The following is a 229,366-nucleotide window of genomic DNA, read 5'->3' as shown; positions in this document are numbered from 1 at the left end:
CATGTTTGCCAAGTCGGAACCTGCCTCAGGCTCGGTGTAGCCTAGGCCGAACTCGATCTCCCCGCGGACGATGCGGGGGATGAACTCTTTTTTCATCGCCTCGCTGCCGCGCCGCAGGATCGTGTGCCCGACCATGGTGTAGGCCACGTCGTTGGGTACGTGGGCGCTCCAGCGCTTTCCCAGCTCGTCGATGAGGATGAAGTCGTAGACGGGCGAGAGGCCCTTGCCGCCGTACTCGACGGGCCAGCTCCAACCCAGGAGGCCCGCCTCGTAGAGTTTCTTCCCGAAGGCGCGCCCCTCCTTGCCCAGTCCCAGATCCTCCCAGTTTTGCCGGGCGATCTCCTCGGTCAGTTCCCTGTCGAGGAAGGCGGCCACTTTCTGCCGATAGGCTTCCTCTTCCTTTGTGTATCCGAAATCCCAAGCCATGTGCGTGTCCTCCTCTCGCGATTCCGTTTGGTGCCGTTGGAGCCTGGGCGGGATGTGCCGCCGGCCTAACATTAGTGATCACTCAACCAATGATTAGTGATCAGTCACTCAATATTCTTCCCCGATCACCCCTGCACGAGCGGGCGGCAGGGGATTATGGCATATGGATGGCGCCGCCTGCGATCACCATGGCCGCCTCCATGATCGCCTCCGACACCGTAGGGTGCGGGTGGATAGCGTTGGCCAGGTCCTCTGCGGTCATTTCCATCGTCATCCCCAGGACGGCCTCGGCAATCATGTCCGTAGCGTGGGGCCCGATGATGTGGACGCCCAGCACCTCGCCGTGCTTCCTGTCCGAGATGACCTTGACGAGGCCTTCCGTTTCGTTGAGGACCAGGGCCTTGCCGTTGCCCCGCAGTGGGAATCGGCCGACCTGGATTTCGCCCCGCTCCTTCGCCTTTTCCTCCGTGAGCCCCACAGAGGCCACCTCGGGCATCGTATAGATGCAGGAGGGGACGGCCCTGTAGTTCATGGCTTCGCGGTGCCCGAGGATGTTCCGCACGGCACACTCCCCCTCGGCCGAGGCCAGGTGGGCGAGCATGATGCCGCCGACAACATCGCCCGCGGCCCAGATGCCGGGGACGCTGGTCTCCATAAATTCGTTGACGACGATGGCGCCCCGCTCGTGCCGGATGCCGACCCTGTCGACGTCGAGTAGGGAGAAGTCAGGCTTCCGGCCCACGGTGAGGATGACCTTCTCGGCGCTTGCCGTCTCGGTCTTGTCGCCGACCGTGTACGTCACGACGTTTTCCGTCTTCCGGTGGACGATGCCCTTCACGGCGGCGCCGGTCACCACCTTGACGCCGGCTGCCGACATCTGCTTCTGGAGCAGCGAGGCGATTTCCCTGTCCACTCCGGGGACGAGCCCGGGGAGCATCTCGAGAATCGTTACCTCGGTGCCCATGGCGACCAGGAACTGGGCGAACTCCACGCCGATGACACCGCCGCCGATGACGACGACGCTTTTTGGGAGGGCCTTCATAGCCAGGACTTGGTTGGAGTCCATGACGTCGGGGCCGTCGATACCCTCTATGGGGATGCGGCCGGGGACGGACCCCGAGGCGATGAGAACGGCGTCGCCCTGGACCTTCTCGCCTGTTTCCCGGATCTGCAGTGTCTTGGCGTCCACGAAGGTCGCCGTGCCCTGGATGACCTTCACCTTCTTGGCCTTCAGCAGGGCGCCCACGCCGCGCGTGAGCTGGGCCACGACCGTGTTCTTACGGGCCATGACGGCGCCGAAGTCCACCTCATAGCCCTTGCACTTCACGCCGAATATATCGGACTCCTTCATCGTTCTGATCACTCCGGCGGACTGCAGGAGCGCCTTGGTGGGGATGCACCCCCAGTTGAGGCACGTGCCGCCGAGGGCGTCCTTCTCGATCAGCGTCACCTCGGCGCCCATTCGGGCCGCGCGGATGGCGGCCGGGTAGCCGCCCACACCGCCGCCAACAATGGTGATTCGGGTCTTATCTGCCATAGACGATCTCCTCGCTTGTTCTTCACACCCATACCGGTCGGCCTGAACGGGCCACCGCGCGCAGGGCGGGGGTTCGATCGGTCCGTTACGCCAGGATCAGGACCGGCTCCTCGATGAAGGCCTTTAGCGTCTGCATGAACTTCCCCGCCTCCGCCCCGTCGATGGTCCGGTGATCGTAGGAGAGATTCACGTTCATCATGGGCCGGATCACGATCTGGCCCTTCACCACGACAGGCTTGTCGATGATGGCCGCGACGCCCAGGATCGCGTTTTCCGGCTGGTTGATGATGGCCGTGAACTGCTCGATTCCGAACATGCCCATCGCCGAAAGCGTAAAGGTGCTTCCCTTGATGTCGTCGGGCAGGAAGCTGTTCGTCTTTCCCTTCTTGATCAAGGCGGTGCGCTCCTGAGCGATCTGCCCGAGACTCTTAGCGTTGATGTTCTTGATGACGGGAACGATGAGCCCCTCGTCGAGCGCCATGGCCATCCCCATGTGGACATCGGACAGGTACAGGACGCCCTTGTCGGTCCATCGCGTGTTGATGACAGGGTGCTCGCGCAGGGCCGCCCCCGTGATCTTCATCATGAGGTCCGTGATGGTGAGGCGCACGCCGTATTTCTTCTCCACAAAAGGCAGCAGCTCCTCGCGGTACTGTTGAATTTTCGAGGCATCGACCGTGTTACTCATGTAGGTCTGGGCCGCCTCGATTTTGCTCTGGAGCATCTTCTTGGCAATGGTGCGCCTCATGCCGGTGAAGGCGACGAGTCTGTCCTCGGCGGACGGCGCCGTCGTCGGGGCCGCTGCTTCAGTAGCCGTAGCGGGGGGCTTGACACCCGCTGCCTTGGCCTTCTCCACGTCTTCACGCATCACCCGCCCGCCGGGTCCCGTGCCCGCCACGAGGGACAGGTCGATTCCGTATTCCTTTGCAATCTTTTTCGCCAGCGGCGTCGCCTTCACGCGGCCGCCTGCAGGCGGCGCAACAGCTTGGGCGGCCGGGGCCGCGGCGGGGGCAGGGGAGGCCGCCTCCGCCCTCGGCGCGGCGGCGGGTGCAGCGACCACTTCGGCGGCGGCCTCACCGGGTTTGAGAAGGTACGCGACGACTGCGCCTACGGGCACGGTTTCCTGTTCCATGACCAGGATCTTTCCCAGGGTGCCGTCCTCCGGTGCCTCCACCTCGTACGTCACTTTTTCCGTTTCGAGGACGAAGAGGATATCCCCTTTCTTGACAGGGTCGCCCTCTTTTTTCTTCCATTCCACAATCAACCCCTCGGTCATGGTCAGGCCGAGCTTGGGCATTACAATTTCAACAGGCATAGCGTGCCTCCCATTTTTTTTCTTGAAGCTCAGGATTCGGGACAAGCAGACCCGCGTCAAAGCATGTGCGGGCTTGCCCCGCGTCTTTTTTCATGTGCCATGTCCGTGTTCATCCTGCGCCGGCTGCCGGGTCTCTGCAAGATGAAAAAGACGCGGGGGCCGGGTTATCTGCCCCTGAAATTTGCCTTGCGCTTCTCGAGGAAGGCCGTCGTGCCTTCCTTCATGTCCTCCGTGCCGAAGCATGCGATGCAGTTCTTCTGGGAGTACTGGACGGCCTGCTCCAGGGGGCACTCCATGCCGATTTCGACGGCGTCCTTGCACATCTCGACGGCAAAGGGGCCGTTGGCGATGATCCGGCGCGCCATTTCCTCGGCCGCCTTCAGCGCCTCCCCCTTGGGAACGACCTTGTTCACGAGCCCCATCCGGTACGCCTCGGCGGCGTCGATGGGATCGCCCGTAAGCAGCATCTCGTAGGCGCGGCCCTTCCCGATGATCCGGGGCAGGCGCTGGGTGCCGCCCGTGCCCGGGATGATGCCCAGCTTGACTTCGGGCAGGCCCAGCTTGGCGCCTTCCGCGGCGATGCGGATCGAGCAGGCAAGCGCAAGCTCGAGGCCCCCGCCGAGCGCCAAACCGTTGATGGCGGCGATGACAGGCTGCCGCAGCTTCTCCACGTTGGCGTTGACCCGCAGAAACCCCTCGTTCCACCGAAGGATCTCCACGATTCCCATCCGGTTGAGCTCCCGGATATCGGCGCCGGCCTGGAACCCCTTGCCGGCCCCCGTGATGATAAGAACCTTGATGTCCGCATCAGCGTTGACGACACGCAGGGCGTCCAGCATCTCGCCGGTCAGTTCCTCGCTGATGGCGTTGAAGACCTCGGGGCGGTTCAGCGTCAGGATGCCGATGCCCTCTTCGTTTTTTTCCAGGATGATGGTCTTGTAATCCTTGATCTTCATGGGGATTCTCTCCTTCCTACCAGCTCGTCTGCCCGCCGTCGATGACGATCGCGGAGCCCGTCATGAAATTCGATGCCGGCGAGGCGAGGTATACGGCTAGGCCCCTCATGTCGTCCATCTGGCCCAGGCGGTTCTGGGGGATGTTGCGCTTGATGATTTCCTTGCCCACGTCGGTCGCGAAGAAGTGCGTGTTCATGGGCGTCTCGAAGTAGCCGGGCAGGATGGCGTTGACCTGGATGTTGTAGCGGACCCACTCCAGGGCCATGACCCGGGTGAGCTGCACGACGGCGGCCTTGCTGGAGCAGTAGGCGGCCATGTTCGCCATGCCGATGATCGCCGTGATGGAGGAGACGTTGATGACCTTGCCTCCCTCGCCCTTCTCGATCATCTTCTTGGCGACGGCCTGGGTGAGGACAAAGATGCCCCGCAGGTCCGTGGCGACCGTTTGGTCCCAGTCCGCCTCGGTCATTTCCCTCTCGGGCTTCTTGAGGTTGACGATGGGCTTTTCGCTGCCGCCCACGCCGGCGTTGTTCACGAGGATGTCGATGCGGCCGAATTCCTTCATCACGCTCTCCGTGGCAGCCTTGATCTGATCGGTCTTCGTAATGTCGAGGGGCACGGCGAGGGTTTTCACGCCTGTCCGGTCCTTGATCTCTTTGCAGGCCTGTTCAAGGACTTCCTTCCGCCGGGCGCACAGGACGATCGTCGCGCCCGCATCGGCCAACCCCTCGGCGATTCCCCTGCCGATGCCTGTGGCGCCGCCGGTGATGATGGCCACTTTGCCTGTCAGATCGAAATAGGGAAAATTCATGTTCTCTCCTCCTTGAATCACTTAGGGTAGACGAGGATTTTCACGTGATCGCTGCCGTGCTCGATGAGTTCCTTGATCCCCTTGTCAACGAGATCGTCGACCTTGATGCGGGCCGTGATGAGCGGTTCCACTTTGACCCGGCCGTCGGCGAGGTACTCGATCGCCGCCGGAAATTCGTCCTCATAGCCGCTCGAGAAGACGATCTCTTTCTCGTGACCCCAAAGGCGGATGAAGGGGACCTCAATGGGCTTCAGGGCAAGGCCGACAATGCAGATCACCGCCCTTCGTCCCGTGACCTTCACGGCCGTGTCGAAGGAGGCCTGGTTGCCGACGCAGTCGAAGGCCCAGTCGGCCCTTAGCCCGTCGGTGAGGTCGCCGATCGCCTTGCCGGTGTCGCCCTGCGTCGGGTCGAAAACGGCCGTGGCCCCCGTCCTGGCGGCCAATTCGCGGCGGCCTTTGAGGGGCTCGATGACGAAGACCTTGCCGGCGCCGGCGGCTCGGGCCGCCTGCATGACCAAAAGACCTATGGGCCCCGCGCCCACGACGGCCACGGAGGCGCCGATTTTCAGGCGGGCGCGCTTGACGGCGTGGACGGCCACGGCCAGGGGCTCCACGAAAGCACCCGCGTCGTCGCTCACGCTGTCAGGGATTTTCAGGACGCCGTACTCCGGGAACACTCCGAGCTCGGCGAAGGCGCCGTCCCAGGCAAAGCCCGCCGTTCCCAGCTTGGTGCACATGACGTATTGACCGGTCCTGCAGTAGTGGCACTTGCCGCAGTAAATGAGGGGGTTGACGGTCACGCGGTCCCCGGGCTTAACGCTCCTAACGCCTTCGCCGACCTCGACCACCTCGGCGGAGAACTCGTGGCCCAGGATGATGGGGCCGTTTGCCTTACCTGTTAAGGGATGGGGCTTGGCGGGGATGATGAAGGGTCCGCTCTTGAACTCGTGCAGGTCCGAGCCGCAGATCCCGCAGGTCTTGATCCTGACTTTCACCTGTCCCGGCCCAGCCTTGGGATCCGGGACGTTCTCAATCCGGATGTCTTCTTTCTTGTGCCAGACGGCTGCCTTCATGATTTTTCCTCCTTGTCACGCGCGCTGCAGGGTGGCGCGGACGGCCTTCTTGACGTCCTCGGCACCGGGCACGTAGGCTTTTTCGAGGCTGTAATGGATGGGGACGAATGGGGCGCCGACCCGCACGATGGGGGCATCGAGCTCGTCCAGGATCTCCTCGGCCACCGTTGCGGCCACCTCGGCGCCAATGCCGAAGGACTTCACGGCCTCGTGGGCGATCACGAGCCGATGAGTCTTGCCGACGGAGTTGAACACTGCTTCCTTGTCCCAGGGCTGGACCGTCATCAGGTCGATGACCTCCACACTGACACCGTCCTTTTCGAGATCGGCCGCCGCGCGGAGCGCCTCGTTGACGAGGCGCGAGACGGCGACGACGGTCACATCGCTTCCCTGCCGCTTCACGTCGGCCCTGCCCAGGGGGATCAGGTGATCCGGCCCCTCGGGGACCTGGCCCTTCATGGCGTGCAGGGTCTTGTTCTCAATGAAGATGACGGGGTTGTCATCTCGGATGGCCGACTTCAGGAGGCCCTTGACGTCATAGGGGTTGGCGGCCATGACGACCTTGAGCCCCGGCACGTGGGCGAACCAGGCTTCGAGGCACTGCGAGTGCTGGGGGCCCGCATTGAGGCCCGCGCCCTCGGGCATCCGCACGACGATGGGCATCGTGTACTGGTTGCCGAACATGTAGCGCATCTTGGCGATCTGGTTGACGATGCTGTCCATGGCACAGGTGACGAAATCCATGAACATGATCTCCACGATGGGCCGAAGGCCGCAGGAGGCGGCGCCGGCCGCCATCGAGGTCAGGCCGGCCTCGCTGATGGGGGTGTCGACGACACGCCGGGGGCCGAATTTTTTGAAGAGGTCCCGGCTCGCGCCGAAGGATCCGCCGGCCAGACCCACGTCCTCGCCGATGAGGAAGACGCGCTCGTCGCGCTCCATTTCCTCCTCCATGGCTTCCTTGATGGCGAAGATATATCGAATGTCTTTCATGTCAGACTCCCTTCAGATTACTGAGTGAGCGCATAGTCATATCACTTCGAAAAATTTATACGTACAGCCCCACGGCCATCTCCTCCGGTCCCGGGTAGGGGCACCGGCGGGCGAACTCGAGCGCCTCGGCAAGCTCGGCCGCGATGTCGGCCTCGATCTTCTCGATGTCGGCGGCCTTGAGGATCTTCTCCTTTGTGAGCCGTGCCTCGAACTCCTTGATGCAGTCTTTCGCCATGGCCTCTTCGACTTTCTCCTTGCCGCGGTACTTCTGCGCGTCGCCGACGTAGTGGCCGTACCAGCGGTCGCACTTGACCTCGATGAGCGTCGGGCCGCCGCCCTTGCGGGCCCGTTCGACGGCCTCGCCGCATGCCTTGTAGATCTCAAGGACATCATTGGGAACGATGATGCCCGGCATCCCGTAGGAGGCGGCGCGGTCAGCGAGGTTCTCGATCTTCGCGTGGACGGGGCGTGGGGAGAACTCTGCCCATCCGTTGTTCTCGCACAGGTAGATCACGGGGAGGTTCAGCACCGCCGCGAGGTTGAGACTCTCGTGGAAGGTGCCTTGGTTGGTGGCGCCGTCGCCGAAGGTTGCCACGGCCACCTGGTCCGTTCCCTTGTACTTGGCGGCGAACCCGGCGCCCGTCACGATGGGGATGCCTCCCCCGACGATGCCGTTGGCGCCCATGATCCCCTTGGAGAGGTCGGCGAGGTGCATCGACCCGGATCGCCCCATGCAGTAACCGTCCCGGCGGCCGAACAGCTCGGCCATCGCGCGCTTGAGGTCGATGCCCTTTGCGATGGCGTAGCCGTGGCCCCGGTGGGTTGTCCCGATATAGTCATCGTCGCGCAAATGAGCGCAGACCCCGACGGGGGCCGCTTCCTGCCCGATGCTGACGTGAAGGAAGCCCAGAATCTCTCCTGCGGAGAACACCTCCATGAGCTTCTCCTCGGTCCGGCGGATGCGAAGCATTTGCCGGTAGAATTCGATCATTTGCTCTTTTCCCGGTTTCCCCATTTCGTTCTCCTTTCGCGCTGGGTCTTGGCGGAGCGCTTGAAATGACGGCATTCCACGCCCCCTCGGTCTGTCTCCTCGACGATCTCGATGGCATGCTCCACGAACTCGAGAATGCCGTTCACGACGTCGTCCATGGATTTGTAGCGCCGCCGGAGGCTCCAGCCCCTCAGGACCAGGATGACGTTAAGGTAGGAGAGGATGTCGGCCGCCATCTTCAGACGTTCCTCGTTGATCTTTCGGCCGGAGAAGTGCAGTCGCAGCAGTTCCTCGAAGACCTCGATGTACTTGGTTTCCTGGGCGAGGACGGTGTGGATGCTATCGCGGTCGTAGTTTCCCGCCTCACGGTAGAGAAACATGATCACGTCCCGGTACTGGTAGATCATCTCCATGTTGTGACGCAGGGCGGCGCTGACCTTTTCCCGGGGATCCTTGGTTTCCTCGATGGTCTTCCGGAGGCCCTCGGTGAGGATCGTGGTCATGAAATCGTAGACGATGTAGAGGATGTCTTCCTTGCTGCGGACGTAGTTGTACATGGTGCCCATTGTGAGACCCGCCGCGTTGGCGATCTCACGCACCGAGGCTCCGTGGAACCCCTTGGCGGCGAAGACCTGCATGGCTCCCTCGATGATCTGCCTGCGCCGCAGGTCGATGAGCCGCGCATTCTTGATGTTCGCCTGCACTTCCTTTCCGTGTACCTTCATGTTCCTCTTCCTCCCCCTCTGCGCGATATTGTGTAGGCCCTGCCCTACATACCATGCAGCAGAAGGTACGGAGAAGAAAAAAACATTGGCGCTGTCCGTCAGCAATGCTATGATATCAGGAAAGTGATTGAGCGCTTACTCAATCACGCACTTACTTGATCGCTGCGATGCTGTCAAGCAGAATTTCGAGTGACTAAAAAAATTTTCGCTGCCGGGCCCTGTCGGTCCCCGGAAAGAGGCAGACATGCTGCGGCGGCAGTCAGGAGAAGAGGTCATGTCGACGCCGGTGAAGACGAGGAACATCCAGGATCTGACGCGTGAGGAACTGCTCGGTTTTCTCGAAGACGCTTCCCTGAACTGGCTCGCCCACGACGGGCTCTGGTTCCAGGCCGTGGAAAGGCGCTATGGCACCGACGTGGGGCGGCAGTGCAGCGGGGAAGCCATCGGGGCTTACTCGGAGATCGAGGCAAAGCGGATTCTCAAGCGCTTCGAACTGCCGACGGACGGCGGGATTCCGGTCCTCATGCAGGCTCTGCGGTTCCGCATGTACCACCTCATCAACAAGCAGGACTTCGTGGAGGTCTCGGAGACGCGATGCATCTTCCGCATGCGGGAGTGCCGGGTGCAGGCCATGCGCAGGAAGAAGGGACTTCCCGACTACCCGTGCAAGACAACGGGCATCGCGGAGTACAGCCGTTTTGCCAGTGCCGTTGATCCCCGGATCAAGACGCGGTGCGTAGCCTGCCCGCCCGATGCGCACCCAGAGGAGTTCTGGTGTGCATGGGAATTTTCCATCGACAAGTAGCGGGAAAGTCTATCCGATGTGCGGCAACCACGGACTGCCGTGCCGCGAAGCGTGTCATGCGCAAGCAGGAAGGGGAGGACACGACTGTGCGTACGCACGAATGCATGCGGAAAAGGGAGGATGCCTGTGAGAGGTGAGCGCTGAATTTCGTGGACCCGAAAACGTAAAGGGAAGAGGACGAAAATCAGGCATTTACAGAAAAATGAGTGAGCGCTCACTTTATTCTTGACATTCTGTCAAGACTTGAATATGAACGGATGCTAGAGGAGAGGATGACTAGACCGAAGCCGGGCACACCAAGGACTGAAAAAAAAGCAGATGGAAAGAGAGTTGTGTTTCTGCAGAACGAATATGAGTGAGCGCTCAATAAGAAATCAAGAAAGGAGGGCCGCGCATTAATCATCCCGTTGAGATGAAGGGTTGATGACAGAAAGGGAAGTCGACATTGTTCAAAACTTTTACGGAGGGAACGAAATTAACCGATAGGCCGGGTACCCGCCTCGCAGGGTCTGACCCGCACACATCAAGGGCGTCGCGTCGAGGAGGAAGGGAAACGAGGGGACCGGTCCCGCATGAGACATCCAACGGAGGTGGAAGATGGCTCAAGGAACACAGACTGTCGCTCAGAAAGCCTGGGGATACCGCTGGGTAATCCTCTTCATTGTCTGGCTGCTTTATCTCATCAATTACTTTGACCGTATCAGCGTTCTGACATTCCTGCCTTACATTCAGAAAGACCTTAACCTTAACGCCGTCGAGATCGGATGGCTTGGTTCGATCTTCTTCTTTGGGTATTCCATCGCGCAGTTCTTCGCCGGGTTCTTCGCCGACAAGTGGGGCCCCAAGAAGACCATGAACATCGCCATCTGGGTGTTCACGGCTGTGACCTTCGTTACAGGCTTCGTGCGCACCTTCTGGCAGTTCATCTTCCTTCGACTGGCCCTGGCCCTGGGCGAGGGCAATCACTACGTACCTGCCGTGCGCGCCATCGCGAACTGGTTCCCCATGGCCGAGAAGGGTCGCGCCAACGGCTATTTCGCAACGACCTGGGCCGTCGCGCCCGCCGTGGTTCCCATCGTCGTGACCTGGATGTCGGCGGATCTCTTCGGAGGTGCTTGGCGCCCCGTCTTCTTCGTCCTCGCCGTCCCGGGCCTGCTGGGCATCTTCCTGCTTTGGAAATACGTCAGCGACACGCCCCGCGAGATGCTCGAGAAAGGCAAGATGACGAGGGAAGAGTACGATTACATTACCTCGTCGATCGGCGCCGACGCGGCCGTACACGGCAAGACCTACAGCACGAAGATCTTCGCGACGGACCCCCAGTACTACCTGTTCACGGTCACCTTCTTTGTCCTGCTGATGATCTACTGGGGCATGACGACCTGGATCAGCACCTTCCTCGTGAAGATGCACGGTCTCAACATCAAGACCATGGGCTTCTACGCCTCCATGCCCTTCATCGTGGCCTTCTTCGCCATGTGGGCGGGCGGCCAGGTGGCGGACAAGTTCTTCCAGGGCAAGATGAAAGTCGTCACGATCATCGGCTTCCTGGGCTGCATCCCGGTGCTGTACTTCATCGGGCAGACCCCCAAGGGCGAGACGGGCATGCTGCTGTTTTGGCTCGGCATGGGCGGGTTCTTCATCAACTTCCCCTGGGGCGTCATGCAGGCCTTCCCGTCCGTCCGCTACCCCAAGGAAGTGGTCGGCCGCGCCATGGGCATCACCAACGGACTGGGCCAGTTCGGCGCCTTCATCTCCCCGATGATCGCCGGCTACCTCGTGGTCACGCTGCCGGACGGGTCGTTTAACTTCGCCAACGTGTTCATCTTCTGGTCGGCCCTGGCGGCGTTGGCCTCTGTGGCTGCCTTCTGCCTGGCGGAGAAGCCTGTGGATCACTCCAAGTTTGAGACGGGCAACTAAGAACCCGATTCCTGCGGCGGAAACAGACAAACAATCCGGCATGGCCGGTTCACGATAAAGGGCGGTGTCATAGTGACGCCGCCCTTTTTTCATGCCCCCTGCGGGTCGCGGCGCCCTCATGTGTCCGTGGAGGCGCTCAGTTCCCGACCTCGGACCAGGTCTTCTTGATCTCCCGGTAGCGGGTCTTGCGGGCCGAGACGAACCGCTTGCCGTCCCAGGCCCGGACGGCGAGGGTCAGGTCGGGCGGTTCGATCGTGTAGACATTGTAGGCGGCGGGCTCGCGCCGCAGGCGCGTGGAGAGCGTCGGGGCCTGGGCGACGAGGATGTGGGAGCGGATCTCCTCGTGGTGGCTCCGGACGTCGTCGGAGTACCCCACGTGGTAATGGCCCGCGAGCAGAAGGTCCACGCCGCACTCCTCGAGGACGGCCAGGGCCTTGGCCGCGCGCCCCACGATCGAGTACGGCGGGATGGGCGGCGGGATGAAGGGGTGGTGCGTCACGACGATCTTGAAGATGCGGTCCGGGATGCTGCAGAGCCTTCGGCGCATCAGCTCGATCTGCCGGTCCGAGATGCGCCCGTTGACGAGGGCGAGCGAGCGCGCCGTGTTGACGCCCAGCGCGGCGATCTCGGCGTCCCGGTAGAGAGGGTCCATGTCCGCGGCGATGTAGCGCCGCCAGCGGTGCAGCGGCAGAAGGAAGCGCCGCACGGGGTCGTACAGGGGGATGTCGTGGTTGCCCGGCACGACGATCTTGGGGCAGGGGATGCGCTGGAGAAAGGCCCGTGCGGCCAGGAACTGGCGGCGGCGCGCCCGCTGGGTGACGTCGCCGCTCACGGCGACGAGCGCCGGGGCGAGCCTGCGCAGATCGGCCAGAAGCTCCCCGATGAGAGCCGGGTCCTCGCGGCCGAAGTGCAAATCCGAGATGTGGGCAACGCGCCTCATGGTCCCTTCGGGGCGAAACGGGGTTCACAATTCACCGCAAACGTAGTATAGAAACGGCGGGGTGAAAAATCAATCGATTCCGGCCGGTTCCATCTGCACGGCTTGCACCCGGTCAACCGACGATCCCACCGGACCCCGCTTTCTCCACGGAGGGTTGCCGCCATGAAGCGAAAGGAACGGAAGCCTCGCATCGAGCGGGCCGAAGCGGCACGCGGTGCCGGCGAGTCTAAGCCCGCGACCGCCCAAGTACCCGGGACGGTCGATCTCGACGGCAGCGCGCAGCTCCTGCGGAGCGTCCTGCAGGGCTCGCCGGTCGCCAAGTTCGTCATCGGGCGGGACCACCGGGTCGTCCATTGGAACCGTGCGCTGGAGGAGCTGAGCGGGATCCCCGCGCGTGAGGTGATGGGGACGTCGGACCACTGGCGGGCCTTCTACCGCAGCGGGGCGCGGCCCTGCCTGGCGGACCTGCTCGTGGATGGGGACTACAAAGCCATCGAGACATGGTACGCGGGCAAGTGCCGCCGCTCGCCGCTGATCGAGGAGGCCTACGAGGCGACGGACTTCTTCCCCGAGCTGGGCGAGGGGGGCCGCTGGCTGCGGTTCACGGCGGCCCTGATCCGCGGCGTCGGGGGCGAGGTGCTGGGGGCCTTGGAGACGCTGGAGGACATCACCGAGGCGAAGCGGGCCGAGATCAGCCTCCGGGACAGTGAGCACCGTCTTCACAGCGTGATCCACGGCTCGCCGATCCCCACGTTCGTCATCGGGCGGGACCACCGAGTCATCCACTGGAACCGGGCGCTGGAGGAGCTGAGCGGGATCCGCGCCCACGAGGTGATGGGGACGGCGGACCACTGGCGGGCCTTCTACCGCAGCGGGGCGCGGCCCTGCCTGGCGGACCTGCTCGTGGATGGGAACTTCGAGGCCGTCGAGAGCTGGTATGCGGGCAAGTGCCGCCGCTCGTCGCTGATCGAGGAGGCCTACGAGGCGACGGACTTCTTCCCCGAGCTGGGCGAGGGGGGCCGCTGGCTGCGGTTCACGGCGGCCCTGATCCGCGGCGCCGGGGGCGAGGTGCTGGGGGCCCTGGAGACGCTGGAGAACATCACCGAGCAGAAGCGCGCCGAGGAGGAGCTGCACAAGGCGCAGAAGATGGAGTCGCTCAGCGCCCTTGCGGGCGGGATCGCCCAGGACTTCAACACGCTGCTCTCCGCGATCCTGCGCAACGTGTTCCTTGCCAAGATCTCCGTCCCCGACGAGGACAAGATGATCGAAGAGGGCCTTGCCATCGCCGAAAAGGCGGGGCTGCGCGCCAAGGAACTCGTCCACCTGCTCATCACCGTCGCCAAGGGCGGCTACCCCGTCCGCAAGAAGATGGATCTCGCGCCGCTGCTCAGGGAGTGTGAGGCGCTGGTTCCCCGCGAGCCGCCGATCGACGTCCGGTTCGCCATCGACCCCGACCTGTGGCCGGTGGAGGCCGACGAGGGGCAGATCAGGCAGGTGCTGCGGCACATCGTCCAGAACGCCGTCGAGGCCATGCCTGAGGGAGGCGCCATCGACATCCGGGCCGGCAATGCCGTCGTGGAGGCCTCGGACCGCCTGTCGATCAGGGAGGGCCGGTACATCAAGATCTCGATCCGCGACCACGGCCGCGGAATCCGCGAGGAGCACCTCTCGAGGATCTTCGACCCCTATTTCACGACCAAGGAGGCTCGCCGGGGTCTGGGGCTCGCCCTGAGCTATGCCATCATCCGCAACCACGAGGGCCTGATCCGCGTCGAGAGCCGGGAGGGGCAATTCTCGGCCTTTCACATCCTGCTGCCGGCGGCCGAGGGGCCGGAAGAGCAGAAGTGAAACGGAAAATCTCAAGAGCGGAGAGACAAGGACCGGGCAGTCCGCCTGGCAGACAATGTAGGATTCTTTCATGCGGCGAAGCATGAAACTTGCAAGTTCCTCTTTGACCGCCGATTAGCCGGTGGGCGAAACGAAATACCGGAAGGATTCTGCATGACCCTTATCGAAAAAATCGCTGCCAAACAGGCCCGCGTCGGTGTGATCGGGCTGGGCTACGTCGGACTGCCGCTGGTCATCGAGTTCTGCCGCGCCGGCTTCACGGTCACGGGCTTCGACGTGGACGAGAAAAAGATCGCCGCCCTGCGCAGGCGGGAGAGCTACATCCGCCACATCGACTCGTCGCTGCTCGCAAGGGAGATCAACGGCAACTTCACCCCCACGTCGGACTTCGACCGCCTCGCGGAGGTGGACTGCATCCTCATTTGCGTGCCGACGCCCCTGAACCGAAACCGCGAGCCCGACATGCGGTACGTGTTCAACACGGGCCGCACGATCGCCCGTCACCTCCGCAGGGGACAGCTCGTCGTCCTGGAGTCCACGACCTACCCCGGCACCACCGACGGTGACCTCCGGGGGATCCTGGAGGCCTCGGGCCTAGAGGCGGGCGTGGACTTCCATCTGGCCTTCTCGCCGGAGCGGGAGGACCCCAACAACAAGGACTTCAGCCTCCGGACGGTGCCGAAGCTCGTCGGGGGGCTCACGCCCGCGTGCCTTGCCGCCGCCCGGGCTCTCTACGACCACGTCGTGGAGAGGACCGTCCCTGTCTCGTCGGCGAAGGTGGCCGAGGCGGCCAAGCTCCTCGAGAACATCTACCGCTCCGTCAACATCGCCCTGGTCAACGAGCTGAAGATCTGCTTCGACCGCATGGGCATCGACATCTGGGAGGTCATCGAGGCGGCGGCGACCAAGCCCTTCGGGTTCCAGGCCTTTTACCCCGGCCCCGGCCTGGGCGGCCACTGCATTCCCATCGACCCCTTCTACCTGACCTGGAAGGCGAGGGAGTACGAGTTCAACACGCGCTTCATCGAGCTGGCGGGCGAGATCAACACGTCCATGCCGGACTACGTGGTCTCGAAGGTCATGGAGGCCCTCAACGCGCACGGCAAGCACGTCAAGGGCTCCCGAATCCTCATCCTGGGGCTTGCCTACAAGGCCAACGTCGACGACGACCGCGAGTCGCCCTCGTACCGGCTCATGGAGAAGCTCGAGCGCCTGGGCGCCGAGGTCGCCTACAACGACCCCTGCATCCCCGTCATCCGCCCGTCGCGGGAGTACGCGAAGTATGCGGGCCGCAAATCCGTGGCGGTTTCCAAGGACTTCGACCTCATCCTCGTCGCCACTCCCCACGACGAATACCGGGCCATCGACTTTGCCTCCCTGGGCGTGCCCGTCGTGGACACGCGCAACGTGGTGCGCCAGAAGGGGGACTTCCTCTTCCGGGCATAGCCGAGGGACCTTGGCGAGCTCCTCTGCACCGTGCGGACAACGGTTTCCGCTTTCCCGCCCCCGTATCCCTCAAGTTTTACCGCCGCCCTGCCGAATAGGGATGCAAGGTCTGCCCTGCACGGGGCGCGGACCCCGTCTTTTCCCACGCCGAGAATGCACCCCGAGGGGTGATCGTGATCGAATCTCTGTCAACGATGAACCGCAGGAGGATGAACATGAGGAAGGGATGGTTTCTTGCCGTCGCGGCGCTGCTTGTATTGGCGATGCCGCTGAGCGCCATGGGGAAAACCGTGGTGACCAAATACAATGACAAGGACGTCGATTATTGGGAATTCTGCCCCTTTGACGCCGGATCCTGGCCTTACGGCCCCGGGGTCGAGTGGGGCCGCTCCGTCGTGATCCGTTACGTCGGAACGGAAAAGATGAATGTGCGGGTGAAGGACGACGGTGTCGACCTCGGCTGGAACCGAAATGTGCATGGCACGGCGTACATCTACGATGCGGATGCCGTCACCGGGTCCGACGGCGGCTGGGCGGCCGCCGCAAGTTCCCTCCCCAGGATCTCTGTCCACAATAACCCGAACCAGTGGCTCTACCCGGTCTGCATTCCCTATCAGTATTTCTTGGGAGGGTCCCCGAATCCCGCATTGATTCCTCCAGAGGCTCTCCTTTACCAGGGCCCGTTCCAGGTCGAGGAGGTTCTCCAGGACGACGGCAACCAGTTCGGCTGCTGGGACGGGGTCAACCCCGTCAACTTTGCCCACTGCTTTATTTGGCAGCAAAGGGACTGGACGGTCCTGGATTATCTCATGCACCACGTGAAAATCACGGGCAACAAGGTTTACTTCTGGAAAACAACGATTCACGAACCCGGCAAGATATGCGTCGAGGACAAGAGGGGGCTGAACAGCTGCAACTTCTACTAGTCGGTCAATAGGCGGAATCCTCCCGATAGCGTTACGAAAACCGCAACCGCCAGAGGGACGACACGTGTAAGCAGAGAAGAGCCGGCCATCGGGGCCGGCTCTTCCCGTTTTGGGTGAAAACGATTCCGACGGCGTTCACGGCTCGGTTTCGTGCCCCGCAAACCACGGCTCCCCGGCGCCGTCGCCTACGGCCGGCGCCGGAAGCTTCAGCCGGATCGGCCGCTCCGGCATCTGCCCCCCGAGGTCCCGCACGAGCCGCCGGAACTGCCGGTTTTCGTACAGGAGCTTCGAGGCGATTCCCCGGAGATTGTCCACCTGCTCGGGCTCGAGGGCGAGGCTCGTGGGGATCGCGTTGAAGTAGTCCCGCTCCCTCTCGTCGGCCAGCGCGTCGAAGGCCACGTGCACGATGTAGAAGTCGATGGGCCTCTGCCCGTGGACCTCATCGTCGTGCATCCACTCCCGGGCGACGTTGTGCAGAAACTCGATCGTCTCGAAGTTGTACTTGTTGATCATGATGGTGGACGAGGCCCCCAGGATGGCCCCGATGCCGGGGACCTCGTCGAGGATCTGCCAGCGCGACTTCTCCTGGGTCTTCGCGTCGACGATGACGATGGCGACGCGCCGGGTCTTCTCCAGGCCCAGGGCCCTCAGCGATGCATGGATGCCCCCCCGGGCGATCAGGGACTCCAGGATGCCGCGGATCCCGAGGTTGTCCGACACGCCCCCGTCGATAAGGTGGATGTAGGGCTTGCGGCGGGTGTCGAGGTAGGTTTTCATCCTCAGGGCATTGTAGTAGGTCCGGCTGGACATGTCCGGTTTGGCCAGGGCCTCCGTGATCCAGTGCGGTGTGCGGATGTCGCACTGGCCGGCGTAATTCTTGAGCACAATAGGGGAGAGCGCCCCCGGAAAGGCTGCCGAGGCGGCCACGGCCCGGGAGACGGGGAATCGGTCGAAGTCGGCGCAGATGAGGGCGAACTGGCTCGGGGTGAAGGCGAAGCTGATCCCCTCGCCGGCATCCGTGGCGAGGATCACCACGACGGGGCCGGGTTTCCGCGCGATGTCACCCAGGGTCGCCCCCCTGAAGAGCCTTTCGTCATAGTGCTCCTGGGCCAGGTCGCTGCGGCCGTATCGCGGCGAGAGGAGCCGGAACCAGTTGACGGGGTTTGCCAGCCCCCACAGCAGGGACCCCTGGAAATCGCCGTAGAGAAACTCGGTGCGGAAGTCGTTGAAAATCTCGCGGCCGTGCAGCCCGTAGTAGGCCGCCGTGAAGCTTCCCCCGGAGACGCCCGAGATCATGTCCACCTCGTCGAGCAGCGTGTGCCGTCGGCCCTTCTTCGAGGGGGGCGCCGGGACCTCGACGAGGTCGAGGGCCTCCAGGATGCCGTAGGACAGGGCGGCCGCCCGGGTGCCGCCGCCCGAGAAGGCCACAAGCAGCAGCGTGTCGTGCGAGCGGTCGGGGGAGGCGAGTTTGGCCCGGTAGGGCTCCGCGCGGTCGATTTTCTCAACACCGGGGTTCAGGGGGTACTGGGCCGTGCAGGAGGCGAGGAACAGCACAGGCCAGGCGAGCACGGCGATCAGGAAGACCCGGGCCGTGGTGCTTGAGCGATCCATGAGTCCCTCGCGACGGATGGAAATTGAGCCCAATGTACACGAAGCCCCCGGGTTGTCAACCCGTTTTGGGGCCGGAGGGGGCCGCCGCTGCATCCTCTCTCATGGGCCCGTTCTTTCGTCCTGAAAAAGTTTTGACTTGGTTCTCCCGCTCTTTTATAATGCCCAAACCCACATCGTGTGGGAATGCAGGATGCAAAGGAGGAAGTACGATGCGTTCCCTGAAAGTAGCAGCGGTGCTTTGCGTGATTGCTCTGTTTGTCGCCGGTACGGCCCTCGCCCAGCAGATGCCCAACCCCTACGGCCCGAACATCGGCCTGGAGGCGGCGAAGAAGGTGGCGGCGGCGGCGGCGGCCAAGGCGAAAGAGATGAAGGTCAACGTGGTCATCGCCATCGTGGACACGGGCGGACAGCTCGTGTACATGGAACGGTTCGACGTGGTCCAGTGGGGCAGCAACGACGTGGCCATCCACAAGGCCAAGGCGTCCGTCATGTACAAGCGGCCCACTCTGGCGCTCGAGAATGCGGTGAAGGCGAACATTCATTACCTGACGCTCGACGGCATCAGCGCCATCGAGGGCGGCGTGCCCATCATCGAGAACGGCAAGATCATCGGCGCCATCGGGGTTTCCGGCGGCACGGCGCAGCAGGACGGCGTGATCGCGGCGGCCGGCGCGGCGGTGATCAAGTAATCGGGAATATCGTCAGCACAACGTAAGAGGGCCTCCGGAGACATGCCGGAGGCCCTCTGTCTTTCTGGTGGGCCGTACGAGATTCGAACTCGTGACCAACGGATTAAAAGTACTTCGCCGAAATCAATTATTTCAAGAGCTTAAATCTGGCCTGCTCGCGTTTTGCTCGCAGTTTCTGCTATTTTTCACTCCTTCAACCCCCGCATACGCGCGGGGTGCGACAGGGAAGGAGAAACGAAGACCTGTTCCATGCTGCCCTTCAACCCCCGCATACGCGCGGGGTGCGACAACCCGGCGCTGTGACACAAATAAAAAAGGCATACCTTCAACCCCCGCATACGCGCGGGGTGCGACTCTCTTCCCCTCTCTCGCCGGGGCAGGGAAAGGAGCCTTCAACCCCCGCATACGCGCGGGGTGCGACTGGATAAGGATATGTTGCAAGCTCTGGTGGTCTCCTTCAACCCCCGCATACGCGCGGGGTGCGACGGTGGCTCATGTACAAGGCGGTCTGCCTGTTTGCCCTTCAACCCCCGCATACGCGCGGGGTGCGACCGTTTAAGCCTAATGTGGGTGTGGCATATTCATGGCCTTCAACCCCCGCATACGCGCGGGGTGCGACTAGAGATGGCGCGGATATTCGCTGAGTGCCGGGACCTTCAACCCCCGCATACGCGCGGGGTGCGACTGCCAGATCAGAGATTTATAAATCCATTGCGGAAATCCCGCGCTTTCCGCGTACCCCGCATTTCATTGCTATAAATGTTCGCGTATGTCAAAGAACACGCCGGCTAAAATACAACAAAAAGCCGGACCTTGAGATAATCGCGAACCCCGCGCAACGGAGGCCCGGGGACCCCCTGGCTCGAAAGCCAGATATTCCCCGCGATTAATAGGGGTCTGCCGTAGCGTTACCGCATTGGAACCGGTTGCCCGCTTCACCTTCGCGGCACTTCTCGGCTTAAGGGCGGGAAGTCGCCCCTTGGATCCCCCGAGGGGAACCCAATCGTGACAGCGCAATTATGCGCTGAGTCAACCTTGTGGCACGTCCTGTGCTTCTTGCTCTGCGAGGCCTTTTCTCGCTATCTCCTCTGCTATGATCTTTTCAATTCCGACAATCGATATGTTTCGTGCAGCGTTATAATCCGCATGGGTCTTGTATCCGCATACTGTGCAGAGAAAGTCCGATTGAGATTGGCGATTGGCCTCATTGATGTTACCACACTCACTACATCTTTGACTCGTATATCGAGCGTCTATTTCGCGGACTTCAATGCCTGCGTGTTCAGCCTTGTATTTCAGCTTTGAGTGGAAGTCGGCAATCGCCCAATCTCTTAAGATTCCCTGCTGACTCGCACGGAATCCCTCAAGACCCTCTATCTGGATCACACCTGCATTTTGTTTCAAAGCGAATTCGATGATCCGAGAGGTGTACTGATGATATTTGGTGTCTCGGAAGTTAATTTCCTTCTCTGCCAACTTTTCTAAAGGAGCAAGGGCTTTGTTTCTACCGTGACCGCCCCGGTTGCTGAACTTTAGGCTATTCTGGAAAGCTCGCCGCCTTCGACGTATCTGCCACCGGAATCTTTCTACAATCAAAGCCTCATTGCAACTAAGCCTGTCATGGCCGTTATTCACCGCACAATAGAACGGACATGCAAGCCCGAGGTCAACGCCGACACAGATCGATGTGTCTTTTTTTAACTCGGGCCTCGGGAAACTGTAGGCAATCCTAGTGAACCACCGCTTGCGGCGGTCTTGTGCTACTTGACATGCGCCAAGTTTATATTCACCGCTTATGACTCGGTCGAGGACAGCCTTCTTGGACTTCTCAAGCTTGAAGGTGTCGAGAAGAAAAGTCAGGCGTGTTGGCTCATTGGACCTGTTTCGCAGGGTGGCTCTGAACATGTAGTTCCCGTTGTCCCTCCACAGTTTCGTTTCACCGCCACCCTCGCGCAGAAGAATGGGGTGACCCAATCTATAACTTGGGACGGACTGTTTGAGGCTGCGGATGTCTTTCAGCGAGTTCTGATAACGTGTAATAGCGGTCCTTGTAACCATAGAGGCCATGCCGCTTGAGGCCGTTTTCATTAGGCCACGGACTTCAGAATAGATGCGGTTCCATGTCTTCTTTCGTTCTTCTGCCGGGAGATTCTCCTTCGTTTCCCTGTAGTGCCTCGCTCGTTCTCTCTCATATAGATGCCACTCGGTAATCGCATGATTCAGCCCCAACACCGTTTCATAGGAAACGTCTCGAAGGATCTGGCCCGCCTGAGCCCACGATATATTGTCCGGTTCGACGGGGCGATGCAGATATAGTTTAATCTGCGCTGTGACTAATTTTTTTCCTTGCGGCATTGCCATATCAAAACAAATAAAAACCCCCGTACTTTTTCAGAGATACGGGGGGAAAGGGCTTATTTCATGGCATCCTCTGGTCAGTTTGTAAGTTGCAGCGCGGGTTAACCAGACGACGACAAAAAACAAAACGTGTAATTAATACTCTCAATGCAAGAAAAATTCAATTAATTATTCGAATCTCAATTTCTGCATTTCCCGGAGGAGAACATCCTCGAGGATATGGGTATAGATCCGCGTCGTCGAGATCTGCCGGTGGCCGGCGATCTGCGCGACGACCTGGATCGGGATCCCGGAGGCGAGCATGTAGGATACGGCGCTGTGCCGGAGATCGTGGAGACGGGCATTGACGCCGCAAGCCTTCGCGATTTCGTGGAACTTGTGGGAGACGGTGTCCGGATGCCAGTCCGGAAACACGCGGCCGATGTCCTTTCTTACAGGCTCCAGGGCATCGACGGCCGCCGGCAGGAGAGGGATGAGCCGTTCGCGGCCGCCTTTGCCCCGGACGATGCAGGTCTTGCGGTCTAACCGGATCTTTGGCCACTCCAGGCCGAGGCCCTCGCGCCGGCGCGTCGCCGTCCAGAGGTAGAACGTGAAGAGCCGCCAGAGGTCGGCGTTCTTCTCCCGGGCCTTCTCCAGGATCTTCCTGATGTCTTCCGGCAGGATGATCCGGGGCAGGTCCCGGTCGTCCTTGCGGTACATCCGGACCCTGGGTTTCTTCTTGATGTAGCCCTTGTCCAGGGCGTAGGAGAGGGCTGACTTGATATGGCGGAGATAGCCGTCGATCGTGATTTCCGAGGCTCCCCTTGCCCTGCAGGCTCGCTTGAAATCCTCGATCCGATCTTCCGTGAGGGCCCGGAGGGGCAGCGACCGGCCGACGGCGTCGGCCAGGAGCCACAGGGAGAGGCGGTCCTTCTTGACCGTCCAGGGCGAGACCCCGTCGCGGCTCGCGATGTACATCTCGGCGAACTCACCCAGGGAGACACGTTTCTCGCTCTCGAGCTCGATCAGGCGGCCGCGGAGGTATTCGCGCTCCATCTCCTTGAAGATGGACTCGGCCGTCCTGCGGTTCCGGGTCTTGAGGGACTTCCAACGGTTCCGGGCGACCTCGACGTAGTAGACGCCGTTCTTTCGCTGAAAAAGCCTCATGGGCCTTTTCATAGACGAATCCCTCTCATGATTGCAAGCGCCTTTTCGCGGACGGTCGGGCCGAGCATCTGGCCCTCGCGGTAGGCGTCCAGGGACAGCCGGTCGAAGACCCAGTCGCCGCGGCCGCTGTCGGGGTCCGGGGCTCCCTTGATCTTGCCGTCCTGGGCCAGGGCCTTCAGGCGCTTGATCCCGATGCCCGAGTAAAACCGGGCCTCGCGGAGCGTCAACCAACGTTTGTCGCCGATAGAACATATTTTTTGCGAAGTAATATTCATGAATTAAAAGGTTATTGGTTTATCGCTTGAAAAGGTATATAGACCGCTGAGCATTGATGCATGAAAGGAGAGATAGATGCTACGCTCTGCCGTTCAAACATCGTCGCTTACTGTTACGCTGATCTCGTCATATTTCCTGCTCAAAAGTAACATAGGCTTATCTCCAGAAAATATAGCAAGCCTTGCTACAACAAAACTGGGCTACAATTCCGATATCATCAGATCATTATGCGAACAAAGAGCTGATACTTGGATCGGTTTTGCCCTGTTGCTTATCGCTTTCGGTTTGCAGATGATAAATGCATTATGGCCAATGCGATGGAATGATTTTAATGTGGACGGAAACGGCGTGTTATTGGGTATCGGCATATCAGCATTATTAGGATTCATAGGATTTATTCTATCCTCATGGTTGAGTGATTCGACTACTGCAGAGGTTAATAAGATTCTGCAAAGCTTATCCAATAGATAGAGAATTATCCTAGGGCTGAGGCGGCAATCACCGTTTCCTCGTAGACCTCGATCCCCGGGATCTTCGCCCTGCCGCCGAGGGCCGACACGACGCGCCCGATGGCCGCGTGGTCGACCGTCAGGTATTGACGCGGGATCAGGGCCTCGTTGACGACGCGGTACTTCCAGACCTTCCGGGCGCTCACGCCGGCGAGCTTCGGGGCCGCCGGGGGGACGTGGACAACCGGGGCCGCCACGGGCTCCTCGAGGATCTGCTCGGCGAGCTCCTTCTCGCCTTCCTTCTCGGCGGCGATGGCGGCGGCGAGCCGGGCCTCCTCCTCCCGCTTCCGGGCCTCCTCCCGGAGCCGATCCTCCTCCTCCCTTCGCCTGCGCTCGATCTCGGCCTGGTAGTCTGCGATTCCCTTCTTGAGGATGCGCTCGGCCTCGAGCAGGGGCTCCGCGGCCCGCTTCTTCTGGTTCAGGGCCTCCTTGTGGGCCTCGTGGGCCCGCTTGCAGATCGGGTCGAACGCCGCGTCGATCTCCTTCAGGAGACCCTTGACCGCGGTCAGCATCTCCCCGGCCCGCATGTAGCTTTCGTTGTCGCGGATCTCGATGGTCCGCGCCAGTTCCGGGACCGTCAGGGCCCGCGCCGCGACGTCCTTCGCTTCCTGCGTGAGTGCGATTTCGATCATGATTTACTCCCCATGTATTTCAGCTTCCAGTTGTGGACGGACACGAGCCCGAGCCAGGCAATGACGTCCTCAATGGCCTGGTGCCGGATGAGCCGGTAGGCGCCGTTGGGCTTGAGATAGACGGACCATCGCATCACCGTCCGCTTCCCCAGGCCGACGGCGTAGGCCGCCGTCTGGAGGGCGTGCCAGGGCTCCGGGGCGCCCGTCTTGATGTCGATGATGGACAGGGTCTTGTCTCCGTCCATCCAGCCGACTCGGTCCGGCGTTCCGGCGAAGCCCAGATTCCTGTCTGCGAAGGGCTGCTCGATCTGCAGGCAGATGAAGCCCGTCTCCGATATGAACCGTTGCCATGCCTCGAGGTAGGGCCGGACCTCGTCCGTGACGGATTCCTCGTCGAGCCTGCCCTCGTCGTGGTAGCGCAGGGCAAGGTGGACGTGATCGCCGCGCCGGCGGCCTTCCTCCGTGTACCATTGGCCGTCGATGATCCCCTCGGCCGCGAGGATCTGCGTGACCGAGGGGACCACCCGGCCGTCGAGGAGGTAGGCATGGCGCTCGGCGTCGAAGACGAGACCGTTCATCCCTCGAGCTCCTCCTGGAGCGCCTTGATGACGGCGCTCGCCTGGGCGTAGGTGAGGGATTTCAGCGACGGCAGGACTTCCGGCTCGGGCACGCCCGCGAGGCGGCTCGCCTTGCGGTGGACCTCGAAGTCGTCCGTGACGCCGAGCTTGCGGCACATGGCGAAAATGGCCTTGAGCTGGTTCTCCGAGGGCGGCTGCCCGGCGGCCGGGGCCGCCTTCGGCTTCGGGGGCTCCGGGGCCGCCTTGCCGTTCTCCTTGTTGGCCGCGTTCTCCGCCACGGCCTCGCGGAGCTCCTCGGGCAGGTCCTCGAGGTCCTGGGCGAAGATGTCCGAGGCCGCCGTGACGGTCAGGGCCGCGTCGATCTGGGCCCGCTTCTTCGCCATCTTGAGGATGGTGTTGGCCAGGTCCGCCGGGGTCGTCCGCACCTGGGCGATCCGGTAGGTGCCGCCGTCGCGGCGCTTCGCGTACTTCATCCGTCGGCGGTCCTCCGGCGTCTCGTCGTACTCCTCCTTGCAGACGGCGGCGCGCCAGCGGTACTTCTCCTCGTCGGAGGAGCACTCGCCCACGCCCGCCCCCAGGTAGGCCCCCGCACGGTCGCAGACCTTGCAGCGGACCCGGTAGCGGATCACGTCGCCCGTCGAGAGGTCCTCGATCTCCGGGTCGGCGGAAAGGCGGAACGTGAAGAGGAGCTTCTCGGCCCCCGCCTTGAAGAGGACGGGCTTGTTCCCCGCGCCGGGGATCTGGCCGTAGTGGTGGCCGTCCTTCATGACGGCCTTCATGACCTCCTGGATGAGGTTGACCTGGGCTCGGATCTCGGCGGCCGTCAGGGGCCGGGCGTCCGGCGGCTGCGGCGGAACGCTGTAGGTTGCGATCTCTTCCATGCTCTTTCCTCCATGCAGATGTCTCTTGCATCCCGGTACAGTTGGCAATCGGGCGTCCCGGGCCAGCGCCCGTCGCATTCCCCGCGCTCCCGGTACGGGCAGCCCTCCTCGCAGGCGTCGGCCCAGGCGATGGAGCGCTCCCACTCCCTGTCGTGCTCGTAGTCGATGGCGTACCACGACATCACAGCACCCCCGCCAGGGCCGCGAGCACGACGCACAGGGCCCAGATGAAGATCACGAGGAGCGGTGCGGCGACGGCCCCGCAGAGGGCCGCGAGCACATACAGCCGGAGGCTCATTTCAGCAGGCTCCTTTCGAGCGAGGCGACGAGCTCGAGCGCCTTCTCGAAGCCGTGGGCGCGGCCGATCCAGTAGAGGTCGTTCTCGTTGTCGTCCGATTTCCCGATGCGGCCCCGCGCCCCCGCGATCCATTGCTCGAGGTTGTGCCGGAGGGTCCGCAGGATGGTCGCGTTCGACACCCGGTCCCTGCGCTCCGCCATCTCGTCGAGGCTCGGCATGATGTACGGCGTGACCTGGATTTCCCTGAGGGCGGCGTGCTCCGCGTCCGTGACGCCGCCGGGCAGGATCTTCATGCTCGGCATCGCCCTGTTCTCCTTTCCGCCCGCGCCCCTCCATCCCCAGGGGGCCGAAGCCCCCCAGGAAAGGAGGGAGACAGGGTATTCTGTTGCTCCGGCCTTATCCCGCCGATGCCCAATGCCGCCGGGCGCAAGGCTCGAAAGCCCTGGTCTTATGGCCTCGGCCGGTTATCCGGGCCGCCGGTTTCAGGGGATCCGCCTGACGAGCTTCCGGGGTCACGGCCTCATCGGGCTGCCCGTGGACGGCCCGGCGATCCCTGCTTGCGGCGTCCCGCCCTCCCCGCTGTCCCGGCCCCTCCGGCCGTGGCGTCGCGGCCCCTTCGCCCTCTGGCGTCGTCCGCCCCGCTCACGCACCGGCGAGCTCGAAGGGGAGGAAGCGTTCTGTTCGGTGAGAATATACACAGATAAATCTGTGCTGTCAAGTATAAATACAGAATTATCTGTTTATCCGGGCAAACATTTTCCCCCTCCCTCTGGCATTTTCTTTGCTAACTAACCGAACGAAATAACTTTTCCGGAGGTCAAGAGATGAAGCGGCTGGTTTCGATTGCGGCGGTTCTCTTCGTTGTCCTGCTGGCCTGCCCGGGCTGCTCCGTGTTCATGGCGGCGAAGCAGCCGGATCTGAAGAACGAGGAGCTGTTCAAGGTCGGGACACCTAGGGGCGCTTTGCTGGCTGAATTCGGAAACCCGATCAGCAGCGAGGTGAAGGACGGCAAGAAGTGCGAGATCTTCAAGTTCATCCAGGGCTACAGCACCGGGGCGAAGGCGGGCAGGGCCGTGTTTCACGGCGTGATGGACGTCCTGACGATTGGGATCTGGGAAGTGGTGGGCACGCCGACGGAGGGCGTTTTCAGCGGCGACGAGAAGGTCTACCAGGTGAAGTACGACGAAAACGACAGGGTCTGTGAGGTGACGGCGCTGAAGAAATGAAAAACCCCGCCGGGGGGGGGTCGGAAGGGGGAGGTCAGCTCCAGAACTCTTTTCATCAGGAGGGCTGTTTTGGGGTCTCCAGCTTGCCCTCTCTTTCTTTTCTTCTCTGATAGCTGCCCCAAACATATGCGCCGATAATCCCGCCCAGGGCGGTAATGATGGCGGCAATCCCCTCTGTGGGTCGCCCCAAATAAGCGAGAATCGTACCGCATACAATGGCCGTCATCGCAATAACGAATCCGAGTATCGACCCCAACCGGCTCTGGCTTATATCAGCTGAAATGGCTTTCTGTTCTAAATTCATTCGATGATGTACCTGTTCTTCCCACAATTGAATGATCTTTTCGGCGGAACCCGGCACGATCTGATCATATTGGGCCAGCATTTCCGGAGCGGGCAGCGGGCCCTTAAAGGATTGGATCTGGATTTGTTTGGCTTCGAGGTGTGAATTCGGGCGAGAAACTTGTTGGTTGGATTGAATGGGTAGGGTTCTGTTTTTCTTTTTGTTTTTACCCATGACATTCCTGCCCCTGGCGGTATTTCTCCAGGGCTGTTCTCAAATCATCGCCAATGGCCAGCCAGTCGCGATAAAAGGCGACAATGTCCGCTTCTTCGCCGGTTCTCGATTCATTATAGACGTTTAACGTACCGGCCAAGTCAAAAAGCCGTGCAATCCCGCTTATAAAATTCGGTCGAGCAAAGAGAAAGTCGCTCTTTCCCATATTGTGCACCTAAAGGAGATTTGAACTGAGAAAGTAGATGTTCTTTGTGTAATTGTCAACAGAAAAGATTTCTGCAACCTTCATGCCTTCAGCCGACGAGATAGATCACATTGCCTTTTTTCTTGATGCGGCCGGGCCGCCTGCCTCCTCGCGGCCCGGGGCGTCTCCCCCCGGCAGGAGGCTCTCCACTTTCTTCTCCAGCTCCGCCAGCCTGCATTTAAGATAATCCAGTTCTCTTTTCCTTGCAATCGCTATCCCGTAGTCCCGCAGCCGCTCCCGGAACGACCGGATGATGGCCTCGTCGCCGCAGGAGAGGATCTCCCGGGCGGCCTCGAGGTCGGGGTCGGTGATTCCATTGCCCTTTCCAGTTAGAAGCCAGTCGATACTAACTCCTAATATTTCGTTGATTTTTAGCAGTTGAGGGGGGTTCGGCAGGAATTCACCATTGCACCAGACGCGCACCGTTTCGTAACTCACCCCAACGGCTTTTGCAAAAGCATTTTTATCCTTTACAGCGCTGGAAAGGCGAGCGCCAAACCCCTCATATACAGATTTATCTGCTCTTTTTCTTGACATAGACAGAATTATCTGTGTATCCTCTGCTTCAGGAGACGGTTCTTTTCAGGGGAGAGGACCCAAACTCTCCCCATGCTTCAGGAGGACCTGGCATGACGAAACGCAGAAGCGGCGTCCGGTTTGTGGGCGATTCCCCGGAACTCGACGAGGAGTTCAGGAGAATGCTCGAAAGCGCGATGAACTTCGGCATCCGCAACACGCATGCCGTCACGGCGTTCACTCTGGAAGATGATCCGTCGCTGAACGTCAGCCTTCGCAACCCGAACGCCGTCACGGCGTTCACCGTTGCCGGAGTCTCTCCACGACCTCATTCACGAGATCGGTCTTCAGGGCAACAGGATCGATGCCGACGCCCAGGACCGAATTGCAGGACGTGCAAACGAAAGAAACGCCGCGCCATTTCGGCGTCAGGCCGACGCAAACCTGGATCTCCTCATCGTTGACGCGGTTCACCATCATTCCGCATTTTGGGCATTTCCCGATTGGTATCATGGCCAATTCACCTGAAGGAGGTTGCAACTTGAGAAAAGAACGATTGCTCCCTATCAACGATCAGAAGGTCGACCGGCTGCGCCGGACGTGCAAGAAGCTCATGGTCGACGTGGACCTGGACAAGCTCGGGGCCCAGAAGATCCTCGCCGAACGTCTGGGCGTCAATTCGAACTCCCTGAACATGGCGCTGACCGGCTACCGCAAGGGCCTCGCCGAGTATCAGCTGCTCCAGAGATTAAAGGCTCACCTGCGGAGCCTGAAGAAGGCGGCGTGAATGACGACGGGGTGGGTCCCTTCCGGGTACGAGCCGCTCCGGATTGTCCCCGGCCGCTATCGGGGGTCCTGCGGCCTTCGTCTCACAGCCCGGCAATGCGGGGTCGGATGGCGGCGCATCCGATTGTCCCGCCCGCCCGGCGCTAAACTGGCCCGGGAGGACACGCCCGCCCCGCTTTTCCTCTACCACAACGTGTGAGGGGCCACAACGGGAAATTTTCATGCACGACCTGGACTTCGAAACGGACAAGCTCGACGCGATCTACCAGGTCCGTCTGCCCTCCATGACGAAGAGCATGGTCGACCGTCTCACCGCGCCCTGGAAGAAGAAGCTCAACGCCGAGATCCTCAAGACCGTCTCGCGAGTGCTTCACGAAGCCAATTTCAGGCCCAGCCTATATCTCAAGAGCAACGGAAGCAACGAATATAACGTAGATCTTTGTAATGGCGATGCCGAGGCCGTCAAGATCGCGCGGCTCATCCGGCAGCTGCTGAAGGAAAGCGAGGGGCAGGAATGACTTGCGGGAAATGCGGATCGCGTGCGGTCCAGGTCTATGAAATCGGCAGCCGGCACGGCCGGGCTCTCGAAGCCTCCTGCCTGATGTGCGGCTGGAGAGGATACTCCCGGGAGGAAAAGCCTCATGGAAGCGCTCAACGCTCTGTCTCCGTTTTACAAAGGACTCGTCGCCGGGCTTTTCATCGGCGCTAACATCGGGATCGTGGCCATGGCGCTCCTGGTGGCGTCAAGGGATAGGGATGGCGATCGGGGTTGACGGCCGGATGCTCGACGCGGTCCTCGGCAGCTACGATCTGCCGGTTCCGGTCCGGGAGTACCGGTTCCACCCGGCCCGGCGCTGGAGGGTCGACTACGCGTGGCCGGAGCATCGGCTCGCCGTCGAGATCGAGGGCGGCGCATGGATCGGCGGCCGGCACGTCCGCGGCTCCGGCTTCATGAATGACATGGAGAAGTACAACGAGCTCACCCTGGCCGGCTGGTCGCTTCTGCGCTTCACGCCCCGGCAGGTCAGAAACGGCGAGGCGGTCCGGACGCTGCTTCGATGGTTCGCCGGCAGGAGGGAATAAATAGCATGGCAAGGATAAGGACGATCAAGCCGGAGTTCTGGGACGACGAGAAACTGGCATCCATCCAACGTGATGCACGGCTACTCTTCATCGGCCTCTGGAACTTCGCCGACGACTACGGGGTCGTCAAGGGGCACCCTGTCTGGCTCAAGAACCGGATCTTCCCCTACGACGATATCAAGCAATCGACATTCAATGAGTGGCTGGCGGCTCTGGCGAGGATCAAGGTCATCGTCCCGTTCTCGAGCGGTGGCGAGCAGTACTATTACATCCGGAACTTCCGAACCCACCAGAAAATCAACCGCCCGTCAGACACCAGGAACCCCGAACCTCCCGAAGAAATAATCCAGGCAGTAGAATCAGGCACTTATGAGCCCTCATCCAACACTCACGCAGGACTCACTGAGCCCTCACTGAGCCCTCATGGATTACTCACCGAAGATTCACCTCCTCCTCACGGAGGGCTCATTGCTGGAAAGGAAAGGGAAAGGGAAGGGAAGAGTAAACCCCCCTTACCCCCCTTACGCAAGGGGGGAAACGGGTTTTCCCCTCCGGACTGGGTCCCTCGTGACGCATGGGATGCGTTCATCGAGTCCCGAAAGCGCCAGAAAGGCGGGATCACCGAACGCGCAAAGGAGCTCATCGTCATGCAGCTCGACAAGCTGCGGCAGGCAGGCCACGACCCCGAGGCCGTCCTGAACCAGTCCGTCGCGATGGGCTGGAAAGGCGTCTTCCCGATACGCGACGGGCCGCTGATCGAACCGCGAGACCCGGACTCCTGGCTGAAAAACAAGCTGCGAACGCAGGGAGAAACCGATGACGCCCATTGAATGCCACGAGATGATCAAGACCGTCTCGGCCTACTACGAGCGCAAGATCCCGTCCGACAGGACGCTCGACCTCTGGTTCGAGCGGATCCGCGGCATCCCGGGCGAAAGCATCGGCTGGATCCAGACCCGGATCTTCGAACAGTTCGAAGCCTTCCCGAAGAACCTCCCGTCTGTGATCTGGGAGCTCTACAACGCCTGGCTCGACGCCCACCCGGAGAAGCGGGCCCGAAAGGAATCCGTCGACTGCCCGGACTGCGAGGGAGGCTTGCTCTGCCTGACCAGGCCCGTCAGGGGCTACAGGGTTCCGCCGACCTTCAGCGCGCCCTGCGGTCGCTGCCGGCAGGTCAGGGCCGCGCAGTACATGACGCTCGCGGAGGCCTTGAGGCAAGGCTATTCACGCGTCAACCTGCATGCCGTGACGACAGTCAAGTCGCGGAATATCGGCGAGCTGATTCGCAGCATCGGCCGGGAGATCCACGGAAGCGACGAGCCCGCGAGACTGGAAGAACTCAACCGTCAAGCATCGCTCTTGAGAGAAACCGAGGAGGTGACCAACCATGCCGAAGCGTGAAGTCCAGACCTCAATCGCCGAATCCGGCGAACTCGTCCACGAGCTCCGCCAGGAGTATTTCTACTGGCTCTTCATGGCCGAGGTCATCGTCCTCGAGATGACCTACAGGCGGAGCCGCCTCGTCGAGATCATCCGGCAGGAGGCCCGCATCGGCCGGCTGCCGCCCGTGATCATCCCCAGGGACTACGAGACGGCCGCCGCGGAGTATGCGAAGTTCAGGTACTTCCCGGAGCAGGAGAGGCCGCCGCAATGGCTCAACCAGGCGCAGCAAGGAGGTGCATGACCGATGGCCGAGGAGAAGAAGCAGGGCGACGTGATCTACGTCGAGCGCAAAGGCCAAACCCCGAAGGGCGAGCGGATGGTCGAGGTCACGAGCCGCAGGCCGCCAAGCCCGGCGCAGAAACAGACCGGCGAGGGAGACTAGGGCCGATGAGCGACGCAGACCTGATGATCCTGACCTGGAAGGGAATCGCAAAGGCGCTCTCCGGAGACGGCCCGGTGATGGACGTCAGGACCGCCAAGGCGATCGCCAGGCATTTCCGGATGCCGGTCATCAAGATGCGCAAGAGGGTCTGCATCCCGAGGGCGGTCTTCATCCGCTGGGCGGAGGGGCTCTGCTGGTTCACGTATCGCGAAAGCGAGCCGCAAGACGCCGAAAAGGGAAAAAATTGACGGTATTTGTACGATTAATGCTACTAGATGCAACACCGTCCCACATGGTGGAATATGCCCGAAACGATGAAGGTTCCTGTCGTCACCGCAGAAGCAGCTGAAAAGGCGGCGCAGTCCGCCGTCACCCTCATGCGGCAGAGCCTCGATGACGAGGGCATCACGGTGGCATGGCTCGCCCGGCGCCTCAAGCGGGATCTCCACCGCAAGGAGACCCGCACGTTCAAGATCAAGGGCCGTCTCGTTGATCTCAAGGCCTGGACCGAGGAGGTGGCCGCGCAGATCCGGGGCGGGGAGCCTCCGAAGAGACGACGGCCGAAGGCTTATCGGATCATCGCGCAGAGCGCCGAGGAGGCCCTCGTGGCGGTCAATTTCGACTGCCTCGACGTCCAGGTCCGGGCGAGGGAAGACGCGCAGAGGATTCACGGCCTCTACGTCGAGAAGCTCGCCCTCACCGACCCGGAGGGGGCCCCGGTCACCTACGATTCGATCACGCCGGAGGAGCGGGAGTTCCTGCTGGACGTGAGCCGGGAATATGCGAAGAAGCTCGAGGGAAGGAATGGCAAGGGCCGCAAGAAAGCTTGACGTCCAGGGCGACACGCCGGCGCGCCTCCGGGCCGTCGATGCCTGGTACTGGGCCTACAACAACGCGATCCGGCTCACGTCGGGCCCCTTCGCCCACGAGGCCCACGAGTACCTGGCCGAGCCCCTGCGGGACATGCACCCGAACCAGGTCGCCATGAAGGGCTCGCAGATGGGATGGACGGAGAAGTCCGTCATCAAGACCCTGCACGGCATGATCCACCGGCGCTATCCCCAGGGCGTCCTGCACCTGTTCCCGACGGCCGACGACGTCGGGGACTTCTCGAAGGCCCGCTTCAACCCGCTCATCGAGAACAATCCCGAGCATGTCGGCCGGTACGTCCGGTCGACGGACGCGGCCAACATCAAGAAGATCGGCTCCGCCATGCTCTACCTCCGGGGGGCCAGGGCGACGCAGAAGATCGAGGGCCTGGCCGCCACGTCCTCGAAACTGAAGTCCATCCCCGTCGACCGGATCGCCTTCGACGAGTACGACGAGATGGACCCCGCGATGGTCGCCCTCGCCCTGGAGCGCGTCGCGCACTCGAAGATCAAGGAGTTCGAGAAGCTCTCGACCCCGACGGTTCCCGATTACGGGATCGACGCGGCCTACAAGGCGAGCGACAGGCACGTCTGGGCGATCCGCTGCGATCGCTGCCAGCACGACACGGTCCTCGAGCTCGAGTTCCCGAAGTGCCTCCGGCGCCGGCAGGACGGCACCGCCTACCGGGCCTGCGTCCGGTGCGGCGGCGAGATCCACCCGCGGGCCGGCCGCTGGGTCGCCATGTCGCCCTCGGTGAAGGACTGCCGCGGCTGGTGGATCTCGCAGCTCTGCTCGATGTACGTCGACCCGACGGCCATCCTGAACGAGTACGAGCGGATCTCGGAGGCGCCGCCCGGCGAGCGGCAGGTCTTCTACAACTCCAAGCTCGCCACGGCCTACGTCGACGCGGCCAACCGTCTTTCCCCGCAGGACGTCTACCGGTGCATCGGACGGGACGCCATGGAGACCCGGCACGACGGCCCCTGCGCCATGGGCGTCGACGTCGGGACCTTCCTGCACGTCGTCGTCGGCTACAAGCCCCAGGCCGGCTGCCTCAAGATCTGCCATGTCGCCCGGCTCAGGGAATGGAATGAGCTGCACGACCTCGCGCTCCGGTTCCGCGTGGATTGCGCCGTCATCGACCGGGAGCCCGAGATCCACAAGGCCAGGGAGTTCCGGCAGGCCGAGCGCTTCCAGGTCTTCCTCGCCGACTACCAGGAGCACCAGCGGGGCGATGCCCGCTGGGATCTCGACCAGGGCCTCGTCGTCATGAACCGGACGGAGCTCCTGGACCGGGTTCACACGGCCGTCACAACGCCCGGACGGCTCGAGATCCCGCGGCTCACCTCCGAGATCGAGCAATATGCAACCGAGATGTCCAACCTGGTCAAGGTCCTCGTCGAGAAGCCCAACGGCTCGCGACTCTACGAGTACAAGCAGGTCGGCCCGGATCACTACCGGCACGCGACGGCCTACTTCCTGCTGGCCGCCGAGCGGATCCCGGTGGCGGCGCCGGCGGGCCTGCCCTGGATGCAGCGAAGCATGACGCACGCGATCATGGACGAGGATCCCCTGGGCCACGGCAGGATGCCGTCCCCGGCGGCAGGAGGCTACAGCCGGGCGGTCACGGACTACAACCCCTTCGGGAGGTAACAAAATGAGCTCCGTCACAAAGCCCCTTGAGAAGATCGTCAGCCCGTTTGTCAGTATGTTCAAGGAGCCCGAACTTCCCGAGCTGCCCCCGCTGCCGGCGGCCCCGGAGACGAAGGTCGACCAGCCGCCCGCCCCGGAGGTGAGCAAGGAGAGCTCCCAGGCCGCGCAGGCCGAGCGCTCGAGGCTCCTTGCGGCGGCGAAGAGAAGGACGCGTACCCTGCTCACGGGACCGGCCGGGCTCGCCGAGACGGCCAACACGATGAAAAAGACCCTGCTCGGCCAGTAAAGGACCGGTTCCATGAGGCCTGCGGAAATCGTCCAGAGATTCGACGAGCTCGACGCCCGGAAAGGGACGCTCAAGGCGCACCTGCAGGAGGTCGCCGACTTCATGTGCCCGGTCAAGGCGACGGTCACGACGACGGGGACACTCGGCGCGAAGCGGAGCTCCAGGATCTTCGACGGCACCGCGCTCAGGGCCGTCCGGACCTTCGCAAACGGGCTCTACGGGCATCTGACAAGCCCCGCCGCCCCCTGGTTCGAGCTCACGGTCAAGGACAAGGCGCTCGCCCGCAGGCCCGACGTGAAGCGCTGGCTCCGGGAGACCTCCGAGCGGATGCACGACGCCCTCAATTCCTCCAACTTCGGGCTGGCGATCCACGAGGTCTACGTCGATCTCGGCTGGGCGGGGACCGGGCCGATCTACTGCGGGGAGGGCAAGCGGAATATCCTGGCCTTCTCGACGTTCAGCGTGGGCCGGGTCTGCGTCATGGAGAACGAGGACGGCCTGGTCGACACGGTTTTCCGCCTCGAGCGCATGACGGCCCGGAAGATCGTCCGCAGGTGGCCGGACACGGCGAGCGAGAAGGTCCGCAAGACGGCGGAGAAAAACCCGACGCAGACCTTCGACGTGATCCATGCCGTCTTTCCCCGGGAGGACATCGAGCGGTTCTTCGACCGGCGTCACGGGACGCTCAGGCCCAAGGCCGGCAGCCGAAACCTGCCCTTCGCGTCTTTCTACGTCGAGCGGGAGGGCAAGAACATCCTGAGCGAGAGCGGCTACCACGAGATGCCCTACATGGTGCCGCGCTGGACGAAGGACTCCGAGGAGGAATACGGCCGCTCCCCCGGCATGGACGCCCTGGCCGACGTGAAGATGGTCAACGAGATGTCGAAGACCGACATCAAGGCGCTGCAGAAAATCGCCGATCCGCCGCTCGTGGCCCCGCACGAGATGGCCCTGACGCCGATGCGGCTCACGCCCGGCGGGATCAACTACTACAAGCCGCCGACGAAGCCCGAGCCGCTCTACGTCCCGGACAAGATCCGGATCAACCTCGAATACGAAGAGCAGCGCCGGCGGGCGATCGAGAGCAACTTCTTCGTCGACCTCTTCACCATGCTCGCGGCGGCCCCGCGAGAGATGACGGCGACCGAGGTTCTCGAGCGGGCAGAGGAGAAGCTCATGCTCCTGGGGCCCGCGCTCGGCAGGCTCCAGAGCGAGCTCTACGACCCACTGCTTTCCCGCGTGTTCTGGATCATGTACCGGGGCGGCTACATCGAGCCCGTGCCCCGCGCATTGGTAGGCGCGGGCCTTGAGGTGGAATACATTTCGAAGCTCGCCATGGCGATGCGGATCTTCGAGGTCCGCGCCGTGGAGAAGGGCCTCGCCTTCGCCGCCCATGTGGCCGAGGCGAAGCCGGACGTCATGGACAATTTCGACCTGGACAAGGCGGTCGTCGGGATCTCCCGCCGTCACGGCGTCCCGGAGGAGTTCATCCGGCCCGAGAGGGACCGCGACGCGCTCCGGCGGCAGAGGGCGGCCGCGGAAGAGAAGGCAAGGCTCGAGGCCGGAATGGAGAAGGTCGCCGGGGCCGTGCCGCTCGAGAAGAAAGTTGAGCAGGGCTCGGTTCTCGACATGATCATGCAGGGGGCCTCCGGCAATGCTTGACCGGTTCATCCGGATCTTCACGCACCGGGGAGGGATAGACGAGAAGGACGAGGAGCGCCGGGAAAAGCAGCTCCGGGCAGCCTACCAGCAATTCTTCGGCACGGACCAGGGAAAGATGATCCTCGACGACCTCGCGAACCGGTTCTGCTTCGTCGGTCCCACCTACCGGGGCGATGCAACGGAGGCCGTCTTCAATGAAGGCGGCAGAAACGTCGTGCTCTACATCCTGGGCATGGTCCGGGATGAGTACAAAAATCCGATCAAGGAGGTTCTGGACGTATGAACGGATCCGGAGCAACCGGGCAATCCGGGGCGGCAGGCGGAGCCCAGGGCGGAGGAACCCAAGGCGCACAAGGGGGTCAGGGGGCGGCGGATTGGCGGTCGATGATCCCGCCCGAGTACGCCCAGGACCCGAGCCTCGCGAACATCAAGGATCTCCCATCCCTGGTCAAGGGCTTCATCTCCGCCCAGAGCATGATCGGGGCCGAGAAGATCGCCCTGCCGGCCGGCAAGAACGACACGCCGGAGTACTGGAGCCAGGTCTTCGACAAGCTCGGCCGGCCGAAGAGCCCTGACGGCTACACCTTCGAGCGGCCGCGGATCCCCGAGGGCATGGCCTACAACGAGGAGCTCGAAAAGAGCTTCAAGAAGGTCTGCCACGAGCTCGGCATCCTGCCGAGGCAGGCCCAGGGGCTCTACAAGTTCTACAACGATCTCGCGGTGCAGGAGTTCCAGAACGCCGCCGGCGCGATGGACCGGGCCTACGCAGACGGCGAGAAAAAGATCAGGGAGATCTTCGGCGGCAAGGCGGACGAGGCCATCCAGCTTGCAAACCGCGTCTTCAAGACCTTCGGCGGCTCGCCGGAGGAGGTCGCCGCCTTGTCCCAGCGCTGCGGCAACGACCCGCTCGTCGTCGCCATGCTGGCGCGGATCGGGCAGAACATGCGCGAGGATGCGCTCGTGCGGGGCGAGAAGGCGGACTTCGAGCTCACGGGCAAGGACGCCGAGGCGAAGAAGCGCGACATCCTCTACAACAAGGACAACCCGCTCAACGCGGCCTACCTGGACAAGAAGCACCCGCGCCACCAGGAGGCCCTCGATACGGTCATGCGGCTCAACGAGATCATCCTCGGCGCGAGATAACGTCACAGCTGCGGCCGCCGGGACAACCTGCACAAGAGATCTCCCGGGCCCCGGCGGCCCGCTCTCCAAAACACCGGGCAATCCTTCCCTCGTGGTGGATCCGGAAAGCGGTTTTTACGACGCGATCCGGCAACGGGCAATCGCAAGAGGCTGACCACCCTTTTGATTGACCACAGATCACCGCGAAGGAGGATTGACCATGTCCTTTGAAGTCACCACCGCAATGGTGCAGCAGTACAACGACAACGTCGTCCTGCTGCAGCAGCAGAAGCCCTCCCGTCTCCGCCCCTGCGTCCGCGAGGAGAGCGTCCGGGGGGAATACGGGTTCTTCGACCAGATCGACGCAACCTCCGCGCAGAAGCGGGCTCAGCGCCACGCGGACACGCCGCTCATCTCCACGCCGCATGTCCGCAGGCGCGTCTCGATGGACGCCTACGACTGGGCGGATCTCATCGAGATCTTCGACCGGGCGGCCCTCATCACCGACCCGACCTCGAAGTACGTCATCAACGCCGTCGCGGCCCACAACCGCGCCATCGACGACGCGATCATCGCCGCAGCCCTGGCGACGGCCTACGGCGGACGGGACGGGAACACGACCTACGCCTTCCCGACCGCGACCCACCAGATCCCGCACGGCTCGACGGGCCTCAACATCACGAAGCTCCTCCAGGCGAAGAAGATCCTCGACTCCTACGAGAACGACCCGGACGAGCCGCGGTTCCTGGCGCTGACCTCGGCCCAGCTCATGGAGCTGCTCAACGCGACGGAGATCAAATCCGCCGACTACAACACGGTCAAGGCCCTGGCCGCCGGCCAGATCGACACGTTCATCGGCTTCAAATTCATCCGGACGGAAAGGCTCCAGAAGTCCGGCACGACGCGCTCCTGCCTGGCCTGGAGCCAGAGCTCGATCCTCCTGGGGATCGGGACGGACATCATCACCCGCGTTTCCGAGCGGGCCGACAAGAACTACGCGACCCAGGTCTACGTCGGGATGTTCATCGGCGCGACCCGGATGGACGAGAAGGGCGTCGTCGAGATCCAGGCGACCGAAACCTAATCAACCGACCCGGGGATCCTCCGGGGTCCCCTTCACAGCATCACAGGAGGATATGAAATGGCTGACGGACTCAACTACGCAAAGAGCCTCGCCCCCGGCATGAGAGACCAGCTCGGGGCCGAGTGGGGCGGGAAGAACCGGGCGATCTACGACGAGTTCACCTTCTCCGGCCAGTCCGCCGGGACGATCGTCAACGTCGGCGTCCTTCGCAAGGGAGAGGTGTATCTCGGCTGCGAGATCGTCAACGCGGCCCTGGGGACCGGCGTCACGCTCCAGGTCGGCGACGCCGGGAATGATGCCCGCTACATGGCGGCGCAGTCGGCCTCCTCGGCGGGCAACATCGTCGGGAAGGAGGCCGGCGCCGGCTTCGGCTACAAGGCGCCCGCCGACACGGTCATCTTCATCAAGACCGGCGGCGGCGCGGCCACCGGCAAGGTCCAGATCGTGTGGTACAAGGCGGCCCCGAACTGATCGGGCGCAACGAGAGGGCCGGGGGTTTCCCTCCTTTCCCCCGGCCCCAACCCCCTGAACCGCGGAGGGCGAGATGGCATCGGAAGTCGACATCTGCAACCTGGCGCTCACGTCGATCGGGCACAAGACGATCCAGTCGCTCAACGAGAGCAGCGAGGGGGCCCGCAAGAGCAGCGTCTACCTGCAGCAGGCCATCGACGAGACGCTCCGGGCCTACCCCTGGAACTGCGCTATCCGGAGGGCGAGCCTGGCGCGGCTGACCGAAACCCCCTCTTTCGGTTTCAGCTACGCCTTCGCCCTGCCCCAGGAACCCTATTGCCTGCGCGTCCTGCAGATGACGGAGAAGTCGATCCGCTACAAGGTCGAGGGCCGGAAGCTCCTGACCGACGAGGCGGCGGCGAAAATCCTCTACATCGCCCGGATCGTGCCGGCGGAGATGGATCCGCTCCTGGTGAGCGCGGTGGCGGCCCGGCTGGCGGCGGAACTGGCCTACCCGATGGCCAATTCGCCGACGCTGCAGGCGAACATGTGGAAGCTCTACGAGCAGAAGCTCCTCGAGGCCGTCACGGTGGATGCCCAGGAAGGCACGCCGGACGAGATCGAGGTGGACACGTTCATCAACGCGAGGTTCTGAATGCCCCGGGTGTCGCCCATCATCACGTCCTTCAACGCCGGCGAACTCTCGCCGCAGCTCTACGGCCGCGTCGACGTGGGCAAGTACGCCAACGGCTGCCGGGTCATGCAGAACTTCATCCCCCTGGTCCACGGCCCGGCCCGGAGGCGGCCCGGGACGTACTTCATCGCCGAGCTGAAGGCCTCGGACAAGAAGGCACGGCTCATCCCCTTCGAGTTCTCCGTCACGCAGGCCTACGTCCTGGAATTCGGGGACCGGTACATCCGTTTCTACAAGGACCAGGGGCAGATCGTCGACGGCGGATCCCCCTATGAGATCTCCTCTCCCTATGCCGAGGCGGACCTGCCGGGGCTCAAGTTCGTCCAGGACGCCGACACGATGTACATCGTGCATCCATCCCACAAGCCCCGGAAGCTGACCCGCACGGGGCACACGGCCTGGACGCTCTCGGAAATCACGTTCATCGACGGGCCCTACCGGGACGAGAACACGCTGGAGGAGCTCGGCGGCCAGCTCTGCCCCGACGGGGACATGGAGGAGAACACCGGATGGGCGGGCGTCGGGACCCCGACGGTGCAGGAGCGCAGCGCCGACCGGGCCTATCACGGCGGCTATTCCCGGAAATTCACCGTCGATGCGGCGGACGAGGGGATCAAATCGGGGACCTGGACCTCCGAGACGGGCGCGATCTACCGCCTTCGCTTCCGGGTATTCACCGACCAGGCGAACGTCAAGTACGCGATCCGGAAAGGGGACGACAGCGGGTTTATCTTCACGGAGAACGTCTCGTCGGTCCCGAAGAACGAATGGACCGAATACGAGCACTACTATCAGGAGACGGCCGGGGGCTCCGGAGCCTATGTTCAGATCACCAACGCGACGGGAACCTCGGGGACCTGGTACATCGACAGGGTCGAGATTCACAAGATCGACACGATCCTCCTGACGCCCTCGGCGGCCTCCGGGTCCATCACGCTTTCAGCTTCGGCGAGCCTGTTCGAGGCGGGCCACGTCGGGGCCTGCTTCCGGCTCCGGCACGGTGAGACGTGGGGTTATGTCCAGATCACGGCCGTCACGAACGCAACGACGGCTGCCGCAACGGTCAGGAAGGAGCTCGGCGGGACCAAGGCGACGCCCCACTGGCGGGAAGGGGCCTTCTCGACGAAGAACGGCTGGCCTGCGGCAATCGCCTTCCACGAGCAAAGCCTGTGGCTCGCGGCCACGGCGGCCGACCCGCAGACCGTGTGGCGCAGCGTCGTCGCCGATTACGAGAACATGGCGCCGGGCACAAACGCCGACGACGGCCTCTCCTACCGGATCGCCTCGGAGCGCGTCAACACGATCCGCTGGCTCTCCTCCATGGGCAGCCTCATCGTGGGTACGGTCAACGGCGAATGGCGCCTGGGCCCCCAGGACGCCGACCAGCCGATCAAGCCCGAAAACATCAAGATCACGCAGCAATCGGCCTACGGGTCGGCGGACATCCAGCCGATCAACCTCCGCAACTCGGTTCTGTTCGTCCAGCGGCTCGGCATCCCTTCAAACTACGGGGAGAAGGTCCGCGAGCTTTCCTACCGGTTCGAGATCGACGGCTACGTCGGGACGGATCTCACGCTGCTGGCCGAGCACGTCACGCGCGGCGGCCTCGTCGAGTGGGCCTTCATGGCAAGCCCGTACCCGATCGCCTGGGCCGTTCGTTCCGACGGGGTGCTGCTGGGCATGACCTACGAGAAGGACCAGGACGTCGTCGGCTGGCACCGGCATCCGACGGCCGGCGAGGTCGAGAGCGTCTGCGTGATCCCCGGATCCTGGCAGGATGAGCTCTGGATGGTCGTCAAGCGGACCGTCAACGGTTCCGTCAGGCGGTATGTCGAGATCCTCACCGAGTTTGACTGGGGAGGCGCGGCGGAGCCGCAATGGGCCTTCTTCGTCGATTGCGGCCTCACCTACGACGGGGCGCCGGCTACGACGATCTCGGGCCTGGAGCACCTGGCCGGCGAGACCGTCTCGATCCTGGCCGACGGGGCCGTCGTGCCGAACCAGGCGGTTTCGCAATCCGGGACCGTCACGCTGCCGCAGGCCGCGTCGGTCGTGCATGTCGGTCTGCCCTATGTCTCTGACCTCGAGCCGATGGATCTCGAGGCCGGCGCCATGGAGGGGACGGCCCAGGGCAAGAAGAAGCGGATCCACGAGGTCGCAATCAAGCTCTACGAGACCCTCGGCGGCCGGGTCGGGCCGAGCGAAAGCGAGCTCGACGAGATCATCACCCGCACGGCGGACGACCGGATGGGCTTCCCGCCGCCGCTGTTCACCGGGGATTACATGGTGGCGTTCCGGGGCGGCTTTTCAGATTACGGGCGCATCCGTATCCGGCAGGACAGGCCCCTGCCGATGACGGTGCTTTGCCTGATGCCCCGGTTCACGACCGAGGACCGATAGGAAAGGAGATCGAACCATGGAGCAAGTCATCGTTATTGCGGCTGTAGCGGTCGCCGGGTTCGTCGCCGGCGGCCTGGTGTACCGGAACAATGCGAAGAAGGCCGAGGAGAAGGCCGCCGAGTGGAAGGGCAAGTACGACGGCCTCATCCAGAAGATCGGGGAGAGGGTGAAGGGTTGATCGTTCCGGTCAAGGGCGGCTTCATCGTGAAGAGCGAGTCCGGCAGGAACCTCTCGAAGGTGCTGCCGACGCGGAAGGCCGCCGAGAAGCGCCTGCTGCAGGTCGAGTACTTCAAGCACAAGGGGAAGGGCGGCAAATGACCGAGATCGTTCCCTTCGAGCCGGAGCACTTCGACGGCATGGAGCTCCGGGACCCGGGCGCCGTCCGGGGCTACGGTCCGGGATACCGGGAGCTCCTGGGCCGGTACAGGCAATGGGGGCCCGCATGGACGCTCCTGCAGGACGGCCGGCCGGTCATGAGCGGCGGCGTCGTCATTCTCTGGCCCGGCGTCGGGGAGGCCTGGACACTCATGTCGAAGCGGGTATCGGAGTGCCCGCTGGCCGTCGTCAAGGCCCTGAAGAAGTGCATCGCCGAGGCCATCGGGAAGCACGGTCTGCGGCGGATCCAGGCCACGGCCCGGCGGGGCGACGACCGGGCTGTGGCGCTGCTGCACGTGCTCGGCTTCAAGGTCGAGGGCCTCATGCAGCGCTACGGGCCCGACGGCGAGGACTACTACATGTGCGGGAGGGTTGTGCCGTGGAAGTCGTCGTAGCGATGGCCGGGGCATCTCTTCTTGCCTATGGCCAGGTCCGCGAGGGCCTCACGCAGTCCGCAATCCTCAAGAAGCAGGCCGAGGAGGCGGAACGCGAAGGCCAACTCGCCCTGCGCCAGGCCGAGGTCGAGCGGCAGCAGGCCGAGATGAACATGACCGAGGCCGACATCGAGAAGCGCAAGGGCGAGATCCAGGTGAATCTCCAGCGCGAGAAGGCGGAGAAGATCCTCGGGGAGCACCGGGCGAGACTGGCGCGCGCCGGCGTGTCATTCACAGGGTCTCCCCTGGAATATCTGGGCGACGAAGCCGCCAGGGCGGAATACGATCGGGAACTCATTCGTTACGAGGCGGGCCTCAAGTCATGGGAGAAAAGCCGGGAAGGTACGATCCGCCTGGACAAGGCGAAGCTCCTCGAGGCCGAGGCGCCGATGTACGGCGTGCAGGCTTCCATCTACCGGCGCGGGGCGAAGGAGGCGAAGATCGGCGGCTACCTGCGCGGGCTCGGGACGCTTGCGATGGCGGCGGGAACACTGGGAAAGGCGAAGACCCCGGCTCCCTCGAGCGACTGGAACTGGGGCGGGTACGCACCCGGAGACCCGACGTTCGGCCGGGGCACCCCCTACTAGGAGCGGACGATGAAGCTCGACTATTCATCCCTTTCCAGGGCTTCCCGGGGCCTCCAGGAGGCAGGCGGGAAGATCCACGAGTACGGCATGAAGGAGGTCGAGAAGCAGCGGGACGCCGACCGTCTCGTTGCCTATGCCCGCTTCAGGACCTGGGCGAGCCGCCTGTACGACGACGCCGTGACGGGACTCGAGAACACCCCCTTCGAAGACGTCCAGGCGGGGAAATTCCGGGGCCTCGATGACGCCAGGGAGCGGATCGAGAAGTACCTCGAGGAGATCGAGGACCCGCAGCTCCGCGCGCTCATGGAACGCGAGCACGGGCAACTCCAGGAGGCGGGACACCGGAAGTACAACGACCTCTACCAAGCGAAGCGGCGCGACTTCCACCGGGCAAGCCTCGCCGAGGACCGGGACCTCACCCTGCAGAGGGTCCAGGCGGCCGGGACCGAGGCCGAGCAGCAGGAGATGATCGACGGCTACATCAGCCGGCTCCGGGCCGCGCAGCGCACCGGGATCTACACGGCCCAGGAAGTCCAGAAGGAGGTCACGGACTTCGTCGGCAAGCACGAGGAGCACAAGGCGAACCTGCTGATCGACCGGGATCCCGCCGCGGCGAAGATCCGGCTGCGGGAGGCCGATTTCCTGCCGAACATCCCCCCTCTGAGGCGCGACGAGCTCGTCCGCAAGGCCGATGCCGCCTGGAGAAGCAGGATCGACGAGGACGAACGGATCGAGCAGATCAAGGACAACCAGATCCGGCGGGCCTCGGAGCAACGCGCCCGCGAGCTCCTCCAGAACCTCGACAAGCTCACGCCGGAAGACATCGACCGCGAGCTCATGCAGGGGAACATCCGGCGCGAGGAGGCCCGGGAGCTCAGGGCCTATGTCGAGCACCGCGAGGACCGCAGCTCGCCCTATGCCTTCTACGACGCCCACGAGCGGATCGCATTGGGGGAGATCATCTCCGCCAAACAGATTCGGCGGCTCTCCGGCGTGTCCTGGAAGGACAAGAACATCCTGCTGGGCATACTCGACCGCGAGAACAAGGAGGGCGGGGCAGGGGGCGAAAAGAGCTATTACGGCCTCGCGACGGGGCTTCTGAAAAGCGTCATCCTGGGCGGCGACACGCCGGAGAGCATGCGGCACGAGAACATGCCGCAGTACATCGCGGCCGTGGGGCAGCTCAACCAGGCCATCAAGGAGAGCGATCTCAGGGACAAGGACGTCTTCAACGCGGCCGTCACGATCGCGAAGGTCTACAACGCGAGATTCGATCCGGCGAGCGCCCTGCCGAAGGTGGGGGGCCGCAGGCCCGTGGACGCGGCGGATGTGGACATGCTCGAAAAATGGGTCGCCGAATCGTACCGGGCGGGAACCCTGTCGCGTACCGAGGCCAGCCGGGCCGCCAGGGCCCTCCGGCTCTACCGCGGCTATTTCGAAACCGGAAAGCTCCTGAGCGAAAGTGACAAGGGGAAAAGGACGGATGCCGGTCGATAGTTACGAGGATCGCTATCTCGCGACACGGAAGTTCTCGACGGAGGACGAGGAACTCGAGGATCTCCTGGCGAAGCACCCCGCGGGGAGTGTCCAGCGGCCCCTCGGCGGCGACGACGCGGCGGCGCAGTTCCGCCGCATGATGCAGGAGCAGGCCCGGCGCGCCGGCAAGCCCCTGGACAAGGAGGCCGAGAGGGAACTCGGCGGCGTCGAGGACCCCTGGATCGACCCGACGACGGCTTTCACGGGCGGTTTTGCGGGCCGGGCCGGACTCACGATCCTGCAGCAGGGGGCCCGGGCGGCCGGGAAGGCGGCAGGGCAGGGGGCCGTATCGGGCGCGGCCGGCGCCGTGATGGACTACCCGATCGGCATGGCGACGGAGGGCGTCGAGGAGCGGAGCCCCTGGCTCGCGCTCCCCTTCAATGTGCTCGCCGGTCTGTTCTCCGGCGCCACGGTCGAGAACAAGATGGAGAAAGCCGTCTACAGGGCCTTCGAGAAGCGCGGGATCAAGACCTCGGCCGAGGCGATCCGCAAGGCCCGGCAGGCCATCAAGGAGAAGATCCTGGGCGGTGAGAAACTCGACCCGATCTCGAGGGAAGTCAGCGACGATCTCTGGCAGGAGATGGGCGGTTTCGGGACGACGAGAGAGCCCCGGCTTCCCTTCGACGAGATGCCGGGCTTCGGCCGCGAGGGATTCACGGCGCGGGGCACGATCCCGGCTGAAGTGAACGACTACTGGAACATCCTCGGACGCCGGGAGCCTCCGGATCTCGCCGGCCGGGAGCATTGGGAAGACGTTTTCGGCTACCGGCGCGGGCCTGCCGAGGAGTACATGGACATCGCGGGGCGGGGCGAGGGCCGCACCCTGGGCGGGACCCTGGATGCCGAGATCGAGGGCTTCGGCCGCGCCGGCAGGCCGGAGCCTTACGGCTGGCCGGAGATGCGGCCCCCGGACCGTGGGCCGGCAGCCGACTACATGGGCGTCTTCGGGGGCGAGGGCAAGGCCCTCAGGGGAACCGTCGAGACGGCGTACGAGGACCTCTGGGACGTGTTCGGGCGGAGCTTCGTCGGTCACGAACCGAACGTGAAGCCGGACAAGGCGAGTGTCGTGCTCGACCCGGGCCGGTTCCCGGTGCATCGGGTGGCCGTCAAGGATATCGGGGCGATTCCCGAATCGCTGCAGTTCAAGCTCGACGTCAACGCCGAGGGGATCCAGAAACAGCTGTCCGGCGAATGGAACGACCTGGCGGCCGGAAACCTCTTGCTCTGGGAATCCCGGGACGGTAAACTTTATGTGGCCAACGGGCACCATCGGCTCGAGCTCGCGAAGCGCCTTGGCGTCAAGGAGGTCAACGCCCAGGTCATCCGGGAAGCCGACGGCTTCGACGTGAACGCGGCCCGCAGGATTGCGGCCGAGAGCAATATCCTCGAAGGGAAGGGCACGATCTATGACCACGCGGAATTCTTCCGGCAAAACCGGGGGAGCTACGATCCTGGACTTTCCGAGCGGAAGGGCCTTGTCGGCAGAGGATTTACAATCGGCACGCATGCCTCTGATGATACTTATGCCCAATTCCGAAATCGCAAGATTAGCCCGGATGCAGCCGAGGCCGTATCAGCCGCGGCCCCAGGAGACGAAGCCCTCCAGCGGGCAGGAGTAAAATTTGCATTGGAAAACGGGAGGGCCGGCTATGACGAGATCAGCCATTTCGTCAAGGCCCTCAAGACGGCGCCCAGGGTCCCGCTGACGGATCAGCCCGACATGTTCGGGTTCGACGACTCGGCGATCGAGCGGGCGAAGACCCTGGCGAAGGCCGTCTCGAAGATCGTCGGCGACCTCCGGGAGGACCTCAACGCCGTCCTGGGGGCGGCCAAGCGGCCCGAGCGGGCGAAAAAGCTCGGCGTCAACGTCAAGGACCCCGAGGCGGTCCGCGCGAAGATCGAGGACCTCCGGGGGCAGCTCGAAGACTGGAGCAAGTGGTATGTCAACGAAGATCTCGTCAAGAAAGCGCACGAAGCGGCGGGCCTCAAGGCCCCAGACCCCGCAGCCGTCGCCGATGACATCCGAAGATATCACATCCGGCGGGAACTCTTCGACGAGCTCGAGGACCTCGGGCGCGGTGTGGCCACCTTCGGAGGAGCGCTGGAACGTGCTGGAGGCGTCAAAACCCTCGGCGTCGGCATCCGAAGAGACCTCATCCGCTCCGGTTCCGTCAATCTACGAGGGCAAGTCGTAGAGACGGCCGAGGACCTGGCGGCCGTCGCCCAGGTCTACCGGGACCCCCGCTACGAAACCCTCCGCATCGTCTACCTCAAGGGAAACCGGATCGTCGGCCACGAGGGCTACACCTCGCGGATGCCCGGCTTCGCCGCGTTCCCGCTCCGGGCCGAGAAAGCCATCTACGAGATCCAGAGCCGGGCCGGCCGGCTGGGGGCCGACGGGTTCTATTTGCTGCACAATCACCCCGGGGGCGCCCCGTCGCCCTCGGCCCAGGACCTCCAGTTCTCGCGGCTTTTCAAGGAAAAGCTCGCAAAGATCCAGGAAAAACTCGCGATCCCCGGCGCGGAGTACAAGGGCCACGTCGTCATCGACTCCGGGAAATACGGATTCATCCATCCCGAAACGCATATCCCGGAAGTGCTCGACCTGAAAAAGCCCGCCGGGTGGACCGACGAGCTTCTTTCTCCCGAAAAGGAGCATCACCTGCTCGGGATCGAGGTGTCGGGCTCAGAGAGCCTGGCCCGCCTCGGAGCGATCCTCAGGACCCCCAGGGAATTTGCAACCCTTCTCTACCTGGACGCCCGGAACCGGATCCGGGCGATCCAGGAGGTCCCCAACAAGCTCCTGAACAATTACCAGGAAGCCTCGAATTACATCCGCGGCCGTACCCGCGAATTCGGCGCCTCGCGCGTGGTGGGCTATACGGACGACGCGCCGTCCCTCGACCATGCCCAGGTCAACAACCTGATCTACAACAACACCTTGACCGACATGGCCTATGCCGATCCCCGCATGCAGCGGGGATGGTCCACCTTCCGCGACATCGTGACCCCGATGCAGGGGTGGATCGCGGGCAGGCCTGCAAGCGCCTACTATCGCCCGGCCAAGGTGGGGGAGGAAATCGCCGCCTACAAGGCTGGGCAGTCTCCTTCCGTCCGGCTGCCGGATGACTTCATGGCCCGCGCCAGCGCCTTTCTCAAGGACCGCAGGATGAACCTCGCCGAGGTTCCCGAGCTCGAGATCAACTGGAACCGGATCGAGACTCCCGACGACGTCAGGGCCGCGATCGACGGGATGAGCGCCTCCTTCCCCGAGGAGATGCTCAGGGCGAGGGGTTATCAGTCCCATGCGCAGACGGAGCTCCTGGCGAAGGAGATGGGGATTTCGCCTGCGCGGCTCATCAAGATGACCGGCGGCGGGGCTCTGGATGCAAAAGAGGTCATGGCGATGCGGATGATGCACCTGTCGAGCGGGGCCGAACTGTCCAGACTGGCGGCCCGCGCCGCCTCTCCCATGGCGACCGACGAGGACCTCTACAACTTCCAGAAGCAGTTTGCCGTCCACTACGCGATCCAGAGCCAGTACTTCAAATTCCGAGCCGAGGCCGGCCGGGCCCTCAACGCCTTCAAGATCGTCGCCCGCGCCGACCGGAGCATGCAGGAGCAGCTCCAGGAGATCATCCAGAAGGCCGGTGGCGTCGGTTACTCGAAGGATATGGCCCGGATGATGATGGACCTCGGGACCCCGGAGCAGGTCTCGAAGTTCGTCCGCCAGGCGGCGAAGGGCCCGGACATGCTCTTCGAGGCCTACGTCAACGCCCTGACGTCGAACCCCGTGAGCCACTCGGCCAACGTGATCGGCGACACGATCGCGGCGCTGCTGCAGATCCCGGAGCGGTGGCTTGCCGGGAAGATCTCGAAACTCACGGGCGACCGGGCCGTCGCCGAGGGCGAGGCCGGGCGGATGCTCTACGCGATCACGGAGGGCATGAAGGACGCCTGGAAGCTGGTCGGAGAGGCCCTGAACAAGGAGGGCGTCTCTGGGCTGGATCTCATCGACCTGAGCCGGGCCATGAACGAGATGGCGCGGAGCCTCGGCCCGCAGGACTTCTACAACAAGTTCGACCTCATCCATCGCAAGGCCATCACGGCGGAGAACCTGAAGCAGACCTACCTCGGGAAGGCGATCGGCCGGATCTCGTCCGACGCCCTCGAGGAGGGCGGGCTGCTCGCCCGGGCCGTCGACGGCCTCGGGGAGGTCGTGCGGACCTCCGGGAAGTTCCTCGAGGGAGAGGACCAGTTCTTCAAGGCGATCGGCTACCGGATGGAGCTGCACGCCCGGGCCTACCGTCAGGCCGTCCAGGAGGGCCTCGAGGGCGAGAAGCTCGCGGAGAGGATTCTCGAGATCCTGGACAACCCGCCGGAGGATCTCCGGATCGCGGGCATCAATGCCGGCCGCTACCTCACCTTCCAGCAGGACCTCGGCAATTTCGGAAAGGGCTTCCAGCGGCTCGCCGTCATGAATCCCTGGATCCGGTACTTCGTGCCCTTCGTGCGCACCCCGGCGAACATCATGAAATTCGTCGGCGAGCGGACGCCCCTGGCCCTGCTGTCCAGGAACGTACTGGCCGACATCCGGGCCGGCGGCGCCGAGCGGGACCTCGCCCTGGCGCGGATCGCCCTGGGGACCTTCACGATGGCCACGATGGGGTCGCTGGCCGCGGCGGGCTACATCACGGGCTCGGGGCCGTCGAACCGGGAGATGCGCCAGGCGCTGCAGAGAACGGGATGGCAGCCTCACTCCATCAGGATCGGCGACACCTACTACTCCTACAACCGGCTGGACCCCGTGGGCGGCCTCATCGGGATCGCGGCCGACATCGCGGAGCTCATCAACCAGGTCGAAGAAGCGGACGCCGACGACGACGTCGAGAAGCTGGTGGCCGGCGGGGTCATGGCCATCGCGAAGAACATCATGTCGAAAACCTACGTCCGCGGGATCGCCGATCTCGTGACGGCCGTCTCGGACCCCGACCGCTACGGGGAGAAGTTCGTCGAGAAGCTCGCCGGCTCCCTGGTCCCCGGCATTGTGGGCCAGGCCGCGCGGGTCCAGGACTCGACGGTGCGCGAGGTCAATTCCATGCTCGACGCGATCAAGGCCCGGATCCCCTCCTGGAGCGAATCGCTGCCGCCCCGGCGGAACCTCTGGGGCGAGCCCGTAGTCCTCTCGGGCGCCCTGGGCCCGGACATGGTCTCGCCGGTCTTCACGTCAAAGCGCGCCGGCTCGCAGATCGACGAGGAGATCGTCCGGAACCGGATCCGGGTGGGCATGCCCTCGAAGCACGTCTTCGGCCGGGAGCTCACGCCCGAGCAATATGACCGCTACGTGCAGCTGGCCGGCAACGAGGCCAAGGACGGCCAGGGCCGGGGCCTGAGGGACTACCTCGAGGAGCTTGTGCAGGGCGAGGATTACCAGCGGCAGAGCGAAGGCGAGGAGGGCGGCAGGTCCTACCTCATCCGGAGCGCCGTCATGCGCTGGCGGCGGCTTGCCCAGGCGAAGCTCCTGGAAGAGTTCCCGGAGCTCGCCCAGGAAGTGCAGGAAGCGCGCACCCGCCGGGCCGAGGCGAGAAGGCCCGCATTCTGACGGGGAGGATCGGATGGATGGAGAACGTAACGTGGCCCCAGCTGCTGGCGGCGGGGTCGATTGTCGGGGTGGCTACGATGACGATCTTCGGGTGGCTTTTTTCCAGACAGGCCTCGCTGGACCGGAAAATCGACGAGGGCCTGGACAAGGTGCACAAGCGCATCGACGAGCAGCAGGAGGAGAAGCAGGACAAGAGCACCTGCGTTAACACGCACGGCGGCATCATCCAGAGCCTCTCCAGGCTCGAGAAGGATTCTTCATCCAACGGGGAACGGCTGGCCCGGATCGAGACGTGCCTGGATTTCCTGGTGCAGGGCCTCAGGGAACACAAGGCGGAGCATCAGAAGATGAGGGCCAACGAGATATGACGGAGGCCAAGGAGCTGCTGAAGAGGCACGAGGGCCTGCGGCTCAAGCCGTACCGCTGCACGGCAGGCAGGCTGACGATCGGATGGGGCCGGAATCTCGAGGACAAGGGGATCTCGAGGGCCGAGGCCGACATCCTGTTCGAAAACGACTGGGCCGAGGCGGAGGCCGGTGCAAGGACGCTTGTCGGAAACTGGGACGAGCTGTCCGAGAACCGGAAGGGCGTGCTGGTCAACATGGTGTTCAACATGGGCCTCGAGGGCATGAGGAAGTGGAAAAACACCCTGCGCTGCATCGAGCAGGGGGACTTCAGGGGGGCGGCGGGCCACATGAGGCAGTCTCTGTGGGCGAGGCAGGTCCCGGTGAGGGCGGCCGAGCTCATCAGGATCATGGAGGAGGGCTGACGGATGGGAATCGCGGACATCAAGATCGACGGCAGCATCATCAGGGAGACGCTCGGCGGCCTAGGGCAGCTCTCCCGGGACATCCGGAGCGCCATCACGGGCAGGGTGGACCCGGCCGTGCAGGCCCAGGTCGAGCTTCGCCTCGCGGAGATCGAGGCGGCGGCGCAAAACGCCCAGGTCGAGGTCAACAAGATCGAGGCGGGCCATTCCTCGGTCTTCGTGGCCGGCTGGAGGCCGTTCATCGGGTGGATCTGCGGGGCATCCCTGGGCGTCTACTATGTTCCCCAGGCCATCATCGCGTCCGGCGTGTGGGCCCTGCAATGCGGACTCGTGCTCTGGCATGCAGCGGACCCCCAGGCCGTGAAGATCCCTTCCTATCCCCTCATCTTCAACGTCGAGGAGATCCTGGGCCTCGTGGGCTCGCTCCTCGGCCTGGGGTGGCTGCGGACCCAGGAGAAAAAGGCCGGCGTGGCGAAGTGACCAGGAGGTGAGACGCATGACCGTACCGACGACGAGCAACCGGGTTTCCTATGCATGTGACGGCGTGACCACCGTCTTTGCCTTCACCTTCAAGGCGTACAACAAGGCGGACCTCCGGGTTATCCTGGGCGGCCCGGCAGGCTCCGAAACAATCCTCACGCTCGACGTCGACTATTCCGTTTCGGTCTCGGCCCCGGGCCCCGGCGGGACCGTTACCCTCATAGGCTCATACGCCGCGACCCCTCCCGCATCGGGCTATACTCTCACGATCTATCGGGAGCTCGCCATGACGCAGCTCATCGACCTGGTCCACGGCGACGCGATGCCCCCGGACACGCTCGAGGAGGGGTACGACAGGGCCGTCATGCTCATCCAGCAGCTCTCCGAGAGGATCGGGCGGTCGATCCTCCTGCCGGTTTCCTCAAGCGTGACGGGGCTGACGCTGCCGGTACCGGACCCCGGGAAGATCCTGAAGTGGAACGACGGCGGCGACGGGTTCGACAACGTGAACCTGGCCGACCTGTCCATGCAGGCCGTCAACGATTACTGGGCCGGCGTCCTTGCGGCCTCCGGGACGACGGTAGCCGACGCATTGTCTGCGATGGGGCTCGATCCCGACCTGGCGACGCTGTCCCTGCCGCCCGGCGTGACGATCTCGAGCTTTATGAAGACGCTCCTGGACGACGCGGACGCCTCCGCGGCGCGGGCGACGCTCGGGCTCGGGGCCACCGGGGACGGATACGTCAAGATGGTCCGGACCGGCTCCGGCACATGGGCCGTCTATGCTCCGGACGGCTCGGCGATCGACATATCCTCCTCGACAACCGACGGGCTCCAGGAGGCGATCAATTATGCCCGCCTCCACGGCTGCGATCTCTTCGTTTTCGGCGGCGGCGTCAAGACCGGCGGGTCCGACGATTCCGTCATCACCTGCACGACGGGGCTCGTGCTCCCGTCGCTGTACCGGCACTCGATCGTCATGCACGGCGTCCTGATCGACTTCACCTCCGCCGTGACGGGCGACGGGCTGTTTGTCGACACGCTCATGCGGTGCAACCTGGTCATCAACGGATCCATCCGTTACCGGGGCAATGCGGCGGCGGTCCGGTTCAAACCGACCAACGCCGACCCGCACGAATCCGTCACCGGGATCGTCCAGAGCAACGTGAAGATCGACCTCATTGATACGGTCGGGGGGACGAACCCCTATGGCGTCATTTTCGACCAGGCCTATGCCTCGACGACGAACTGCAAATTCGTGTTCTCCGAGATCCGGGGCAACAACGTCAGCGGCTCGAACGGGATCCTCGTCACCGATGCGGCCGGCGGCAGGGAATTCAATTCCAACTGGGTCGATTGTCTGCTCGTCCACAACCAGAGAAACGTCGGCGTGCAGATCGGCCAGACGTCCGGGGCCGGGATCGCGAATAACGTCTGGAATCTGCACATCATCGCCGAGAGCGGCGTCACGATGACGGTCGGCCTCGATACGTTTGCGTCCTGGGATACCTATTTCGGGATCGTGGTCGGGGATCCCGGGACGATTTCGACGGGGATCCGGTTCCGGAACGGATCCACCGGGTGCATCAACCTGATCGGCCAGGTGATGGCGACGACGAAGGTCCTCGACGAGAGCACGCATCAGAACCGGTGGGCTTACGGACACGATCAGCTTGCGTTTTCCGTACACAAGAACGGGACCGGCCAGACCATCCCTGCCGGCACGCCGACGAAAGTGACCTGGGCGGCCAAGGCGCTCGATCCGTTCGGGAAATTCAGCCTCTCGAATCATCGGTGGGTCCCTGGGGTCAAGGGCGTCTATCGCCTGTCCGCGGGAATCTACTACACCGCGATGGCCGATGGCGCGTCGTTGAATCTCATGATTTACAAGAACGGGTCGATCCTGAAGCAGATTGTCGGGGTCTCGAGAGGCACCGCCGGGCAGGGGATCGGCATATCGGCCCTGGTCGAGGTCACGAGCGACTCGGACTATTTCGAGCTCTACGTCCAGCATGGCACGGGCAGCGACAAGACCCTGTCAGGCGTGGCGGATCTCACCTATTTCGAGGGCGAGAAGATCATATAAAGAGGGCATGAGGACCTCTCCAGAGATCCCCATGCCCTGCATGATCCGTTAGAAGTGATAGGCCATGCCGACCGTCACGGTATAGAACCGGATGTTGTCCAGGTCGTTGAACCCGGCCCAATAGGCTCCCTCGAGGCCGACGGAAACCCTGTCCGTGAGAGGGATATCGACGCCGAGGCCGACCTTCCCGCACAGGTCGGTTTCGTCGTCTGAGGCCGAGGCGGAATAGCCGGGAATCGACGCTGACACATCGGCCGATGCGTTCATGATCCCGCCGGCGATGATAAAGTAGGGCCGGACCCTCTGGAGATCAAAGGGCGTGAGCTTGAAGGCGAGCGTCCAGGCCGTGACGTCCACGGTCATTTCCCCTGAGAGAGGCGTCCCGCCGACCCTCGTCGCGACGTCCCACTTGAACCCGGGAAGATAATCGAAAGCAAGCTCGGCCGCGACGTAGCGGTTGAACTTGTAGCCTGCCTTCACGTTGAGGCCCCAGGTATCGCCGAAATCGGCCGAGAGGCCGGTCCCGGAAAGGGCCCGGTCGATGTCTCCCGTGTCGAAATCCTGCTTTGCGAAGGTTCCGCCGATTCCGATGTACGGTCCGCTCTCGGCCGCCGGCGCGAGGCCGGGGACCAGAAAAAGGGCCGCCGCGATGATGCCGATGACCATTGACCATGTTCCATGTTTACGCATCATACGAACTCCTCCTAAAGGTGTATTCCCCCTTTTGGGGGGTGCTCGCATTTTGCTCGCAAAACAGGTCAGATTTGCCGAGATTTGCCGAGAAACGAAAAAAAAGGGTTTTCGGCTAAGTACCGAAAACCCTTAAATTTGTTGGTGGGCCGTACGAGATTCGAACTCGTGACCAACGGATTAAAAGTCCGCTGCTCTACCGGACTGAGCTAACGGCCCCCGGGCGGCCGAGGCCGCGTGAAGACGCCATGGGACAGGATGCAGGGCCGGGGCAGCGGGCGTCCCGTTGTTTCCCGCACGCTCCGCGCTGCACGGTTTCTTATCGCCTGAAGGGGTTCTCCGTGACGATCGTCTCGTTGCGGTCGGCCCCGACGGACACGAGGACCACCTCGACGCCCGCGAGGTTCTCGAGGGTGTCCAGGTAGCGCCGTGTGTTCCGGGGGAGGTCCTCGAGCCGCTTGGCGCCGCGGATGTCGTCCGTCCAGCCGTCGAGCTCCATGTAGACGGGCCGGCAGCGGCCGAAGACGCTCAGGTCCGCAGGGACGGACTTGGTGAACTCCTCGCCGCCGTCCGTGCGGTAGCCCACGCAGATCCTGAGCTTGTCGATGCCCGTGAGCACGTCGAGCTTCGTGATCGCCAGGCCCGTGAGGCCCGAGACCCGGGCGGACTGGCGCACCAGCACCATGTCGAGCCAGCCGCAGCGGCGCTTGCGCCCCGTCGTGGCGCCGAACTCCTGCCCGACCCGCTGGATCCGCTCGCCGATCTCGTCGGTGAGCTCCGTGACGAAGGGGCCGCCGCCCACGCGGGTCGTGTAGGCCTTGACGATGCCGATGACCGCGTCGATCTTCGTCGGTCCCACCGAGGCCCCGCAGCAGGCGTTGCCGGCCACGGTGTTCGACGACGTAACGAAGGGGTACGTGCCGCAGTCCACGTCGAGGTGGCAGCCCTGGGCCCCCTCGAAGAGGATCTTCTTCTTCTGCCGGATCGCCTCGTCGAGCAGAAGCGAGATGTCCGCCACGTGGGGCCGCAGGATCTCGGCGTAGCCCGCATACTCGTCCAGGATCGGCCCCTCGTCCAGGGGCGGCTCGCCGTAGAGCTTGGCGAGCAGGAAGTTCTTCTCCTCGATGCTGTGCCGGAGCTTCTCGGCGAAGACCTCGCGGTTGAGCAAGTCGCAGATGCGGATGCCGGTGCGGGCCACCTTGTCCTCGTAGGCCGGCCCGATGCCTCGCTGGGTCGTCCCGATCCTGCCCGCGCCCTTGGCGGCCTCGCGCGCCGCGTCGATGCGGCGGTGGTAGGGCATGATCACCTGCGCCCGGTCGCTGATCACGAGCCTCGTGTTGGGCGGGAAGGCGTTCTCCCTCTTCAGGTACTGAATCTCCTCGATCAGCACCTTCGGGTCGATCACCATGCCGTTGCCCAGGATGCACAGCTTGTGATCGTGCAGGATCCCCGAGGGGATCAGGTGCAGGATGGTCTGCTTGCCCTTGACCACGATCGTGTGACCCGCATTGTTGCCGCCCTGGAAGCGCACGACGGCGTCGGCGTCTTCCGCGTAGAGGTCGACGATCTTGCCCTTTCCTTCATCGCCCCACTGGGTCCCTACGACGATCACGCTTGACATGGGCCGCCTCCGTGCCGGATCACATCTCCAGCTGGGTCAGGGAGAGTACGTTGGGGAGTTCCCGCAGCTTCTTCAGGATGTCGGGCGGCACCACGGTGTCCGTGGTGAGCACGACGAGGGCCTTGCCGTCCACGTGCTCCCGGCTCAGCTGGAAACGGGCGATGTTGATCCCGTTGTTGCCGAGGGTGGTGCCGATGTTGCCGATGACGCCGGGCTTGTCGTTGTTGTAGAGCACGATCATGTGGCCCTCGGGGATCACCTCCATGGAGAACTTCTCGATCCGCACGATCCGGGGGTCCTGCTTGCCGAAGATGGCCCCGGCGGCGAAGCTCTTCTCCTCCGTCGTCTTGATCGTGACGGAGATCATGCTCGTGAAGTCCTTCACCTCGCTGGACTTGGACTCGACGACCTTGATGTTGCGCTCCTTGGCGATGAAGGGGGCGTTGATGTAGTTGATGTTGGCGTTCAGGATCGGCGTGAGCAGCCCCTTGAGCAGCGCGATCGTCAGCGGCGCCACGTTGTAGTTGACGATGTCGCCGGCGTACTCGACGGACACCTCCTCGATGCCCCCCTTGACGATCTGGGCCTCGAAGGTGCCCAGTTTCTCGGCGAGCGTCAGGTAGGGCTGGATGTGGGTGAGCAGCTCTGCGCTCACCGACGGGAAGTTGATCGCGTTGCGGATCTCGCCCTTCGTCAGGAAGTCGGCGATCTGCTCGGCGATGGCGATCGCCACGTTGCGCTGGGCCTCGTCGGTGGCCGCCCCGAGGTGGGGCGTGCAGATGACGTTGGGGTGGTTGACCAGCTCCCGGTTCTTCGTGGGCTCCTCCTCGAAGACGTCGAGGGCCGCGCCGGCCACCTTGCCCGAGTTGAGTGCGTCGAGCAGGTCCTTCTCGTTGACGATGCCGCCGCGGGCGCAGTTGACGATGAAGACGCCGTCGCGCATCTTCGCGATGGCCGCGGCGTTGATCAGGTTCTTCGTGTCCTTCGTGAGCGGCGTGTGGACGGAGATGAAGTGCGAGCGCCTCAGCAGCTCGTCCAGGGAGACCAGCGTGACGCCCATCTTCTCGGCCGTCTCGGGGGCCAGGAAGGGGTCGTAGGCGATGACGTTCATCTTGAGGCCCTGGGCGCGGTCCGCGACGATGGTGCCCACCCGGCCGATGCCGATGATGCCGAGGGTCTTGTTGTAGACCTCGTTGCCCATGAACTTGTTCTTTTCCCACTTGCCGCTCTTCATGGAGGCCGTGGCCTGCGGGATCTGCCGCGCCAGGGCGAACATCATGGCGATCGTGTGCTCGCCCGTGGTGATCGTGTTGCCGCCGGGGGTGTTCATGACGACGATGCCGCGCTTGCTGGCCGCGTTGACGTCGACGTTGTCCACCCCGATGCCGGCCCGGCCCACGACCTTCAGCCTGTCGGCCTTCTCGATGATCTCCTTGGTGACCTTCGTGGCGCTGCGGATCGCGAGGCCGTCGTAGTCCTTGATGATGCCCTTGAGCTCGTCCGGCGTGAGGCTCGTCTGCACGTCCACCTCGATGCCGGGCGTGTTCTTCAGGATCTCGATCCCCTCCGGGGAGAGCGTATCGCTGATCAGTACCCTCTTCACATTCATGGTCTGCTTTCCTTTCCGTTGTGCCGTCATCGGTTGTTCCTCGCAAGACAGCGCCGCAGTCCGCGGCGGATCACTTCATCTTCTGCAGGTAGACCCTTTCCAGGGCGTCGAGGGCGTGCCGGACGTCCTCCGGCTCGATCGTGGGCCCGCACCAGAAGCGGAACCCCGGGGGAGCGTCGCGGTAGGCGCTCACGTCGTGGGCCGCGCCATCCTTGCTGAGCTGGCCCGCCACGGCCTTGATGAAGTCGCCCTGCTCCTTCTGGCCCATGACCTGGAACGCCGGGCTGACGACCTTGAGGCAGACCGACGTGCTGGAGCGCGTGGCCTTGTCCTCGGCGAGGAAGTCGATCCAGTCGCGCTTCGCGACCCAGTCCTCGACGACCTTGAGGTTCGCCTCGCTGCGCTTGAAGAGGCCCTCGAGGCCGATCGACTCGGCCCATGCGAGGGCGTCCAGGTAGTCCTCGACGCAGAGCATCGAGGGCGTGTTGATCGTGTCGCCGTCGAAGATGGCCTTGTCCACGGCGCCCTTCTTCTTCAGGCGGAAGACCTTCGGCAGGGGCCAGGGCGGGTCGTAGGACGCGATCCTCTCCACGGCGCGGGGGCCGAGCACCAGGACCCCGTGGGCCGCCTCGCCGCCCAGGCACTTCTGCCAGGAGTAGGTCAGGACGTCCACCTTGGACCAGTCGACGGGCATGGCGAAGACGGCGCTCGTGGCGTCGCACATCGAGAGCCCCTCGCGGTCGGCCGGGATCCAGTCCCAGTCCGGGATCTTCACGCCGCTCGTCGTGCCGTTGGCGACGAAGACGACGTCGCTCTTCCAGTCCACGGCCTTGAGGTCGGGCAGCTTCCCGTAGGGGGCCTCGAGGACCGTGGGATTGAGTTTCAGTTCCTTCTGGACGTCCTTGGCCCACTCGCCGCTGAAGCTCTCCCAGACGAGCACGGTGACGGGCCGGGGGCCGAGCATCGTCCACATGGCCGCCTCGAAGGCGCCCGTGTCGGAGCCCGGCATGATCCCGAGCAGGTAGTCGTCGGGGACGCCGAGGAGTTTCTTGCTGCGGGCGATCGCCTCGCCCAGTTTGGCCTTGCCCAGCGCGGAGCGGTGGGAGCGCCCCAGGGCGGCGTCTTTCAGGCCGTCGAGGGTCCAACCGGGTCTCTTGCTGCAGGGGCCGGAGCTGAAGTTGGGATTGTGCGGCATCGGGAATCACCTTTCCGTCGGAAATCGAAAAAATCCCTTTACCAGAAAACACCGCAATAGACAAGAATTTTCGAGGGTGCGGAAGCCCGTGTCAGGCCCTTTGAGGTTGACGGGAAGGGGAAAAAGCTATACGAGAAACTGGCAAAAGGCGAAAGGAAAACGACCAAAGGTCAAGGGCCGACCGAGACGCCCGTTCCCACGCCTCGAGCCCTCAGCCCCGGGTTATGAAAAAACAGCAGAAAACCGCCTTCTTCTGCCAGAACTGCGGCTACGAGTCGCCCAAGTGGGTCGGGAAGTGCCCCGGCTGCGGCGAGTGGAACCGCTTCGCCGAGGAGCCCGTGGGAGCGAAAGACCCCCGGGTGCCGGCGGAGTACCAGCTGGGCGAAAAGCCCCGGCCGATCGACACCGTGGAGGCCGACGAGAAGGCCCGCATCAAGACGGGGATTGCGGAGATGGACCGGGTCCTCGGCGGGGGCATCGTGGCCGGGTCGGCCATCCTCGTGGGGGGGGACCCGGGGATCGGCAAGTCGACGCTGCTGCTGCAGGTCCTGCACCGCCTCGCCGAGGGGGGGCGCCGGGTCCTCTACGTCTCGGGCGAGGAGTCGGCCAGCCAGATCCGGCTCCGGGCCGACCGGATCGGGGCCGCCTCGAAGGGCCTCTACGTTCTCGTCGAGGTGGCCCTGGAGAACATCCTGCGCTACGTCAAGGACGTGGCCCCCGAGGCCATCGTCATCGACTCCATCCAGACCGTCTACAGCTCGCTGCTCTCCTCGGCGCCGGGCAGCGTCGGGCAGGTCCGGGAGGCCTCGGAGCGCCTCATCATCCTCTCCAAGAAGACGGGCATTCCCGTCTTCCTCGTGGGGCACGTCACGAAGGACGGCTCCATCGCGGGCCCCAAGGTCCTCGAGCACATGGTCGACACGGTCCTCTACTTCGAGGGCGACACGGGGCACTCCTACCGCATCATCCGGGGCATCAAGAACCGCTTCGGCCCCACCAACGAGATCGGCGTCTTCGAGATGCGAGACCGGGGGCTCGTGGAGGTGTCGAACCCCTCGGAGTACTTCCTCACGGAGCGCCCCGAGGGCATGGCCGGTTCCGTCGTCGTGGCGGCCATCGAGGGCACCCGCCCCATCCTGGTGGAGGTCCAGGCCCTGGTGGCCGGCACGAGCTACGGCACGCCCCGGCGGACGGCCATCGGCGTCGACGCGAACCGCGTCTCGCTGCTGGTGGCGGTCCTGGACAAGATCGGCGGCCTGCACCTGGGCAACCACGACATCTTCGTCAACGTGGCCGGCGGGGTGCGGCTCTCCGAGCCGGCCGCGGACATGGGGATCGTGGCGGCCATCGCGTCGAGCTTCCTCGACCGGCCCGTGGACCCGAAGACGGTCGTCTTCGGCGAGGTGGGGCTCACGGGCGAGATCCGCGGCATCAACCGGATGGAGGTCCGCATCCGCGAGGCGGCGCGCATGGGCTTTGCGCGATGCGTCCTGCCGCGGACGCAGTTCCGGGGCGGCGCCGCGGCCGAGGGCATCGAGCTCGTACGGGTCGACCACCTCCGCGGCTTGATGGAGCAGATCTTTTAGGGTATGATGCCCCGCGAACCGAGCGGAGAGGATTGCCCATGGGTCCCCGAATCCTGATCGTGGACGACGAGAAAGACATCGTCGACCTCGTGGCCTACAACCTCGAGAAGGAGGGATACGAGGTCCTCAAGGCGCTCGACGGGGAGAAGGCCCTCGCGCTCGTGCGGGCGAAGAGGCCGGATCTCGTCGTGCTCGATCTCATGCTGCCCGGGATCCAGGGGCTCGAGGTCTGCAAGCGGCTCCGCCGGGACGCCGAGACGGCCGCCGTGCCCATCATCATGCTCACGGCGAAGGGCGAGGAGCTGGACAAGATCCTCGGCCTCGAGGTGGGCGCCGACGACTACGTCACGAAGCCCTTCGGCGTGAAGGAGCTCGTGGCGCGCATCAGGGCGGTCCTGCGCCGCTCCGCGGCGGGCGCGCGGCCCGAGAAGCCCGAGGTCTTCGAGTTCAAGGGGCTCCGGATCGACATGCGGTCCTACGAGGTCACCGTCGACGGACGCAGGGTGACCCTGAGCCCCACGGAGTTCAAGCTTCTGCGTTTTCTCTCCCAGAACCCCGGCCGCGTCTACAGCCGTGACCAGATCCTGGACAAGGTCTGGGGCGACGAGTCCTTCGTCGAGCCCCGCACCGTCGACGTGCACATCCGGCGCCTCCGGTCCCAGATCGAGCGCGACGAGAACAGCCCCGCCTACATCCTTACAGTCCGCGGCATCGGCTACAAGTTCGCCGAGCGCTGAGGGCCGGGGTCCCGCCCAATCTTCATCGATTCTTCACGGTCCCGTCATGTGATCGTAATATTGAGGGGTTATCGTTCACCCCGTAACCCGGTGCCCGCGCATCCCGGCGGGCCGCACGGAGGACGGGGAATCCCCGATGGGGAAACGGCAGCTCCACATCATCAAGCGACGTCTCGCCGAGCATGTCCGCGCCCTGCAGGACAGCATCAACCGCAGCATCCATGCCCTCAAGAAGGGTGCCGACTCGACTCCCGATCCCTACGACCTGGCCGCATCGGAATCCGACACGAGCCTGGAGCTCGCGATCCGCGAGCGGGACCGGCTGCTGCTGCTGTCGCTCCGGGGGGCCCTCGTCCGGATCGAGAGGGGCTCATACGGCGACTGCGAGCGCTGCGGGGGGGGCGATCGCGTTCGAGCGGCTGATGGCGAACCCCGTGACGACGGTGTGCATCGAGTGCAAGGCCGAGGAGGAATCCCGGGTCAGAAGGGCCGCGGCCCCGAACCCCGCGGGCCGGAGGGATGACCGTCGAACCGTGCCGGACAGGGAAGGGAGGTAGAACGCGATGAGCCGATTGCTCGAGTCGGCAGGCCCGCTCGGGCCTGCCCCGGTGCAGGAGCTGAACCTGTCGATGGACGAGATGGCGGACCGGATGCGCATCGACCGGCGCACGCCCGACGCCCTTCTCGCGACGCTGCCCTTCGCGGTCGGCGACACGACGGCCGGGGCCGAGTCGGAGCTCCAGGCCGTCGTCATGGGAAGCCGCAGGGACGTCGACCTGCCGCTCCTGATCGAACAGTCAAACTACTACTCGAACATCCGGCGCCGGGCCGCCGCCGGCGACGCGCCGCGCAAGGCCGTGGCCGATCTCGAGAGGTACCTCGAGGGCAATCTCGAGAAGGTCTGGGAGAACAGCTGGGTCCGCTTCCCCCGCCGCGCCCTGAGCCCCGCCGCGGAGGCGGTCTTCCGGACGGACCTGCTGGCCGACAAGAAGAGGCGGGCCGCGGGGCTCCGCTCCGACGCGCACAAGTTCTGCTTCACCGACAGCGGCGAGGAGTGCATCCGCGTCCCCATCAGCTACCTGCTGAAGCTGGCGCTGGTCGACGTCGTGAGCGACCGGCCCGACACGCCGCCGGCCATCCGCGACGCGGGCATGGACTTTACGGACCACTTCCTGTGCGACAACACCTCCCCCGAGACCTACTCCTTCTACGTGGGTCTCCTGCACCCCTCGAGGGGCATGGGACGGGCCGTGGCCGCCGAGACGGCGACCCGCTTCCTGCTCACCCAGCTGCTCATGGCCTGGGCCGACGGGAAGTTCCGCCTGGGCGAGACGGGGCAGCGGGCGATGGTGTTCCTGTCGCCGCACCCGCCCGTGCGGCAGAAGAGGCTCAACGAGAGCATCTCCGACGCCTTCTACCGCGAGCTGTTCATGAACCCCTGCCTGTCGGGCTGGGACCGGGGCGAGGCGAAGCACGACTACATGCACCTGTGCCACGAGGTCCTGAGCCGCAGCCAGCTCAACGCCGTCAAGAAGCTCCGCGAGGCGGGCATCCTGACGAACAACCTGGCCGTGCTGCCCAACCTCTCGAACATCAGCCTCGCCAACAACGGCACCCACGTGAGCCTCGGGAGCCGCAAGCTCACGGCCCTGCTTTCCCAGGGCGGCACGGGCTACACGCGGCTGCACGAGAAGTTCGTGGGCGACCTGGTCATCAAGATCGTGGAGCACTTCATGCCGCTCTTCGTGGGCGCCTACAGCGCCGCGCCCTACCGCATCGACTTCGCCGACTTCCACCCCGAGCGGGTGCTGGGCTACCTGCCCCACGAGATCGACTACACGCACCTGCGGATGTTCTGGCGCCGCTGGAAGAAGAAGGCGAGGATCAAGGTCTTCGGCCGTCCCGTGACCCCCTTCGGGCCCGAGTGGATCGACCGGGCTCTCGGCACCGTCCTGGGGCTCCGCGGGGACTTCGTGCCCGACTTCCGCCTCATCGACTACCTCGTCTCCCTGATGAGCACCGAGCGCAGCCCGGCGCTCAACGGCTCGATCGGCAACAGCGACCGCCTGAAGAAGGACCTCGCCGACCTGGGCGTCTTCAGCACGAAGATGTCCCTCTACCTGCTGTACAAGCTGCGCGAGCAGTCCGTGATGGGCTTCTCCGGCTTCGAGGGCCGGCAGTACAGCCTCTTCGAGAGCTTCGCCGGGGACATGGGGCGGGCCGTCGACCTGCAGAACCTGGTGACGGCCCTCGCCATGCTCTACATCGCCCAGGGGCGCGTGAGCCACGCCCACATCCCCGACGACCCCTTCATCGAGAGCGAGCGCAGGCAGGTGATCTTCGGGACGGCCGTGGGCATCCCGACCTTCTTCGTCCGGTCCGATTCGGGCAACCTCTTCCTGAAGCGGATCATCGGGCGGACGGCGCGAGTCCGCCCGAGCCGCCGCTACCCGGGCTACCTGCGGGTCCACAACCGGGAGTACCGCAGGGCCCTCGTCGACGTCCTCGCGGAGGACGGCGCCGGGCTCGTCGAGATGATGGGGCTGCGCACGACCCTGGACGACCTGCGCCGCAGGGTCGAGGAGCCGGGGGCATTCTCGGCGGAGGGCAGGATCACCCGCGGCATCTGCACCGCGGCGGGCATCCGGTCCCCCTTCGACCTCGACAGCGACGAGTTCAACCGCGCCGCCGAACGCTACTACCGGGAGGACCTGCGCCGGCGCCACATGGAGGAGGCCTTCGGGTTTCTGGCGGAGGACCTGCCGGGGTCCGACCGGCGGGGCATCCACGCCCCGGCCGTGCACAGGGCCCTGCGGTCCGTGCTCGCCGGGCAGGGGCCGTCGGAGTTTCTTGCCCGCGTGCGGGCCGATGCGCTGGAGGAGCGGCTCCCCCCGGAAACCCTGCGCCGCCTGATCTTCGTGCTTATCGCCCACATCGCCCTCGTGAAGGCCGAGTGCGGCCACACCCTTGCGAAGGACGGGATCCATGACCACGACCCACCAGTATATCGAGCGGGAAACGAGTAGGACCCTCACGGAGAGCCTCTACGGGGACGCCGTGATCCGGTTCGTGTACGGCTCGCTCCGGGAGCGGGCGCCGGCCCTGTTCCGCGCCGTGACGGGCAGCCGCATGTCCCGCATCCTCGGCTTCGTCAACTACGACCTCTTCCTCGGCGGGCGTCTGACCGGCAGCGGCGGTTTCCTCAAGGCCTGCGGCATCGACCTGCGGGAGTGCCTCGATCCCCCGGCGACGCTGGACACGCCCCGCAAGATCTTCGAGCGCAAGATCCGGTACTGGGAGTGCCGGCCCATGCCCTCCGACCCGCTGGCCGTCGTGTCCCCGGCGGACTCGAAGGCCCTCCTCGGCTCGTTCTCGGAGTGCTCGGGCCTGTGCGTCAAGGGCAAGTTCTTCGACTACGCGGAGCTCCTGGGCCCGGAGAAGGGCCGGTGGCTCGAGGCCTTCCGCGACGGGGACTTCGTGATCTGCCGGCTCACGCCCGAGAAGTACCACTACAACCACACGCCCGCGGCGGGCCTCGTCGTGGATTACTACGAGATCGACGGCGCCTACCATTCCTGCAACCCCGGCGCCGTCATCGCCCTGGTGACCCCCTACTCGAAGAACAAGCGCGTCGTGACGGTCATCGACACCGACGTGCCGGGAGGCACGCAGGCCGGGCTCGTGGCGATGATCGAGGTGGCGGCCCTGATGATCGGCGGCATCACGCAGTGCTACAGCGAGGAGCAGTACCGGCACGCCTCGCGCATCCGGCCGGGCATGTTCCTCCGCAGGGGATGCCCCAAGAGCCTCTACCACCCGGGCAGCAGCACCGACATCGTCCTGTTCCAGCGCGGCCGGGTGCAATTCTCCGGCGACCTCGTCCGCAACCGCTGCGACCGCCGGGCCGAGAGCCGCTTCACGCGCGCCTTCGGCCTCGCCCTCGTGGAGACGGACGTGAAGGTGCGCTCGGCCATCGGCCGGGCCGTCGAGGCCGGACCGAGCGGGCAGAAAGGCGGATGACATGACCGAGACGATCTTCATCGCATCGCTGGCCGTGATCCTCGCGGTGCTCTTCCGGTGGGCCTTCCGGGCGCTGCCGGGGGAGAGCTGGCAGATCCTGGCCGCCGTGCCGCTCCGCAAGCAGGCCGGCGGCAACTGGTCCGGCCTCAACCTCACCTGGTACGGGTTCTTCAGCGCCTGCGCCTACGTGCTGGCCGCCGCCGTCTACCTCGTCCTGACGGCGGCCGTCGGGGTCCCCCGCACGGCGGCCCTCGCGCTGCTGGCCGCCACGCTGCTGCTCTGCGCCCCCGCGTCGAAGCTCCTGGCGCGGCTCATCGAGGGCAAGAGCTTCACGTTCACCGTCGGCGGGGCCTCCTTCGTGGGCATCCTGGCGGCCCCGTTCCTGGTCCGCGGGGCCGAGGCCGTCACGGGGTGGCCCATGCCCGTCTTCCCCGTCATCGCCGCCGTCGCCGTCGCCTACGCCTTCGGCGAGGGGGTCGGGCGGCTCGCCTGCGTGAGCTTCGGCTGCTGCTACGGCCGGCCGCTTGCGGACTTCGGGCCCGCCGTGCGGGACCGTCTCGGGCGCTGGTGCTTCACCTTCACGGGCAAGACGAAGAAGATCGCCTACGAGAGCGGCCTCGACGGGCAGAGGGTCGTCCCCGTGCAGGCCCTCTCGGCCGTCATCAACTGCGCGGCGGGGCTCGCGGGCGCCGTGCTGTTCCTGGCGTCGCGCTTCGAGGCGGCCTTCCTGGTCACCGTCGCCGCGACCCAGGTCTGGCGTTTCGTCTCCGAGTTCCTCCGGGCCGATTTCCGGGGGCACGGCAGAATATCGGCCTACCAGAAGATGAACGTCGCGGCCGTCGCGTACGCCGGCGCGATCGCGGCGCTGGTGCCCGCCGGGACGGCCCCGGCGGTCGATCTCGGCCCCGCCCTCGGGATCCTGTGGGACCCCTGCATGATCCTCTTCCTGCAGGGCCTGTGGCTGGTCTTCTTTCTCTACACCGGCCGCAGCCGGGTCACGGGGTCGACGCTGGACTTCTTCGTGCACCGCGACCGGGTCTAGCCGCGTCGGCGGGGTTCGCACGGACAGGGGAAAAAGGGAATGGAGACAAGCAGCACGTCCTGGATGAAACGGCTCTCCGATCACTACGACCGCATGCGCCGCCGCCACCCCGGGGACGAGCTCATGATCCTCTTCGACATCGACGGCACGATCCTCGATTCCCGGCACATGATCCACTACGCCCTGCAGTCCTACGACCGTGCGCACGGCACGGAGTGGTTCCGCGAGCTGGCCGTCGAGGACATCCGGGTCAACGAAAGCCAGGTGGACCGGCTCCTCGAGTCGATGGGCATCAGCGGGACGCTGCGGGACGAGGTCCTGGCCTGGTACGCCGGGCGCTGCTGGTCGCCCGAGGGGATCCTGCGCTCCCACCGGCCCTTCGCGGGCGTCATGGAGGTCATCCGGTGGTTCCAGATCCAGCCCCGGACCCACGTCGGCCTCAACACGGGCCGCCCCGAGTCGATCCGCCGCGAGACGCTCCTGTCGCTCAACAACATCGGCCGGGAGTACAAGGTGCACTTCCGCAGCGAGCACCTCTGCATGAACCGCCGCGCCTGGGGCGAGGGGGTCGTCGAGGAGAAGCTCGAGGGCATCCGCCGCTTCCGCAAGGACGGCTACCGCGTGATCGCCTTCGTGGACAACGAGCCCGAGAACCTGCAGGCCGTCGCCGGGGCGGACCCGGGCGGCGAGATCCTCCTGCTGCACGCCCACACGATCTTCCGGTCCCGGCGGGCGCAGCTGCCGGCGCGGTCGGTGGCGGGGCGGGACTACGACATCACGGAGCTCGTGCCCGAGCGGGCCCTGCCGCGCCACGTGCAGTTCGTCTGGCACGGCGTCAACGACGCGGCGAACCTGCGGCAGTTCCTCGCCTCGAACATCGAGTGGGCCGAGTGCGACGTCCGGTTCGACCCGGACGGCCGAAGGGTCGTCCTGCGCAACGATTCCTTCGACGACGTACCCCTCGAACCCGGCGAGCCCCTGATGGACCTCGAGGACATCCTCGAGCGCGTCCGGGCGGGCGGCAAGTCGATCAAGCTCGACCTCAAGGAGAACGGCGCGCTTCTCGACCGCGTCCTGGCGGTCCTGAAGGCCCAGGGCCTGCCGGACCGGCGCCTGTGGTTCAACGGCATGGTCGAGGTGCTTCGCGAGGCGGGGTTCCGCAGGCTCGCGGAGGCCTTCCCGGGGGCCGTCATCCAGTGCCCCATCGACTTTCTCGTGCCTCTCGTCCTCGGGGCGCCGCCCAAGGCCCTGGCCGTTCTCGACGTGCTGCAGGGATGGGGGGTCAACCGATTCTCGATCAACTGGAAGGCGCCCGACAAGCAGGAAATCCTTGACAAGCTGGAGCGCTGGGGATATGAGTTGAACATATACAACGTGCCGGATCTCGAGGCCTTTCTCAAGGCCGTGCTCCTGCTGCCCCGCTCGGTCACCTCGGATTTCAACTTCCCGAAGTGGCACTACTACGGCAGGGGCCCCGGGCTCGGGCACAGGCATTTCGAGTATTCCATCATCCGAGCGCCGCAGGGACCGGCGTGACAGACAGGAGGATATCCTGCAATCGGATCAACCCCAAGAACCCTCCCAACCGGCCCGCTTGCGGCCGACACCCGTTCCACCCGAAAGGACAACTATTGCCGCGACCCGGCCGGGCCGCACCCCCTCCGCTGCGCCCCTGCGGCCGAGGGCGCCCGGCCGCCGCTGCGACGGAGGAGTCTGAGCCCATGATCAAGACGTACATCCTGGATACCAACGTGCTGCTGCACAACCCCGGGGCCCTGTTCGCCTTCGAGGACAACCAGATCGTCATCCCCATGGCCGTCATCGAGGAGATCGACAACCAGAAGCGGCGCCAGGACGAGATCGGCCGCAACGCCCGCGTCGTGTCGCAGGAGCTCGACAAGCTCCGCGAGTCGGGCTGCCTGTCCACGGGCGTGCCCCTGCCCTCGGGGGGGCGGCTGCGCATCGAGCTCAACCACCAGGACGCCGTGGCGGACTTCCCCGCCGGGTTCGACCCCCACAAGACGGACAACCGCATCCTCGCCGTGGCCTGCACCCTGAACCGCCAGCTGCCCGGGCGGGTCTTCCTCGTCTCGAAGGACCTCAATCTCCGGGTCAAGGCCGACGTCATGGGCGTGCCCGCCCAGGACTTCTACAGCGACAAGGTCAACTACCACGAGCTCTACACGGGCGCCGGCGTCGTGGACGTGACGGCGGAGGAGATGGACGCCTTCTTCCGGGAGGGGCGCCTCGCGATGAACGGCCGATGCCCCGGCAGGCCCCACGAGTTCTTCGTGCTGAAGAACCACGCCTCGTCCTCTCAGTCCGCGCTGGCCCGGTACTTCCGGGGCGAGCTGCGGTCGCTCGTCCACGGGGAGAGCACCAACCAGGGCATCAAGGCCCGCAACAAGGAGCAGCGCTTCGCCCTGGAGCTGCTGCTCAACGACCAGGTCCGCGTCGTGACCCTCGTGGGCCGCGCCGGGACGGGCAAGACGCTGCTGGCCATCGCCGTCGGCCTCGAGAAGGTCATGGAGCAGAAGAGCTACTCGCGGCTGCTTATCACCCGGCCCGTCATCCCGCTGGGCAACGACCTGGGGTTCCTCCCGGGCTCCAAGGAGGAGAAGCTCAGGCCCTGGATGCAGCCCATCTACGACAACCTGGAGTTCATCTTCAGCGCGAACCCCGAGCCGCACCGGATCATCGAGCACCTCATGGACCGCGGCATCCTCGAGATGGAGGCGCTCGCCTACATCCGGGGCCGCAGCATCCCCAGGCAGTTCATCATCTGCGACGAGGCGCAGAACCTCACGCCGCACATGATCAAGACGCTCATCACCCGCGTGGGCGAGGGCACGAAGATCGTCTTCACGGGCGACCCCGAGCAGATCGACCACCCCTACCTCGACGCGAGCAGCAACGGCCTGAGCTATCTCGTCGAGCACCTCAAGGACGAGGAGATCGCCGGCCACGTCACGCTGTTCAAGGGGGAGAGATCGCAAGTCGCCGAAATGGGAGCAAGGCTGCTGTAAAATCAGGGACGTTGTTTCCTAATTGGAATAACTCGACGCAGAGCGTTGACGATGGAAGTGATTCCAATTGGGAAACAACGTCCCTTTTCTTGTCGGTCACGTCGTCCGGGCAAGGGGCCTGTCAGAGCCGCGCTGGAGGAACTCCTTCCGCAGGTCGACGCTCGAGCGCCTCCCGATGTGCCCGTAGTTCTCCTCGAGCCAGCGCGCCGCCGTCTCGCGGCCCCGGTCGCGCAGGTCCGTGAGGAACGACCAGTCGCTGACGAACTTGGTCGCCACGCCGAGGTCCTTGAGCGCCTCGTCGGCGCGGATGGAGTGCACCAGCACGTGCTTGAGCTCGCCCCGCCGCTCCTCGCGCAGCCACTGCTCCTCCAGCAGCTTGACGACGAAGGCGATCGCGCGCAGCTCCTTGAGCAGCGAGGCGTTGAAGGTGATCTCGTTGAGGCGGTTCTCGATCTCCGCGGCCGTCTTCGGGATCGTCTCCCGCCGCAGGGGGTTGATGTGCACGATCACGATGTCGCGGGACTTCGTGTAGTAGAAGAGGGGGAAGAGCGAGGGGTTGCCCATGTAGCCCCCGTCCCAGTAGTGCTCGCCGTCGATCTCCACGGCCTGGAAGAGGAAGGGCAGGCACGACGAGGCGATGACGACCTCGGGGGTGATCTCCTCGTTGCGGAACACGCGGACCTGGCCCGTGCGGACGTTCGTCGCGCTGATGAACAAATCGACGCAGTCGCAGCGGACGAGCTCCTCGAAGTCGATGCAGTTGCGCAGCATCTCCCGGATGGGGTTGAAGTCCAGGGGGTTGAACTGGTAGGGCGACAGGACCCTCGTCCAGGTCTCGAAGATGCGGAAGCCCAGCGCGGAGAGCGCCGCCGAGACGCCGGGCCAGAATCTCTCCAGGGGCCAGCGGCGGACCGGGCTGAAGAACAGGCCCGCCTTGCTCACCTCCCACCACAGGTCGTGCAGGGCCTTCCGGGCCCCCTCGGGGCCCCCGCGCATCGCGCCCCAGCCGTAGGCCACGGCGTTCAGGGACCCCGCGCTCGTCGCCGAGATCCCCTCGATCGCGATCCGGCCGTCCTCGAGGAGCCGGTCCAGCACGCCCCAGGCAAAGGCCCCGTGGGCCCCTCCGCCCTGGAGGGCCAGGTTCACCGTCTTGGTCGCTTCGTGTCCCATGCTCGCCGCCTCCCACGGTAAGGGAAAGCGGCCGGGCTGTCAATCGCAAAGAGCGGGCGCGCGCGGCGTGCCGCGGGAGGCATCGGCGCCGGGCCGGGTGAGGCCCTCGACGATCCGCCGGATGGCCTCGACCGACTCCCCCGTCGCGTGGAAGTACCGGTCGCGCAGCTCCGTGATCAGCATCCCACGGTAGTCGCCGATGAAGGCGCCCAGGATCTGCGCGACGGGGACCTCCCCCCGGCCCACGGGCATGTGGGCATCCCCGCGCCCGAAGGGGACGAGGTGGGTCTGCTGCTTTTCGGTGTGGCGGATCGCCAGCCCGAAGTTGTCGTGGACGTGGGCGTGCGCGACGAGGGGCGCCAGGTCGCGGGCCGCCGCGACGGGGTCGAAGCCGTGGAACCGGGCGGCCATGTAGAGGTGCCCCGTGTCGAGGTTGACCCGCACGTTGGGCCGGGAGATCCGCAGCACCATCTCGCGCAGCGCCCCGGGGAACTCCCCGTAGCAGTAGGGGGAATGGTGGAGGTACGGGCGGGCGTTCTCGATGCAGATGCAGACGCCGGGGAATTCGTCCGCCATGTCCCGGATGGCGCAGGCCTCGCGGTCGAGGAGGATTTCCCGGTCCCTCTCCGAGAGGGGCGCGCGGGCGGGGTCGGCGAAGGCCTCCTCCGCCGTGAAGCGGCCCGCGTGGTAGACGACGACGCCCGAGCCGATCTCCGAGGCGAACTCCAGGCTCGCCCGGAACACCCGGCCGTGCAGGGCGCCGTGGTCCCGGTCCATGAGGTTCAGGGGGTTGGGCGCGTGCACGCTGCAGGCGAAGCCGCGGCCGCGCAGGATGTCCCGGACTTCCGCGGTGCGGGTGCGGTCGAGCCGGCCGTGCACGATGGCGTCGAGGCCGTGGACGGGGATCTCCACGGCGCCGATCCCCAGGCCGCGGAAATAGTCGAGGTCCCGCCGGAACCGGTCCAGCTGCCCGTCGACGCGGACCTCGTCGATCTTGGCGCCTATCGCGGGCACGTGGAAAACACCTCCTGTCCGGCGACGAACGTCTTGCGGATGCGCGGCACGCCGTCGGTGCGCTCCACGAGGACGAGGTCCGCCGCCTTGCCCTCCTCCAGCGATCCCTTGTCGCGGTGGATGCCCACGGCCCGCGCCGCCCGCAGGCTGACCATGTTGACGGCCTCGTGCAGGGGCGCGAGCCCCAGCGCCTCGAGGGTGAAGACGGCGTGCAGCATCGTCATGGGGGCGTAGTCGGAGCACAGGATGTCGCCGTAGCCTGCCTCGATGGCCGCGCGGGCGCTGAGGTTGCCGCCCTGGGAGGCGCCGCGCAGGACGTTCGGGGCGCCGAGGCAGACGTGAAGGCCCGAGTCGCTCGCGGCCCGCAGGGCCTCCATGTTGACGGGGAACTCGGAGATCGCGACGGCGCGGTCCCGCAGCCAGCGGACCTTCTCCCGCGAGTCGTCGTCGTGGGAGGCCATGGGGATGCCCAGCGACCGGCAGAGCCCCGTCATGTGCTCGAGCCGCGCCGCCGCCTGCTGCTGTGCGCGGAGCTTGCGCCCGATGATCTCGTCGACCTCCGCCTTGTCCTTGCCGTAGACGCGCCGGTAGTAGGTCTCGAAGGCCGCCGCCTCGCGGAACTGCCCCTGACCGGGCGTGTGGTCCATGAGCGACAGCAGGTGGATCTTCCCGGCCCTCAGGAGCGTCTCGAGCCGGGGCACGGCCGCCTCGTCGGTGATCTCGAAGCGGGCGTGGATGCGGGTGTCGACGGTCAGGCGCGGGGCGAGCTCGGCGATGCGCTCGATGACCGCGGCGGCCTGCTCGTTGCTGCGCACGCCGATCTCGCCCTCGGCGAAGGAGACGGCGTGGAAGATGGTCGTCACGCCGCAGGCGGCGAGCTTCTTGTCGAGCTCGACGATGACGATGTCGAGGGGGAAGCGGGTGTTGGGCCGCGGCTCGAGGTCCTTCTCCAGGGCGTCGCTGTGCAGGTCGATGAAGCCGGGCATGAGCCAGGCGCCGCCGGCGTCGATCCGCCGGCACCCCGGCGCCGCGGGCGCCGGGCCGACCCGGTCGATGCGCCCCGCGCGGACGGCGAGCGCCGAGCCCTCGAGGATCCCCGCCGGGGTCACGACGCGGGCGTTTTCGATCACGCAGTCGCACATCTCACGCATGGCCGGGCACCCCGTTGTCGAGGCTGAACATTCGGTCTGCCAGGGCCTCCAGGGAGGCCAGGTCGTGGAAGGCCCCGACCAGGCAGGACCCCTTTTCCTTGAGCTCGCGGAAGAGCGCCAGCACCGTCTGCCGGGCGGCCCGGTCGAGCGAGGCCGTCGGCTCGTCGAGCAGTAGCAGGCGGGGCTCCCAGATCACGGCCCGGGCGATGTTGATCCGCTGCTGCTCGCCGCCGCTGAAGGTGGCGGGGTAGGCGTCGTGCAGCCGGGCGGGGATGGCGAGGCGCTCCAGCAGCGCCGCGGCGCGGCTGCGGGCCTCGGCCGGGTCCGTGCCCCGCCTGAGCAACGGCTCGGCGACGACGTCCACGGCGGCCACCCGCGGGATGACCCGGAGGAACTGGGAGACGTAGCCCATCTCGCGCCTGCGCACCCCGAGGATCGTCTGCTCGTCGCTGGCGGCGAGGTTGATCCGCCCGCCGCCCCCCGCCGAGTCGAACCAGATCTCGCCTGCCGTGGGCAGGTAGGTCCCGTAGATGCACTTGAGCACGGAGCTCTTGCCCGAGCCGCTGCGGCCCGCCAGGCCGAGAAACTCGCCCGGCGCCGCGCGGAAGGACACGCCGCCGAAGCCCTCGATGACCTTGCCGCCAAGGATGTGGACCGTGAACGTCTTGGAGAGGTTGTTGACTTCCAGCATGGCCGGGATTCCCTTTCCCCTTCGCCTTTCGCCCTCTGCCCTTTGCCGTCTCCCTACAGCTGCGAGCTGACCAGCAGCTGCGTGTAGGGGTGCTGCGGGTCCTCGAAGATCTGGTCCGTCAGCCCCGATTCCACGACCCGCCCGTGGCGCATGACGAGCGTGCGCTCGCACAGCACGCGGATGACGCCGAGGTCGTGGGAGACGACGATCATCGCGATGCCCAGGTCGCGCTGGAGGCTGCGGATGAGGTCGAGCACGCGGGCCTGGACCGAGAGGTCGAGCCCCGTCGTCACCTCGTCGAGCAGCAGCACCTGCGGGTTGTTCGAGAGCGCCTTGGCGATCTGCACGCGCTGCTGCATGCCGCCGCTGAAGTTCGCCGGCGGCTCGTCCATCCGCTCGACGGGGATCTCCGTGCGCCCGAGCAGGTCGGCGGCGCGCCGGCGGATCGCGGCGACATTGCGCCAGCCCGCGGCCAGGAGCTTCTCGGCGACGTTGCCGCCGGCGCTCACCTGCATCCGCAGGCCCAGGGCGGGGTTCTGGTAGACGATCCCCATGTGCCGGCTGCGGACTTGGCGCCGGCGGAACGGGCTCTGCCGCAGGAGGTTCTGCGGCTCGCCCCCGTCCCCGCCGTTGTGCAGGAAGACGGCCCCCGCCGTGGCCTCGTATTCGAAGTGGATGAGCCGCACGAGCGTGCTCTTGCCGGAGCCGCTTTCGCCCACCACGCCCAGCACCTCGCCGGGGTAGACCTCGAGGGAGATGCCGCCGCAGGCCGTCACGGAGCCGCAGCGCCCGCAGCGGTTGCCCTCGCCGGCGGGGACGCCGCCGGGCAGGCAGTGCCCGCACCCCTCGCCGAAGATCTTCGTGAGCCCGCGCACCTCCAGGAGCGGCTTCATCGTCGGCACCTCTTGTCGCAGTACCCCGTGTCCGAGCAGAACCAGAGCCGCCGGCCCGACACGTCGTCGATGATCTCGTCGAGGTAGGTGTCCGTCGCGCCGCAGCGCTCACAGGCCCTCCCCTGGAAGTCCTCCACCCGGAACCGGTAGTCCTCGAACTCGAGCGGCACGACGCTCGTGTACGGCGGGATGGCGTAGATGCGCTTCTCGCGGCCCGCCCCGAAGAGATACAGCGTCTCGGCCATGTGCAGCTTGGGGATGTCCCACCGGGGGATGGGGCTCGGGTCCATGATGTAGCGGCCGTTGACCGTCACGGGGTAGCGGTAGCCGATGGTGATCTCGTTGAACTGCACGATGTCCTCGTAGAGGAAGAGCCACATGCGGCTGTAGTCGGCCTCGGCGTGCATCCGCCGCGTGACCGCCTCCGAGGGCTCCACCTCCCGCAGGGCCTCGGGGTAGGGGACCTGCAGCACGAGGATCTGCCTCTCCGTCATGGGCTCCTCGGGGATGCGGTGGCGCGTCTGGATGAGGGTCGCCTCGCGCGTGTCCGTCGTGATCTGCACGCCCGTCACCACGTTGACGAAGCGCTTGATGTTGACGGCGTTCACGCTGGCGTCGCAGCCCTGGTCGATGACCTTGAGGATGTCCTCGGGCAGGACGATGGAGAGCGTGATCTGGATGCCGCCCGTCCCCCAGCCGCGGGCCACGGGCAGTTCCCGCGAGCCGAAGGGCACCTGGTAGCCCGGGATGGCCACGGCCTTCAGGATCTTGCGGCGGATCTCCCGCTTCGACACCTCGTCGAGGAAGGCGTAGTTGTAGTCGAGCCGGCCGGCGCCGCCGTCATGTCTTTTTCTGTTGATCCACTCGCTGAGCGTCATAGATCTCCTTCGCCCTCCGCAGGCGGTCGAGGTCCGACTGGAAGTCGACGTAGTGGGGGAGCTTCCAGTGGTTGCAGAACCCCATCGACTCGATCCCGTCGACGTGGGACAGGACGAACTCGCCGTCCTCCGAGGGGGACGCGCCCTGCGCCGACTGGATGGAGCGGTCCAGGATGGCCATGGCGATGGCCTTCACCTCGTTGTGCCCGAAGCACAGCCCGTAGCCGACGGTGAAGCGCGGCCCGTCGGTGATGTCGGTGAACTTGGCGAGGATCTCCGCCTCGGTGACCTTGACCTCGCCCGCCGTGTAGCTCTCCCCGGTCAGGGGGTGCCGGACGGTCAGCGGCAGGTACCCCACGCGCAGCTCGCCGATGGTGGGGTGGATGTTGCCGTAGCCGCGCATGTTGGAGTAGGCCAGCAGCAGCAGCCCCCCCGTCTCGCCGCGGGCCAGCGTCTGCAGGGCCGCGCTCCGCGGCGCGGGGAACTGCAGCGAGTCCTTCGTCACGTCGAAGGGCGCGTCGGCCGCCGGCGGCCGCGGGGCCTCGGCGATCAGGTTCTCCCGGCGCAGGATGTCGATGACCCGCGGGAAGGTGTCGGGCAGGGGCTCGGCGGAGGCCGCGCCGCGCAGCAGCTCGCCGACGAGCCGCATCTTGCGGATCCGGGAGCCCTCGGCGACGTCGAAGTTGAGCAGGCGCAGGGTGTAGTCGTTCGTCGAGCCGAGGACCTGGCCCCCCGGGACGTCCTTGAAGGCGGCCGAGATGCGGCGGACGACGCGCATCCGGTCCGACGGCTGCGGGACCGAGTAGCCCAGCCGGGGCCGTGTCGTCCGGTAGGCGCGCAGCAGGAAGGCCGCCTCCAGGGTGTCGCCCGCGGCCTGCCGGACGGCCAGGGCCGCCAGCTCCGGTGCGTAGAGGGACCCTTCGCCCATCACGCGGTCGACGAGCAGGAAGAGCTGCTCCCGGATCTGGTCGACCCCCAGGGGGGCCGACGACCCCTTCAGGCGCTCGAACTGGAACGCCTTGCAGGCGTTTTCGATGGCATCGATGCCGCCTTTGACGGCCACGTATCCCATGTCAGCCCTCCAAAAGGCGGATGCGGGTCGAGCGGGGGATGCACAGGATCCGCCCCGCGTCGTCGATGAAGACGGCGTCCACCCCCAGGGGGAACTCCGCGTTGGCCTCGCGCAGCCGGCCCAGCTCGCCGGGCGCGAGCCCCCGGATCTCGCCCAGCCGGATCTCCTTCCGGATGCCGGGCCCGCTGAGGGTCACGCGGGGCCCGTTCCCCTCGGCGAGGAGCAGCGACTGCACCCGGTAGACCACGGTGGCCGACGCGTCGGGGTACTGGAGCGTCCCCCGCCTGGCCCGGAGGATTTCCCCCCCGCTGTCGCCCCCGGCGACGATGAGGAAGTCCGCCTCGCGGGGGGGCGCGACGCGGCTCCGCGTCCGCTCCGCGATGAGCGGCCCCAGGCCCTGCGGCCCTTCGTCCCCGATGACGGCGAAGCTGACCTCGTGATCGAGCAGGCTCTCGAGCAGCGTGAGCATCGGCCCCCAGCGGCCGTCAACCGCCGCGGGCGGGAGCGCGAAGACCCGCCCCGGCCGGCTCATGGCCTGCAGGAGCCGGCGGAACGCGCGCTGGGCGATCATCTCTGTGCCGGCTGTCCGCATGTCAGGTCCTCTTCATGGTCTCGAAGTCCACGCGGGTCGCGGCGATCAGGGAAGCCGCACGCTTCCTGCGGGCCTCGAGCTTCCGGCTCTCCGCGGCCAGGAGGCGGTTGACGCGCGCCAGCAGGGCCCGGTTCGGCGAGGCGCCGATCGCCTCCACCGCCGCCCGGGCGATCGCGCGGTCGGCATCATCGCCGAGCACCATCCCCCAGCCCCGGCATCCCCCGTAGTCGACCTCGGCCTCCGTGACGAGGACCTCGCCCAGGTGGAACGGGAACTCGAAGGAGTCCAGGGCCGACATCATCACGAGCCCCGTCAGGGGGCCCCGCACGACGCGGACGGCCTCCTCGGCCACGAGGCCGAGCAGTCTCCGCACGGCCTGTTCGGGCAGGTGCATGATGCAGTCCGCGAGGGTGACGTCCGCGGCGGGGGTCTGCGGTTTCATGGCTCGATCTCCACCCCGAAGCTGTAGCCGTGCGTCTCGAACCCGAGGGACCGGTAGAACCGGTGGGCGTCGCCGCGGTTGCGGTTGCTCGAGAGCACCATCTTGTAGCACTGCTTCTTGCGGCACAGGCCCATGGCGAAGCGCATCATGGCCGCCCCGATCCCCCGGCCGCGCCAGCCCTCGCGGACGACGACGTCCTCGACGATGCCCGAGGGGGACCCGAGGTGGCCGAGGTTGTCCATGACGAGCAGGGCGAAGGCGCCCAGGACCTGCCCGTCGAGCAGGGCGATGTAGAGGCGGTAGTCGGGGTAGCGCCGCATCTTCTCGAAGAGGCGCCGCGCCTCGGCGTCGTCGAGCACGCGCCCGTCGTCCATGCCGAGCTGCCCGAAGAGGGGCATGATCGCCGGCAGGTCCTCGGCCCGGGCCTCCCGGATCTCCAGGTCCTGGATGAGCCGCCCGTCCATGGTCATGTGTACCTCTTGCGGATCACGGCGCTCAGGCGGTCGACGAGCGCCACGGTGACGACGATGACGATGAGGATGGTCGTCACGTCCTGGTTTTCGTAGCTGCGGAGCTTGTCGTAGAGGTAGACGCCGATGCCGCCGGCGCCGGTGAACCCGAGGATCGTCGCCGAGCGCACGTCGGACTCGAAGCGGTAGAGGGTCATGGAGACGAAGAAGGGCGTGATCTGGGGGATGACGCCGTAGCGGATGACCTTGACCGCCCCGGCGCCCGTGGCCATGAGGGCCGTCACCGGCTCGGGCTGCACGTTTTCGATGCCCTCGGAGAAGAGCTTGATGAGCACCCCCGAGGTGTGGACGCCGAGAGCGAGGATGCCCGGCATGGGGCCGAGCCCCACGGCGGAGACGAAGATCAGCGCCCAGACGAGCTCGTTGATCGAGCGCGAGAGGTTCGCGAAGAACCGGATCGCCGTGTACAGCGCCTTCCGGAGCGCCCGGGAGGCGAACTGCGTGCCCGGGATCATGATCTCCAGGGTGTTGCGGGAGGCGAGGAACGCGAGCGGGAAGGCGATCACCACCGAGAGGATCAGCGCGAGGATCGCCATCTGCACCGTCTCGAGCATCGAGACGAGGTAGCGCTGCAGGCTCGGGCCCTTCAGGCTCGGCGGGAAGAACCCGCTGTCGGCCAGCTCCGGGTTGCCGGCGATGTAGACGACCATGTTGCGCCAGCCCTCGAGCAGGGCCGTGACGCTCATCTGCGTCGAGTGCCAGCTCCAGGTGACGACGATCAGCGCCGACAGCGCGATGACGAGGTTGAAGGCGCTGAAGGGGTTGGTCTTTCTCTTGATCTCGGCCAGTGACATGCGTTTCGGAGGAGGGGGGCGGGGGACCCGCGGGCGCCCCGCCCCGCTCTGGCTGCGCGGACAGAGAGGCGCGGCGTTACTTCTTCATCTTCTTCTGGACTTCCATCAGCTCCCGGATGGCGTCAAAGGTCTTGTCCGAGGCGGGGACGTAGCCCCTGATCTTGATCTGCTCGAGCCCTGCCTTGTCGTCGTAGGCGACGAAGGCGTCGGCGAGGGCCTTCCTCAGGCTGGCGGGCAGGTCCTTGCGGTAGGCCATGGGGGCCGCGGGGATGAGCTTCGACTTCCAGATGATCTCGAAGTCCTTCTCGGCATTCCACTGCTTGCCCTCGCCGCGGGCCATGTCCAGGTCGTTGGTCGAGGCGCCGTCGATCCGGCCCGTCTTCACGGCGATCATCGAGGCCTCGTGGCTGCCCGAGTAGATGACCTTCGAGAAGTACGTCTCGGGGTCGATCTTCAGCTCCTCGAGGAAGTAGACCAAGGGCACGAGAGTGCCGCTCGTGGAGTTCGGGTCCACGAAGGCCCAGGTCTTTCCCTTCAGGTCGGCGATGCTCTTGAGGCCGGAGCCCTTCTTCGTGACGATGAGGCCGTGGTAGCCCTTCGAGCCGTCCTTGGCGACCTCGATGACGAAGGCCTCGGCGTTGGCGCGCTTGGCGGCCTCGACGTAGGACTTGGGCCCGAAGTAGGCGAAGTCGATGTGCTTGAACTGCATGCCCGTGATGACGCCGGCGTAGTCCGTGGCCACCTTGACCTCGATGGGCACGCCGAGCTTCTTCTCGAGGTACTTCACGAGGTTGTCGAACCGCTCGGTGATGTTGGCCGAGGAGTCGGTCGGGATGATCCCGAAGACGAGCTTCTTGGGCCAGTCGGCCGGCGGGGCGGCGGGCGCGGGCCCGCCGGCGGCGAGCAGGGCGAAGGCCGCAAGGGCCAGGGTGGCGACGAGTCTCTTGATGCGCATGGGGTTTCCTCCTTCTTGATGGTGGGCGACCCTGCTGTCGGGTCAGGCGTTCACGACCGCCCCGGGTGCGAAGGGGCGGCAGACGAATGCTCTCTCGGGGCTCTTCTCGCTTTCGTGCGCGCCGGCCCCGTTGTAGATCTCCCGCACGGCGGCGTCGGTCAGGGCCGCCGGGGCGCCGTCGAAGACGATCCGGCCGTCGCGCATCCCGAGGATGCGCGTGCAGTAGTCCCGGGCGTAGTCGAGCTGGTGCAGGTTGGAGACGATGGTGATGCGGTATCTCTCGTTGACCGCCTTGAGGGTGTCCATGACGCGCCGGGCGCTCACGGGGTCGAGCGACGAGATCGGCTCGTCGGCCAGGATCATCTCGGGCTCCTGGGCCAGGGCCCGGGCGATGGCCACGCGCTGCATCTGCCCCCCCGAGAGCTGGTCGCAGCGCTGCAGGGCCGCGGCCTCGATGCCGACGATGCGCATGTACTCCCAGATCCGGTCGTACTGGCGCGGCGTGTAGTACTTGATCATCGCGGGCAGCAGGTACATCCGGCCGAGCATCCCGCTGGCGATGTTGTCGACGACGGTGAGGCGCTTGACGAGGTTGAAGCTCTGGAAGATGGTCCCGATCCGGGCGCGGAGCCGCTTGAGGGCGGAGTTGGAGATCCGGTGCACCGGCTCGCCCAGGACGTGGAGCTCGCCGCCGAAGATGCGCACGCCGGCGTTGAGCGACATGAGCAGGGTCGATTTCCCGGCGCCCGAGCAGCCGATGATGCTGACGAACTCGCCCTTGCGGATCTTGAGGTTGACGTCGGGCAGGACCGTCCGCCTGCCGTAGCCCAGTGCCAGGGAGCGCGCTTCGATCTGGACCATGGGAACCCCCGTTCGGCGTGCATTCGCTCTCCCGGGGCGCCCCGGAAGATGCGTGACGGGGTGAGGTATAGACCGCCCGTGTTACGGGGCGATGACGGGAGGGTTAAAGTTTGATGACACGGCAAGCGACCCGGGGTGGCCTGTTTTCGTTTGAAAAAGTCGGCGTTTCCGATTAAGGTGTGCGCATGCACGACAGGACGGCAGGGGTGAGAAAATGAAGCGCATGCTTTTCCTCAAGGTGTTCGCATCCTATCTCGTGTTGATCCTGCTGTCCCTGGCCGTTCTCGATTTTTTCCTCACCCCGCGGATCGCGGAGCTCATGACGAGGGGCATTGAGGAGGAGATGCTCTCGATGGCGAAAACCCTCGCCGTGCTGCCCGATGACAGCCTCCAGCAGAGGGTCCCGGAGATCGCGTCCGCCCTGAACGTCAGGCTGACCCTCGTGGATGCGGCGGGCCGTGTCACGGCCGACTCCGAGGCGGACGTTGCGATGATGGACAGCCACCTTGACCGTCCTGAGATCCGTCAGGCGCAGGAAACGGGAAGCGGCAAGGCCTCGCGGTTCAGCAACTCGCTTCGCCAGAATATGCTCTACGTCGCCTTGGCCAAGAAAGAAAACGGCCGGGTCACGGGCTACATACGCCTGTCCCGGTCCCTGGCCCGGGTCGATGCGTCGCTCGACCACTTCTACCGGGTTTTCTTCCTGACCCTCTACATCATCGCAATCCCCTCCCTGATTCTCGCTTTCCTGTTCACCCGGGCCATCGCGGCGAAAATCGGGGATCGGCGGTAAGATCCCGCCCGGTGCTTCTCTCCGCCCCGCCGTCCCGAGGGGCATCCTGGATGGGGTTCGGGAGTCGTCGACCGGAGCCCGCAAAATCCACCGCAGAGGGACCACCCCTCTCGCGGGAAGCGGTGAGTGATTTCAGGGCTGCCCTTCAGGAAGGCCCGTCCGGCTCCGTTTCGGCGAATTTGTATCCCACGCCCCGCACGGTATGGATGTACTCGGGCTTTTCGGGGTTCTTCTCGATGCGGGCGCGGAGCCGCCGGATCTGCACGTCCACCGTTCGGGGCTCGACGAAGGCGTCGATGCCCCAGACACGGTCGAGGATCTGGTCCCGGCTGAAGACACGGCCCGGGCTGCGGCACAGGAACGTGAGGAGCCTGAACTCCATGGGGCTCAGGTCGATGATCCGGCCGTCGATGCTCGTCTCGTAGGATCGGAAATCGATGGACAGGCCCCTGAACCGGAATCTCTCGGGCTGCCCCGGTCCCTCGCCGGCGGCGGCCGCCCGGCGAAGAACGGCCCGGATTCGGGCGATGAGTTCCTTGATGCTGAAGGGCTTGATGATGTAGTCGTCGGCGCCCGTCTCGAGCCCCAGCACCCTGTCCGACTCGTCGCCCTTCGCCGTCAGCATGATGGTCGGGATGTCCGCCGTCTCCGGGTGCTTGCGAATGCGCCGGCAGACCTCCAGACCCGGGATGCCCGGCAGCATGAGGTCCAGCAGGATGAGGGCAGGCCGGCTGCGCCGCAGCACCTCCAGGGCCTGCTCGCCGTCGTAGGCCTTCCGGGTCGCGAAGCCCTCCCGCTCGAGGTTGTAGGCCAGGAGGTCCGCGATGTCCCTTTCGTCGTCGACGATGAGGATTTCCTCGGGCATATGGATCGTCCCTCAATGACGGATGGCTGTCCGGTGACGCACGGGTCGGCAAGCGATAGATATAAAAGGGCGAGATGACGGTTTGATGACGATGGGGTTACGAATGTGTTAAACCTCGTGCCTCCCGGGATGCGGACCGATGCGGGGAGGGCCGGTCGACTGTCTCTTCATGCATTTTTAACGCAACTGTAATGAAACTGTAACAATGAGGCCTTATGGTTTGCCCGACTGCATCGAATGCAAGAAACTTTACGAAGGAGGCAACACATGATGAGAACGTTTCGAATCCTCACCGCAGGCCTGTTGTGCGCATTCCTGCTCGCGGGCACGGCCGCATGGGCGAAGGAGACCATCGTGGTGAACGGATCCACGACCGTCCTGCCCATCGGCCAGGCCACGGCGGAGGCGTACATGAAGAAGAACCCCGACGTCAACCTCTCCATCTCCGGCGGCGGTTCCGGCAACGGGATCAAGGCCCTGATCGACAAGACCACCCAGATCGCGATGTCGTCGCGCGAGATGAAGAAGGAGGAGATCGAGCTGGCCAAGTCCAAGGGCGTCAACCCCGTGATGCACAAGATCGCCATCGACGCGCTGACGCCCATCGTCCATCCCTCGAACCCCGTTTCGGACCTGACCATCGAGCAGCTCAGCCTCATCTACCAGGGCAAGATCCGGAACTGGAAGGAAGTGGGGGGCAAGGACATGCAGATCGTCGTCGTCTCCCGCGACACGAGTTCCGGCACCTACGAAAGCTGGCAGGAGAAGGTCCTGCACAAGGAGAAGGTCAGCCCCCGGGCCCAGCTGCAGGCCTCGAGCGGCGCCGTCGTGCAGGCCGTCTCGAAGAACCGCTACGCCATCGGCTACATCGGCATCGGCTACGTCAACAAGAGCGTGAAGGCCGTGAAGGTCAACGGCGTGGCCGCAAACGCCAAGACGGCCCTGGACGGCAGCTTCCCGATCGCAAGGCCCCTGTACATGTACACCGATGGGGAGCCCAAGGGCGCCGTGGCCGGTTATCTCAACTTCGTCAAGGGCAAGGAAGGCCAGCAGATCGTGAAGAAAGAGGGCTTCGTGCCCATCCAGTAGAACCGGAGGGCCGGCGGCCGTTTACACGGACATCGTTTTGCGGTATGAAAGCAGGGGAGCAGCCGCTTGACGCGATGCGGCAAGCGGCTGACCCCTGCCGTCACATTCCGGGGGCTTCGGGGCCATGACGAGATCGTTCAAAGAGCTGATCATCAAGAGGGTCTTTTTCCTCTTCGCCAGCGCGTCCATCCTGATCCTGGCGCTCATCGTGGCCTTCCTGTTCCGCGAGGGGATCCCGATCTTCGAGCATGTCCCCGTCCGCGACTTCCTGTTCGGCAGCGAGTGGTACCCCACGTTCAGCCCGCCGTCGTTCGGCATCTGGCCCCTCATCGTGGGCTCCTTCATCGTCACGTTCTTCTCGACCCTCATCGCGGTCCCCCTGGGCGTCCTGTCGGCCATCTACATCTCGGAGATCGCACCCCCGGCCGTCAAGGAAATCGCCAAGCCTGTCATCGAACTGCTGGCGGGGCTGCCCTCGGTCGTCCTGGGCTTTTTCGGCATGGTGGTGCTCGCCCCCTGGCTGCAGGACACCTTCGACCTGCCCACGGGGCTCAACATCGTCAACGCCTCGATCATGCTGGCACTGATGGCCGTCCCGACCATCTCGAGCATCTCCGAGGACGCGCTCTACTCCGTGCCCCGGGAGTTCAAGGAGGCCTCCTATGCCCTCGGCGCCACGAAATCGGAGACGATCCTGCGCGTCATCGTCCCTTCGGCCCTTTCGGGCATCTCGACGGCCGTCATCCTGGGCATGGCCCGGGCCATCGGGGAAACGATGGTCGTCCTCATGGTGGCGGGCGGCGCGGCGGCCATCCCCGAGAGCCTCTTCGACTCGGTGAGGCCGATGCCGGCCTCCATCGCCGCCGAGATGGGCGAGGCGCCGTTCCGCAGCGATCACTATCACGCCCTGTTCGCAACGGGCATCATCCTGTTCTTCCTGACCCTGGCCTTCAACCTGGTCGCGGACTACATTTCCAACAAGTTCAAGGAAGTGGGCTCCGGGACCCTGTAGGAGAGCGACGGATTCGCACGATGCAGACAGCCATCCCCCAGACCTCGGTTCGATGGAGGTATCTCAAGCAGAGCCTCTTCTTCGCCGTCGTGCGCCTGTCGGCCGCGCTCATCGCGCTCGCCCTGGGGGGGCTCATCGTCTACATCGTCCTGCACGGCTGGGAAGCGATCAGCTGGGAGTTCCTCACCGAGCCGCCGCGGGACTCCATGACGAAGGGCGGCATCATGCCGGCCATCGTCGGCACCTTCTACCTCACGCTCGGGGCCATCTCCGTGGCGCTTCCGCTGGGGATCGTGTCGGCCATCTACCTGAGCGAGTACGCCAAGCAGGGCCCTCTGGTGCGGATCATCCGCATCGGCGTGAACTGCCTGGCCGGCGTGCCCTCCATCGTCTTCGGGCTCTTCGGCCTGGGGCTCTTCGTCGTGTTCCTCCAGTTCGGCTCCTGCATCCTCTCGGGGGCCCTCACCCTGGGCTTCCTCATCCTGCCCACGATCATCGGCGCCTCCGAGGAGGCCCTCAAGGCGGTGCCCGCGACCTTCCGCGAGGCCTCGCTGGCCCTCGGGGTCTCGAAGTGGCAGACCATCTACCGCATCGTGCTGCCGAACGCCCTGCCGGGGATCCTCACGGGGTCGATCCTCGGGATCGGCCGCGCGGCGGGCGAGACGGCGCCCATCATGTTCACCGCGGCGGCCTTCTACACGGCGAAGCTGCCCACGTCGGTCTTCGACGAGGTCATGGCGCTCCCCTTCCACATCTATGTCTTGGCGACGGCGGGCACGCACATCGAGGAGACGCGGGCGATCCAGTACGGGACGGTGCTCGTCCTCGTGGCCCTCGTGCTGGGCGTGGATTTGATCGCAATCCTGATCCGCAGTTACATTCGAAAGAGGAAAAGGTGGTAGCGGTGGGAGACAAGGTCATCATCCGGACGAAAAACGTCAACTTCTACTACGGCGCGTTCAAGGCCCTGACGGACATCACCATGGACTTCCGCAGCAACGAGGTGACGGCGCTCATCGGGCCGTCGGGCTGCGGGAAGTCCACGCTGCTTCGCCTGCTCAACCGCATGAACGACCTGATCGACGGCACCCGCGTCGAAGGGCAGGTCCTCTTCGAGGGCATCGACATCTACGACCCGAAGGTCGACCCCGTGGACATCCGCCGCCGCATCGGGATGGTCTTCCAGAAGCCCAACCCCTTCCCGAAGTCGATCTTCAACAACATCACCTACGGGCCGACGCTTGCGGGCATGAAAAACAAGAGCGACCTGGAGGCGCTCGTGGAGTGGAGCCTCAAGCAGGCCGTCCTGTGGGACGAGGTGAAGGACATCCTGGGGCAGTCGGCCATGATGCTCTCCGGCGGCCAGCAGCAGCGGCTCTGCATCGCGCGGGCCCTCGCGATGAAGCCCGACGTGCTTCTCATGGACGAGCCCACCTCGGCCCTCGACCCCATCTCGACGGCGAAGATCGAGGAGCTGATCCAGGACTTGAAGAGGCAGTACACGATCATCATCGTCACCCACAACATGCAGCAGGCCGCCCGGGTGTCGGACATGACCGGCTTTTTCTACCTCGGCAAGCTAGTAGAATACGATGTGACCGAGACCATCTTCACCCGGCCTCGCGTCAAGCACACGGAGGACTACATCACGGGACGATTCGGATAGACCACGCAAGGGGGACGAACGGGACATGGAAGAAGTCAAGCGCACGAGCCAGCACTACGAGAATGAATTGCAGGCCATCAAGCAGAACCTCCTGTATCTGGGAGCCCTCACGGAGCACGCCATCGAAAACGTCCTGGCGTCCCTGCTGGACCGCAAGTCGGACCTGGCCCGGAAGGTCATTGACGGGGACGCCGAGATCGACCGGCTCGACACGGAGATCGAGGAGCAGTGCATCCGCCTTCTGGCCCTGCGTCAGCCCATCGCCCGCGATCTGCGCTTCATCACGACGGCCATCAAGATCAACGGCCACCTCGAGCGGATCGGCGACATGGCCGTCAACATCGCCGAGCGGGTCCTGGCCCTCAACGAGCAGCCCCAGCTCAAACCGTACATAGACCTGCCGCGCATGGCGGAGATCGCCCGCGAGATGATCCGGGGCAGCCTCGACGCCTTCGTGCGGGAGGACTGCCAGCTTGCCAACAGCATCCGCCGCAAGGATGCGGAAATCGATACCCTCAACGAGCAGATCTTCCGGGAGCTGCTCACCTTCATGCTCGAGGATGCCCGCACGATCCACCGGGCCCTGCTGATCATGCAGGTCTCGAAAAACCTGGAGCGTATCGCCGATCACGCCAAGGGCATCGCGGACATGGTCGTATACATGGTCACGGGCATCAACGTGAGGCACCAGTGGCCCGGCGAGGCTGCGGATGACAGTGCTGATGACGAGAAAAGGCGGCAGCCGTGATGCGCGGAAAGCTTTTCCTCAAGATCTTCGGCTCCCACCTGGTGATCGCCGCCATCGCCATCGGGGTCGTGGGTGTCCTGGTCGGGAACCAGATCCGCGAGAAGCTCGACCGGCAGATCGAGGCCGAGCTGTTCGCCTACGCACGCATCGTCGAACTCACCCCGTTGAAGGAGGTCGCACAGCGCGCCGATGAGATCGCGAGGATCACCCGCACCCGCGTGACCGTCATCGACCGGGAGGGCACGGTCATCGCCGAGACCGATCGGGACGCGACCACCCTCGGGAGCCACTTCGACCGGCCTGAGATCCAGGAGGCCCGCGTGCGGGGAAAGGGCACGGCCGTCCGCTACAGCCAGGCCGTGGGCGAGGAGATGAAGTACGTGGCCCTGCCGATCCGCGAGGGGGACCGGATTGCGGGGTACATCCGGCTTGCCCGCCCGCTGGTCGAGGTCCGCAAGAGCGTAGAGGAATTCACGGCTCTCGTCCTGCGGTCCTTCCTCGTGATCCTGGTTCTGTCGGTCGCGGCGGCCCTCTTCTTTTCCAGGCGCCTCACCTCGCCGATCCGCGAGATGGAGCGGTTCACGGAGAGGCTGCGCAGGGGAGAGACGCCCGGCAAGCTCCTGGTCCGAACCTCGGACGAGATCGGCCTGCTGGCCGAAAACATCAACTACATCGTCGAGGAGCTCCAGAGGCGGATCGACGCCCTCCAGGAGGAAAAGGGCAAGGTGGAGGCGGCTTTCTCGAGCGCCATGGACGGGGTCCTCCTGCTGGGCATCGACGGGAAGATCGAAACCGTCAACCAGGGGATGCGCAGCCTGGTCGGCAACCGCTACGGCGAGATCATCGGCAAGACCCCTCTGGAGGCGTTCCGCAACCTCGATCTGCAGAAGGCCCTGGATCAGTACCGCGCGACCGCCCAGCCCGTCTTTCAGGAGATTGTCTTCGGCGAGGGGCCCCCGAACGTGTTCGATGTGGCCATCTCCGGCGTGCGCGGCGTCCCGGGCGGCGAAGGCAAGATCATGCTCGTCTTCCACGATGTCACGCGCCTCAAGAAACTGGAACGCATGCGGGTGGATTTCGTGGCCAACGTCACCCACGAGATCAAGACCCCGCTGACGGCCATCCTGGGTTTCGTCGAGACCCTCCAGGAGGGGGCCATCGAGGACCGGGAAACGGCGAAGAAATTCCTGACCACGATCTCGCGGCACGCGGAGCGGCTCAACCGGCTGGTGGAGGACCTGCTGACGATCTCGAACATCGAGCTGGGCGAGATGCGGTTCTGCTTCGAGAGCGTCTCCTTGGCCGGGATCGTGCAGAGCGTCATGAACATCCTGCACGTCAAGGCACAGGAGAAGCGAATCGACCTGGCCGTCGAGATTCCCGAGGGCCTGCCTCCCATCCGGGCCGACCGGGACCGGCTGAGCCAGATTCTGATCAATGTCCTGGACAACGCCGTCAAGTTCACCCCCGCGGGCGGCCGCGTGAGGCTCTCCGCGGCGGCGGCGGACGGCGAGGTGCTCGTGCGGATCGAGGACACGGGCATCGGCGTGCCGCGTGACGAGATCGGACGTCTCGGCGAGCGCTTCTACCGCGTTGACAAGACCCGTTCCCGGGAGCTGGGGGGGACGGGGCTCGGACTTTCCATCGTCAAGCACCTCATGGCGGCCCACCGGGGCCGGATGGAGATCGAGAGCCAGCTCGGCCGGGGTACAACCGTGTTCCTCTATTTCCCCACCTACCGCGACGACACCCCCTGACCGGGCATCTCGTGACCCGCGACAATCCCTGTCGCCGTCGAGGCACCCGGCCTTTTCGCGCAACATATTGTATTCCCTGAAAAAACACTCTTTTTCGATCGGTCGTTGAAGGCGTGGGAAAAGTGTGCTATGAGGTGCACCGAACCCGAAGGAGGGGGCCCGCCGTGAAGTTCGTCCCGAAGGATGAGAAGTTCTACGACCTCTTCGAAGAGCTTGCCTGCAAGATCGAGGAAGGTGCAAAACTCTTCGTCGAAATCCTGAGCGACTATCAACAAAACGAACCGAAACTCGTGAAACTCAAGGAGATCGAGCACGAGGCCGACGAAATCACCCACCGGGCCTACGAGCGGATGCACAGGACCTTTCTGACCCCCATCGACCGCGAGGACGTCTACGCCCTTGTCAACAAGATGGACAGCATCCTGGACATGATCGAGGCCTCGGCGGTGCGCATGTACCTGTACAAGGTCAAGACGCCGGCCGAGGAACTCCATGTTCTGATGCGAATCCTCACGGAGGCGATAGCCAAGGTAAAGGACGTCGTTCATGCCCTCCGGGACAAGAAGAACTTCAAGATGATCCTCGAGGCCTGCGTGGAGATCAACACACTGGAAAATGAGGGGGATTACGTGCTCCGCACGGCCATGGCCCGCCTCTTCGAGCGCGAGAAAGACCCCATCGAGCTCATCAAGTGGAAGGAGATTTTCGAGCGGATCGAAGAATCCATCGACGTCTGCGAGGACGTATCCAACATCATCGAAGGCATCGTCCTGAAACATGGATAGCACGCTCCTCTTTGTCGGCTTCATCATTGCCGTCGCGCTGGCCTTCGACTTCATAAACGGCTTCCACGATGCGGCGAATTCCATCGCCACCGTGGTGTCCACCCGCGTTCTCTCCCCGCAGCAGGCCGTGGTATGGGCCGCCTTCTTCAACTTCGCAGCGGTTTTCTTCGTCGGCGTGCAGGTCGCCAAGACTGTTGGTACCGGGATCATCAACGTCCAGATCGTGGACAATTTTCTCATCCTTTCGGCGCTCATCGGCGCGATCGCATGGAATCTCATCACCTGGTGGCTGGGTCTGCCGAGCAGCTCCTCCCACGCTCTCATCGGCGGCCTGATCGGTGCAGGCTTGGTGAAGGGCGGCACGGAGGTGCTCGTGTGGTGGGGGATCATCAAGACGACGCTGTTCATCGTGATCTCCCCGACGATCGGGCTGATCCTGGGGTTTCTCATCATGATCGTCGTGCTGAACCTGAGCCACGACAAGAGCGTCCGAAGGGCCGACCAGATCTTCCGCCGACTGCAGCTCTTCTCGGCGGCCATCTACAGCCTGAGCCACGGCATGAACGATGCCCAGAAGACCATGGGCATCATCACGATGGTCCTCTTCAGCGCGGGGTACATCACGGGGGGATTCCACGTGCCGCTCTGGGTAATCATTGCGAGCTACGCGTTTATCTCCCTGGGGACCATGGCCGGCGGGTGGCGGATCGTCAAGACGATGGGGACGAAGATCACCAAACTCGCACCCATGGGCGGGTTCTGCGCGGAAACGGCGGCGGCCCTGTCCATCATCGGGGCCACGCTCGGGGGTATCCCCGTCAGCACGACCCATACGATTGCCGGCGCGATCGTCGGCGTGGGAGCCACGAGGCGACTCACTGCGGTCCGCTGGGGGGTCGCGGGCACCATCATCTGGGCCTGGGTTCTGACCATTCCCATGTCGGCCCTGATCGCCGCCCTGGCCTATTTCGTTTCCCTGAAACTGAACTGATGCCGGCAAAAGACGGCCGGCCCGATGAACGAACCGGCGGGCCGACGGCGACATTTTTTTCGAAATTTTTCGCCGATGCCCTTGACACGCCAAAATCCGTGCATAACATACCCTTGATTTTCCGCACAAAGAACCCGCTACCGGCAGGGTCAGCAAAAAAATCCTGAAAGATTTCAATAATTAACATGGAGGTTGGAGGATGAAGATCAGGCCATTGTACGACAGACTTATCGTGAGGCGCGTTGCGGAGGAGGAGAAGACCAAGGGCGGCATCATCATTCCCGACACCGCAAAGGACAAGCCCACCGAGGGTGAGGTCGTGGCAGCGGGCAAGGGCAGGCTCCTCGAGGACGGCAAGGTCATCCCCATGGACGTCAAGCAGGGCGACCGGATCCTCTTCAGCAAGTACGCGGGCAACGAGGTCAAGATCGACGGCGTCGAGTACCTCATCATGAGGGAAGAGGACGTGCTCGGAATCATCGAGAAGAAGTAAAAAAACAAGGAGGAACCTATAGATGGGTGCAAAGATTCTGCAGTATGACGAGGTCGCGAGAAAGTCGATTCTCGACGGCGTCAACGCGCTGGCGGATGCGGTCAAGGTAACCTTGGGCCCCAAGGGCCGGAACGTCATCATCGAGAAGAGCTTCGGTTCCCCCGTCGTGACCAAGGACGGCGTCACGGTGGCCAAGGAAGTGGAGCTCGAGGACAAGTTCGAGAACATGGGCGCCCAGATGGTGCGCGAGGTGGCGAGCCGCACGAGCGACGTGGCCGGCGACGGCACCACGACGGCCACCATCCTGGCTCAGGCCATCTACCGTGAGGGCGCGAAGACCGTTGCCGCGGGCAGCAACCCCATGGACATCAAGCGCGGCATCGACAAGGCCGTCGAGTGCGTCATCGAGGAACTCAAGAAGCTCTCCAAGCCCACGAAGGACCAGAAGGAGATTGCCCAGGTCGGCACCATCTCGGCCAACAACGACGAGTCGATCGGCAACATCATCGCCGAGGCGATGGGCAAGGTCGGCAAGGAAGGCGTCATCACCGTGGAAGAGGCCAAGGGTCTCCAGACGGAGCTCGAGGTGGTCGAGGGCATGCAGTTCGACCGCGGCTACGTCTCCCCCTACTTCGTGACCAACCCCGACAAGATGGAGGTCAACTTCGAGGACGCCTACATCCTGATCCACGACAAGAAGATCAGCGGCATGAAGGACCTGCTGCCCGTGCTCGAGGCGGCGGCCCGCAGCGGCAAGCCCCTGCTCATCATCGCCGAGGAGATCGAGGGCGAGGCCCTGGCCACCCTGGTCGTCAACAAGATCCGCGGCACCCTGCAGGTGGCGGCCGTGAAGGCCCCCGGCTTCGGTGACCGCCGCAAGGCCATGCTCGAGGACATCGCGATCCTGACGGGCGGCAAGGTCATCTCCGAGGAGATGGGCATGAAGCTCGAGAATGCCCAGCTGCAGGACCTCGGGCGCGCCCGCAAGATCACCATCGACAAGGACAACACGACGATCATCGACGGCGCCGGCTCCCGGGCCGACCTCGAGGGCCGCGTGAAGCAGATCCGCGCCCAGATCGAGGAGACCACGTCCGACTACGACCGCGAGAAGCTCCAGGAGCGCCTCGCGAAGCTCGTCGGCGGCGTTGCCCTGATCCGCGTGGGCGCGGCCACCGAGACGGAGATGAAGGAGAAGAAGGCCCGCGTCGAGGACGCCCTGAACGCGACCCGCGCGGCCGTCGAGGAGGGCATCGTCCCCGGCGGCGGGGTGGCCTACATCCGATGCCTGCCGGCCCTGGAGAAGCTCGTTCTCGAGGGCGACCAGCAGGTGGGCGTCAACATCGTGAAGAAGGCCCTCGAGGAGCCCCTCCGGATGATCGCGGCCAATGCGGGCTGCGAGGGCTCCATCGTGGTGGAGAAGGTCAAGGAAAAGAAGGGCCCTTGGGGGTTCAACGCGGCGACCGAGGAGTACGAGGACCTCGTGAAGGCGGGCGTCATCGACCCGACGAAGGTCACCCGCTCGGCCCTCCAGAACGCCGCCTCCGTGGCGGGTCTCATGCTGACCACCCAGTGCATGGTGGCCGAGAAGCCCAAGAAGGAGACCCCCATGCCGCCCATGCCCGGCGGCGGGTACGGCGGAATGGACATGTAAGCGAGGGCGTTGCGCCTCTTGCGCATGCGTGAAAAAGGCCTCCCGTTTCGGCGGGAGGCCTTTTTTTGCTTCATCCTTGAAAGTCGGTGCGCGTTGTGATAAGTGCACAGAATTCGAGGGCGAAACGCTGGTCGCCGTTCGCCATTCGCCATTTGCCCTTAGCCCCGGAGGTACCATGGATTACAAATCCACCCTCAACCTGCCCAGGACCGATTTCCCCATGAAGGCGAGCCTCTCCAGGAAGGAGCCCGAGATGCTCCAGTGGTGGGAGCAGATCCGGATCTACGACAGGATCCGCGAGGTCTCCAAGGGGCGCCCGACCTACATCCTGCACGACGGCCCGCCCTACGCCAACGGCCACATCCACCTCGGCACGGCACTCAACAAGATCATCAAGGACCTCGTCATCAAGTCGAAAAACATGGCGGGCTTCGACAGCATCTTCGTCCCGGGGTGGGACTGCCACGGCCTCCCCATCGAGCACCAGGTCGACAAGGAGCTGGGTGAGAGCAAAGGCAGCCTCTCGCAGGCCGAGAAGCGGCGCTACTGCCGCAGGTACGCCGAGCGTTTCGTCGACATCCAGCGCAGCGAGTTCAAGCGCCTCGGGGTCTTCGGCGAGTGGGACAACCCCTACCTCACGATGCACTACGAGTACGAGGCGATCACGGCGGCCGAGTTCGCCAAGCTGATGCTCTCGGGCGACGTCTACAAGGGCAAGAAGCCCGTCTACTGGTGCGCCACCTGCAAGACGGCGCTCGCCGAGGCGGAGGTGGAGTACGGCGACCACGTGACGCCGGCCATCTACGTCAAGTTCCCCATGATCTCCGACATCTCGGCGGTGCGGCCGAAGCTCGCGGGCGAGAAGGTCTCCGCCGTGATCTGGACGACGACCCCCTGGACGATCCCGGCCAATCTGGCCATTGCGTTCCACAGGGAATTCATCTACGCCGCCGTGAAGGTGAAGAAGACGGGCGAGGTCCTCATCATGGCCAAGGACCTGGTCGACTACTGCATGGACGCCTTCGGGTTCAAGGAATACGAGATCGCCGACGAGTTCCCCGGCGAGGTCGTGGAAGGCCTCAAGGCGAAGCACCCCTTCATCGACCGGGAGAGCGTCTTCATCTTGGCGCCCTTCGTGACGCTCGATGCCGGCACGGGCATGGTCCACATCGCCCCCGGCCACGGCGCCGAGGACTACGAGATCGGCATGGAGTACGGGCTCGACAACTACGCCCCCGTCGACGAGGACGGCAACTTCACGAAGGACGTGGAGTTCTTCGCGGGCCAGTTCGTCTTCGACGCCAACGAGTCCGTCAACGACAAGCTCCGGGAAGTGGGGGCGCTGCTGGCGGTGGGGGACATCGAGCACTCCTACCCGCACTGCTGGCGCTGCAAGAAGCCCATCATCTTCCGCTCCACCGAGCAGTGGTTCATCTCCATGGAGAAAAACGGCCTGCGGAAGAAGGCCCTCGAGAGCATCAACAGCGTCCGGTGGATCCCCGGCTGGGGCCGCGACCGGATCTACGGCATGGTGGAGAACCGCCCCGACTGGTGCATCTCGCGCCAGCGGCTCTGGGGCGTGCCCATCATCCTGTTCTACTGCAGGGACTGCGACACCGTCGTCTACTCGAAGGAGATCCTCGACCACGTCGTGGAACTCATGCGCGAGCACGGCGCCGACGTCTGGTTCGAGCGCGAGCCCAAGGACCTCATGCCGGCGGGCTCGGCCTGCCCGAACTGCAAGGGGACGTCGTTCCGCAAGGAGACGAACATCCTCGACGTCTGGTTCGACTCGGGGGTGAGCCACGCGGCGGTCCTCGAGACGAGGGGCTACTTGCGCTCCCCCTGCGACATGTACCTCGAGGGCAGCGACCAGCACCGCGGCTGGTTCCACTCGTCGCTGCTCGAGTCGGTGGGGACCCGGGGCCGGGCGCCCTACACGACGGTGCTCACCCACGGCTTCGTCGTCGACGGCGAGGGGAAGAAGATGTCCAAGTCGGTGGGCAACGTCATCGAGCCGCAGCCCATCATCGAGAAGTTCGGCGCCGAGATCCTGCGGCTGTGGGTGGCCGCCGAGGACTACACCGTCGACATCCGCATCTCCGACGAGATCCTGGAGCGGCTCGTCGAGGCCTACCGCCGCATCCGGAACACGAGCCGCTACATCCTGGGCAACCTCTATGACTTTGATCCGAAGAAAGACCGGGTTGCCTACTCCGAGATGGAGGAGATCGACCGGTGGGCCCTCTACCGCCTGCAGGCGGTCATCGAGCGGACGCGGAAGGCCTACGAGAACTTCCAGTTCCACATCGTCTACACCACGCTGTACAACTTCTGCACCGTGGACTTGAGCGCCCTGTACCTCGACGTCCTCAAGGACCGCCTCTACACCTCCGGGAAAGCCTCGAGGAGCCGGCGGTCCGCCCAGAGCGCCATGTTCCTCATCCTCGAGGCCATCACGCGGCTGCTCGCGCCCATCCTCACCTTCACGGCCGAGGAGGTGTGGCAGAGCCTGCCCGCCTGGGACGGCAAGGCGATGAGCGTCCACCTGACCCAGTTCCCCGAGGCGGATCCCGCCTGGGCCGACGAGAAGCTGGGCGACACCTGGAAGACCCTCATCGCCGTGCGCGGCGAAATCTCCAAGGCCATGGAGACGGCCCGGAAAGGCAAGGTCATCGGCCACCCGCTCGACGCGGCCGTGACGGTCACAGGCCCGGAGAAGCTCGTCTCCCTCCTGGAGAAGCACGAGGAGGACATGCGGGCGCTCTGCATCGTCTCCAGCCTGCGCGTCCAGAAGGGCGGGGCGCTGCAGGATGCCTTCGAGAGCGCCGAGATGCCGGGCCTCAAGGTTGCCGTGGCGAAGGCCGGCGGTGAGAAGTGCCAGCGCTGCTGGGTGTTCAGCGAGGAGCTGGGGCGCGACGCGAATCACCCGAAGATCTGCCCGCGGTGTCTTGCGAACCTGGGCTGAAGGCAAAAGGCAAAAGGCAAAAGGCAAAAGGCAAAAGGCAAGAACATCCCCCTCTTTCCCCCTTTGAAAAAGGGAGGTGACAGGGGGATTTTCTGATGAGGGGGAACGTTGAAGCGAAACTACCTGCTGTTCGTCCTGACGGTGCTGGTCATCGTCGTGCTCGACCAGATCACCAAGATCTACATCGACACGCACATGACCCTGCACGAGTCCATCCCCGTCGTCCAGGGGTTCTTCAACATCACCTACGTCCGTAACCCCGGCGCGGCCTTCGGCTTCCTGGCCGGCGCATCGCCGATGGTGCGGGCGCTGTTTCTCATCGGTGTTTCGATTCTCGCCTCGGGCCTCATCGTCTACTACGTCGTGAAGATGAAGACGGAGGACATCCTGCTGACCTACGGCATGTCGCTCATCCTCGGCGGCGCCGTGGGCAACCTGATCGACCGCATCCGCCTCGGCGAGGTGATCGACTTCCTCGACTTCCACATCTCCACGTACCACTGGCCGGCCTTCAACGTGGCCGACGCGGCCGTGACGGTGGGGGCAGTGATCCTCTTCTACAAGTTGATCCGGGGACAGGTCTAGAAGGCCGGTGACAGGGGTTCATCCCGCGCCAGGAGAGAAGTTGGGAAGTTGTGAAGGTAAGAAGCGTGGATGGGCTGGAGACCAGTGTCATGCTTTCAGCTTCTCCGAGCTTCATAACTTCATAGCTTCTCCACTTCCGTACGTTCACCGTGCTGCTTCAGGTAGACCGCGCAGGACAGGGGAGCGAGGGGCAGGGGAACGTCGCCGCCCTCGCCCTGCAGCCGCTCGGGGAGGGCGCTCCCGGGGCCGCCCCACCGGGGGGCGGCTGTATCGAATCGCAGGGCCCACGCGCCCGCGGGGACGGGGAGCGCCACGGTCGATGCCCTGGTGCCGAAGTGGAAGATCACGATGAGGTCCTCGTCGTCCTTCCAATGCCGCACGAGCAGCACCCTTTCCCTTTCGTAACCCAGCACCCCCATGCACTGCCTGTCCAGGAGTCCCGCGGCGCGCAGCTCCTTCCGAAGCCGGATCAGCCCGGCACGGCGGGCGGCGCCGGCAGGCGCGTCCGCATCCCCGGGCAGAAGCGGCAGGAAGGGGGACAAAAACAGGCATGCCTCGAGAAGGGCGCCCGCCCCAACGGTCCCGCGGCGGCCGTCCCGCCCGGGTTCCGGCGGCTGCAGCCGGACAAGAAACCTCTCCCCGGGCAGGGCACGCGACGAGCGGCCCCGGCGCCGCCGACGGGCGGGTGAATAGCCGCCCGAGTCGACGAAGCCTTCCAGGAAGGCCTTCCGGACGTGCTCGAGCCTGCCGAAGCCGCTGCCGGCGCCCCCGCGGGGGCGCAGCAGGAGGGCATCCAGGGACTCCGCGAAATCCGGGTTCCACACCGCGTCGAGCCCCATCCCGCCGTCTTCCGGGAGACGGACCAGGCGGGGGTCGTTGCGTTCGCTGTGCGCAACGAGGTGCAGGGGCCGGCCGACCCGGCGGGCCTCGGCTTTCACGGCCTGCGCCATTTCCTCCAGGAGGGGCAGGGGCGACGGGTCCGCCACGGCGTCCACCGGCCCGATGTCGAGGGCGTCGACCCGGTACTCCCGGAACCACGACATCGCGCACTCGATGAAATACCGCCGCACCTCGTCACTCCAGGGGCCGTCGAGGTTGAGCCGCCGGTCGTGGCCGGCGAAGTAGGGGCCGAACCACGCGAGGGGGTCCCCCTCGATGCCGGGCTCGAACAAATCGACGGCAAGCATCACGGCGACCCCCCTTCTGTGGCAGGCCCCGACCAGGCGTTTCAGCCCGGCCGGCCCTCCCGCGGGGGCCGAAACGGAAAACGGGAATCCCCGGCCGGCCGAGGTCCGGACCCGCAGAGCGTTGAACCCGGGGGAGACGTACCCGCCGATGCGGGAACGGATCGAATCGAAGGGGCGGTCGCTTTCGCCGGGTTCGGTGAGGACGGCATCCCGCAGAGCGAGGCCGGGCCACGGGCCCACTGTTGCAGGCGGGCGCGGATCGGTGACTTGGGATGGACCGGAGGGGCCGAGCGGCTGGGACCGCGAGGCGGGGTCGGGCCGTTCGATCAGCCCGTCGAGGCGGTAGACATACAGGTCACCCGGCCGAACGCCGTCGAGCACGGCGCCGTGATACCCGTCACGCAGCCTCTGCAGGGCGACGATGCGCCCCCCGGGGGGAAGGATGCGGAGCTCCACCCGTTTCGCGGCGGGCGCCCAGACGAGAAAGGAGCATCGGCCCCCTTTCCGGCAGGCGGAACCCAGTGGAAGCCTTCGTTCCACGGACGGCCTCCTCGGCCCCTGCCTCCCGTGCCGAGGGGATCGCGGGGCCGGTCGCTGCAGAGGTTCACCGGATTGCGGGCGGGGGGCGGCGCCGCCGGGGTCATGCCGGCTTTCTGCCCCGCCGCTTCCTCGGCGCCGATTCCTCCTTGCGCGGCCTGCCGCGGCGGCGCTTGGGGACGGGGCCTCTCGCGTGCGCCTCGAGGACCCGGACGATCACCGCGAGGCCGGCGGCGAGGCGCTTGAGCTTCTTTTCCGGCAGGCTCTCGAGACCCGCGAGCACGGAGTCCCGTGCGTCCGGGGGGGTCTTGCGAAGGGCGGCCTTGCCGCCGCGGGTCAGCCTGACCTGGACCTGCCTGCGGTCTTTCTTCGACGGGGTGCGGTCCACGAGGCCGTGACCCTCGAGCCGGTCGACGATGCCGACCACCGTGGCCGGGTGCAGGTAGATGCGGCGGGCGAGCTCGGAGATGCTCAGGCCGGGCGAGTCGGCCAGGGTCTTCATGGCGAGCAGTTGCGGTCCCGTGATGCCCGTCTCCTTGCGGATCCTCTTCGAGCGTGTCTGGACGAGCTGCATGAGCTTCCGGAGGGCGGCGTTGACCTCCATGGTCAGTTGGTTTTCTGCTGGCATGATCTCTCCTTTCCGACTGCCGGGTGTTTGAAATTCGTATACAAATAATCGGGGCGTCTGTCAACCCGCGATGTGCATGTCCCTCACCGGCGGAGCCTTGCACAAAACGGCATTTTCTGTATGATGCGGGCAGGCCGGGTATTCGGCCTGCAGCAACCGCAGCGCAGGGGTGCACAGGGGATGACGGACAAAACGGGACCGGGAGGCGCGGCCCCCGGCGGCATCGAGGACCTTGCGGAGCGGCTCGTTGCCGCAGACCCGCTGCTGGGCCCTTGGCGCGGGGCCATCGCGAGGCGCCTGCGCCGGGTGGCCGAGCTGGAGGCGCGGCTCACGGGGGGGCGGATGCGGCTTGCCGATTTCGCCAGCGGGCACGAGTATTTCGGGCTGCACCGCCGGGGCGGCGAGTGGGTCCTGCGCGAGTGGGCCCCGAACGCGACGCGCGTCAGCCTCGTGGGTCAGATGACCGACTGGCGGGAGTCGCCCCGGTTCGCCCTGGAGAGGCTCGACGGGGCCGAGGGCGTCTGGGAGATCCGCCTGCCGGCCTCGGCCATGGCCCACGGCGATCTGTACCGCCTGCGGGTGCACTGGATCGGCGGGCAGGGCGAGCGCATCCCCGCCTGGGCCCGGCGCGTCGTGCAGGACCCGCAGACGCTCATCTTCAACGCCCAGGTCTGGGACCCTCCCTCCGCGTACCGGTGGCGCCGCGAGGGCTTCCGGTGCGCCGTGCGGACGCCCTTCGTCTACGAGGCCCACGTCGGCATGGCCCAGGAGGAGGAGAGGGTCGGCACCTACCGGGAGTTCACAGAGAAGGTCCTGCCGCGGATCGTGCGGGCCGGCTACGACGTCCTGCAGCTGATGGCGATCCAGGAGCACCCCTACTACGGGTCGTTCGGCTACCAGGTGAGCAGCTTCTTCGCCGCCTCGTCGCGGTTCGGCACGCCCGAGGACCTCAAGGCGCTCATCGACGCCGCGCACGAGGCGGGGCTCTGCGTCGTCATGGACCTCGTCCACTCGCACGCCGCGTCCAACGAGGTGGAGGGCCTCAGCCGCTTCGACGGCACGGAGCACCAGTACTTCCACCGGGGTGCGCGGGGACGGCACGAGGCCTGGGATTCGCGCTGTTTCGACTACGGCAAGCCCCAGGTCCTGCACTTCCTGCTCTCCAACTGCCGCTACTGGCTCGACGAGTTCCGCTTCGACGGGTTCCGCTTCGACGGCGTGACGAGCATGCTCTACCTGCACCACGGCCTGGGGAAGGCCTTCCTGTCCTACGACGACTACTTCGACGCAAGCGTCGACGAGGATGCCCTGGCCTACCTGGCCCTGGCGAACCGGGTCGTCCACGACGTGCGGCCCGACGCCGTCACGATCGCCGAGGACGTCAGCGGCATGCCGGGGCTGGCCGTCCCCGCGGAGCGGGGGGGAACGGGGTTCGATTACCGCTTCGCCATGGGCGTGCCCGACACGTGGATCCGGCTGCTGAAGGAATGCCCCGACGAGGCGTGGCCCCTGGGGCACCTGTGGTACGAGCTCAACAACCGCCGGCGGGACGAAAAGACGATCAGCTACTGCGAATCGCACGACCAGGCCCTCGTGGGGGACAAGACCCTCATCTTCCGGATGATCGATGCGGACATGTACACCGACATGAGCGTCTTCCGGCAGAACCTCCGCGTGGAGCGAGGGGTGGCCCTCCACAAGATGATCCGCCTCGTCACCCTTGCCACGGCGGGCCACGGGTACCTGAACTTCATGGGCAACGAGTTCGGGCACCCTGAGTGGATCGACTTCCCGAGGGCCGGAAACGGCTGGTCCTACAAGTATGCCCGGCGCCAGTGGAGCCTCGCGGACGACGAGACCCTGCGCTACCGCCAGCTGGCCCGCTTCGACGCCGACATGATCGGTTTCGCGCGCCGGGCGAACCTTCTGGGATCGGGCGACCCCCGGCTCCTGCACGAGCACGGCGAGACGAAGATCCTCGCCTTCGAGCGGGCGGGGCACCTGTTCGCGTTCAATTTCCACCCCTCCCGCTCCTACGAGGGCTACCGGATCGACGCCCCGCCGGGCCGATACCGGCACGTCCTCGACACCGATGCCGTCGCCTACGGCGGCCACGGGCGCCTCGTGGCGGACCAGGTCCACTTCACGCAGCCGGACGGCACGGCGGGGTCCCTCCGTCATCTGCTGAGCCTCTATCTCCCCACGCGCACGGCCCTCGTGCTCCGAAAGGTCGATTGACCGCGAGACCCCCGCGGCACCGCCGGTCACTTCTGCACGGGTTCGAGGTCGGAGCCGCAGACGTCGCAGATCTTCGGTGTTCCCGTTTCATCGGCACGGCACACCCGGCAGTGCCGGCACACGGGGCAGTACGCCAGGTGCCGCGCGAAGACGCCCGAAAAGACGGCGGCGACGAAGAGAGGGTTCATGGCTGTTTCTCCCGGAAAAGCTCCTCCACCTGGGCGATCCGGTCGGGCTGGCCGACGACGAAGAGCAGGTCCTGCGCCTCGAGCCGGATGTCGGGGTCGGGGATGGTCGTGATCTCGGCCCCCTTGCGGACGGCCAGCAAGGTGACGCCGTACTTCTTGCGCATCTGTGTCTCGGCCAGGGTCTTCCCCGCGGCCTCGGAGCGGGCCTGGACGCGGAACGAGCGGATCTCGACGTCGGGCAGGCAGGTCCCGATGTCGGGGCAGCTCGTCGCCTCGCGGGACAGGCTTCGCAGCATCTCGTAGCCCCCGGCCCGGATCTCCGCGGCGAACCTTTCGATCTCGTCCTTCGGGAGCATGTAGGTGGCCATCAGGCGGCTGAAGATTTCCACGGAGGTCTCGAACTCCTCGGGGATGACCTCGTTGGCGCCGAGTTCCTTCAGCGGATGGATCTCCCCGATGAACCGCGTCCGGACGATGATGTAGGCCTTCGGGTTGAGCCTCCGGGCAAGCTCCGTGATCCGCCGCGTGGCCGCCGCGTCGTTGATCACGACGGCGATGGACCGGGCGCGGCAGACGTTGACGTGCTGCAGGACGGCCTCCTGGGTGGCGTCGCCGTAGTAGATGGGCTCGCCCTTCGCCCTCTCCTCGATCACGACGTCCGGGTTCATCTCGATGACGGCGTAGGGGATCCCCATGGTCCGGGCCGCCCTCGCCAGGTTGCGCCCGTTGAAGCCGAAGCCGACGATGACGAGATGGTCTTTCTCACGGTACGCCCGCACGGACGCCCCGCGGAACCTCCCCCTCTTCAGGCGCCTGGAAACGGGCAGGCGGGAGACGGCCTCCGAGAGGCGCGGCGAGGCGTACATGATGAAGGGGGTGGCCATCATGGTGAGCACCGAGACGGCGAGGAATTCCTGGTATCGCGTCCCCGTAAAGACGGCGTACCGGTTTGCCGCCTCGGCCAGGACGAAGGAGAACTCCCCGATCTGGCAGAGTGCCAGCCCCACGAGGACGGCGGTCCGGAGGGGCAGCCCGACGATCAGGGCCGCCGCCGCCGCGATCAGGGCCTTGACGACGATGACGCCTGCGGTCATCCATGCGACCCCGACGGGGTTTGCGGCGAGACGGCCGAGATCGAGAAGCATGCCGACGGAAACGAAGAAGAAGCCGGTGAAGACGTCCCGGAAGGGCAGGATGTTGCCGAGGGCCTGGTGGCTGTACTCCGACTCGGAGATGACGAGGCCGGCCAGGAACGCACCCAGGGCGAGCGAGAGCCCCGCCTTCTGGGTCAGCCAGGCCACGGCGAGACCGATCATGACGACGGCCAGCAGGAACAGCTCCCGGCTGCGGGTCTGGGTGACCTTGAGCAGGGCCCAGGGCACGAACCACTTCGCGGCGACCACGATCAGCAGGATCACCCCGATCTCCTCCGCGACGAGCCGCAGGATGGCTTCCGGGTTCTCGTGGATGACGCCGCCCAGCAGCGGCAGGATGAGCATCATGGGCACGATGATGAGGTCCTGGAAGATGAGGATGCCCAGGGTGCTCGTGCCGTGCGGGGTGTCGATCTCGGCGCGGTCCTGCAGGAGCTTCATGACGATGGCCGTGCTGCTCAACGCTGTCAGGAACCCGATGAGGATCGCTTCCCCGGGCGGCAGGCCGAAGAACTGCGCGGCGGCCGCGGCGATGAAAAAGGTCAGGATGACCTGGAGGGACCCTCCCAGCAGGGCGGTGCGCCTGAGCTGGAGGAGGTTCCGGAAGGAAAATTCCAGGCCGATGGTGAACAGCAGCGCCACGATGCCCAGCTCGGCCAGGATCCGGACGGCCTCGATCTCGCCGACGAGGCGGAACCCGTAGGGGCCTGCGACGATGCCCGTGAGCAGGTAGCCGACGATCACGGGGATGCCCGCCCGGTGGCACAGGTAGAGCACGACGGCGGAGAGCCCGATGATGATGAGGATGTCGCCCAGGAACGGCATGCCAAGCGCCTCTCTCCGGGATCGGGGTGACGCGTTCGGCCGGCGCCGGGTGCCCCGGTCAAACAAAAGGGCCGTCACTGCCCGCGGGCAGATGGCGGCCCGACCATCGCGATGCTCCTCCGGGTTGAGTCCCGGACCCGCTTTCAGTCTAGTGGTTTTGCCGTCCCGCTTCAACCCTTTTCCGCTGCCCCGGGGGTCTCTTCGCGGCCGTGCCCCGGAGCGCCGATTCCAGGTCCGCGATCTTCCCGGGCGGGCCGACCACGAAGAGAATGTCCTCCGGCTGCATGACGAGATCGGACGGCGGGATGGAGATGATCTCTCCCTCGCGCCGCACGGCCAGGACGGTGACGCCGAACGACTTCCCGAGCTCCGCCCCGGCGATGGTCTTCCCCGCCAGGGGCGATTCCCCGTGCACGCGGACCGAGCGCAGATCCATGTCCGGCAGGCAGGCCCCGATGTGCGGGCAGGACGTGGCGTGCGCCGAGAGATTGCGGAACATCGCGTAGCCGTCCGAGCGGATCTCCTCGACGAACCGGTGGATCTCCTCCTCGGGCAGGAGGTAGCGCGACAGGATGCGGCTGAAGATCTCCACGGAGGTCTCGAACTCCTCGGAGATGACCTCGTTGGCCCCCGTCTCCATGAGCGGCCCGATCTCCTGGATGAACCGCGTCCGCACGACGATGTAGAGCCTGGGATTGAGCCTGCGCGCCAGGTCGGTGATGCGCCGCGTGGCCGCGGCGTCGCTGATCACGACCACCAGGATCCGGGCCTGGCGGATGCCGACGTGCTGCAGGATGGCCTCGTGGGTCGCGTCCCCGTAGTGGATCGGCTCGTCTCTCCGCCGGAATTCCCGGACGAGGTCTGCGTTCATGTCCACGACCGCGTAGGGGATCTTCGCCTCGCGGGCGGCCCGGGCGATGTTCTGGCCGTAGATGCCGAAGCCGACGATCACCAGGTGGTCCTTCTCGTGCACCCCTCTGCCGCCCGCCGTGGGCAGGCTGCCGCGCTTGAGGCGGCCCGGCAGCGGCAGGCGGGCCAGGGCGTCGGCGACGGGGTGTGAGACGCGGAACAGAAACGGCGTGGCCATCATGGTCAGGACGGAGTAGGCCAGGAACTCCTGGTTGATCGCCTGCGTGAGCAGGCCGTGCTTGCGGCCGGCCTCGGCGAGGATGAAGGAGAACTCGCCGATCTGCCCGAGGCAGAGGCCCGCCAGCGCGGCCACGCGGATGGGAAGGCCCACGAACAGGACCGCCGCCGCGGCGGCGAGGCTCTTGACGAGCATGATCCCGGCGGCCAGCAGGAAGAGGTAAGCCGGGTGCTCGGCGAGGAAGCGGACATCGAGGAGCATCCCGATGGAGACGAAGAAGAAGCTCGCGAAGATGTCGCGGAAGGGGATGACGTTGCCCATGGCCTGGTGGCTGTACTCGGACTCGGAGATAACGAGGCCCGCCAGGAAGGCCCCGACGGCCAGCGAGAGCCCCGCGACGTGGGTGAGCCACGCCACGGCCAGGCCGATCATCACGATCGTGAGCAGGAAGAGCTCGCGGCTGCCCGTCCGGGTGACCTCGCGAAGGGTCCAGGGGACGACCCACTTGGCCGCGACGACGAGGACCAGGATGACGCCGATCTCCTTGCCCAGCAGGATCAGCAATTCATCGGTGCTCCCCCCGGCGCCCCCGCCGAGGAAGGGGAGCAGCAGCATCATGGGGACGACGATGAGGTCCTGGTAGATGAGGATGCCCAGCGCGCTGCCGCCGTGGGGCGTCTCCACCTCGGCGCGGTCCTGCAGGAGCTTCATGACGATGGCGGTGCTGCTCAGGGCCGTCAGGAAGCCGATGAAGATCGACTGCCCCGCGGGCCGGCCGAGGCCGTGCGAGATGGCCGCGGCCACCAGCAGGGTGAGCAGCACCTGCAGGGTCCCGCCCAGCAAGGCCGTTCGGCGCAGCTGCACGAGGTTGCGGAAGGAGAATTCCAGGCCGATCGTGAAGAGCAGGGCCACGACGCCGATCTCGGCCAGCATCATGACGGCCTCGAGGTTGCCGACGAGCCTGAACCCGTAGGGACCGGTCAGCAGCCCCGTGAGGAGATACCCCACGATGGCGGGCAGCTCGAGGCGGTGGCACAGGTAGAGCACCACGGCCGACAGCCCGATGATGATGACGATGTCGTCGAGAAAAAACATGCCGATCCGTCTCCCTCCGGCGCGGTCACACGAAAAAGCCGCATCCTGTCCGCACCGGATCCAGTGTAAATGCTTCAGGCGGCGGCGACAATCTCTTTCATTGATCCCGCGGCGCTTCGATGATCGAACGCGCCTGATCGAGCTGCGCTGCGGCTGCCAGGAAGAGCAGCCGGTCCCCGGGGTTCAGGATCGTTCCCCCCGTGGGGATGATGAATTCCTCGCCCCGGTTGATGAGCACCACGAGGGCCCCCTCGGGCAGCCCGAGCTCCACGAGCTGCTTTCCCGCCGCCGCATAGTCTTCCCTGACTTCAATGTCGACGAGGTCGCAGGGTACCCGACCGCCGGGTTCGCACTCGATGGGATAGAGGGGAACCCGTTGCATCGGCGCATCCACGCCGAGCCAACGGGCTATCCTCGGAATCGAGGTTCCCTGCAGAAGGGCCGAAGCCAGCACGACGAAGAAAACAACGTTGAACATCATTTCCGCCTGTGCGATCCCGGCCAGCAGGGGGAACGTTGCAAGAATGATCGGCACGGCGCCGCGAAGCCCCACCCAGGCAACCATCACACGCTCCCGGCAGGACATGCCGGACCCGATGAGGCTGACGAAGACGCCCGCGGGCCTCGCGACCAGCATCAGGAAGGCCGTGACGAGGATTCCCGTGCCTGCGATGCCCGGAAGCTTTGAGGGATAGACAAGCAGTCCGAGCACGAGGAACATGGAGATCTGCATGAGCCAGGCCAGCCCGTCGTGGAACCGGATAAGGCTCCTCTTGTGGATGAAGTTGTGATTGCCCATCACGATGCCGGCGGCGTAGACCGCGAGGAACCCGTTTGCTTGGACGGCCGTCGAGAGCCCGTAGATCAAAAGAACCGTGGCGAGGCTCAGCACGGGGTAGAGCCCGTCATACTCGAGGCGGATGTGGTTGATCAGGAGGACCATCCCGCGGCCGAGCAGGTACCCCAGGCCCGCACCGAGCAGCAGCTGGACGAGGATCATGGGTATCAGGTCGGCCACGGTCTCGCCGGGGTGCAGCAGGAGCTTGATGCTGGCGACCGTCAGGAGAACGGCCATAGGGTCGTTGCTCCCCGATTCCAGTTCCAGCAGGGGCTTCAGGTTTCCTTTGAGGCTGACGCTTCTCGACCGCAGGACGGAAAATACGGCCGCCGCGTCCGTCGAGGAAATGATCGAACCGAGCAGGAACCCCTCGAGAGGAGAGAGCCCTCCCACGACCGTGGTGAACCAACCTGCCAGAGCGGCTGTGACGAAAACCCCCAGTGTGGCAAGGAGGCCGCCCTGCACGAGAACCGGACGGACACTCGTCCAGCTGGTTGAAAGTCCGCCGGCAAAGAGGATGTAGCACAGCGCGATGATCCCCAGGGTCTGCGCGAGCGCGGGGTCGTCGAAATGGATACCGCCAAGACCGTCGGAACCGGCCAGCATTCCGATCCCCAGAAAAATCAGCAGAGAGGGGATCCCAAGGCGGTCCGAGACCTTGCTGGCCAGAATGCTGGCGAGAAGAAGAACCGCTGCGGCAAGAAGAGTCAGTTCGATCGCAATCGGGCTCATGGAACGCTACCGGCCTGTTTCTCCAGGGCATTACTGGGGGCCCGTGCGCTACTATGCGGATTTTTCGCGCCCTGCGCAATCGAAAAGAAAAACGGTCGACGGGGTCAGTGCATGAGCCGCGGCAGCCACAGGGCGATCTGCGGGAAGAGGATGAGCAGGGCGGCCGTGGCGATCTGCGCGGCCAGCAGCCTGAGGGCTCCGCGGAAAATGGTCTGCAGCGGGACGTCGCGGGCCACGCCCGCCACCACGTAGGCGTTGATCCCCACGGGCGGCGTGATGACGCCCATCCCGGTGACGAGCACGATGATCACGCCGAACCAGATCGGGTCGAACCCGAGGGCGGTGATGACGGGGAAGAAGATCGGGATCGTCAGCATGATCATGGCGAGCGAGTCCATGAGGCAGCCCATGACGAGGTAGATCAGGATGATCATGGCCATGACGGCCCAGGGCGGCACGGCGAGCCCGAGGACCCAGGCGCCCACGTCGAAGGGGATCCGTGTGACGGCCAGGAAGTGGCCGAAGACGGTGGCCCCCGCCACGATGACGAGGATCATGCAGGTGACCCGCGTCGTCTCGACGAGGGCCTGGGAAAACCCTTTCCAGGACAGATGCCTGCCGATGAGGGCGATCAGCAGGGTGCCGAAGGCGCCGATGGCCGCCGCCTCCGTCGGGGTGAAGACCCCCATGAAGAGGCCGCCCATGACGGCCGCGAAGAGCAGGAGCGTCTCGACGACGCCCGCGAGCGAGGCGACCTTCTCGCGAAGGGTGAACCGAGACCCCGGCATGGCCAGCTCCGGGCGCCTCCAGGTCCAGAGGAGGACCGTCGCAATGAACAGGGCCGTCATGAGGACCCCCGGCACGACGCCCGCCAGGAAGAGCTTGCCGACGGACTGCTCGGTCATGATCCCGTAGACGATGAAGATCGTGCTCGGCGGGATCAGGATGCCGAGGCTGCCGCCCGCGGCGACGACGCCCGTCGCCAGGGCCGGGTCGTAGTTGTACTTCTTCATCTCCGGCAGGGCCACGGCGGCCATCGTGGCGGCCGTGGCGCTCGTGGAGCCGCAGATGGCCGAGAAGCCTGCGCAGGCGCCGATCGTGGCGACGGCCAGCCCGCCCGGCAGGCTCCCGAGGAAGCGGTAGGCGGCATGGAACAGCCGGCTGCTCATCCCGGAGTGGTGCGCCAGCTGCCCCATGAGGACGAACAGGGGGATGACCGTGAGGTTGTAGGACCCGAAGACGGAGAAGAAGTCCTGGGCCATCAGGTGCAGGGCGGCGTCCCAGGTGACCAGATACGCGAAGCCGGCCAGCCCCACGAGCGCCATGACGAACCCCACGGGGATCTTCAGGAACATGAGGGCGACGAGGGCAACGAACCCGCAAATCCCGGCTTCCGTCGGAGTCATGGCTTGAGAGCCCTCCGAAGCTGCCGCAGGGCGTCGGTGAGGAGGATCGCCGTCAGGATCGCCGACCCGGCGGCGATCCCGAGGACGAAGGGCCACGTCGGCATGCCGAGCGTCAGGGACACGTCGCCGCTCTCCATCAGGTCGCGGGCATACACGAGACACTGCCGCGCGAGCAGGCCGAACAACGCCGCGCCGGCGATCGACCCCAGGGCCTCCACGAGGCCGCGGGGGCGTCCCGGGAGCCGGTCGACGAGCATCTCCACGGCGATGTGGCCGCGCTCCACGGAGGTCCAGGCCAGGGCGAAGGCGACGATGAGTGCGCCGAAGTACCCGACCAGCTCATAGGTTCCCGGAATGGGCCGGCCGAAAAAGCGCAACGCGACGTCGGCACAGGTCAGCAGCATGATGAACACGATCGCCGCCGCTGCGAGGCCGTTGAGTGCGACCGCCGCCCGATGCAGGGTCTTTCCGATGGCACGAAGCACGTGCGTCCCCCCGAAGCCGGACTACTTGTAGAGCTTGCGGTGTTTTGCGATGAGGGCTTCGGCTTCCTTGACCGACTTGCGGCCCGGGATGCCCTTGCTTTCGGCCTCCTTGACGTACTCGTCGATCGTCGGCCGCACCGCCTTCTTCCAGCGGGCGCTCTCCTGGGCCGAAAGGGGGATGATCTGATTGCCCAGGCTCTGGGTGAAGGCACGCCCCTCCTTGTCCGCGTCGTCCCAGGCCCTGCCGTGCACGTCGACCCACTCGCGGCTCACGTCCTCGAGGGCCTTGCGGACATCGGAGGGCAGGGTGTTCCACTTCTTGAGGTTCATGACGACGAAGAAGGCCGTCGTGTACCCCACGTCGTGGCAGTCCGTGGTGGATTTGATCACCTCGCCCTGTTTCCAGCCCTTGAGCACCTCGATGGGGCCGATCGTCCCGTCGACAATGCCCTTGCTGAGCGCCTCGTAGGTCTCACCCTGCGGCATGGCCACGGGGAGGGCTCCCAGGGCGGTGACGACCTTGGCGCTGAAGCCCGTGGAGCGGATCTTCATCCCCTTGAGGTCTTCCAGCGTCCTGACGGGTTTCTTCGTGTGCAGCAGCCCCGGTCCGTGGGCGTGCAGGTAGAGCACCTTGACGTTCTCCAGCGCCTTGGGCTTCATGGTATGATAGAAGTCGTTGGCCACCCGGGTGGCCACCCGCCCGTTCGGGTACCCGAGGGGGAGATCCAGGACCTCCATGGCCGGGAAGCGGCCCCGCGTGTAGGCGAAGGCCGACATGCAGATGTCGGAAATCCCTTTCAGGACGCCGTCGTAGCACTGGTCGGCCGGCGTCAGGGTCCCGCCCGCGAAGAGGGAGATCTTGACCTGGCCGCCGCTTCGTTTCTCAACCTCCTTTGCCCAGGCCTCGGCCGCCTTCGCCTGCGCGTGCGTCGGGGGGAAGAAGATGCTGTAGGTCAGGCTCGTGGCGGCCTCGGCGGCCGTCCACGAAACGAGAGTGACCGCAGCCGCAAGCAGCAGGATGATGGATCGTGTCCCTGTCGTCGTCTTTTGCATGGCCCTGTCCTCCTTGGGATGATGCGAAGTCCGTTTCGGTCAACTGCGGACCCCGGTGTCAGCCCGAAACAGATAGCGATGGGGCTGATGTCGATTGAAAACGGGTCCTTCGAATGCGCGGGGTGTTCCGGAAAGCCTGCATGCCCACCCGGAAGGGTGAACTGCAGGCATCAATACATGTAGGGGTACTGAAGCAGGATGGCGGGTACGGCTGGGTTTCTGGAAAAGGGGATACGCATGACGCTTTCCGCCCCGGTTTTTTTCACAGGCTTATTCCGATAGGGGATTTCGATTCCCCTGTCAAGGTCTTTTTCGCCGGCCTTACTTGGTTTCCTTGAGCTTTTCCAGCTCTTCCCGGTACCTGTCGGCCTCGGCCTTCGCCCGCTCCAGCTCCGCACGGGCCCTGTTGAGCTCCTCTTTCTCCTTCTCCTGGGTCTCCCGGATCTTGTCCTTGAGCTCGTCGAGACCGACGTAGACGGCCAGCGCACCCCCCAGGATGAGCAGGATCGGCACGGCCCCCATCAGAAGCGTCAGGAAGTGCTTGTACCAGAAGATCAGCAGGACGAGGCCCAGCAGGACCGACATGCCGCCGCCGATGAGGACTGACATCGCTCTCCACCTCCAGATGAGGGCTGTTGACCGGGGCCGCAGCCCGGAGAAAGAACGGCAAGTCTTCTAACACAAAAACGGCGTGCAGGCAAGGCGAAAAGAAAAAGTTCTTGATAAAATCGGCCGCTTTATCTACCATTTGCGCTTCCACGCGGCCGGGACGGGATGCCCGGCGCATGGGAAATAACGGGACGGAACGAGTCATCATGGTGCAGCCCGATTTCAAGAAGGCCGGCGGCCTCGTGCCCGCCGTCGTCCAGGACTTCGAGACCAAGGAGGTCCTCATGCTCGCCTACATGAACGAGCGTTCATGGGAGCACACCCTGCAGACGGGGAAGGCCACCTACTGGAGCCGCTCGCGCGGCGAGCTCTGGGTCAAGGGCGAGACGTCCGGACACGTGCAGCTCGTGCGGGAGATCCGGATCGACTGCGACAACGACACGATCCTCCTGATGGTGGACCAGGTCGGCAAGGCGGCCTGCCACACGGGATACCGGTCCTGCTTCTACCGGAGGGTCTCCGGCGGCGCAGAGGAGATCGTCGGCGAGCGCATCTTCAACCCGAAGGATGTCTACAAATGAAAAAGCTGAAGCTGGGAATCCCGAAGGGGAGCCTCGAGTCCAACACGGTGGACCTGTTCAAGAGGGCCGGCTGGCGGATCAGCTACGACAGCCGCAGCTATTTCCCGGACATCGACGACGAAGAGATCTCCTGCGCCCTCGTGCGGGCCCAGGAGATGTCCAAGTACATCGAGGCGGGAACCCTCGACCTGGGCCTCACGGGCCACGACTGGGTGATCGAGAACGAATCGGACGTGGTCGTCGTCGAGGACCTCGTCTACTCGAAGGTGCTGGCGAAGCCCGCCCGCTGGGTCCTCGTCGTACGCGAGGATTCGCCGGTCAAAACGGTCGAGGATTTGCAAGGCAAGAAGATCTCGACGGAGCTCGTCAACTTCACGAAGCGCTGGTTCCGCGAGCGGAACATCGACGTCAAGGTCGAGTTTTCCTGGGGCGCCACCGAGGCGAAGGTGGTCGAGGGGCTCGTCGACGCGATCGTGGAGGTCACCGAGACGGGCAGCACGATCAAGGCCAACCGCCTGCGGATCGTGCACGAGCTGATGCGGACCAACACGCAGCTGCTGGCGAACAAGGAGGCCTGGGAAGACCCCTGGAAGCGCCGCAAGATCGAGCAGATCCGGACGATGCTCAAGGGGTCGCTGCTCGGCATGGGCAAGGTGGTCATCAAGATGAACGTCGCCAAGGAGAACTTGGGGCGCGTGATCCTGCTTCTGCCGTCCCTCAAGGCGCCCACCATCTCGAACCTCTACAACGAGGAGTGGTTCGCCGTCGAGACGGTCGTGGACAGCAACATCATCCGGGACCTCATCCCCCTGCTGCAGGAGGCGGGGGCCGAGGGGATCATCGAGTATGCCCTGAATAAAGTGGTGTGACCGGGGCGCATCCCGCGAGCAAGAGAAGGTAAGAAGGTGAGGGGGTGAGAACGTTGGACAAGCCCAAGGCCAAGTGTTTACGTGATCACTGCTCCAACCTTCTCACCTTCATACCCTCTCACCCTCTGACGGAGAGGACACCGTATGCGGGTTGAGCCCATGCAATAAAGGATCGCGACGGGGGGAGAAGAGATGGCACGGAAGGCCAGGATCGAGAGGAAGACGGCGGAGACGGATATCCGGGTCCTCCTGGATCTCGACGGGACGGGCAAGGGGAGAATCGACACGACGATCCCGTTCCTGGACCACATGCTGACCCTGACGGCCCGTCACGGCCTCTTCGACCTGACGGTCAAGGGCAGCGGCGACACGGACGTCGACGATCACCACCTGGTGGAGGACATCGGGATCTGCCTGGGCAAGGCCTTCAAGGAGGCGCTCGCCGCGAAGGAGGGGGTCAACCGCTACGGCTCCGCCACGGTCCCCATGGACGAGAGCCTCGCCGCGGTGCACCTCGACGTCTCCGGCCGCTCCTATCTCGTCTACGACGCGGAGTTTGGCTCCCGCAAAATCAAGACGTTCGACCTTGCGCTCATCCGGGAGTTCTTCACGGCCTTCGCCGGCGCGAGCGGAATGACCTTGCACGTCAAGGTCATGTATGGTAAGAACAGTCACCACATGGCAGAGGCGATGTTCAAGGCCTTCGCCCGAGCCTTGCGCGAGGCGGTCGAACGGAATGCGCGGATCCGCGGGGTCCTCTCCACGAAGGGGACTCTCTGACTCCCGGGCGTTTCAGCGAGAGCCGTCTTTTTTCGTTCTTCTGTTTCCCAGTCCTTCACCATTCCCGGTTCACCCGGCGGGGGGAGCGTGAAACCCTTACCGAAAGCCTCTGCGGCAGCCCTGACCATCCTCTGTGCCGCCCTGCTTGTCTTGGCCGGGTGCGCCTCGAGTCCGCCCGTTCAAACGGTCCAGGCCGGCAAGGAGCCTTTTGCCCCCCGGAGACTGGCCGCCGTGTCCTTCGAAAAGCTCACGTCGAGCGACGCCAGCCGGATGGCGCGCTGCCCGGTTTGCGGAACCGTCTTCCGCACCTGCGACATGGCCCAGAATGCCGATCTGCAGGTCCAGGAGCTGTTCCTCGGACGGCTGGCGCAGTCCGGCGGGTTTTCCGTCATCCCCCCCTACCAGAGCGACGCCGTCCACCAGAAAGTGAGGCGCGAGCACCCGAGGGCGTCGGTTGCACAGCAGCTCCAGATGACCGGGAAGGCCCTCGAGGTCGACGGGGTCCTGATCGGCTACGTGTCCTGCTTCAGCGAGCGGGTGGGCTACAGGTTTTCCGCCGAGCGGCCGGCGTCGGTGACCTTCGGGGTCTACCTCATCCGGTCGAGCGACGGGGAGCTGGCATGGGGGAACATCTTCGACAAGACGCAGCAGTCGCTGTTCGAGAATCTCTTTCAGGCCTCCATGTTTTTCCGGAGGGGCATGCAGTGGGTGACAGTGGCCGAGCTGGCCGAGGAAGGGGTCGACGAGATCCTGAAAACCTTTCCCGGGTATCGGTAAGCGGCCCGGCTGACCGACAGGAATGGCCGGACCGGCGCCCCTCCCGGGGAGGAGCCGGAAACCGGCTTTTTTTATTGTGATGGATCAAAACCGGGCCACCGGTTTCGGAGCCTTGATCCTTGATTGTCATTCCAGCCATCGACATCCGGGGCGGCAGGTGCGTCCGGCTTCTCCAGGGCGACTTCCAGCGGGAGACCGTCTACAGCGGGGACCCCGTGGAGGTGGCCCGGCGGTGGGCCGCGAAGGGCGCCGAGCGCATCCACGTCGTCGATCTCGACGGCTCGCGCGAGGGCCGTCCCGTCAACGACGCGGTGATCCGGCGGATCCTGTCCGCCGTGGACGTCCCCATCGAGGTGGGCGGCGGCATCCGGGAGTTGGACACCGTTGATTTCTACCTCGGCGTGGGGGTCCGGTGGGTGATCCTCGGCACGGCGGCCCTCAAGAACCGGGACTTCGTCGTCGAGGCCTGCCGGCGTCACCCCGACCGGGTCATCCTGGGGATCGACGCCAGGGAGGGCAAGGTGGCCGTCGAGGGCTGGACGGAGGCCACGGGGGCGGACGTGCTCGAGGTGGCCCGGCAGTACGAGGGGATCGGGCTTGCCGCCCTGGTCTACACGGACATCAGCCGCGACGGGATGGAATCCGGTGTCAACGTTGCCGCCACGGAGCGCCTCGCGCGGCAGGTCGCCATCCCGGTGATCGCGTCCGGGGGGGTGGCGGGGATCGGGGACATCGACCGGCTGATGGCCGCGGCATGCCCCGGCATTCTCGGCGTGATCACGGGCAAGGCCCTCTACACGGGCGCCCTGGACCTGGAGCAGGCGATCGCACGGACGAAGGGAGAGGGGCAGAGGGCAAGACGGTGAGAAGGCTGGAGAACCGGGAGGAACCGGGCCGGGCCGAGGGCCGCGGGGCAGACGGACGCAAAACAACCGTGTTTGAGAGGAAAGAGGGGGAGAGATGAGCGACTGCATTTTCTGCAAGATCGTCAGGGGGGAAATCCCCTGCAGCAAGGTGCTCGAAACGGACAGGATCCTCGCCTTCAACGACATCCACCCGGTGGCGCCGGTGCACGTCCTGATCGTCCCGAAGGAGCATGTCGCGACGCTCAACGACGTCGGGGAGAACCAGGGGGATCTGCTCAGGGACATGGTCCGGGCCGCACAGACCATTGCCCGAGAGAGGGGGATCGCCGAGAAGGGCTACCGGGTCACCGTCAACGTCAATCCCGACGGCGGCCAGCTCATTTTCCACCTGCACATGCACGTCTTCGGCGGGCGAAAGCTCACCGATGCCATGGGCTGAGGGCGGCGGCTTTCCCGTTGACTCGAGGGGACAAACCTGATAGGGGTTTTGCGGCCGCGGGCCGGGTTCACAAGGGGGACATCAACATCTTCGGGGAGGATGGCAATGAATAAAGAGCGACTGATCATCTGGTTTGACGAGCTGCAGCTGAAGGACATACCCGAGGTGGGGGGCAAAAACGCCTCGCTGGGCGAGATGCGGCGCAACCTGCAGAAAAAGGGCGTGAACATCCCCGACGGGTATGCCATCACGGCCCACGCGTACCGTTACCTGATCGAATCGGCGGGCATCTGGGGCAACATCAAGGAGATCCTGCGGGATCTGGACACGCACGACATCCGCAATCTCAGTTCCCGCGGCAAGAAGATCCGCAGTCTCATCTACAACGCGGCATTGCCCCGGGACCTGCAGGAAGAGATCGTCAAGGCCTACCGCAGGCTCTGCGAGGAGTACGGGGAAAACACCGACGTGGCCGTCCGCAGCTCGGCGACGGCCGAGGACCTGCCGGATGCAAGCTTCGCGGGCCAGCAGGAGACCTACCTCAACATCCGGGGCGAGGCGGCCCTCCTGGATGCCTGCAAGCACTGCTTTGCCTCCCTCTTCACGGACCGCGCGATCTCCTACCGGGTGGACAAGGGATTCGATCATGAGTCCGTCTTCCTCTCCATCGGCGTGCAGAAGATGGTCCGCTCCGACATCGGGGCCTCGGGCGTCATCTTCTCGATCGACACCGAGAGCGGCTTCAAGGACGCCGTGCTGATTACGTCGTCCTACGGCCTGGGCGAGACCGTCGTCCAGGGGACGGTCAACCCCGACGAGTTCTACGTCTTCAAGCCGACCCTGAAGCAAGGGTTCCGCCCCATCGTCCAGAAGAAGCTCGGGACGAAGGAGATCAAGATGGTGTACTCCCGGAAGAAGGGCCTCGAGTCGACGGAACTCAAGCCCGTCCCGAGGGCGCAGCGCGACGTCTTCAGCATCAGCGACGACGAGATCATCACCCTGGCCCGGTGGGCCTGCATCATCGAGGACCACTACTCCGCCGAGGCCGGCTACTTCAAGCCCATGGACATCGAGTGGGGCAAGGACGGCGTGACCGGGGAGCTCTTCATCCTCCAGGCCCGGCCCGAGACGGTGCAGTCCCAGAAGGACGCCAATGTCCTGGAGAGCTACGTCCTGCGGGAGCACAAGAAACCGCTGGTGACCGGGACGGCCGTGGGGTCCAAGATCGGCGCGGGCCCCGTCAACGTCATCGAGAGCGTCGCCGACATCAAGAACTTCAAGAAGGGCGAGGTGCTCGTGACGGACATGACGGACCCCGACTGGGAGCCCATCATGAAGATCGCCGCCGCCATCGTGACCAACAAGGGCGGACGGACCTGCCACGCGGCCATCGTGAGCCGCGAGCTCGGCGTCCCCTGCATCGTCGGCACCGGGAAGGGCACCGAGGCCCTGCGGAAGTCCAAAGAGGCGACCGTGTCCTGCGCCGAGGGGGAGATCGGCAACGTCTACGACGGCATCCTCAAGTACGACGTGCAGCGCGTCAACCTCGAGAACCTGCAGAGGCCGCGCACGCAGATCATGATGAACGTGGGCAACCCGGAAAACGCATTCGACATCGCCGCCATTCCCAACGACGGTGTCGGCCTGGCCCGTCTCGAGTTCATCATCAACCAGTACGTCCGCATCCACCCCATGGCGCTGGTGCAGTTCGAGAAGGTGAAGGACCGGAAGGTCCGCAAGGAGATCGAGCTGCTGACGCGCGGGTACGAGAACCGGACGGACTTCTTCGTCGACAAGCTGGCGCAGGGCATCGCGAAGATCGCCGCGGCCTTCTACCCGAAGGACGTCATCACCCGCATGAGCGACTTCAAGAGCAACGAGTACGCGAACCTCATCGGGGGCAAGTACTTCGAACCCTCGGAGGAGAACCCCATGATCGGATGGCGGGGCGCCTCGCGGTATTACGACGACAAGTACCGCGACGGCTTCGCCCTGGAGTGCCAGGCGATCAAGAAGGTCCGCAACGAGATGGGCCTGAAAAACGTCAAGCCCATGATCCCCTTCTGCCGGACCGTGGAGGAGGGCAAGCGGGTCATCGAGGTCATGCGCAACAACGGCATCGTCCAGGGGGAGGACGGCCTCGAGATCTACATGATGGTCGAGATCCCCAGCAACGTGATCCTCGTGGAGGAGTTCGCGAAGATCTTCGACGGCTTCTCCATCGGCTCCAACGACCTGACCCAGCTGACCCTCGGCCTCGACCGCGACTCGGCCCAGGTGGCCCACATCTTCGACGAGCGCAACGAGGCCGTGCTTGCCCTGGTGCGGGACGTCATCACGAAGGCACGGAAGCTGGGCAAGAAGATCGGCATCTGCGGCCAGGCGCCCAGCGACTACCCCGAGTTCGCCCGGTTCATCGTCGAGTGCGGGATCGACAGCATGTCGCTCAACGCCGACACGGTGATCAAGACGACCCTCGACATCATCGAGACGGAGAAGAACCTGGGGAAATAAGGAAGCTGCGAAGTTTTGAAGTTGGGAAGTTGAGAAACAGAAAAGGGGTGAAGATTGGCTCAGGGGCTAAGGATTTCCAAGCTTCATAGCTTCTGAGCTTCTCAACTTCTTATTGCAGATCAAGTCCCCGGTAATAATGGAGGAGGATCTCCCGGTAGGGGGATCCTCCTTCTGCCATCATGCGGGCGCCCCACTGGCTCAGCCCCACCCCGTGGCCGGAGCCCCGTCCCTCGAAACGGACCCCACCGCCCGCCGCCTCCATCTTGAAAAGCGTGCTCTTGACGGCGGCCGGGTCCGTCATCGTGCGGAACTGGTTGCCGCTGAGAACCGTCACGCCCGAGGCGTGCTCGATTCTCACCTTCGTCACGCGGCCCGAGGGGCTGGTTGCGGCGGGCTCGATCCCGCGGATCTCGCCCACCCTGACTCCGTTGCGCTGCAGGCCGTCGCGGATCTGCTGATAGCTGAGAAATGCCGCCCACGCCGAGCCGGGGGCCCGGGCGCTGGGCTCGTCGGGGACGGACTGCAGGTAGGGGATGGCGACCCGCCAGACGTGGCGGGCGTCTTCCGTCATCCCGCCGCTGTTGGCGTGATAGTACGTGAGGGCCGGACGCCCGCCGTGGGTCAGGATCCGGCCGCGGGTGGCGTCGACGGCGCGGCGGGCGCGGTCCGACGCCGCTGCGGCCCCCCCGTAGACCTGGGAGGCGGTCGTCGCGCAGATGTCGTATTCGCGGGAGGCGTTGGCCTCCATCTGGTAGCGGGCGAAGGTCCGGGACACGACCGCCTGTGCCTTGAGGGCCTCATCGGGCCACCCCGGCGGCATTTCCCTCGGGACGACGCCGTAGAGGTATTCCTCCAGATCGATGATGTTGTGCGCCGCAAGCCGCCCGTCGCGGGTGACGAAAATCCTCACCGTCCCCCGGTAGGGGGTCCCGTTGACCCGCAGCACGCCGTCCTGCGGGGCCGTGAGGGTGCATTCCGTGACGGGATGGGTTTGCCCGCCGATGGAGAGCCGCCCGCCGTCGACGCGGATTCCCGCCTCCCGGGAGGGGGCCAGCGTGGAGAGAGGCCTGTCGCCGGACGGGTTGCGGACTTCGATGCGCGACGGCGACACGACGCGGATCTCCGCGGCATTGTCCGCGATGAGGACCCGGATCACGTCGCCCCGGTCGCGGCGGGGGGCCTGCACCGGGGGCTTCCGCTCGTGCCCGCCGGGCGGGTGGTCGCTGGCGTCGCGCATGAAAGACGCCACGTCGCGACGGCTGCCGGAGGGGAACTTCGAGAGGTACAGGCTGAAGAGCCGGGAAGCCTCCCGGTAGCGCGCCCGTTCGTATTCGAGCATGGCGGACTCGAAAATGGCGTCGGCCTCGTAGACCGACCCGCGGTATGCCTCGCGGACCCGGCCGTAGAGCTTCAGCGCCTCCTCGGGGTCCCTGAGGAACCTGCCGTGGATCGTCGCGGACATCATCAGGGCCTTGGGCCGGTGCCCGCCCGTTTTCGATTGCTCGAGCGCCTCCTGGTAAGCCGCCAGGGCTTCCAAGTATTCACCCTGGCTGAAATGGGCATCGGCCTCGCGCATCTTTCGCGCGGCCTCATCGGAAGCAGCCACAGGGGCCGGGGTGAACAGGCATGTAAAAAGGAAGAGGGCGACGACGATATGCCTGGGATCCATGCGGCGCAAGACGGCTTCGGAAGGCATGCGGAGGGATCTTTTTTTTGTCTCGTTTCCCAGCTTCCTGTCTTCCTAACTTCTTCTTGTTGTGGTGTCGGAGCAGGCTGTAAGCCGAGTTCTGTTCCCCCCGTCGGTCACCCTCCGGGGGGCGATGATCATTACTCTGGGACGGCAGTTGCCTGCCGCCTCTAGCGACCTACCCGGGAGCTCGGGCGGGCCGCCCTCGAACGCTCCCCTATGCGGTCTTGCTCCGGATGGGGTTTGCCGAGCTTCCCCGGTCACCCGGGGAACTGGTGAGCTCTTACCTCGCCTTTTCACCCTTACCCCTCGACAAGCTCGGGGCGGTATGTTTTCTGTGGCACTTTCCCTGGGGTCGCCCCCGGTCGCCGTTAGCGACCATCCTGCCCTGTGGAGCTCGGACTTTCCTCCGGCCCGGTGAGGGGCCGGCGATCATCCCGCCTGCTCCGACACGCGTCATTTTCCGACGAGCTTCTGAATTTTGCAATGATTATTTGGAGTTGACTTCCGGTTGCCCTAGCTTTCGTTTCTCGCAAGCGCCTCGTCGATGGCTTCGTTGGCCAGCGCGTCGGCCGCGGCGTTCCCGCCGCGGGGGACATGATCGACCTCCCAGGTGTCGAAACGGGCAAGCAGGTTTCTGACCTCAGCCATGAGAGGCTGCAGGGCGGGGTTCTTCACCCGGTAGCGGCCCTGGATCTGGCGGACGAGGAGTTCGGAATCGAGAAGCACGGAAAGCGCGGATGCCCCGTGTTTCAGGGCCTCTTCGAGACCCAGGATGAGGGCCCGGTACTCGGCGATGTTGTTGGTGCAGCGACCGAGGAATCTCTTGGCCTGCGCGACCACCTGCCCGTCGCCGGTCATGAGGACGGCACCGGCGCCGCCCGGGCCGGGATTGCCGCGGCAGGCCCCGTCGGTGAAGAGAAGGAGGGTCTTATTGCCCATTGGCGCTGTCGTCCCAGTAGAGAATCCGGTTGCAGTTCGGGCAGCAGAGGATCTGGTCGGAACGCTGCAGCTCGTTGTAGAGCTGGGGCGGGATGTTCATGTTGCAGCCGCTGCAGGTGCCCCTGCGGGCGGCGACGATGGCGATCCCGTTGCGCCGGGCCTTGATCATCTCGTAGCGGCGCCGCAGGTCGGGCTCCAGGTTCTTGACGAGGTCCTCGAACCGGGCTTTCTGCTCCTGCAGCGCCCCGTCGATGGAGGCCAGCTCCTCGTCGATTTTCCTCCTCTGCGCCTCGTAGTCCGCGCGGATCGCCTCGAATTCCTTCTCGTGGGCCCTGAGCGCGACCTTCCTCTCGTCGATGCGGTCGTAGAGGACGAGGATTTCCTCCTCGATCCGGCCGTTGGCCTGCTCGATCGTCTCGATCTCCGTGAGGATGGCCTGGTATTCCTTGTTGGTCTTGACCTCGAGGAGGCGCTCCCTGGCTTTCCGGAGCCTGTCCTGGCCCGCCTTGAGCTCCGATTCCCGCTCCCGGTGCAGCTTGTTGAGCCCTTCGAGCCCCGCCCGCTCTTCCTCCAGCCGGTCCCTGCCGGCCCGGAAGGTCTGATCGAGCGCCGCCGCCCTGTCGGGCAGGGTCTGCTTCTTCGTGTTCAGGCTCCTGACTTCCTGGTCGATCTTCTGAATGTCAATGAGCAGGCTGATCTGGTCTTTCAATCTCGTTCCCCCGCGTTTACAGAGTTTGCGGCTGCGCATGCAGGGCCGCCGGAATAAAAAAAATGCACCGCGGTGGGTGCATTTTCGAGGCGTATCCCCCTGACGGGCGTCGCTGCGCGTCCCGCGTGCTTCGAAGGGGTCGTGACGGTTCGGTCCAAGGGTGCGCTCCGCTGTCTGCGGGGGCCCGATCGCTCGCGCCCCCGGTGAAATGGTGGGCCCACCTGGGTTCGAACCAGGGACCGACCGGTTATGAGCCGGTGGCTCTGCCAGCTGAGCTATGGGCCCCGCAAAACAAAAAGCCTATTGAAATCGTTTGTCTAAATTCACGCGGCCCATTTGTCAAGTCTTTATTTCGCCGCCGACTTCAATTCCCTGCGGCGCGAGGGGCTCCGCAGGTTTTTGAGGACGTTCTCCTCGATCTGGCGCGCCTTCTCCACGTTGGCGTCGGCGCTTTCGGCGACGGACTCCTCGAGCATCAGGTCCACCCGCTCGCCGATGCCGAACCGCATGCGCAGCACCTTCTCCTCCCTCGGGGTGAGGGTGGAGAGGATCTTGCGGGTCTGTTCCGCCAGGTCCATGCTGATGGCCGCCTCGGAGGGCGACAGGATCTTCTTGTCCTCGATGAAATCGCCCAGGTGACTGTCCTCCTCCTCGCCGATGGGCGTCTCGAGGGAAATGGGCTCCTTGGCGATCTTGAGGACCTTCCGGACCTTCTCGAGGGGGAACTCCATCTTGTCGGCGATCTCCTCGGGCGAGGGCTCACGCCCCAGTTCCTGCACGAGGTAGCGCGACGTGCGGATCAGCTTGTTGATCGTCTCGATCATGTGCACGGGGATCCGGATCGTCCTCGCCTGGTCGGCGATCGCGCGGGTGATGGCCTGCCGGATCCACCAGGTGGCGTAGGTGGAGAACTTGTAGCCCCGCTGGTACTCGAACTTGTCGACGGCCTTCATGAGGCCGATGTTGCCTTCCTGGATGAGGTCGAGGAACTGCAGCCCCCGGTTCGTGTACTTCTTGGCGATGCTCACGACGAGCCGCAGGTTGGCCTCGACGAGCTTGCGCTTGGCGGAGCCCGCCTTCTTTTCGCCGGCCTCGATGGTCTCGACGACCTTCCGGAGGTCCGCCGGGGGCAGCCCCGTCTCGGTCTGGACGCGCTTGAGCGTCTTGCGGGCCTCCTTGAGGCGCTCCTCGTATTCCTTGAGCCGCGCCGCCGAGATCCGAAGCTCCTTCGTGACCTTGCGCTCGTCCTGCTTGCTCCTGCGCATCTGCGCGAAGGTGCTCTCCAGGGACTTCAGGGGCAGCTTCGTCTTCGAGCGGATCAGCCGGATCTCGGCCTCGGCCGCATCGACCTCGGCGAGATAGTCCTTGAGCCGGGCGACCATCCGCTGGATCCGCTTCTTGCTCAGGTTGATCTCCCGGCAGGCCTTCACGATGTTCCGGTCGTTCTTGGCGATCTTGGCCTCGAGGTCCTTGCGGCTGGCCTCGCTGAGGCCCTTCTCCCTCAGCTTCCGGCGGAGGGCGTCGTTGCGGCGGTCGATCTCGGTGATCCGGTCGATGAGCTTGATCACGCGCTCGCTGTGGATCTCCTCCTCGACGAAGCCGTCGTCGTCCTCGATGTTGTCCACGATGCTCTTGACGCGCAGCTCGCCCTGCTTGAGCTCCCGGCCCATCCCGACGATGTCCTTGACCGAGGTCAGCACGCTGAAGACGGCGTCGGTGATCTCGCTCTCGCCCTCCTCGATCTTCTTGGCGATCTCCACCTCCTCGTCGCGGTTCAGCAGCGAGACGAGCCCCATCTCGCGGAGGTACATCTTCACCGGGTCCCCCGTCCGGGCGGTGCCGGGCAGCAGGGCCAGCAGCTCGTCCTCCTCTTCTTCCTTGGCCTCGGCGGCTTCATCGACCGTTTTCTTGAGGATGATCTTCTCCCCCTTGTCCGTGTCGATGATGTCGATGTTCTTCTCCCCGAAGAGCATGATGATCTCGTCGATCTGGTCCGACGACACGATGTCCGAGGGCAGCATCTCGTTGACGTCGTCGTAGGTCAGGAAGCCCTTTTCCTCGCCCAGCGAGATGAGTTTCTTGACCTCGTCGGACTGGATCTCCTTCGACAGCAGGGTCTCCCCCCGTTTCGGCTTATCGCTCACGTTCTTTTTGCTCATGGCGTAATCGTTCCTTTTCATCCAGAAGGCGGTTGCACAGGTCCTGGTCGCCGGCTTCCTGCGCGCGCAGGAGCCTGACCCTCAAGTCCCGCTGCTTTTCTCTGTACCATCGCTGCCGGATCTTGCGCACCGTGTCGTCGAAGAGCCGGTCACGGAGGGCATCGTCCTGCGATTCGGCGGTGATGGCCGTCTCGAGGAGCTTCTCCCTGACCGTCCGGTCAGCCACGCGTTCGATGAGCTCGGCCAGCCGTGCGGGTTGCCCCTTCCGGTGGCTCTCCACGATCGATTCCCCGAGGCCCTTCAGCGGCCCGTTCGTGAAGCAGGCCAGGATGTCGTCCCGCTCGACGTCCCGGACCCTTTCCGGGTTCTCGATCATCAGCCTGACGAGGCAGAGCTCCACGGCGTCGATGGGGCCGGCGGTCATCCGCCGCTCCGGCGGGCTCTCCGGCCGCCGCTGCCCCGCCTCCAGGCGGCTCACCTCCCGGCGGACCAGTCCCTCGTCGACGCCCAGGCGCTCCGCGACGCGCTGCATGAACTGTCCGCGCTCCACGGGATCGGCGATCCCCGCCATGAACGGCAGCGCCGCCTTCCAGGCATCCCTCCGGTCGTCGAGGCCGCGGCCCGTCCCGATCACCTCGTCGATGTAGTAGTCCACGAGGGACCGTGCCCGGCGCATCTCCTCGAGAAATGCGTCCCTGCCGTGGCGTGAGACGAACTCGTCGGGGTCCTTTCCCTCGGGGAGCACCACCGCCCTGGCCTTCAGCCCCCTTTCCAGGAAGAGGGACATGCTGCGCTCCAGGGCGGCCCTGCCGCCCGCATCGGTGTCGAAGGTCACGGCGACGGAGCCGGTATAGCGCCGGATCAGGTCGACCTGCTCCCGCGTCAGGGCCGTGCCGAGCGTGGCGACCACGTTGGAGAGACCGGCATTCCAGAGCGCCAGCAGGTCGAAATAGCCCTCGACGATGATGAGCGTTTCGTCCTTGCGGATGGCATGCTTGGCCCGGGACAGGCCGTAGAGATTCCTCCCCTTGACATACACGGCCGACTCGGGGGAGTTGAGATACTTCGGTTCGCCGTCCCCGATGATCCGGCCCCCGAAGGCGACGACATTGCCGTTGATGTCCTCGATGGGGAACATCAGCCGGCCCCTGAACCGGTCGTACCCGTCGCCGCCGCTGCGGGCCACGAGAAGCCCTGCCTGCTCGGCATGCTCCAGGGGAACCTTTTCCCGCTGCAGGTGATCGCGGAGGCCGCGCCACCCCTCCGGTGCATAGCCGAGCCGGAACGTCTCGACCACGGGCGGCCGTATCCCTCTTTTTTCCAGATACTCCCGGGCCCTGGAGCCTGCGGCCGAACGCAGCGTTCTCTCGTAGAAGAGGGCGGCGACCCGGTTCGCGCGGATCAGGCTCTCCCGGAGGTCGCGTTGAGACTTCTCCTCCGCCGAGAATTCCCGGCTCGGGAGGGTCACGCCGAGCTTCCCGGCGAGGTGGCGCACCGCTTCCGGAAAGGTCATGTTGTTGATCTTCATGAGGAAGGAAAAGGCATTTCCTCCCTCCCCGCAGCCGAAACAGTGGTAAATCTGCTTTTCGGCGTTGACCGTGAACGAGGGGGTCTTCTCCTTGTGAAAGGGGCACAGACCGAGAAAGTTTCGTCCGGCCTTTTTCAAGGTGACATACTCCGAAACCAGATCGACGATGTTGATGCGGTTTCGGATTTCCTCGATCCGATCCTCGGGAATGTGACCCTTCAAGATCCGGTGTCCTTTTTCAAGACCTTTCACCTAATATAAGTGAGATCGGGTACTTGTAAAGGCTCGGCCCGTCTTTTTTTTCGACGCCCCTGGCGTGCGGGCGGGTTGCGGCCGCGCCCCGAACACGCCCGCGGCTCAGCCCGCCAGCTTCGCCTTGACCGTGTCGCTCACCAGCTTGCCGTCCGCCTTGCCCGCCACGCGGGGCATGAGGACTTTCATGACCTTGCCCATGTCCCGGGGGCCCGTCGCACCCGACTCGGCGATGGCCTTGACGACCTCCGCCTCGACCTCCTCGGGCGACATCTGCTGGGGCATGAAGGCCTGGACGACCTTCAGCTCGTACTCCTCCTTCTCGACGAGGTCATGGCGGTTTCCGGTCTTGAACTGCTCGATGGAGTCCCTGCGCTGCTTGACGATGGATGCCAGCACCTGCAGGACTTCCTCTTCCTTCAACTCCCGCTTGGCATCGATTTCCTTGTTGTGAAGCGCCGTCTTGATCATCCGGATCGCACCCAGTTTGATCGAGTCCTTGGCCTTGGCCGCTGCGACCATCTCGCTGTTGATCTTCTCTTTCAGACCCATGGAGTCCTCCGCCTTTCGATTGGTTTCGGTCGGGAACCCGGCGCGGGGACGGGGGAGACCCCGGCCGCGCCGGCCGAAGGTAAGCTGTGATTGAAAATTTTATCTTCTATAGGATAACTGGATAATTTGTCAATGGTTTTTTTGCAAAAAGAAGGGGCCCGGATCGCAGACCCGGGCCCCTCGTCGGTCCTCGATCAGGAGGCGCTACTTGTCCTCTTCGTCGTCATAGAGGTCGTCCTTCGGGGCTTCCGCGCCGGCCGGCACCTCCGCCTCGAGCGAGCGGCTGATGCCGCGGGCCAGCAGGGCGGAGATCCCGAACAGCAGGATCACGGACGCAATGATGATGATGACGATCGTTGTCGTCCAGCCCTTGACCTCCTTGTTGATCCTCTCCGCTGTGGCGGCGGCCATCTCCTGGAACTTCCCGATGTCGACGCCCATCCCGATCCAGCCGAAGCCGGCCGGCTCGGGGAACGACTTGGTGTAGTACTTGATCGGGGCGAAGGCCACGAACTTCTCGCGGCCCGCGAACTTGTAGTTCTTGATGCCCGCTTTGCCCGACGCGGCCATCGCGGCCACCTCAGGCAGGCCCGGATCCATGAACCCGAGCATGTTGAGGTTCAGGACCTCCTTGCCCTCCTTCATCAGGGCCTCGGCGGTTTCCTTGGTCAGCGGCGGCACCGGCGTCCCGTCCGGGGCCAGGCCCGCGATGTGAAAATCCAGCGGATGGGACGTCATAAAGCCCTTGTTGTCCACCATGTAGGCGTAATTGCCCGTCGAGGCGTCGGCCTCGAACACCTGCTCGGCCTGCGTCGGGATGATGTGATCCGTGAAGGCCGCCAGGTGCCTGTAGTCGAGGCTCAGCACCACGATGCCGGAGACCCCGCCCTTGTCGAAGACGGGGGTGGCGAAACGAACGACACCGGAAAACCTCTTCCCCTTTTCGAAATCCTGTCTCGTCACATACCAGCCGGTCACGCGGGAGACGTAGACTTCACCCCTGCCGAGCCCGATGGCCTTCGAGAAGTAGTCCTCGGACTTGAACGTCGTGTTGGCGGGAACGGCCACGTTTCGCAGCTGGTTCTTCCCCACCACGGCACCGTTCGCGATCCGGACGATCTCGTTGCCGGAGCGGTCGATCAGGGCCATCTCCGAGTAGATCGGCGCGGCAACCCTCTGGATCTTGCCGTCCTTGTCCCTGACCCAGAGATTCCGTTTCTTCTGATCCACGAAGGCCTTGTAGGCGGCTTCCGTGCCCGGGAGGATGGAGGCGACGAGGACGTCGTTCTCCCTCTCCCGGAGGAAGTTGGCCACCTCATCGGCCGTGTTGATCGCCCGAATCTTGATCTCCTCCTGGGATTTCTGGTCCAGAACGGTGGTTGCGCGCTCTCTCGCGGTGTCTCCGACCTTGAAGATGCCGTTGGCAATCAGGAAAGCCATGAGAGACAGGGGAATGACGATAAGCAGGAAGAATATCCTTCCGATGGAGAAGAACTGCTTATCTTTCTTTGTCTCTGCCATTATCTTTTCCCCCTATTCTTTTATTTTTTCGAAGCGGATCTTACCTCAGGATCAGCGCCGCGTAGGGGTTCGCATAGAGAATGACAAGACCGATAACCAGAGCGTAGATGACGCAGGATTCCGCCATGGCCATGCCGACGAGCATGGTCGTCATGATCTTGCCCTGCACGCCGGGGTTGCGTCCGACGGCCATACAGGCCCCGTTGGCCGCGTTGCCGATGCCCGCGCCCGCGCCGATGGCGCCGAGACCCACGCCGATACCGGCGGCCAGCATGGCGCCGACAGCAAAGAACACCTTGTTATACGCGTCCCCGGAGGGAAGGGCCTCCGCTGCGAACACGACCGGGGCGGAAACCAGAAGGGTGAACAGTGCTGAACAAATGGTTAACAACGTCTTCTTGAACATAACCTCTTTCTCCTTTCATCGTATATTGAAGCTGGAAAATTTGTCCCCTGAGTAGCACAACCGGCTCTCGAGTAAAAGGGAAATCTGCGCAAAACGGCGAAAGGGTTTGCAACCGATATGCCACGGGGTCGGCAGGGGGTCATTTTCGCACAACCAATCGATATCAAAGGGTTTATCGTGATTGAGCCCGTCGTTTGCCCGCCGGCGGTGGGGGTGTTCATTTAACGTTTCTTTCAATCCGGGATCGGAATTGAACGAATCGTGGAATCGACGGGCAAGGTGAAAGGCGAATGGCAAAAGGCAAAAATCTCTAACGTTCGTTCGTTCCCTGCCCTTAACCGTTAGCCCTTCGCCATTCGCCATTATCATATTTTTATTGAAATATTCACCCCGGAAAGCTAGGATCGATCGATTGTCGATCGGGTCGCCCCGGGGCAGGGGTGCTCCGGCGCGTGCGGGGTCGCCCCGGACGAATCGGTCTTCATCAGGAGGGAACGTGGCATGCAGGAGATCCTGACGGCCGTCACGTATGTCGTTGCCTGGCTGGTCCTGGACAGGGTGATCGGCATCGAGAGCGGCCTCATCAAGCTGATCATCTCGCTGGGGCTCGCCATTGCCGTCTACGTGGCCTGCTGGTACGAGGAGAGAAGGAGAAAGAGGGCAGGACAAGAGGAAGACGAATCGTGACGGCGTCCCGGACCGACAAGAAGAAGCCCGTCCGTCCGGCCAAAAACCGGACGGGCCTCTCCATCGAGAGCATCCTCGAAGGATCCCCCATCCCCACCTTCGTCATCGACCGCAATCACAAGATCATTCTCTGGAACCGGGCCTGCGCGGAGCTGACGGGCTATCACGCCCGGAACATGATCGGCACGGACCATCACTACAAGCCCCTCTACGCCGAGAAGCGGCCCCTGATTGCGGACCTCATCGTGGACCAGGACATCGAGGCCCTCGACCGGTATTACGGCGGCAAGCAGGTCCGCAAGTCGGACGTGATCGAGGGGGCCTACGAGGCCACGGATTTCTTCGAGAACCTGGGCGGGAGGCCCCGCCACCTGTATTTCCTGGCCGCGCCGATCTACGACGAGGAAGGCGAGGTCATCGCCGCCATCGAGACGCTCCAGGACGTCACCCGAGAGCGGGAACTGGCGCGCTATCTCCGGGAGAACGCCGAGACGCTCCGGCGGGAGCTCGACGAGAACATCCGGCTGCGCAAGACGATCGAGGGGATCATCGAGGGCTCGCCCATCCCGACCTTCGTCATCGACCGCAACCACCGCATCATCCTCTGGAACCGGGCCTTCACGGAGATGAGCGGCTTCGAGGGACACAAGATGATCGGGACGAAGAAGCAGTGGATGCCCTTCTACCCCGAGAAGCGTCCCGTCATCGCCGACCTGATCGTGGACGGCGACACGAAGGGCCTCGAGGCCTACTACGGGAAGAAGAAGGTGCAGAAGTCCACGGTCATCGAGGGGGCCTACGAGGCCACGGACTTCTACGAGAACATCGGCGGCCGCAGCCGGCACCTGTACTTCCTGGCCGCCCCGATCCGAAATGAGAAGGGGGAGATCATCGCCGCCGTGGAGACCCTCCAGGACGTGACGCGCGAGCGGGAGCTGGAGCGATCGCTCAAGGAGCAGGCCGAGACGCTCAAGCGGGAGCTCGAGGCCAACATCCGCCTGCGCAAGACGATCGAGGGGATCATCGAGGGCTCGCCCATCCCGACCTTCGTCATCGACCGCAACCACCGCATCATCCTCTGGAACCGGGCGATGACGGAGCTGAGCGGAATCGAAGGGAAAGAGATGCTCGGCACGGACGGACAGTGGATGCCCTTCTACAAGGAGAAGCGCCCCGTCATCGCCGACCTGATCGTGGACGACGACATGGAAGGCCTGGAGAAATACTACGGGAAGAAGAAGGTCCGGAAATCCCCGGTCATCGAGGGGGCCTACGAGGCGACCGACTACTACGAGAACCTGGGCGGGAAGCGGCGCCACCTCTACTTCCTGGCCGCCCCGATCCTCGACGAGAGAGGCGAGGTGATCGCGGCCATCGAGACCCTGCAGGACGTGACCCGCGAGCGCGAGATGGAGCTGAGCCTCAAGGAATACGCCGAGACGATGAAGAACGAGCTCGAGGAGAACATCTTCCTCCGCAAGAACATGGAGGAGCTCTTCAACTTCCACCAGTCCGTCCTCGACGCCTCGCCGGACCTGATCCTCGTCTTCGATGCCGACGGGACCCTGCGCTACATGAGCCGCGACATCGACCCGGAGCGGGGGCTCACGGCCGCGAAGCTCAAGGGGAAGCACTTCTCGGAATTCGTGGCCCCGGAGCGCAGGGAGTTCCTCGAGGAGCGCTGGGCGGAGATCCGCCGGGGCGTCTTCACGCCCTTTGAGATCGAAGTGGCCGAGAAGGACGGGACCCGGCGGAACCTGCTGCTGACGGCGAGGCCGATCAAGGGGACGGACCGCATGCTGGTGCTGCAGCGCGACATCACCGAGTTCAAGGAACTCGAGAACCGCTTCTACGAGAGCCAGAAGCTCGCCGCCGTGGGGCAGCTCTCGGCGGGCATCGCCCACGAGGTGCGAAACCCCCTGTCCTCGATCAAGATGAGCCTCCAGATCCTCGAGAAGCGCATGAACCCCGAGGGCAACGACCTCAAGCGCTTCCAGATCGCCCGGAAGGAGGTCGAACACCTCGAGAAGCTGGTGAGCGACATCCTCGTGTTCGCCCGCCCGACGGAACCGGACCTGCACCTCGCGGACCTGAACATGTGCGTCGAGTCGTCCTTGTCCATGGCGGAGCGCGAGGTGGAGGAGAAGCGCATCCGCGTGCAGACGCAGCTGGACGACCGTCTCCCGCCGGTGCCCTTCGACTCGGCCATGCTCCAGCAGGCGTTCCTCAACATCCACCTCAATGCGATCGACGCCATGGGCGAGGAGGGGGTGCTGACGATCCGGACGAGGCTCGACGAAGCGAAGGGGCGGGCGGTCGTCGAGATCGCCGACAACGGCGCCGGCATCGACGAGGAGTCCCTCCCGCATGTCTTCAACCCCTTCTTCACGACGAAGAAGTACGGCACGGGGCTGGGGCTGTCGCAGGTCAAGAAGATCATCGACCAGCACCGGGGGGAGATCGAGATCCTGTCGCGCAAGGGCGAGGGGACGCGCGTGATCATCACCCTGCCGCTGCAGCGGACCGGCAGGTGAGGAGAGGGAGATTCGGCATGGCCAAGATCCTCGTCATCGATGATGACCGCTCCATCTGCGAGTCGCTCGAACTCTATCTCTCGGAAGAGGGCTACGAGTGCCACACGGCCCTGACCGGCACCGACGGGCTCAACAAGTTCGTCCAGGTCCAGCCCGATCTCGTCATCCTGGACATCCGCCTGCCCGACATCGACGGCTTCACGGTCCTCGAGGAGATCCGGGAGGACGACGAGGACGCGAAGGTCATCATGATCACGGCCTTCCACGACATGGAGACGACGATCCGCGCCATGAAGGCCGGGGCCTACGACTACATCCACAAGCCGATCAACATCGACGAACTGGAGGTGTCGCTGCAGAAGGCCCTGAAGACCCTGGAGACGGAGAAGAAGATCGGCGGCCTGCTCACGGAATCCGCACGCGACTACAAGGTGGGCGACATCATCGGCTCCACGCGGGCGATGCGGGACATCTTCAAGACGATCGGCGTCGTGTCCCAGAGCCGAGCCACCGTCCTGATCCAGGGCGAGAGCGGGACGGGGAAGGAGCTCATCGCCAGGGTCATCCACAACAACACGGCCAAGAACGAGCCCTACATCGCCGTGAACTGCTCGGCCATCGTGGAGACGCTCCTCGAGTCGGAGCTGTTCGGCCACGAGAAGGGCTCCTTCACGGGTGCCGTCGGCCGCAAGCTGGGAAAGTTCGAGCTGGCCGGCTCGGGGACGGTGTTCCTCGACGAGATCAGCGAGATGTCGATCAACCTCCAGGCGAAGCTCCTCCGGGTCCTGCAGGAGATGGAGTTCGAGCGGGTCGGGGGCAAGGACCGCGTCAAGGTCCGGGCGCGCATCATCGCGGCCACGAACCGCGACCTCAAGGCCCTGGTCAAGGAGGGGAAGTTCCGCGACGACCTTTACTACCGTCTCAACATCGTGACGATCACCCTGCCGCCCCTGCGGGAGAGGCGGGAGGACATCCCGCTGCTGGTCGACTTCCTCATCAGGAAGATCAACAAGGACCTCCACAAGAACATCGCCGGCGTCTCCCCGGAAATGATGGACGTCTTCATGAAGTACCGATGGCCGGGGAACATCCGGGAGCTGGAGAACCTGCTGGTGCGCGCCTCCGTCATCGCCCGGGGCCAGGTCCTGGGGAAAGTGGACTTTCCCGACCTCCTCGGCGGGGCGCAGGCCGATGCGGCGGGCGGGGAGGGGAAGGACGAAAAGCCCGGGATGGACGCCTCGGGAAGACTCCTGACGCTCGACGAGGTGGAGGAGCGCCACATCCGTTTCGTCATCTCGAAAATCGGCCGCAACAAGGGCGAGATCTGCGAGGCCCTCGGCATCTCCCGGCCCACCCTGGAGCGCAAGCTCGAGAAGTACGGGATCACGTTCGAATGAGACAGGCACCAGGCAACAGGCGTAAGGAAAGGGGAGAAATGTCCTTATGCCCTGATGCCTGATGCCTGATGCCTGAACAATGAAAATCACCTCCGCCGAATTCGTCAAGAGCGCCGTCAAGCCCGACCAGTACCCCGCGGGGGGCCTGCCGGAGATTGCCTTCGCCGGCCGGTCCAACGTGGGCAAATCCTCCCTGATCAACGCCCTGCTGGGCCGGAAGAAGCTCGCCCAGACCAGCGCGACTCCCGGCAAGACCCGGCTCATCAACTTTTTCAGCGTCAACGGGCTGCTCTCCTTCGTGGATCTGCCGGGCTACGGCTTTGCCAGGGTCTCCCGCTCCGAGCAGGAAACGTGGGGCCCCATGATCGAGACCTACCTGCGTGAACGCGCGGACCTCCGCCTGGTGGTCTGCATCCTCGACGTCCGCCACGACCCGACCGGGCAGGACCGGGACCTCATCGAGTGGCTCCGCCATTTCGGGCGACGGCATCTCATCGTCTTGACCAAGTCCGACAAGCTCTCGCGCGGGGAGGCCCTCAGGCGGCGCAGCCGGATCGCCTCTCAGCTGGGCCTGGATCAGACGGAGACCCCCATTCTCTTTTCCGCACGGACGGGAGAGGGCAAGGGGGAGCTCTGGAAGGCGATCCGGCAAGGCATCACCCCGAAGACGTGAGTGACGGCCTGCGGGTGCAGGACGGGGCGTGCCCGCCGTGTTCCCGGAATGCCCTCTTTTCCCCCGATTGCGCCGCCTTGGTTTGCCCCCTTTCCGTGGTTACATTAGGGTTAACAAAATGAATGCCCCGTATGCCCTGCACGGCATGTGCCTCTCGCTGAGCATGCCGTTTGCCGTCGACAGGCAACGCTGTGGATTATGCAAGGAATCCGGACGGTTGGGGCAGAAACAACCGCGGCACAACCCGCCCGTTCAAGCGGCGCACCGCCAGGCCGTAAGCGGTGTCGCGGAAGGGCCGAACAATTTGCGGTTTGCTCAGCGTTTTCGCCTTGACAGGGTGGTGGTTTTTTGTTACGGAGCTTGCGGTTTGACGTGGCTTGCTCTGTGAAATAGAACGTTTCATTTTTGACTCAAAGACCGAGGTGGCAACGTGTCGGAACATAAGCAGAATGGAAAAGTCGGCGCCGTGATGGTGGTGGGCTCCGGGATCGCCGGGATCCAGGCCGCCCTGGACCTCGCCAATTCCGGGATGAAGGTCTACATGGTCGAGAACGGGATCAGCATCGGCGGGGTCATGGCCCAGCTCGACAAGACGTTCCCCACCAACGACTGCTCGGCATGCATCCTCTCCCCCAAGCTCGTCGAGGTCGGCAGGCACCCCAACGTGGAAATCCTGACCCGCCGGACGGTGGAATCCGTCGAAGGCGAAGCCGGCCGCTTCACGGTCAAGCTCACGAAGGCGCCCCGGTACGTCGACCTCTCCAAGTGCACGGGCTGCGGGGACTGCGCGGCCGTCTGCCCCATCACGGTCAAGGCCGATTTCAACGAAAACTTAAGCGACCGCAAGGCCACCTACCGGCACTTCCCCCAGGCCATCCCCAGCGGCTACGCCATCGACAAGCTCGGCACGGCGCCCTGCAAGGCGGCCTGCCCCACCCACATCAGCGTGCAGGGCTACGTGGCCCTCATCGCCGCGGGCAAGTACAAGGAAGCCCTCAAGCTCATCAAGCAGGAAAACCCCTTCCCGAGCGTCTGCGGCCGCGTCTGCAACCATCCCTGTGAAGAGGCCTGCATGCGCGGAAAGGTCGATCAGCCCATCGACATCATGCACCTCAAGCGCTTCGTGGCCGACCTCGACCTCAACGACGCCACCAAGTACGTCCCCGAGATCAAGGAGAAGAAGGGCAAGAAGGTCGCCGTCGTCGGCGCCGGCCCCGCGGGCCTCACGTGCGCCTACTACCTGACGATCGAGGGCTATGACGTCACCGTCTACGAGAAGGCCCCGATCCCCGGCGGCTGGATGACCCTCGGCATCCCCGAGTACCGGCTGCCCCGCAACGTTCTCAACGCAGAGATCAAGACCATGACCGACATGGGCGTGAAGATCCTCTGCAACCAGGAGGTGGGCAAGGACATCACCCTGGATCAGCTCCGCAAGGACTATGACGCGCTGTTCATCGGCGTGGGCGCGCAGCTCTCGAGCAAGCTCGACATCCCCGGAGAGGACATGGAGGGCGTCATCCACGGCGTCGACTACCTGAAGCGCGTCAACCTGGGCGAGAAGGTCTACCTGGGCGAAAAGGTCGCCGTCATCGGCGGCGGCAACGTGGCCATGGACGCCGTCCGGACGGCCATCCGCACGGGTTCCAAGGACGTCTTCGTCCTCTACCGCCGCTCCCGGGCCGAGATGCCCGCATCCCCCGAGGAAATCGAGGAGGCCGAGGAGGAAGGGATCCGCTTCGAGTTCCTCGTGGCCCCCACCCGGGTCATCGGCAAGGACGGCAAGGTGACGGGCATCGAGTGCCTCCGCATGGAGCTGGGCGAGCCCGACGCCAGCGGCCGCCGGCGCCCCGTCCCGATCAAGGGCTCCGAGTTCATCGTCGAGTGCAACGCGATCGTGCCGGCCATCGGGCAGGCCTGCGACCTGGGCTTCGTGCCCAAGGACAGCGGCATCTCCATCAACAAGTGGGTCAACTTCGACGTGGACCCCGTCACGTTCCAGACGACCGTCCCCGGCATCTTCGCCGGCGGCGACGCCGTGACGGGCCCCGCCACGGTCATCAAGGCCGTCAACGCCGGCAAGGAGGCCGCCAAGTCCATCGACCGGTACCTGCGGGGCGAGGACATGAAGGCCGGCCGCGAGAGGGATTGGAAGAAGGGCCTGGCCGACAAGGCGGACCTCAAGGACGTCCCCAAAGTCCCCCGCGTGAAGTACCCCCACGCCGCCCCGGCCGAGCGCCGAAAGGACTGGCGTGAGGTGGGTCTCGGGTTCAGCGAGGCCCAGGCCGTCGCCGAGGCGAACCGCTGCCTCAAGTGCGGCATCTGCTGCGAGTGCTACCAGTGCGTCGAGGCCTGCATCGCCAAGGCCATCAACCACGACGACACCTACGCCGAGGAGACCATCGAGGTCGGCGCCGTCATCGCCGCCCCCGGGTTCGAGATCTTCGACCCGAAGCTCCGCGGCGAGTACGGCTTCGGCGTCTACGAGAACGTCGTGACAAGCATCCAATTCGAGCGCATCCTCTCGGCCTCGGGGCCCTACTTCGGGCACGTCCAGAGGCTTTCCGACGGGAAGGAGCCGCGCAAGATCGCCTTCATCCAGTGCGTGGGGTCCCGCGACACCTCCTGCGGAAACTCCTGGTGCTCCTCGGTGTGCTGCATGTACGCCACCAAGGAGGCCATCATCGGGAAGGAGCATCTGCGGACGCTCGAGCCGACCATCTTCTTCATGGACATCCGCGCCCACGGCAAGGACTTCGACCGATTCGTCAACCGGGCCAAGTCCGAGTACGGGATCCGCTACATCCGCTCCATGCCCTCGACGATCAAGGAGCTCCAGGGCTCGAAGAACCTGCTCATAACCTACGTCACCGAGGACGGCAGGCTCGTCGAGGAGGAGTTCGAGATGGTCGTCCTCTCCGTGGGCCTCACGCCCCCGAAGGAGGCGGCCAAGCTGGCCAAGGCCCTCGGCATCGAGCTCGAGGAGCACGGCTTCGCGAAGACCCGGCTCGAGAACCCCGTGGAGACCAGCCGCGCGGGCGTCTTTGTCTGCGGCGCCTTCGCCGGCCCCAAGGACATCCCCGAGACGGTCATGGAGGCCAGCGGCGCGGCCGCCTGCGCCACGGGACTGCTGGCGCCGGCCCGCGACACGCTGGTGACGGAGAGCACGCTGCCTGCCGAGAAGGACCTGCGCGGCATCGGCCCGCGGATCGGCGTCTTCGTGTGCCACTGCGGCATCAACATCGGCGGTGTGGTGAACGTGCCCGAGGTCGTCGAGTACGTCAAGACGCTCCCCAACGTCGTCTACGCCACGGACAACCTCTTCACCTGCTCCCAGGACACGGCCGTCAAGATGGGCGAGGTCATCCGGGAGTACAACCTGACGCGCGTCGTCGTGGGCTCCTGCTCGCCGCGCACCCACGAGGGGCTCTTCCAGGAGAACTGCGAGAAGGCGGGCCTCAACCGCTACCTCTTCGAGATGGCCAACATCCGCGACCAGGATTCCTGGGTCCACATGAACGAGCCCGAGGCGGCCACCGAGAAGGCCAAGGACCTCATGCGCATGGCCGTCGCCAAGGCGCAGTTCCTCAAGCCCCTCAAGCCCGGCCAGCTCGCCGTGAACCACAAGGCGCTCGTCATCGGCGGCGGCCTGGCCGGCATCACGGCGGCCCTGTCGCTGGCGGACCAGGGCTTTGAGTCCTGCATCCTCGAGAAGGAGAAGGAGCTGGGCGGCAACTACCGCAAGCTCTACTACACCCTCGAAGGGCTCGACACGCAGAAGCACCTCGCGGGCCTGCTCGAGAAGGTCAAGGCCAACCCGAAGATCAAGGTCGTCACGGGGGCCGAGATCAAGAAGATCGACGGGTTCATCGGCAACTACAGGACCACCTTCGCCGCCGGCGGCCAGGAGCTGCAGTACGACCACGGCGTCGTGATCGTCGCCACGGGCGGCTACGAGCTCGAGACGAAGGAGTACGGCTACGGCACAAGCGAGGCCATCGTGACCCAGCGCAGCCTCGAGAAGATGATCCACGACAAGGACTACAAGGTGGGCGCCGCCCGCAGCGTCGTCATGATCCAGTGCGTGGGCTCGCGCTGCTTCGAGCGGCCCTACTGCAGCCGCTACTGCTGCAGCGAGGCGATCAAGAACGCCCTGAAGCTCAAGGAGCTCGACCCCGAGAAGGACGTCACGATCCTCTACCGCGACATCCGGACCTACGGACTCAAGGAGGACTTCTACAAGAAGGCCCGCGAGCTCAACGTGAAGTTCATCCGCTTCGACGAGGAGCGCAAGCCCGAGGTGCGGGTGGACGGCGGCAAGGTGACCGTGAGCGTCTTCGACCCCGTGATGAACGAGCCCGTGGACCTGCGGGCCGACATCCTGGCGCTGTCCGTGGGCACCGTGCCCAACCCGGAGAACGCCGCCATCGGCCAGATGCTCAAGGTGCCCACGAACCAGGACGGGTTCTTCCTCGAGGCCCACGTGAAGCTGCGCCCCGTGGACTTCGCCACCGACGGCGTGTTCATGTGCGGCATGGCCCACGCACCCAAGATGAGCGAGGAGACGATCGCCCAGGCCAACGCGGCCGTCTCGAGGGCCTGCACGATCCTCACGAAGGACTACATCGAGTCCGAGGGCAAGACGGCCTACGTGATCAAGGAGCGCTGCATGGCCTGCGGCCTCTGCGAGTCCAACTGCCCCTACGGGGCCGTGGCGGTGGACATGGCCGAGGGCTGTGCCGTGGTCAACACGGTCCTCTGCAAGGGCTGCGGCGTCTGCACGGCCTCGTGCCGCATGAACGCCATCGACCTCAACGGCTTCAACAACGAAGAGGTCCTGGCCCAGATATCGTCCGCCGTTTGACAGCCCCGCCTCAGGCTTCCCTCTCCCTCGGCGGGGGGAGGGCCGGGGTGAGGGTGAAAAGGGATGTACAACACAGGTCCCGGACCTGAAACGTGGAGAAAGCTCGATGTCACATCACGACAAGCCGGCAGGCAAGAAATCCGAGGGGTGGGAGCCGAAAATCGTCGCCATCGTCTGCAACTGGTGCACCTACGCGGGGGCCGACCTGGCGGGGATCAGCCGCATCCAGTACCCCCCGAACGTGAGAATCATCCGGGTGCCCTGCACGGGCCGGATCAACCCCTTTTACATCGTCAAGGCGCTGCAGGCCGGCGCCGACGGCGTCCTCGTCTCGGGCTGCCACCCCGGCGAGTGCCACTACCTCACGGGGAACCTCTCGGCGCGCCGGAAGTTCGCCACCCTGAAGAGCTTCCTGAACTACATCGGCCTTGAGGACGGGCGGACGACCTTCACCTGGGTGTCGGCCTCGGAGGGTGAGCGGTTCGCCCAGGTCATCAAGGGCGTGACCGAGCGGGTCAGGGCCCTGGGCCCCGCCACGAAGCTCGTCAAGAAACTGCGCGACGCAGACGTCGCCGTTGCGAAATAACCGGAACAGAAGGATCGGGAACGTGGAAAAAGTAGAGAAGAAGCTGCGGGAAGAGGCGAAGAGGCTCCTGGCCGACAAGAAGGTGGACGTCATCGTGGGATACGAGGCGGGGACCCTGCCGCTCACGGCGACCCCTGTGTTCATCACGACCCCCGAGGAAGCGGACAAGCTCGTCTGGAACGCCTTCTGCCAGCACAACCTCGCCAAGTACGTGCACGACCTGATCAGCGCCCACAAGGACTCCCAGAAGCGCCTCAAGCCCGACGACCGCAAGCGGAAGGTCGTCGGCGTCGTGACGAAGGGCTGCACCTCGCGCTCGCTCGTCATCCACCTGCAGGAGCGGCAGTACGAGCGCCTCGACATCTCGATCCTCGGCGTCCCCTGCACGGGCTACGTGGACCGCAAGGCGCTGGCCGCGAAGCTGGGCGGCGAGGACATCCTGGAGGGGTCCCTCGACGGCGCCAATCTGAAGATCAAGACCGCCGGCGGCGAGAAAACCATCCCCGTGAAGGACGTCCTGGCCGAGAACTGCGTCACCTGCCGGTTCAACAACCCCGTCATCTCGGACCTCATGCTCGGCGAGCCCGCCCCGGCCATGAACCCGGCGGCGGAATACGCGGACGTCGACGCGTTCGAGAAGCTCACCCCGGAGGAGCGCTGGGCCTACTTCACCAAGGAGATGGCCAAGTGCATCCGCTGCGCCGCCTGCCGCCAGGCCTGCCCGTCGTGTTACTGCCGGGTCTGCTTCGCCGAGCAGAGCATGCCCCAGTGGGTGGGCATCAGCGAGGACCCCTCGGACACGCAGGTCTTCCAGTTCATGCGCATGTACCACATGGTGGGCCGATGCGTGGACTGCGGCTCCTGCATCAGCGTCTGCCCCATGGGCGTGGACCTGCGGAAGTTCCTCAAGAAGCTCGACAAGGACTGCTTCGTGCTGTTTAACCAGAGGGCGGGCGAGAAGATCGACTTCCCGGCGCCGCTGCAGGATCAGAGAATGGACGACAAGGAGGAGTTCATCTACAACCCGGGGGGCGGCGGGCACTGATTGCAGAGGGTGAGAGGGGAAAAAGGGAAGAGGAGAAGAAAAGACCGAAAGACGGAGAAGACATGAAAACGTTTCTGGACGAGGTCAACGAGAGGATCGACGGGGTTCCCATCCAGCGCTGCTACCACTGCCGCAAGTGCACGGCGGGCTGCCCCATGGCGTTCGTGATGGAGCACAACCCGAACAAGGTCATCAAGATGATCCAGATGGGCAAGAAGGACGAGGTCCTGGGAAGCTCCACCATCTGGCTCTGCGCCTCCTGCGAGACCTGCATCACGCGCTGCCCCAACGAGGTGGACATCGCGCGGATGATGGACGTGCTGAGGCAAATGGCCCTCGAGAGCGGCAAGGCCGTGAAGGAGAAGAGCGTGCTCGCCTTCCACCAGGCCTTCCTGTCGAGCATCCGGTCGGGCGGACGGCTGAACGAGCCCCTGATGATGGTGAACTACAAGCTCAAGTCCGGGGATCTCTTCTCCGACATGGCCCTGGGCCTGAACATGTTCACGAAGGGGAAGCTCTCGATCTTCGCCCCGAAGACGAAGGATGTGGCTTCCGTCCGGAAGATATTCGAAAGGACGAAGACGGCGTAAAACGGGCATGAGGCGCAAGGCATACGGCGCAGGGGACAGAACCCGGGATTTTTCTCCCGACCGTGAGCCGTCAGCCGCAAGCCCTCAGCCATGAGCACAGGAGGCATTCCGTGAAGGTTTCCTTATATCCCGGTTGTTCCGCGCACGGAACGGCAAAAGAGTACAGTCAGTCCATCGAGGCCGTGAGCCGTGCCCTGGGCATCGAGACCCACGAGATCGACGACTGGTCCTGCTGCGGGGCGACGTCGGCGCACAGCACGAACTACAAGCTCTCCGTGGCGCTGCCGGCCCGCAACCTGATGATCGCGCAGAAGAAGGGGCTCGACGTCATGATCCCCTGCGCGGCCTGCTTCAACCGCTTCAAGATGGCCCAGCACCACCTCGAGAAGGACAAGGCCCTCAAGGCGGAGATCGAAGCGATCATCGGGGGCACCTACACCGACGGGATTGCCGTCCGGAACCCCATCGACATCATCGCCAATGACATCGGCCTCGACGCCCTGGAGAGGAAGGTCGTCAAGAGGCTCGAGGGGCTCAAGCCCGTACCCTATTACGGCTGCCTGCTCCTGCGGCCGCCCGAGGTCTGCCGGTTCGACGACTACGAGAACCCCGTGCTGCTCGACAAAATTCTGGCGGCCTGCGGGGCCGACGTGAGGAAATGGTCCTTCAAGACCGACTGCTGCGGCGGCAGCCTCTCCATCAGCCGGACCGACATCGTGGGCAAGATGGTCAACAAGCTCACCTCGATGGCGAAGGAGGCCGGGGCCAACTGCATCGTGACGGCCTGCCCCCTGTGCATGGCAAACCTCGACATGCGGGCCGAGGCGGGGCTGAAGATGCCGGTCTTCTACTTCACGGAGCTGCTGGCGCTCGCGATGGGCCTGCCCGGGCCGGAGAAGTGGTTCAAGCTCCATATCACCGACCCCATGCCGCTCGTGCAGTCGCTGAAGCTGATGTAGGGACGCAAAACCGCCCCCGGAAGCAAGGGGAAGCAGAATTTCTCACACAAGGAACGCCATGGAAAAGAAACTGCTCAAGAAGGACAAACTGACCGGCATCGTGAAGAGAATGGCCACCGACAAACCCGTCTACGCGCCGGTGAAGGACGAGGACAACGTCCTGTTCAAGATCCTCGAGCCGGGGATGGAGCCGCTCACCTCCTTCGCCAACACGAAAAACGCGCCGAAGAAGGTCTTCTTCCCCCACTCGGAGCTTCTCATGAAGTACACGCGGAGCCCCAAGGGGATGGTCTTTGCCGCCCTTCCCGCCGACGCCAAGGAGTTCGTGCTCTTCGGCGTGCGGCCCTGCGATGCCCGCAGCTTCGCCCTTCTGGACATGCTCTTCGACCAGGAGAAGTGGAAAGACCCCTACTACATCGACAAGCGCAGAAAGGGCACGGTCATCTCGCTCGCCTGCGTGCACCCCCCCTACGCGGCGTGCTTCTGCACCTCCGTGGACGGCAGCCCCACCTCGACGCAGGGATCCGACATCCAGCTCACGGACCTCGGCGAGAACTGGCTCGTGGAGTTCCTGACGCCCAAGGGGGAGGCCCTGGCGTCCTACTTCGGCGAGGCGACATCCGCCGATGCCGCCGCCGAGGCGAAGAAGCAGGCCATCGCCGAGCAGTCCGCCGCCGAGATCAGGAGGAAGATCCCCGGGCGGGCCGTCAAGCCGATCCTCGATGTGATCTTCGAGCACCCCTTCTGGGACACGATCGCCGGCAAGTGCCTGGCCTGCGGGACCTGCACGTACATGTGCCCGACGTGCCACTGCTTCGACATCAGCGACGAGGTGAAGGGCGACGACGGGGTGCGGATCCGCAACTGGGACTCCTGCATGTTCCCCCTGTTCACGCTGGAGACCTCGGGGCACAACCCCCGGACGAGCCAGAAGCAGCGCTGGCGCCAGCGCCTGATGCACAAGTTCAAGTACTACGTGGACAACTTCGACGCCATCGCCTGCGTGGGCTGCGGGCGCTGTGTCATGGCCTGTCCCGTGAACATCGACATCCGCAAGATCGTCGACGACATCTCGAAACTCCAGGATTAGAGGAGAGCCTCCGATGCAGAAGCCGTTGCAGCAGATCACCGCCGAGAACCCCTACGTGCCCATGCCCGTGGAGGTCATCAAGATCATCACGGAGGTGGACACGAAGGACATCAAGACCTTCCGCCTGGCCTTCGTGAACAAGGAGGACGAGGAGCGCTTCCGGTACATCCCCGGCCAGTTTGCCGAGCTGTCCGTGTACGGCAAGGGCGAGTCGCCCATCGGCATCGCGTCGTCGCCCACCCAGAAGGGATACATCGAGTTCACCGTCCAGAAGGCCGGGGTGGTCACGACGGCCCTGCACGAGATGGAGGAGGGGACCCTCATGGGCGTCCGCGGCCCCCTGGGCAACTCCTGGCCCATCGAGTATCTCGAGGGGAAGAACATCGTCGTCGTGGGGGGCGGTTTCGCCTTCACGACCCTGCGGTCGCTCATCAACTACATGATCTTCGAGGAGAACCGCAAACGCTTCGGGAAGATCACCGTTGTTTACGGCGCCCGGACCCCGGGGCTGCTGCTCTACAAGGACGAGCTGGAGGCCTGGGGCAAGCGCGGCGACATCGACCTGCACGTCACCGTCGACAAGGGCGACGCGACCTGGAAGGGCCGCGAGGGGTTCGTCCCCACGGTCTGCAAGGAAGTCGCCCCGAGCAAGGAGAACGCCGTGACGGTCATCTGCGGCCCCCCGATCATGATCCGCTTCACGCTGCCCGTTTTCTTCGACCTCGGGTTCTCGAAGGAGAACATCATCACGTCCCTCGAGATGCGCATGAAGTGCGGCATCGGCAAGTGCGGCCGCTGCAACGTGGGCAGCAAGTACGTCTGCAAGGACGGCCCCGTCTTCAGCCTGGCCGAGCTCGACAAGCTGACCAAGGAATATTGACGGGGGCACAGGCAGAAGGCGCGAAGGGGGAGCCTTCAGGCTCCCTCTTTTTTAATCCGTCGTCGGGGGTTTACGCCGCGACAAAGGCCGGAGCGTCAAAATCGTTTTGCCGTTTCGTGCGGGCACAGGGTGAGCGGGTTCTCCAACTCCCTCGCCTTCGCATTTTCGCAACTTCGTCTCTGGAAGGAGGACGCGGGCATTGCACCGGATCACGGAAAAGGTCGTTCTCTCCGAGAACATCGTCAAGACGGTCTTCGAGGCGCCCGAGATCGCGAGGAAGCGCAGGGCCGGACAGTTCATCATCCTCATGATCGACGACAGGGGGGAGCGCATCCCGCTGACGATCGTCGACTCGGACCCCGTGAAGGGGACGCTGACGATCATCTACCAGGTCGTCGGGAAGACGACGGACCAGCTCGCGCGGCTCGAGCCCGGGGACGTCATTCAGCACGTCCTGGGGCCCCTGGGGCACCCCACGGAGATCGAGGGCATCGGGACGGCCGTCTGCGTCGGCGGCGGCGTGGGCATCGGGGTGCTCTACCCCATCGCCAAGGCCCTCAAGGAGAAGGGAACCCGGGTCATCTCCATCATCGGCGCCCGGACGAAGAAGATGCTGATCCTCGAGGAGGAGTCCCGCAGCGTGAGCGACGAGCTGCACGTCACGACCGATGACGGCAGCTACGGCTACCACGGCTTCGTGAGCGACGTGCTGCGGGACCTCATCGCCGCGGGGACGAAGATCGACCGGGTCTTTGCCATCGGCCCGGTGCCCATGATGCGGGTGGTGGCCAACGTGACGCGCCCCCACGGGATCAAGACGATCGTGAGCCTCAACCCCATCATGGTGGACGGCACGGGCATGTGCGGGGCCTGCCGGGTGACCGTGGGCGGGAAGACCAAGTTCACCTGTGTGGACGGCCCCGAGTTCGACGGCCACGAAGTGGATTTCGGGCTCCTGATGAGCCGGCTCCAGATGTACGCAAAGCAGGAACAGGAAGCCAGGGAACGTTGCAGGTGCGGAGACCATGACCGATAAGGACAAGACGGAAAAGAAGGACAAGAAGGAGCGGATCCCCCGGCAGCCCATGCCGGAACAGGATCCCCGGGTGCGGATCGGCAATTTCGACGAGGTCCCCCTGGGGTATTCCCCCGAGACGGCCATGCTGGAGGCCCGGCGCTGCATCCAGTGCAAGAAGCCGGGCTGCGTGACGGGGTGCCCCGTGGACATCGACATCCCGGGGTTCATCCGGCTCGTGGCCGACGGGGATTTCCTGGGGGCCGCGCGCAAGATCAAGGAGACGAACTGCCTGCCCGCCGTCTGCGGCCGGGTCTGCCCGCAGGAAGACCAGTGCGAGAAGCTCTGCGTCCTGGGCAAGAAGTGGGACCCCGTCGCGATCGGGCGCCTGGAGCGGTTCGTCGCGGACTACGAGCGCAACGCGGGGACGGTCGAGATCCCGGCGCTCCCCGCGCCGACGGGAAAGCGCATTGCCGTCGTCGGGGCGGGGCCCGCGGGGCTCACCATCGCGGGCGACCTGGTCAAGATGGGGCACGAGGTCACGATCTTCGAGGCCCTGCACAAGGCCGGGGGCGTGCTGATCTACGGGATCCCCGAATTCCGCCTCCCCAAGAGCATCGTCGATGCCGAGGTGGAGTACCTGCAGAAGCTGGGCGTGAGGATCGTGACCGACGCGGCCATCGGCAGGCTCAAGACGATCGACGATCTCTTCGCCGAGGGGTTCCACGCCGTGTTTCTCGGTGTCGGCGCCGGGGCGCCCGTGTTCATGAACATCCCGGGCGAGAACTTCTCCGGGATCTACTCGGCCAACGAGTACCTCACCCGCTCGAACCTCATGAAGGCCTACCGCTTCCCCGAGTTCGACACGCCCATCGCCAGGGGGCGCAACGTGGCCGTCATCGGCGGCGGGAACGTGGCCATGGACTCCGTCCGGACGGCGCTTCGCCTCGGGGCGGAAAAAGCCTACATCATCTACCGCCGCACGAAGACCGAGATGCCGGCCCGGGCCGAGGAGGTCCACCACGCCGAGGAGGAGGGGGTGCAGTTCAAGTTCCTCACGAACCCCATCGAGTACATCGGCGACGAGAAGGGCTGGGTGAAGCAGATGGTCTGCCAGCGGATGGAACTGGGCGAGCCCGACGAGTCGGGGCGGCGAAGGCCCGTCGTGGTCAAGGGCTCGGAGTTCACCATCGACGTCGACACCGTCGTCGTTTCCGTGGGGACGATGGCCAACCCCGTGATCCCCATGACGACCCCGGGCCTCGAGACCAACCGCTGGGGCTACATCGTGACGAAGGACGAGACGGGCGAGACGACCCGCAAGGGGGTCTGGGCCGGCGGCGACATCGTGACGGGCTCGGCCACGGTCATCCTGGCCATGGGCGCCGGCCGCAAGGCGGCCAAGGCGATTCACGACTACGTCATGAGCCTCTGAGGAACAAACAACAAGCAGCAAGAAAATCCCCCATAGAGGGGGATTCGTTTCGATAAAAAAGGGTCGGGAGATGCTCCCGACCCTTTGTCGTTTCCGGAGGTGTTTTGCTTGCCTTTCGCCCTTTGCCACCCGCCTTGGGTCCGTATTCTAGTGATGCTCCTCCATGGCGCCGGCGATGTACATCATCGACAGCAGCATGAAGACGAGCGTCTGGATGACCGAGATCAGGATCTTGAGAATCAGGATGGGCAGGGGCACGAGAAGCGGCACGAGGACGAAGATGACCGCCACGACGATGTGGCCGCCCTGGATGTTTCCGAAGAGCCGGACCGAGAGCGACAGCGGCCTGGAGAGGTGGCTGATGATCTCGATGGGCATCATGAGCGGGATGAGCCACCAGACGGGCCCCAGGAACTGCTTGAAGTACTTCAGGCCCTGCACCTGCACCCCGACGATGTGCGTCAGGAAGAAGACGACGAGCGCCATGGCCACCGTCGTGTTCAGGCTGGCCGTGGGCGACTCGAATCCGGGGATGAGGCCGATGAGGTTCGAAAAGAGGATGAAGAAGCCGATGGTCGCGATCAGGGGGAAGAACCGCTTGCCGTGCTCGCCCATCGTGTCGACCAGGAGGTTGTGGAACGCGTTGACGAAGACCTCCATCACGTTCTGGACCCTGTTGGGGTAAATGTCCATGCGCCGTGTGGCGAGAAACCCCAGAAGGGCCAGGATGGCCATGACCAGGATCGTGTAGGTCACATGATCGGGGATGTACTTGTTGTGCAGGAACAAAAAGGCATGCATATCGGTCAGCTAGCCTCCTCCGGAAGAATTTTTTTTTGAGACTCGAGAATCGCCGTGACGGCGATGTTGATGACCACGAGCGAGAGGCCCACGAGCAGGCCGATGATGTCCACGGGCAGCCCGGTGATGATGAAGTAGAGGACCACCGCCGTCACGGCCATGCGGATGTAGTAACGGATCATCATGGCCGACTTCGCCCTGCCCGAGAGGGTGGAGAAGATAACGCGCAGATCCCGCCCGAGCCAATGAAGGTTCACGATGCTGATGATGCCGCCGACGAGAATCCCCAGCGTGAAGCGCCAGGGCATGATGAGAAGACTGGCGAAGAGCAGCAGGCCCAGGATGATGAGATTCCGGATCTCAATTTTTCTTTGCAGGAGGTCTTTTCCGGTGGGGTTCATCCTTCAGCCGCCTGATGATCGGTTCTTCGTAGCTGTCCTCGAACGTGTTCTTGATCCACACGTAGAGGCTCCGGAACCCAGCGAACACGCCGACGAGAAGGAAGAGAATGGAGAACTTGTGCCCCGTGTCGAGCAGCCTGTCGAGCCAGGCCCCGATCAGGATTCCCCCGAAGATGCCCAGGACCAGCGCAATGCCGAAGGTGCTGGCATAGGCCGCCTGCATCATGGACTTCTTCGATTCCTTGTCTGCCTCTCTCATCGAAACCTCGGGCGCTATACCATACCGACGGCCGGAAGTCAATAAAAATAGGCTACCGCAGGTATGACGACGGTACAGAGAATATTCTAACGATTCTGGCCGGTTACATGACTCTCAGGGGCCCTTGCGGACAAGGCTGTGGAAGGCCTCCTCCACGCAATCGAGGTCCTCTTGTTTCAGGTACTGATGGCAGCCGATGTAAAATCCGTTTTTGCCCACGAACTCGGCCTTGGGCAGTCTACCCTCGTACCGTTCCTTCAAAAAACGGTAAGCCGGCTGCTGCAAGGGGATGCAGCCGAACAGGGGCCGCGTCTCGATGCCGGCCTTTTCCAGCGCCCGCATGATCTTTTCCCTGGACCATCGGCGGTCCTTGACGATCAGGGGATAGGCAAGGTAACTCACCTCATCCGAGTAGGGCGGCAGCTGGAAGATATCCGAAAAGGGTTCCAGTCTCTCGTTGAGGGTGCGCACGTTCGACTGACGAGCCCGGATGATGGCGTCGGCCCTGCCGATTTGGGGGACGGCGATCGCCGCGTGGAGTTCGGACGTTTTGAAATTGAAGCCGATGAGGTCGTGAGTGAACCGGGGGTCCAGCCCCGCACCGCTGTGCGGGCATTTCCCCGCCGGCCGGCGGCAGATCCGGCAATCGCAAAGCCGCCCGTTGGCCTTGATTCTCCGGATGAGCCCGCAGAGCCGCTCGTCGCTCGTGACGACGGCGCCCATCTCACCGACCTGGATATTGTGGGCGATGTAGAAGGAGTACTCGGCAAGATCCGAGAGCGAACCCGCCTTGCGACCCTTGTAGAGAGAGCCGTGGGCCTGTGCTGCGTCCTCGAAGACGGACAGGCCGAATCGGCGCGACACCTCGTTGAGGGCGTCCATGTCGTTGACGTAGCCCATGAGGTGCACGGGCAACAGGAGGGCGTGAGCGCCCCGGCTTCTGCGGAGAACGTCCTCCACCTGGTTGGTGTCCAGCGTGAAGGTGCGGGGATCGATGTCGACGTACACCGGCTGCATGCCCGCCAGGACTATGGCGTTGCTCGTGGCAACGTAAGTGACGGGGGAGGTGATGACCTTGCATCCGGGCCGGATCTTCGGCCGACGATCGTCGTGGATCAGGGCGAGAAGTCCGGCGAGGAGTGCCGAGGAGCCAGAGTTGAGGGCAACGCAGTGTTTCGTCCCGATGTACCGGGCCCAGCGCGTTTCGAACTCCCGGGTTTTGCGGCCTTCCGAAAGTTGACCCTCCGTGAGGGATTCCAGAACGGAGGCCTTTTCCTCCTCACCGATGCGGATGTCGCCGATCCTGACCCTGAGCGTCATGGTTTCTCCCCGGCGGCCCCGTGTCGCGCGTACCATTCGCATGTCTTCCGTAGACCTTCCTCGAGGCCCACCCGGGGTTTCCATCCCAGCCGCTCGATGTTGCTGACGTCCAGCAGCTTCTGCGGCATGCCGTCCGGTTTCGTCGGATCGAAAATCAGGCGGCCCCGGTACCCCGAAATCCTTGCGATCAAACCGGCCAGGTCCCCGATGGACACGTCCGACCCGGCACCCGCGTTGACAGCCTCTCCGCCCGATAGCCGGTCGATGAAGAACAGGCAGGCATCGGCCGCATCGTCGACGTAGAGGAACTCCCGGCGGGCCCTGCCGGTGCCCCAGATCTCCACCTCGGGGCGATTGCCCGCCGCCGCTTCATGGAATCGGCGCACGAGGGCGGCAATGACGTGGGAATCGCGGGGGTCGAAATTATCACCCGGCCCGTAGAGATTCGGAAAGATGACGGAGAAGAACCGGACGCCATACTGGCGGTGATAGGCCTCGATCATCTTCATGCCGCTGATCTTGGCGATCGCGTAGGACTCATTGGTCGGCTCGGGCGGTCCTGTCAGGATAAACTCTTCACGCATCGGCTGCGGACATATCCGCGGGTACGAACAGGAGCTCGAGACGAACAGGAGGCGCTCCGTTCCGAACCGCCAGGCCGCGTGGATCACATTCGTCTGGATCATCACGTTGTCGTAGAGGAAGGGGGCGGGGTTGTGCATGTTCGCCCAGATCCCTCCAACGCGGGCGGCGGCCAGGAAGACGACCTGCGGACGCTCCTGCTCGAAAAAGGCCTCGACGTCGGCCTGGCGGCGCAGGTCGAGCTCGGCACTCGAGCGCAGCAGGAGATTTTCGTACCCGCGCTCGCGGAGCATGCGCACGAGCGCCTTGCCGAGAAGGCCCCGGTGTCCGGCGACATAGATTTTCGCGTCTTTGTCCATGCGGGGATCGCCTCCGTCGGTTCAGGACAGGATCCGCTTCGGCTCGCAGGCAAACCCGGCATCGCGGAGCGTCTTTTCCTTCTGTGCCAACTCCAGATCGCTCTCCACCATCATGTCGATAAGCTGCTCAAAGCCCACCTTCGGCGACCAGCCCAGTTTCGCCCTCGCCTTCGAGGCATCGCCGAGCAGGACGTCCACTTCCGCGGGCCGGTAGTAGCGGGGGTCGATCTCGACGTGTGCCTTCCAGTCGAGGCCGAGCCGCTGGAACACCCGCTCCGCGAACTCCTGGACCGAATGCGTCTCCCCGGTGGCCACGACGTAGTCGTCCGGCTCGTCCTGCTGGAGCATCAGCCACATGGCCTCCACGTAGTCGCCCGCGAAGCCCCAGTCGCGCTTGGCTTGCAGGTTCCCCAGGAAGACCTTTTGCTGAAGGCCGACCTTGATCCGTGTGGCGGCGCGGGTGATTTTTCGTGTCACGAAGGTCTCGCCGCGGCGGGGGGACTCGTGGTTGAAAAGGATGCCGTTGCACCCGAAGAGGTTGTACGCCTCGCGGTAGTTCTTCACGAGATAGTAGGCGTAGACCTTTGCTGCGGCGTACGGGCTGCGGGGGTGGAACGGCGTGCTCTCGCTCTGGGGCGGCGGCGCCGCGCCGAACATCTCGCTCGACGAGGCCTGGTAGAAGCGGGTCTTGATTCCCGTCTTCCGGACCGCTTCCAGAAGACGAAGGGTGCCGAGCCCCGTCACGTCCCCCGTGTATTCGGGCATATCGAAACTGACCCGTACATGGCTCTGGGCACCAAGGTGGTAGATTTCGTCCGGCCGGATATCATGGAGAAGATCCGTGAGCTGTCCCGATACGGACAGGTCGCCATAATACAGGAAAAGACGCGCCGACGGGTCATGAAGGTCCTTGAAGAGGTGGTCGATCCGGTCGGTGTTGAACGTGCTCGAGCGGCGGATCAGCCCGTGCACCTCGTATCCCTTACAGAGCAGAAACTCCGCCAGATAGGAGCCGTCCTGGCCCGTGATGCCCGTGACGAACGCCCGCTTCATCCACACCGCCCTTTCTGTTTTCTCCGGTTGACAGGGTTGATTCTCGCCAACGTGCCGCGTCGGCTGGAAGGCAGGGTCGAATCATAAACGATGCCCGTGGGGCTGTCAACACAATAGCCCCGCCGGGCAGCGGCCGGGTCGGGAGGATCAGATTTCGGAGAGGGCCTTCCCGCAGGCCTCGAGGGTGCGGTCGATGTCCTCCTCCGTATGGGCGAAGGAGACGAAGGCCGTTTCGAACTGGGATGGCGGCAGGCTCACGCCGTGGCGGAGCATGGCGTTGAAGTACCGGGCGAACAGGCCGGTGTCGCACCGCAGCGCCGATGCGAAATCCGTCACGGCGCGGTCGGTGAAGAAAACGGTGAACATGGACCCGCGCCGGCTGAGGGTGACGGCGATGCCCTTCTTTCGGAACAGCTTCAACATCCCGTCGCAGAGACGACGGGTCTTCCGATCGAGTTCCCGGTAGTCCGCGTCGTGTTCGAGAACGCCGAGCGTCGCCAGACCAGCCGCCATGGCGAGGGGGTTGCCCGAGAGGGTTCCCGCCTGGTACACGGGGCCCGTCGGCGCGAGCGATTCCATGATCTCCCGCCTGCCGCCGAAGGCCCCGACGGGCAGCCCGCCGCCGATGATCTTGCCGAGGCAGGTCAGGTCGGGACGGACCCCGGCGATGTCCTGGAAGCCCCCGAAGCGCAGCCGGAACCCCGAGATGACCTCGTCGAAGATCAGCACGATCGCCCGCTCCGCGGTGATCTCCCGCAGGCCTTCGAGGAACCCCGGCGCGGGGGGGACGAGCCCCATGTTGCCCGCGGCGGGCTCCACGATCACACAGGCGACTTCCTTGCCGTGCTTCCGAACCGCTGTCCTCACGGCGTCCAGGTCGTTGAAGGGGACCGTGATCGTGAGCGTGGCCAGCCCGGCCGGGATTCCCGGGCTCCCGGGGATGCCGAGCGTCGCCACGCCGGAGCCCGCCTTCACCAGCAGCGAGTCGGCATGGCCGTGATAACAGCCCTCGAACTTGATGATCTTCTCGCGCCCCGTGTAACCGCGGGCGAGCCGGATGGCGCTCATCGCCGCCTCCGTCCCGGAGCTGACCATCCGGACCTGGTCCATGGAGGGGAAGGCGCGCGTGATCGTCCCGGCCATCTCGACCTCGGCTTCAGTCGGGGCGCCGTAGCTGGTGCCCCGCTTCGCCGCCCTGCGGATCGCGGCGACCACGGCGGGGTGGGCGTGCCCGAGGATCATGGGCCCCCACGAGCCGACGTAGTCGATGTAGCGGTTCCCGTCGATGTCCCAGACCTTCGAGCCCGAGGCCTTCCTGACGAAGAACGGGGATGACCCGACGGAGCCGAATGCCCGCACGGGGCTGTTCACGCCGCCGGGGATCAATTTCTTGGCGTCTTCGAAGAGCGCAAGAGAACGTGTTCGCTTCATGAGGGCACCTTTATGTAAGACAAAGAGCTAAGGGGCAAAAGGCAAAAGGCTTCATCCCGCTGTCCATAAACCCTTGGCCTTGCGCCTAGTAGTACTCCATGCTGCTCTTCTTGAATTCCTCCTCGCTGTGCAGGACCAGGTAGTCGCGGATCCGTGCCTGCGCGGCGATCTCCGCGACGAGACCTTCGATCGTCCCTTCGCGGGCGTGTATCATGGTGAAGAGGTTGTAACGGCCGAGGAAGTGCGGGCGCCGCTCGTAGCAGTGCGTGACCGCCTTGCAGGATGCGAGGAGGGCCCCTGTCTCTTCGACCTGCCGTGGGGGCACGGCCCAGACCACCATGGCGTTGCGGGTGATTCCGGCCCGCTGATGCCTCAGCACGGCGCCGAATTTCCGGATCGTGCCGTCGCGCAGGCAGGCCCGGATCGCATCCAAAACGGTCTGCTCGTCGCCTCCCGCTCGGGACGCGACGGCGCGAAAGGGCCGCTTTTCAACGGGGAGATCGCCCTGCAGCTGCCTGAAGAGCTCCTGCTCACTCCTGTCTTCTCGATGCGCCATGGCCTGCGGGATCCCCTCCCGGAATGTCTCCCTGCATCTCACGGCCCGGCTGATAGCACAGTCAAAATGTCCTTGACAATTCTTTTTTATCTCTTTAATAAAGTACGCGGTCGAGCCGGTCCGCGAAAACCGCAGCGGGCGCGCAATTCCGCCCGCTCCGCCTTCGGAAAGGGGGTGGCGAAGCGAAGGGCGAGGCGTAGGGGCCGGAGCCGTTCAGAGAGAGATGACGCGTTTCCAATCCAAAGACAGAGAGGAGGTTGAAATGAGGTCCAAGAAAATGTTCGCAGCGCTGCTGTCCGTCCTGTTCGTGTTCGGGTTTGCGTCCCTGGCCCTTGCCGCCGAGAAGGAAGGCGTCGACTACACGAGGGCGATTGTCCTGGGCTGCTCCGTGATCGCCGCCGGCATCGCGATGGGGTTCGGCGCCATCGGGGCGGGACTCGGCATCGGGCAGGCGACCGGCGGTGCATCCAATGCCGTGGGTAGAAATCCCGAGGCGCAGGGCAAGATCATGCTCACCATGATGGTCGGTATGGCCATGACGGAATCCGTCGCGATCTACGCCCTCGTCGTGTCGCTCGTGATTCTCTACGCGAACCCGATCATCAGGCTGCTTGGTTAAATCATCATATCCCCGGTATCATCGGACAAAGGGGGAAGAAGCGAAATAAAAAGAGGCTTCTTTCCCCCTTTTTTTGCTCCTCAGTCCCCGTCCCGCGGGACCTTCGCCCGCAGACCCTTCTTTTCCGACTGCCGGCGCTTTGCCTCGAGCATCTTTTCCTTGGCACGCCGGGAGCGTTTGCGCTTCTGGCGCCGGATCTTCTCGATGCGCTCCCTCTCGGCCTCGACGACACCCTTCTGCAGTTTTTCGATCCGGTCGAGGAGAAGGCGGCGCGCCAGGAAGCGGTTCAGGGCCTGGGATCGTTCGCGCTGACACTTGACGGTGATCCCCGTGGGGACGTGCAGGAGCTGCACGCAGGTCGAGGTCTTGTTGACCTTCTGCCCGCCGGGACCCGAGGAGCGGACGAAGGTCTCCCTGAGGTCGCTCTCGGCGATCCCCAGGCGGGCCATGCGCTCCAGCAGGGCCTGTTCCTTGTCGGATGAGATCGGCATCGGATTCAAGGCAAAGGGCTGCCGGCTTGAAGGGCGGGGCCCTTCGCCGTGAGCCTTGCGCCATGGGCCTACAGGTTGTAGATCTGCTCCCCGACGAAGCGGATCCAGTTCTCCCTGAGGATCTCGCCGGCCTGCTCGTGGTCGTCCACGCCGAGGATCAGGATCGTCTCCTTCCCGATGCGCTCGATGGTCGTGTAGATGTAGTGGATGTTGATCTCCGCGTCCATGAGAGGCTTCACGATGGCGTTCATGCCCGCCGGGTGGCACGGCACTTCGACGGCCAGGACGGGCTGCACCTCGAAGGTGAACGCGAAGGTCTCCAGGACCCTCTCGGCCCGGTCGGGGTCGTTGACGACCAGCCGCACGACGCTGCTCTCGGCGGTGCTGGCCGCGGAGATCGCCTTGACGCCGATGTCCTCCTTGTCCAGGATGTCCACGAGCTTCGCAAGCTGCCCCGGGACGTTCGCCAGCTGAACGGAGATCTGCTTGATGGTCATGAGCGAGGGGCTCCCCTGGTTTAGTCGATGTACTCGTAGCCGGCCGAGAAGGCCTTCCGGTTGATGTCCATCGCCGCTTTCTTCCGGTCCCCCAAGATCGACTTGAGGCTCTTGAGATAGGTGTCGGCGGACACGAGCCTCGTCGCCTTCACGTAGGCGCCCATCATCACGACGTTCTGCACCCTAGGGTTTCCCAGGTCGGAGGCGATGCCGGCCGCGGGGATCTCGAAGAGCGTGACGTCTGTCCGGTTCGGTCGCCCCTCGATGATGGACGAGTTCAGGAAAAAGGCACCGCCGGGCGCGATTCTCGTCTGGAAGGCGATGAGGGAAGGGCCGTTCATGGCGACGATGAAATCGGGCTGGGACGCCACGGGCGAGGCGATCTCCTCGTCCGAAACGGCCACCGTGCAGTTGGCCGTCCCGCCGCGCACCTCGGCGCCGTACGACGGCAGGTACGTGACGTGGAGGCCCTCGTTCATGGCCGCGTGGGCGAGGCTGTAGCCCATCATGAGGACGCCCTGGCCGCCGAAGCCCGCAAAGACGGTTTTAATCTGCATGCGTCCCCCCCTTGCCGGTGTCCTTGATAACGCCCACGGGGAAGGTCTTCGTCATCACCTCGTCGATCCACCGGCAGGACTCGGCGGGGGTCATCTTCCAGTTCGTGGGGCACTGGGAGAGGACCTCGATCATGGTGAACCCGACACCGTCCATCTGGTACTGGAAGGCCTTCCGGATGGCCCGGCCGGCGCGCAGGATGTTCCGGGGCGTGTTCACGGCGCAGCGCTCGATGTAGCGAACCCCGTCGAGCCCGGCCAGAACCTCGCTCATGCGGATGGGGTGCCCGTCAAGGGTTGCGCTCCGGCCCGGGGGCGACGTGGTGGATGTCATGCCCAGCAGGGTCGTCGGGGCCATCTGTCCCCCGGTCATCCCGTAGACGGCGTTGTTGATGAAGATCACCGTGATGTTATCGCCGCGGTTGGCCGCGTGGAAGGTCTCGGCCGTGCCGATGGCGGCGAGGTCTCCGTCGCCCTGGTAGGAGAAGACGACCCGGTCCGGCAGCGTTCGCTTGATGCCCGTGGCGACGGCGCAGCCCCGGCCGTGCGGGGCCTCGAGCATGTCCACGTCGAAGTAGTTGTAGGCGAGCACGGCGCAGCCCGCCGGGGGCACGCCGATCGTGATCCCGCGGATGCCCAGCTGGTCGATGGCGTCGCAAATGAGCCGGTGCGTGATGCTGTGGCCGCACCCCGCGCAGTAATGAAACGCGGTGTTCTTGAGCGACTTGGGCCGGGAAAAGACTTTTTTCATCGGCGTTCTACCTCTGGTATTCCTGGACGATGGCCTTGGCGAGCTCCGCCGGCGTGGGCACGACCCCGCCGGGGCGCCCGTAGAAGCTGACCCGCGCGCGGCCCTCCAGGGCGAGCTTGACGTCCTCGAGCATCTGGCCAGCGCTCATCTCGAAGACCAGGAAGTTGCCGATCCGCTCCGCCGTGTCGCGGATGATCTGGGCCGGGAAGGGCCAGAGCGTGATGGGGCGGATCAGCCCCACCCTGTAGCCCGAATCCCGCAGCCGGTTGATGGCCCCCTTGGCGATCCGGGCCGCGATGCCGTAGGCGATGATGACCAGCTTCGCATTGCCCGTCCGGAAGGTCTCGAAGCGGACCTCTTTCTGGGCGATGACGCTGTACTTGCGCGCGAGCTTCCAGTTGTGCTCTTCCATCCGCAGGGCGTCGAGGATGAGGCCCCGGACGAAACGGCTCTTGCCCTCGCCGCACCCCTTGAGCACGTATTTTTCGCTGTAGCGCCGCGGCCTCGGCTTTCCGAAGACGACGGGCTCCATCATCTGCCCCGTCATGCCGTCCCCGAGAATCATCACGGGGTTTCGATAGGCGTCGGCCAGGTCGAAGGCGTCCATGGTCAGGTCGGCAAGCTCCTGCACCGACGAGGGGGCGAGGACGATCGTGCGGTAGTCCCCGTGGCCGCCGCCGCGCGTGGCCTGGAAGTAGTCACCCTGCGAGGGCAGGATGTTGCCGAGCCCCGGGCCGCCGCGCATCATGTTGACGATCACGGCGGGAAGCTCGTCGGCCGCGAGCGCGGAGATGCCTTCCTGCTTCAGGGAGATGCCCGGGCTCGACGAGGAGGTCATGGCCCGCGCGCCGGCGGCGCTGGCCCCGAGGACCATGTTGATCGCCGCGATTTCGCTCTCGGCCTGGATGAAGGTGCCGCCCTCGACCCGGCGCATGTGTTCGGCCATGTACTCGGTGAGCTCGTTCTGCGGCGTGATGGGATAGCCCGCGTAGAACCGGCAGCCCGCCCGGATGGCAGCCTCCCCGCAGACCCAGTTTCCGGAGATCAGGATCTTATCCACGGTAGACCTCGATTGCGGCCTCGGGGCACATGACGGCGCACATCGTGCAGCCGGTGCAAGACTCCCCGTCTTTGGGTGCCACGGGGTGGTAGCCCCTGGAGTTGAATTCCGCCGTCGCGACGATCAGGGCGTCCTTGCAGGCCAGGATGCACAGGTGGCACTCCTTGCAGCGTTCCCGGTCTATAACGATGCGGCCTTTCGCCATTCTCTCCCTCCGCAGGAAAGGGTGATCAAATTGCGCAATAAATCGTTTTCGGCTTCGAAAGTCAAGGGATTTCTGCCGCCTGTCCTTGACGGCCCGCGGGGGCCATAGTACAAACAGAAAACGGTCCGGGCACGCCGGGCTCCCGTACGGTCGGAGAGCCCGGTCTGCGTGCGGAGAACCCGAGAGGCTGCCATGTTCAGCGCCCGTCTCGTCAACGACCCCTTCGGGGACCCGGTCGTCCTGCTCGACGTCCGTTACCGCCGGGAGGCCCTCCTGTTCGACCTGGGCGATATCCAGGCGCTGCCGCCCCGCGTGATCCTCAAGGTGGACCGCATCTTCGTCACCCACACCCACATGGATCATTTCATCGGCTTCGATCACCTGCTGCGCGTGTGCCTCGGGAGGGAGAAACATCTGTTTCTCTACGGGCCGCCCGGCTTCATTGACAACGTGGAAGGCAAGCTCAGGGCCTACACCTGGAACCTCGTGGAGAACTACGAAAACGATTTCCGCCTGTGGGTAACGGAGATACACCCCGGCCACAGGGAGGCCGCGGTGTTTGCGTGCCGACAGGCCTTCCGTCCCGAAGCGCAGAGGCAGGCCGAGACCTCCGACGGGACGGTCGTGGAGCGCGACGCCTACCGGGTGGATGCCGTGTTGCTCGACCACAAGGTCCCCTGCCTGGCCTTCCGCCTGGACGAGAAGCGCCGCGTCAACGTCAAGAAGAACGCCCTGGCCGAGATGGGGCTGCCCGGCGGCGCCTGGATCAATGCGCTGAAGGACTGCATCCATCGCAACGAGCCCGCTGAGAGCCTGTTCCGCGTCTGGTGGAAAGGGGAGGACCGCAGGACGGTCGAACGGGTCTTCCCGCTGGGCGAGCTGAAGGAGCGGGTCACGAAGATCACGCCGGGGCAGAGAATCGTCTACGTTTCGGACGTGATCGACAGTCCGGCCAATCGCGCCCGGATCGTGGAGTTCGCCCGGGGCGCCGACGTCCTGTTCATCGAGGCCTGTTTCCTGGAGGAAGACCGTGAGCGCGCCGGCGAGAAGTATCACCTGACGGCCCGGCAGGCGGGGCGGCTTGCCGGGCTTGCGGGGGTGAAGCGGTTCGTCCTCTTTCACCACTCGCCGAAGTACAGGGGGCGCGAGGAGCGCTTTGCGGAGGAGGCGATGGGGGCATTTCAGGAGGCGTATCGGGATGATGGGACACCGGGGTAGCGGGCGAAGACGGGGAAAATCTTCCCGTCCATCCCGCAATTCCGGCCTTTCCCTAGATCCTCTCCACCTGAAACCCCTGCATCTCGATGGCGACGGCGCGCTGAAGGATTTCGATGGTGATCACGAAGAGATCCTTCCGGGGGTCGGCCTTCACGACAATCCCCTCGATGTCCCGGAACGGCCCGTCGAGAATCCGCGCACGCTCCCCGACCTTGGGGTACCGGTAGTGCTGGACCTCTACCTTGGAGTCCACGAGGCGCCGGATGGCATCGATCTTTTCATCCGGCACAGGGACGGGGACGTTGCCCCGTGCCGTCCCGAGGATCTTGACCACGCCGGGCGTCTTCAGGATGTCGAGACGCTCCTGGTTGCTGGCCGTGGCCATCTCCACGAACAGGTACCCCGGGAACATGGGCAGCTGGATTCTCTTCCGGCGGTCCTTTCTGCGGCTCCAGGTCTCGATCTTCGGCAGGAAGGCGTGGATCGACTTCAGGGTGAGGCCGTCATAGACCTTGCTCTCGTGGCGGCTTCTCGTGTGCACAGCGTACCAGGGCATCAGGCGCAAGCCTCCGGCAGGGCAGATAGAGGATTTCGCGTGTCGGGGCCCGGGCACCGGGTGCGGTGCAGGAACATGAAGCCGGGGCCCCCTCTCATTTCGGTTTCGTGTGCGTCTCGTGGATGAAGCGGGCGTCGACGATGATGTCCCCGTGCCTGTGTGACACCCGCCGGATGACGATCGGAACGGCCTGGTCGACGGTCCTGACGCCCAGATCGCCGATGGCGTCCGTCCCTTTGCCGAAAATCTTCGGGGCGGAGATGACGATCAGCCGGTCGGCAAGACCTTCGCGGATGAAGGAGGTCAGCACGCCGGCCCCGCCCTCCACGAGCAGCGATGAGATCTCCCGCCTGCCCAGCTCTTCGAGAACCGCGGCGAGATCGACCCGCTTCCGCCCGGCGACCCGCACCTCGATCCCGCGATCGGCGAGCAGCGACCTCTTTTTCCGATCGTGTGCGGACGTGGTGAAGATCAGGGTCTGCGCGCGCTGCTGGTCCTGCAGAACCCGCGCCCCCGGCCCGATCCTCAGCGTCGAGTCCACGACGACGCGAAGGGGGTCGCGTCCCTTGACGAGGCGGCAGGTCAGTTCCGGGTCGTCCTTCACGATCGTGCCGGAGCCCACGAGAATCGCGTCGTGCAGGCTCCGCAGGCGATGGGCGTAGACCCGGGACGGCTCGGAGCTGATCCACCGGGAATGGCCCGTGGCGGTCGCGATCTTCCCGTCGAGGGACTGGGCGAATTTCAGCGTGACAAAGGGGATCCGGGTCCGGATGAACTTGAAGAAGACCTCGTTGAGCTCCCGGCAGGCCTCCTCGAGGACGCCCGTGCGCGTCTCGATCCCGTGGCGCTTCAGCATCGCGATCCCCCGTCCCGAGACGACCGGGTTGGGGTCGATCGTCCCGATCACGACCCGTGCCGGCTTTTCCTGCACCAGGCGGTCGGCGCAGGGCGGGGTTTTCCCGTGATGCGAGCAGGGCTCGAGGGTGACGTAGACCGTCGAGCCGCGGATGGGCTCCGTGGCGCTCTCGATGGCGTTGATCTCGGCGTGGTTCTCGCCGCAGCACCGGTGGTAGCCCTTGCCGATGATGCGTCCGTCCTTCACGATCACCGCCCCCACGAGCGGGTTCGGGCATGCCCACGGGGCTCCCCTCCTCGCCAGGGCCAGCGCCATCTTCATGTAGTGTTCATCGGTCATGCCCAATTCACGCAGTCGCTCGGTTCGGAATGGAATAACCCTTGCAGTATTTCGTCAAGCCGTATTGTGCGTGACAACACGTTACTATACAAAAGCAGGGTCTCCTGCACAAGATGAAAACGCGTGGGCGGAGGCTCCGTAATGCCGTCGCCCGTGTTTTCCTCTACTCCCCGCCGCTGGGATGTGGTATATAGCCGCAGTTTTCGTCCCCGGGACAGAAATGGAGGATCCGATGAAAGGCATCGTTCTCGCGGGGGGGCTCGGCACCCGCATGCACCCCCTGACCAAAGTGACAAACAAACACCTGCTTCCCGTCTACCGTGAACCCATGATCTACTACCCCATCCGGACACTCGTCAACGCCGGCATCGACGAGATCCTGATCGTCACGGGCGGGAACAACGCGGGCGATTTCCTGAAGCTGCTGGGAAACGGCAAGGAGTTCGGCCTCAAGCACCTCAACTACACGTACCAGGAAGGGGAGGGCGGAATCGCGGCGGCGCTCGACCTGGCCGCCTATTTCGCCGACGGGGACAAGATCGTCGTCGTCCTGGGAGACAACATCATCGAGAAGAACATCCGCAGGGCCGTCGAGGCCTTCAAGAGGCAGGAGCGGGGCGCGAAAATCCTTCTCAAGGAGGTGCCGGACCCCCAGCGCTTCGGCGTGCCCGCCTTTGAGGGCGACCGCATCGTCCGCATCGACGAGAAACCGAAGCAGCCGGCCTCGAACTACGCCGTCATCGGCATCTACATGTACGACGCCACGGTGTTCGACGTGATCAAGACGCTGAAACCCTCGAACCGCGGCGAGCTGGAGATCACGGACGTGAACAACCACTACATCCGGGAGAAGACCATCACCTGGGACATCCTCGACGGGTGGTGGTCCGACGCGGGCACCTTCGACTCGCTGATGTACGCGGGCAACATGGTGGCCAAAACGGGGGCGAACAAAATCGAATAGGCATGAGGCATGAGGCTTGCGGCATCAGGAAAGACAACTCGTCGATTCCGCATCGTCTGATGCCCAACGCCTGGTGCCTTGTGCCTCGCCGGAGGCGGTATGATCGACGGGGTGAGGGTCAAGAAACTGAAGGTCATTCCCGACGAGCGCGGGCGGCTCATGGAGATGCTGCGGGCCGATGACGAGTTCTTCGAGAGATTCGGCCAGGTCTACATGACGACGGCCTACCCCGGGGTGGTCAAGGGGTGGCACTACCACAAGCGGCAATCCGACAACATGACCGTCGTCAAGGGGATGATGAAGATCGTGCTCTACGACGGCCGCAAGGGGTCGGCGACCGAGGGCGAGGTGAACGAGTTCTTCGCGGGCGAGCACAACCCGATCCTCATCCACATCCCGCCGCTGGTCTTTCACGGCTTCAAGTGCATCTCCGGGGAGGAGGCCCTCGTGATCAACGTGCCGACGGACGTCTACCGCTACGATGATCCTGACGAATACCGGGTCCACCCGCACGAGAACGACATCCCCTACGACTGGGGCCGGAAGGACGGGTGAGGGCTGATGTCCGGGTGAAGATAAGAAGGTAAGAAGGTGAGAAACGAAGAGGGGAGACATTGGGATTGTCGCGTGACACGGGATTCATCGCCGATGCCCCAACCTTCTTACCCTCTTGACCTCTCACCTTCTGTTGTCGTGTGCCGACGATTTCTGTTCATGAACCGGATTGAATAATGGATATTTTCTGGGGCGTCGTTGCCTTTGTCCTCGGGGCCGTCGTGGGCAGTTTCCTCAACGTCTGCATCTGGCGAATCCCCGAGGGGAAGTCCATCATCACCCCGGCCTCCCACTGCCCGAAGTGCGGAAGCCCCGTCCGCGTCTACGACAACATCCCCATCCTGAGCTGGCTCATCCTTCGCGGCCGATGCCGGGACTGCGGCGGGCCCATCTCCCCCCGCTACCCGCTGGTCGAGCTTCTGACGGCCATGCTTTCCCTGGCCCTGCTGTGGCTCTACGGGCCGGGGCTGCAGTACCTCGCAGCCTTCCTCTTCGCGGCGGCGCTCGTGGTGATCTCTTTCATCGACCTCGACCACCAGATCATCCCCGACGTGATCTCGCTGCCGGGCATCCCCGTGTTCCTCCTGCTGGCCGTTTTCTTCATGGGGATCGGCTTCTGGGACGCCCTTCTCGGCATCGTGGTCGGTGGCGGGTTTCTCTACCTGATCGCCGTGGGCTACGAGCTTCTCACCAAGCGGGAGGGGATGGGCGGGGGCGACATCAAGCTGCTGGCCATGATCGGGGCCTTCCTGGGGTGGCAATCCCTTTTCTTCGTCGTTTTTGCGAGTTCCATCCTCGGGGCGCTGGTCGGGGTCGTTCTCATCGCGTTGAAGGGAAAGGACATGAAATACGCCGTGCCCTTCGGGCCCTTCCTGTCGATTGCCGCCGTGCTGTACCTGTTTGTCGGCCCTGCGCTGACGCATCTGGTGCTTTTCCGCACACTTCCCTGAGCCGTCCCGCCCTTGCCGAAATCGTGGAAATTTCCCCTCAAGTTTTACCCCCCGCAGACCGAAAAAGAATGCAGAGGAGTTCCAACCCGCTTCCGGGTTGTGCGGTTCGCGGGTTCCGAACGCCTTCAGGAAACGGCCTGATCAGGGCAAACCATCCGAAAGGGTGGGGCGCAAAATCACTGGCCTAAGTCCGATCGAAGGATAAGGCGGCAGGATTGCCGGGCAGGACATTCGATTTCGAGACGAGGCGCAAAGGGCCCCTTCCGGGGCACGCGCGTTGCAGGCTCCCATCCCATTTCCACCCCGCCCGGTTTCGTTCTCCTGCCAGACGGCCCCATCGATGAGGGACGAGCACGATGTCATCGAAGGCGCCGATGCGGGCATGCTTCTTGCTGAACTGAAGGTGATTTTGCGATGCGGCGGGAGAATCGGCAACCCGGCAGCGAAATCGAAACCCGGAAGGACCGAGAGAACGACAGGTCATGAGACATTCGCAACGCGTCACACTCCAGAAGCAGGTACCCGCCGTGCCGCGACCGGGACGAGGGGCTTCGGGCTTCTCCCTCGTGGAGCTCTTCATCACCCTCGTGCTGCTCGGCATCGTGCTGGCCATCGCCGTCCCGTCCTACCGGGGCTGGTCGGACAACTCGAGGCTCAAAGGCGCGGCCCGGATGATCTCCTCCGATTTCTACGACGCGCGCGCCCGGGCGATGGCGGAAAACAGGGTGTACACCGTCACCTACAGCCCCGACCCGACCAACACGTACCGGATTCAGGCGGCCGCGGCCAACGGTCTGGCCGCCGTCGACGAGACGAAGACCTTCGACGAGTACGGGACGGTCCGGATGACGAGCGTCAACGGGGGTGCGGCGGCCGTCACGGTCACGATCCAGCCCCGCGGGTCAGCCGCACCGGCGGCCACGATCGGCATCGCCAATGCGCGCAACTCCATAGGCACGATCACCGTGCTCATGACAGGAAGGGCCCATGTCACGTACACGATGCAATAACCGCGGGATTACCATTGTCGAGGTCCTCATCACGCTGTTCCTCACGGCCGTGGGCATCATGGCGCTTCTGTCGATGCAGCCCACGTCGTGGAGTGCAGCGGGCCGCTCCGATTTCATGGGCCGCGCCGCCGGCATCCTCCAGAGTGAGCTGGAACGGAGCGAGCTGTGGATCATGAACCCGAACAACACCTTCGCCACGGCCTGTGACGCCACGGGGCGCAACCTGTTTGTCGGCGGCCCCTGCACCCGGACGGTCAACGCCAGCAGCCAGGCGGCCCCGCAGGCAGGCGACGTGCCCTACACCGTGGCCACGACGGTCACCCCGCTGCCGGGCGCCACCAACGCCTGGACGGTGAGGGTGCAGGTCACCTGGCCCGGCAACACCCGGGGGATCACGGAAACCACCATCGTGTCGAGACAGGAGTATTTCAGGCAATGAGGAACCGGCTGAACGATACAAGGGGCTTCACGCTCACCGAGCTCGTCATGGCCGTCGCCGTCGGGCTTGTCCTGCTTGCGGCGGTCTCGACGGCGATCGTGTCGGGGCAGCGCTCCTCCACGGGGATCGAGCGCAAGGTGACGACGAACCAGGATGCGCGGGCCGCCCTGGAGCTCATGGCCTCGGAGATCCGCATGGCCTCCTTCAACTCCACCTTCGAGCCGAACCTTTGGCGCGACCCGGTCACCTGCAACGCGGCGGCCAACCAGAACTGGCGAGGCATTCAGGAGGCCACGGCCACGTCGATCACCGTCGAGATGGACATCGAGTCGCCCAACCCCAGCCGGACGTGCGGGGACAACGACGGCGAGATCATCCGTTACGCCTACGACGCCGCGAACCGCCGGCTCACGCGGGAGAACATCCGCTGCCCCGGCGGCCGCAACCCGGCCAACGAGATGTCCTTCCTGGGTCCCATCGCCGGTCAGCCGGAGGTCCGGACCGTCGAGGTCGTGAACGACGCGCTGCCCGTCTTCCGCTACTTCGACGGCACGGGCGCCGAGATCCCCCACGCCAACCTGCCCAACGACATCCCGCGGATCCGGCGCATCGAGATTGCCCTCCTCGTGCAGTCGGCCGACGTCGACCCGAGCACGGGCCAGCCGAGGCGGATGGCCTATTCGACGAGCGTCATCCCCCGCAACCACGGGATTCAATTCTGATGAAGGACGGGTACGCATGAAACGCAGAAGAAACGAAACAGGCTTTGCCCTCTTGGCCGCGCTGCTGGCCAACCTGATTCTCCTGGCCGTGGGGATCGTCGCCCTGAACCTCTCCACGGGGGACATCCGGGTGAGCATGCGGTCCGTGGGTGACAAGAAAGCCGTCAACGCCGCCGAGGCGGGCCTGCACTGGCTGACCGTCAACTTCGACCCCGCCAACCTAGCCGCCGTCACCGTGACGAACCAGCCCGTCGGCGGGGGCGGCGACCCGAACACGCAGTACACGATCGAGCAGCCCACCGAGCCCACGACGGGCCCGGCCCAGATCCCCCTGCCGGGATTCTCCATCGGCGGCTCCCAGACCTGGGGGCAGGCGCGCTACGATGCGCGGATCACCGGGCGCAACACGGCCTACAACACGAGCATGACAATCGAGGCGGGCCTCGGCCACGGCCCCGTCGAGATGGGCACCATGTCCCGCTAGGGGAGCAAACCATGACGGCACCACGCAGTGCTTTCTGCACGATCCTGATTGCCCTCTTCTGCAGCGCGGGCATCGCCTTCGCCCAGACCTGCACGACCGACGAGAGCTGCTCCGAGACGGGGCTCTTCACCAACGTGGCCCCCGAGGCCATGATCGTCCTCGACATGTCGGGCAGCATGAAGTGGAATCCGCCGGGGGACGTGTTCCGTTGCCCGGGCGGCGCGAACTCCTGCTACTACAAGAGCAGCGACTGCGTGGCCAACCAGAGCCTGCCGACCTACAACGATTTCAGGACGAGCTACACCCCCCCGTACACCTACAACTGCGTCAACGCGGTCCTCAAGCTGTACAGCAACCCCACCTGCTCGGGCCCCTTCTACAACACGAGCACCGAGATGCCGGGCTACAGCACCAACTGCGCCCGCTACCTCATCGCGAGGGACGTCCTCTACAAGCTCCTCGACGACAACAAGGACGGCAAGATCTTCACCGACGACGACACGAGCCTCAATATCCGCTTCGGCTTTGGCAAGTTTCAGGGCGGCTATTACCAGGAGTGGAAGCCCATCGGCAACTCCTACCGCAACACCTACTGCGGGGCCCCGTACAGCACATACACGGCCTGCACGAACCTGACCTGGTATAACCCCGGCGACATCAAGTGCATCGCCGCCCAGATGCAGACGTCCGTGGTGACGGGGGCCACGCCCCTTGCCCTGGCCCTGGAGAGCACGAAGACGACCCTGGACACGAAGAAAGCCGCCGACACCTACAAGAACTGCCGTCAGCGATTCGCGATCCTCCTGTCCGACGGGGCAGACACGATGTACTGCGGGGCCGCCGTCAACGACACGGACCGCACTCAGTACAAGCGCAGGCGGGCCTCCGTGGCCCGGGCCAAGGCCCTGGCCGACGCGGGCTACAAGCTCTTCGTCATCGGCTTCGGCGCCAATATGCCCGACATCGAGAAGAACACCCTGAACTGGATGGCCTACTACGGCGGGACCGACAACCCCCTGGTTCCCAACGCAGGCGACAAGACGGCCCTAAACCCCAGCCTGTTCGAGGCAGACCCCTGTGCCGATTCCCCCACGGTCGGGATATGCGACGACACGAGCACACAGTGCTTTGCCACGTCCAACGACCCGGGCAACACGCCTCTTTCAGGCTATGCCTTCCTGGCCGGGAACGCCACGGAGCTCGAGGCGGGACTGCGGGAGGCCATCAACTACATCCGCGAGGCCAATTACTCCTTTTCCCAGTCTTCCGTGGCCTCGTCGCGCCTCACCGACGAGAACTACCTCTACGAGGTGTCCTTCCAGCCTGTGAACAACGACCCCATGTGGCTCGGGCACCTGCGCAAGTACCAGATCCTCAACGACGGCACCGTCGGGAGCGCCATCTGGGATGCCGGGCAGATCCTCCAGGCCCGGGACCCGGCCACGCGGACCATCAAGACCTACAAGGGGGGCTCGCTCATCGACTTTACGACGGCCAACATCACGTCCACGGACCTGGGCGTCGAGAACGACACGCGCCGCAATGAGGTCGTCGGCTACGTCCGGGGCGAGCCGACGTACAACAAGGACAACTGGAAGCTGGGCGACGTCTTCCGGGCCAATCCCGTGACCGTCGGGACGCCGTCCTACTATTTCAAGGACACCAACGACGGGACCAACGCCTTTGCCACGCACCGTGCGAACCGCATCCGCTCCTCCGCCAACGGCAAGAGGATCGTTCTGGCCGGCGCCAACGACGGCCAGCTTCACGCCTTCAAGACCTCCGACGGTTCCGAGGCCTGGAGCTTCATCCCGCCGAGCGTGGTCCCCAAGCTGAGACAGATCGCGCACGCCTCGCACCCGGCGGGCATGCCCCACGTCTATTTCGTGGACGGGCCCATCTCGGTGGCCGACGTGTGGCTGGGGACGGGGACAGGGACGACGAAATCGGCGGCGGACTGGAAAACCCTGCTCGTCTTCGGGCTGGGCCGCGGCGCCGACCCCAACCTCTGGAGCTCGTCGCCGGACTGCCTGAGCGACTTCAGCCTTGTCTACGACGCGACGCGTCCCCACTACTGCGGCTACTACGCCCTGGACATCACCGACACCCTGAACCCGGTCTACCGGTGGCGGATCACACCGACCGCCGCCCAGGCCCCCTATCTGGGTGACCCCTACAGCAAGATGACCATCGGGCGGGTGAAGGTAGGCGGCAACGAGAAGTGGGTCGGCTTCATGGGGGGCGGGCACAACTGGGCGGCCTGCAACCCCTACGACGGCGTCGGGACGGACTGCGACAAGCGGGGAAAGGGCTTCTTCGTGATCGATTTGACCGACGGCAGCGTTCTGTGGAGCTACACGCGTGCGGACAACCCCACGTACCTGAACTATGCCATGCCGGGGGCCCCCGCGGCTGTCGACACCGATCTCGACGGCTTCATCGACACGGTCTACATCGGCGACCTGAAGGGCCAGATCTGGCGTTTCCGGTTCCCCACGGACAACACGGCCAGCTGGACGGGAAGCCGCCTGTTTCAGCCGTCCGGGTTGACTTCGGGTGTAGGGCCCGTCTTCGCCGCGCCGACGGTCGCGAAAGACGCGACGGGAAACATCTGGGTCTACTGGGGGACGGGAGACAAGACGGAGCCCATCGTCGTCGGGACGACCGTCGAGCGGTTCTTCGCGGTCAAGGATTCCGACATGGCGACCTTTTGGACGGGAGCGAACCTCGACGACATCACCGCCGGGACCTACACGGACAACGCGACCAAGCACGGCTGGTACATGAACCTGGCCGGGGCGGGCGAGAAGGTCCTGGGCGAGGCCGTCGTGTTCGGCGGCCAGGTCTACTTCACGACCTACACGCCCGGCGGGGCCGGCGTGACCGACCCCTGCAACGCGGCGGGAGCGGCGAAGATCTACGGCGTCTCCTACATCACGGGGGCGGGCAGCCTGACCGGCAACGCCCGGAGCGTCACCCTGGGCGTGGGGATCCCCACGGCGCCCACGCTCTCGCTCAACCCCTACAGCCCCACGCCCGATCTCTACGTGACGATCAGCGGCGGCTCCGGCACGGGGGCGACGACGATCAAGGCCCCCGTCACCCCTGGGGGAACGGGCAACCGAACCAACATCCTCTACTGGCGTGACCGGCGGCTGCAGTAGCACCGGCCGTGCGCGGCTTCCTTGAGGGCGAGGAAGGCATGGAAGGCAGACAGATGCTTGCAGGCGCAATACAAACGAGCGGAAACACAATGATGCGCGTTCACCTGCGCAACGCATTCGTGATGCTTGCCGTCCTGATTGTCCTGTTCCCCCTGGCGCCTGCGGACACATCGGCGGAGCTCTTGACGGACGAAACGGGTCTTTTCACCTCCATCGCACCCGACGCCATGATCGTGCTCGACCTGTCGGGCAGCATGAAGTGGAACCCCCCGGGGGACCATGACTGGTGGAACTTGCCCATCAACACCTACAGCAACCCCGCCTGCGAGGGGCCCTTCTACAACGACCAGAGCGTGCCGGGCTACACGACCTACTGCTCGCGCTTCGAGATCGCCCGGAAGACCCTGTTCAACATCCTCGACGACAACCACAGCGGCACCATCGACAAGGACGACGAGACGAGCCTCAACATCCGGATCGGCCTCGGGAAGTTCCAGGGCAGCACCTACGTGAAGCTGCGCGACATCGCGACAAAGTACTCCCTCCTCTACTGCGGCAGCAATCAATCCTGCACCGTGAACCAGGCCTCGGGCGACACCTTGAGCATCAACTACTGGATGACCTACTCCAACGTCGTGGGGGCCACACCACTCGTGCTGGGCCTGCAGGGCGTCAAGGCCTACCTCGACGCCCACAAGGCCGCCGATGCCTACAAAAGCTGCCGGCAGAAGTTCGTCATCCTCGTCTCCGACGGGGCCGACACGATGTACTGCGGGGGCACGGGCTACGAGACCCAGACGGACCAGTACAAGCGCCGCCGCGAGTCGGTGCTGGCGGCCAAGGCCCTGGCCGACGCGGGCTACAAGGTCTTCGTCATCGGCATGGGCAGCAACATGCCCGACCACCTGAAGAACACCCTGAACTGGATGGCCTACTACGGGGGAACCGACAACCCGCTGGTCGAAAACGCGGGCGACGCGACGGCCTTCGACCCGGGGGCGGTCACCACCTGCGGGACATCGTCCACGACGGGCCCGGGCTGCGGGACGACGGACGAGTGCTACGCGACCTCGAACGACCCGGGGACGCTGGAGCTGTCGGGCTACGCCTTCCTGGCCAACAACGCCACGGAGCTCGAGGCGGCCTTCCGGCAGGCCATCAGCGTGATCCGGGAGGCGACGTACTCCTTCTCGCAGGCCTCGGTGGCCTCGTCGCGCCTGATCGACGAGAACTTCATCTACGAGGCGGCCTTCCAGCCGATCAACGGCGACCCGTTCTGGCTGGGGCACGTGACGAAGTACCAGATCAACACGGACGGGACGATCGGGTCGGCGCTGTGGGATGCGGGGCAGGTGCTGCAGGGCACGGACGCCTCGTCGCGGACGATCTACACGTACAAGTCGGGGGCGCTGACGGCGTTCAACACGACGAACATCACGGCGGCCAACCTGGGGGTGTCGACCACGACGCGGCGCAACGAGGTCGTGGGGTTCATCCGGGGCGAGCCGACGTACAACAAGGACAACTGGAAGCTGGGCGACACCTTCCGCTCCAACCCCGTGACCGTCGGGACACCATCGGCCTGGTTCAAGGACGCCCGTGACTCCGCGGGGGCCTTCGCGACCTTCCGGACGACGAACCTCCGCACGACGGCCAACGGCAAGCGGATCGTCGTGGCGGGCGCCAACGACGGCCAGCTCCACGCTTTCCGGACCGACACGGGGGCCGAGGTCTGGAGCTTCATCCCGCCCAACGTCCTGGGAAAGCTCAAGGACATCGCCCACAAGTCGCACCCGACGGGGCTGACGCACCAGTACTTCGTCGACGGGCCCATCTCGGTGGCCGACGTGTGGCTGGGGACGGGCGACGGGACGGCGAAGTCCGCCAGCGACTGGAAGACGCTGATGGTCTTCGGCGAGGGCCGCGGCGGGACGAGCACCCTCTGGAGCGCGTCGGCCTCCTGCGACGCGAACTTCCAGAACGTCTACTCGTCGAGCTACCCCCACTACTGCGGCTACTATGCCCTGGACATCACGAACACGTACAGTCCCGCCTACCGGTGGCGGATCGCCCCGTCGGCGGCCCAGGCTCCCTACCTCGGGGACCCGTGGAGCAAGATGATGGTGCACCGGGTGAAAATCAACGGCAACGAGAAGTGGGTCGGCTTCATCGGCGGGGGCAACAACCTGTCGAGCTGCACGGGGGGCGGCTGCGACCTTCGGGGCAAGGGGTTCTTCGTCGTGAGCCTCACGGACGGCTCGGTGCTGTGGAGCTACACGAAGGCGGACAACAGCGCGATGAACTACGCCCTGCCGGGGACGGCGGCGATCGTGGATTCGGACAACGACGGGTTCGTGGATCTGGCCTACATCGGGGATTTGGGCGGCAACATCTGGCGGATGAAGTTCTGCTCGGCCGCCGACGGGCCGTCGTGCGGGACGGGCAACTGGAGCAGCTCGCTGCTCTTTTCGCGGGAGGCCGGGATCGGTCCCGTCTACGACGCCCCCGCCGTGGCCAAGGACGCCAACGGGAACATCTGGGTCTACTGGGGCACGGGCGACAAGGCCGAGCCCATCGTCATGGGGGGCGGCACCGACCGCTTCTTTGCCGTGAAGGACAAGACCTTGGCGGGGACCTACCGGCTCAGCGACCTGGAGAACATCACCGGCAGCATATACACCGACAATGCGAACAAGCGCGGCTGGTACATGAACCTGGCCGGGGCGGGCGAGAAGTGCCTCGCCGAGGCCGTCGTCTTCGGCGGCCAGGTCTACTTCACGACCTACAGCCCGGCCGGCGGGGGTGGCGACCCGTGCAATGCTGCCGGGATCGCGAAGCTCTACGGCGTCTCCTACATCTCGGGGGCGGGAAGCATGACCGGCGGGGCCCGGAGCATCACCCTGGGCGTGGGCATCCCCACGGCGCCCGTGCTTTCCATGAACCCCTACAGTTCCACCCCCGATCTGTACGTGACCGTGAGCGGCGGGTCGGGCGTGGGCGCCACGACGGCCCGGGCGCCGGTCAACCCGCCCTCGATGACCAGCCGGACCAACCTCATCCACTGGCGTGACTTGCGGGTGCGGTAGAGGAGCAACAGACAAACCGTGACGGGGCCGGCGGATGGCAGGCAGGGGCACTGGGCCCTCCGGCAAGGCAGGAAACGTTCACCGAGAACCAAGAGGTCAGCAGCCATGAAAAAGAAAACGGTCCTTCTCTCCGCATTGTGTGCCGCGATTGCGCTGTCCGTCGGACCGGTCCCGCTGAGCCGGGCCGACGAGACGGGCCTCTTCACGTCGATCGCCCCCGATGCCATGATCGTGCTCGACCTCTCGGGCAGCATGAAGTGGAACCCCCCGGGAGACCACAACGCGTACAATTACCCCATCAAGGAGTACAGCAACCCCGCCTGCGAGGGGCCCTTCTACAATGACCAGAGCGTGCCGGGCTACACGACCTACTGCTCGCGCTTCGAGATCGCCCGCAAGACCCTGTTCAGCATCCTCGACGACAACAAGAGCGGCGTCATCGACGGCCAGGACGAGACGAGCCTCAACATCCGGATCGGCCTCGGGAAGTTCCAGGGCAGCACCTACGTGAAGCTGCGCGACATCGCGACGAAGTACTCCCTCCTCTATTGCGGCAGCTCGACCTCCTGCACCGTGAACCAGACCTCGGGCGACACCTTGAGCATCAACTACTGGATGACCTACTCCAACGTCGTGGGGGCCACACCGCTGGTGCTGGGCCTGCAGGGCGTCAAGACCTACCTCGACGCCCACAAGGCCGCCGATGCCTACAAAAGCTGCCGGCAGAAGTTCGTCATCCTCGTCTCCGACGGGGCCGACACGATGTACTGCGGGGGCACGGGCTACGAGACCCAGACGGACCAGTACAAGCGCCGCCGCGAGTCGGTGCTGGCGGCCAAGGCCCTGGCCGACGCGGGCTACAAGGTCTTCGTCATCGGCATGGGCAGCAACATGCCCGACCACCTGAAGAACACCCTGAACTGGATGGCCTACTACGGGGGAACCGACAACCCGCTGGTCGAAAACGCGGGCGACGCGACGGCCTTCGACCCGGGGGCGGTCACCACCTGCGGGACATCGTCCACGACGGGCCCGGGCTGCGGGACGACGGACGAGTGCTACGCGACCTCGAACGACCCGGGGACGCTGGAGCTGTCGGGCTACGCCTTCCTGGCCAACAACGCCACGGAGCTCGAGGCGGCCTTCCGGCAGGCCATCAGCGTGATCCGGGAGGCGACGTACTCCTTCTCGCAGGCCTCGGTGGCCTCGTCGCGCCTGATCGACGAGAACTTCATCTACGAGGCGGCCTTCCAGCCGATCAACGGCGACCCGTTCTGGCTGGGGCACGTGACGAAGTACCAGATCAACACGGACGGGACGATCGGGTCGGCGCTGTGGGATGCGGGGCAGGTGCTGCAGGGCACGGACGCCTCGTCGCGGACGATCTACACGTACAAGTCGGGGGCGCTGACGGCGTTCAACACGACGAACATCACGGCGGCCAACCTGGGGGTGTCGACCACGACGCGGCGCAACGAGGTCGTGGGGTTCATCCGGGGCGAGCCGACGTACAACAAGGACAACTGGAAGCTGGGCGACACCTTCCGCTCCAACCCCGTGACCGTCGGGACACCATCGGCCTGGTTCAAGGACGCCCGTGACTCCGCGGGGGCCTTCGCGACCTTCCGGACGACGAACCTCCGCACGACGGCCAACGGCAAGCGGATCGTCGTGGCGGGCGCCAACGACGGCCAGCTCCACGCTTTCCGGACCGACACGGGGGCCGAGGTCTGGAGCTTCATCCCGCCCAACGTCCTGGGAAAGCTCAAGGACATCGCCCACAAGTCGCACCCGACGGGGCTGACGCACCAGTACTTCGTCGACGGGCCCATCTCGGTGGCCGACGTGTGGCTGGGGACGGGCGACGGGACGGCGAAGTCCGCCAGCGACTGGAAGACGCTGATGGTCTTCGGCGAGGGCCGCGGCGGGACGAGCACCCTCTGGAGCGCGTCGGCCTCCTGCGACGCGAACTTCCAGAACGTCTACTCGTCGAGCTACCCCCACTACTGCGGCTACTATGCCCTGGACATCACGAACACGTACAGTCCCGCCTACCGGTGGCGGATCGCCCCGTCGGCGGCCCAGGCTCCCTACCTCGGGGACCCGTGGAGCAAGATGATGGTGCACCGGGTGAAAATCAACGGCAACGAGAAGTGGGTCGGCTTCATCGGCGGGGGCAACAACCTGTCGAGCTGCACGGGGGGCGGCTGCGACCTTCGGGGCAAGGGGTTCTTCGTCGTGAGCCTCACGGACGGCTCGGTGCTGTGGAGCTACACGAAGGCGGACAACAGCGCGATGAACTACGCCCTGCCGGGGACGGCGGCGATCGTGGATTCGGACAACGACGGGTTCGTGGATCTGGCCTACATCGGGGATTTGGGCGGCAACATCTGGCGGATGAAGTTCTGCTCGGCCGCCGACGGGCCGTCGTGCGGGACGGGCAACTGGAGCGGCTCGCTGCTCTTTTCGCGGGAGGCCGGGATCGGGTCCGTCTACGACGCCCCCGCCGTGGCCAAGGACGCCAACGGGAACATCTGGGTCTACTGGGGCACGGGCGACAAGGCCGAGCCCATCGTCGTGGGTACCGTCACCGACCGTTTCTTCGCCGTGAAGGATGCCACGAAGAGCGGGTCCTACCAGATCGGCAACCTCGAAAACATCACGTCTTCGACCTACACGGACAACGCCACGAAGCGGGGCTGGTACATCAACTTGGCCGGGGCGGGCGAGAAGTGCCTCTCCGAGGCCTCCGTGTTTGCAGGTATCGTCTACTTCACGACCTACCTGCCGGCGGGCAGCGGCGGCGATCCCTGTGACCAGGCCGGCTCGGCGAAACTCTACGCCGTTTCGTTCATCGAGGGGGCCGGGTCGCTCACGGGCAATGCGAGGAGCATGACCCTGGGCGTGGGCATCCCCACGGCGCCGGTGCTGTCCATAAACCCCTACAGCAAGACGCCGGACCTCTACGTGACCGTCAGCGGCGGCGCCGGCACGGGGGCGACCACGATGCGCGCAAACGTGAACCCGCCGTCGATCGCCAACAGGACCAACCTCATCCACTGGCGAGACCGGCGGTTCCAGTGAGAACGGTCCCGGTGGCGGATGTCGAGAAACCGCTTGACCCCTGCCGCCTGATACGATAGAGTCCAGCCGACTTCGGGCGGGACCCGAGAACGGTCCCGCCCCTCAGCCCTCCCTCCTTCACACAACCTTTCCTTCGGATTGCGCGGACGGCGGGAACGAGCCGACAACCGGCAGGCCGGGATGTGCGTCCAGGGTTCATTCCGGGGGACCTCTGCGCTCGATGCCCGAGCGTCGATGGAGGTATCCGCCATGTGCCGCTTCGTGCGCGCCGCGCTTGCCGCCCTCCTGGGCGCCTTGGTTTGCCTCGGCCCGGCCCTCGCCGAGAACACCGGCGATCAGGCGCTCTTCGCCGCCGTTCCCCCCGACGCCCTGATCGTTCTCGACCTCTCGGGCAGCATGCGCCTAAACCCGAAGGGCGAGGCCGACAGCGCCCAGGAGCCGCTGAGACGCTTCGGAAACGATTCGTGCTCCGGCGACATCTTTCACGAGACCCCCCGCCCCGGCTTTGCGACGGATTGCGCCCGCTACCTCATCGCGAAGCGGGCGATCTTCGGCATCCTCGACAGCAACCGCGACGGGGTGATCGACGGCCGTGACGAGGCCGGTCTCAACGTCCGCCTCGGTTTCTGGCGGTTCAGCAACGGCAACCGCCGGCACCGGGACCTCGGGCAGCCCTACGCCTCGATCTGGTGCGGGCGCGCAGGCTGTGCGGGCATCGACTCGGCCTACGCGGGAGAGGACACCGTCCTGTTCTGGACCGACCGGTCGATGGAAAGGCAGCGCGTCGGGGGCGGCACGGGCCTGGCGGAATGCATGGAGGCCGTGAAACCCTACCTGGACGGCCACAGGAGGGCCGACGCGTATCGAAACTGCCGGCCCAAGTTCGTCCTTCTCCTCACCGACGGGGAGGACACGCTGCACTGCGGAGGAAACGGCTCCGAAGACCAGCGGGACCAGTACAAGCGCAGGCGCGCCTCCGTGGCCAAGATCAAGGCCCTGCGCGACGGGGGATACAGGGTCTTCGTGATCGGCATGGGCGGGAACATGCCGGATCACCTCAAGAGCACGCTCAACTGGATGGCCTATTACGGCGGGACGGAGAATCCCTTCGCCGCCCGGAGGGGCAGCCCGTCGAGCCTGGACATCGGCGCCATCACGGCCGCCCCCTGCGCCGAGTCACCGACGACGGGCTCCTGCAGCGAAGCGGGCGGGCGGTGCTTTGCGACGTCCAACGACCCCGGGGCGCTGGAGCTCGACGGCTACGCCTTCCTCTCCGCGAATTCGACGGAGCTCGAGGCTGCCCTGCGGACGGCCCTCACCGCGATCCGCGACGCCGTCTATGCCTTTGCCGCCCCCTCGGTGGCCACGGCGCGGACAGCGGAGGAGAACCATCTGTTCGCGGCTTCCTTCCAGCCTGCGCCCGCCGACCCCTTCTGGCGCGGCTCGCTGCGGAAATACGCGGTCCTGTCGGACGAGTCCGTGGGCGGCGTGACGGCAGACGCTGCGGCCGTTCTGCTGACGACAGCGGCGGCCGACCGGAGGATCCTGACGCTAAAGGGCGGCACCCTTGTCCCGTTTGACGCGGCGCATCTCTCGGCGGCGGATCTCGGGGTGGGCGACGAGCAGCGGCGCGACGAAGTGATCGGCTACATCCGCGGCGAGCCGGCGTTCAACCCGGAGAAGGACCATCGGGGGAACGTCTGGAAGCTGGGCGACATCTTTCACTCGAACCCCGTCACGGTGAGCACGCCCCCGGCGTATTTTGCCGACCCCAGGGACAGGGGAAGGTCCTTCGAGCCTTACCGCGCCGCCAACCGGCGCACGTCGGCCAACGGGAAACGGGTGATCGTGGCCGGCGCCAACGACGGGCAGCTGCACGCCTTTCGGACCTCGGACCTCTCCGAGGCCTGGAGCTTCATCCCCCCGAATATCCTGCCGAGGCTCAAGGATCTCGCCCACCGGGAGCACCCGACAGCCTTGGCGCACCGGTTCTACGTCGACGGGCCGATCACCGTGGCGGACGTCTGGACGGGGGCCGGCGACGGGCGGGTGAAATCGCCGGGAGACTGGAAAACGATGCTGGTGGTCGGGCTGGGACGCGGGGGCGAGAGGACACTCTGGAGCGCCTCGGCGTCCTGCGATTCGGGCTTCAGCGGCCACTACCTCCCGGGCGGTGGGTCACCCGCCTACTGCGGCTATCATGCCCTTGACATCACCGACACGCTCAACCCGAAGGCCGCCTGGCGGATCCGTCCCACCCCCTCCCAGGCGCCCTACCTGGGCGACCCCTGGAGCCGCATGGTGATCCGCAGGGTCCGTATCGGGCCCCACGAGAAGTGGGTCGGCTTCATCGGCGGGGGGCATCGCCTCTCCCCGTGCAGCGGCGCGGCCGACTGCGAGGCCCGGGGGAAGGGATTTTTCGCCGTCGACGCCGTCACGGGAAACATCCTCTGGAGCTTCAACCGGCAATCCCCCGGGGGCAGTCTCATGACGGACCCTCTTCCGGCAACGGCGGCCGTGGTCGATTCGGACATGGACGGGTTTGCCGACAGGGCCTACATCGGGGACCTGGGGGGCAACATCTGGCGCTTCACGTTCTGCAGGGCCTCCGACGGGGATGCCTGCACCACGGCCGACTGGAAAGGGTCCCTGTTCTTCCGGGGGGACGGCCTGACCGGCCCGGTCTACTTTGCCCCTGCCGTGGCGAGGGATGCCGGGGGGAATCTCTGGGTCTACTGGGGTACCGGCGACAGGCTCGAGCCCCTGGCCGTGGGGGAGTCACGGGACGGGTTTTTCGGCGTGCGGGACCGCGGGGCCCCCGAGCCGCGGACACGGGCCGACCTGCAGAACATCAGCGGCGCGGCGCAGAGATTCACCGCGGCGGACACCAGGGACGGGTGGTACATCCTCTTCGGCGGCAGGGGGGAGAAGCTCCTGGCCACCCCGACCGTGTTCGGCGGGGTGGCGTATTTCACGACCTACACGCCGGAGAGCGGGGCGGGCGATCCCTGCGAGCAGACGGGTCATGCCCGTCTCTACGGCGTCTCCTACCTCGACGGGGCCGGGGCCTTCGCGGGAGGGGAGAGGAGCGCGGCGTTGGGCAGGGGGATTCCCTCCGGCCCGCTCATCTCCGAAGGGCCGGAGGCGGGGAAGGGCGCCATGTTCGGGTGGGTGAGCGGCGGCGCCGGCGTGTCGGCGGCGCCGTGGAAAGGGGTCCCCGCGCCGAAGTGGCCAGAGAGCCGGACGCACCTCCTGCAATGGCGTGATGCGCGCATCCGATAGAGGGTGAGAAGGTGAGAAGGGAAGAGATTAAGAGTGTAAGGGGGGAAGACAACCGGGGAGGGGACAGGATGAAAACCGGCCGAAGGAGGACCCCCGGAGGGTTTACGCTCGTGGAGCTCGTCATGGCCGCGGCCGTGGGGCTCGTGATCCTGGCGGCGGTCCTGTCCGCGGTGATGGCGGGACAGCGCTCCGCCGCGGGGATCGAGCGCAGGGTCTCCACGGGCCAGGACGCACGGATCGCGCTGGAGGTCATGGGCGCCGAGCTCCGGATGGTTTCCTATAATCCCCTGTATGCGGCGGGCCTCTGGGTTGACCCGGACAGCTGCGAGCCGGCGAAGGATCAGGACCGGCGGGGCATCCAGGAGGCCACGGCCTCGTCCATCACGATCGAGACGGACCTGGACGCAGACGGGCTCTGCGGAAGCTCGCCCAGCGAGATCATCCGCTACGCCTACGACGAGAATACGGCGAGGGTCACCCGCGAGACGATCCGCTGCTCGGCAGGGAGGCGGACGTCTTCAGGGGCGCAGCCCTTCCTGGGGCCCATCCCCTCGAATGCAGCCGTACGGACCCTGCGGGTGGTCAACGGCGCGGTGCCCCTGTTTCGCTACTACGACGGCACGGGCGCCGAGGTCGTCAACCTGCCTGACGGGGTCCCGCGGATCCGGCGCATCGAGATCGCCCTGATCGTGGAGTCGGCCGAAGCCGATCCACGGACGGGCCAGCCGCGGCGCATGGCCTTTTCGACAAGCGTGGTGCCGAAGAACCACGGGGTCCGATTCTGAAGAGGGAGAAGAAACCATGCCGATCACGAGGGAAAGCGGCTTTGCCCTGATCGCGGCGATCCTGGCGAATCTCATGCTCCTGGCCGCGGGGATCATCGCCCTGAACCTCTCGACCCAGGACCTGCGGATCAGTACGAGGATCGTCGGCGAAAAGAAGGCGATGAGCGCCGCCGAGGCGGCAAGCCACTGGCTCGTGCTCCATTTCGACCCCGCAAACCCCGGCGCCTCGGTGAGGGCGGACCGTCCCCTGACGGAGCTGGCGGCGGGGCTGGAGCCCCGCGGCCGCGTGAGCATCACGCAGCCCGTGCCCCCGGCCGCCGGCCCCATGCAGATCAGCGGGCCTGCAGGGTTCGACATGGCTTCGACCCCCTGGGTGCTCGTGCGGTACGACACGACGGTCACGGGCCGGAGCGAAGATTACCGGACGAGCGTGACCGTCGACGTGGGGCTGGGGTTCGGTCCGGTGGTCGCGGAGGGGTACCGGTAACAAGAAGGTGAGAAGGTGGGAACGTGCGAGGGTGAGAAGAGCGGAGATGTCGTTTGCGCGCGCCGCCTCATTCCCTCGAAAATCACTTGACATTACGCCCTCGAGCGGCTAGTGTGGCCGCGGTTTCCGACAGAAGAGAACAGTTCCCCCGCGCGGGGAAACGGTGATAAAAGAATTGGCCGCCGGGCCTTTTTTTTATTATAGTCATCAAGGGTTTGCTGCAGACATGAAGGAACGCATCATCAAGCTTCTGGAAGAATCGACGGCCCAGTGCCGCTCCGAGGGGCTCTTCGAGGTGCAGAGCCTCCCCTTCATCGAACTGGAGGTGACGCGGGACGAGTCGCACGGGGACTATGCCTCGAACGTGGCCATGGTGATCGCCTCCCAGGCCCGGAAGAACCCCCGCACGATCGCCCAGGCGATCGTCTCGAAACTCAAGGATGACGGGGGGCTGCTGAGCAAGGTGGAGATCGCGGGCCCCGGGTTCATCAACTTCTTCATCCGGGAGGAGTGCTGGCGCGGCCGGCTGCTGGACATAGAGCGCCTAGGGGACCGCTTCGGCACGCTCGACATCGGGGCTGGGCGGAAGGTCCAGGTCGAGTTCGTGAGCGCAAACCCCACGGGGCCCCTGCACATCGGGCATGCGCGGGGGGCCGTGACGGGCGACGTCATCGCGAACATCCTCAAGGCGAGCGGCCACGATGTCGTCAAGGAGTACTACATCAACGACGTGGGCAACCAGATGCGGACCCTCGGCCGCTCGGTGTACCTGCGCTACCGGGAGGCTCTCGGCGAGGCGATCGATTTCCCGCCGGATCACTACCAGGGCGATTACATCGCCGGGCTTGCCCGCGAGATCCTCGCCCGTGACGGGGACCGGTACGCGGCAAGGCCCGAGGACGAGGTCCTGCCGTTTTTTACCTCCTACGCCGCCGGCTCCATCATGCAGGGGATCAAGGACGACCTGGCGGCCTTCGGCGTCCTGTTCGACTGCTACTTCAGCGAGGGCACGCTCTACGAGAACGACGGCGTCATGAGGATCCTGGAGCAGCTCCGGGAGAAGGGCCATGTCTACAGGGAGGGCGACACGCTGTGGTTCCGCTCGACGGCCTTCGGCGACGAGAAGGACCGGGTCGTCATCCGCGACACGGGGACGCCCACCTATTTCGCGGCGGACATCGCCTATCACAAGAACAAGTTCGACCGCGGGTTCGACACGGTCATCGACGTGTGGGGCGCCGATCATCACGGCTACATCCCGAGGCTCAAGGCCAGCATCGAGGCCCTGGGCGGCAACAAGGACGCCCTGCGGATCGTCCTCGTGCAGCTCGTGAGCCTGCTGCGCGACGGGAAGCCCGTGGCCATGTCCACCCGGGCGGGCGAGTACGTGACGCTGAGGCAGGTGATCGACGAGGTCGGCAAGGACGCCGCCCGGTACAATTTCCTGATGCGACGCTCCGACAGCCAGCTCGATTTCGATCTGGAAGTGGCCAAGAGGCAGTCCAACGAGAACCCGGTGTACTACGTCCAGTATGCCCATGCCCGCATCTCGAGCATCGTCCGGATGGCCGCCGAGCGGGGGATGGAGGTGCCGGCGGGCGAGAACGCGGCGCTGCACCGCCTCCAACTGCCCGAGGAGATGCAGCTCATCAAGTCGATCAGCCGGTACCCCGAGGTCATCGAGGGGGCCGCCAAGGCACTCGAGCCGCACCGGGTGACGTTTTTCCTGAACGAGCTGGCGGGGATCTTTCACAGCTACTACAACAAGAACCGGGTCATCACCGATGATGCGGAACTGAGCCGCGCGAGGCTCTTTCTCGTTCATGCGATCGGGCAGGTCCTGCGCAACGCCCTGGGCGTCCTCGGCGTCAGCGCGCCGGAGAAGATGTGAGCCCCGGAGGCCATGACATGCGGCCGCAACGGATGAAAGAGTTCGAATTCCGGCTGGGTAAGCTGGGTCTGATGCTCTTCGTCATCGGCATCGCCTTCCTGATCTCCCTGGCTTTCCTGATGGGGATCATGGTCGGCGTCAGCATGGAGGGAAACCCCGAGCAGGTTGCCAAGGGCATCCCCGAGATCCTGCGGCAGAAGATCGCCCGGTCGGCTTCCGGGGAGGGCGGCGCGGCCGAGAAAGGCACCCCCGAAGAAGGCAAAAAGGCCGGGCCCGCAGAGAAGGGCGATTTCAAGCTCACGTTTTTCGACACGCTGACGAAGGGCAAGGGGCCCGGCGCGGGTGAGGCGGCGCAGCCCAAGGTCAGGAAGGAGGAGCGGGAGGCCGCCCCCGCCAAAGAGCAGACAGCGGCCCCGGCGGGCAAGTTCGTCATCCAGGTGGCGTCCCTGCAGGAGAAAAAGAAAGCCGAAGAGCTTCGAGACCGGCTCAACACCCTGGGTTACGCCCCGTACATCGACTCGGCCGAGCTGAGTGACCGCGGCCGCTGGTACCGGGTCAAGCTCAAGGGGTTTGAGACGAGGGAGCAGGCCCAGAAGGTGGTCGACGGCCTGCAGGCAAGGGTGAAGGGGCTGCAGTGCATGATCCTGCCCGCGGGCAGCTAGAGGCTGGCGGCCGTGGGCGCATCCCGCAAGGGGGCACGGTCATGCCCCTCAACCTCCCTGCCGGCAAGCAACGGCAGGCTGCGACAAAGGCGCATTGACGGCGCGCTGCAAAACCCTTTCACGACACAGACAGAACGAGACAGGCTCATACCATGTTCGAAAACCTCACGGAAAAACTCGACGGCATTTTCAGGAAGCTGAAGAGCCGCGGCAGGCTCGACGAGGAGAACATCCGGGAATCCCTGAAGGAGATCCGGATGGCCCTGCTCGAGGCCGACGTGAACTTCCGCGTCGTCAAGGATTTCGTCGAGGATGTCCGCGCAAGGGCCGTCGGGCAGGAAGTCCTCGAGAGCCTCACGCCGGGACAGCAGGTGGTCAAGATCGTGCACGACCGCCTCGTGGAGCTCATGGGCGGCGCGGGGAGCCAGTGGCTCAAGCTCGCCGACCGGTTCCCGAACCCGGTGATGCTGGTGGGGCTCCAGGGCTGCGGCAAGACGACGACGGCGGCCAAGCTCGCCCGGCTCACCATGGGGCAGGGGCGCCGGACGGCGCTGGTGTCCACCGACGTCTACCGGCCGGCCGCCATCGATCAGCTGCGCGTTCTCGGCGAGTCCCTGGGGGCGGGTGTGCTGCAGCCCGCCGGCACGCGGGACCCTGTCGAGATCGCCCGGAGGGCGATGGCGGAAGCGGAGAGCCAGGGTTACGACATCCTGATCCTGGACACGGCGGGGCGTCTGCACATCGACCAGGCCATGATGGACGAGCTCAGGCGGATCAAGGCCGAGATCAACCCGTCGGAGATCCTGCTGGTGGCCGATGCCATGACGGGACAGGATGCCGTCGGGGTCGCGCAGAAATTCAACGAGGCGCTGGCCATCGACGGCGTGATCCTGACCAAGATGGACGGCGATGCCCGCGGCGGCGCGGCGCTCTCCCTGCGGGCCGTGACGGGCAAGCCGATCAAGTTCGTCGGCGTGGGCGAGAAGACGGACGCGCTGGAGGTCTTCCACCCCGAGCGGATGGCCTCCCGGATCCTCGGGATGGGCGACATCCTGACCCTTGTCGAAAAGGCCCAGTCCGCCATCGACGTCCGGGAAGCCAGGGAGCTCGAGAAGAAGATCCGCAAGGACACCTTCACGCTGGAGGACTTCAGGGACCAGCTGCAGAAGATGCGCAAGATGGGCTCCCTGAAGGACATGCTCGGCATGATCCCCGGTCTCGGAAAGCTGAAGGCCCTCAAGGACGTCGACCCCGACGAGAAGGAACTGGTCCGGACCATGGCCATCATCGACTCCATGACCAAAAAAGAGCGGGCCAACCACCTGATCATCGACGGCTCCCGGCGCAAGCGCATCGCCCGGGGAAGCGGCACGTCGGTGCAGGACGTCAACCGCCTGCTGAAGAATTACGTCGAGATGCGCAAGATGATGAAGAAGATGATGCGTCCCGGGGGCAAGGACGCCCTGCGGCGCGGTTTTTTCCGCCCCTGAGCGGGCTGGAAAAAAAAGATTCAAAAAACCGTCGCTTTGTGCTAATTTAACATACTTTTTTTCGCACAACATATCAGGAGGGTACGGAGTAACGGAATGGCTGTGAGGATGAGATTGACGCGGATGGGAACCCGGAAGAAACCCTACTACCGGATCGTCGTAGCCGATTCGGAGTCGCCCAGGGACGGGAAATTCATCGAAATCGTCGGCAATTACGACCCGAAGAAGAACCCGGCGGAGATCACGGTCAAGGAAGACCGGGTCCGGGAATGGCTCACCAGGGGGGCCGTGCCGACGCTGACCGTCGCCCAGCTGCTCGGGAAGAAGGGGATCACGATCGCGAAGGACAAGACCAAGGTCGCCTGAAACGCCGTCTTCGTTTGACTCTCGATTCAAATGGGGTGAACCAGGAGCTTAACATCTCAGATTTCCCTGGAGGTCGCGACGATGAAAGACCTGATCAAGTACATCGCCCAGGCATTGGTGGACAACCCGGACAAGGTCGAGGTCTCCGAGGTGCAGGGAGAGCAGACGTCTGTCATTGAGTTGAGAGTGTCGAAGGAGGATCTGGGGAAGGTCATCGGCAAACAGGGCAAGACGGCGAAAGCCATGCGGACGATCCTGAGCGCCGCTTCGGCCAAGGTGCACAAGCGGACCGTGCTCGAGATCATCGAGTAGCACCTGCCGATGCGATGGGTCGAAATCGGGCGGATCGTCAGGGCACACGGTCTTTCGGGCCGCGTGAAAGTTCTTTCCTATCTTGAATCGGACCGGCTGCTGCCGTCGCTGACGGAGGCCTGGGTGGGCCGAAGCAGGGACTCGGCGAAGCGATACCCCATCGAAAACGCGCGCCCCGAAGGGCGGGCCCACTTCTCCCTCAAACTCGGGGGTGTCGAGGACCGCACGGCCGCAGAAGGGCTCAGGGGCCTCGCGATCTTCGTCCCCTACTCGATCCTCGGGGCGCTCCCGGAGGGCGAGTACTACTGGGAGGACCTCATCGGCCTGCGCGTCGAGACGGAGGACGGCAGGGCCCTGGGGGTGATCGAGGGCGTCTTCCCCACGGGCAGCAACGACGTCATCGTCTGCCGGGCCGGGACGCGGGAGATCCTGCTGCCGGCCATCGCCGAGGTGATCCGCGCCGTGGACGTCGGGGCGGGCCGGATGGTCGTCCGGCTGCTCAAGGGACTGGAGGCGGGCGACGATGCGCTTTGACATCCTGTCCATCTTCCCGGAGATGTTTGTATCCTTCTTCGGGTGCAGCCTGCTGAAGAAGGCCCAGGACAAGGGGCTCATCCGGATCGAGACCCACAACATCCGCGACGGGGCGACCGACAAGCACCGGATGACGGATGATTACCCGTACGGCGGCGGGGCCGGCATGGTGATGAAAGTCGAGCCCATCGCGCGGGTCCTCGAGGCCATCGGCGCAGTCCCCGGGGAATGCCTCCGCGTTCTGCTGACGCCGCAGGGCGAGACCTTCAGCCAGGCGATGGCCGCTGAGCTGGCCCGGTCGGGCCGGATCGTCCTGATCTGCGGGCACTACGAGGGGGTCGACGAGCGGGTGCGGCAGCACCTGGTGGACCGGGAGATCTCCATCGGCGACTACATCCTCACGGGCGGCGAGGCGGCGGCCATGGTGATCGTCGATGCCGTGGCCCGGCTCATTCCCGGCGTGCTCGGCAACGAGGAGTCGGCCCGCCACGAGTCCTTCGCCGCGGGGATCTTGGAATGCCCGCAGTACACGAGGCCGGAGGACTTCCGGGGCTGGAGGGTCCCCGAGGTGCTCCTGTCGGGGCATCACCGGGAGATCGAGGAGTGGAGGCGGCGCGAGGCGCTGAAGCGCACGCTGCGGCGAAGGCCCGACCTGCTGGCCGGGGCGGACCTGACGGAAAAGGACCGGAAGATCCTCGATGAACTGAAGAAGGAATCCTGACGCGCAGGCTGTGTCGAGCCTGCTGCGCCGACGGCCCCCGGCGACCGCAGGAAGCGGGCCGGCGAGGGCCACGATACGAGAAGAGAACCAGGAGGTTTTGCTGTCATGGATAAGATCGATTTCATCGAAAAGGAGCAGATGCGGGGGGACATCCCCGACTTCCGCCCCGGCGACACGGTAAAGGTCCACGTGAAGATCGTCGAGGGTTCCAAGGAGAGGATCCAGGTCTTCGAGGGCGTCGTGATCAAGAAGACCCGCGGCAACAGCCGTGCCCAGTTCACCGTCCGCAAGATTTCCTACGGCGTGGGCGTCGAGAGGACCTTCCCCCTGCACTCGCCCGTGATCGACCGCGTGCAGATCGTCACCCGCGGCAAGGTGCGTCGCGCGAAGCTCTTCTACCTCAGGGGGCGCAAGGGCAAAGAGACGAAGATCAAGGAACTCGACCGGCACTGAGCCGGTGCACCTATCCCTATCCACTCGGTCGGGCATCTTCCGGCGGTCAGGAGGATGCTTTGCCATGCAGAATCCTTTCGAGCGTTTCTGCTGCATGGCATGTCGTAACGGCGGAAGAGGATGGACAGCTTCGAACGGAGCGCGCGCAGGAGGGGCTATGACGTCATCGCCGGCGTCGACGAGGCGGGACGGGGCCCGCTGGCCGGGCCGGTGGTGGCGGCGGCCGTCGTTCTCCCCGAGGGCTTCCGGCTTGACGGCGTCAGGGACTCGAAGCAGCTGACGGAAAAGAAGCGCCTGCGATACTACGACATCATCCTCCATGCCGCCCGGAGCTGGGGGATCGGTGTCGTGGAACCCTCCGTCATCGACCGCATCAACATCTTCCAGGCCACGCGCCTGGCCATGAGGGAAGCCGTTCTCCAGCTTTCCCCCGCCGCGGATTACCTGCTCATCGACGGGGCAAGGGCCCAGCGTCTGTCCCTGCCCGTCACGCAGGAAACGATCATCCGCGGGGATTCCCTGAGCATCTCCGTGGCCTGCGCCTCGATTGTCGCCAAGGTGTCCCGCGACCGGATCATGGAGATCTATCACCACCAGTTTCCCCAGTACAACTTCATCGCGAACAAGGGGTACGGAACCCGGGAGCACCTCGAGGCGATCCGGTGCCATGGCCCCTGCAAGATCCACCGCCGAACCTTCAAGGGGGTGAGGGAAGCCCTTGACCCGGGTGAGAAAGAATAGGGGGGACCGCGGCGAGGATCGGGCCGCCGCATTCCTGGAGGCGCAGGGATACCGGATCCTGGAGCGCAACTACCGCTGCCCGCTGGGCGAGGTGGACCTCATCGCGCGGGACGGCGAAACCCTTGTCTTCGTCGAGGTCAAGACGCGCGCATCCTCCCGTTTCGGCCCGCCCCAGGCGGCCGTCGGGCCCAGGAAGCAGAAGAAGATGACGGCCGTCGCCCTCTTTTACCTGAAAGGGCAGGGGTGGCTTGCGGCCCCGTCGCGCTTCGATGTCGCCGCCGTGAGCCTCGCCGGGGGAAGAGAGACGGTGACCCTCTACAAGAACGCATTCGACGCGACAGGGTTCTGAGGAGCCTGCACGCGCCCGGCAGCAGGCGGCTGACGAACCTCTGGCGCCGGCTGATGGGTGCCGGGTGCACCCGGCCGCGGCTGCGACAGAAACCGGAGACATCGATGAGCCGGCAGAAGGAAACGGGCAAGCTCTACCTCGTCTCCACCCCCATCGGGAACCTGGAGGACATCACGCTGCGCGCGCTGCGCATCCTCAAGGAGGTCGACCTCATCGCCTGCGAGGACACGCGGCGAACGCGGATCCTGCTCGGGCATCACGGCATCCCGACGGCGATCACGAGCCTCTACGACGAGATCGAACAGAGAAAGAGCGAGGTGCTGGTCGGCAAACTGCTGGAAGGACTCTCCATTGCCTACGTCAGCGATGCCGGGACGCCCCTGATTTCCGACCCGGGATATCGCCTGGTCAGGAGGGCCATCGAGGCCGGGGTCCCCGTCGTGCCGGTGCCCGGTCCCTCCGCGGCGGTCACGGCACTCTCCGTCTCGGGGCTGCCCTCGGACCGCTTTGCCTTCTGCGGCTTCCTCCCCGTGAAGCCGGGCCGGAGGCAGTCGCTGCTCAGGGCCCTGCAGGATCTGCCGATGACCCTCATCTTTCACGAGTCGCCGCGCCGGACCGTCGAGTCCCTGCGGGACATCCGGGACGTCCTGGGCGATCGGAAGGTCGTCGTCGCCCGGGAGCTGACGAAGCTCTTCGAGGAGGTTCTGAGAGGAACCGCCGGGGAGGTGATCGCGAAGCTCGAGGGGGCCGATATCCGGGGGGAGATCACGCTGCTCGTCGAGGGGGCCGGCGGAAGGGGAGACGCGGGGGACGCGGAGATCGAAGAGGCCATGAACCGCCTCGCATCGCAGGAGGAACTCTCCACGAAGGACCTCGCGGCGCGGGTCGCCCATGAACTCGACCTGCCGAGGAAGCGTGTCTACGACCTCGTCGTGAGACTGCGGGCGGGAAAGGCGGAAGCTGAGAAGCTGTGAAGTCGGGAAGCGCGGCGAAGCCGTCGGGTGTGCGCCGGCTCGATGCAGGATCCAAACTTCATAACGTCCCAACTTCTCAACCTCTCAACTTCTTAGGTTCTTCATGGGCAGCGGTCGGCGAAAAGGGTTGAAGACTCCGGGGAGGTATGATACTGCATCGGCATAAAACGCGGCAGGCCGGAATCACCGGCCTGCCGGCGCGGCCGGGGCGGTCAGCATGGAGGTCTCATTGCCCGGGCGCGGGAAGGGGGAACCGGTTTGGACGACAAGATCAGCAGAGAGGCAGAGGCGCCGTTTCGGGATGCGGGGCGCAAGGTGTACGAGCTCACCGACGTCGTGGAGGAGCCCAGGATCGACGCCCTCGTCGGCGGCCGGCTGCAGGACGAGATCATGAAGAAGGTCGCCGAGATCGCTGAGCGGGTCGCGAGGGAGCAGTTCCCTGCCATAGCCGAGCGCATCATCCGGGAAGAGATCGAAACCCTCAAGAAGACGGCTGATGAATCACCTTAGCCACACCCGCCCTTCCGTGCGGGCGACCCTCATCGGCTGTGCACTGCTGCTCGCACTCTCCGCCTTTTCCCCGGCGCACGGCGCGGAGAGGAAGAGCGTCGAGGCCGAAGGGATCGCCGCCATTCAAGGCAGCAACCTCGCCCAGGCCCGCGACCGGGCCATGACCCAGGCCCTTCGCGGCGCCATCGAGAAGACGCTCCGCACGTTCATCCCGGCCGAGGCCCTGGCAGGCCGGCAGGCCGTCCTCGACGAGAAGATCTTCCCGTCGGCCGAGCGGTACGTCGTCCACTACCGGATCCTGCGGGAGGCAGAGCAGGATGGCGCTTACGCGGTCAGGATCGCCGCGACCGTCGATGTGGGCGGTCTGCGGGGGGACCTGCGCCGGCACGGCATTTCAGGCGCGGCGGCGGACGAGACCGGCGGATCGGAGCAGCAGCTCGTGCTCGCCGTCCGGGGGGCCTTCGCCAGCCATCATGACTATCTCGTCTTCCGAGACCTGCTCGCCGGCATCCCCGGGGTGCAGCGTGTCACGCCCGTCTCGATCGCGCCGGAGCTCTGCGAGTGGCGCCTCCATACTTCCGAGGGCGCCGCGGTCATCGCGCGGGAGCTCTCGAGGCGGAAGTTCAAGGGGACGCCGCTGCGCATCGTGCAGTCCGATGCGGAGGGGATCGTCGCGACATTCAACGGCAAAGGGGGCTTGCGTGATTGAATCCAGAACGGCCCGGCTCTCCTGCATCCTGATCCTTGGGGTCGCCCTGATGCAGGGGTGCTCGACACTGGCGAAGATTCCCGTCATCCGTGATCTGCCCTTCGTGTCGAAGGCGGAGGAGGACGCGCAGCCGGCCTTGCCCAGCCTCGGGGTGAAAACGATCGCCGTCCTGCCCGTGGAGATCAAGGCCGGCAGCCCCGACGCTGCGCGGATGATCCGTGAAAAACTCCTCCAGGAGCTCTATTTCAAGGGTTATCCGAAAGTCCCCTTCGAAATGGTGGACGCCGCGCTCGCGGAAGCGAGGAGAAGGGAGGGGGCAGCTCCGGGGGCTATGGTGCGTCCCCAGCTCATCGGGGGCTTGCTCGGCGCGGATGCGGTCCTGTACACCACCATGCTCGAGGCGGACACGACCTACCGTTACGTTTACGCCCCTGTCACCGTGAGGGCCGTCTTCGAGATCAAGAGCGCCAACACGGGCGAAACGATCTGGAGGCACGAGTCCCGGGCGACGGACCGTGATTACGGGGTCACGAAGAGCAGTCTCGAGTTAGGGTCGGCGAAGATCTTCGAGGACGTGATCTTCGAGGCCGTGAGGCAGGCCGTCGAAAAGCTCCCTGACGGCCCGGCGATATCGGGGGCGAGATAACGGGGACAGACCCCGGTCCTCGTCGACTTTTCCTGTCACGGTACACCCGTCGCCTTTGCAGCGAGTGACCCGGATGGGCGGATACCGAAGAGAGCAAACAGTCAGGACGGATTCCCGTGGGGTAACCCTGTGACCATCCCCAATTTTCTCACCGTTCTCCGGATCGTCCTCGTTCCGGTCATCGTCATCCTCCTGATCCAGGGGCATTATGTGAAGGCCCTGGTGTTCTTCGTCATCGCCGGCGTGACGGATTGCCTGGATGGGCTGCTTGCCCGGGTTCTCAACCAGCAGACCGTCGTGGGGGCCTACCTCGATCCCGTGGCCGACAAGGCTCTCGTGATCAGCATGTTTGCGACGCTGGCCATTGTCGGCGTGATCCCGGGTTGGCTTGCCGTGGTGGTCATCAGCCGCGACTGCATCATACTCGGGGGAATCCTCGTGTTGACCCTCATGTCCGTCAGCCTCGAGATCAAACCGTCTTTCATAAGTAAAATCAACACGATGCTTCAACTTTGCACTGTATTTTTTGCCCTCCTGCTGAAGGCGGGCGACGGGGGGCAGTATTTCCGAGAGGCCTTCGCGATCCTGTGCTGGCTCACCGCACTCTTCACTGTCATCTCGGGGGGTGATTACATCATCAGGGGGATGAGGCTCATCGGCGCCGGGGGCGCGAATCAGGGAAAAACATGATTTTGTCTTGACATCATTGCATTTTCTTGTTAATCAATACCCGCTTTCACAATGCATGGAAACAGGCACGTAGCTCAGGGGGAGAGCGCCATCTTGACGCGGTGGATGTCCAGGGTTCAAATCCCTGCGTGCCTACCATTAAAAAATTTTTTCTGAGGCGAAGGGCATCACAGGACGTCACAGCGTGGGTGCCCTTTCTTTAATTAAAACCCGAAGGTATTCAGCGCGTCCCTCCATGACGACCGGAGCGGCATGAACCGGGCCGGCGAGGGGGGAGAATCGGGGATCGTCCGATGAGTAAAATCGACATCCAATACCCGGATCAAACCCGGAAGTCCTTCGAGGCCGGGCTGGCTGCGGGCGAAATCCTTGCCGCCTGGAAGGCGGAGGCCGCCCGCGACGCCGTCGCCGCCCGGTTCAACGGACGGATGATCGACCTTTCGAGCCCGGTCACGGAGAGCGGCTCCATCGACGCCGTGGACATCCACAGCCCGGAGGGAGTGAGCGTTCTGCGCCACAGCATCTCCCACGTCATGGCCGAGGCCGTGCAGGACATCTTCCCGAACGTCAAGGTCACGATCGGACCCTCCATCGAGGACGGCTTCTATTACGACTTCGACTACGAGTCGACCTTCACGCCCGAGGATCTGAAGAAGATCGAGGAGCGGATGGCGGAGATCGCCGCGAAGGACGAGCCCTTCACGCGCCGTGAAGTCAGCCGGGAAGAGGCGGTCGAGCTGTTCAAGAAGAAGGGCGAGCCTTACAAGGTGGAGCTGATCAACGACCTGCCCGCCGACGTCAAGACGGTGAGCCTCTACACGCAGGGCAACTTCACGGACCTGTGCCGGGGCCCCCACATCCCGTCGACAGGCAAGATCAAGGCCTTCAAGCTCCTCAACGTGGCCGGCGCCTACTGGCGGGGCGACGAGCACAACAAGATGCTCCAGCGCATCTACGGGACGGGGTTTGCCACCCCGAAGCAGATGGAGGAGTATCTCAACTTCATCGAGGAGGCCAAGAGGCGCGACCACCGCAAGCTCGGCAGGGAGCTGGACCTCTTCCAGATCAACGAGGAGGTGGGGCCGGGGCTCGTCATCTGGCACCCGAAGGGGGCCATGCTCCGGACCATCATCGAGGACTGGGAGCGCAAGGAGCATTTCAAACGGGGCTACGACATCGTCGTGGGCCCGCAGATCCTCCGGGACCACATGTGGATCCGCTCGGGCCACATGGACCACTACAAGGAGTCGATGTATTTCACCGAGGTGGAGGACCAGGCCTACGGGATCAAGCCCATGAACTGCCTCTCGCACATGATGATCTACAAGTCGAAGATCCGCAGCTACCGGGATCTGCCCCTGCGGTACTTCGAGCTGGGCACCGTGCACCGCCACGAGAAGACGGGGGTGCTGCACGGGCTGACGCGCGTGCGGCAGTTCACGCAGGACGACGCCCACATCCTCTGCACGCCGGATCAGCTCAACGCGGAGATCCTGGCCATTGCCGATTTCGTCAAGTACGCCATGGGGATCTTCGGCTTCGAGTACGAGGTTGAGCTCAGCACGCGCCCGCCGAACTCCATCGGGAGCGACAGGGACTGGGAGATGGCCACGGCCGCCCTGGAGCAGTCCCTGAAGGACAACCGGATGGCCTACGACATCAACGAGGGCGACGGCGCCTTCTACGGCCCGAAGATCGACTTCAAGCTCAAGGACGCCCTGAAGCGCAAGTGGCAGTGCGCCACGATCCAGTGCGACTTCGCGCTGCCGGAGCGCTTCGACCTGCATTTTGTGGGGGCCGACGGCGAGCGGCACCGCCCCGTCATGCTCCACCGGGTCATCCTCGGGTCCATCGAACGGTTCATCGGGGTTTTGATCGAGCACTACGCCGGGGCGTTCCCGGTGTGGCTCTCGCCGGTCCAGGCCGTGCTCGTCACGGTGACGGACAACCAGATCCCGTACGGCGAGGAGGTCTACCGCAAGCTGCTCGATGCGGGCCTGCGCGTGGAGAGGGACTTCAAGAACGAGAAGCTGGGGCACAAGATCCGCGCCGCTCAGCTCCAGAAGGTCCCCTACATGCTGGTCATCGGGGACAGGGAGGTCGCCTCGGGAACGATTTCCCCCCGGCAGCGCGACGGCAGGAATCTCGGCGCCATGACGGCCGACGCCTTCGTCGAACTCGTCCGCGAAAAGTGCAGCCGCTACGAGTAGCGATAACCCGTCCCCGTCCCGGGGATGCAGAATGCCATCGGGCAGGAGGTGTCCAATAGAAAAACATCTTCGGATCAACCAGGGGATCAGGGTCTCCCAGGTGCGCGTCATCGACCTTGAGGGCAAGCAGCTGGGGATATTGCCCATCGCCGAGGCCCTGGCGGAAGCGGCAAAGGTGGGAATGGACCTCGTCGAGGTCGCCCCGAATTCCAATCCCCCCGTATGCCGGATCATGGATTACGGGAAGTTCCGCTACCAGCAGAGCAAGAAGATGCAGGTGGCGAGAAAGAGCGCGGCCGCCGTCCAGATCAAGGAGATGCGGCTGCGGCCCAAGATCGACGAGCACGACCGGGAGATCAAGATCCGCAAGGTCAAGGAGTTTCTGGAGGAAGGCGACAAGGTGAAGATCTCGATGATCTTCCGGGGCCGCGAGATCGCCTACACGTCGATCGGCCTCAAGATCATGGAGTCCATCCGGGAAGAACTGGAGAGCATCGCCACCGTGGAGCAGCACCCCAAGATCGAGGGGAGGAGCATGGTGATGGTGGTGTCCCCCAAGAAATAACGCGTAGAGGAGCAGTCCATGCCGAAGCAGAAAACACACAAGGGAGCATCAAAGCGCTTTTCCCTGACCGGAACGGGGAAAGTGAAGCGCAAAAGGGCCTTCCACAGCCACATCCTGACGAAGAAGACGACGAAGAGAAAGCGCAAGCTGAGAAAGTCGACGATCCTCGACGCCCGTGACACCAAGGGCATCAAGAGGCTCATCCCCTACGCCTAGCGGCGGTCTGCCGGCGAGGCGGGGTGAGCAGCGGGACGGCGTGACGTAGAGGGGCTTCCTCCCCTCTATTTTCATTCACGAGGCTAAAGGCTAAAGGCTAAAGGCTAAAGGCTTCAAGAGCCTCTTAATCGCTGTAACGAATCTGTTTGGGAGACAGTATCATGGCACGTGTAAAGCGAAGTGTGACGGGAAGGAAGAAACGCAGGAAGATCATGAAGCTGGCCAAGGGCTATTTCGGGGCCCGGCGCAGGGCGTACCGCCTCGCGACGGAGTCCGTCAACCGGGCCCTTGCCTTTGCCTTCCGCGACCGCAAGGCCCGCAAGCGCGAGTTCCGCAGCCTCTGGATCGCGCGGATCAACGCCGCGGCGAGACTCAACAACCTTTCCTACAGCCGTTTCATCGACGGGCTCAAGAAGGCGGGCGTTTCCCTTGACCGCAAGGTCCTGGCGGACATCGCCGTCCACGACCCCCGTGCGTTCTCCGAAATTGCCGGCATCGCGGCAGGCGGGAAGAAGGGATGAGAGAGCAGCTGGAGAAGCTTCAGCGCGACGCCGAGGAGGAGCTGCGCGGGGCCTCGACGGACGAGGCGATCCAGGCGATCCGGACGAAATACCTGGGCCGCAAGGGCGCGCTCACGTCCATCCTGCGCGGGCTGGGGTCCGTGCCGCCCGAAGAGCGGCCTGCGATGGGGCAGCTGGCCAACCAGGTCAAGGAGGCCCTCTCTCGGCGCATCGATGAAGTCCTCGACGGGATCGCGGCATCGAAAAAGGACAGCCGTCTCCTGCAGGAGAGGCTCGACGTGACTCTGCCCGGGCGGGGACCCGCCCGGGGGACCCTGCACCCTATCACCCAGGTGACGCAGGAGATCTGCGGGATCTTCGCCGCGCTGGGCTTCGTTGTGGCCGAGGGGCCCGAGGTCGAGCTGGACTACTACAATTTCGAAGCCCTCAACATGGCCAAGGACCACCCGTCGCGGGACATGCAGGCGACGTTCTACATCGCGGGCAACCTGCTTCTCAGGACACACACCTCGCCGGTCCAGGTCCGCGTGATGGAAAAGCAGCAGCCGCCCGTGCGGGTCATCGCGCCGGGAAAGGTGTACCGGCCCGACGCCGACATTTCCCACTCCCCGATGTTCCACCAGATCGAAGGGCTCTACGTCGACCGGAGGGTCACCTTCGGGGACCTGAAGGGAACACTCACGTACTTCCTGCATCACGTCTTCGGCAGCGAAATCGGCGTGCGGTTCCGCCCGAGCTTCTTCCCCTTCACGGAGCCCAGCGCAGAGGTCGACATCCAGTGCGTCATGTGCCGCGGGAAAGGCTGCCGGGTGTGCGGACAGAGCGGCTGGCTCGAGATCCTGGGATCCGGCATGGTCGACCCCGAAGTCTTCAAGGCCGTGGGGTACGACAGCGAGCAGTACACGGGATTTGCCTTCGGCCTCGGTGTCGAGCGGATCGCCATGCTGCGCTACGGCATCTCCGACATCCGGCTCTTCACGGAGAACGACCGCCGGTTCCTGGAACAGTTTTAAGTATTGGCTTAGGGCTTAAGGCCAATGGCTTAAGGCAGCAAAAGAATTTCAATTGAGTGTTGGCGTATAGCGCAAGGCATCTGGCTTGGGGTAAAGAGCATTCTGTTCACCTTTAGGCCTTACGCCTTCAGCCTTATGCCATAAGCCGTTTAGGTGATTATGAAAGTCAGTCTTCGGTGGCTCAGGGATTACGTCGATATCGACATCACACCGCAGGAGCTGGCGGACCGTCTCACGATGGCCGGTCTCGAGGTGGACGCCGTGGAGGACTACGCCCCCGCCTTCACCGGGGTCGTCACGGCCAGGATCCTGACCATGCGGCGCCATCCCGACGCCGACAAGCTGCATCTCCTGGAGGTGACCACGGGCGGCGGGCCGCTTCCCATCGTCTGCGGCGCCCCGAACATGAAGCCGGGCGACGTGGTGGCCCTTGCCACGGTCGGCGCCGTGATCCCCGGGGGCTACGTCATCAAGAGCTCGAAGATCCGCGGGGAGGCCTCCGAAGGCATGCTGTGCTCCGAGGACGAGCTGGGAATCGGACCCGACGCGTCGGGCCTGCTGATCCTGCCGCCGGAGACGCCGCTGGGAAAGGACCTCGCCGATGTCCTCGATCTGCGCGACACGGTGCTCGACATCGGCGTCACGCCCAACCGGGCCGACTGCCTGAGCATCGTCGGCATCGCCCGCGAGGCGGCCGTCCTGTGCGGCAGGAAGCTGCGCTACCCGAAGATCGCTTTCAAGGAATCCCCTGAGGACATCCGGTCCGTCACCTCCGTCGAGATCCAGGACCCCGACCTCTGCCCCCGGTACACGGCCCGCGTGATACGGGGAGTCAAGATCCAGCCGTCGCCGAAGTGGATGCGGCTGCGCCTCGAGGCCGTGGGGCTCCGGTCCATCAACAACGTCGTCGACGTGACCAACTTCGTCATGATGGAACTCGGGCAGCCCCTGCACGCCTTCGACTTCCGCTTCCTCGAGGAGGGGAGGATCGTCGTGCGCCGCTCCCGCGAGGGGGAGCCCTTCGTCTCCCTCGACGGCAAGACCCGGACCCTCAACGCCGAGACGCTGATGATCTGTGACGGCCGCAAGCCCGTGGCCATCGCCGGGATCATGGGCGGCGAGAACTCCGAGGTGAAGGACGACACGGAGACGGTGCTGCTCGAGAGCGCCTATTTCGACCCCTCCGCGATCCGGCGCGGGGCGAGGTTCCTGGGCATGGGGACCGACGCCGCCTTCCGGTTCGAGCGGGGGATCGACCCCGAGGGGGTCGTGAGGGCCCTGGACCGCGCCGCCCAGCTCATCGCCGATCTGTCGGGCGGGCGCATCTGCAAGGGACACATCGACGCCTACCCCAGGAAAGTCCCCGTCCCGGGCCCCATCCGCGTCCGGATGGACCGCGTCGAGGCGATCCTCGGCACGCCCGTGAAGGCCGCGGAGGCGGCGGCGATCTTCCGGGGTCTCGAGATGTCCGTGAAGAGGGAAGGCAAGGGCATCCTCTCGGTCACTCCGCCCACCTTCCGTGTGGATCTGTGGCGCGAGATCGACCTCATCGAGGAGATCGCCCGGATCCACGGCTACGACAAGATCCCCGAGACCATCCCGGCCATTCCCGTCCCCGGCGAGCTCCACGACCGCAAGCGGGAGTTCGAGTCCGCCGTGCGGGCGGCCCTGAGCGGGCAGGGGTTTTCGGAAGTGCTCAATTTCAGCTTCATTTCGCCCCGCGCGGCCGAGGTGCTCGCCTTTCCCGCCGGCGACGAGCGGCGCCGCTTCGTCCGGATCGCGAACCCGCTCACGGAGGACCAGGCCGTCATGCGCACGACCCTCCTCTACGGGCTCCTCGAGACGATGCGAAGGAATGTCAATGCCGGCTTGCCGGACTTGAAACTCTTCGAGCTGGGCAAGATCTTCATCGCCCGCGGTGAAGGGGAACTGCCCCGGGAGGTGGACAAGATCGCCCTGCTGATGACGGGGTTGCGCCACGGGCAGAACTGGCACTTCCAGTCCCTCCCGGTCGATTTCTACGACATCAAGGGGGCCCTCGAGGGCCTCGCGGGGGCGCTGCGAGTCAGCGGGCTCCGGTTCGAGGCCGCCCCGGACATCCCCTGGCTGCACCCGGGCCGCGCGGCACGCGTCTTTGCCGGCGAAACGGAGATCGGCGCGCTCGGGGAGCTCCACCCCGATGCGGCTGAACGAATGGACCTGCGCGGCAGGGCCTTCGTCCTCGAAGTCGATGCGGAGCCCCTGATGGGCGGGGGCCAAAGACCGGTTGTCTACCGGGAATTCTCCCGGTTTCCCTCCATGGTCCGCGACGTGGCCTTCCTCGTCGGGCAGGAAACCGAGGCCGCCGGGATGATCGGCCTGGCCGTCTCGGCAGGGGAAGAATTGCTTGAAAAGGTTGATGTTTTTGATGTATATAGCGGCAAAGGTATTCCCGAGGGCATGAAGAGTCTTGGCCTGCGGTTTACCTACCGATCGGCATCAAGGACATTGACCGACGATGAAACGAGCCAGGCCCACGGCCGGATCGTAAAGCGGATCGTCGAATCAACCGGCGCCAGGATCAGGGGGGAAGGGTAACAGGACACCGTGGCCAGGAAAAGAGGAGGAGCGCGATGACGAAGATAGACATCATCCAGAATGTCTGCGACAAGCTTGGGTTTTCGAAGAAGGATTCGGCCCGCATTGTCGAGTCGGTCTTTGACATCATGAAGGATGAGCTCGCCCGGGGACAGAAGGTGAAGATCTCGGGTTTCGGAAATTTCGTCGTCAAGGAGAAGAATTCCCGCAGGGGGCGCAACCCCCAGACGGGTGCGGAGATCGAGATATCGGCCCGGCGCGTGCTCACGTTCAAGTCCAGCCAGGTCCTCAAGAAAGCCCTCAACAACAAGTAGGCGGGGCGATCAGGTCCTCTCCGCTGAGGACGGGAGCAGGTTCACGACGGGCATCTTTCGGTGAGAGGTCATCTCGTGGACATCGAGATCCCCGACAAAACCTACTTCCGCATCGGTGAGATCAGCAAGATCCTGGGCGTGGAGCCTCACGTCATCCGCTACTGGGAGACGGAATTCCGGACCGTGAGGCCCATCCGCACGAAGTCCGAGCAGCGGCTCTACCGGAGAAAGGACCTCGAGGCGCTCGCCCTCATCAGAAAACTGCTCTACGAGGACCGGTTCACCATTGCCGGGGCGAAGAAAAGGCTCCAGGAACTGACGCGTGAGCCGGAGGCGCAACGGCCGCCCGGCGGAGAATGCCGGGAGAAACTCCAGAGGGTCAAGCAGGAGCTGAGGGCGATCCGTGACCTGCTGAGCTAGGGAAGACACAGGCCGATGACCCAGGGGCCCGCTACGGGGGGCGGGCGTCCGGTGCACGCGGCGCCGCGTCAAAAAAACAGCCGATTTCCCGGGTATGCCCCGGGGAATCGGCTGTATCTTTCTGTGCGGCCGGATGCGGGGGTCCCGGAGCCGCGTCTATTTCTTTTTCACCGATCGCTTGGCGGCCTTCAAGGGGTTGATCTTCTGCGCGACTTCCTCCTTGACGACCTTCTTGTGCGTGGCCTGGGGGCAGATGCCCATGGACCACTTGCCCGCAGGGTTCGGATAGACCATGCAGTACTTTGCGCCCGAGGTCTCGATGATTTTCCCGCAGCCCTCGCACTGCTCCACGATCTTCTGGCAGCTGCCGCCCACGAAGCTACAGCCGTTTTTCGTCATGAACGCGCACTCGACGCCTGCTTTGATTGTCTGGCAGATCACTTGCGAAACCTCCCGTCGGTTTTCATCCCGTTGTCCTGATGCAGCCGGGGCACGGCGGCCCGCAAAAAATCGGCCATCCCTGTCGGGATGGCTTCGAACCACTGCGGCCCTCGACGCCCGTCGGCACGCGTAAGTAACAGAAAAAAAAAGGCCTGTCAAGGGGAAAAGAGCGACAAAAACCGGAAAAATTCAAGAGCATACCGTGGTAACGTCAAGTGTTATGTGTCATGACGAGGAAAGGGGTCATGGTTTTTTCTTTCAGGTTCTCATGGGTAAAGATGGCATAGAGGATTCTCTCCATGCTGGTTCGATCGGAGAAGACGCCCATGGGCGGGTTCTCCTGCGGACCTCGCGGAATCTGCGTTCGATGAGGTTGGTGGTCCGGATCGTGGGCCAGAGCTTGGGATGGGGCAGCCGGAAGAACGCCAGGAGTTCTTCCTCGTGGCTCATGAGGCTCTTGACGGCCTTGGGATAGAGCGGGCGCCAGATGCGGCAGAAGCGCTGCAGGACGGCTTGGGCCTCGCGCAGAGAGGCGGCATGGCTGATGGCGTGCAGGTCCTTCTTCATGGCGGCCTGGTCGCTCTTGCGGGCGTAGTTGAGGACGTTGCGGGTTTTATGCACCCAGCAGCGCTGCAGGGGCACCTGCGGATAGACAAAGGGCAGGGCGGCCAGCAGGCCCCGGCCCCCGTCGGTGATGATCATCTCGAGCCCCTCGCCCGTGAGTCCCCGTCGATACAGATCCGTGAGGAAGACCTCCCAGGCGCTCTGTGACTCGGCGTGGGCGATCCGGAAGTCGATGATCTCCTTGCGGCCCTGGGCCGTCACCCCCAGGACCACCAGGACGACGCGCGTGGAGGCCCCGGCTCCGGTTCTGCGCTTGAGCACCACCCCGTCGAACAGCAGGAACCGGTAGGCTCGGCGCAGCGGCCGTCTGTGGAAGGCGCTCACGGCCGCATCGAGCCTCCGGGCCACCCGGCTCACCGTCGTGGCGCTGACGGGCTCGCCCAGAACCGGCATCAGGGCGTGGGCGATCTTGCGGGTGGAGATCCCGAGGACAAAGCACGCCAGGATCATCCGCTCCACGCAGCCGATGCGGCGGGCGTAGGCCCGGACCACCCCGATCATGCTGGTCTTGCGGCTCCGGGGCACCCGCAGCTCGATATCCCCCAGCTCGGTGAGCAGGTGACGGCAGTAGCTGCCGTTGCGCCGGTCCGCCAGCGAGCGGCCCACCTCGTCGAGATAGCGGTCCAGCCGGTCGTTCATCTGGTCTTCCAAGATCCCGACCAGGGCCTGACGGGCCGCAGAGCGGTAATCCGCATCCCACTCCGGCGACAGGTTCATCTCCTTGATTATCCGGTGCGCTTGTGACAAACTCTTGATCGGCAAACCGACTGTCCTCATGGGGTACCTCCTTATGGGATCTCGCAATCTTGGGGGTACCCCTTTCCTGTCTCTGACACAAGATATGATACGCTACCCATACCGTCTGCACGCATTGACTAATGACGCGGTTCGTGTTACGTTTTTCTCGTTTGATTTCGGCCTTCCTCCTGCTGCCGAGGCGGACAGGGGCTGACGGTTTTCCGGTCCCGGGGCAGCGGGTTCCTTGCTCAAGGTAACAACGATCCGGCGTCGGTCAAGTGTTGAAGAGGAAAGGGCTCGTAAAAATCTTCCTGAGGTCGCTCCTGATACAGGCCTCGTGGAATGTTTCGCGGATGCAGGGCCTCGGTTTCGCCTTCGCGGCGGCTCCCCTGGCGGGGGAAAAGACGGGTGCGGAGGACACCGAGGCGCAGGCGCTTCTGGAACGGCACCTGCGGAGGTTCAACACCCACCCCTACATGGCTGCACCCGTCATCGGCTCCGTCGCCCGGCTCGAGGTCGAGGGCAGGCCATCGGCGGCCGCGGAGCTGAAGAACGCCCTGATGGGCCCCTACGCGGCGCTGGGGGACACGTTCTTCTGGGGCGCTCTCAAGCCCTTTTCGGCCGTCGTAGCCCTGTGTCTCGCCATCTTGGGCTATCTCCTGGCCCCGGTCGTTTTCCTTCTCATCTACAACCCCGTGCCCTTCCGGGTGCGCATCCGGGGCTTCCTGGAAGGGTGGCGGCACGGGGAAAACGGGATCGGCTTCATCCGCCGCCTCGATCTGCCCGAACAGGCCAGGCGCCTCCGGTGGGGCAGCGCGGTTGCCCTGGCCGGCCTGGCGGTGCTGGCCCCGTCGGCCGGGCCGCTGCCGGTCCCGCTTGAGCCCGGCCTGCTGACGCAGGCGGCCGGCCTGTTCGTTGTCCTGGCCAGCTACGCGGCCGTGAAGAAGGGACTTTCCGCCCTTGCGACTCTCTACGGTGCGGTGGCTCTCTGCGCCGTCTTCGTGTGGATGCGATGATCGTTCAGAAGACCCTCACGATCAAGAACGAACTGGGCCTGCACGCGCGGTCGGCCGCCATGATCGTCCGCGCTCTCGAGGGGTGCCGGTCGCAGGTGTCCCTCGAGCGCGACGGGGTCCGGGTCGACGCCAGGAGCCTGCTGGACATTCTCACCCTCGGCTGCCCGAAGGACAGCCGCATCGTGGTGCGCGCCGACGGCGACGACGCACGGGAAGCGGTCGAAAGCATCGAGAGACTCGTCGACAGCCGCTTCGGGGAGGACGCATGAATCCCGGCGATTCACGCAGAACCGTGATCCTGCAGGGGACGGGCGTGTCCCCGGGGGTCGCCATCGGCACGGCCCATCTCCTTCGTCGAATCGACGCCCCCATCTCGCGCTACCAGATCCAAGACAAGAGCCTGCTCGCCGAGGAGACGCGCCGGTTCCGGAAGGCCATCAAGGACTCCGAGGCCCAGCTGCTGGAGATCAAGCGCAAGTTCAAGGACCAGGAGGGGCTCGAGACCCTCTACATCCTCGACGTTCACATCATGATCCTGCGGGACAAAATGCTCATCCGCCAGACGATCGGGAACATCGAGGACAAGGGGGTCAACGCCGAGTGGGCCCTGCGGATGACCCTGGACAAGTACCGCGACGTGTTCAGCAAGGTCGACGACGAGTACCTGCGCGAGCGGGTCAGCGACGTGGAATACGTGGGGCAGCGGATCCTGAGAAACCTGGCCGGGGTCCACCACGAGTCCATTTCGGGGATCGGTGAGAACGCCATCGTGATCGCCCGCGACCTCTCACCCGCCGACACGATGCAGATGAAGGTGGAGAAGATCCAGGGATTCGCCACCGACATGGGCGGCAAGACCTCTCACACGGCCATCGTGGCCCGGGCCTATGAGATCCCTGCCGTCGTGGGGCTCGAGAAGGTCACGACGGAGGTCCGGACGGGGGACGTCGTCATCGTCGACGGCACGGCGGGCGCCGTCATCGTCAACCCGGACCCGGAGATCATCCGCCGCTACGAGGAGAAAAAGCGGCACTACGAGACGATCGAGGACAGCCTCCTCAGGAACGCCCGGAAGCCTGCCGTCACGCTCGACAGGCACAGGGTGCTCATCGGGGCCAACATCGAGTTCACGGAGGAGATCGCATCGGCCGTCCACCACGGCGCCGACGGCATCGGTCTGTACCGGACGGAATTCATCTACATCAACCGCGACCGGCTCCCCACGGAGGAGGAGCACTTCTGCGCCTACAAGAAGGTCGTCGAGTCGAAAGGCATCCGCTGGGCGACGATCCGCACCTTCGACCTCGGCGGCGACAAGTTCATGTCCGACCCGCGGCTTGCGGCGGAGATGAACCCCGTGATGGGCCTGCGGGCCATCCGCTTCTGCCTGCGGGAGGTGGACCTGTTCAAGGTGCAGCTTCGGGCCATCCTCCGGGCCAGCGCCTACGGACGGACGAGGGTGCTCTTCCCCATGATCTCGGGGATGGAGGAGCTGCTGGAGACCAAGCGGATCTTCAACGAGGTGAAGAAGGAGCTCAAGCGCGACGGCATCCCCTACGGCAGGGACTTGAAGGTCGGGATCATGATGGAGGTCCCCTCGGCCGCGATGATCGCGGGGGATCTCGCCCGCGAGGTGGACTTCTTCAGCATCGGGACCAACGACCTCATCCAGTACACCCTGGCCATCGACCGGGTGAACGAGAGGGTCAGCTACCTCTACGAGCCGCTGCACCCGGCGGTGCTGAAGCTCATCCGCCAGATCGTGGAGGCGGGACACAAGGCCGGCATCAAGGTCGCCATGTGCGGCGAGATGGCCGGGGAGCCCGCCTACACCATGGTCCTGCTGGGTCTCGGGATCGACGAGCTGAGCATGAACGCCCTGGTGATCCCGCGCGTCAAGAAGATCATCCGCGCCGTCACGATGAAGGAGTGCCGAAAACTGGCCGATCGGGTCATGTCCTTCAACTCGGCCTCCGAGATCGAGTTCTTCGTCCGGGACACGATGCGGCGCAAGTTCAAGGACGATTTCGAAACCGCGGATTGAACCCGGAGAGGCAATGAACCCGGAGACCCACAGCATGCCTGCCGGCGCCGTGGACCCTCACACCGTTGATGCGGACGGGAAAATCCGCGTCCCCTTCCACCGGCTCTTTTCGCGGTATCTCTCCAAGGTCGAGCTGGCCCCCGAACACGAGCGCGCCCTCCGGGAACTGGCCCGGAAGGGCGTGGTCGTCTACGCCCTGAAGTACCCCAGCCGCCTCAACGGCCTGATCCTGCACGACCTGGGGCTGCGGAAGGATATCCCGCAGCCGATCTATTTTCACGGGATGGGGACGCTGCTCTGGAGAAACGCCGCGAGGGCCGTCCGCGCCCTGCTGAAGAACAGCCCCGCCGAGCCGGGTGCCGCGGGTACCCTCGAGCGGCTGACCCGCCTGGGCCGCAGCTCCGTGATCTCGCTGAGGGGCTCGGAGCGCGACGATGCAAAGGACCCGCTCGTGCAGCTTCTCAACGCCCAGAGGTCACTCGATGTCCCCGTCACGGTCGTCCCCGTGGCCGTCAGCTACGGCCCGCGGAGGGAGAAAAAGGAGCGCCCCCTGGTGGACATCTTCTTCGGCGACCAGGAGAACCCGGGCGCGCTGCGGCGGCTGATCGCCTTCATCCGGTACAAGCACCGGACCTCCGTCAGCATTGCGGAGCCCATCGATCTGTCGCGCATCCTCCAGGAGACGGCCGGCGGGTCCCTGCAGGACGTCGCCGGCGGTCTGCGGGCCGAACTGATCGGCCGGATCGACCGCGAGACGATTGCGGCCCTGGGGCCCCGCGTCAAGCCCCGCGAGGAGATCATCCGGATCGCGATGCGGGACCCCGCGCTCGTGCGGTTCATGGAAGAGCACGCCGCCTCCTCGAACAGGGACCTCGAGTCGGTCCGGAAGCAGGCGAAGCGGTATCTCGAGGAGATCGCCGCGGACTACGTCGATTTCTACATCGAGCTCTACGACAAGGCTCTCACCTGGCTCTGGAACAACATCTACGACGGCGTCATCGCCGACCGGGAGGGGCTCGCCCGGGTCCGTGACCTCTCGAGGCGCATGCCCTGCGTCATCATCCCCTGCCACCGCAGCCACATCGACTACCTGCTGCTGTCCTACGTCTTCTACAAGCACAACATCCCGCTGCCGTTCATCGCGGCGGGGACGAACCTCATGTTCTGGCCCCTGGGGCACATCTTCCGCAAGGGGGGAGCGTTCTTCATCCGGCGCACCTTCGGCGGCAACGTCGTCTACCGCCATGTCATGGAGACCTACATCCGGACCATGCTCCGCGAGGGCTACCCCATCGAGTTCTTCATCGAGGGGGGCCGGAGCCGGACGGGGAAAATGGTCATGCCGAAGTACGGGATGCTCTCCATGGTCATCCAGGCCTGCACGGATCTGCAACGGGACGTGGCCATCATCCCCGTCTTCATCGGCTACGACCGGGTCCTGGAAGAGAAGTCCTACATCCAGGAGCTGGGCGGCGCCGAAAAGGAGCGTGAGAGGCCCAGTGCCGTCATCAAGAGCAGCCGGCTGCTGAACAAGCGCTACGGGCGCGTCTACCTGAACATCGGCGAGCCGATCCATATCTGCGCGTCCCTGCAGGCCCAGGACAGGCCGCCGGGGGCCATGGAGACCGACGAGCGCCGCAGCTTCTACCGCAAGATCAGCTACGAAGTCGTCAGCGAGATCAGCCGCGTCTCCGTGGTGACGCCCTTCGCGCTCGTGGCGGCGGCGTTGCTGTGCCATTACAAGCGCGGCCTGACCCGCAACGACCTGCTGGAGATCATCCACGAGCTGTTCCACTACCTGGCCGCGCGCGGCGTGTCCATCGCCTCCACCTTCGCCAACCCCGAGCGGGCCATCGACGAGGCCCTTGAGCAGTTCAAGGCCGCAGGGTTCATCACGGAAATGGGCGCCGAGGAAGGCGAGGAGGACGAGTTCGCCGAGGTCGTCTACTCCCTGGACGAGGGGAAGCGGCTGCACCTGGAGTACTACAAGAACAACATCCTGCACTTCTTCGTGCCCCTGTCGTTCGTGGCGGCCTCCATCCTCTCGACGAGCGAGGACACGGTCCCGCTGGTGAGGCTCATGGAGGACTACAAGTTCTTCAAGCGGCTGTTCCGGCACGAGTTCATCTTCGATCACCGCAAGGGGGACGCCGAGGAGGTCCACGAGGCCCTGGCCTACCTGCTGGACCGGGGCATGGTGGCGGGCCTCGAGAAAGGGGACGAGGCCTGGATCGAGGTCAAGGGCAAGGGGAGGACCAACCTGCGGCCCTACGCGGGGCTCATCCAGAACTACATCGAGTCCTACTGGGTCGTCACGCGCGGATCGTCCTACCTGAAAAAGGACATGCGCCCCGACAAGGAGTTTCTCAGGCTGGTGCAGAAGCTGGGGACCCGGATGTACCGCAAGGGGGAAATCCTGCGCAGTGAGGCCCAGAGCGTGTCGAACTACCAGAACGCCGTGAAGGCCCTGATCGACATGGAGGTCATCAAGGCCGTGGAGCGCAGGGAGAAGAAGGAGACGCGGACCTTCTACGCCCTCACGGAGGACAAGAGCCGGATCGAGGCGGTGCGGCAGCGGATCTTCCGGTTCCTGTAAGATCAATCCCCCTTTCTCCCCCTTTCGCAAAGGGGGATGGAAGGGGGATTTGTTTACATGGAGAGGCCCGATTCTGCCGTGCAGCGGAATCGGGCCTTCGTTTTGTCTTGTGTTGCAAGCCCTATGCCGGCTTCACGCTGTACAGCGCCTTGCGTCCCCGGTAGACCGCGGCCGTCCCGAGTTCCTCCTCGATGCGCAGCAGGCGGTTGTACTTCGCCAGGCGCTCGCTGCGGGAGGTGGAGCCGCTCTTGATCTGCCCGCAGTTCATGGCCACGGCCACGTCGGCCATGGCCGTGTCCTCGGTCTCGCCCGAGCGGTGGGAGACGACGGTGGTGTAGCCCGCCGTCTTGGCCGTCTCGATCGTCTCGAGGGTTTCCGACAGCGTGCCGATCTGGTTGAGCTTGATCAGCACCGAGTTGGCGATGCCCTGCCGGATTCCCTTCTCGACGATCTTCTTGTTCGTCACGAAGATGTCGTCGCCCACGATCTGGATCTTCTTCCCCAGCTCATCCGTCATGAGCTTCCAGCCGTCCCAGTCTCCCTCCGCGAGACCGTCCTCGATGGAGAGGATGGGGTACTTCCGGATGAGGCCGGCGTAGAATTGCACCATCTCCTCGGCGGTCTTTTCGGGCTTCTTCTCGGCCGCCAGGATGTACTTGCCCTTCCGGTAGAAAGAGCTGGCCGCCGGGTCCAGCGCGATGCAGACGTTGCCGCCGGGCTCGTATCCGGCCTTCTTGATCGCCTCGACGATGAGGACGAGGGCCTCCTCGTTGGATTTCAGGTCAGGCGCGAACCCTCCCTCGTCCCCCACGGCCGTGTTGTAGCCCTTGGCCCTGAGGACCTCGCGCAGGCGGTGGAAGACCTCGGCGCACATCCGGATCCCCTCGCGGAAGCTCCGGGCCCCCACGGGCATGATCATGAACTCCTGGAGATCCACGTTGTTGGGGGCGTGCACGCCGCCGTTGAGGATGTTGACGTGCGGCAGGGGGATTTCCCTCGCCGAGACGCCGCCGATGTAGCGGTACAGGGGCATTCCCAGCCTCTGTGCGGCGGCCTTCGCGCAGGCCAGCGACACGGCGAGGATGGCGTTGGCCCCGAGGACGCGCTTGTTCTCCGTCCCGTCGAGCTCGATCATCGCCTGGTCGATCCGTCGCTGCTGGAAGACGTCCATCCCCACGAGCTCGGGGCCGATCTTCTGGATGACGTTTTGCACCGCCTTCTGGACGCCCTTGCCGAGATAGCGGCTCTTGTTGCCGTCCCGCAGCTCCACGGCCTCGCGCTCCCCCGTGGAGGCCCCCGAGGGCACCGCCGCCCTCCCGATGATGCCCGACAACAGCATGACCTCCGCCTCGATCGTGGGGTTGCCCCTCGAATCGAGGATCTCCCGCGCATGTACCCGGATGATTTCGCTCATGTCTCCTCCTGGCAATACCCCTTTCCCCCGTTCTCCTGCCCCGGCGGGGGCAGGAAGCGAAGGAGGGGGAAGAATTTTCTCCCTCAAGCGGCCCCTTCCCCGGTCTCTCTTCAACCTGTTGAGAGAGGGTCCGGGCGAGGGTGAATATCGTCTTCCTTCGGGGCCGCCTCGTCTTATCCCAAACCCCGGAATTTTGCAAGGCGAACTGCGCCCGATAGGGGTTTGCTTCAACCCGCCGATGTGGTATACGATTCCGGGAACGCGGACGCAGGGCAGGGATTGATGCGGTGAACGACTGGCAACCGAACGGGGAGAAGCGAACCCGGCTCCACAATCACCTCAACAAGTGGTTCGAGGCCGTCGCGGAGGAGTACGGCATGATCGAGGCGGGCGACCGGATCCTCGTCGGGGTCTCGGGCGGGACGGACAGCATGGTCCTCCTGGACCTGTTCAGGACCCCCAAGTACGTCATCCCCGGCGACTATACTGTCACGGCCGTGCACGTCGATCTCGGCTTCGAGGGCAGCGGCGAGGATGCGGATCGGCTGCAGGCTTTTTTCCGCGAGATCGGCTGCGAAGCCGTCATCGACCGCACCGACATCGGTCCCGTCGCTCACAGCGAGGTCAACCGCAAGAACCCCTGCTTCCTGTGCTCGAGGCTCCGGCGCCGGCGCATCTTCGAGATCGCCGCGGAGAGGGGCTGCAACAAGATCGCCCTGGCCCACCACCGCGACGACATGATCGAGACGCTGCTGCTGAACATGTTCTACGGCCGCGAGATCAGCACCATGATGCCCAAGCAGAGCATCTTTGCGGGGACGCTCCACATCATCCGTCCGCTGGCGTACATCCGCGAGGAGCTCATCAAGAAGTTCGCCCGCGAGAGGGGATTCCCCGTGATCGCAAACCGGTGCCCCACGAGCGTCAACTCCCGCAGGCGCTACGTCAAGGAGCTGCTCGGCGAGCTCGAGAAGGACAACCGGCTCGTCCGGGACAACCTCTTCCGCGCCATGAAGAACGTCAAGATGGACTACATGCCCCGGGGCAGACACGATGGCTAGGAAACAGGCAGGCGAGAAACCCATCTGCCAGAACAAGACGGCGAGGCTCAACTTCGAGATCGAGGACACCTACGAGGCGGGCATCGCCCTGGTGGGCACCGAGGTCAAGGCCCTCCGCGAGGGCAAGGGCAACCTGACGGACAGCTACGCCCGGGTGAAGAACGGCGAGGTGTTCCTCTACGACATGAACATCAGCCCCTACACCTACGGCAACATCATGAACCACGACCCCCTGCGGGTCCGCAAGCTCCTGCTGCACAAGCGCGAGATCCGGAAGCTCTACGGCAAGACCCAGGAGAAGGGCCAGACGGTGATCCCGCTGAAGGCCTACTTCAAGAACGGCAAGGTGAAGATCCTGCTCGGCGTGGGCCGCGGCAAGAAGATCCACGACCGGCGCGAGGACCTGAAGCGAAGGACGGACAGGCGCGAGATGGAGCGCGCCATCCGGGGCCGCAACCGCTGATGGGACTCCCGGTGAGCATCGATCGAAAGCGCATGCGTATTTGAATGAGAGGTTCCGCAATGGCCGCGGACGATCGAGGGATTCCTCACGAGGGGAAAGAATCCTGTCCGGCGGAGATGGTTGCCCAGTGGTGTACGAGCATCCTTGATGCCATCTATGACGGCGTGCTCGTCGTCGATGCCTCGGCCGTCGTCCGCTACGTGAATCCGGAGTACACCCGCATCACCGGCGTGAAGCCCGAGCAGATTGTCGGGAGACCCCTGCGGGACGTGCGCCCCGGGGCGATACTGCCCGATGTGATGCGCACGGGGGTAGCCCGCGCGGGCGTATTCCGCCGGGAAGGGAAGGTTGAATACGTCGTCGACATGGCCCCGATCGTCAGGGACGGCGAGATTGTCGGCGGTGTGTCGGTGCTGAAGGACATCACGGAAGTCCAGCGTCTCTCCCAGGAACTCAAGAAGTTTGCCAGCCGGGCCAACCGTCTCCACACGTTCGTTCAACAGGCCTTCCAGGCCCGGTTCACGTTCCAGGACATCATCGGGGTCAGTGATGAAATCCGGTCGGCCGTCGCACTGGCTCATCGAAGCGCGCGGGGCGACCACGATGTCCTGATCACGGGAGAGAGCGGGACGGGCAAGGAAGTCTTTGCCCAGGCCATTCACAGCGGCAGCAGGCGATCGTCGGGTCCGTTCCTGGCGTTCAGCTGCGCGGCCCTGAGCCCGATGCTCGTTGAAAGCGAGCTCTTCGGGTATGCGGACGGCGCCTTCACCGGCGCGCGCCGGGGCGGCCGGGTGGGGTTTTTCGAGATCGCCGAGGGGGGAACCGTATTCCTTGACGAGGTGGCGGAGCTCGGCACGGACATGCAGGCAAAGCTGCTCCGGGTTCTCCAGGAGCGGCGTATCCGGCGAGTCGGTGAAACGGAGGAGACTGCCGTGAACGTCCGGGTCATCGCGGCGACCAACCGGGATCTCGAGCAGCGGGTGAAGGCGGGGCAATTCAGGGAGGATCTCTACTACAGGCTCAACGTTGTGAACATCCACCTGCCGGCTCTCCGGGACCGTCGAGGCGACATCCGGCTCCTGGCCGACCATTTCCTCGAGCAGTGCGGGAAAAGAGGAGGCCGGGCGCTGCGTTTTTCCCCGGATATCTATGAGATCCTCGAAAGGCACTCGTGGCCGGGAAACGTCCGGGAGCTCATGAACGCCGTGGAGCACGCGGTGAACATGGCTGACACCGAGTTCGTCCTGCCGCAATATCTGCCGAAAGCGCTTCAAGATGTCATCCGCCGGCCCGTGAGCGGCACCTTGGAGGAGATCGTCAAGGAGGCGGAGAGGCGGGCGATTCTCGGCAAGCTCGGCAGCTGCGGTCGATCGGTCGAGGCGAAGAGGCGCATTGCCCGGGAACTCGGGTTGTCTCTTTCCACACTCTATGCAAAGATGAAGGCACTGGGTATCGATCCGGCCGGCCGGGAATAGTTCCGGAATCCCGGAATGACAGGGAAATTGGTTCCGAAAACCCGGAAAAGGCCTTCAGGCATGCTTCGGCGGGGAACTGATCGCCCTGCCGGAGGGACAGCATTTCCGGTTATCCGGAAGAAGCGTGCCGGCTGTTCTCAAATCCTTTCGCTCCCTCCGTCGCCGATCCGCCTTTTTGCGTTCTCCCCCGACACTCGCAAACATATTTCAAAACAAGAGCTTGAACAATGCCGGCGCGGTGGCCGCAGCGGCTCCCGCCTCGTTCTCGGCGCAGCATGCTGAAACGCCTTCATCCGGGCATGGCGGTTGCTCAAAGGGATGGCAAAAAGCGGGGTCTTGCAACCGCGAATCCAGGAGGGGAGATATGCTGGCACTGCTGGGACTTCTGACGATGCTTGCCCTGTTGGCGGTCATCCTCACGAAAAGGTTATCGGCGCTGGCCGCCCTGATCGCCATTCCCATCATCGGAGCGCTGATCGGCGGGTTCGGCCTAGGGACGGGGAAATTCATTGTCCAGGGTCTGCAGAGCATCGCGCCGGTCGTGGCGATGTTTATCTTTGCGATCATCTTTTTCAGTGTCCTGATGGATGCCGGGATGTTCGATCCCATCATCAACAAGATCCTTCGTCACGTCGGACACCACCCGACACGGGTCGTCATGGGTACAGCGCTTCTCGCCATGGTTGCCCACCTGGACGGCTCCGGTGCCACGACCTTCCTCATTGTCATCCCTCCCCTGATCCCGTTGTACGACCGTTTGAACATGGACCGAAGGGTCCTGGCCTGCGTCGTCGCTCTCGGTGCGGGGACGATGAACGTCCTGCCGTGGGGCGGCCCGACCATCCGGGCGGCAACGGCCCTGCAGGTCCAGGTCACGGACCTCTACAACCCGGTCATTCCCGCACACCTCTGCGGCCTGGCGTTCGTCATGCTCGTGGCCTACTGGCTCGGCAGGCGGGAAACCCGCCGCCTGGGCATCGTCGGGAACACGGGCTCCGAGGGGGAGGTCTACGAGAGACAACTGACCGATGAAGAAAAGAGCCTCCGAAGGCCCAAGATGTTCTGGTTCAACATCATCCTGACCGTGGCCGTGATTGTGGGCTTGGTGTGGGGCACGTTATCCCCCGCGGTGCTGTTCATGGTCGGGGCCACGCTCGCCCTCGTCGTGAATTATCCCAACGTCGCGATGCAGCGGGCCCGGGTCGATGCCCACGCAAAGGCGGCCCTCATGATGGCCAGCATTCTTCTTGCCGCCGGTTCCCTCATGGGGATCATGAAGGGCACGGGCATGATCGCTGCCATGGCAAAGGCCGCGGTGACGTTCATACCGCAGGGCCTGGAAACTCACATTCCTGCCATCGTGGCCCTGATCTCGATGCCCATGAGCCTGCTTTTCGACCCGGATTCATTCTACTTCGGTTTCCTCCCCGTCGTGGCGGAGGTCGCCAAGACATTGGGTGTCCCGGCACTGCAGGTCGGACAGGCCGCCATCATCGGCCAGATGACGACCGGATTTCCCCTGAGTCCCCTGACGCCTTCAACATTCCTCTTGATCGGTCTGACGGGCGTCGAACTCGGGGAGCATCAGAAGTTCACCTTCCTTTATGCATACCTGGTCACGATCGTCATGGCCATCGCGTCGATTGCCATCGGGCTGTACCCGCTGTAATGAACGGAGGATCGATCCCATGAAAACGATACGAATCGGGTCCGGCGCCGGTTATTCGGGCGACCGGATCGAGCCCGCCGTGGAGCTTGCCGAAAAGGGCGGCATCCGGTACCTCGTCTTCGAGTGCCTGGCCGAGCGGACCATCGCCATCGCGCAGCAGGCGAAGATGAGGGACCCCGGGGCAGGCTACGATGCCCTGCTGGCCGCCCGGATGGAGGCCTGCCTGCCCGTATGCCGCAGGAACAGCGTGAAGATCATCACGAACATGGGGGCCGCAAACCCCGCCGCCGGGGCGGAGAAGGTCGGGGAAATCGCGAAGCGGATGGGCATCAAGGGTTTCAAGATCGCCGCCGTGACGGGCGACGATGTCCTTGGTATCGTCAGGCAGGGTGACTACCGCATAGAGGAAACCGGGGAGAAATCCTCGGCGTTGAAAGACAGGATGGTCTCCGCCAATGCCTACCTGGGCGCCGAGCCCATCGTCGAGGCCCTGCAGAACGGGGCCGATGTCGTCATCACCGGCCGCGTGGCGGACCCGGCGCTTTTCATCGCTCCAGCGATACACGAGTTCGGCTGGGACATGAACGACTGGGATCTCTTGGGGCAGGCAACCGTCATGGGCCACCTGCTCGAATGCGCAGGCCAGGTGACGGGGGGATACTTCGCCGACCCCGGCTACAAGGACGTGCCCGATCCGGCCCGGCTCGGGTTCCCCATCGCCGAGGTCCGCGCGGATGGCTCATTCGTGGTGACCAAGGTGCCCGAAGCGGGTGGGATGGTCACGCTCGCCACCTGCAAGGAGCAGCTCCTCTATGAAATCCACGACCCTTCCTCATACATCACCCCCGATGTCGTGGCCGACTTCACGGGGGTGCGGCTGACGGAAGTCGGCAAGGACCGTGTACAGGTCACGGGCGGCAAGGGGAAGCCCAGGACCGACATGCTCAAGGTCTCCATCGGCTACGTGGACAGCTACATCGGCGAGGGGCAGATCAGCTATGGCGGACCCGGTGCCGTGGCCCGCGGGAAGCTGGCGCTCGAAATTGTACGAGAAAGGCTGAGGCTGACCGGGGTGCAGTTCGACGAGATCCGGTACGACCTCATCGGTGTCAATTCCCTGCACAGGGACAAAATCTCCGCGGGGCACGACCCCTACGAGGTCAGGGTCAGGGTCGCCGGACGGACGAAGACGATGGCCGAGGCCGTCCGGATCGGCAACGAGGTCGAGACCCTCTACACGAACGGGCCGGCAGGCGGGGCCGGCGCGTGGAAGGTGGCGCGGGAGGTCGTGGCAATGGTCTCGACCCTCGTGCCGCGGACCCTGGTGAAACCTTCCATCCACTACGAGGTGATCGGATGAAGCTTCGAGAGATCGCACACTCCCGCACGGGGGACAAGGGCAACACGTCCAACATCTCCGTCATCGCCTATGACCCGGCCGACTACCCGCTTCTGGAAAAGCAGGTGACGGCGGAGCGCGTCAAGGATTTCTTCTCCGAGATCGTCGAGGGGGAGGTCGTCCGGTACGCGCTGCCCAACATCGGGGCGCTCAACTTCGTCCTCTACAGGGCATTGGGGGGCGGAGTCACGCGGACGCTGGCCCTCGACATCCACGGCAAGTCGCTGAGCTCCGCCATCCTCGAGATGGAGATACCCGGGCATTGACCGCCCCGTATCCTTCCTTGACTTACCGGTGCAGGCAGGTTAAATTGAATTCGGAATTGTTCCCGGACGAATACACAAGTGGGGGCGCCACGGTTTCGACGGGGATAATTGAGGCTGACAGTGGCACGCGGAGGTTTCTACCGGGCTCCTTAAACAGGTAGAAAAAAAGTAAACGCCAACGACTACGTTTACGCAAAGGCTGCTTAAGCGGCCACGTCCTGCCGGGCTCTCCTGACGGCTCGAACAGGGCGTAAAATCAGCCAGGATAGCCGATTCTGATCTCCTGTGGCGGATGAGGCGAAACCTTTCACAGGATAGCCGACGAGGGATCCCGTCCCCGGGAGGCCTCCGAGGCGAATCGCAAATCGGGGACTAAGCGTGTAGAAGCTGCAGCTGAAGATTTCCGGACGCGGGTTCGACTCCCGCCGCCTCCACCAAAGAACCGACCCCTTACCCTTCGGCCCCGCCAGCGGCGGGGCCGTTTCCTTTTCGCCATTTCATGGTACGAATTCGTTCCGTGAAAGTCCGGGTTTGCTGTTTTCCGTTGCCTCTCCAGGCGGCGATGTGGTATCAAATACCGATTGTATTTTGCATACAGCATTCAAAACAGCCGGCACCGACGGGAAGGAGGAGGTCTTATGGTTTCTGGCGGAACGTCATTGATTTTCTTGGTCATCGCGGTGATCCTCATCGTGGTGGCTACCGGCAGGTACAGGGTCAACGCCTTTTTCGTGCTCATCTCCGTCGCGTTCGGGTACGGCCTGGCCATCGGCATGGCTCCCCTCGACGTGGTCAAGGCGGTGCGCGAGGGCTTCGGCGGCACGCTGACCTACATCGGCATCGTCATCGTGGCCGGCACGATCATGGGCTACATCCTGGAGAAGACCGGCGCGGCCCTGGTCATGACCCGGGCCATCCTCGGCCTGGTGGGCCAGAGCCGAGCCCCCCTGGCCATGAACATCGCCGGATACATCGTGTCCATCCCCGTGTTCTGCGACTCGGGCTACGTCATCCTCACCCCGCTCAACAAGGCGCTCTCCGTGGAGTCCAAGACATCCATGGCGGTCATGGCCGTGGCCCTCTCCACGGGCCTCTACGCCACGCACACCATGGTGCCGCCCACTCCGGGTCCCCTGGCTGCCGCGGCTGCCCTCAAGGCCGACCTGGGGATGGTCATTTTCTACGGGCTCATTGCAGCCGTGCCCTCGTCGCTGGCCGGGTTTTTCTGGGCCAAGCACTTCGGACGAAAGTACGACATCAAGCCCGACGTCGAGGAAAGCTATTCCAGCCTGTTGGAGAAGTACGGCAAGCTGCCGGGCACGTTCATGAGCTTCCTGCCCATCATCCTGCCCATCGTGCTCATCCTGCTCAAATCCGTGACGAACTTCCCCACCAAGCCCTTCGGGACGGGTCCGCTGGCCAAGACCCTGGATTTCATCGGCGATCCCGTTTCCGCACTCATGCTCGGTGTCGTGTGCAGCCTCTTCCTGGTGCCGCGCAAGGAATTCGGACAGGCCCTTGACGGATGGATGGGGCACGGCATTCGAGACGCGGCCATCATCCTGACCATCACCGGCGCGGGCGGCTCCTTCGGCAGGGTCCTGGCGGCCTCGCCCATGAAGGAATTCATCGGTACCACCATGTCCACCATGAACCTGGGCCTGCTGCTGCCCTTCATCATCTCCGCGGCGCTCAAGACCGCGCAGGGGTCTTCGACGGTGGCCATCATCACCACCGCTGCCATCATGGCGCCCCTGACGGCCGGCATGGGACTCAACCCGGCGCTCACGGCCGTGGTCATCGGCGCAGGCTCCATGGTCGTGTCGCATGCCAACGACTCCTATTTCTGGGTCGTGTCGCAGTTCTCCAACATGCCCGTGAACGTGGCGTACAAGATCTACACTACGGCCACGCTCATGCAGGGCTTCGTGGCCTTCATGGCCTGCTACATTCTGAGCCTGTTCATCTAATCTTCGATCTGCGCGGCGCGATGCCTGACGGGCGTTGCGCCGCGCAGCGAGGTCCGTTTGCTCACGTATCTGCATACGCGACTGCTCATGCGCAGGGCGCTCAACGCCTACGTCGTGGGGGACTACGCCAAGGCCGAGCGGCTGTTTCTGAAGCTGCGGGCCAAGCAGGGGGACACGCAGCTCGTGCTGCGCAACCTGGGCCTGGTGCGCATGGCCCAGGGCGACCTGGCGGGGGCCGAGTCCTATTTCCTGCATGAGCTTGAACGGTTCGGGCCGGCGCCGGACCGTCTCCAGGCTCTGGCCGACGTGGCCTACCTGTCCGGAGACCGGCAAAAGGCTGCGCGACGGATCAAAGATGTTCTGGGGGATCCGGGATGCACGGCCCCGAAACTCTACGGGCAGCGCGCGGCCATCTGCGGCGATGCCGCGGCTTACGCCAGGGCGATGCAAGGCAAGCGTGACTTTGCGGAGGGCAACGCCCTTCTGGCGTCCGGGGATGTGGATGGCGCCCTGGCGGCCTTCCGCCGCGCCGCTGCGGCGGACCCCACGGATTTTGCCGCACTCAACAACATCGGCGGCATCCTGCTGAACCAGAAAGACGATCCGGCCGGCGCAGCCAAGGCATTTTCCCAGGCCCTGGCGCTGCAGCCGCTTCCCATGCTCAAGAGGAATGTCGCTCTTGCTGAAGCCATGCTCAAGCAGCGAGGGCGTTAAGGCTTGATCGGGACGCGGTACTCCTCTCTCGGCGATGCACCCCGAGGATGTTTGTTATCGTCGATCATGAACAGGAAAGGCAGGGTCGAGCATGACCTTGCCTTCTGCGGGGGCCGGCCTGCCCCTGTGCTATTCTTTTGTTGGCCCCTGGGCCTGAACCGTACCCGTGCGCGGCTCTCAGACGATCTTTTTATCCAGGGACCAGCCCAGCCGGTCCGCCCGGATGCCCCGGCAGGCCTCGAGGTATTCGAATTCGAAGATGATGCGGCCCTTGAAGGGGTCCTCCTCCTTGACCCGGTAACCCCGTATCTGGCCGCCGTAGAAAGAGGGCTCGGTCTTCTTCCGGTGAAAGTAGATGTGTCCCCCGACGAGCTTCTTCGCATCCTCCTCGCCCAGCTGCCACCAGCCGCTCTCCCAGACCTTGTCGCCCAGCTTGGTGAAGTTGTTTTCGTTCTCGATCAGGTGGATCTGCATGACGCACGCTCCCTGTCCGACCCCGGGGACATAAAGCCCTGTCTCGCGGTGATGGACAGGGCAGCAGGTGAGGTCTGAGGAATTTCGATAGGAAGTCCGGTTACCCATCGTCTCGACGGATGCCGGTGACTTGGCTTCAGACTATGCCAATCGGGTGGAATGTCAAGGTCTTTCTAGGCGGGACAATAGCAGTCGGTCGGTCATGTATTTTTATGGGGCTCTTGCGCCTCGACGGACAAGAAGTCATTGACAGGGCCGCACGGAACATCTGACGCCGGACGCACGGGGGTCATCGTATGCTCACCGGGCCCGCGATGACGAACGGTTGCTATCTTGACCACTGAGCCCTGGAAAAAATCCCATCCATGCAGTATGATTGCGCTGGTTTGATTCCCCAAATTCCGAGAAGTTCTCCCCACGGAGCAGAGCCCACAGGGACATAAGGACCTCGCATCGCGCGAAGGCGTTCCACATCCGCGTACGTCCGGGCATCCAGGTGCAACCTGGTGTCCGTCAGTTCCACCATCTATTGCAACCGTTTGCACCGCCCGTGCGTTTTCTGAGCCCGAGAGCATGTGCGCGCCGGCGGGAAAGGGGGGAGACCGTGAGGGTGAGCGACTGCCTGGCCGTGGTGACGGGAGGGGCATCGGGTCTCGGCGAGGCCTGCGTGCGAGAACTGGCGGGGGCGGGGGCGAAGGCGGCGATCTTCGACCTCGACGCCGAGAAAGGGCAGAGGCTTGCATCCGAGCTGGGAGCGCAGGTCCTCTTCGTCCGCACCGACGTGACGGGCGACCAGAGCGTCCGGGAGGCGGTCGGGAAGACGGTTGCGGCCTTCGGCGGCCTCAACGCCGTCATCAACTGCGCGGGGATAGGGGTCGCCTGCAAGGCCCTCACGAAGAAGGGCCCCATGCCGCTGGAGGAGTTCAACCGGGTCGTGCAGATCAACCTCGTGGGCACCTTCAACGTCATCCGGCTCGCGCTGGCGCAGATGGTGAACAATTCGCCCGACGCAGAGGGCGAGCGCGGCGTGATCATCAACACCGCCTCGGCGGCGGCCTTCGACGGACAGGTCGGACAGCCGGCCTACAGCGCCTCCAAGGCCGGTGTCGTAGGGATGACCCTGCCGCTGGCGCGCGAATGCGCCGATTACGGCATCCGTGTCATGACGATCGCCCCGGGGCTCTTCGACACGCCCATGCTGGCGCTGCTGCCCCCGGCTGTCCGCGAGGCCCTGGGGAAGATGGTGCCCTTCCCGCAGCGGCTGGGCCGGCCCTCTGAATACGCCATGCTTGTGCGGCACATCATCGAGAACCCCATGCTCAACGGCGAGGTGATCCGCCTCGACGGCGCCATCCGGATGGCGCCGAGGTGACCTCTCCCTCTCCCCAGGCGGGAGAGGGCCAGGGTGAGGGGGGCTTGCCATCAGGCACCCTCCCCTTGATCCCCTCCCGTCGAGGGAGGGGAAACGAGAGGGATGTTGCCCACGAAGACAGAATGAGAAAGATGACTCATTCACGAAGGGAGAAAGCGAAATGCCCGGAAAGGACGACATCGTGATCGTGAGCGCCGTCCGGACGCCCTTCAGCCGCTTCGATACGGCCATGGCCGACATCCCCAGCATCGACCTCGGGGTCCTGGTCATGCAGGAGGCGGTCCGGCGGGTGGGCGTCCAGCCCGGCGAGGTGGACGAGGTCCTCTACGGCTGCTGCATCCCCGCCGAGGTCGCCCTGGAAACGGACGTGCCCGCCCGGCAGGCCACGCTGCTTGCGGGCTTTCCCCCCGAAAACATCTCGCTGACGCTGGACCGGGCGTGCTGCTCGTCCCTGACGACCCTGCGTCTGGGCATCCTCTCGATCCGCGCAGGGGAGGCCCGCATCGTCCTGTCCGTGGGCTCCGAGAACATGCCCCGCACGCCCCACCTCGCCCCGGGCCTGCGGCGAGGCACCCGCCTCGGCCACATCCGCCTCGTCGACTGCCTTTTCGAGCTGGGCTACACGGCCAAGGGGTTCAACCCCGTAGCGCTCGACGCCGGCGAGATGGCCTTGGAGTACGGCGTGACGCGCGAGATGCAGGACGCCTGGGCCCTTCGCAGCCACAGGCTGTGCGCGAAAGCCTACAGCGAGGGCAGGCTGCGGGTGGGGGAGGAGCTCATGCCCGTCGAGATCCCCCAGAAGCGGGGGAACCCCATCGTCATCGAGAGGGACGAGTCACCCCGGGAAACCTCGATGGAGGCCCTTGCGAAACTGACGCCCATCTACGGCAGCCCTACCGTCACGGCGGGCAACGCGCCCCCGATCAGCGCGGGAGCGTCGGCCGTTCTCTTTATGACCCGGGCCGAGGCCGGGCGCCGGGGGCTAGAGCCGATTGCCACGGTCATCTGCGCCGTCGCCTCGGCGGCTGCCCCCCGCGAGATCGCCCAGATCCCGGCCTACACCATCCGGAAGGCCCTGGAGAGGGCCGGCATGACGATCGACGCGATGGACCTCATCGAGATCAACGAGGCCTTCGCGGCGATGCCCCTCGTCTCGACGAAGATCCTCGCCGGCGGCGATGCGGGCCGATGGAAGGCCCTGCAGGAAAGGACCAACGTCAACGGCGGGGCCATCGCCATCGGCCACCCCGTGGGCGCAAGTGCCGGGCGGATCGCCATGACCCTGGCCTACGAGCTGCGCCGCAGGGGCGGCGGCGTCGGCGTGGCCGCCATTTGCGGCGGGCTCGCGCAGGGGGAGACGGTTGTTCTGAAAGCATGAGAGGGATGGGCGTCCTTTCGTGTGGCGATTGACCGCCCCGGCCGATCCACTCCACGTATCATGGACCGACATGACAAAACTATGAAATGAGCCTCCATGCTGCTCAAGCACTCCTTCACCGGGAAGATCGCCCACAGCTCCTACATCCTCGCAGGCAAGGAGTCCTGCGCCGTGATCGACCCCCGGCGGGACGTGGACCTCTACATCGACGAGGCCCGCGCCCTGGGTGTGACGATCACCCACATCCTCGAAACCCACCTCCACGCCGACTTCATCTCGGGCCACATGGACCTGGCCCGCCGGACCGGAGCGACCACCCATGCGCCCAAATCGGCGCAATGCGCCTTCGATCACGTCCTCGTCGTCCCCCTGGGTCAGTGCCGGCCCTGGTTCTTTTTCTGCTGGAACGGGCGGGCCTCTGATCTCCCATGCAAGGCTGGGGTTCGTGTGGCATGCCATGGCATGGTCACCGCGCAGGAGGTAAATTGGCCGTGAAAAATCGTGAACAACTGCTTGACAGGGAGGCCTTCAAGGGAAAGAATAACACGGGTTTAACGTAGGAACCGTTCGAAACGACCGACGAACCAGAAGGAGGAGTCCCATGATCAAGGAATTCAAGGAATTCGCCATGCGCGGAAACGTGGTGGACATGGCCGTGGGCATCATCATCGGCGCGGCCTTCGGCGCCATCGTCAAGTCCCTCGTCGACGACGTCCTGATGCCGGTCATCGGTCTGCTGCTGGGCAACGTCGACTTCTCCAACTTCTTCCTCGTTCTCAAGGCCGGAAAGACACCGGGCCCCTACGCAACGCTCGCCGAGGCCAAGGCGGCCACGGCGGTGACGCTGAACTACGGGGTGTTCATCAACTCGGTCGTGACCTTTCTCATCGTGGCCTTTGCCGTCTTCCTGCTCATCAAGCAGATCAACCGGCTGAAGCGGCAGGAGCCGCCCGCCGCGCCGACGACGAAGGAGTGCCCGTACTGCCTCTCCACGGTGCCCCTGAAGGCGACACGCTGCCCCCAGTGCACCTCGGAGCTGAAAGCCTGATTGGATGCTGCGGACAAGGAAGGAGGACCCGGAAAAGGGCGCCGGCTGCGGGCGCCCTTTTTCGCGTCGGCGGCCGGCAAGGCGATGGGGAGCCGGACTAGCGGCGCTCGCTCGACGGGGCCATGCCGACGATTGCCTTGCGGCGCACCCAGCCGAGAAATCGTTCAACGGGCCAGGTGACCAGGGCGACGACCGCGAGGACCAGCCGCTCGGCCATCGTGTATCTCGGGTAAACGGTCTGCATCGGGTGCTCCTCTGACGCGAATCCCATGATCAGTGATGTGCAAATTTGTTGCCACGTCCTCTCGGCAGCGCTCGAAAATCCCCCTAAAGAAGAATCGGTCTCATGACGAAAAGACTTGAGCACGGCGTCCGGGCCGTGCGTGTTTTCCCGACATCATGGCGCCTTGTTCATGGGGCGCATGAATTCCTTGCTGGCAGGAAACCTGCATGATTCATCCCGGGACGTGGATTGCGCCCCGGACAGATGCCATCGACTGGAGACCGTGACGCATGCGAGTACTGATCGTGGAAGATGATTTCGTCGGCAGCCGACTGATGAAGAAGTTTCTCGAGGCGGACTGTTTCTGCCACCTCGCCTTCGACGGCAGGGAGGCCATCGAGGCCTTCGATGCGGCCCTGAGGGAAGGCAAGCCCTACGACCTTCTGTTTCTCGACATCATGATGCCCGAGGTCAACGGCATCGATGTCCTCAAGGCGATCCGGAGCCTGGAGGAGCAGAGGGGCATCGCCGCCGACAAGGGCGTCAAGGTCGTCATGACGACGGCCATGAACGACGCCGACGTGATCCTGGAATCCTTCAACGCCCGCTGCGACGGCTACATCGTCAAGCCGGTCCGCAAGGAGCAGCTTTTCGAGGAGATCCGGAACCTGGGCTTTCTCCCCGAACCCCGCGTTGAACCCTGACGGGGGCCGCCCGGCGGCCCCCGTTTCCTTTCCACACCCCCCCGCGCATTCATCCTTGACCGGAGGACACCCGAGCGATAGAAAGCGGAAGGGCGCGCAATCGAAGGCGCGCACGGAGCATCGCCGTGCAGCACGATGCGCGGCCGGAGCGTTGCGGGATGAAAACCGGAATCACCCACCTTCCCCTTCACGGCGGCAGGGCCCCGGCCTGGCTATTCGGCCGGATGAAACTCCTTGCCCGCGAGATCGTCCTCGTCATCCTCCGGGACTTCGGCACCGGGGAGCTGCTCCGCAGGCTCTCGGACCCCTTCTGGTTCCAGGCCCTGGGCTGCGCCCTCGGCTTCGACTGGCACTCGAGCGGGCTGACCACGACGACCTGCGGGGCCATCAAGGAGGGTATCAGGGGGATGGAGCACGAGATCGGCTTCTTCGTCTGCGGGGGCAAGGGGCGCGTCTCGCGGGCCACGCCCCGCGAGATCGAGGGCCACGGGAGACACCTGCGCGCGGACCCCGGAGCCCTCGTGTACGCAAGCCGCATGGCGGCCAAGGTGGACAGCGCCGCCGTCCAGGACGGCTACGCCCTCTACCACCACGTGTTTCTCTTCGACCGAGAGGGCCGCTGGGCCGTCGTGCAGCAGGGCATGAACGAGGCGACGAAGTTCGCGCGGCGCTATCACTGGCTGGGCGAGCAAGACCTGGATTTCGTCTGCGAGCCGCACCGGGCGGTCTGCTGCGACCGCCGCGGTGCGGCGCTGAATCTCGTGGCCCGGGAAGGAGAGGCCGTCCGGGCGCACTCCGCGTCGCTGGCCCGTGAGTCCCCCGAGCGGGTCCTGGCCGAGTGGAGGCGAATCGAGCGTCTCGACCTGCCGTCGCACCACCCGGTGACGCGCGGGCAGATCGGCGCCGAACACCTGCACCGGGTTCTCCTGAAGACCTACGAGCAGAGGCCGGCGGACTTCGAGGCGCTCCTCGGGACGGCCGGCGTGGGCGCCAAGACGCTTCGGGCCCTCGCCCTGCTCTCGGAGCTTCTCTACGGGGCGAAGCCGTCGTTTCGGGACCCGGCCCGGTTCAGCTTCGCCCACGGCGGCAAGGACGGCCATCCCTATCCCGTGGACCGGGAGCTCTACGACCGCTCCATCGAGTTCCTGAAGGAGGCCGTCAACGCGGCCGGGGTCGGGGAACACGAGAAGAGGCGGGCCTTCGCCCGGCTGGGGGCGTTTTACGGCCGGAAGCGGTGAGATGGGCATCATGGAATGACGGTGTATTGGAATCGCGGCGAAAAGATGGTATGAACAGACCTCACGCGCAGAAATAAAAGGGACGATACACTACGCTGCGCCGGAGGCATCGTATGCGAATCGGGATCATCGGCATCGGGGGAGTGGGAGGCTATTACGGAGGCAAGCTGGCCCTGAAGTATTCCGGCCGCAGCAAGCACGAGGTCATCTTCTTCGCCCGGGGCGCACATCTGGAGGCCATCCGGAGAGACGGGCTCAGGCTCGTGACCGTCGACGGCGAGTACCTCGTCCGGCCGGCGCAGGCCACGGACAACGCGGGCGAGATCGGCCCGCTGGACCTGGCGATCTTCTGCACCAAGAGCTACGGGCTCGAGGATGCGGCGAGGGCGATCGCGGGGAACCTCTCCGACGATTCGGTCGTGCTGCCTCTCCTGAACGGCGTGGACATCACGGAGAGGCTGCGCGCGGTGCTGCCCCGGGGAGCCGTCCTCTACGGCGGCGTCTTCATCAGCTCGGCGATCCAGGGGCCCGGCGTCGTCAAGCAGGTGGGCGGCACGGGCCAGCTCTTCTTCGGCCCGGCCGACCCGGCCGACGTGGAAACGTACCGCCCCATTGAAACCCTGCTGAAGGATGCCGGCATCAAGGCGGAGCTCTCCGCCGATGCGCTGCTCCCGCTGTGGACGAAGTACATCTTCATCGGTCCCATGGCCGGGGTCACGTCGCTGACGGGCAAGACCTTCGGCGAGGTGCTTGGAGACCCGGCCGACCGCGCCCTGGTCGAGGGGATGATGAAGGAAATCGAGGCCGTCGCGAGGAAAAAGGGAATCCGGTTCCCCCCGGATATCGTGGAGATCTCGCTCGGCAAGGCCGCCGCCTTCGCCCCGACGACGAAGACCTCCATGCAGCTCGATTACGAGCGGGGCAACCGGACGGAGCTCGACATCTTCACCGCATACATGGTGAAGGCGGGCAAGGAGCTCGGCATCCCCGTGCCGCTGCACAAGAAGGTGTACGTCGAGCTGCTGCAGCGGGACTGAGGCCTATCGCATGCTGACCCTGCGGAGCTGATCGAAGTCGGTCAGGCCCTTCATGGCCTTCTTGATCCCGTCCTGCAAGAGGGTGGTCATCCCTTCCGAGACGGCCATGTCCCGCACCTCGGCCGCCGTGCCCCGTTTCTGGATGATCCGCCGGATGGCGTCAGACGTCACGAGGACCTCGTGGATGGCCAGCCTTCCCCAGTACCCCGTCCCGCCGCAGGCGTCACAGCCCTGCGAGCGGTAGAGCTTCAGCTGCTCCCGCCCCCGGATTCCCAGTGCCGTGGACATGAACCCCTCGCCGCAGGCCCGCAGGATCTTCCGGTACTCGATCTCCGTCGGGACATAGGCCTCCCGGCACCGCTGGCAGAGGCTTCGCACCAGGCGCTGCGAGATGATGCCGATCAGGGAGTCGCCGAAATGGAAGGGGTCGAGCCCCATGTCGAGGAGCCGCACGACCGTCTCGGGCGCGTCGTTGGTGTGGAGCGTGCTCAGGACGAGGTGCCCCGTCAGGGAAGCCTCCGTGCCGATCTTCGCCGTTTCCGGGTCCCGCATCTCGCCGACCATGATGATGTCGGGGTCTGAGCGGAGGAAGGACCGCATCGCCGCTGCGAAATCGAGCCCGATCTTCCGGTTCACCTGGACCTGCCGAATGCCGGGCTGGCTGATCTCGATGGGGTCCTCGATCGTGATGATCTTGAGGGCCGGACGCTTGATCTGCTCGATCAGGGCGTGCAGCGTCGTCGTCTTGCCGGAGCCGGTGGGCCCCACGCAGAGAATGAGCCCGTGCGGTTTTTCCGACATCGCCAGCAGGTGTTCGTAGTTCACGGGGTCGAGGTGAACGTCCTCGAGCCGGAGCAGCTCCCCCGTGGCCAGCAGGCGCAGCATGGCGTCCTCGAGGCCCCCGACGGGCAGCGTCGCGACCCGCAGCTCGATGGTTTCGCCGTTGTAGCAGCGGAACTTGATCTTCCCGTCCTGCGGCAGCCGCTTCTCGGTGATGTCCATGTTCGCCATGATCTTGATCCGCGAGACCAGGGCCGTCCGGTAGTTGAACGGGAGCGACTCGTAGGGGGTCAGATCCCCGTCGATGCGGAATCGGATGTCGACGCGCCTCTCCCGGGGGTTGGGCTCGATGTGGATGTCGGAGGCCCGCCGCCGGAACGCCTCGTTGATGATCTTGTTCATGATCTGGGGGACGATGTTGTCCGTCTCGGTGACCTCGACCTCGTCGTCGATGGGCCCCGACTCGTCGGGGACGCCCTTCTCGAGCATGTCGCGAAGCTCGATCTCGCCGCCCATCTTGCTGTAGAAGTGGTGGATGAACTTGAAGATGTCCTCTTTCTCGGCGGGGCGGAAATCCACCGCCTTGGTCTTCAGGGTCGCAACGATCTCGTCGCGGCGGATGAGATCGTCGACGCTGTCGATGATGACGACGATCCGGTTGCCCGCGACCTCCAGGGGGCACCACCGCTCGCGGATGAGGTAGTCCTTGTTCAGGGTCTTGAGGATTTCCTTGGGGGCGGGAATGCCCGCCAGGAACTTGACCCGGATCTTCGACCGGATGCTCTCGGGCAGGGAGTCCCGCGTGATGACGCCGCCGGTCAGCCCGGCCAGGACGTCCTTCACGACGGTTTCGAGCTCGGTGATGTTGCCGGGGAAATCGTAGTCGCACAGGGTGCTCATGGCGTCCTGCGCCACCGCGATGTCGCGGCCGCCGGCGTAGGCGTTCACGAAGTGCTCGACCAGCAGGGGGATGTCGCTCTTTCGCTCCTTGAGCGTCGGCAGGATGAGCATCGACCCCTTGATGAAGTAGTACAGGTCCTTTCTCAGCTCTCCCTTGGCGACCAGCGCTTCCGGATCGAGCCTCGTCGAGATGATCAGCCGGGTGTCCAGCGGGCACTTCTCGTTCGTGCCGGGCCGCGTGAAGCTGTTTTCCTGCATTGCCTTCAGCAGCATCGCCTGCGCCTCGGAGGGCAGGTAGCTGATCTCGTCGAGGAACAGGGTGCCCCTGCGGGCCTGCTCGATGTGGCCGCCGCCGTTTTCGCCGCCGAACAGGGCACTCAGGTGCTGATCCCCTCCGAGCGCTTCGAGGTTCAGGACGACGAAAGGCCCGTTCTTCTGCGACCCCGATTCGTGGATGAACCGGGCGACGGTCTCCTTGCCCGTCCCTTTCTGCCCCGTGATCAGCAGCGGGACCATGATGGAGGCATACAGCTCGGCCTCCTTGAGAAGCCGCAGCATCTTCTCCGACCGGGCGATGAGGGCCGAGGGGATCTTGCTCGGGGCGATCTCCGGCGGGGCCTCGCTCTTGACGACGGCGATGACCTCCAGGAGGCGCTTTCGTTCCAGGGCGCGGCGGATCGCGGCCACCATGTCGTCGCGGTTGAGGGGCTTGGTCAGGTAGTCGTAGGCGCCTTTCTTGAGGCAGTCCACGGCGACCTTCGCCTCGTTGACCGCGGAGACCATGAGGCATTCCGTCTCCGGGCTCGCGTTCTTGATCCGCTCCAGGAGCTGCAGGCCGTCCATCCAGGGCATGTTGATGTCGATCAGGGCGACGTCGAACCGGTCCCCGTTTTCCACCGCCGCGGCGGCATTCCGGGGGTCGCTCTCCAGCCGGAGCGTCTTGAAGCCGGCCCCGAGCAGGCCCCGGCGCGCGCTGTCGAGAAAGTCCTGTTCGTCGTCGACGATGAGTATGGGGTTCAGCATGGGGAAGACTCCTTGTCCGTGAGGGGTTATGCCTGCGGGCGCGCCGCGTCCTGCTGATCGGCCAGATGGAGCCGGAAGACCGTCCCGGCGCCCGGCTGCGACTCGACCTCGATCTTGCCGCCCATCTCCTCGATGAGGTTTTTCGAGACGTAGAGGCCGAGCCCCGTGCCCGTCCCGTCGTGCTTCGTCGTGAAGAAGGGCTCGAAGATCCGCCCGAGCGTCCGGGCGTCCATGCCGCAGCCGTTGTCGGCCACCTCGAGGATCAGCTTGTCCTGCCAGGAATTCCCGCTGCGGGCCGACACCCGGAGCAGCGATTCCGGCTTGTCCGCCGCATGGGCGGCGTTGATCAGCAGGTTGATCATGACCTGCTCGAAGGAATCCGTGTCGAGGACGATCTGCGGGAGGTCCTCGGGGATGTCCACCTCGAAGGTCTTCACCCGCTTCTTGATCTGGCTCATGCAGATCGAGGCGGCCTTGCGGACGAGGTCCCCGATCGGCATGGGGACCTTCTTTTCCCGTTCCTTCTCCTTCTGCCTGGAAAACTCCCGCAGCTTCGAGACGGTCGCGTTGATCCGGTGCGAGCCGTTCTCGATGTTCTGCAGCAGCTTCAGGAGGTCCTCGCGAAAGTCCCCGTAGGGCATCCCGAAGTACTCGCGGCCGGGGTTCGCCTCGGCTTCGCGGTCCATGACGGGGAGGATCTCCTGCAGGTACTCCCGGAGGATGGGGAGGTTGAAGACGATGAAGTTGTTGGGGTTGTTGAGCTCGTGGGCGATCCCGGAGACCAGGAGTCCCAGGGAGGCGAGCTTTTCGCGCTGCACGAGGTCCCGCTCCATGAGCTTCTGCTTCGTGATGTCCGCGACGCGGAGGATCACGGCCCCGCCCTCGCCCGGGTCGTACCGGATGGGGTCGATCGCGATGCGCTCGAACTTGACGGACTCCGAGCGGTTCTCGAGGTCGAAGCTGCAGGGCGCCGAAGCGCGGGCGGCCGCCAGGATCTTCTGCACCTGTTCCGCGTCGTAGCGGCTGCCGAAGAGCTCCGCGCAGGAGGCCCCCACGAGGTCCTGACGGTCCGCCGTCGCCCAGGTGTCCCGCGCCGCCCGGTTCGCGAGCTGCACGGTGAGATCGCCGTCGACCATCAGGACGGGGTCGGAGATCCCGTCCAGGACGGTCATGAGCAGCGTGGTGTTCTCGCGGAGCTTTTTCTCGGCGGCCTGCTTTCTCTTCAGCTCCTCCTCGAGCTCGCGCGTGGCCCGCTGCAGGGCCTCGGTCCGCTCCTCGACCCGCTTCTCGAGCTCCGAGGCCGCCCGGCGCAGGACCTCCTGCGCCTTCCTCTGATCGGTCATGTCGTCGAGAATCACGATGGGTCCCTTCGAATTCCGGACGGAGAGGGCCGTCAGGGCGACTTCCCGGCCGTTGTCCAGGACGAGCGGGGAGATCCTCTGGCGCGCCCCTCCCCCGGCGGCGCGGAGGGCATCGGCCACGGCCGCGTGATTGCCCGGTCCGGCGAGGCCGGCGAAGTCGCGGGAGACGATTTCCTTTTCCGGCAGGCCCAGGATCCGGAGGGCGGACTCGTTTGCGTAGAGGACCCTCCCGGCGCCGTCGAGTTCGAGCACGCCCTCCGCCATGCTTGCGATGAGGCTCTCCAGGTGCTCCTTGACCCCGATGAGCTCGCGGATGATGTTCTGGCCGGGCTGATCGCGGAACCCGAGAATCTCCGGCCTGTCCCGGAGAGGTTCGTCATGGAGAATCGCGAGGATGTTCTTCGAGAGCTCGTGGAAGGGTTCCTTTCGGATGCAGGCGTTGGCCCCGAACGAGCGGAAATCGAGCAGCTCATCCTCGGAGAGCGCCGTGATGACGCAGAGGTAGGTTTGCCCGGCCCGGCTGTCCCCGCGGATGAGGCGGCAGAGCCGGTCCCCTGACATCCCGGGCATCACCATGTCGACGAACACGACATCGGGCACCCAGGTTTCCAGGATCTCGAGGGCCCCGGCGCCGTCCTGGGCGGTCCGGACTTCGTGTCCCTCGCGGGTCAGGAATTTCCCCAGGAGGGCGAGCATCACGGGGTCATTGTCCACAATCAGGATTCTTCTCGGCGTCATGGCGGGTCTGCCGCAACCTCCTTTCCGGTGGCCATAGCTGTCCGAAGAGGTGACTTGCAAAAGTCAAACCAGTCTGACCGCAGGTCGGTTGGAAACCAAGGACTTGACCGGAAAGGGGATTGTGGGATGAGTCAGCGCACGGCCATGGCCGGTTCAGCCCATGACGGGCCGGACGAGTTCCGCCACGCGCCGTGCAATGGCCAGGCAGGCCGTCAGTCCCGGCGATTCGATCCCGATGAGGTTGACCCAGCCGGGCAGTCCCAGGCGGCTCTCCTCGGAGATGACGAAGTCGCGGATCTCCTCCCCCGGACCCTGCAGCTTGGGCCGGATGCCGCACATGTCGGGCTGCAGGGATTCCTTCGGGAGCAGGGGCAGGTAGGTGACGATGGAGGCGTGGAAGGCGTCCCGCTTGCCCTCGTCGACGCGGTAGTCGACGGCGTCGACGTACTCCACGTCGGGGCCGAAGCGGACCCGGCCGCCGAGGTCGATCGTGGCATGCACGCCGAGTCCCTCGTGTTTCGGCGTCGGGACCGGGTAGACGAGGTGCCGGATCCGCGGCGGGGGTGAGGCTGAGAAGTAGCTTCCCTTGCAGAGCTTCAGGCGGTAGCCCTCCGCGTCCACGTCGATGCCGGGCAGGGCCGCCACGCGGTCCGACTGAAGCCCCGCGCTGTTGACGACGATTCGCGAGGCGACGAGGCTCTCCCCGCCGTTGATCTCCAGCTCGTGGCGGAGGCCGTCGTAGTGCGCGGCGGTCACGCGGGACCGGAACACGGCCGTAACACCGTTGCCCGTCGCGCCGACGAGCAGGGCGCGCATGAGGGCGTGGGAATCGACGATGCCCGTGGAGGGCGACAGGAGGCCAGCCGTGGCGGAGACCTCCGGCTCCAGCGAATGGATGACGCGGCCACTGAGCATGAGCACGTCGTCCACCCCGTTGGCGTGGGCCTTCCCGAGCAGCGCGTGCAGGGCCTCCTCCTCGGAGTCGTTCACCGCGACGATGAGCTTGCCCGTCCGGCGGTGGGGGATGCCCCTTTTCTCGCAGGCCTCGTAGAGGAGCCTGCGGCCCTCGACGCACAGCGATGCCTTGAGGGTCCCCTCGGGGTAGTAGATCCCGGCGTGGATCACCTCGCTGTTGCGGCTGCTCGTCTCCTGCCCCTGGCTCTCGTTTCTCTCCAGCAGCAGGACGTTGCTGTAGTGCCTCGAGAGCTCCTCCGCGACGGCCAGGCCCACGACCCCGGCGCCGATGACGGTGATGTCGAAAGCGAGCTTTTCCACAGCGGATATCTAAGCGCAACGGGGCCGAATTTCAAGTGAAAAGGAGTGTCGGCCCCGGCGGTGCCGCATCGGTGCGCCGTGCAGTCCATGAAACGCGATGGCCGGGTGGAGAGGGACTCTCCACCCGGTTCGGTCTCCGGCTAGGAGAGGGGCGGCTACGGTGTGATCTGCCCCGACGCGTTGACGGTGTACGTCCTGTCGCCGCTCCCGTGGACGGCCGTCAGGGAAAGGCCCCCCTGGGTGCCGTTGACCACGGTCAGGGTGACGCCCGAGGACTGGGAATAGCCGGCACCCTGCAGCTTCGCGACCGTGACCGCGGCAGTCGGCCAGTCGCTGAAGTAGGCCTGGGCGGCGGTGTAGGCGTTTTTCACATCCGAGCGCGCCGTCGTGTTGTAACCCCGGACCCTGTAGGACGTGAACTGGGGAATCGCGATGGCCGCCAAGATGGCGATGATAGCCACGACGATCATGAGTTCGACAAGCGTGAAACCTTTTTGACCCTTCTTTTTCGCGAAATAACCGATCATCATCACAAACCTCCTTGATTGTTTTCAGGCGTCTGCCTTGTCTCCGCCGTCGGTGCCTCCGTGCCGGCGCTTCGCGCCGCCCCAAAGAGGGCGGTGTGCACGGGGCTTCTTCGCGCCGGGCAACGTCTGCATGCCCTGCTGGCCTCCCCGGTGAGCATCACGCGTGCCCGGAACCGGGGAAACTGTAAAAAGTCATTTATATCAATTAGTTAAACAGATTCTGGAGAGCCCGTCATGGCGTGGGGAGGGGCGCCCGCGGCTGGTCCGTTTTGGGACGACGGACGAAAATACCCGTGATTACAAACAGATGAGCATGTCCCCCCGATTCGGGACGGTTCAGAATGACACCGTGAAAAAGAGCGGTTGCCGTTTCGTCGTCCCATCATTAGAATGAAACATCATGGCTTCGTCCACCATCCGGATCCGCGGGGTCCGGCAGCATAACCTCAAGGGCTTCGATCTCGACATCCCCCTGGGCCGCCTCACCGTGATCACCGGCGTGAGCGGAGCCGGGAAGTCCTCCCTGGCCTTCGACACCCTCTACGCCGAGGGCCAGCGGCGCTACGTCGAGACCTTCTCCCCCTACGCCCGCCAGTTCCTCGACCGCATGAACCGGCCCCGCGCCGAGCGGATCGAGGGCATCCCGCCGGCCCTGGCCATCGAGCAGGGCGACCCCGTGCGGACCTCGCGCTCCACCGTGGGGACGATGACGGAGATCACGGACTACGCGAAGCTACTCTACGCACGCATGGCCGTGCTGACCTGCCGGGGCTGCGGCAAGCCCGTCCGGAAGGACACGGCCCAGTCGATCTTCGAGGCGGTCGCGACCCTGCCCGAGGGCAGCCCTGTCGTCCTCACCTTCCCGTCCGCATCGAACGGCGACCCCTCCGCGCGGGAGAAAACGCTCCGGCGCTCAGGCTTCGACCGCATCTGGAAGGGGGGTGAGATCCTCCCTCTCGAGGAGGGGCGCGGCGAGGCGATTCTGGACGTCGTGGCGGACCGCCTGATTTTCAGCAAGGGGGACCGCAAGCGTATCGTCGACTCCCTCGAGACGGCCCTGCGGGCGGGCCTGGGAAAGACGGACGTCCACGCCGGGGAACGGACGCTCCGCTTCAGCTCGGCCCTCCAGTGCCCGGTCTGCGGCATCGAATACCGGCAGCCCACGGCGAACACCTTCTCCTTCAACTCGCCCGCGGGGGCATGCCCGGCCTGCCGCGGCTTCGGGCGCATCATCGACGTGGAC

At 64.8% G+C, this 229,366-nt stretch carries 219 protein-coding genes, 3 tRNA genes, 2 other RNA genes, 1 pseudogene, 1 CRISPR repeat array and 1 riboswitch (2 of these 227 only partly in view); of the genes and pseudogenes, 138 read left to right on the top strand and 87 right to left on the bottom strand.

Annotation, left to right across the window (positions count from 1 at the left end; genetic code table 11):
* The 9 genes from HPY67_04010 to HPY67_03970 all read right to left on the bottom strand — a co-directional run.
* Positions 1–426: the beginning of a hypothetical protein gene (locus HPY67_04010; GenBank protein ID NPV03879.1), read on the bottom strand. The gene continues 753 nt to the left of window position 1, outside the view; 426 of the gene's 1,179 nt are visible here — the first part of the coding sequence; the start codon lies at positions 424–426; the stop codon falls past the left edge of the window.
* A 154-nt stretch (positions 427–580) separates the two neighbouring features.
* Complete coding sequence (gene lpdA / locus HPY67_04005; GenBank protein NPV03878.1) at positions 581–1,963, bottom strand: dihydrolipoyl dehydrogenase; 1,383 nt, start codon at positions 1,961–1,963, stop codon at positions 581–583.
* Positions 1,964–2,048: 85 nt separating this feature from the next.
* On the bottom strand, positions 2,049–3,278 hold the full coding sequence (locus HPY67_04000; protein NPV03877.1) for a 2-oxo acid dehydrogenase subunit E2: 1,230 nt from the start codon (positions 3,276–3,278) through the stop codon (positions 2,049–2,051).
* A gap of 164 nt (positions 3,279–3,442) precedes the next feature.
* Entirely contained in the window at positions 3,443–4,228 is a 786-nt protein-coding gene (locus HPY67_03995) for a crotonase (protein NPV03876.1), read from the bottom strand.
* Between the two features lie 22 nt (positions 4,229–4,250).
* Entirely contained in the window at positions 4,251–5,045 is a 795-nt protein-coding gene (locus HPY67_03990; protein ID NPV03875.1) for a glucose 1-dehydrogenase, read from the bottom strand.
* Positions 5,046–5,062: 17 nt separating this feature from the next.
* The gene (locus HPY67_03985; protein ID NPV03874.1) at positions 5,063–6,118 is read right to left on the bottom strand and encodes a 2,3-butanediol dehydrogenase; all 1,056 of its coding nucleotides are present in this window, start codon (positions 6,116–6,118) and stop codon (positions 5,063–5,065) included.
* 15 nt (positions 6,119–6,133) lie between these two features.
* Positions 6,134–7,111: an alpha-ketoacid dehydrogenase subunit beta gene (locus HPY67_03980; protein ID NPV03873.1), complete on the bottom strand. Its 978-nt coding sequence runs from the start codon at positions 7,109–7,111 to the stop codon at positions 6,134–6,136.
* Between the two features lie 55 nt (positions 7,112–7,166).
* Positions 7,167–8,126 carry a thiamine pyrophosphate-dependent dehydrogenase E1 component subunit alpha gene (locus tag HPY67_03975; GenBank protein ID NPV03872.1) on the bottom strand — a complete coding sequence of 320 codons (960 nt, stop codon included), beginning with the start codon at positions 8,124–8,126 and terminating at the stop codon, positions 7,167–7,169.
* Positions 8,099–8,827 (bottom strand): TetR/AcrR family transcriptional regulator, encoded by a 729-nt coding sequence (locus tag HPY67_03970; protein ID NPV03871.1) that lies wholly within the window; start codon positions 8,825–8,827, stop codon positions 8,099–8,101. The genes HPY67_03975 and HPY67_03970 overlap by 28 nt, the downstream gene beginning before the upstream one ends.
* Positions 8,828–9,101: 274 nt before the next feature.
* On the opposite strand from HPY67_03970, the gene HPY67_03965 reads away from it, so the two are divergent.
* Entirely contained in the window at positions 9,102–9,632 is a 531-nt protein-coding gene (locus HPY67_03965) for a hypothetical protein (protein ID NPV03870.1), read from the top strand.
* 597 nt (positions 9,633–10,229) lie between these two features.
* Positions 10,230–11,552: an MFS transporter gene (locus HPY67_03960; GenBank protein ID NPV03869.1), complete on the top strand. Its 1,323-nt coding sequence runs from the start codon at positions 10,230–10,232 to the stop codon at positions 11,550–11,552.
* A gap of 136 nt (positions 11,553–11,688) precedes the next feature.
* Here HPY67_03960 and HPY67_03955 read toward each other — a convergent pair whose 3' ends face one another.
* On the bottom strand, positions 11,689–12,492 hold the full coding sequence (locus tag HPY67_03955) for a metallophosphoesterase (GenBank protein NPV03868.1): 804 nt from the start codon (positions 12,490–12,492) through the stop codon (positions 11,689–11,691).
* A 162-nt stretch (positions 12,493–12,654) separates the two neighbouring features.
* Here HPY67_03955 and HPY67_03950 point away from each other — a divergent pair, with 162 nt between their 5' ends.
* The 3 genes from HPY67_03950 to HPY67_03940 all read left to right on the top strand — a co-directional run bounded on the left by HPY67_03950 (position 12,655) and on the right by HPY67_03940 (position 16,712).
* Positions 12,655–14,340: a PAS domain S-box protein gene (locus tag HPY67_03950; GenBank protein ID NPV03867.1), complete on the top strand. Its 1,686-nt coding sequence runs from the start codon at positions 12,655–12,657 to the stop codon at positions 14,338–14,340.
* Between the two features lie 153 nt (positions 14,341–14,493).
* Entirely contained in the window at positions 14,494–15,786 is a 1,293-nt protein-coding gene (locus HPY67_03945; protein ID NPV03866.1) for a nucleotide sugar dehydrogenase, read from the top strand.
* A gap of 215 nt (positions 15,787–16,001) precedes the next feature.
* Complete coding sequence (locus HPY67_03940) at positions 16,002–16,712, top strand: hypothetical protein (protein ID NPV03865.1); 711 nt, start codon at positions 16,002–16,004, stop codon at positions 16,710–16,712.
* A gap of 135 nt (positions 16,713–16,847) precedes the next feature.
* Here the strand turns inward: HPY67_03940 and HPY67_03935 are convergent, their stop codons facing one another.
* Positions 16,848–18,323, bottom strand: coding sequence for a patatin-like phospholipase family protein (locus HPY67_03935; GenBank protein ID NPV03864.1), 1,476 nt, complete (start codon positions 18,321–18,323; stop codon positions 16,848–16,850).
* A 209-nt stretch (positions 18,324–18,532) separates the two neighbouring features.
* Between HPY67_03935 and HPY67_03930 the strand changes: the two genes are divergently transcribed.
* On the top strand, positions 18,533–19,012 hold the full coding sequence (locus HPY67_03930; GenBank protein NPV03863.1) for a heme-binding protein: 480 nt from the start codon (positions 18,533–18,535) through the stop codon (positions 19,010–19,012).
* A 190-nt stretch (positions 19,013–19,202) separates the two neighbouring features.
* Positions 19,203–19,697: a CRISPR direct-repeat array (repeat unit 32 nt; unit sequence CCTTCAACCCCCGCATACGCGCGGGGTGCGAC).
* 344 nt (positions 19,698–20,041) lie between these two features.
* On the opposite strand, the gene tnpB is transcribed toward HPY67_03930, so the two are convergent.
* The 3 genes from tnpB to HPY67_03915 all read right to left on the bottom strand — a co-directional run bounded on the left by tnpB (position 20,042) and on the right by HPY67_03915 (position 22,743).
* Positions 20,042–21,241, bottom strand: coding sequence for an IS200/IS605 family element transposase accessory protein TnpB (tnpB, locus tag HPY67_03925; protein NPV03862.1), 1,200 nt, complete (start codon positions 21,239–21,241; stop codon positions 20,042–20,044).
* 297 nt (positions 21,242–21,538) lie between these two features.
* Entirely contained in the window at positions 21,539–22,516 is a 978-nt protein-coding gene (locus HPY67_03920) for a site-specific integrase (GenBank protein ID NPV03861.1), read from the bottom strand.
* A gap of 8 nt (positions 22,517–22,524) precedes the next feature.
* The gene (locus tag HPY67_03915; protein NPV03860.1) at positions 22,525–22,743 is read right to left on the bottom strand and encodes a hypothetical protein; all 219 of its coding nucleotides are present in this window, start codon (positions 22,741–22,743) and stop codon (positions 22,525–22,527) included.
* A 124-nt stretch (positions 22,744–22,867) separates the two neighbouring features.
* On the opposite strand from HPY67_03915, the gene HPY67_03910 reads away from it, so the two are divergent.
* Positions 22,868–23,263, top strand: a complete 396-nt coding sequence (locus HPY67_03910; protein NPV03859.1) for a hypothetical protein — start codon at positions 22,868–22,870, stop codon at positions 23,261–23,263.
* 4 nt (positions 23,264–23,267) lie between these two features.
* Here HPY67_03910 and HPY67_03905 read toward each other — a convergent pair whose 3' ends face one another.
* From HPY67_03905 to HPY67_03885, 5 genes are all read right to left on the bottom strand, one after another.
* Positions 23,268–23,933, bottom strand: a complete 666-nt coding sequence (locus HPY67_03905; GenBank protein ID NPV03858.1) for a hypothetical protein — start codon at positions 23,931–23,933, stop codon at positions 23,268–23,270.
* Complete coding sequence (locus tag HPY67_03900) at positions 23,930–24,511, bottom strand: hypothetical protein (GenBank protein NPV03857.1); 582 nt, start codon at positions 24,509–24,511, stop codon at positions 23,930–23,932. Before HPY67_03900 ends, HPY67_03905 begins: the two co-directional genes overlap by 4 nt.
* Positions 24,508–25,392, bottom strand: a complete 885-nt coding sequence (locus HPY67_03895; GenBank protein ID NPV03856.1) for a hypothetical protein — start codon at positions 25,390–25,392, stop codon at positions 24,508–24,510. Before HPY67_03895 ends, HPY67_03900 begins: the two co-directional genes overlap by 4 nt.
* Positions 25,335–25,574: a hypothetical protein gene (locus HPY67_03890; protein ID NPV03855.1), complete on the bottom strand. Its 240-nt coding sequence runs from the start codon at positions 25,572–25,574 to the stop codon at positions 25,335–25,337. Before HPY67_03890 ends, HPY67_03895 begins: the two co-directional genes overlap by 58 nt.
* A gap of 112 nt (positions 25,575–25,686) precedes the next feature.
* Positions 25,687–25,992, bottom strand: a complete 306-nt coding sequence (locus HPY67_03885; protein ID NPV03854.1) for a hypothetical protein — start codon at positions 25,990–25,992, stop codon at positions 25,687–25,689.
* A 522-nt stretch (positions 25,993–26,514) separates the two neighbouring features.
* Between HPY67_03885 and HPY67_03880 the strand changes: the two genes are divergently transcribed.
* Positions 26,515–26,916, top strand: a complete 402-nt coding sequence (locus HPY67_03880; GenBank protein ID NPV03853.1) for a hypothetical protein — start codon at positions 26,515–26,517, stop codon at positions 26,914–26,916.
* A gap of 55 nt (positions 26,917–26,971) precedes the next feature.
* Here the strand turns inward: HPY67_03880 and HPY67_03875 are convergent, their stop codons facing one another.
* The 4 genes from HPY67_03875 to HPY67_03860 form a co-directional block, all read right to left on the bottom strand.
* Positions 26,972–27,433 carry a DUF2335 domain-containing protein gene (locus HPY67_03875; GenBank protein ID NPV03852.1) on the bottom strand — a complete coding sequence of 154 codons (462 nt, stop codon included), beginning with the start codon at positions 27,431–27,433 and terminating at the stop codon, positions 26,972–26,974.
* The gene (locus HPY67_03870; protein ID NPV03851.1) at positions 27,426–27,638 is read right to left on the bottom strand and encodes a hypothetical protein; all 213 of its coding nucleotides are present in this window, start codon (positions 27,636–27,638) and stop codon (positions 27,426–27,428) included. Before HPY67_03870 ends, HPY67_03875 begins: the two co-directional genes overlap by 8 nt.
* A gap of 105 nt (positions 27,639–27,743) precedes the next feature.
* On the bottom strand, positions 27,744–28,214 hold the full coding sequence (locus tag HPY67_03865) for a helix-turn-helix domain-containing protein (protein ID NPV03850.1): 471 nt from the start codon (positions 28,212–28,214) through the stop codon (positions 27,744–27,746).
* Positions 28,215–28,493: 279 nt separating this feature from the next.
* On the bottom strand, positions 28,494–28,670 hold the full coding sequence (locus HPY67_03860; GenBank protein ID NPV03849.1) for a hypothetical protein: 177 nt from the start codon (positions 28,668–28,670) through the stop codon (positions 28,494–28,496).
* 64 nt (positions 28,671–28,734) lie between these two features.
* Here HPY67_03860 and HPY67_03855 point away from each other — a divergent pair, with 64 nt between their 5' ends.
* The 28 genes from HPY67_03855 to HPY67_03720 all read left to right on the top strand — a co-directional run bounded on the left by HPY67_03855 (position 28,735) and on the right by HPY67_03720 (position 53,977).
* A complete protein-coding gene (locus HPY67_03855; GenBank protein ID NPV03848.1) occupies positions 28,735–28,980 on the top strand; it encodes a hypothetical protein in 246 nt (81 codons plus the stop codon).
* Between the two features lie 220 nt (positions 28,981–29,200).
* Positions 29,201–29,497, top strand: a complete 297-nt coding sequence (locus tag HPY67_03850; protein NPV03847.1) for a hypothetical protein — start codon at positions 29,201–29,203, stop codon at positions 29,495–29,497.
* A 262-nt stretch (positions 29,498–29,759) separates the two neighbouring features.
* Complete coding sequence (locus HPY67_03845; protein NPV03846.1) at positions 29,760–30,062, top strand: hypothetical protein; 303 nt, start codon at positions 29,760–29,762, stop codon at positions 30,060–30,062.
* 5 nt (positions 30,063–30,067) lie between these two features.
* Positions 30,068–30,892, top strand: coding sequence for a hypothetical protein (locus HPY67_03840; protein ID NPV03845.1), 825 nt, complete (start codon positions 30,068–30,070; stop codon positions 30,890–30,892).
* Complete coding sequence (locus HPY67_03835) at positions 30,879–31,463, top strand: hypothetical protein (protein NPV03844.1); 585 nt, start codon at positions 30,879–30,881, stop codon at positions 31,461–31,463. Before HPY67_03840 ends, HPY67_03835 begins: the two co-directional genes overlap by 14 nt.
* Positions 31,450–31,746, top strand: a complete 297-nt coding sequence (locus tag HPY67_03830; GenBank protein ID NPV03843.1) for a hypothetical protein — start codon at positions 31,450–31,452, stop codon at positions 31,744–31,746. The genes HPY67_03835 and HPY67_03830 overlap by 14 nt, the downstream gene beginning before the upstream one ends.
* A 3-nt stretch (positions 31,747–31,749) precedes the next feature.
* A complete protein-coding gene (locus HPY67_03825) occupies positions 31,750–31,887 on the top strand; it encodes a hypothetical protein (protein NPV03842.1) in 138 nt (45 codons plus the stop codon).
* Positions 31,888–31,892: 5 nt separating this feature from the next.
* Positions 31,893–32,135, top strand: a complete 243-nt coding sequence (locus tag HPY67_03820; GenBank protein ID NPV03841.1) for a hypothetical protein — start codon at positions 31,893–31,895, stop codon at positions 32,133–32,135.
* A 54-nt stretch (positions 32,136–32,189) separates the two neighbouring features.
* Entirely contained in the window at positions 32,190–32,717 is a 528-nt protein-coding gene (locus HPY67_03815) for a hypothetical protein (protein NPV03840.1), read from the top strand.
* Complete coding sequence (locus HPY67_03810; protein NPV03839.1) at positions 32,692–34,410, top strand: hypothetical protein; 1,719 nt, start codon at positions 32,692–32,694, stop codon at positions 34,408–34,410. Before HPY67_03815 ends, HPY67_03810 begins: the two co-directional genes overlap by 26 nt.
* Before the next feature lie 4 nt (positions 34,411–34,414).
* Positions 34,415–34,696 (top strand): hypothetical protein, encoded by a 282-nt coding sequence (locus HPY67_03805; GenBank protein ID NPV03838.1) that lies wholly within the window; start codon positions 34,415–34,417, stop codon positions 34,694–34,696.
* Between the two features lie 12 nt (positions 34,697–34,708).
* Positions 34,709–36,358 carry a hypothetical protein gene (locus HPY67_03800; GenBank protein NPV03837.1) on the top strand — a complete coding sequence of 550 codons (1,650 nt, stop codon included), beginning with the start codon at positions 34,709–34,711 and terminating at the stop codon, positions 36,356–36,358.
* A complete protein-coding gene (locus HPY67_03795) occupies positions 36,351–36,641 on the top strand; it encodes a hypothetical protein (protein NPV03836.1) in 291 nt (96 codons plus the stop codon). Before HPY67_03800 ends, HPY67_03795 begins: the two co-directional genes overlap by 8 nt.
* Positions 36,642–36,742: 101 nt before the next feature.
* A complete protein-coding gene (locus tag HPY67_03790; GenBank protein ID NPV03835.1) occupies positions 36,743–37,501 on the top strand; it encodes a hypothetical protein in 759 nt (252 codons plus the stop codon).
* A 199-nt stretch (positions 37,502–37,700) separates the two neighbouring features.
* Complete coding sequence (locus tag HPY67_03785; GenBank protein NPV03834.1) at positions 37,701–38,564, top strand: hypothetical protein; 864 nt, start codon at positions 37,701–37,703, stop codon at positions 38,562–38,564.
* 57 nt (positions 38,565–38,621) lie between these two features.
* On the top strand, positions 38,622–39,035 hold the full coding sequence (locus HPY67_03780) for a hypothetical protein (protein NPV03833.1): 414 nt from the start codon (positions 38,622–38,624) through the stop codon (positions 39,033–39,035).
* Between the two features lie 73 nt (positions 39,036–39,108).
* The gene (locus HPY67_03775) at positions 39,109–39,669 is read left to right on the top strand and encodes a hypothetical protein (GenBank protein NPV03832.1); all 561 of its coding nucleotides are present in this window, start codon (positions 39,109–39,111) and stop codon (positions 39,667–39,669) included.
* A complete protein-coding gene (locus HPY67_03770; protein NPV03831.1) occupies positions 39,670–42,108 on the top strand; it encodes a hypothetical protein in 2,439 nt (812 codons plus the stop codon).
* Between the two features lie 16 nt (positions 42,109–42,124).
* A complete protein-coding gene (locus HPY67_03765) occupies positions 42,125–42,286 on the top strand; it encodes a hypothetical protein (GenBank protein NPV03830.1) in 162 nt (53 codons plus the stop codon).
* A complete protein-coding gene (locus HPY67_03760) occupies positions 42,283–42,426 on the top strand; it encodes a hypothetical protein (GenBank protein ID NPV03829.1) in 144 nt (47 codons plus the stop codon). Before HPY67_03765 ends, HPY67_03760 begins: the two co-directional genes overlap by 4 nt.
* Positions 42,423–42,878, top strand: a complete 456-nt coding sequence (locus HPY67_03755) for a hypothetical protein (GenBank protein NPV03828.1) — start codon at positions 42,423–42,425, stop codon at positions 42,876–42,878. Before HPY67_03760 ends, HPY67_03755 begins: the two co-directional genes overlap by 4 nt.
* Positions 42,863–43,504: a hypothetical protein gene (locus HPY67_03750; protein ID NPV03827.1), complete on the top strand. Its 642-nt coding sequence runs from the start codon at positions 42,863–42,865 to the stop codon at positions 43,502–43,504. Before HPY67_03755 ends, HPY67_03750 begins: the two co-directional genes overlap by 16 nt.
* A 9-nt stretch (positions 43,505–43,513) precedes the next feature.
* The gene (locus HPY67_03745; protein NPV03826.1) at positions 43,514–45,001 is read left to right on the top strand and encodes a hypothetical protein; all 1,488 of its coding nucleotides are present in this window, start codon (positions 43,514–43,516) and stop codon (positions 44,999–45,001) included.
* The gene (locus tag HPY67_03740; protein NPV03825.1) at positions 44,988–50,642 is read left to right on the top strand and encodes a hypothetical protein; all 5,655 of its coding nucleotides are present in this window, start codon (positions 44,988–44,990) and stop codon (positions 50,640–50,642) included. Before HPY67_03745 ends, HPY67_03740 begins: the two co-directional genes overlap by 14 nt.
* Positions 50,643–50,659: 17 nt before the next feature.
* Positions 50,660–51,010 (top strand): hypothetical protein, encoded by a 351-nt coding sequence (locus HPY67_03735; GenBank protein NPV03824.1) that lies wholly within the window; start codon positions 50,660–50,662, stop codon positions 51,008–51,010.
* The gene (locus tag HPY67_03730; GenBank protein NPV03823.1) at positions 51,007–51,411 is read left to right on the top strand and encodes a glycoside hydrolase family protein; all 405 of its coding nucleotides are present in this window, start codon (positions 51,007–51,009) and stop codon (positions 51,409–51,411) included. The genes HPY67_03735 and HPY67_03730 overlap by 4 nt, the downstream gene beginning before the upstream one ends.
* Before the next feature lie 3 nt (positions 51,412–51,414).
* A complete protein-coding gene (locus HPY67_03725) occupies positions 51,415–51,891 on the top strand; it encodes a hypothetical protein (GenBank protein ID NPV03822.1) in 477 nt (158 codons plus the stop codon).
* 16 nt (positions 51,892–51,907) lie between these two features.
* Entirely contained in the window at positions 51,908–53,977 is a 2,070-nt protein-coding gene (locus HPY67_03720) for a hypothetical protein (GenBank protein ID NPV03821.1), read from the top strand.
* Positions 53,978–54,025: 48 nt separating this feature from the next.
* On the opposite strand, the gene HPY67_03715 is transcribed toward HPY67_03720, so the two are convergent.
* The 5 genes from HPY67_03715 to HPY67_03695 form a co-directional block, all read right to left on the bottom strand.
* The gene (locus HPY67_03715; GenBank protein ID NPV03820.1) at positions 54,026–54,670 is read right to left on the bottom strand and encodes a porin family protein; all 645 of its coding nucleotides are present in this window, start codon (positions 54,668–54,670) and stop codon (positions 54,026–54,028) included.
* A gap of 139 nt (positions 54,671–54,809) precedes the next feature.
* Positions 54,810–54,886 (bottom strand) — tRNA-Lys (locus HPY67_03710).
* Positions 54,887–54,986: 100 nt separating this feature from the next.
* Positions 54,987–56,288 (bottom strand): adenylosuccinate synthase, encoded by a 1,302-nt coding sequence (locus tag HPY67_03705; GenBank protein ID NPV03819.1) that lies wholly within the window; start codon positions 56,286–56,288, stop codon positions 54,987–54,989.
* A gap of 19 nt (positions 56,289–56,307) precedes the next feature.
* Positions 56,308–57,897 (bottom strand): phosphoglycerate dehydrogenase, encoded by a 1,590-nt coding sequence (locus HPY67_03700; GenBank protein NPV03818.1) that lies wholly within the window; start codon positions 57,895–57,897, stop codon positions 56,308–56,310.
* A gap of 70 nt (positions 57,898–57,967) precedes the next feature.
* Positions 57,968–59,092 carry a phosphoserine transaminase gene (locus tag HPY67_03695; GenBank protein NPV03817.1) on the bottom strand — a complete coding sequence of 375 codons (1,125 nt, stop codon included), beginning with the start codon at positions 59,090–59,092 and terminating at the stop codon, positions 57,968–57,970.
* A 224-nt stretch (positions 59,093–59,316) separates the two neighbouring features.
* On the opposite strand from HPY67_03695, the gene radA reads away from it, so the two are divergent.
* The 8 genes from radA (at position 59,317) to HPY67_03655 (ending at position 69,503) form a co-directional block, all read left to right on the top strand.
* On the top strand, positions 59,317–60,678 hold the full coding sequence (radA, locus tag HPY67_03690; GenBank protein ID NPV03816.1) for a DNA repair protein RadA: 1,362 nt from the start codon (positions 59,317–59,319) through the stop codon (positions 60,676–60,678).
* Between the two features lie 38 nt (positions 60,679–60,716).
* A complete protein-coding gene (gene phoB, locus HPY67_03685) occupies positions 60,717–61,415 on the top strand; it encodes a phosphate regulon transcriptional regulator PhoB (protein ID NPV03815.1) in 699 nt (232 codons plus the stop codon).
* A gap of 422 nt (positions 61,416–61,837) precedes the next feature.
* The gene (locus tag HPY67_03680; GenBank protein NPV03814.1) at positions 61,838–61,972 is read left to right on the top strand and encodes a hypothetical protein; all 135 of its coding nucleotides are present in this window, start codon (positions 61,838–61,840) and stop codon (positions 61,970–61,972) included.
* Between the two features lie 6 nt (positions 61,973–61,978).
* Positions 61,979–64,441 (top strand): hypothetical protein, encoded by a 2,463-nt coding sequence (locus HPY67_03675; GenBank protein ID NPV03813.1) that lies wholly within the window; start codon positions 61,979–61,981, stop codon positions 64,439–64,441.
* The gene (locus HPY67_03670) at positions 64,401–65,435 is read left to right on the top strand and encodes a phosphatidylserine decarboxylase (protein ID NPV03812.1); all 1,035 of its coding nucleotides are present in this window, start codon (positions 64,401–64,403) and stop codon (positions 65,433–65,435) included. The genes HPY67_03675 and HPY67_03670 overlap by 41 nt, the downstream gene beginning before the upstream one ends.
* 1 nt (position 65,436) lies before the next feature.
* Positions 65,437–66,477 (top strand): prolipoprotein diacylglyceryl transferase, encoded by a 1,041-nt coding sequence (locus HPY67_03665; GenBank protein NPV03811.1) that lies wholly within the window; start codon positions 65,437–65,439, stop codon positions 66,475–66,477.
* A 39-nt stretch (positions 66,478–66,516) separates the two neighbouring features.
* Positions 66,517–68,013, top strand: a complete 1,497-nt coding sequence (locus HPY67_03660; GenBank protein NPV03810.1) for a hypothetical protein — start codon at positions 66,517–66,519, stop codon at positions 68,011–68,013.
* Between the two features lie 185 nt (positions 68,014–68,198).
* Complete coding sequence (locus tag HPY67_03655; protein ID NPV03809.1) at positions 68,199–69,503, top strand: PhoH family protein; 1,305 nt, start codon at positions 68,199–68,201, stop codon at positions 69,501–69,503.
* A 96-nt stretch (positions 69,504–69,599) separates the two neighbouring features.
* On the opposite strand, the gene HPY67_03650 is transcribed toward HPY67_03655, so the two are convergent.
* From HPY67_03650 to phnC, 13 genes are all read right to left on the bottom strand, one after another.
* The gene (locus tag HPY67_03650) at positions 69,600–70,673 is read right to left on the bottom strand and encodes a patatin-like phospholipase family protein (GenBank protein NPV03808.1); all 1,074 of its coding nucleotides are present in this window, start codon (positions 70,671–70,673) and stop codon (positions 69,600–69,602) included.
* Positions 70,674–70,712: 39 nt separating this feature from the next.
* Positions 70,713–71,687, bottom strand: coding sequence for a sugar phosphate isomerase/epimerase (locus tag HPY67_03645; protein ID NPV03807.1), 975 nt, complete (start codon positions 71,685–71,687; stop codon positions 70,713–70,715).
* Positions 71,675–72,838, bottom strand: coding sequence for a phosphonate metabolism protein PhnM (gene phnM, locus HPY67_03640; protein ID NPV03806.1), 1,164 nt, complete (start codon positions 72,836–72,838; stop codon positions 71,675–71,677). Before phnM ends, HPY67_03645 begins: the two co-directional genes overlap by 13 nt.
* A complete protein-coding gene (phnL, locus tag HPY67_03635) occupies positions 72,831–73,529 on the bottom strand; it encodes a phosphonate C-P lyase system protein PhnL (protein ID NPV03805.1) in 699 nt (232 codons plus the stop codon). The genes phnM and phnL overlap by 8 nt, the downstream gene beginning before the upstream one ends.
* Positions 73,530–73,582: 53 nt before the next feature.
* Positions 73,583–74,422 carry an ATP-binding cassette domain-containing protein gene (locus HPY67_03630; GenBank protein ID NPV03804.1) on the bottom strand — a complete coding sequence of 280 codons (840 nt, stop codon included), beginning with the start codon at positions 74,420–74,422 and terminating at the stop codon, positions 73,583–73,585.
* Complete coding sequence (locus HPY67_03625; GenBank protein NPV03803.1) at positions 74,419–75,300, bottom strand: alpha-D-ribose 1-methylphosphonate 5-phosphate C-P-lyase PhnJ; 882 nt, start codon at positions 75,298–75,300, stop codon at positions 74,419–74,421. Before HPY67_03625 ends, HPY67_03630 begins: the two co-directional genes overlap by 4 nt.
* Positions 75,263–76,372: a carbon-phosphorus lyase complex subunit PhnI gene (locus HPY67_03620; GenBank protein ID NPV03802.1), complete on the bottom strand. Its 1,110-nt coding sequence runs from the start codon at positions 76,370–76,372 to the stop codon at positions 75,263–75,265. Before HPY67_03620 ends, HPY67_03625 begins: the two co-directional genes overlap by 38 nt.
* 1 nt (position 76,373) lies before the next feature.
* The gene (gene phnH / locus HPY67_03615) at positions 76,374–76,964 is read right to left on the bottom strand and encodes a phosphonate C-P lyase system protein PhnH (protein NPV03801.1); all 591 of its coding nucleotides are present in this window, start codon (positions 76,962–76,964) and stop codon (positions 76,374–76,376) included.
* A 1-nt stretch (position 76,965) separates the two neighbouring features.
* A complete protein-coding gene (locus HPY67_03610; protein NPV03800.1) occupies positions 76,966–77,406 on the bottom strand; it encodes a hypothetical protein in 441 nt (146 codons plus the stop codon).
* The gene (locus HPY67_03605; GenBank protein ID NPV03799.1) at positions 77,403–77,870 is read right to left on the bottom strand and encodes a GNAT family N-acetyltransferase; all 468 of its coding nucleotides are present in this window, start codon (positions 77,868–77,870) and stop codon (positions 77,403–77,405) included. The genes HPY67_03610 and HPY67_03605 overlap by 4 nt, the downstream gene beginning before the upstream one ends.
* A gap of 2 nt (positions 77,871–77,872) precedes the next feature.
* Positions 77,873–78,730 carry a phosphonate ABC transporter, permease protein PhnE gene (gene phnE / locus HPY67_03600; GenBank protein NPV03798.1) on the bottom strand — a complete coding sequence of 286 codons (858 nt, stop codon included), beginning with the start codon at positions 78,728–78,730 and terminating at the stop codon, positions 77,873–77,875.
* Between the two features lie 76 nt (positions 78,731–78,806).
* Entirely contained in the window at positions 78,807–79,685 is an 879-nt protein-coding gene (gene phnD, locus HPY67_03595) for a phosphonate ABC transporter substrate-binding protein (protein ID NPV03797.1), read from the bottom strand.
* Between the two features lie 42 nt (positions 79,686–79,727).
* Positions 79,728–80,546, bottom strand: coding sequence for a phosphonate ABC transporter ATP-binding protein (gene phnC, locus HPY67_03590; protein ID NPV03796.1), 819 nt, complete (start codon positions 80,544–80,546; stop codon positions 79,728–79,730).
* A gap of 214 nt (positions 80,547–80,760) precedes the next feature.
* Between phnC and HPY67_03585 the strand changes: the two genes are divergently transcribed.
* Positions 80,761–81,339: a hypothetical protein gene (locus tag HPY67_03585; GenBank protein NPV03795.1), complete on the top strand. Its 579-nt coding sequence runs from the start codon at positions 80,761–80,763 to the stop codon at positions 81,337–81,339.
* 145 nt (positions 81,340–81,484) lie between these two features.
* Here the strand turns inward: HPY67_03585 and HPY67_03580 are convergent, their stop codons facing one another.
* Complete coding sequence (locus HPY67_03580) at positions 81,485–82,204, bottom strand: response regulator transcription factor (GenBank protein ID NPV03794.1); 720 nt, start codon at positions 82,202–82,204, stop codon at positions 81,485–81,487.
* Positions 82,205–82,474: 270 nt separating this feature from the next.
* Here HPY67_03580 and HPY67_03575 point away from each other — a divergent pair, with 270 nt between their 5' ends.
* The 12 genes from HPY67_03575 to lspA all read left to right on the top strand — a co-directional run bounded on the left by HPY67_03575 (position 82,475) and on the right by lspA (position 95,952).
* Complete coding sequence (locus HPY67_03575) at positions 82,475–83,293, top strand: phosphate ABC transporter substrate-binding protein (protein ID NPV03793.1); 819 nt, start codon at positions 82,475–82,477, stop codon at positions 83,291–83,293.
* A gap of 124 nt (positions 83,294–83,417) precedes the next feature.
* Positions 83,418–84,305 carry a phosphate ABC transporter permease subunit PstC gene (pstC, locus tag HPY67_03570; GenBank protein ID NPV03792.1) on the top strand — a complete coding sequence of 296 codons (888 nt, stop codon included), beginning with the start codon at positions 83,418–83,420 and terminating at the stop codon, positions 84,303–84,305.
* Positions 84,306–84,325: 20 nt separating this feature from the next.
* Positions 84,326–85,207, top strand: coding sequence for a phosphate ABC transporter permease PstA (pstA, locus tag HPY67_03565; protein ID NPV03791.1), 882 nt, complete (start codon positions 84,326–84,328; stop codon positions 85,205–85,207).
* 2 nt (positions 85,208–85,209) lie between these two features.
* Positions 85,210–85,971: a phosphate ABC transporter ATP-binding protein gene (locus tag HPY67_03560; protein NPV03790.1), complete on the top strand. Its 762-nt coding sequence runs from the start codon at positions 85,210–85,212 to the stop codon at positions 85,969–85,971.
* Between the two features lie 25 nt (positions 85,972–85,996).
* A complete protein-coding gene (gene phoU, locus HPY67_03555) occupies positions 85,997–86,719 on the top strand; it encodes a phosphate signaling complex protein PhoU (protein NPV03789.1) in 723 nt (240 codons plus the stop codon).
* Positions 86,719–88,476 carry a HAMP domain-containing protein gene (locus tag HPY67_03550; protein NPV03788.1) on the top strand — a complete coding sequence of 586 codons (1,758 nt, stop codon included), beginning with the start codon at positions 86,719–86,721 and terminating at the stop codon, positions 88,474–88,476. The genes phoU and HPY67_03550 overlap by 1 nt, the downstream gene beginning before the upstream one ends.
* Before the next feature lie 164 nt (positions 88,477–88,640).
* Positions 88,641–89,261, top strand: a complete 621-nt coding sequence (locus HPY67_03545; GenBank protein ID NPV03787.1) for a DUF47 domain-containing protein — start codon at positions 88,641–88,643, stop codon at positions 89,259–89,261.
* Positions 89,254–90,252, top strand: coding sequence for an inorganic phosphate transporter (locus HPY67_03540; protein NPV03786.1), 999 nt, complete (start codon positions 89,254–89,256; stop codon positions 90,250–90,252). Before HPY67_03545 ends, HPY67_03540 begins: the two co-directional genes overlap by 8 nt.
* Positions 90,253–90,451: 199 nt before the next feature.
* Positions 90,452–90,745 (top strand): co-chaperone GroES, encoded by a 294-nt coding sequence (gene groES, locus HPY67_03535; protein NPV03785.1) that lies wholly within the window; start codon positions 90,452–90,454, stop codon positions 90,743–90,745.
* 22 nt (positions 90,746–90,767) lie between these two features.
* A complete protein-coding gene (gene groL / locus HPY67_03530; GenBank protein ID NPV03784.1) occupies positions 90,768–92,399 on the top strand; it encodes a chaperonin GroEL in 1,632 nt (543 codons plus the stop codon).
* Positions 92,400–92,574: 175 nt separating this feature from the next.
* Entirely contained in the window at positions 92,575–95,367 is a 2,793-nt protein-coding gene (gene ileS / locus HPY67_03525) for an isoleucine--tRNA ligase (GenBank protein ID NPV03783.1), read from the top strand.
* A gap of 108 nt (positions 95,368–95,475) precedes the next feature.
* Positions 95,476–95,952: a signal peptidase II gene (lspA, locus tag HPY67_03520; GenBank protein ID NPV03782.1), complete on the top strand. Its 477-nt coding sequence runs from the start codon at positions 95,476–95,478 to the stop codon at positions 95,950–95,952.
* A gap of 119 nt (positions 95,953–96,071) precedes the next feature.
* On the opposite strand, the gene HPY67_03515 is transcribed toward lspA, so the two are convergent.
* Positions 96,072–97,679, bottom strand: a complete 1,608-nt coding sequence (locus HPY67_03515) for a DUF3459 domain-containing protein (protein ID NPV03781.1) — start codon at positions 97,677–97,679, stop codon at positions 96,072–96,074.
* 100 nt (positions 97,680–97,779) lie between these two features.
* Positions 97,780–98,304 carry a MarR family transcriptional regulator gene (locus HPY67_03510; protein ID NPV03780.1) on the bottom strand — a complete coding sequence of 175 codons (525 nt, stop codon included), beginning with the start codon at positions 98,302–98,304 and terminating at the stop codon, positions 97,780–97,782.
* A 180-nt stretch (positions 98,305–98,484) separates the two neighbouring features.
* Between HPY67_03510 and HPY67_03505 the strand changes: the two genes are divergently transcribed.
* Complete coding sequence (locus HPY67_03505) at positions 98,485–100,542, top strand: 1,4-alpha-glucan-branching enzyme (GenBank protein ID NPV03779.1); 2,058 nt, start codon at positions 98,485–98,487, stop codon at positions 100,540–100,542.
* Positions 100,543–100,568: 26 nt separating this feature from the next.
* Here HPY67_03505 and HPY67_03500 read toward each other — a convergent pair whose 3' ends face one another.
* From HPY67_03500 to HPY67_03465, 8 genes and pseudogenes are all read right to left on the bottom strand, one after another.
* Positions 100,569–100,730 carry a hypothetical protein gene (locus tag HPY67_03500; protein NPV03778.1) on the bottom strand — a complete coding sequence of 54 codons (162 nt, stop codon included), beginning with the start codon at positions 100,728–100,730 and terminating at the stop codon, positions 100,569–100,571.
* Complete coding sequence (locus HPY67_03495; protein ID NPV03777.1) at positions 100,727–102,709, bottom strand: potassium transporter KefB; 1,983 nt, start codon at positions 102,707–102,709, stop codon at positions 100,727–100,729. Before HPY67_03495 ends, HPY67_03500 begins: the two co-directional genes overlap by 4 nt.
* A 148-nt stretch (positions 102,710–102,857) precedes the next feature.
* Complete coding sequence (locus HPY67_03490) at positions 102,858–104,897, bottom strand: potassium transporter KefB (GenBank protein NPV03776.1); 2,040 nt, start codon at positions 104,895–104,897, stop codon at positions 102,858–102,860.
* Between the two features lie 91 nt (positions 104,898–104,988).
* The gene (locus tag HPY67_03485) at positions 104,989–106,461 is read right to left on the bottom strand and encodes a potassium/proton antiporter (GenBank protein NPV03775.1); all 1,473 of its coding nucleotides are present in this window, start codon (positions 106,459–106,461) and stop codon (positions 104,989–104,991) included.
* Between the two features lie 104 nt (positions 106,462–106,565).
* Positions 106,566–107,867 (bottom strand): TRAP transporter large permease, encoded by a 1,302-nt coding sequence (locus HPY67_03480; GenBank protein NPV03774.1) that lies wholly within the window; start codon positions 107,865–107,867, stop codon positions 106,566–106,568.
* Positions 107,864–108,352: a TRAP transporter small permease gene (locus HPY67_03475; GenBank protein ID NPV03773.1), complete on the bottom strand. Its 489-nt coding sequence runs from the start codon at positions 108,350–108,352 to the stop codon at positions 107,864–107,866. The genes HPY67_03480 and HPY67_03475 overlap by 4 nt, the downstream gene beginning before the upstream one ends.
* A gap of 21 nt (positions 108,353–108,373) precedes the next feature.
* On the bottom strand, positions 108,374–109,405 hold the full coding sequence (locus tag HPY67_03470; GenBank protein ID NPV03772.1) for a TRAP transporter substrate-binding protein: 1,032 nt from the start codon (positions 109,403–109,405) through the stop codon (positions 108,374–108,376).
* A gap of 429 nt (positions 109,406–109,834) precedes the next feature.
* Positions 109,835–110,014, bottom strand: a pseudogene (locus tag HPY67_03465) (hypothetical protein).
* Between the two features lie 206 nt (positions 110,015–110,220).
* Here HPY67_03465 and hisI point away from each other — a divergent pair.
* The 7 genes from hisI to ppsA all read left to right on the top strand — a co-directional run bounded on the left by hisI (position 110,221) and on the right by ppsA (position 116,840).
* Positions 110,221–110,595, top strand: a complete 375-nt coding sequence (hisI, locus tag HPY67_03460; GenBank protein NPV03771.1) for a phosphoribosyl-AMP cyclohydrolase — start codon at positions 110,221–110,223, stop codon at positions 110,593–110,595.
* Complete coding sequence (locus tag HPY67_03455) at positions 110,592–111,464, top strand: ATP phosphoribosyltransferase (GenBank protein NPV03770.1); 873 nt, start codon at positions 110,592–110,594, stop codon at positions 111,462–111,464. The genes hisI and HPY67_03455 overlap by 4 nt, the downstream gene beginning before the upstream one ends.
* 192 nt (positions 111,465–111,656) lie before the next feature.
* The gene (hisB, locus tag HPY67_03450) at positions 111,657–112,244 is read left to right on the top strand and encodes an imidazoleglycerol-phosphate dehydratase HisB (protein ID NPV03769.1); all 588 of its coding nucleotides are present in this window, start codon (positions 111,657–111,659) and stop codon (positions 112,242–112,244) included.
* Positions 112,245–112,331: 87 nt separating this feature from the next.
* On the top strand, positions 112,332–113,021 hold the full coding sequence (locus HPY67_03445; GenBank protein ID NPV03768.1) for a hypothetical protein: 690 nt from the start codon (positions 112,332–112,334) through the stop codon (positions 113,019–113,021).
* 119 nt (positions 113,022–113,140) lie between these two features.
* A complete protein-coding gene (gene hisA / locus HPY67_03440; GenBank protein NPV03767.1) occupies positions 113,141–113,887 on the top strand; it encodes a 1-(5-phosphoribosyl)-5-[(5-phosphoribosylamino)methylideneamino]imidazole-4-carboxamide isomerase in 747 nt (248 codons plus the stop codon).
* Positions 113,888–113,981: 94 nt separating this feature from the next.
* Positions 113,982–114,326 carry a histidine triad nucleotide-binding protein gene (locus tag HPY67_03435; GenBank protein NPV03766.1) on the top strand — a complete coding sequence of 115 codons (345 nt, stop codon included), beginning with the start codon at positions 113,982–113,984 and terminating at the stop codon, positions 114,324–114,326.
* A 105-nt stretch (positions 114,327–114,431) separates the two neighbouring features.
* A complete protein-coding gene (gene ppsA / locus HPY67_03430) occupies positions 114,432–116,840 on the top strand; it encodes a phosphoenolpyruvate synthase (GenBank protein NPV03765.1) in 2,409 nt (802 codons plus the stop codon).
* A 109-nt stretch (positions 116,841–116,949) separates the two neighbouring features.
* Here ppsA and HPY67_03425 read toward each other — a convergent pair whose 3' ends face one another.
* From HPY67_03425 to HPY67_03380, 10 genes are all read right to left on the bottom strand, one after another.
* Entirely contained in the window at positions 116,950–118,509 is a 1,560-nt protein-coding gene (locus tag HPY67_03425; protein NPV03764.1) for a SpoIID/LytB domain-containing protein, read from the bottom strand.
* 92 nt (positions 118,510–118,601) lie between these two features.
* An RNA gene (rnpB, locus tag HPY67_03420) (RNase P RNA component class A) lies at positions 118,602–118,975 on the bottom strand.
* Positions 118,976–119,043: 68 nt separating this feature from the next.
* A complete protein-coding gene (locus HPY67_03415; protein ID NPV03763.1) occupies positions 119,044–119,469 on the bottom strand; it encodes a ribonuclease HI family protein in 426 nt (141 codons plus the stop codon).
* Positions 119,459–120,178, bottom strand: a complete 720-nt coding sequence (locus HPY67_03410) for a hypothetical protein (GenBank protein NPV03762.1) — start codon at positions 120,176–120,178, stop codon at positions 119,459–119,461. Before HPY67_03410 ends, HPY67_03415 begins: the two co-directional genes overlap by 11 nt.
* A gap of 209 nt (positions 120,179–120,387) precedes the next feature.
* Positions 120,388–120,463, bottom strand: a tRNA-Ile gene (locus HPY67_03405).
* A gap of 62 nt (positions 120,464–120,525) precedes the next feature.
* Positions 120,526–122,289 (bottom strand): RNA polymerase sigma factor RpoD, encoded by a 1,764-nt coding sequence (rpoD, locus tag HPY67_03400; GenBank protein NPV03761.1) that lies wholly within the window; start codon positions 122,287–122,289, stop codon positions 120,526–120,528.
* Between the two features lie 22 nt (positions 122,290–122,311).
* Positions 122,312–124,087, bottom strand: coding sequence for a DNA primase (locus HPY67_03395; protein ID NPV03760.1), 1,776 nt, complete (start codon positions 124,085–124,087; stop codon positions 122,312–122,314).
* A gap of 135 nt (positions 124,088–124,222) precedes the next feature.
* Positions 124,223–124,669, bottom strand: a complete 447-nt coding sequence (locus HPY67_03390; protein NPV03759.1) for a GatB/YqeY domain-containing protein — start codon at positions 124,667–124,669, stop codon at positions 124,223–124,225.
* A 204-nt stretch (positions 124,670–124,873) separates the two neighbouring features.
* On the bottom strand, positions 124,874–126,190 hold the full coding sequence (locus HPY67_03385; protein NPV03758.1) for a hypothetical protein: 1,317 nt from the start codon (positions 126,188–126,190) through the stop codon (positions 124,874–124,876).
* Positions 126,191–126,230: 40 nt separating this feature from the next.
* Positions 126,231–126,596 carry an ATP synthase F0 subunit C gene (locus HPY67_03380; GenBank protein NPV03757.1) on the bottom strand — a complete coding sequence of 122 codons (366 nt, stop codon included), beginning with the start codon at positions 126,594–126,596 and terminating at the stop codon, positions 126,231–126,233.
* Positions 126,597–127,097: 501 nt separating this feature from the next.
* On the opposite strand from HPY67_03380, the gene HPY67_03375 reads away from it, so the two are divergent.
* The 13 genes from HPY67_03375 (at position 127,098) to gltA (ending at position 144,351) form a co-directional block, all read left to right on the top strand.
* Positions 127,098–127,283: a hypothetical protein gene (locus HPY67_03375; GenBank protein NPV03756.1), complete on the top strand. Its 186-nt coding sequence runs from the start codon at positions 127,098–127,100 to the stop codon at positions 127,281–127,283.
* Positions 127,280–129,817, top strand: coding sequence for a PAS domain-containing protein (locus tag HPY67_03370; protein NPV03755.1), 2,538 nt, complete (start codon positions 127,280–127,282; stop codon positions 129,815–129,817). The genes HPY67_03375 and HPY67_03370 overlap by 4 nt, the downstream gene beginning before the upstream one ends.
* A gap of 17 nt (positions 129,818–129,834) precedes the next feature.
* Complete coding sequence (locus HPY67_03365) at positions 129,835–131,214, top strand: sigma-54-dependent Fis family transcriptional regulator (protein ID NPV03754.1); 1,380 nt, start codon at positions 129,835–129,837, stop codon at positions 131,212–131,214.
* Between the two features lie 79 nt (positions 131,215–131,293).
* Positions 131,294–131,887 (top strand): YihA family ribosome biogenesis GTP-binding protein, encoded by a 594-nt coding sequence (locus tag HPY67_03360; GenBank protein ID NPV03753.1) that lies wholly within the window; start codon positions 131,294–131,296, stop codon positions 131,885–131,887.
* A gap of 469 nt (positions 131,888–132,356) precedes the next feature.
* A complete protein-coding gene (locus tag HPY67_03355) occupies positions 132,357–136,751 on the top strand; it encodes an FAD-dependent oxidoreductase (protein ID NPV03752.1) in 4,395 nt (1,464 codons plus the stop codon).
* A 106-nt stretch (positions 136,752–136,857) separates the two neighbouring features.
* Positions 136,858–137,337: a hydrogenase iron-sulfur subunit gene (locus tag HPY67_03350; protein ID NPV03751.1), complete on the top strand. Its 480-nt coding sequence runs from the start codon at positions 136,858–136,860 to the stop codon at positions 137,335–137,337.
* A gap of 22 nt (positions 137,338–137,359) precedes the next feature.
* Positions 137,360–138,382, top strand: coding sequence for a 4Fe-4S ferredoxin (locus tag HPY67_03345; GenBank protein ID NPV03750.1), 1,023 nt, complete (start codon positions 137,360–137,362; stop codon positions 138,380–138,382).
* Positions 138,383–138,444: 62 nt separating this feature from the next.
* Positions 138,445–138,972 carry a heterodisulfide reductase gene (locus tag HPY67_03340; GenBank protein NPV03749.1) on the top strand — a complete coding sequence of 176 codons (528 nt, stop codon included), beginning with the start codon at positions 138,445–138,447 and terminating at the stop codon, positions 138,970–138,972.
* A gap of 110 nt (positions 138,973–139,082) precedes the next feature.
* Positions 139,083–139,931 carry a CoB--CoM heterodisulfide reductase iron-sulfur subunit B family protein gene (locus HPY67_03335; protein NPV03748.1) on the top strand — a complete coding sequence of 283 codons (849 nt, stop codon included), beginning with the start codon at positions 139,083–139,085 and terminating at the stop codon, positions 139,929–139,931.
* A 109-nt stretch (positions 139,932–140,040) separates the two neighbouring features.
* Positions 140,041–141,021: a 4Fe-4S dicluster domain-containing protein gene (locus HPY67_03330; GenBank protein NPV03747.1), complete on the top strand. Its 981-nt coding sequence runs from the start codon at positions 140,041–140,043 to the stop codon at positions 141,019–141,021.
* 13 nt (positions 141,022–141,034) lie between these two features.
* Positions 141,035–141,901, top strand: coding sequence for an FAD/NAD(P)-binding protein (locus HPY67_03325; GenBank protein ID NPV03746.1), 867 nt, complete (start codon positions 141,035–141,037; stop codon positions 141,899–141,901).
* 199 nt (positions 141,902–142,100) lie between these two features.
* Positions 142,101–142,937 carry a sulfide/dihydroorotate dehydrogenase-like FAD/NAD-binding protein gene (locus tag HPY67_03320; GenBank protein ID NPV03745.1) on the top strand — a complete coding sequence of 279 codons (837 nt, stop codon included), beginning with the start codon at positions 142,101–142,103 and terminating at the stop codon, positions 142,935–142,937.
* The gene (gene gltA / locus HPY67_03315) at positions 142,927–144,351 is read left to right on the top strand and encodes an NADPH-dependent glutamate synthase (GenBank protein NPV03744.1); all 1,425 of its coding nucleotides are present in this window, start codon (positions 142,927–142,929) and stop codon (positions 144,349–144,351) included. The genes HPY67_03320 and gltA overlap by 11 nt, the downstream gene beginning before the upstream one ends.
* Before the next feature lie 147 nt (positions 144,352–144,498).
* Here the strand turns inward: gltA and atpB are convergent, their stop codons facing one another.
* From atpB to HPY67_03275, 8 genes are all read right to left on the bottom strand, one after another.
* The gene (atpB, locus tag HPY67_03310; GenBank protein NPV03743.1) at positions 144,499–145,152 is read right to left on the bottom strand and encodes a F0F1 ATP synthase subunit A; all 654 of its coding nucleotides are present in this window, start codon (positions 145,150–145,152) and stop codon (positions 144,499–144,501) included.
* A gap of 5 nt (positions 145,153–145,157) precedes the next feature.
* Positions 145,158–145,553, bottom strand: a complete 396-nt coding sequence (locus HPY67_03305) for an ATP synthase subunit I (protein NPV03742.1) — start codon at positions 145,551–145,553, stop codon at positions 145,158–145,160.
* On the bottom strand, positions 145,513–145,812 hold the full coding sequence (locus HPY67_03300) for an AtpZ/AtpI family protein (GenBank protein ID NPV03741.1): 300 nt from the start codon (positions 145,810–145,812) through the stop codon (positions 145,513–145,515). The genes HPY67_03305 and HPY67_03300 overlap by 41 nt, the downstream gene beginning before the upstream one ends.
* 114 nt (positions 145,813–145,926) lie before the next feature.
* Positions 145,927–147,132 carry a DegT/DnrJ/EryC1/StrS aminotransferase family protein gene (locus tag HPY67_03295; protein ID NPV03740.1) on the bottom strand — a complete coding sequence of 402 codons (1,206 nt, stop codon included), beginning with the start codon at positions 147,130–147,132 and terminating at the stop codon, positions 145,927–145,929.
* Positions 147,129–148,073, bottom strand: a complete 945-nt coding sequence (locus HPY67_03290; protein ID NPV03739.1) for a GDP-L-fucose synthase — start codon at positions 148,071–148,073, stop codon at positions 147,129–147,131. Before HPY67_03290 ends, HPY67_03295 begins: the two co-directional genes overlap by 4 nt.
* A 21-nt stretch (positions 148,074–148,094) precedes the next feature.
* Complete coding sequence (gmd, locus tag HPY67_03285) at positions 148,095–149,126, bottom strand: GDP-mannose 4,6-dehydratase (GenBank protein NPV03738.1); 1,032 nt, start codon at positions 149,124–149,126, stop codon at positions 148,095–148,097.
* Positions 149,127–149,273: 147 nt separating this feature from the next.
* Positions 149,274–150,557 carry a glutamate-1-semialdehyde 2,1-aminomutase gene (hemL, locus tag HPY67_03280; protein NPV03737.1) on the bottom strand — a complete coding sequence of 428 codons (1,284 nt, stop codon included), beginning with the start codon at positions 150,555–150,557 and terminating at the stop codon, positions 149,274–149,276.
* A gap of 85 nt (positions 150,558–150,642) precedes the next feature.
* Entirely contained in the window at positions 150,643–151,113 is a 471-nt protein-coding gene (locus tag HPY67_03275) for an Lrp/AsnC family transcriptional regulator (GenBank protein ID NPV03736.1), read from the bottom strand.
* A gap of 262 nt (positions 151,114–151,375) precedes the next feature.
* Between HPY67_03275 and atpE the strand changes: the two genes are divergently transcribed.
* Complete coding sequence (gene atpE / locus HPY67_03270) at positions 151,376–151,732, top strand: ATP synthase F0 subunit C (GenBank protein ID NPV03735.1); 357 nt, start codon at positions 151,376–151,378, stop codon at positions 151,730–151,732.
* Between the two features lie 80 nt (positions 151,733–151,812).
* Here atpE and HPY67_03265 read toward each other — a convergent pair whose 3' ends face one another.
* From HPY67_03265 to HPY67_03240, 6 genes are all read right to left on the bottom strand, one after another.
* Entirely contained in the window at positions 151,813–152,223 is a 411-nt protein-coding gene (locus tag HPY67_03265) for a peptide chain release factor-like protein (protein ID NPV03734.1), read from the bottom strand.
* Positions 152,224–152,291: 68 nt separating this feature from the next.
* Positions 152,292–152,720 carry an amino acid-binding protein gene (locus HPY67_03260; GenBank protein NPV03733.1) on the bottom strand — a complete coding sequence of 143 codons (429 nt, stop codon included), beginning with the start codon at positions 152,718–152,720 and terminating at the stop codon, positions 152,292–152,294.
* Positions 152,721–152,740: 20 nt separating this feature from the next.
* Positions 152,741–153,277 carry a 2-oxoacid:acceptor oxidoreductase family protein gene (locus tag HPY67_03255; protein ID NPV03732.1) on the bottom strand — a complete coding sequence of 179 codons (537 nt, stop codon included), beginning with the start codon at positions 153,275–153,277 and terminating at the stop codon, positions 152,741–152,743.
* Positions 153,267–154,025 carry a 2-oxoglutarate oxidoreductase gene (locus tag HPY67_03250; protein NPV03731.1) on the bottom strand — a complete coding sequence of 253 codons (759 nt, stop codon included), beginning with the start codon at positions 154,023–154,025 and terminating at the stop codon, positions 153,267–153,269. Before HPY67_03250 ends, HPY67_03255 begins: the two co-directional genes overlap by 11 nt.
* A gap of 7 nt (positions 154,026–154,032) precedes the next feature.
* On the bottom strand, positions 154,033–155,085 hold the full coding sequence (vorB, locus tag HPY67_03245; protein ID NPV03730.1) for a 3-methyl-2-oxobutanoate dehydrogenase subunit VorB: 1,053 nt from the start codon (positions 155,083–155,085) through the stop codon (positions 154,033–154,035).
* On the bottom strand, positions 155,078–155,290 hold the full coding sequence (locus HPY67_03240; GenBank protein NPV03729.1) for a 4Fe-4S binding protein: 213 nt from the start codon (positions 155,288–155,290) through the stop codon (positions 155,078–155,080). The genes vorB and HPY67_03240 overlap by 8 nt, the downstream gene beginning before the upstream one ends.
* Before the next feature lie 192 nt (positions 155,291–155,482).
* On the opposite strand from HPY67_03240, the gene HPY67_03235 reads away from it, so the two are divergent.
* Positions 155,483–156,508: a ribonuclease Z gene (locus HPY67_03235; protein NPV03728.1), complete on the top strand. Its 1,026-nt coding sequence runs from the start codon at positions 155,483–155,485 to the stop codon at positions 156,506–156,508.
* 52 nt (positions 156,509–156,560) lie between these two features.
* Here HPY67_03235 and HPY67_03230 read toward each other — a convergent pair whose 3' ends face one another.
* Positions 156,561–157,064 (bottom strand): UpxY family transcription antiterminator, encoded by a 504-nt coding sequence (locus HPY67_03230; GenBank protein ID NPV03727.1) that lies wholly within the window; start codon positions 157,062–157,064, stop codon positions 156,561–156,563.
* A gap of 94 nt (positions 157,065–157,158) precedes the next feature.
* Entirely contained in the window at positions 157,159–158,259 is a 1,101-nt protein-coding gene (gene ribD, locus HPY67_03225) for a bifunctional diaminohydroxyphosphoribosylaminopyrimidine deaminase/5-amino-6-(5-phosphoribosylamino)uracil reductase RibD (protein NPV03726.1), read from the bottom strand.
* A 232-nt stretch (positions 158,260–158,491) separates the two neighbouring features.
* On the opposite strand from ribD, the gene HPY67_03220 reads away from it, so the two are divergent.
* From HPY67_03220 to HPY67_03040, 37 genes are all read left to right on the top strand, one after another.
* A complete protein-coding gene (locus tag HPY67_03220) occupies positions 158,492–159,223 on the top strand; it encodes an NTP transferase domain-containing protein (GenBank protein NPV03725.1) in 732 nt (243 codons plus the stop codon).
* Positions 159,224–159,322: 99 nt separating this feature from the next.
* Positions 159,323–159,778: a dTDP-4-dehydrorhamnose 3,5-epimerase family protein gene (locus HPY67_03215; GenBank protein ID NPV03724.1), complete on the top strand. Its 456-nt coding sequence runs from the start codon at positions 159,323–159,325 to the stop codon at positions 159,776–159,778.
* A gap of 176 nt (positions 159,779–159,954) precedes the next feature.
* Complete coding sequence (locus HPY67_03210) at positions 159,955–160,728, top strand: prepilin peptidase (GenBank protein NPV03723.1); 774 nt, start codon at positions 159,955–159,957, stop codon at positions 160,726–160,728.
* Between the two features lie 135 nt (positions 160,729–160,863).
* Positions 160,864–160,951: riboswitch (cyclic di-GMP riboswitch) on the top strand.
* Positions 160,952–161,210: 259 nt separating this feature from the next.
* Positions 161,211–161,738 (top strand): prepilin-type N-terminal cleavage/methylation domain-containing protein, encoded by a 528-nt coding sequence (locus HPY67_03205; protein ID NPV03722.1) that lies wholly within the window; start codon positions 161,211–161,213, stop codon positions 161,736–161,738.
* Positions 161,716–162,177 (top strand): hypothetical protein, encoded by a 462-nt coding sequence (locus HPY67_03200; GenBank protein ID NPV03721.1) that lies wholly within the window; start codon positions 161,716–161,718, stop codon positions 162,175–162,177. The genes HPY67_03205 and HPY67_03200 overlap by 23 nt, the downstream gene beginning before the upstream one ends.
* On the top strand, positions 162,174–162,899 hold the full coding sequence (locus tag HPY67_03195) for a prepilin-type N-terminal cleavage/methylation domain-containing protein (protein NPV03720.1): 726 nt from the start codon (positions 162,174–162,176) through the stop codon (positions 162,897–162,899). Before HPY67_03200 ends, HPY67_03195 begins: the two co-directional genes overlap by 4 nt.
* Before the next feature lie 16 nt (positions 162,900–162,915).
* Positions 162,916–163,383: a hypothetical protein gene (locus HPY67_03190; protein NPV03719.1), complete on the top strand. Its 468-nt coding sequence runs from the start codon at positions 162,916–162,918 to the stop codon at positions 163,381–163,383.
* Positions 163,384–163,394: 11 nt separating this feature from the next.
* Positions 163,395–166,547 (top strand): hypothetical protein, encoded by a 3,153-nt coding sequence (locus HPY67_03185; GenBank protein ID NPV03718.1) that lies wholly within the window; start codon positions 163,395–163,397, stop codon positions 166,545–166,547.
* Positions 166,548–166,639: 92 nt separating this feature from the next.
* Positions 166,640–169,633 carry a hypothetical protein gene (locus HPY67_03180; protein NPV03717.1) on the top strand — a complete coding sequence of 998 codons (2,994 nt, stop codon included), beginning with the start codon at positions 166,640–166,642 and terminating at the stop codon, positions 169,631–169,633.
* Positions 169,634–169,738: 105 nt separating this feature from the next.
* Positions 169,739–172,717, top strand: a complete 2,979-nt coding sequence (locus tag HPY67_03175; GenBank protein NPV03716.1) for a hypothetical protein — start codon at positions 169,739–169,741, stop codon at positions 172,715–172,717.
* Positions 172,718–172,966: 249 nt separating this feature from the next.
* On the top strand, positions 172,967–175,999 hold the full coding sequence (locus HPY67_03170; GenBank protein NPV03715.1) for a hypothetical protein: 3,033 nt from the start codon (positions 172,967–172,969) through the stop codon (positions 175,997–175,999).
* 68 nt (positions 176,000–176,067) lie between these two features.
* The gene (locus HPY67_03165; GenBank protein NPV03714.1) at positions 176,068–176,784 is read left to right on the top strand and encodes a prepilin-type N-terminal cleavage/methylation domain-containing protein; all 717 of its coding nucleotides are present in this window, start codon (positions 176,068–176,070) and stop codon (positions 176,782–176,784) included.
* Between the two features lie 16 nt (positions 176,785–176,800).
* Entirely contained in the window at positions 176,801–177,271 is a 471-nt protein-coding gene (locus tag HPY67_03160) for a hypothetical protein (protein ID NPV03713.1), read from the top strand.
* Between the two features lie 226 nt (positions 177,272–177,497).
* The gene (locus HPY67_03155; protein ID NPV03712.1) at positions 177,498–179,162 is read left to right on the top strand and encodes an arginine--tRNA ligase; all 1,665 of its coding nucleotides are present in this window, start codon (positions 177,498–177,500) and stop codon (positions 179,160–179,162) included.
* A gap of 32 nt (positions 179,163–179,194) precedes the next feature.
* Positions 179,195–179,824, top strand: coding sequence for a hypothetical protein (locus HPY67_03150; GenBank protein NPV03711.1), 630 nt, complete (start codon positions 179,195–179,197; stop codon positions 179,822–179,824).
* Positions 179,825–179,976: 152 nt separating this feature from the next.
* Positions 179,977–181,314 carry a signal recognition particle protein gene (gene ffh, locus HPY67_03145; GenBank protein NPV03710.1) on the top strand — a complete coding sequence of 446 codons (1,338 nt, stop codon included), beginning with the start codon at positions 179,977–179,979 and terminating at the stop codon, positions 181,312–181,314.
* A 96-nt stretch (positions 181,315–181,410) separates the two neighbouring features.
* Complete coding sequence (gene rpsP / locus HPY67_03140; protein ID NPV03709.1) at positions 181,411–181,680, top strand: 30S ribosomal protein S16; 270 nt, start codon at positions 181,411–181,413, stop codon at positions 181,678–181,680.
* An 81-nt stretch (positions 181,681–181,761) separates the two neighbouring features.
* Positions 181,762–181,992 (top strand): KH domain-containing protein, encoded by a 231-nt coding sequence (locus HPY67_03135; GenBank protein ID NPV03708.1) that lies wholly within the window; start codon positions 181,762–181,764, stop codon positions 181,990–181,992.
* Positions 181,993–182,001: 9 nt separating this feature from the next.
* Positions 182,002–182,526, top strand: coding sequence for a 16S rRNA processing protein RimM (gene rimM / locus HPY67_03130; GenBank protein NPV03707.1), 525 nt, complete (start codon positions 182,002–182,004; stop codon positions 182,524–182,526).
* Positions 182,516–183,247, top strand: coding sequence for a tRNA (guanosine(37)-N1)-methyltransferase TrmD (gene trmD / locus HPY67_03125; GenBank protein ID NPV03706.1), 732 nt, complete (start codon positions 182,516–182,518; stop codon positions 183,245–183,247). The genes rimM and trmD overlap by 11 nt, the downstream gene beginning before the upstream one ends.
* Positions 183,248–183,352: 105 nt before the next feature.
* On the top strand, positions 183,353–183,700 hold the full coding sequence (rplS, locus tag HPY67_03120; GenBank protein NPV03705.1) for a 50S ribosomal protein L19: 348 nt from the start codon (positions 183,353–183,355) through the stop codon (positions 183,698–183,700).
* Positions 183,701–183,820: 120 nt separating this feature from the next.
* Positions 183,821–184,441 carry a ribonuclease HII gene (locus HPY67_03115; protein ID NPV03704.1) on the top strand — a complete coding sequence of 207 codons (621 nt, stop codon included), beginning with the start codon at positions 183,821–183,823 and terminating at the stop codon, positions 184,439–184,441.
* Entirely contained in the window at positions 184,428–184,790 is a 363-nt protein-coding gene (locus HPY67_03110) for a YraN family protein (protein NPV03703.1), read from the top strand. The genes HPY67_03115 and HPY67_03110 overlap by 14 nt, the downstream gene beginning before the upstream one ends.
* Before the next feature lie 104 nt (positions 184,791–184,894).
* Complete coding sequence (gene rsmI, locus HPY67_03105; protein ID NPV03702.1) at positions 184,895–185,764, top strand: 16S rRNA (cytidine(1402)-2'-O)-methyltransferase; 870 nt, start codon at positions 184,895–184,897, stop codon at positions 185,762–185,764.
* Positions 185,765–186,022: 258 nt separating this feature from the next.
* Positions 186,023–186,274 (top strand): hypothetical protein, encoded by a 252-nt coding sequence (locus HPY67_03100; protein NPV03701.1) that lies wholly within the window; start codon positions 186,023–186,025, stop codon positions 186,272–186,274.
* On the top strand, positions 186,261–186,983 hold the full coding sequence (locus HPY67_03095; GenBank protein ID NPV03700.1) for a hypothetical protein: 723 nt from the start codon (positions 186,261–186,263) through the stop codon (positions 186,981–186,983). The genes HPY67_03100 and HPY67_03095 overlap by 14 nt, the downstream gene beginning before the upstream one ends.
* Positions 186,976–187,629: a DUF799 family lipoprotein gene (locus HPY67_03090; GenBank protein ID NPV03699.1), complete on the top strand. Its 654-nt coding sequence runs from the start codon at positions 186,976–186,978 to the stop codon at positions 187,627–187,629. Before HPY67_03095 ends, HPY67_03090 begins: the two co-directional genes overlap by 8 nt.
* A gap of 129 nt (positions 187,630–187,758) precedes the next feature.
* On the top strand, positions 187,759–188,319 hold the full coding sequence (locus HPY67_03085) for a CDP-diacylglycerol--glycerol-3-phosphate 3-phosphatidyltransferase (protein ID NPV03698.1): 561 nt from the start codon (positions 187,759–187,761) through the stop codon (positions 188,317–188,319).
* A 63-nt stretch (positions 188,320–188,382) separates the two neighbouring features.
* Positions 188,383–188,457 (top strand) — tRNA-Val (locus HPY67_03080).
* 155 nt (positions 188,458–188,612) lie between these two features.
* Positions 188,613–190,529, top strand: a complete 1,917-nt coding sequence (gene thrS, locus HPY67_03075) for a threonine--tRNA ligase (protein NPV03697.1) — start codon at positions 188,613–188,615, stop codon at positions 190,527–190,529.
* Between the two features lie 31 nt (positions 190,530–190,560).
* Positions 190,561–191,094 carry a translation initiation factor IF-3 gene (gene infC / locus HPY67_03070; GenBank protein ID NPV03696.1) on the top strand — a complete coding sequence of 178 codons (534 nt, stop codon included), beginning with the start codon at positions 190,561–190,563 and terminating at the stop codon, positions 191,092–191,094.
* A gap of 18 nt (positions 191,095–191,112) precedes the next feature.
* Entirely contained in the window at positions 191,113–191,310 is a 198-nt protein-coding gene (gene rpmI, locus HPY67_03065) for a 50S ribosomal protein L35 (protein NPV03695.1), read from the top strand.
* 161 nt (positions 191,311–191,471) lie between these two features.
* Entirely contained in the window at positions 191,472–191,831 is a 360-nt protein-coding gene (rplT, locus tag HPY67_03060) for a 50S ribosomal protein L20 (protein NPV03694.1), read from the top strand.
* Positions 191,828–192,844, top strand: a complete 1,017-nt coding sequence (gene pheS / locus HPY67_03055; protein NPV03693.1) for a phenylalanine--tRNA ligase subunit alpha — start codon at positions 191,828–191,830, stop codon at positions 192,842–192,844. Before rplT ends, pheS begins: the two co-directional genes overlap by 4 nt.
* A 159-nt stretch (positions 192,845–193,003) precedes the next feature.
* Positions 193,004–195,421, top strand: a complete 2,418-nt coding sequence (locus HPY67_03050) for a phenylalanine--tRNA ligase subunit beta (protein ID NPV03692.1) — start codon at positions 193,004–193,006, stop codon at positions 195,419–195,421.
* 35 nt (positions 195,422–195,456) lie between these two features.
* Positions 195,457–195,735 carry an integration host factor subunit alpha gene (locus HPY67_03045; GenBank protein ID NPV03691.1) on the top strand — a complete coding sequence of 93 codons (279 nt, stop codon included), beginning with the start codon at positions 195,457–195,459 and terminating at the stop codon, positions 195,733–195,735.
* A 60-nt stretch (positions 195,736–195,795) separates the two neighbouring features.
* The gene (locus tag HPY67_03040) at positions 195,796–196,155 is read left to right on the top strand and encodes a MerR family transcriptional regulator (protein NPV03690.1); all 360 of its coding nucleotides are present in this window, start codon (positions 195,796–195,798) and stop codon (positions 196,153–196,155) included.
* A gap of 156 nt (positions 196,156–196,311) precedes the next feature.
* Here the strand turns inward: HPY67_03040 and HPY67_03035 are convergent, their stop codons facing one another.
* Positions 196,312–196,596, bottom strand: coding sequence for a hypothetical protein (locus tag HPY67_03035; GenBank protein NPV03689.1), 285 nt, complete (start codon positions 196,594–196,596; stop codon positions 196,312–196,314).
* 258 nt (positions 196,597–196,854) lie between these two features.
* Entirely contained in the window at positions 196,855–197,937 is a 1,083-nt protein-coding gene (locus HPY67_03030; protein ID NPV03688.1) for an IS256 family transposase, read from the bottom strand.
* A gap of 299 nt (positions 197,938–198,236) precedes the next feature.
* Between HPY67_03030 and HPY67_03025 the strand changes: the two genes are divergently transcribed.
* From HPY67_03025 to HPY67_03010, 4 genes are read left to right on the top strand one after another with little or no spacing between them, the layout of a single operon-like run.
* Positions 198,237–198,974 carry a PTS mannose transporter subunit IID gene (locus tag HPY67_03025; GenBank protein ID NPV03687.1) on the top strand — a complete coding sequence of 246 codons (738 nt, stop codon included), beginning with the start codon at positions 198,237–198,239 and terminating at the stop codon, positions 198,972–198,974.
* Positions 198,971–199,243 carry an HPr family phosphocarrier protein gene (locus HPY67_03020; GenBank protein NPV03686.1) on the top strand — a complete coding sequence of 91 codons (273 nt, stop codon included), beginning with the start codon at positions 198,971–198,973 and terminating at the stop codon, positions 199,241–199,243. The genes HPY67_03025 and HPY67_03020 overlap by 4 nt, the downstream gene beginning before the upstream one ends.
* Complete coding sequence (ptsP, locus tag HPY67_03015; GenBank protein ID NPV03685.1) at positions 199,240–201,018, top strand: phosphoenolpyruvate--protein phosphotransferase; 1,779 nt, start codon at positions 199,240–199,242, stop codon at positions 201,016–201,018. Before HPY67_03020 ends, ptsP begins: the two co-directional genes overlap by 4 nt.
* A gap of 13 nt (positions 201,019–201,031) precedes the next feature.
* Positions 201,032–203,614, top strand: coding sequence for a hypothetical protein (locus HPY67_03010; protein NPV03684.1), 2,583 nt, complete (start codon positions 201,032–201,034; stop codon positions 203,612–203,614).
* Positions 203,615–203,735: 121 nt separating this feature from the next.
* Here the strand turns inward: HPY67_03010 and eno are convergent, their stop codons facing one another.
* On the bottom strand, positions 203,736–205,028 hold the full coding sequence (gene eno, locus HPY67_03005; protein NPV03683.1) for a phosphopyruvate hydratase: 1,293 nt from the start codon (positions 205,026–205,028) through the stop codon (positions 203,736–203,738).
* Positions 205,029–205,405: 377 nt separating this feature from the next.
* Between eno and HPY67_03000 the strand changes: the two genes are divergently transcribed.
* From HPY67_03000 to HPY67_02960, 9 genes are all read left to right on the top strand, one after another.
* Positions 205,406–206,089, top strand: a complete 684-nt coding sequence (locus HPY67_03000; protein ID NPV03682.1) for a tRNA 2-thiocytidine(32) synthetase TtcA — start codon at positions 205,406–205,408, stop codon at positions 206,087–206,089.
* A complete protein-coding gene (smpB, locus tag HPY67_02995; GenBank protein ID NPV03681.1) occupies positions 206,082–206,552 on the top strand; it encodes an SsrA-binding protein SmpB in 471 nt (156 codons plus the stop codon). Before HPY67_03000 ends, smpB begins: the two co-directional genes overlap by 8 nt.
* Positions 206,553–206,611: 59 nt before the next feature.
* On the top strand, positions 206,612–208,027 hold the full coding sequence (locus HPY67_02990; protein NPV03680.1) for a sigma 54-interacting transcriptional regulator: 1,416 nt from the start codon (positions 206,612–206,614) through the stop codon (positions 208,025–208,027).
* A gap of 364 nt (positions 208,028–208,391) precedes the next feature.
* Positions 208,392–209,696, top strand: a complete 1,305-nt coding sequence (locus HPY67_02985; protein ID NPV03679.1) for a citrate transporter — start codon at positions 208,392–208,394, stop codon at positions 209,694–209,696.
* 19 nt (positions 209,697–209,715) lie between these two features.
* A complete protein-coding gene (locus HPY67_02980) occupies positions 209,716–211,056 on the top strand; it encodes a DUF1446 domain-containing protein (GenBank protein NPV03678.1) in 1,341 nt (446 codons plus the stop codon).
* Positions 211,053–211,361: a hypothetical protein gene (locus HPY67_02975; GenBank protein ID NPV03677.1), complete on the top strand. Its 309-nt coding sequence runs from the start codon at positions 211,053–211,055 to the stop codon at positions 211,359–211,361. The genes HPY67_02980 and HPY67_02975 overlap by 4 nt, the downstream gene beginning before the upstream one ends.
* Positions 211,362–211,441: 80 nt before the next feature.
* Positions 211,442–211,798, top strand: a transfer-messenger RNA (tmRNA) gene (gene ssrA / locus HPY67_02970).
* Between the two features lie 201 nt (positions 211,799–211,999).
* Entirely contained in the window at positions 212,000–213,331 is a 1,332-nt protein-coding gene (locus HPY67_02965; GenBank protein ID NPV03676.1) for a GntP family permease, read from the top strand.
* A 57-nt stretch (positions 213,332–213,388) separates the two neighbouring features.
* Positions 213,389–214,045 carry a tetratricopeptide repeat protein gene (locus HPY67_02960; protein ID NPV03675.1) on the top strand — a complete coding sequence of 219 codons (657 nt, stop codon included), beginning with the start codon at positions 213,389–213,391 and terminating at the stop codon, positions 214,043–214,045.
* A 177-nt stretch (positions 214,046–214,222) separates the two neighbouring features.
* Here the strand turns inward: HPY67_02960 and HPY67_02955 are convergent, their stop codons facing one another.
* The gene (locus HPY67_02955) at positions 214,223–214,519 is read right to left on the bottom strand and encodes a hypothetical protein (protein ID NPV03674.1); all 297 of its coding nucleotides are present in this window, start codon (positions 214,517–214,519) and stop codon (positions 214,223–214,225) included.
* A gap of 604 nt (positions 214,520–215,123) precedes the next feature.
* On the opposite strand from HPY67_02955, the gene HPY67_02950 reads away from it, so the two are divergent.
* The 4 genes from HPY67_02950 (at position 215,124) to mscL (ending at position 218,317) form a co-directional block, all read left to right on the top strand.
* Positions 215,124–215,891, top strand: a complete 768-nt coding sequence (locus HPY67_02950; protein NPV03673.1) for a 3-hydroxyacyl-CoA dehydrogenase — start codon at positions 215,124–215,126, stop codon at positions 215,889–215,891.
* 160 nt (positions 215,892–216,051) lie between these two features.
* Positions 216,052–217,269: a thiolase family protein gene (locus HPY67_02945; protein ID NPV03672.1), complete on the top strand. Its 1,218-nt coding sequence runs from the start codon at positions 216,052–216,054 to the stop codon at positions 217,267–217,269.
* Between the two features lie 96 nt (positions 217,270–217,365).
* Positions 217,366–217,764, top strand: coding sequence for an MBL fold metallo-hydrolase (locus HPY67_02940; GenBank protein ID NPV03671.1), 399 nt, complete (start codon positions 217,366–217,368; stop codon positions 217,762–217,764).
* 106 nt (positions 217,765–217,870) lie between these two features.
* Positions 217,871–218,317 (top strand): large conductance mechanosensitive channel protein MscL, encoded by a 447-nt coding sequence (gene mscL, locus HPY67_02935; protein ID NPV03670.1) that lies wholly within the window; start codon positions 217,871–217,873, stop codon positions 218,315–218,317.
* Positions 218,318–218,414: 97 nt separating this feature from the next.
* Here the strand turns inward: mscL and HPY67_02930 are convergent, their stop codons facing one another.
* Positions 218,415–218,561: a hypothetical protein gene (locus HPY67_02930; protein ID NPV03669.1), complete on the bottom strand. Its 147-nt coding sequence runs from the start codon at positions 218,559–218,561 to the stop codon at positions 218,415–218,417.
* A gap of 269 nt (positions 218,562–218,830) precedes the next feature.
* Here HPY67_02930 and HPY67_02925 point away from each other — a divergent pair, with 269 nt between their 5' ends.
* The 3 genes from HPY67_02925 (at position 218,831) to HPY67_02915 (ending at position 221,519) form a co-directional block, all read left to right on the top strand.
* On the top strand, positions 218,831–219,244 hold the full coding sequence (locus HPY67_02925; GenBank protein NPV03668.1) for a response regulator: 414 nt from the start codon (positions 218,831–218,833) through the stop codon (positions 219,242–219,244).
* Positions 219,245–219,402: 158 nt separating this feature from the next.
* Complete coding sequence (locus HPY67_02920) at positions 219,403–220,482, top strand: DUF763 domain-containing protein (protein ID NPV03667.1); 1,080 nt, start codon at positions 219,403–219,405, stop codon at positions 220,480–220,482.
* Between the two features lie 113 nt (positions 220,483–220,595).
* Positions 220,596–221,519 carry a 2-dehydropantoate 2-reductase gene (locus tag HPY67_02915; protein ID NPV03666.1) on the top strand — a complete coding sequence of 308 codons (924 nt, stop codon included), beginning with the start codon at positions 220,596–220,598 and terminating at the stop codon, positions 221,517–221,519.
* A gap of 3 nt (positions 221,520–221,522) precedes the next feature.
* On the opposite strand, the gene tadA is transcribed toward HPY67_02915, so the two are convergent.
* The 4 genes from tadA to HPY67_02895 all read right to left on the bottom strand — a co-directional run bounded on the left by tadA (position 221,523) and on the right by HPY67_02895 (position 228,123).
* Positions 221,523–224,222 carry a Flp pilus assembly complex ATPase component TadA gene (tadA, locus tag HPY67_02910; protein ID NPV03665.1) on the bottom strand — a complete coding sequence of 900 codons (2,700 nt, stop codon included), beginning with the start codon at positions 224,220–224,222 and terminating at the stop codon, positions 221,523–221,525.
* A 26-nt stretch (positions 224,223–224,248) separates the two neighbouring features.
* Positions 224,249–226,321 carry a response regulator gene (locus tag HPY67_02905; protein ID NPV03664.1) on the bottom strand — a complete coding sequence of 691 codons (2,073 nt, stop codon included), beginning with the start codon at positions 226,319–226,321 and terminating at the stop codon, positions 224,249–224,251.
* A gap of 153 nt (positions 226,322–226,474) precedes the next feature.
* Entirely contained in the window at positions 226,475–227,596 is a 1,122-nt protein-coding gene (locus tag HPY67_02900) for an NAD(P)/FAD-dependent oxidoreductase (protein ID NPV03663.1), read from the bottom strand.
* Positions 227,597–227,751: 155 nt separating this feature from the next.
* Positions 227,752–228,123: a prepilin-type N-terminal cleavage/methylation domain-containing protein gene (locus HPY67_02895; protein NPV03662.1), complete on the bottom strand. Its 372-nt coding sequence runs from the start codon at positions 228,121–228,123 to the stop codon at positions 227,752–227,754.
* A 400-nt stretch (positions 228,124–228,523) separates the two neighbouring features.
* On the opposite strand from HPY67_02895, the gene uvrA reads away from it, so the two are divergent.
* On the top strand, positions 228,524–229,366 hold the 5' end (the start) of the coding sequence (gene uvrA, locus HPY67_02890) for an excinuclease ABC subunit UvrA (protein NPV03661.1). Its footprint extends 4,443 nt past the window's final position; the window shows 843 of its 5,286 coding nt (coding positions 1–843); it begins with the start codon at positions 228,524–228,526; its stop codon lies beyond the right edge, outside the window.

It is taken from the genome of Syntrophaceae bacterium (genome assembly GCA_013177795.1).
Taxonomy (GTDB): Bacteria; Desulfobacterota; Syntrophia; order Syntrophales; family UBA2192; genus UBA2192.
Note: the sequence above shows the minus strand (reverse complement) of the source record. Positions and strands in the feature narration are given on the sequence as shown.

Coding starts and splice junctions, on each gene's coding strand:
- HPY67_03730 (NPV03823.1), top strand. CDS start 51,007: ATGACGGAGGCCAAGGAGCTGCTGAAGAGGCACGAGGGCCTGCGGCTC.
- HPY67_03170 (NPV03715.1), top strand. CDS start 172,967: ATGTGCCGCTTCGTGCGCGCCGCGCTTGCCGCCCTCCTGGGCGCCTTG.
- HPY67_03235 (NPV03728.1), top strand. CDS start 155,483: ATGTTCAGCGCCCGTCTCGTCAACGACCCCTTCGGGGACCCGGTCGTC.
- HPY67_03970 (NPV03871.1), bottom strand. CDS start 8,827: ATGAAGGTACACGGAAAGGAAGTGCAGGCGAACATCAAGAATGCGCGG.
- atpB (NPV03743.1), bottom strand. CDS start 145,152: ATGCATGCCTTTTTGTTCCTGCACAACAAGTACATCCCCGATCATGTG.
- HPY67_03660 (NPV03810.1), top strand. CDS start 66,517: ATGGAGACAAGCAGCACGTCCTGGATGAAACGGCTCTCCGATCACTAC.
- HPY67_03115 (NPV03704.1), top strand. CDS start 183,821: ATGGACAGCTTCGAACGGAGCGCGCGCAGGAGGGGCTATGACGTCATC.
- HPY67_03435 (NPV03766.1), top strand. CDS start 113,982: ATGAGCGACTGCATTTTCTGCAAGATCGTCAGGGGGGAAATCCCCTGC.
- HPY67_03185 (NPV03718.1), top strand. CDS start 163,395: ATGACGGCACCACGCAGTGCTTTCTGCACGATCCTGATTGCCCTCTTC.
- HPY67_03380 (NPV03757.1), bottom strand. CDS start 126,596: ATGTTCAAGAAGACGTTGTTAACCATTTGTTCAGCACTGTTCACCCTT.
- HPY67_03220 (NPV03725.1), top strand. CDS start 158,492: ATGAAAGGCATCGTTCTCGCGGGGGGGCTCGGCACCCGCATGCACCCC.
- HPY67_03775 (NPV03832.1), top strand. CDS start 39,109: ATGGCATCGGAAGTCGACATCTGCAACCTGGCGCTCACGTCGATCGGG.
- HPY67_03200 (NPV03721.1), top strand. CDS start 161,716: ATGTCACGTACACGATGCAATAACCGCGGGATTACCATTGTCGAGGTC.
- HPY67_03175 (NPV03716.1), top strand. CDS start 169,739: ATGAAAAAGAAAACGGTCCTTCTCTCCGCATTGTGTGCCGCGATTGCG.
- HPY67_02895 (NPV03662.1), bottom strand. CDS start 228,123: ATGATCGGTTATTTCGCGAAAAAGAAGGGTCAAAAAGGTTTCACGCTT.
- HPY67_03150 (NPV03711.1), top strand. CDS start 179,195: ATGAAAGAGTTCGAATTCCGGCTGGGTAAGCTGGGTCTGATGCTCTTC.
- HPY67_03260 (NPV03733.1), bottom strand. CDS start 152,720: ATGACCATCAAGCAGATCTCCGTTCAGCTGGCGAACGTCCCGGGGCAG.
- HPY67_03160 (NPV03713.1), top strand. CDS start 176,801: ATGCCGATCACGAGGGAAAGCGGCTTTGCCCTGATCGCGGCGATCCTG.
- gmd (NPV03738.1), bottom strand. CDS start 149,126: ATGAAGCGGGCGTTCGTCACGGGCATCACGGGCCAGGACGGCTCCTAT.
- HPY67_02920 (NPV03667.1), top strand. CDS start 219,403: ATGAAAACCGGAATCACCCACCTTCCCCTTCACGGCGGCAGGGCCCCG.
- thrS (NPV03697.1), top strand. CDS start 188,613: ATGAGTAAAATCGACATCCAATACCCGGATCAAACCCGGAAGTCCTTC.
- HPY67_03810 (NPV03839.1), top strand. CDS start 32,692: ATGGCAAGGGCCGCAAGAAAGCTTGACGTCCAGGGCGACACGCCGGCG.
- HPY67_03505 (NPV03779.1), top strand. CDS start 98,485: ATGACGGACAAAACGGGACCGGGAGGCGCGGCCCCCGGCGGCATCGAG.
- HPY67_03425 (NPV03764.1), bottom strand. CDS start 118,509: ATGGATCCCAGGCATATCGTCGTCGCCCTCTTCCTTTTTACATGCCTG.
- HPY67_03215 (NPV03724.1), top strand. CDS start 159,323: ATGATCGACGGGGTGAGGGTCAAGAAACTGAAGGTCATTCCCGACGAG.
- radA (NPV03816.1), top strand. CDS start 59,317: ATGAAAAAACAGCAGAAAACCGCCTTCTTCTGCCAGAACTGCGGCTAC.
- HPY67_03955 (NPV03868.1), bottom strand. CDS start 12,492: ATGAGGCGCGTTGCCCACATCTCGGATTTGCACTTCGGCCGCGAGGAC.
- HPY67_03340 (NPV03749.1), top strand. CDS start 138,445: ATGAAAACGTTTCTGGACGAGGTCAACGAGAGGATCGACGGGGTTCCC.
- hemL (NPV03737.1), bottom strand. CDS start 150,557: ATGAAGCGAACACGTTCTCTTGCGCTCTTCGAAGACGCCAAGAAATTG.
- HPY67_03355 (NPV03752.1), top strand. CDS start 132,357: ATGGTGGTGGGCTCCGGGATCGCCGGGATCCAGGCCGCCCTGGACCTC.
- HPY67_03230 (NPV03727.1), bottom strand. CDS start 157,064: ATGCCCTGGTACGCTGTGCACACGAGAAGCCGCCACGAGAGCAAGGTC.
- HPY67_03820 (NPV03841.1), top strand. CDS start 31,893: ATGAGCGACGCAGACCTGATGATCCTGACCTGGAAGGGAATCGCAAAG.
- HPY67_03900 (NPV03857.1), bottom strand. CDS start 24,511: ATGAACGGTCTCGTCTTCGACGCCGAGCGCCATGCCTACCTCCTCGAC.
- rsmI (NPV03702.1), top strand. CDS start 184,895: ATGAGCCGGCAGAAGGAAACGGGCAAGCTCTACCTCGTCTCCACCCCC.
- HPY67_03990 (NPV03875.1), bottom strand. CDS start 5,045: ATGAATTTTCCCTATTTCGATCTGACAGGCAAAGTGGCCATCATCACC.
- HPY67_02925 (NPV03668.1), top strand. CDS start 218,831: ATGCGAGTACTGATCGTGGAAGATGATTTCGTCGGCAGCCGACTGATG.
- HPY67_03165 (NPV03714.1), top strand. CDS start 176,068: ATGAAAACCGGCCGAAGGAGGACCCCCGGAGGGTTTACGCTCGTGGAG.
- phnH (NPV03801.1), bottom strand. CDS start 76,964: ATGCGGACAGCCGGCACAGAGATGATCGCCCAGCGCGCGTTCCGCCGG.
- HPY67_03740 (NPV03825.1), top strand. CDS start 44,988: ATGCCGGTCGATAGTTACGAGGATCGCTATCTCGCGACACGGAAGTTC.
- HPY67_03155 (NPV03712.1), top strand. CDS start 177,498: ATGAAGGAACGCATCATCAAGCTTCTGGAAGAATCGACGGCCCAGTGC.
- HPY67_03945 (NPV03866.1), top strand. CDS start 14,494: ATGACCCTTATCGAAAAAATCGCTGCCAAACAGGCCCGCGTCGGTGTG.
- HPY67_03305 (NPV03742.1), bottom strand. CDS start 145,553: ATGAACCCCACCGGAAAAGACCTCCTGCAAAGAAAAATTGAGATCCGG.
- mscL (NPV03670.1), top strand. CDS start 217,871: ATGATCAAGGAATTCAAGGAATTCGCCATGCGCGGAAACGTGGTGGAC.
- HPY67_03375 (NPV03756.1), top strand. CDS start 127,098: ATGCAGGAGATCCTGACGGCCGTCACGTATGTCGTTGCCTGGCTGGTC.
- HPY67_03030 (NPV03688.1), bottom strand. CDS start 197,937: ATGAACCTGTCGCCGGAGTGGGATGCGGATTACCGCTCTGCGGCCCGT.
- HPY67_02930 (NPV03669.1), bottom strand. CDS start 218,561: ATGCAGACCGTTTACCCGAGATACACGATGGCCGAGCGGCTGGTCCTC.
- infC (NPV03696.1), top strand. CDS start 190,561: ATGCCATCGGGCAGGAGGTGTCCAATAGAAAAACATCTTCGGATCAAC.
- HPY67_03780 (NPV03833.1), top strand. CDS start 38,622: ATGGCTGACGGACTCAACTACGCAAAGAGCCTCGCCCCCGGCATGAGA.
- HPY67_03495 (NPV03777.1), bottom strand. CDS start 102,709: ATGCCGTTCCTGGGCGACATCCTCATCATCATCGGGCTCTCCGCCGTC.
- rimM (NPV03707.1), top strand. CDS start 182,002: ATGCGATGGGTCGAAATCGGGCGGATCGTCAGGGCACACGGTCTTTCG.
- phnE (NPV03798.1), bottom strand. CDS start 78,730: ATGTCACTGGCCGAGATCAAGAGAAAGACCAACCCCTTCAGCGCCTTC.
- HPY67_03625 (NPV03803.1), bottom strand. CDS start 75,300: ATGACGCTCAGCGAGTGGATCAACAGAAAAAGACATGACGGCGGCGCC.
- pstC (NPV03792.1), top strand. CDS start 83,418: ATGACGAGATCGTTCAAAGAGCTGATCATCAAGAGGGTCTTTTTCCTC.
- HPY67_03815 (NPV03840.1), top strand. CDS start 32,190: ATGCCCGAAACGATGAAGGTTCCTGTCGTCACCGCAGAAGCAGCTGAA.
- HPY67_03045 (NPV03691.1), top strand. CDS start 195,457: ATGACGAAGATAGACATCATCCAGAATGTCTGCGACAAGCTTGGGTTT.
- HPY67_02985 (NPV03679.1), top strand. CDS start 208,392: ATGCTGGCACTGCTGGGACTTCTGACGATGCTTGCCCTGTTGGCGGTC.
- HPY67_03985 (NPV03874.1), bottom strand. CDS start 6,118: ATGAAGGCAGCCGTCTGGCACAAGAAAGAAGACATCCGGATTGAGAAC.
- HPY67_03965 (NPV03870.1), top strand. CDS start 9,102: ATGTCGACGCCGGTGAAGACGAGGAACATCCAGGATCTGACGCGTGAG.
- lpdA (NPV03878.1), bottom strand. CDS start 1,963: ATGGCAGATAAGACCCGAATCACCATTGTTGGCGGCGGTGTGGGCGGC.
- HPY67_03870 (NPV03851.1), bottom strand. CDS start 27,638: ATGGGAAAGAGCGACTTTCTCTTTGCTCGACCGAATTTTATAAGCGGG.
- ffh (NPV03710.1), top strand. CDS start 179,977: ATGTTCGAAAACCTCACGGAAAAACTCGACGGCATTTTCAGGAAGCTG.
- pstA (NPV03791.1), top strand. CDS start 84,326: ATGCAGACAGCCATCCCCCAGACCTCGGTTCGATGGAGGTATCTCAAG.
- groES (NPV03785.1), top strand. CDS start 90,452: ATGAAGATCAGGCCATTGTACGACAGACTTATCGTGAGGCGCGTTGCG.
- HPY67_03135 (NPV03708.1), top strand. CDS start 181,762: ATGAAAGACCTGATCAAGTACATCGCCCAGGCATTGGTGGACAACCCG.
- HPY67_04000 (NPV03877.1), bottom strand. CDS start 3,278: ATGCCTGTTGAAATTGTAATGCCCAAGCTCGGCCTGACCATGACCGAG.
- phnL (NPV03805.1), bottom strand. CDS start 73,529: ATGCTGGAAGTCAACAACCTCTCCAAGACGTTCACGGTCCACATCCTT.
- phnD (NPV03797.1), bottom strand. CDS start 79,685: ATGCGCATCAAGAGACTCGTCGCCACCCTGGCCCTTGCGGCCTTCGCC.
- HPY67_03905 (NPV03858.1), bottom strand. CDS start 23,933: ATGATCGAAATCGCACTCACGCAGGAAGCGAAGGACGTCGCGGCGCGG.
- HPY67_03365 (NPV03754.1), top strand. CDS start 129,835: ATGGCCAAGATCCTCGTCATCGATGATGACCGCTCCATCTGCGAGTCG.
- HPY67_03790 (NPV03835.1), top strand. CDS start 36,743: ATGATCCCGCCCGAGTACGCCCAGGACCCGAGCCTCGCGAACATCAAG.
- HPY67_03540 (NPV03786.1), top strand. CDS start 89,254: ATGGATAGCACGCTCCTCTTTGTCGGCTTCATCATTGCCGTCGCGCTG.
- HPY67_03920 (NPV03861.1), bottom strand. CDS start 22,516: ATGAGGCTTTTTCAGCGAAAGAACGGCGTCTACTACGTCGAGGTCGCC.
- ileS (NPV03783.1), top strand. CDS start 92,575: ATGGATTACAAATCCACCCTCAACCTGCCCAGGACCGATTTCCCCATG.
- trmD (NPV03706.1), top strand. CDS start 182,516: ATGCGCTTTGACATCCTGTCCATCTTCCCGGAGATGTTTGTATCCTTC.
- HPY67_03830 (NPV03843.1), top strand. CDS start 31,450: ATGCCGAAGCGTGAAGTCCAGACCTCAATCGCCGAATCCGGCGAACTC.
- HPY67_03850 (NPV03847.1), top strand. CDS start 29,201: ATGCACGACCTGGACTTCGAAACGGACAAGCTCGACGCGATCTACCAG.
- HPY67_03675 (NPV03813.1), top strand. CDS start 61,979: ATGAGCCGATTGCTCGAGTCGGCAGGCCCGCTCGGGCCTGCCCCGGTG.
- HPY67_03680 (NPV03814.1), top strand. CDS start 61,838: ATGGCGAACCCCGTGACGACGGTGTGCATCGAGTGCAAGGCCGAGGAG.
- HPY67_03845 (NPV03846.1), top strand. CDS start 29,760: ATGCTCGACGCGGTCCTCGGCAGCTACGATCTGCCGGTTCCGGTCCGG.
- ptsP (NPV03685.1), top strand. CDS start 199,240: ATGAATCCCGGCGATTCACGCAGAACCGTGATCCTGCAGGGGACGGGC.
- HPY67_03670 (NPV03812.1), top strand. CDS start 64,401: ATGACCACGACCCACCAGTATATCGAGCGGGAAACGAGTAGGACCCTC.
- HPY67_03180 (NPV03717.1), top strand. CDS start 166,640: ATGCGCGTTCACCTGCGCAACGCATTCGTGATGCTTGCCGTCCTGATT.
- HPY67_03960 (NPV03869.1), top strand. CDS start 10,230: ATGGCTCAAGGAACACAGACTGTCGCTCAGAAAGCCTGGGGATACCGC.
- HPY67_03880 (NPV03853.1), top strand. CDS start 26,515: ATGAAGCGGCTGGTTTCGATTGCGGCGGTTCTCTTCGTTGTCCTGCTG.
- pheS (NPV03693.1), top strand. CDS start 191,828: ATGAGAGAGCAGCTGGAGAAGCTTCAGCGCGACGCCGAGGAGGAGCTG.
- hisI (NPV03771.1), top strand. CDS start 110,221: ATGGTGCAGCCCGATTTCAAGAAGGCCGGCGGCCTCGTGCCCGCCGTC.
- HPY67_03020 (NPV03686.1), top strand. CDS start 198,971: ATGATCGTTCAGAAGACCCTCACGATCAAGAACGAACTGGGCCTGCAC.
- HPY67_03765 (NPV03830.1), top strand. CDS start 42,125: ATGGAGCAAGTCATCGTTATTGCGGCTGTAGCGGTCGCCGGGTTCGTC.
- HPY67_02955 (NPV03674.1), bottom strand. CDS start 214,519: ATGCAGATCCACCTGATCGAGAACGAAAACAACTTCACCAAGCTGGGC.
- HPY67_03610 (NPV03800.1), bottom strand. CDS start 77,406: ATGAAACCGCAGACCCCCGCCGCGGACGTCACCCTCGCGGACTGCATC.
- HPY67_03455 (NPV03770.1), top strand. CDS start 110,592: ATGAAAAAGCTGAAGCTGGGAATCCCGAAGGGGAGCCTCGAGTCCAAC.
- HPY67_03300 (NPV03741.1), bottom strand. CDS start 145,812: ATGAGAGAGGCAGACAAGGAATCGAAGAAGTCCATGATGCAGGCGGCC.
- HPY67_03825 (NPV03842.1), top strand. CDS start 31,750: ATGGCCGAGGAGAAGAAGCAGGGCGACGTGATCTACGTCGAGCGCAAA.
- HPY67_03580 (NPV03794.1), bottom strand. CDS start 82,204: ATGCCCGAGGAAATCCTCATCGTCGACGACGAAAGGGACATCGCGGAC.
- HPY67_03415 (NPV03763.1), bottom strand. CDS start 119,469: ATGGGCAATAAGACCCTCCTTCTCTTCACCGACGGGGCCTGCCGCGGC.
- HPY67_03650 (NPV03808.1), bottom strand. CDS start 70,673: ATGGGACACGAAGCGACCAAGACGGTGAACCTGGCCCTCCAGGGCGGA.
- HPY67_03240 (NPV03729.1), bottom strand. CDS start 155,290: ATGGCGAAAGGCCGCATCGTTATAGACCGGGAACGCTGCAAGGAGTGC.
- HPY67_03860 (NPV03849.1), bottom strand. CDS start 28,670: ATGGTGAACCGCGTCAACGATGAGGAGATCCAGGTTTGCGTCGGCCTG.
- HPY67_03745 (NPV03826.1), top strand. CDS start 43,514: ATGAAGCTCGACTATTCATCCCTTTCCAGGGCTTCCCGGGGCCTCCAG.
- HPY67_03800 (NPV03837.1), top strand. CDS start 34,709: ATGAGGCCTGCGGAAATCGTCCAGAGATTCGACGAGCTCGACGCCCGG.
- HPY67_03360 (NPV03753.1), top strand. CDS start 131,294: ATGAAAATCACCTCCGCCGAATTCGTCAAGAGCGCCGTCAAGCCCGAC.
- HPY67_03195 (NPV03720.1), top strand. CDS start 162,174: ATGAGGAACCGGCTGAACGATACAAGGGGCTTCACGCTCACCGAGCTC.
- HPY67_03205 (NPV03722.1), top strand. CDS start 161,211: ATGAGACATTCGCAACGCGTCACACTCCAGAAGCAGGTACCCGCCGTG.
- HPY67_03575 (NPV03793.1), top strand. CDS start 82,475: ATGAGAACGTTTCGAATCCTCACCGCAGGCCTGTTGTGCGCATTCCTG.
- rplT (NPV03694.1), top strand. CDS start 191,472: ATGGCACGTGTAAAGCGAAGTGTGACGGGAAGGAAGAAACGCAGGAAG.
- HPY67_03470 (NPV03772.1), bottom strand. CDS start 109,405: ATGCAAAAGACGACGACAGGGACACGATCCATCATCCTGCTGCTTGCG.
- HPY67_03620 (NPV03802.1), bottom strand. CDS start 76,372: ATGGGATACGTGGCCGTCAAAGGCGGCATCGATGCCATCGAAAACGCC.
- HPY67_03785 (NPV03834.1), top strand. CDS start 37,701: ATGTCCTTTGAAGTCACCACCGCAATGGTGCAGCAGTACAACGACAAC.
- HPY67_03890 (NPV03855.1), bottom strand. CDS start 25,574: ATGTCGTGGTACGCCATCGACTACGAGCACGACAGGGAGTGGGAGCGC.
- HPY67_03390 (NPV03759.1), bottom strand. CDS start 124,669: ATGGGTCTGAAAGAGAAGATCAACAGCGAGATGGTCGCAGCGGCCAAG.
- HPY67_03695 (NPV03817.1), bottom strand. CDS start 59,092: ATGCCGCACAATCCCAACTTCAGCTCCGGCCCCTGCAGCAAGAGACCC.
- HPY67_03010 (NPV03684.1), top strand. CDS start 201,032: ATGAACCCGGAGACCCACAGCATGCCTGCCGGCGCCGTGGACCCTCAC.
- HPY67_03190 (NPV03719.1), top strand. CDS start 162,916: ATGAAACGCAGAAGAAACGAAACAGGCTTTGCCCTCTTGGCCGCGCTG.
- HPY67_03895 (NPV03856.1), bottom strand. CDS start 25,392: ATGGAAGAGATCGCAACCTACAGCGTTCCGCCGCAGCCGCCGGACGCC.
- rpmI (NPV03695.1), top strand. CDS start 191,113: ATGCCGAAGCAGAAAACACACAAGGGAGCATCAAAGCGCTTTTCCCTG.
- HPY67_03630 (NPV03804.1), bottom strand. CDS start 74,422: ATGAAGCCGCTCCTGGAGGTGCGCGGGCTCACGAAGATCTTCGGCGAG.
- HPY67_03255 (NPV03732.1), bottom strand. CDS start 153,277: ATGCAGATTAAAACCGTCTTTGCGGGCTTCGGCGGCCAGGGCGTCCTC.
- HPY67_02980 (NPV03678.1), top strand. CDS start 209,716: ATGAAAACGATACGAATCGGGTCCGGCGCCGGTTATTCGGGCGACCGG.
- HPY67_03000 (NPV03682.1), top strand. CDS start 205,406: ATGATCGAGGCGGGCGACCGGATCCTCGTCGGGGTCTCGGGCGGGACG.
- HPY67_03835 (NPV03844.1), top strand. CDS start 30,879: ATGACGCCCATTGAATGCCACGAGATGATCAAGACCGTCTCGGCCTAC.
- tadA (NPV03665.1), bottom strand. CDS start 224,222: ATGCTGAACCCCATACTCATCGTCGACGACGAACAGGACTTTCTCGAC.
- HPY67_03480 (NPV03774.1), bottom strand. CDS start 107,867: ATGACTCCGACGGAAGCCGGGATTTGCGGGTTCGTTGCCCTCGTCGCC.
- HPY67_02905 (NPV03664.1), bottom strand. CDS start 226,321: ATGACGCCGAGAAGAATCCTGATTGTGGACAATGACCCCGTGATGCTC.
- HPY67_03500 (NPV03778.1), bottom strand. CDS start 100,730: ATGAACCCTCTCTTCGTCGCCGCCGTCTTTTCGGGCGTCTTCGCGCGG.
- HPY67_02945 (NPV03672.1), top strand. CDS start 216,052: ATGCCCGGAAAGGACGACATCGTGATCGTGAGCGCCGTCCGGACGCCC.
- HPY67_03510 (NPV03780.1), bottom strand. CDS start 98,304: ATGCCAGCAGAAAACCAACTGACCATGGAGGTCAACGCCGCCCTCCGG.
- HPY67_03735 (NPV03824.1), top strand. CDS start 50,660: ATGGAGAACGTAACGTGGCCCCAGCTGCTGGCGGCGGGGTCGATTGTC.
- HPY67_03975 (NPV03872.1), bottom strand. CDS start 8,126: ATGGGGAAACCGGGAAAAGAGCAAATGATCGAATTCTACCGGCAAATG.
- HPY67_03935 (NPV03864.1), bottom strand. CDS start 18,323: ATGGATCGCTCAAGCACCACGGCCCGGGTCTTCCTGATCGCCGTGCTC.
- HPY67_03050 (NPV03692.1), top strand. CDS start 193,004: ATGAAAGTCAGTCTTCGGTGGCTCAGGGATTACGTCGATATCGACATC.
- HPY67_02940 (NPV03671.1), top strand. CDS start 217,366: ATGCTGCTCAAGCACTCCTTCACCGGGAAGATCGCCCACAGCTCCTAC.
- HPY67_03715 (NPV03820.1), bottom strand. CDS start 54,670: ATGATGCGTAAACATGGAACATGGTCAATGGTCATCGGCATCATCGCG.
- HPY67_03385 (NPV03758.1), bottom strand. CDS start 126,190: ATGGCAGAGACAAAGAAAGATAAGCAGTTCTTCTCCATCGGAAGGATA.
- HPY67_03805 (NPV03838.1), top strand. CDS start 34,415: ATGAGCTCCGTCACAAAGCCCCTTGAGAAGATCGTCAGCCCGTTTGTC.
- eno (NPV03683.1), bottom strand. CDS start 205,028: ATGAGCGAAATCATCCGGGTACATGCGCGGGAGATCCTCGATTCGAGG.
- HPY67_03980 (NPV03873.1), bottom strand. CDS start 7,111: ATGAAAGACATTCGATATATCTTCGCCATCAAGGAAGCCATGGAGGAG.
- HPY67_03770 (NPV03831.1), top strand. CDS start 39,670: ATGCCCCGGGTGTCGCCCATCATCACGTCCTTCAACGCCGGCGAACTC.
- phoU (NPV03789.1), top strand. CDS start 85,997: ATGGAAGAAGTCAAGCGCACGAGCCAGCACTACGAGAATGAATTGCAG.
- HPY67_02965 (NPV03676.1), top strand. CDS start 212,000: ATGGTTTCTGGCGGAACGTCATTGATTTTCTTGGTCATCGCGGTGATC.
- HPY67_03605 (NPV03799.1), bottom strand. CDS start 77,870: ATGGACGGGCGGCTCATCCAGGACCTGGAGATCCGGGAGGCCCGGGCC.
- HPY67_03325 (NPV03746.1), top strand. CDS start 141,035: ATGCAGAAGCCGTTGCAGCAGATCACCGCCGAGAACCCCTACGTGCCC.
- HPY67_03550 (NPV03788.1), top strand. CDS start 86,719: ATGCGCGGAAAGCTTTTCCTCAAGATCTTCGGCTCCCACCTGGTGATC.
- HPY67_02915 (NPV03666.1), top strand. CDS start 220,596: ATGCGAATCGGGATCATCGGCATCGGGGGAGTGGGAGGCTATTACGGA.
- HPY67_03290 (NPV03739.1), bottom strand. CDS start 148,073: ATGGACAAAGACGCGAAAATCTATGTCGCCGGACACCGGGGCCTTCTC.
- HPY67_03330 (NPV03747.1), top strand. CDS start 140,041: ATGGCCACCGACAAACCCGTCTACGCGCCGGTGAAGGACGAGGACAAC.
- HPY67_03350 (NPV03751.1), top strand. CDS start 136,858: ATGTCACATCACGACAAGCCGGCAGGCAAGAAATCCGAGGGGTGGGAG.
- HPY67_02990 (NPV03680.1), top strand. CDS start 206,612: ATGGCCGCGGACGATCGAGGGATTCCTCACGAGGGGAAAGAATCCTGT.
- HPY67_03295 (NPV03740.1), bottom strand. CDS start 147,132: ATGACGCTCAGGGTCAGGATCGGCGACATCCGCATCGGTGAGGAGGAA.
- HPY67_03885 (NPV03854.1), bottom strand. CDS start 25,992: ATGCCGAGCATGAAGATCCTGCCCGGCGGCGTCACGGACGCGGAGCAC.
- rpsP (NPV03709.1), top strand. CDS start 181,411: ATGGCTGTGAGGATGAGATTGACGCGGATGGGAACCCGGAAGAAACCC.
- hisB (NPV03769.1), top strand. CDS start 111,657: ATGGCACGGAAGGCCAGGATCGAGAGGAAGACGGCGGAGACGGATATC.
- HPY67_03865 (NPV03850.1), bottom strand. CDS start 28,214: ATGTCAAGAAAAAGAGCAGATAAATCTGTATATGAGGGGTTTGGCGCT.
- HPY67_03875 (NPV03852.1), bottom strand. CDS start 27,433: ATGGGTAAAAACAAAAAGAAAAACAGAACCCTACCCATTCAATCCAAC.
- phoB (NPV03815.1), top strand. CDS start 60,717: ATGGGTCCCCGAATCCTGATCGTGGACGACGAGAAAGACATCGTCGAC.
- HPY67_03755 (NPV03828.1), top strand. CDS start 42,423: ATGACCGAGATCGTTCCCTTCGAGCCGGAGCACTTCGACGGCATGGAG.
- HPY67_03485 (NPV03775.1), bottom strand. CDS start 106,461: ATGAGCCCGATTGCGATCGAACTGACTCTTCTTGCCGCAGCGGTTCTT.
- HPY67_03795 (NPV03836.1), top strand. CDS start 36,351: ATGCTTGACCGGTTCATCCGGATCTTCACGCACCGGGGAGGGATAGAC.
- HPY67_03840 (NPV03845.1), top strand. CDS start 30,068: ATGGCAAGGATAAGGACGATCAAGCCGGAGTTCTGGGACGACGAGAAA.
- phnC (NPV03796.1), bottom strand. CDS start 80,546: ATGGTCCAGATCGAAGCGCGCTCCCTGGCACTGGGCTACGGCAGGCGG.
- HPY67_03950 (NPV03867.1), top strand. CDS start 12,655: ATGAAGCGAAAGGAACGGAAGCCTCGCATCGAGCGGGCCGAAGCGGCA.
- gltA (NPV03744.1), top strand. CDS start 142,927: ATGACCGATAAGGACAAGACGGAAAAGAAGGACAAGAAGGAGCGGATC.
- HPY67_03940 (NPV03865.1), top strand. CDS start 16,002: ATGAGGAAGGGATGGTTTCTTGCCGTCGCGGCGCTGCTTGTATTGGCG.
- phnM (NPV03806.1), bottom strand. CDS start 72,838: ATGCGTGAGATGTGCGACTGCGTGATCGAAAACGCCCGCGTCGTGACC.
- HPY67_03275 (NPV03736.1), bottom strand. CDS start 151,113: ATGGCGCATCGAGAAGACAGGAGTGAGCAGGAGCTCTTCAGGCAGCTG.
- rplS (NPV03705.1), top strand. CDS start 183,353: ATGGATAAGATCGATTTCATCGAAAAGGAGCAGATGCGGGGGGACATC.
- smpB (NPV03681.1), top strand. CDS start 206,082: ATGGCTAGGAAACAGGCAGGCGAGAAACCCATCTGCCAGAACAAGACG.
- HPY67_03655 (NPV03809.1), top strand. CDS start 68,199: ATGATCAAGACGTACATCCTGGATACCAACGTGCTGCTGCACAACCCC.
- HPY67_03265 (NPV03734.1), bottom strand. CDS start 152,223: ATGCCGATCTCATCCGACAAGGAACAGGCCCTGCTGGAGCGCATGGCC.
- atpE (NPV03735.1), top strand. CDS start 151,376: ATGAGGTCCAAGAAAATGTTCGCAGCGCTGCTGTCCGTCCTGTTCGTG.
- HPY67_03930 (NPV03863.1), top strand. CDS start 18,533: ATGCGTTCCCTGAAAGTAGCAGCGGTGCTTTGCGTGATTGCTCTGTTT.
- ppsA (NPV03765.1), top strand. CDS start 114,432: ATGAATAAAGAGCGACTGATCATCTGGTTTGACGAGCTGCAGCTGAAG.
- HPY67_03095 (NPV03700.1), top strand. CDS start 186,261: ATGAATCACCTTAGCCACACCCGCCCTTCCGTGCGGGCGACCCTCATC.
- HPY67_03910 (NPV03859.1), top strand. CDS start 22,868: ATGCTACGCTCTGCCGTTCAAACATCGTCGCTTACTGTTACGCTGATC.
- HPY67_02975 (NPV03677.1), top strand. CDS start 211,053: ATGAAGCTTCGAGAGATCGCACACTCCCGCACGGGGGACAAGGGCAAC.
- HPY67_03700 (NPV03818.1), bottom strand. CDS start 57,897: ATGAATGTGAAGAGGGTACTGATCAGCGATACGCTCTCCCCGGAGGGG.
- HPY67_03725 (NPV03822.1), top strand. CDS start 51,415: ATGGGAATCGCGGACATCAAGATCGACGGCAGCATCATCAGGGAGACG.
- groL (NPV03784.1), top strand. CDS start 90,768: ATGGGTGCAAAGATTCTGCAGTATGACGAGGTCGCGAGAAAGTCGATT.
- HPY67_03585 (NPV03795.1), top strand. CDS start 80,761: ATGAAGCGCATGCTTTTCCTCAAGGTGTTCGCATCCTATCTCGTGTTG.
- HPY67_03210 (NPV03723.1), top strand. CDS start 159,955: ATGGATATTTTCTGGGGCGTCGTTGCCTTTGTCCTCGGGGCCGTCGTG.
- HPY67_03705 (NPV03819.1), bottom strand. CDS start 56,288: ATGTCAAGCGTGATCGTCGTAGGGACCCAGTGGGGCGATGAAGGAAAG.
- HPY67_03665 (NPV03811.1), top strand. CDS start 65,437: ATGACCGAGACGATCTTCATCGCATCGCTGGCCGTGATCCTCGCGGTG.
- ribD (NPV03726.1), bottom strand. CDS start 158,259: ATGACCGATGAACACTACATGAAGATGGCGCTGGCCCTGGCGAGGAGG.
- HPY67_03720 (NPV03821.1), top strand. CDS start 51,908: ATGACCGTACCGACGACGAGCAACCGGGTTTCCTATGCATGTGACGGC.
- HPY67_03250 (NPV03731.1), bottom strand. CDS start 154,025: ATGAAAAAAGTCTTTTCCCGGCCCAAGTCGCTCAAGAACACCGCGTTT.